Source organism: Corynebacterium ulcerans (genome assembly GCF_900187135.1).
In the GTDB taxonomy this organism is placed as follows: domain Bacteria; phylum Actinomycetota; class Actinomycetes; order Mycobacteriales; family Mycobacteriaceae; genus Corynebacterium; species Corynebacterium ulcerans.
The window spans coordinates 980,413-1,211,098 of sequence record NZ_LT906443.1 but is presented as its reverse complement, the minus strand read 5'-3'; the positions used below and the strand labels follow the sequence as shown (position 1 = coordinate 1,211,098).

Genomic DNA, 230,686 nt, shown 5'->3' with positions numbered 1-230,686 from the left:
GGGAGAATCTATTGAGGTAGAAGTTCCTGTTAACGCCTCATGCGCCTTTACCGAGAACACGGTGGAAGTCGATGGGTTGGAAGGGCCTACGCTCAGCCTTGACGGCGACGGGCACATGGATGCCGAGAAGACCGATGCCTTTGTTGTGGATAACGTCGCAGGTGCGACCACTAGCACCGTGACCAATAACTACAAGGTCAAGACCGGTAGCTTCAACCTACGCAAAAAGGTAGGCGGAGACGGCATTAATGCGATTAGCAAAGACCGGAGATTCGATTTGTCCTACACCTGTACCTATAACGGACAGGTGATACGCGAAGGGACTATGAATATCGCCCGCTTTGAGTCAGGCAGCGAGCATAAGATAGACAACCTTCCTATCGGCACCGAGTGCAGCGTATCGGAGAACCTTGACACCGCGCAGTTGGCTAATCACAAGCTCGCGCTGACCTGGGCGGTGACCGCAGACCAAGAAGGCAACGGGACCGAGACCTCGTGCACCTTGGCGGAAAACTGCGAGAATGCTCAGGGGGAGAACTCCGCGGTGATAAAGATCCACGAATCTGAGGATGCTAACGCTGCAGAGCCTAACTTCCAGGGCACCCTTGTTCTGTGGAACTCCTATACCGCAGACAAGCTCAAAGTGCAGGTGACTAAACAACTCACGGGAGACGGGCCAAGCCTGGCCTCTGATGAGGACTTTGTGTTTAGCCTAGTGTGCAAAGATCCAGGCAGTGAGCGCACAATTACCGCACAGCGCACTATCCGGGGAGCCGGAAACGGGCTGTTTGCTACCGCAAATGCACCGGATCAAGAAGCCGTGGAGATCCCGGTGGGCTGGTCGTGCGTTATTAAAGAGGATCAGATCAACCGCTATGACGCAGATGTGAAGGTGTCCTTTGACGGCGCAACGCTAGAAACTCCTCTCACGGATACGGCGGGAGCCACTGCAGCTTTCAAGATCGCTGGTGTGCCTGATTCCACTCAGAACGTGACGGTGATAAATGACTATGCACGTAAGCGTGCACAGCTGCGCGTGGCCACGAAGTATGTGGGCAACCAGCAGGGAAATGTTAACGAGTACCTCACCAACAAAGAGACCTTTGGCGTGTCCTGGCGGTGCGAAGACCCACTGACGGGCCAAGTGCATGAAGGTTCTCTCAGGGTTCCCGCTGACGGAAAGCTGATAGAAATTCTGGGTAAAGACGGCAAGCAACTTCCGGTCTCCGTGGAGTGCGAGCTTACTGAGGATACCTCTGACAAGGTTCCTGCCGAGTTTGCAGACAAGGTGAAATCAACGCACCGTGTTTATGCGTCCCGTCAGGACCAGATCTTCCTGGATAAACCAGAGTCGATCACCATCAAGCCAGTGGACCTCCAAGTAGGCAATGTCACAGACGTGGTGTTTGAAAATAGTTATTGGATGGACACCATGGTCTTTACCGTCCAGAAGTACCTTGAGGGTCCTAAAGACGCCCTGGGAGAAGACCCCCAATTCCGGTTTAACTATCGCTGTGAGCTGCCATTGCTTCCCACGCAGCCTGTTCCGGAAGCTTTCCGGGCAGGGGCAACGTCACCTACTGGATCCCAGACAGTCAAGGGAACTTTTGATATTCGACATAACCAGAGCTGGGTTGCGCCAGGTGCTCCTACGGGAACGCGTTGTTGGATTTCGGAGCAGTTGACTGAGGAGCAACGAGCTTTGTTAGCTAGCAAGGGGCTGCGCCTGGAGCAAAGCACAACTCAGTTGTTTGAAGCTACCCCTACTGAGCAGGCCAATCAGTCCCTTGAGGAACAGATTGCCAAGGCAAAGCGCACGCCTATTCGTCCCGGTGGAGAGGTTGAGCTCAACGCCGAGCAGGGTGGAGACATCATTTATATCAACAGCCTGTATCGCACTGAAGGATCGATTTTGATTGAGAAAGTGGATGCCAAGGGCGCTCCACTGAAGGGATCGAAGTTCTCGATTTTCCGTGCGGAAGGTGATCGCCCCGCAGGTGAGCCTCTCTTCACGGATATTGTTCCTGAGGATCAGCGGCCTCTATCGCTTGCTCCTGGTAGCTATTACCTTGTAGAGACCACTCCTGGCGAAGGTGCCCAGTTGCTCCCTCAGGCCTGGCGATTCAATGTGGTGCCCACGGGAGATCAGGAAGGTGATCTGCGGTTTACTCTTGAACCGCAGGCCACCGATTCAGGGCTAATCAGCGTGAGCCGTAAGGACGAAAACGATCCAACGAGCGCGTGGGTTATTCAAGTAGCCAACGTGAAGACCGGAGAGCTGCCGCTGACTGGTCGTGGAGGACGTAAGCTCTTTACGATCATTCCGATTGTTCTTCTGCTTATCGCCGGCGGTATTTATGCTTGGCGACGTCGCAATGAATAGCATGAGCTAGCGCATTGAGCGCAGCCCGCGGTGAGTGCTTTGTAGGATAAGGCGCTCGCCGCGGGCTTTGTGCGTCTTGTGGGGTAGGGGTGAGCTGCGGGAACGAAGAATTTTTAAAAAAGTTGAGTCTTGTGGGAACAACTTTGTGGGTAGTGCCGTTATGTATAGTGTCAGGTTGAGTGACAGGCGCTCAAGGTATCTGGTAAGTTCATTACTTGTAGTTGGACGGTCCGGTAAAATTGAGTCAGGGTCAGTCAACTTTAAAAGTAAAAACGTTAAAGATAAAACCAAACACTCAGGAGGACATCACATGGGACGCGCAGTAGGAATTGACCTCGGTACCACCAACTCGGTGGTTTCCGTACTGGAAGGCGGCGAGGCTCAGGTTATTGCTAACTCTGAAGGCTCCCGCACCACCCCTTCGGTGGTTGCATTTGCTAAGAACGGTGAGGTGTTGGTCGGACAGTCCGCCAAGAACCAGGCTGTGACCAACGTTGATCGCACTATCCGTTCTGTTAAGCGCCACATCGGTACCGATTGGACCGTAGGTATCGACGACAAGCAGTACACCCCGCAGGAAATTTCTGCTCGTACGTTGATGAAGCTCAAGAGGGATGCAGAGGCCTACTTGGGTGATGATGTTACCGATGCCGTGATCACGGTTCCGGCATACTTCTCCGACGCTCAGCGTCAGGCCACCAAAGAGGCCGGCCAGATTGCAGGCCTGAACGTTCTGCGTATTGTCAACGAGCCTACTGCTGCCGCTTTGGCTTATGGCCTGGAAAAGGGCGAGAAAGAGCAGACCATTCTCGTCTTCGACCTCGGCGGCGGAACCTTCGACGTCTCCCTTCTGGAGATCGGCGATGGAGTTGTTGAAGTTCGCGCAACCGCTGGTGACAACGAGTTGGGCGGCGACGACTGGGACAACCGCGTGGTCGAATGGCTCGTAGACAAGTTCAAGAGCAGCAACGGCGTGGACCTGTCCAAGGACAAGATGGCTATGCAGCGTCTTCGCGAGGCCGCTGAGAAGGCAAAGATCGAACTGTCTTCCTCCCAGTCTGCGACCATCAACCTTCCGTACATCACCGTCGATGCAGATAAGAACCCACTGTTCCTGGATGAGACCCTTTCTCGCACTGAGTTCCAGCGCATCACCCAGGATCTGCTTGATCGCACCAAGGCACCGTTCAACCAGGTGATCAAGGACGCAGGTGTTTCTGTTTCCGAGATTGACCACGTTGTGCTGGTCGGTGGTTCCACGCGTATGCCTGCCGTTTCTGAGCTGGTGAAGGAACTTACCGGTGGCCGCGAGCCTAACAAGGGTGTTAACCCAGACGAGGTCGTAGCCGTAGGTGCTGCACTCCAGGCTGGCGTTTTGCGCGGCGAGGTCAAAGACGTTTTGCTTCTCGACGTCACCCCACTCTCCTTGGGCATTGAAACCAAGGGCGGCGTGATGACCAAGCTGATCGAGCGCAACACCACCATCCCAACCAAGCGTTCTGAGACCTTTACCACGGCTGAAGACAACCAGCCTTCCGTTCAGATTCAGGTGTTCCAGGGCGAGCGAGAGATCGCTGCTCATAACAAGCTGCTTGGCTCCTTCGAACTCGGTGGCATTGCTCCAGCACCGCGTGGCATCCCGCAGATCGAGGTCACCTTTGACATCGACGCCAACGGTATCGTCTCCGTGTCCGCTAAGGACAAGGGAACCGGCAAGGAAAACACCATCAAGATTCAGGATGGTTCCGGTCTGTCTCAGGAAGAGATCGACCGCATGGTCAAGGATGCAGAGCAGCACGCAGAAGAGGACAAGAAGCGTCGCGAGGAGCAAGAGACTCGCAACTCCGCTGAGACCATGGCATACCAGACCCGCAAGTTCTTGGAAGAGAACGGCGAGAAGGTCTCCGAGGAGCTGAAGACCAAGGTTATCGCAGCTGCTGATGCTGTCGATGAGGCACTTAAGGGTGACGACATCGAGGCCATCAAGACCGCCGTGGAGAAGCTGTCCACCGAGTCTCAGGAGATGGGCAAGGCAATCTACGAGGCAGAAGCTGCTAACGCAGGTGCTGCTGACGCTGCTTCCCAGGCTGATCCGAATGTCGTCGACGCTGAAGTTGTTGACGAGGAGGAAGAGAAGAAGTGACCCAATCCCACGGTATGCCTGATAACCCGGGCGATCCCGAGCACACCGATCCAGAGGCAACCTCTGCGGAGCGTGCAGAGGCTGCTGCAGAGGAAGCAGAGCGCGCAGATCAGGGGAGCCTTGAGTCAGACATCGACCCCACGTTGGAAGCTGACCTCGAAGATGCCCTTGCTGACATCGACGCTGAGGTAGCAGCGCAAGCTGCTGAGCCTACGCTGGAAGATCAGCTTGCTGAAAGGACTGAGGATCTACAGCGCGTGAGCGCAGAGTACGCGAACTATCGTCGCCGTACCGAGCGTGAGCGCCAGGTTGGGATAGAGGCTGCTAAAGCGCAGGTTATGACGCAGCTTCTTCCGATACTTGACGACCTTGACCTTGCTGAGAAGCACGGTGACCTTGCAGAGGGCCCACTGAAGGCTTTCCGCGACAAGTTCGTCGGTGTGGTTGAAGGCCTGAAGGTCACCCCGTTTGGTGAGGAAGGCGATGCCTTTGACGCTGAGCGCCACGAGGCTGTTCAGGACCTTTCATCTGGCGATGAGAAAGTCCTAGGGACGGTTCTGCGCCGGGGCTATCAGATGGGCGATCGGCTGCTCCGCACCGCGATGGTGATCATTGCTGATCCTGCGGAGTCTGCTGAGTAATCACACCCGCAGAATGATGAAAGTGCATACAAGGGCGCGGGGCTTTTCTACACGAGAATCTTGCCGCGCCCTTTGTGCACGAGATAAAGAAATCTGCTAAACCCACGGACTCGGAAGAGAGCATTCTCAGACGATGTTCCCGAAAGGAGGAGATGCCCAATGGCTGTGAAAAACGAATGGGCTGAAAAAGACTATTACGCTGACCTAGGGGTCTCTTCGAAGGCAACAGAGTCTGAGATTAAAAAGGCATATCGCAAGCTTGCGCGTGAGAACCACCCTGATTCTCACCCCGGTGACAAAGCCGCGGAAGAGCGCTTTAAACAGGTCGCAGAGGCCTATGACGTGGTGGGCGATGAGTCCAAACGCAAGGAATACGATGAGTTTAAAGCCATGATCGCCAGTGGCGGTATGCGTGGTTTTGGACAGAACGGAGGCGCCGGATTCCCCGGCGGGTTTCGGACGCAAGAAAACTTCGACTTCGGAGACATTTTCGGGAATCGATCTGGATCGGGTGGAGGCTTCTCTCAAGAAGGTGGTCTTGGGGATATCTTCGGTGGCCTTTTCAACCGCGGCGGTGGTGCTCGCAGCACAGTTAGGCCGACGCGGGGGGCGGACGTCGAAACGCAAATAACCCTGGATTTCCGTGAAGCCGCAAAGGGAACCACAATCCCGGTGCAGCTGACCGGTGATGCGCCATGCTCTACCTGCCATGGTTCAGGATCTAAGAGTGGTGCTCCCACCACGTGTAGCCACTGTAACGGCACAGGGTTTACCTCAGAGAATAGAGGAGCCTTTGGATTTTCCGCACCGTGCAAGCACTGCGGAGGCACGGGCAAGGAAATCACGGATCCATGTCCTGACTGCAACGGCACTGGTACGGTGCGTCGGACTCGGTCCATCACCGTGCGTATCCCTGTGGGCGTGATTGATGGACAGAAAGTCCGACTCGCTGGACAAGGCGAGGCGGGACCCAACGGAACGCCTGCCGGCGACCTTTTTGTGACCGTGCATGTGCGTGATGACAAAGTCTTTACGCGCTCCGGAGACGATCTGGAAGTGACTGTTCCGGTGTCCTTTGCAGAACTCGCACTGGGTGACACGGTTTCCGTGCCCACGTTAGGCATGCCAGTTCGGGTTCGTATCCCTTCAGGAACTCCTGATGGTCGCGTCCTGCGCGTTCGTGGCAAAGGTGTGCCTAAACGGGATGGAAGTGCCGGTGATTTGCTGGTCAAAGTTCAGGTCCAGGTTCCCAAAACCCTTGACGCTGCCCAAGCTAGTGCTCTAAGGGCTTATGCTCAGGCAGAGAAGGATTCCGGATTCGATCCCCGCGCGGATTGGGACGGAAAATAACACGGAGGAGGTGTAAAGGATGACAAGCAGGAATAATTCTGAATTTGGCGAGGTCTTTGTCATCTCCGTGGCCGCTGAACTATCTGGAATGCACGCTCAGACGCTGCGGACTTATGACCGGCTCGGCCTGGTCACCCCCCAGCGCACCCGTGGCGGTGGGCGCCGGTACTCCCGCTCTGATGTGGAACTACTGCGTACCGTTCAACGCCTGAGCCAAGAAGAAGGCGTGAACCTTGCAGGTATTAAAGCGATCATCGAGCTCAAAAAAGATAACAAGAGGCTTCGCGACGAACTCGCGGCCGCACGTGAAGAGCTGGAGCAATTAAAGCAAAACGGCATTCGCTCTCGGGGAGAGATCGTACACGTTCCTCGTTCTACAGCGGTCGTGATGTGGGAGCCGCGCCGGGGGAAGCGTTCCTAATTTTCTCAGCGCAGCATCGGTGCAGCAAAAGGCCCACGACTCACAGAATCCCCAATAACCGTGTGTGAGTCGTGGGCCTTAAGTTATGCGCCCGCGAGATTAGTTTGTGTTATCTGCTATACCGGCCTCCTTCATAAGCTTTTGGTAGTAAGGATCGTTGAAGAAACTACTGGTTTCCGTGCGGGAGCTGTTCGCTCCTGGAGTTCTGGAGCCATGAGTTCCTAAGTCTGTGAGCGATATACCTTTGGTGAGCTCAATCGCACGCTTGGTAAAGGCAAAATCGGTGGGCTTGAGAGTTGTGAGATCATCACCGTCGTAGGTGCGTCCGTCTCTATCGAGCGCGTAGGCAAAAGTTCCGCCCTTTTCGCCGCCCTCCGGCTTCCAAGCGGCAACGTTCATTGCGCCAGAAGTATTGACATCGCCGATTGCCGTGAGGAAACGATTGGTGTCATTTTCCTCAGGGTGGGCGTACCCTGCCAAGAATTGGCAGGAGTTAATCTTGTCCCGGAATCCGTTCCATACTCGAGTGATGCTTTCCGCTGTGCCTTTGTCGTAGGTCTGGGCGAGAACATAATCCACCACGTCTGCGACGAGGGCGACTTGCGCTAGTTGAGCATTATCAAATGTGTCGTAGATGAGATATTTATATCCGTCATCGCCAGGTTTCTTTCCAGCGTTTCCAGGTGCTTTTGGGCCCATGATCTCCGAGAATGCGCCCATAATCTTGCGGAGCTGCCATCTGAGGTTTGTATACTTTTCTACCTCGCGGAGTTCCATATCTACGTCTAATCCGTCGAGATTATGCTTTGCGACGTACTCCTCATATACCTCATGAGCTATCTCTCGGTACTTGGAATCGTCTTCCCTGGACTGCCCGTAGAGACCTTTTTCTTTAATCTTATTGAGGAGCAACTTTGCGCCGATTGTCCGAACAACCTTGGTGCCACGTTCTTTGAGCGTGGGATGGTACTCCTTATCAAAGGTCTCCCAGAACCTCTGGTCACTCTTGTGATTGTCTGGCACATGGAACAAGGAGACCATATCTACCTGTTCCGGGATATCGGTGAGCTTGGTGTGAAGGTTGTCCTTCCACTTGTCTCCGTCGTTAAGCTCAATAGCCTTATCGCGCCACGTCCGGTAGTACCCGAAGAAGATGGGTTTGGCGGCACACGTTGCTTGTGCCCCGACTTTATCCGCTTGTCCGGGGCTTGCAGCCAGTGGAGCATTGGACAAAGCGGCAGGAGCTGCCGAGGCTACAGTGCTCAAACTTGCAGCAAAAATAGCAGAAGTGATGCCTACCGTGGCAAAGCGTGAGACTGATTGAGGAACGTTTCGCATAGTAACCCTTCAATAAGAGATCGCTAAGAAGCGAGCTTCATATTAAGGGAAATATTAGCTTCAGGCAAGTTAAATATTAAAAAAATATAAGTGCCCGTAGTGGGAGGGGTTGTGGAGATGGTGGAAGCGGGCGGGAAACTGCCACCCACTTCCATTCATCGTTGGTATGTGTTGAAACTTATTCCTCGGGGAGCATGACCTCGCTGTTGGTGGCGGCCTTTCCTGGAGTTACAGTCGCCGAGGCTAGCTGTATGTCGGGTGTGGTGGTGCAGCTGGAGTGGGCTGTTGCACTGATGATGAAAACGCGCGCCCGAACTGTGCCGGTGGTGACCTCTTTGGCGGTTTTAAAAACAACAGAGTTGCCGCCCGTGGCTCGGAGTTTGATATTTAGTTCCGGTGCTGAGGTTGTAAGAGTGTCGTGGTGGAGGGAGGCTGTCAACTTATCGGAAATTGTGAGGGTTCCGTTGGATATTGTGAGTCCGTCCTGGGGTTCTGCAAGTTGGACGTTGTCTCCAACGTGTATATTGACTGCGCTTTTCTCCATTCTGATGCTGCCGATTTTCTTTAATGCATCGTTGCGGATTTGAACGTCGGAAAGCTTAAATTTTGCTACAAAGGTTTCTCCCACGGCGACTTTTTCCGGGATGGAAACGTCAAATGTCGTTTGAGTATCTTGAACGGTCTTTCCGTATCTTCCCGCGTCTATCGTGCAGTGCAGTGGCGCCGCCACGGGTGTGGCGTAGGCGGCGTGGGGAAGCGCTCCGACAAGTAGAGACGTGGCGATGATTCCGGAGTAGATGCTAATTTTTCGAAGATGTCGCATGAGAAACTCCTCGTTACCTTGTTTTTGGATAGTGAAAAGTAGTAGATCCTTGTGGTGATGAGAGTGGAATTCTTTTAGGGTCTTACTTCAATTTTAACTGAGATTTATATTTACTTACCCCTGAAAAAGGTTGCGATTTTATTAAGTTTTCAATGGGGGTAAAAATTGCAAAATTTGCAAAACCTACCTTCTGTGAGCGTCTATGGGAATTGGCTAAGGTTGGCAACTTTTAATCGCCAAAATAGGGGGTGTCAAACGTCCTAAAAGGCTATAGGTTGACTGTTAGAGGTTTCCAAAGTGATGTGGGACGCACATTGCTATTTCTTGTTGGCCACCTCACTGTCGGCTAGGCTTATGAAGGAGTGATTGATCATGACGATTTATGCTAATCCGGGTACTGAAGGCGCAGTCGCTAACTATAAGAAGCGCTACGACAACTACATTGGCGGTCAATGGGTACCGCCTGTAGACGGCGAATATCTAGACAATGTCACTCCGGTTACTGGCGAGGTATTCTGCCAGGTTGCCCGTGGTAAAGCGGCAGATGTTGAGAAGGCTCTCGACGCTGCGCATGCTGCGGCGGAGGCGTGGGGTAAGACCTCGCCGGCGGAGCGTGCCCTGGTATTGCACCGGATTGCGGACCGTATGGAAGAACATCTGGAAGAAATTGCCGTTGCGGAGACCTGGGAGAATGGCAAGGCTGTACGTGAGACGCTAGCGGCTGATATTCCCCTGGCTATTGACCACTTCCGCTATTTTGCGGGTGCTATTCGGGCCCAGGAGTCGCGAACGTCGCAGATTGATCACAATACGGTTGCTTATCACTTCCATGAGCCCATTGGAGTGGTGGGGCAAATCATTCCATGGAACTTCCCATTGTTGATGGCCGCCTGGAAGATTGCTCCTGCTTTAGCTGCTGGCAATGCGATCGTTCTTAAGCCTGCCGAGCAGACCCCAGCCTCGATTCTGTATTGGATCGATATTGTGGGAGATCTGATTCCAGATGGCGTTCTTAACATTGTGAACGGTTTGGGGGAGGAAGCTGGCGTTGCGCTTTCTAGCTCTACTCGCATCGGCAAGATTGCCTTCACTGGCTCGACGCAGGTGGGCAAGTTAATCAACAAGGCTGCCGCGGACAAGATCATTCCAGTCACTCTGGAACTGGGCGGAAAGTCGCCATCGATTTTCTTTGGTGACGTTATGGATTACGAAGACCCCTTCCGGGACAAGTGTATCGAGGGACTTGCAATGTTTGCCCTGAATCAGGGGGAGGTATGTACCTGTCCTTCGCGTGCGCTTGTTCACGAGTCCATTGCAGAAGAATTCCTGGCGTTAGGTGTGGAGCGAGTGCGCAAGATCAAGCTCGGTAATCCTTTGGATACTGAGACCATGATGGGTGCCCAGGCCTCCATGGAGCAGATGGATAAGATTTCTGGGTACTTGGACATTGGCCCGAAGGAAGGTGCCGAGGTACTTACTGGTGGTCATGTCAACCGTATTGATGGTTTGGAGAATGGCTATTACATTGAGCCGACCATCTTCAAAGGGACTAATGATATGCGTATCTTCCAGGAAGAAATCTTTGGTCCAGTGCTCTCGGTTGCTACCTTTAGTGACTTTGATGAGGCTATTCGGATTGCAAATGACACCAATTATGGCCTTGGTGCCGGTGTATGGACTCGTCATCAAAACACCGCATATCGCGCTGGACGTGCTATCCAGGCGGGTCGTGTGTGGGTGAATCAGTATCACAATTACCCAGCTCATGCGGCCTTTGGCGGGTATAAAGAATCGGGAATTGGGCGCGAAAACCACCTGATGATGCTGGATCACTATCAGCAGACCAAGAACCTGCTCGTTTCTTATGACGAAAACCCTACGGGCTTATTTTAGTTGCTTTTAATTGAATATGGTTTTGTCCCCAGCCGGCGTTATGCCGGTTGGGGTTCAGTCATTTAGGGGACTTAATGAATATAGTTCCCAACAAGGTGTGGGTATTGAAAATGCCTACGAGAAAGGAAAAATCGACGTGAAAAACGATTTCCCTGAGGCCTTCACCGCTGCTGTAGTTGACGACTTTGGCCCTGAACTCACTATTCATGATGTAGATTTGCCTGAGCCGGGACCCAACCAGGCGCTGGTGAAACTAGTAGCTTCCGGCATTTGCCATACAGACCTTCACGCAGCGGAAGGCGACTGGCCAGTGAAACCGGAACCACCGTTTGTCCCTGGGCATGAAGGCGTGGGCGAAGTCGTTAAATTAGGGCCTGGCCATCACGGAGTGCAGCTCGGAGATATGGTGGGCAACGTATGGCTATGGTCTGCGTGTGGGGAGTGCGAGTATTGCCGCACCGGCCGCGAAACTCTTTGCAATGACGCGGAATATGGTGGCTACACGGTTGATGGCTCCTTCGGTGAATACATGCTGGTAGATACCCGTTACTGTGCTCGTATTCCAGAGGGATCTGACCCCATCGAGGTTGCACCGATCTTGTGTGCTGGTGTGACTGTATATAAGGGCCTCAAAGAAACTGAGTGCAAGCCGGGCCAGTACATGGTCATTTCTGGTATCGGCGGTCTGGGCCATATCGCTGTGCAATATGCGGTAGCTATGGGTATGCGCGTAATTGCAGTGGATATCGCGGACGAAAAATTAGAGCTTGCGCGGAAACATGGTGCTGAATTTGCAGTAAATGCGTTGAAGGAAGACCCGGTTGAAGCGATCAATGCTTTTACTAAGGGTGGTGCGCATGGCGTTCTGGTCACCGCCGTTCACCCGCAAGCGTTCGGTCAAGCCATTGGTATGACTCGAAAAGGTGGAACGATCGTATTCAATGGTCTTCCTCCAGGAGAGTTCCCTGCACCTATCTTTGAGATTGTGTTCAAGGGGCTAACCATTCGCGGATCGCTGGTGGGAACACGCCAGGATCTGGAAGAAGCTCTCGATTTCTATGCGCGCGGCATGATTAAGCCTACTGTTACGGAATGCAAGCTTGACGACGTCAACAGTGTCTTTGCCGATATGCATCAGGGCAAAGTCGATGGGCGCATGGCGATTAGGTACTAACGCTGTGCTTCTTCCGTGAGGCGCTTAAGGAAAAGCGGACTGGTTATATAGCTCGAGTGTCCTCCGGGGATTCCCCACTGTTCGGCTGGAAAGCCAAGGGCAGTGGGGTCTTTGCCATGTACGGCTGTGTACTTTGTTCCCGTTAATCCGATGGGGTCTAAAGACCCTAAGGCTGAGATGACGCGAGGGGAGTCGGTGTTGAGCTTGATCACAGGAGGCACCCCTGGGCTGCCGGCGAAAATAAGGGTGTCTGCCTCTAATCCGGTTTCCGCTGCTTTGCCAGCAACCACGGATCCGTAGCTGTGTCCTAGCACTAGCAGCTTGGCCTGAGGGTTCCTGCTGCGTAGCGAGGCTTGAAAATCTTTTAAAGCCTGTGCCCCGCGAGACGCAGGGGCTGTGGCGACTGCAGCGGGAATATGTGCAGGTGCGGAGTATCCCAGCCAGGCGATGGCTGCGCCGCCTGTTGCTTGGGATACGCGTTGGGCATGCCGGAAATTGTCTGGCCACGTGTTGGGATCAGAGGAGGAAACGCCGGCTACTAGGGTGGTGATTGAACTGGCGGTGGATATGTTGCCAAAAGCGACCACTGCATGATGGGCGTCTGCATGAAGTATCTCGGCATCAGGGAAATCGGTATGTATGTGGGTAGCAGTGAGCGTGCTTGGGGGATAGTCAGTGTCATCGGTGCACAAAGCCGCAAGGTGCGTGATGGACTGGGCGCAGGTGGCGTCGAGAAGCTTTCCTAGTTCTTGTAAATGCGTGATGCCTTTGGTGATAAGGAAAGACTCATCGATGGTGCGTTGTGGAAGTAAACGTAAATACTCATGATGGTGTTCCAACTCTTCCTGGAGCCTGGCGGTTATGGAGAGAATATGAGCGAGGTAGTTGGCTGCCCTATGTGGGTCGAGCCAACAGCTTAAACGACGGGTGAGAGTAGCGGCTGCAATCTCAAAGGCCCTGCCATAAAGCTGTTCTAATCCTTGGTTCCACGTGGAACGAAGACCTTGGGCGATAGAGCTGCCAGAGCGGGAAAACGCTGAAAGTGCATGGGCGGAAGCTAGAAGTTGCCCTGATTGCAATGTGAACATCATGTCGCCTGGAGTGATTGTGAGGTATCGGAGTCTATCTCCATGGAGAGGGTAATGGCATCACGCAACTGAGAGAGTAGATCAGTGATGCAATCCTCGTACCTATTTGTAGTGAGTGCTGCGGAACTCAGAAAGCTGTCTAACGCTGAGGCGGTTGCGCTTGGATTTAAGTGTGAGACAGGGATGTGGGTGCTAGGGCCCGGAAAGAAATGGGGTAGGGCTGTCGGTTGGATCATGAAGGTCATACTGGGTAGCGTGCGCGTGTGTGAAGAAACGGGCAAGCGGGCGGGCTGAGGCGGAGAAAAATTGTGAGTTAAGTGAAAACTATCCACAAGAGGCCTAGGCTATAAAGGTATGCGAATTGCGTTGGCACAGATTTCTGCTACGGGCGATAAACAAGAAAACCTACGCCGAATTGAAGATCAGGTGCGGCATGCGGCAGGGCAGGGTGCAAGGATGGCAGTCTTCCCAGAAGCTTCGATGCAAGCATTTGATACCGGACGTCTGGACATAAACGCTGAAGATATATCAGGGGCTTTTGTTGGGAAGCTCAAAGAATTGTCCGATGAGCTCGATATAGGCATCGTCGTAGGGATGTTTACTCCGGCAGACGCGGTGGAGGTCGAGGGGAAGGAGATCAGCAGGGTTTATAACACGTTGGTTGTTGTCCTCCCTAGCATGGGCAGCCCTGTTTTTTATAACAAAATCCATACCTACGATGCCTTTGGGTATCGAGAATCTCATACGGTTAAACCTGGGGAAAAGCTCATTACTTTTCTCTATGACGGAATCACTTTTGGTCTTGCTACCTGTTATGACGTTAGATTTCCTGGCCAATTCCGGGCCCTTGCTCACAAGGGGGCGCAGGTCATCCTTGTGCCAGCTAGCTGGGCTAGTGGTGATGGGAAAAAAGAGCAGTGGCAGCTGCTTACCTCTGCTCGGGCACTGGACTCAACATGTTTTGTGGTGGCAGTGGATCAGGCGGACTCAGGGGTACAAGGCCCGACGGGTATTGGATTTTCTAGGGTTATTGGTCCGGATGGGGTGTGCGTAGCGGAAGCAGGGGGTGGGCGCGAGCTGTTAATTGCGGATATATCTACGGAGAACCTTTCTGAACTTCGACGCTCTGTTCCTGTTTTATCTGGCATAGATGAGTACGGAAAGGAATGTTCCTTTTTCTAACAAAAATTAAGTTTATTATTTGGTTTTATTTGATTTTATGCGCAGGAAAATCTAACACTGTATGGTTAAAGGCGTTCTGTGTTGAGAAGAATGTCAGATTGCCAAGATAAGACATTTTCCTGTTTGTCTATCTTTCAATCCTTGCTTTTACTGCGGTTTTGCTGCCACATGTTCGTCCTGTGACCGGTATTGCATTGACTACTAACCGGTTGGGGAAGAAAGATGTGAAAGTTATAGTCTGAGCTTCACTTTAAGCAAGTCTTCTACTAATATTCTCAACCGTTGCTTGTAATTGAAATTGAAAACAACTCGCGCTTGAGTTGGCCGAAAGGACAGGTATGCCACCCGCAGTCGCGTCTCGAGCTTTAACGACGTTAAAGAAGAAAAAAGTTTTTATACCGCTTCTGTCGGTGTTGGCATTGGTCGGAGTAGGCGCGTATTTCATTGCTCCCGAGGAACAAGGGCAAGTTGTTCCCGTATCTGAATACACACAGTTGGAGTCTGCGGAGGTAGCTAACCGCGTTTTGGTGGAAGGCACTGTTGAGCCAATTCGTACCGCAACTTTGTATACGCACCTCACTGGCCCGGTTGCAACCATATCGACCAAGGTGGGAGACAAGGTATCGGCTGACCAGTTATTGGCAAAAATTGATACCTCTTCCACGAAAACCGAGTTGGATAATCAACGAGCCACGGCAGCCCAGAACTTGAATCAGGCAATGGCACAGGCGGAAACTGCGCAACAGCAGTATGACCACTTGAAGAGCCGCCTTGATCAGGGACTGAACACTGAGATCAATAGTGCCAATGCTCAGCGTCGTCAGGCTAATGAAGAATACATCAAAGCTCAGCAGGCCTTTGAGCGTAAAGCTCAAGACCGGCAGCATGTGAATACTCCAGAGTTGCGCACCCAAGATGCTGCGGTGAAGCAGGCGCGTGACCAGCTGTTCTCTGCTGCACTTGACGCTGCAAGAAGCGGTGCCGCTACAGTCTTTGGCATCACTCGTAGTTCTCAGGAGAACGAGGGACTTTCTCAGGATAGGACCCGCTTGACGGAGCTGAAAACAGAGCGCGATCAGGCTCAAGACGATAAGAAGGCCGAGCTAGACTCCCAGATTGCGGCACTTGAGTCTCAGATGCGCAACCGCAATCAGTCTCCTGATGGCACGGGGCAGTCTGTTGTCGAGTCGGTTATCGGTAGTGCCGACTCGCTGGTTAAGCTCAACGGCGCACAGCGCCAGCTTGCGGAAGCAGAACGTAACTATATCGCTACCCTTGCCACGGTAGACCGGGAACTAAGCGATGCCCAGCGTGGAGTCGCAAATGCTTTTGAAGCACACAAAGAGGCTTCCACTAATGCGGCAGCAGCTGAATTTGCTGCGCAACAACAGCTTGATCAGCAGGAATTGGCTATTAATCAAGCATGGCGCAGTGCGAACACGGCTCAAGACTCCTCGGCTCTGACACTGAACAAACTGCAGCTCGATATCAATTCCTCGGACGTGCGTGCGCCTTTCTCTGGCGTTGTTATGGCAGTTCCTGCACAGCAGGGTAAGCCAGCAGCAGGAGAAGGCATCGTCACTATCGGTGATGATTCTTCCTTGATCGTGAATGCAAACGTGAAAGAGGCGGACGTCGCTAAGCTTCGCGTTAACGACAAAGTGACCCTGACGTCTACGTCTAGCGGAACTAAGACTTTTGAAGGACGTATCAAGAAGATCGTCAATGTGGCTAAGCTGCCAGCAGCGGGTGCAGAGAATGCAACCAAAGCAAAGCCTTTGTATCCTGTCGAGATTGAGTTGACCGGAAATCGCGATGGTCTGTTGATCGGCGGTAGCGTCAAGGCGCGGGTAAACATCGATAAGAATCGTGAGACCATCAAACTTCCTGCTGAGGCTGTTTACCAAGAAGGCAACACCAAGAAGGTGCTCGTCCTTGCAGAGAAAGATGGTTCTTCTGTCATCGAGGCTCGTACCGTGACCGTTGGCAATACCACTGACATCATTGCAGAGATCACAGGTGGAGAACTCAAACCAGGCGACAAGGTTCTTAACCAAGCCTCCAAGTACAAGGACATGATCGGTACTTCTGTCAGCATGCAGCAAGATGCAATTGTTGAAGGCAAATAGGTGATGAGCATTACCGCTTCAGAAACTTCGCATGATCAAGATTCGCTTATCTCGATGCGGAATATCGTCAAAACTTTCAATATTGGACATGAAAGTGAATTGACGATCCTGCCTGGCGTTAATTTTGATGTCTTTCGCAATGAGTTCGTCTCCGTCGTCGGTGCTTCTGGCTCTGGTAAATCGACCCTGATGAACATCATTGGGTTGCTGGACCAACCAACCTCGGGTGAGTACCTTTTCGACGGCGCGGATGTCCTAACACTCGACGAGGATGAGCTTGCGCATCACCGTAGCCGGAACATTGGCTTTGTGTTCCAAAGCTTCAACCTTATTGGACGTATTTCGGCGTTAAAGAACGTCGAGATGCCCATGATGTACGCCGGGGTTCCTAAGAAAGAGCGGCTCGAAAGGGCTGAAGAACTTCTAGCCATGGTTGGCATGGAAGAGCGTATGCAGCATAATCCTGCCGAGCTTTCCGGCGGTCAGAAACAGCGTGTAGCAATTGCCCGCGCGCTGGCGAATGAGCCTCCGCTTTTGCTTGCCGACGAGCCAACGGGTGCCCTTGACTCCCATACCGGGCGCCTGGTCATGGACCTTTTCCATAGCCTTAATCAAGACTTTGGCAAAACAATCGTCTTTATTACCCACAACCCAGAGCTGGCTGCTGAGACCACTCGCGTTGTTACTATGACCGACGGTGTGATTGTTGACGGTAACACCTTAGGGGAGGGACACTAATGACCTTTAGTGAGTCAATTTCCCTAGCTTTGAGTAGTCTCCGCGTAAACAAACTGCGTTCGCTGCTTACCCTGCTAGGCATTATCGTCGGTATCGCTTCTGTGATTGCGATTTTGACGTTGGGTAAATCATTACAAGCCCAGACGTCTAAATCCTTGGCTGAATCTGGAATTAACGATCTCACCATTCAGGTGTCGGAGCGCAGCAAATCGGCTGGTCCCGCGGAACCTGGTTTCCAGGGCGGCGGACTCATTGATGAGTCTGCAAAATTGACGCCGGATCTGATTAACCAGCTAAAAAACGCTGCAGGAACAGGTATTGATGGTATTAGTGTGGGTGAGACTAGCCATCAGGCTGTGACCCTGGAATACGCTACACGGGAAGAACAGTCAACTGTTCTATCGGTGAATAACGATTACCTCAAGATAAAAAAGATAACTGCAGAGTACGGGCGCGTTTTTACTGAAGAAGACACTAACGGCGAGCGTGCAGTCGCTGTTATCGCGCCTTCTACTTTGGAGAAATTGTTTGGTAATGACCCGCAGAAGGCCCTTGGCGCAGAAATTGAAGTAAGCCTTCCTAATGGAACCATTACTTCTTTGGTTGTTGTCGGTGTGTTCCACGAAGAAAAATCGGGTGGACTATTTAGTACTGGTACTCAGTCTAAGCTGTACGTTCCGTACACCATCCAGTCGAATTTTAATGATAAACCTATTGCGTGGGACTCAGTATCCGTCCGTATTGCGCAAGGCGCTGATGAAACACAAGTACGCCAGGTGCTCCAACGCGTTTTGGATGCGTATTATGCGGATAACAGCGAGTATCATGCGATTTTTCAAGATAATAAATCCACAGTTCAATCCTTCAACTCTACGCTGAAGAATATCAGTGCAGTGATTTCCGCTATTGCAGGTATTTCCCTGGTGGTGGGCGGTATTGGCGTGATGAATATTATGTTGGTGACCGTTACTGAGCGAACGAGGGAGATTGGTGTCCGGAAAGCTCTAGGAGCTAGGCGCCGCGATATCAGGCTGCAGTTCATCGTTGAATCGATGATCATCTGTACTATCGGCGGAGCTATTGGTGTACTCTTGGGCGGTTCCATCGGCGTGGTTGGTTCTCATCTCTTGAAAGAACTTGTGTTCCCGCCCATCGGAGGAATTCTCCTTTCCTTAGGTTTCTCCTTGGCTATTGGTTTGTTCTTCGGTTATTACCCTGCCAATAAAGCAGCTAAGTTGAATCCGATTGAGGCGTTACGCTACGAGTAACATTTCAAAAACGGAACTTTACGTAAAAACCGTGCCACAAGTATTGTGTGGCACGGTTTTTGCTATTTACTGCACAACAGAATAATCGCTATAGGGAGCTGTGCTCTTCGCATTATGTTTCATGGGTGAATTTTCTTCAGGTATCTGAAACTTTCTACGATGGTATTGCCACCTAATGTTCACAGATTTCACATAATTCGATTTTAGGATGAAAAACCGGTGGTTTGGTCGAAGAGTGAACAGCCGACCTAGCTTAAAAATCAGATCTCGGAAAAGGATAAATACCTTTGGAAACGAAGAATAGAATAATAGGTCTAGATTTAGCCCGCGCAGTGGCTATCATCGGAATGATAATTACACATGTAGCGGAATTAACCTGGGTCGGCAAAACCCTAAGCGTGGGAATCGCTTCTTCTTTGTTCGCCGTGGTCGCAGGCATGACGATGGTGGTTATCTCGGATAAACCAGGAAAAACGACCTATTTGCGTTTAATCACTAGAGGTTTGCTCGTCCTTTTAATTGGCGTAGCTTTAGTCTCTTTTGCCCATAAGATCCAAATTATCTTGATAATCATGGGAGCCTCGATAGCGCTGTTATTTTGGGTGCCCAAGATTCGTCTCCAGTATCAAGTAATGCTGTTTATTGCATTAATGCTGGCAGCTGCTACAGAGCATAGCTTGGTGGACATTTATTCGCCCTATTCAATGCTAGGCTGGCTTACTTACATGGTCGCTGGCATGATTCTGTTCCAAGTTTTGCACAACAATAAAAACAGGCTCATTTGGGGGATCGGTGGCGCGATTGTCGCTGCTATCGGTTTGTATGTGAGGCTTAACGTGGAAACGCCCCTGTTCTTCTCCGCCGTAGGCCATACCGGTGGCCTAGGAAATATCTTGTTGTGCGTAGGGTCAAGCACTGCATTTGTAGCGTTGTGCCTTTTCCTGGGTGAAAACGTTAACGCGAAAATACTGAAGCCTCTCACAACCTTTGGCGCAATGTCTCTCACCATGTACGTTGCTCATGTTGCGAGCGCTGAATACGTGATTAAGCACATCGTTGAAACCTCAAACGTGTTTGTTCTTATCTCTATCATCGTTGGAATAGTTTTTGCGGTTGTGTGGGCGAAACTCTTCAAACGAGGACCGATCGAAAGCATAGTCAGGTACTTGATTCAGCTTATTGTTCCATCACCTTCGAAATTTCCGGCAGATAGTGCTTCCGCTTCCAGTACTACCGATGAAGTAAAACAGGCAGCTGCCAAATAAAGGGATTTAGGAAGGACTATCAAAGATGAAAAGACTCAACCGTTTTACAGCTTTTTTCGCAGCAAGCGTAAGCATTGCTCTAGCGACTGCACCGGCCGGTTATGCGCTAGAAAATGCTCAAGCAGCGCCTGATAACGCGGAGAGCCGATCAGTAGCGGCTTTAAGGGTAGGAAAGGCATCTGCCTATGGTAACTGCACAGGTACGGTGCTTAATGAGCATTGGATTCTTTCCGCAAGACACTGTTTTGAGCTAGAGGATCCTAGCGGCTCAAAAGTGCGCGTCGGACAAGGATCGAATACCTCAGAATATGATATTTCCGGTTGGCTTTTCGCGCCTGTGGGGGACATCGCCCTAGCGTATGTAGCGGAACCTATGAAAGGGGTTTCCACCGCGAAAATATCGGACAAAACGGTAAAGGTAAATGACCAAGGCCGAATTTACGGCTGGAGCCATGCTTCTAAACTTGCTACGTCTGGAAAGCTTCCTTTCGCAGATGTGACTGTTACTGATATTTTTGCGGACGGGGAGAACGCCCAAAGTGCATTCTTGAATATCACTACTCGCAATGGAGAGGGCGTCCAAGGCGGAGATTCCGGTGGTCCATTATTTATTGACGGTGCTGTAGCTGGTGTCACAACTGCAGGAGGCGCAAGCGAAGACGTCAATAAACCTGCACCACAAGCTTTCTATACTACGGTCGGCCCTCAGAAGTCCTGGATTGAAAACGTCATTCAAGGAAACGGTGAGGGATTGCTCCAAACTGAATACGTTGAGCCCGCTGAAGGAATCACTCCCAAGCAGCACGGTGGACGTGCCAACTGGTATGGAGCTGTGGCAGTAGTCCTTCTGCTGCTTATCGCTGGATATTCTCGAATCTCTAAGCCGCTATCGAAAAAGAGTTAGTTTATAAAACCGTACGATCTAACGCCTGCTTTACCTGGTTAAAGCAGGCGTTAGCCTCGTTTTGTCGCCTATGAAATAGTTCCGAAGGCGTAAAAATAGTACAGTAAAGGGCGCGACGGAGGCTCCGCTAGCCTGCGCTAGGAGTCTTCATGCTCAAGAAACTGGTATGCACCGACTGACAATAATATTTTTTGGTTCCGGGTAGTGTTCCTGGCGCATAAGAAAAGTTGGGCCGAAAACCGAATTTAAATAATAATTGAGATTGAGAAAATTTTGTTAAATAGCAGAAATAAAACAGTGGGTTTTCGGCGGAGATATTACATTATCTATTTATCCCTTATCGTCGCTATGGTCTTTTTTCTTTGGGATATTAGTGCTGCTTTGGAAGAGAATGACAACGTTCATGCAGCAGGCAGCGTAGTTATAGAGATAATTCTATTATTAAATCTTTCGATTTTTGTGTCTCGTGGCCAATGGGTCAGGGATATGGATCGAGGGGGTTATCCAATAGTTCCTGTTAGTGAGGCATTTGCCCCTGAACGGTTATTTCTGCTTGGCCTGATCATACTTCTATCGGTTTTGTTTGTGTCGACTGGCTTTTCTGTGTACGGAAAAGACGGTTTTGACGAGTTATTTGATGAAGCTTTTTCCATTGCTCCAGTTAAATGGGCTGTCACTTTGACAGTGACGGTGCCTTTGTATGAAGTCTTCAGCCGTGGGTGGGGGGAACTGAAGGCGGAGCAAGGCGACAAGATGGTATCTTGCAAACCATTTATTAACTCAAAGACAAGATTGCGCAATCTTCTTTATAAGAAGTAATCGCACTAGTGGAGGGGGCGTAGATTCTCGTATTGAGGGGGCTTTCTTGATAAGGACGTTGCTTGGAGAAGCGGCGTTCGATAGAAAGATGAGATTTCTACTAGCTGTACCATAAATTTTTCTCAGCGAATCTACTGCTATAAACTTCTTTTCACCGCAAAGCTTAATGCTGAGAACTTCAAGGAGCGTGCTTCCGAGTGCAGACAAAAATAAAAGAGTTCCTCGTGGGAGGAGACCGGATAGATCATTTAAAGTGGTGGGATCTTGTGATCCTGGCAGTGATCTTTTTTGGTTATTCCACCTACATCTCTACGGTGGGATTCCTTGCGCTTGAAGATCCTATTCTAGGTGACCTAACTCCTGCAGAATTCAGCACGAACGATAACTATGAGGCGTTTTTTGACCAGCTGTTTTTCTTTGTTATAGCAGCGGTCTATCTGATTCTGCGTAGGTTCAATTTTAAGCAATGGACTATTCGTATAACGCTGAAATCTACCTTTGCTGCGATTGTTATTTTTGTTGGGGTAGCGCTGCTTTTCGACGCTTATCATTCGATAGTCGCGCTATTTATTCAGCCGCTTGAGTCTGCTATCGAAGCCGCAGAAGCATCTGAGGTGATTGGGCAGAGCAATCTAGAAGCTTTGATCGCAAAACTTGATCTGTCTCTAGTGCTTTTCTCTCTCCAGAATGGCTTTTATGAAGAGATCTTTTTCTTGGGAATTTGCCTTAGCGTTGCGCCTAAGTACAGGGTGGCAGCGTTTATCTTCTCGCTCGTAGTACGAACAGTTTTCCATACGTATCAGGGCCTTAGCTCGGCATTGGCCATCGGCTTGATCCTAGGAATTGCCTTCTACTTCTTGTACACCAGAAGCAAGGACAAAAACCTGTACCCCTTCTTCTTGGCTCACGCGATTTGCGATGTTGTAGGCCTGGCCATACTTTATCTCTTTGGCATCTAAGAGCTGCTCAAAGGGTGTGCACATTGCTTACTAGGCTATGCACACACCCTTTATCCCTGCTTTAGGGGAGATACCAAGGCTTGGGGGAAAAACTCAGCGTCTGAATATTGTAAGACGGGGTTCCCGCTAGGATGAGCGCCGTGCGGCTGGTCTGTACATCCTCCTCGGGGCCGGAAATGATGATTGATCTATCGCGCCAGTTTCCGTAGCTAGCTGCAACCTCGCCTGCTTGGCCGGTACGGAATATGTGGAGCCCGCGTGGTGCTGTGCAGTATTTGCTGGGCTGGACCCACCATGCGTCAGCGTTGTTTTTGACAATAGGAGACACTGAGAGCCAAGGAGCTGTGGCAGCTAGCTGCCACAGGCCGGCAAGCTCGTAGAGCTCTCCAGGATAATCTGCCCCGAAGAAGAGATGGACTCGTGGAGGATCGGACTGCGCCATGAGATCCAAGATGATGGGGCGCAAACTGGCTAGGCCAGTGCTGTGTGCGATGAGAAGCAGGTCAGTGTCTTGTGGAATATACAGATGGCCTTCTCCCAACCCAAGGAGCCATTCGTCGCCTTCTCGCGCCGTGGTAAGTGCTCCGGTGGGGGTGGTTAGCTCATCGCGCAGTATATGAAACTCGATGTGACCAGATTTGTTAGCGGGAATGGCTGGGTACAGATAACGCCAATGTCCATTGAGCAGCTCTGTAGTGACTTGAAGAAAATCACCGTGGCGATAGTCGATGTTCTCTTCCGTGATAAGCCGTACCACGGAGATCCTGCGACTACGACGTTCCACTTCTACCACTGAGGCCCTGATTGGCTCGCGGGGATTGCTCGCCTTATTTAAGTCGGCTGCGAGTGAAGTGATCGCTTGTTCTGCTGCAAGGACCTTATCTAAAGGAAGGTCGGCGCACATGGTTTGCAATGCACTCCGAACCGCGCTGGCCAGTGCAGTGTAGTGATGGAAGCCTCGGGCGTCGAGTAGCTTCGTGTGCTCGAGGAACTTCTCTTTTACCGCGTCGGATATTTTTCCGTCGCTTTCTAGCCCACCTATAAGCGAGATTACCGTAGGGGTAAGTTGCTCACTAGGGGCAATTGTGGCGCGCGCGTAGGGGTTGCTGTGATAGAAGTTGGCAAATACCTGCGTGTGAAACGCGTCTTTGTTGTCAAGGAGAAGCTCCGTGATAGATCTGTGATCTAGCATGGACCCAGCTTAAACTAAGCGAACGCTATTTGGTATGTATCAACTAAAAAGTTGTTGGGATACACGCATGTATTTATCTGTCGTTCCACGCTTTTTGTCTCAAGAGAAGACACTAAAAAGACGTGGTAAGTGACCAGAATGCGATCGCGCACAGGATGGCTATGAGGGGAACAACGGCGAAAAACAGCCAGAGCAAGTTGCTGTTGTCATAATAGGTGGGAGCTTCTGCTCTGTTGGAGACTGAGCTTGCTTTGTTGTGTGCAAGGTCGGCTGTATCTTGATCGAAATCGGCGACTGTAATCTCAAAAGTGAAAGCGTTATCTGGGGTTTCTGTGTCGCATTTATAAACGAGGACGAGATGTGTATCGCCCAGATGAGCGGTGGTGGGAACGTGGACCCGGAATATTTCAGAAAATCTTGTGGTGCTGGGCTCGTGGGTAACCCACACTGGTTCGATGTCGTCTGAATCTCTGATTATGGTGCAGATCGGGGAGTCAAAGAAGACTTCCTTAATCGGGATGGTTTTGGATTTTCCTGGAGCTACCAGGATTTTTGTCCAGGTAGCTGCTTGAAGGTCTTTCTTGTGAAGCTGTTGCTCTGCTGCAACTGGCGGGCGTGTTAACTTTGGCAAGTGGTAGGAGTCTTTAAGTCTGCTAATGCTATCGCTTTGCGACGGGTGCTCTATGGTTGGTTGGGCTGTTGCTTCTTCCGGGATGATCAGTCCGCTTAGGACCCCGATGATGGCTGAGATGACAAGACGATGGATTCTTGGGGCAGCTATCCTGCGGGAAATATTCGAATATATTGAATCGATATTCAACTTAGAGATTCTCCTTAGCACTGCGCTCTATTGAGTGCAGTCGAAAATATAAAAGCTGAGTCGCTTACTAATGTTGACTAAATAACATCAAAGAAAAATATACATAAGAGTTCCCCAGGTCAAGAACTTTTTGAGATTTTTTACCTGTCAAAATATTGAAAATTTGCTGCATTTAGAGAAATTGCAGTTCCTGAGGTGTTTTTAACCCCTGCAATTTTCCTGTATGCGTTGTTTTTTAACAATGAAAGTCGTGTGATCTGGCCAAAAGCGTGCCAAGACTGTGCCGGAAGTCTGTCATGTTAGGTGCCTTTTATGGCAGTGGTGATGGCTTGTTTTGAGCATCTTTGCAATCAAAGGGAATCGGCGTGACATTTTGTTTTATGTGGGATTCGCGGCGTGTGAGCGAGGGGAGGGGGTGCCCCTGCTATTGGTAGGGCTCTAGATATTTCTTAGAGTTTTCACGGTAAGAGATATGGGGAAATATGCCTTGTGTACATGCTTTTAGTGTCGGCCGGAGAAGGAGTGAAGGAGGCTTAGTGCGATATCTGGCTTCCCTGGTGTGAAAGAAAACATAGTGTTCAAGTCCACGTTTTTCTTCTTGTGACCCTTCTTACTAGAGTGTGGAAAGTAAAATTATCGCCACACCCTTTGCATGGAGCATGGTCGAGTAGCGGCCCCATGGTTAAGCCTGCCAAGTTTGCAGGTTCTGTGTGCCCTCTTGTGGGGCTTCGTGCCAAAGGACTGGAGAACTCAATACGTATATGACCTGCGCCGAAGAGAGGCTCCCTCTAAAAGCCTGCATCACAAGCGGAAAAACAGAAAAGGACAACAATGGATTACACGCCATATAGTTTGCTTATAGACGTCGGGTTTATCTCGATCTTGATGATCGTTGGCACGTTTATGCGAAGGCACTTTGCGTGGTTCCGTCACCTTCTTATTCCGGCTCCCATCACCGCTGGTCTGCTTGGTTTGCTCCTTGGCCCAGAGGTTCTGGGCATACTTAAGTTTTCGGATCGCTTGGGCGATTACTCCACCTTGCTGATCGCCATCGTTTTTGCGGCAATGCCATATTCGATGACTTTCCATGCCCGCGACGCTTCCAAAGCTCGCAACATGTGGTCGTATTCCACCGGTATGTTCTTGGGGCAGTGGGGTCTGTTCATTCTTCTTGGTCTATTCGTATTCAAACCATTCTTTGGCACTGAGGACTGGTTTGGCATGATGCTTCCGGTCGGCTTCGTCGGTGGCTTTGGTACCGCTGCTGCCGTGGGTGGCTCTCTGGATAGCATCGGGGCGGAGGCTGCGGCGTCGTTAGGCTTCACCTCTGCAACGGTGGGTACTCTTGCCGCGATTATCGGCGGAATTATCTTTGCAAACTGGGGCATTCGTACTGGCCGTACCAACACGCTGCCTAAAGAGCTGCCGTGGGAGTTGCGCAGCGGGCACATTGAGGATGTGGAAAAGCAGCCCTCCATCGGACGTGCAACAACCAACCCTTCCTCTATTGAGCCGCTTACCCTGCACATCGGTTTTATCTCGGTGACGGTGCTCTTTGCTTACCTTGCTCAGCAGGGTGTTAAGAGCTTCTTCCCCAACATTTCTATCCCGCTGTTTGCCCTATCTTTTGTTGCCGGTATCTGTGGCGTGATCTTCCTTAAGGTCATTCGTCGTCCGCGATACCTGGATCAGCAGACGGTCAAGACGGTCTCCGGTGGCGCAACTGACTTCCTGATCGCTTTCGGTATTGCGTCCATCGTGCCATCAGCTGTGGCAAGCTATATCGTTCCGCTGATTATCCTCTTTATTGCTGGCATTATTTACTGCGTTTTCTTCTTCTTTGTCATGTCTCCGGTCTTCTTCGGAGATTCCTGGCTTGAACGCGGTATTTTCAGCTGGGGTTGGGCGACGGCGGCTGTGGCTACCGGCATTGCGCTGCTCAAGATCGTGGACCCCGACCTGAAGTCGGGAACGCTTAATGAATACGGCGTGGCTTATGTAGGATTTGCCCCATTTGAGATCGGAATGACCATCCTTGCGCCGATTGCGATCCTCTCGGGATTTGCGTTTGGCTTGGGCGGATTCGCCTTGGTGCTTGCCGTAGCGATCCTTGCTATTCCGATATTTTCCGGCTGGTTGCCTAAGCGCACAAAGGAATCTAGCCCCGCGCCTGCGAACTAGGTGTTCTTAGCTTTTCGACGCCACCCTTCACCGTAGTATCACCCCGTTCAGTGGCTCTGACCGGGGTTTCTCTATGCCTTGGAATGAACTGCGCGTCAAGGCGATGTAGGGGCTGCTGTTTGCTTAGTCAATGACAACAAACAGACCACGATGCCCTGGTTGTGCAGGGCCGTATGACGAAACCGGGCGTCCAGTCCTCTACGACACGCCGAGAGACACACTTTTTGCTGCTTAACCCTCTTTTTTCTTTTATGCGGAGAAAGCTAAAGGGTGGTCCTCACGTTAATCACGTGAGGACCACCCTTTAAATGTGCGAATCGTGGAGAATCTAGCGGCGGTGGAAGAACTTCTCAAAAACTGGCTTGAGGAAGTGGCCAATGCCGATGATTGCAGCGATGGCGGAAATAACGCCGAAGAAGATGTTCAATCCGAGGGAAGTGTTGAGACCGTTGTTTAGGGAATCGTTCTCGTCGTTGAGAGAATCGATCTCAGCGGTAAGGTCATCGTTCTTCTTCTGAAGCTCGGCATTGCGGGCTTTGAGGTCCTTTACCTCTGCCTCAAGCTCGGTGACCCTAGTAGACAGGGCCTTTACCTTAGCTTCTGCCTCGGCTAGCTTTGCTTTTGTTTTCTCGAGCTCAGCTTTGAGCTTATTGAGATCGGCTTCGGTGAGCGCGTTCTTTGCTTCGAGCTCGTCGATTTCTTTTTGGGCTTTTTCGATTTCTGCGTTGAGCTCGCGGTTTTTCTGCTTGGTCGCATCCAACTCATCTCGGGAGTTCTTCAGGTTCTTGTGGAGATGGTCGACCTCCTGCTCGCTGGCCTCAAGCGCGTTTGATAGCTTGCGGTTTTCTCGCTTTGTGGCGTCAAGCTCGTTGCGGGAGTTTGTTAGGTTCTTGTGGAGGTGGCCGACCTCGTATTCGCTGGCTTGAAGCTTTCCTTCGAGAGTATTGACTTCGTCCGTAAGATCGCCGACCTGATCTATTGTTTCATTCAGATGATCGAGGACGGTTTCAAGGAGTGTCTCGTATTCAGAGCGGGTGCATGGGCCGGATGCGGTAAGCGTAACTCGAGAACCGGTTCCGGTGAGCGGGACGTAGTCTCCTGTAGTTATGCAGGACCACTTGTTTGTTTTGGGATCGAAATTGCCTTTGGTGGACTCGGAAATTCGAAGGAGTACTTCGGAATCGTCAGTCTGGTCCTCCGCATGTGCGGCAGGAGCGACGAGCAGGGAGCCTGCAATAGCGCAGGTGAGGGCAGAAGACAGCAGCTTCTTCATAATGAGGGCATAGCCTTTCAGTGGGGATTTTTTCGCCAGGACCTTACGGGCGCATGTGAAAATGCTGTGCCTGGCGGATACTTGGTAAACATTAAATTAACGTTTCTAAAGTGTCAAAAGTGCTGTGTGGTGCGCTTATATTCAAAAGTTTGAGGACTTTGTTAAGTTTTACCTGTGATAAGCGAGGGCTAGCACCTTAGATAAGGTAGATAGGAATTAAGTATTTCTTTGATACGTATCCTTTAAAAATTTTCCTTATAAAAACAACCGAAGCCCGCTAGCTCTTGGCTAGCGGGCTTCAACGAAATCTTTTATCGAATAAAACGCTCGATGAATGGCTTAAGGAATGCTCCTAGGCCGATAACTGCTGCGATGGCGGAAAGTGCGCCGAAAAGTCCTGTGAGTGCTTTGAAGATTCCCAAGTTGTCACGGAGGGAAGCGTTCTCGGAAGTGAGGGTGCTGGTGCGCTCTTGGAGTCGCTTGACATCTTTGGCTAGACGTTCTTTTTCCTCTGTGAGTTTCTCTAGTTTGTTGGCAAAGCCTTCCTGGAGGTGGTTAGTCTCTTGGAACTTGGCTTTGATCTCAGCTAGGACGTCCTGGGGTAGGGTGCCTAGGTTCTGGGCTTTGTCGATGAGGTCGGCAATTTCTTGACGCTGAGTCTGTAGAGCTTGGTTTTTAACCTGTGCTTCCTCGAGTTTTTCTTCTGCCTCTAGTAGGCCGGTCGCGAGCTCGTCGGCGGATTTCTGGGCTAGGTCGCGCTCGTCGGAAAGCTCTTTATAGTCAGCTTCGTAGCTGGGGATGACCCGGTGGTATTCGCTGAGCTGGCTGTCTTTTGCCTCTACCTCGGTGCGGAATTCATCAATTTCTTTTGTTAGCCCCTCGGAATATGTCTCATAAGCGTCGCCGAATTTTTTGTACTTATCAAGAAGTGCGGAAAGCTTAGTGAGGAGCTCCTTGGAAGCGTTGCCGTCCTCAGGAAGGTCGGTAATTTCCTTCTGGAGGGCTTCTTTCTCGTCCTTGAGATCTTCTCCGGAGATGAGTATCTCATCCAGACTTTCCTCCTGTGCTTGCGCGACGGGGGTGACAAAGACGGAGCTGATGATTGCACAGGTCAGCATGGGTGCGATGAGTTTTTTCACGAGGGACCTTTCGGGAAATCTTGGGATGTGAATAAAAATCATGCGAGCGCTATGGAGTATTCATAGGGAATAGTTAACTTAGCGTTCGCTGTGAACGGAGTAAATATATAGCTTTGTGGAACAAAGGACAATTTCATGTTTGTGCGAGCATGAAGAAAGGCTGCTACTCGCAATGAGTAACAGCCTTGGGATGTTGGGGTGTCTAGCTCACCCAGTGTCCGACTTTGTTAAACAGCTCTGGAACGCTTTTCTCTATGCGCCTAATACACATCACCTGAACCGCATAGTAGGCGGCTGCAGGGACGGCAATGACAAGAATTGCTCCGATAATTAAGAACATCTGGGAGGAATTGAAGTATCCGATAGCTAGCAGGATCGCGCCAGGTGCTAGGGGGAACCACACTCCTATTAGGGAGCCGAAGCTACTAAGCATGGCGGCACCGGAATAACCGGATTTGTCGGTCCATGGGTTGGTGCCAGGAGGGGCTGTGGGGAATGCGTTGAAAGAGGTGAAAAGCAGTCCGATTGCTGCGGAGCTCAGGAATGCGCCCAGGCTGGCGATGAAAATAAATAGTGCGAGTGTTGTATTCGGGGAGAGAATAAAAGTCAAAACCGCAGTGAAGACATAGAAAACTATTGGTGGGGTAATGGCCGCGAGGTGACGCGCGCGTAGCCATGTTTTGACAGGAGTCCCGGAAACGATGATCGACCAAATACCGGGACCGTCGTAACCGAAATCATTGGCTGCGGAGATGCCGCACAGCCAAGCGAGGATAAATATAGATATATACAGCATTTCCGGCTGTCCGGTCAGGGCTTTGAAGATAAAGAAAGCGATCATGACTGGAAGCATGATGAGCGAGCCTAAGAGTCGGCTGTCGCGTCGGTAGTACTGGATCGCTCGGGAATAGATATATCCTCCGGCGGTGTGGGGCGCGCCGGGTACGAGGAGAGTCTGCCGCCCCTTATCTTTTTTGGTCTTGGCGGGTTGTGCCGACGCCTGTGAGGTGCCATTGGGGTTCTTGAGATGTCCGGAGACCAGTGCCTTCCAACTCAGTATTCCTACCGCAAACGTTGCCACAGTGATCAGGATTTTTGCTGCGATGACCCACCATGCGGCTCCTGCAATGAGTGAGGCAACAACGCCTCCGGCAGATGCGATGGGAAGCCAGCCAAGTACTTCTCCGGCAGGGGCTAGCGCTTCAGGCGAGACATTGTCCCAGCGTATTTGGTTGAACCCCAGGATAATGAGGAATACCAAAACCACGCCTATTATGTTTTTCTTGTCGTTATTGGCGCGACTGGATCCGCTAATTGCTGCCTTGAGCAGTTCCGCTAGGAGGATGGCTGTGGCGGTATTGATGAGCGTCGCGACGCTCCATAGCAGGCCCCACGCTCCCGGAAGCATAAGCGTGCCGACGACCGCCGTCACCACGGCACAGATTAGTGCGAGGACACCTCGGGAGGTGAGCAGGGGGATGATGGCGAGCGCTGGCAGGATCTGCTTTGCCTCGATGGGGAGAGGTGCTAGCGTGCGCACATCGATCTGGTTTTCACCGCTCGGGATGACCGATTCGACCACGAGATAGCCGAGGCACCCTACTCCGAGGATGAGCGGTAGAACGCTCCAGCTTTGGGTCTCGGCTGCGGCGGCCAGGAGGAGGGACGTGCCTGCCAATCCGCCGAGGGCGTAGAAGCCGACCAGGATGAGCATCATGACGGCCGTGGGGTTTTTCTTAAAAAGGCGTGAGCGTAGTGTGCGGTGTAGTCGCACTAATGTTGATGTCATGGGGGTTACTCCTCGCCCTTGAGCCAGTCGAGTGAGTCGGACGATACGGCATCCCCGCCCACAAAATCGATGAACGCATCCACTAGGCTGGTGCCTTGGCGCACCTCGTCGACGCTGCCCATGGTGAGGACGCGGCCGTGGTCGATGATTGCTAGGTGGTCGCAGAGGCCTTCTACAAGCTCCATCACGTGTGAGGACAAGATGACGGTTCCGCCGTTGGCGGCAAAGTTTCGTAGGATTCGCTGGATTGTGCGTCCAGAAGCAGGGTCTACAGCTTCTAACGGCTCGTCCAAAATAAGTAATTTTGGCGCGTGGAGTAGTGCACCTGCCAGCAGGATTTTCTTGGTCATGCCGGCGGAATAATCCATGATGGGGGTATTTCCGGCGTCTTTCAGGCCTAGGGTGTGGAGCAATTCCGTGGATCGAGTTTTGATGACGTCAGGGGCCATGTTGCGCAGGCCGCCAAGGAACTCGAGGTACTCCGGGCCACTGAGTCGATCGAAGACGGGGATGCCGTCGGCAAGCAATCCCATCTTTTGCTTAGCTGCGACGTCATCGGTCCACATATCGCTACCGGCTATCCACGCTTGGCCGGCGTCGGGGCGCAGGAGACCTGTAGCGAGGGAGATTAGTGTTGTTTTGCCGGCGCCGTTGGGGCCGACCAGGCCAAAGATGCTGCCGTAGGGAACGTCCAGGCTGAGGTTATCGACTGCGACTTTGGGGCCGAATTGCTTAAACATTCCGCGCACGGCAAAGGCTTGGCTCGTGGGGTTGTCGTTGAGTGGAGGGAGATGAGGCGTGTGAGAGGTCATGAAGACAAAGATAGTTGAGGTTTTGTGGGGAAGGAGTGGGGGTGGGGGGATGCTTCTCCCCGTGTGTAAACGCGATAATTCGGCTCAATCCCGCTTTTCCAACAACAACGTCAATGGGGTAGTGGGGTGACCAGCGAAAAGTCAGGATCAACACGGCTCGAAGATGCGCTTTCCTTCATTCGTAGAAAGTTGAGTCGCCTCGACTCAAAAAATTTTGACTTGAGTGGAACAAACTCAACTTTGTGTGCGTTGGAGTAAATGACTAGAGATTCACAACCCACCGACAGAGCTCTGATACAGGCAAGAGGCGGTGGTTACAGAACAGAAGGTCCATGAAAGGAAAAATATGAATTCATTCAATCCAACAACTAAAACGCAAGAGGCTTTGCAGGTTGCGCTGCAGCAGGCCTCGTCGCTGGGCAATCCGGATATTCGCCCAGCTCATTTACTTGCAGCGATCTTAGGTCAGGAAGATGGCATTGCGGTGCCGGTCTTGCGTGCTACGGGCGTGGACCCGCAGGTGGTGGCGCAGGAGGCCAACGCGCTTGTGGCAGGGTATCCCAAGGCTGAGGGTTCTGGGATGGCAAATCCCAACTTTAACCGCGAGGCTTTGAACGCGCTGACCGCTGCGCAGGAGCTGGCTGGCGAATTAGGCGATGAGTATGTGTCCACCGAGGTGCTGCTCGCTGCGATTGCTCGGGGAAAGTCCGATGCTGCGGAATTACTGACTAAGCGAGGCGCTACCTATGACGTTATTAAAGGTGTGTTCCCCTCTGTGAGAGGAAGCAAGAAGGTGACTAGCCAAGACCCCGAGGGGCAGTTCCAGGCTTTGGAGAAATACTCCACTGACCTTACGGCTCGTGCACGCGAGGGGAAGATCGACCCTGTTATTGGGCGTGACTCGGAGATCCGCCGTGTGGTTCAGGTGTTGAGTCGCCGCACCAAGAATAATCCGGTTCTTATTGGTGAGCCGGGTGTGGGTAAGACCGCGATTGTAGAAGGTTTGGCTCGCCGGATCGTCGCCGGCGACGTGCCGGAATCTCTGAAGGGGAAGACCCTGATTAGCCTTGACCTTGGCTCGATGGTCGCTGGTGCTAAGTACCGTGGCGAGTTTGAGGAGCGCCTCAAGGCTGTGCTTGATGAGATCAAGGCAGCAGAAGGTGAGGTCATTACCTTTATTGATGAGCTGCACACCATCGTTGGTGCGGGCGCTACCGGGGATTCCGCTATGGATGCCGGCAACATGATTAAGCCGCTGCTGGCTCGTGGCGAGCTGCGCTTGGTGGGTGCCACCACCCTGGATGAGTATCGCAAGTACATCGAGAAGGATGCTGCTTTGGAGCGCCGTTTCCAGCAGGTCTTTGTCGGCGAGCCATCTGTGGAGGACGCCATCGGTATCCTGCGCGGACTCAAAGAGCGCTATGAGGTGCATCATGGCGTGCGTATTCAGGATTCTGCATTGGTAGCTGCGGCTACTCTCTCGGATCGTTATATCACGTCGCGTTTCTTACCAGATAAGGCGATTGACCTGGTCGATGAGGCCGCTAGCCGGCTGCGCATGGAGATCGATTCTTCCCCGCAGGAGATCGACGAGCTGGAGCGCATCGTGCGGCGTTTGGAGATTGAAGAGGTCGCGCTGGGCAAAGAGACGGATGCGGCGTCTCAGCAGCGCTTGGAGAAGTTGCGCCAGGAGCTTGCCGACGAACGCGAGAAGCTCGGTGAGCTCAAAGCCCGCTGGAACAATGAGAAATCTGCAATAGATAAGGTGCGCGAGGCCAAGGAGGAATTGGAACACCTGCGTTCTGAGTCCGAGATCGCTGAGCGCGAAGGCGATTACGGCAAGGTAGCTGAGCTGCGCTATGGCCGAATCCCGGAGCTGGAAAAGCAGGTGGCTGAGGCTGAGTCTCATACCACTGACACCACGATGCTTTCGGAGGAAGTCACCCCGGATACCATCGCGGACGTCGTCTCTGCATGGACTGGTATTCCCGCAGGCAAGATGCTTCAGGGCGAGACTGAGAAGCTTCTACACATGGAATCCGAGCTGGGTAACCGAGTAGTGGGCCAGCTAGAAGCCGTGGAGGCGGTATCTGACGCGGTGCGTCGTGCGCGCGCTGGTGTGGCTGATCCGAATCGTCCGACTGGTTCGTTCCTCTTCCTCGGTCCTACAGGTGTGGGTAAGACTGAGCTGGCCAAAGCCTTGGCTGAGTTCATGTTTGATGATGAACGTGCGATGGTACGCATTGATATGTCTGAGTACGGGGAGAAGCACTCCGTGGCTCGGCTGGTTGGTGCCCCTCCCGGATATGTTGGTTACGATCAGGGCGGCCAGCTCACCGAGGCCGTGCGTCGGCGTCCTTACACAGTAGTGCTTTTCGACGAAGTGGAGAAAGCTCACTCCGACGTCTTTGACATCCTGCTGCAGGTGCTCGACGAGGGCCGGCTTACCGACGGCCAAGGCCGTACCGTCGACTTCCGAAACACCGTCCTCATCCTCACCTCTAACCTGGGAGCCGGTGGCACCCGCGAGCAGATGATGGATGCCGTCAAGCGGGCCTTTAAACCAGAATTTGTTAACCGCTTGGATGACGTAGTGATTTTTGATCCACTCTCAGAAGAGCAACTGACCCACATCGTGGACATCCAGATCGCTCAGCTGGCAGACCGTCTTTCGGCGCGCCGCCTGACTCTGAATGTCTCGGATGCTGCCAAGCTATGGCTGGCTGAACGCGGTTACGAGCCGGCTTATGGTGCACGACCATTACGCCGCCTGATCCAGCAGGCGATTGGCGACCAGCTAGCTAAGAAGCTGCTGGCGGGTGAGATCCGCGACGGCGATACCGTGCACGTGGATGTGGCCGATGGTGGCGGGGCCTTGGAACTGGCGAAGGGCTAAAATCTAGCCTGAGGCCTAAGGTGTGCCTCAGATCTATTGCAGGCGCCTAGTTTAAGCATCGCCGAGGATAAGTCATTTCTTGTTGTTCCAGGACAAGGAAGACTTCCTCGGCGATGCTTTCTCTTTACTTACTAAAGTTTTTGCGCCACCAAACGATGAGCAAAACAATAGTGAGAACGGCAGCCGCAAGAATTGCCCACATCCACCACTGCATGTTCATTCCCGAGCCTTCTTCAAACACTTTTTCTTCCTGCGGATCCATGGGGACTTGATGGCCTTGCACGAGAAGACGATGTGTGTTGATTCCGTATGGTGTACACGTGACCAAAGTGATGAGGTCTTGCCCTTCAACCCTTTGGAGCGCATCTGTCTCCTCAGGCAGGACCACACTTATGCGATCAACTTGATACTTAAGTTTGTGTCCGGCCGCGGCAATATAGAAGGCATCGCCTTCTTTGACCTTGTTCAGGTTGTCCCACAACGTAGCGTTCTGTAGTCCGGTATGCGCAGAAAGCACAGAGTGCCGATCGACGCCTCCCACTGGTAAGTCGGTTCCGTACAGATGGCCGACGCCACGCTGCAAAGAGTCCTCTGAAGTTCCGTGGTAAATAGGTAAATCCGACTTAATGGAAGGGATGATAATGCGTCCCATAGCATCGGTTTCAGCGAGTTGGGAGAGATAACTGCGATAGCGTTGATAGGCAGGGGAATTTTCATCAGTAGTGTCGTTCCATGCATCAAGAACGCGGTCGCTCACCAGCCGTTCTGCATTATAAGCCTGTGCCTCATTCCATGCAGTGTCTAGTACTTCTGGAGGCGTTGATTTTTCCAATTTGGAGTACTCATCGGCAGCTTTCAATTGGGCATAGTTATTCCACTGCGTGGATATGACGGGATAAAGCAAAACGCACAGACCAAGAAGGATGATCAAAAGTGCGACGAAAGCGTTGCCTTTGCTCTGCTTTTTCTTTTTGTGGGCCAGTTCTTCTTTAGCATCTGCGTGCTTGACCATACATTTACCTCAAGTTCGCCATGTGCTGGCTAAGGCTCAGCATCTAGGCAACAAATCTAGGCACTGTGAGCAAAATCTAAAAATTAGCAACATATAATTAAAGGCCGTATGCGAAAGAAATATCTAAAAACTTGAATTTTCTTATTTTTTATTTAAATTGTGTGCAATCTACTTGAGGTATTTTTTAGAATTGGGGGATTTTTTGCAATATGGTCAAGGTTTGCAGTTTTTCATACCGAGGAAGTCTGATTGTAAAGATTCAAGACTCCCCCGAAAAAGGTAGTTGTTATATCAACAAAAGCTTAGAGTAGGGACAATTTATTAATGTAAATTTCTTGTCCTACCTGCATTCTTTTTATAATTTAGTACTTATTTTTTCTATTTATGGCGAGTTGATATTAGAGACCTATTTTCTATGAAATTTCGCGATAGGGCTTTCATTGTTGACTGGGTTAAAGTCAAGCCCAGCGATTTGATTCGTGGGTATCAAATCCTCTGTCTTGTGGACAATACAGAGGTAATGATCGCATTCCCCTTTTAACATTTATCTGTTTAACGCATGTGGATTTCATGTCCCATAATGCGTTTTTTTGTAATGCGCTGACGGATATGACGGTAGGCCTTGCACGAACGTAATCGCAGTTCGGCGCGAGTAAAAAACTCGCAATCGTATTTTGAAAAGGAAAAATTCGTGAATAAGTTCTCGCGTACGACGCGCTCTGTGACCTTCGCTGCAATGTGCGGTCTAGCTTTGACGACTGGTGCTGTTGGCATTCAATCAGCCCCGATTGCGGTGGCTGAGGAGCAGCTTGCATCTCTTCCGGCATCCCTTATTGATAAAGAAGCAACCGGAAAGTTGATCCTGCATAAAAAGGCTGATCCATCTTCTTCAAATGTGCCGACGGGGGAAATTGATCCACAAGTCACTGGTACAGATCTCCCAGGTGTTGGTTTTACCCTTTACAAGATTCGCGATATAGACCTTTACAGCAATGCAGGCGTTAAGAACGCTGCTGAAAAAATGAATCAGCCAAAACCTGCAAATCAGTACTTGACAGCGGGCGGGCAAGCAGACCTTACAAAGGTTACCGAGGTTAAACAAGGCGTCACGGATGAACACGGGATGATTGAGTTTTCCTTTGCAAAAGGTGAATTAGGTGCGTACCTAGTCGTAGAGACAGGACCCAAGCCAGGTTATACACCTGCTTCTCCGTTTATTGCGTTTATTCCAATGACAAAAAATAACGGTCAAGATGGTGAAAAGGGCGGCGTGGAGTGGAACTACAATGTTCATGCGTACCCCAAGAACTTTAAAAAAGGTGTTACCGATAAAATTGTCGAAGACAGTGGTAAGAATGGCGGTGATACGGTCACGTATACTGTCAGTGCTGTCCCACAAGGAATTGGTGTAGATCAAAAACGCACCGTTTTTAAGATACAAGATACGTTGGATGAAAAATTAGCTGCTCCTGAAAAGGATTCCGTCAAGGTTTCGATTGAGGATGCTGGAGACAAAGTCTTTACTGAAGATGTTGACTATGAAGTAACTGTGGCAGGCCAGACTGTTACAGTTACCTTTAAAGATGAGGGACTCGCTAAGCTTACGAGTGCTATGAAAGTTAGCGTGGAGATTCCTGCCACCGTCAAAGACTCGTCTACGGGTATCTTGCCAAACCAAGCACAAGTGTTTGAGAACAATCCCAATGATGATCAAGATAAGACGGGCACGCCTAGCGAAACTCCTCGAGTCAAAACTTATTTCGGTGATGTCACTTTCGACAAAATCGACGGTGCTACCAACGAAAAACTTGCTGGAGCAAAGTTTGCGCTTTACGGTGCAATAGGCGACCAAGAATGCGTGGATGCTGTCAAAGCTCCCGCACAGAAACTTCGTTCCGGAGGGAAAGAAGAATGGATATCTGCTGGTGGTAGTGGTCAGGTAACGATTACGGGTCTTCACGTCAATGATATTGCTAATGAGAAATACTCAGCAGGACCGGATGGAAAATACGGGACCGATGACGATGCTGTTGAGTCTTTTGTCACTAACAAATACTCCAGTTATTGCCTAGTCGAGACAGAAGCTCCTAAAGGTTATGAGCTTTTGCCTGAGCCGATTAAATTTGACCTTAAAAAGCAAGAAGTCGTTGACGCACAAGGATCTTTAATAAAAAAAGATCGGCACAAATGGAAAGATTGAAAACCTTAAAGACACAACTCCGAATCTTCCGATGACGGGTGGCGCAGGTATCGGCATTCTCGCAGCACTTGGTGCCTTAATCATCGGTGCTGGCGCATGGTTGGCACGTCGTAACTCCGCTAAAAACTAGTACGACATTTTCAGGTGTGACTAGTTCCCAGCGTTGAATTTGGACTCAAACCAACAATATCTGCTGGTCACTAATGATTATGAGGTGGGAAGAAGCGGAAAACCGCATCTTCCCACCCTTGGCTTAGTCCTAAAGCGAACTGAGCTAATCCATCGTTTGATTATTTATTTCCTCTTGGCACATTGTGGTCTGTCATAAAAGGTGTGCTTCTGAGGATTCTTCGGGAGCAATGAATGCCAGACTCTGTAGCAAAGACTGAACGGCGTGGACCCGTTCATCGTTTGAAGCTAAAACATGTAAAGAAGAAAAATAACCATGTGCTAGCTGCATTAGTAGTGATTATTGGGCTAATTGTCATGGTTTATCCAGTGGTAGCTACGCAATGGAACAACTGGAAACAACAACGTGCAGCGGTGGAGTACGCAAAAATCGATAACTCAACACCACAGATAGTGCATGAAGAAGCGTGGGACGCGGCCCACAAATATAACGAGGAACGCGCGCAAGGTCCGATCTTCGATCCGTGGGTTAATCACTTTGTCCCGGATAACTATGCGTATCAAGAGTACCTAAGCATCTTGAATGGACAGGATGCGATGGGGCGGATCATTGTTCCGTCCATAAAAGCGGATTTACCTATCTATCACGGTTCGAGTGAGGACGTACTACAAAAGGGAATTGGTCATCTTTTTGGATCTGATTTTCCAGTGGGTGGACCTAGTAGCCACTCGGTTTTGACAGGGCACACGGGAATACCGACAGCGACACTTTTTGACAATTTAAATCGCGTTAAAGAGGGCGATGCGTTCTTTATACATATCGCTGGACACAAAATTAAATATGAGGTCGATCAGATCAAGGTAGTTCTTCCCAATGAGACTGAAGATCTAAAAGTTGAGGCTGGCAAAGACTTAATCACATTAGTTACCTGTACTCCCTACGGGATTAACACACATCGTTTATTAGTTCGTGGACATCAAGTTCCGATAGCCGAAGAAGAGAAAAACATGCTCGACGAGGCACAAGGTATCTCTTGGCAATGGTGGATGTATGTACTCACCGCAATATTTATTGCAGGGCTTGTCTGCCTTATTGCGTGGTTAATACAGCAATCACGTAGGGCCGCTAAACGGCATGAGAACTCCCTGATCGTCCCTGACTCCGAATCTACCGAGAATAAAACTGAACTGTGATGCAGAAGCAAAGAATCGTATATAACGGGGTTCGACGTAACCTAATACTCGCCATCTCCATCGCTTTGACAGCTGGACTGATAATCGGAGGCGGACTGCTAGGGTCGTCTACGAGCAACATAGCGTTTCCATCTGCGTTGGCTGCTGTCACTGGTTTTCCTAAGCCAGCGCCTCCATTCGAGACTATCGATCTAGATCGCAAAGCTAATATCACTATCAAAATTCCAGATAGCTCAAGTGGTACAGATGCTGGTCTACCTGGATATGAAGTGACAGTTACCTTGCTTGAAACTGATCCGATCAATACTTCAGAGGGATACACTAAAGCTGCGAAGCTTACTGTCAATCAAGCAAAAACCCTTAATGTCCTCGAGCGATATGCTGCGGTGACTAATGCTAAAGGTGAAGCAAATTTTCCGGAGCTTATACCGGGTGCATACCTTATTACTGCGAAATCATCTAAACCGGGAGATCGGGAGCCTCAAGAAGAAGTTCTTATTGTTCCGATCGTAGGCGAAAACGGCGAATGGGATTACAGCTTTACAGTCGTAATGAAGTTCAAAAATGATCCTAAGCCTGAACCAACACCGCCACCTTGGGTCCCTCCTTCAACGCAGATACCGTCACCGCCGAAACCTAACGTCACCCCCAGTACGACGGTTCCGGTACCGCCATCCTCAACACCTGAACGTCGTGTAGAGCGGCTTCCTTTGACAGGAGCAGCTGTTATTTGGCTGGTTGTCAGCGCAGCCTTCCTCATCAGTCTAGGTTTTGTGTTCCTAGCTGTTAACCGCCGCAGAGAACAAAGCAAAAAGTGAGCATGAATATGATCAACGAATCTCAGCCAGGAAATATCTCGGCGCGCTCTTCTGTGCGCGTAGCATTTCGGGCGCAGGCATTTATCAACTTTTTTGTTGCCTTTAGCGGAATTCTCGCACTTGCAATAAGTATTGCAACGGTTGGCTCAGCGCCACGCGCAAACGCGCAAACTCAAGAAATTGCTGTGGAACAAGTCACTGCTGTAGCAGGAATACAAAAGCAAACGTTCAGTGTTCCACTTGATACAGCTGCTACCGTTGACCGCATTAGTCTGGAAAATGATGCACTGCAGGGTTTGAATACACCTATATTTGACGACACGTGGGGTGTCACAATTGGTCACACCGAAGTTCCTTTTAACAGCATCACGTGGGATCTAGCAAGTGGCGTGTGGGTTGCTTCTTTTCCTCCAGTTGTAGCTTCTCCTGGTGACGAAGTATCACTAAACACACCTGTTAGTGCTCAGTGGTCTGAGGGGAAAATGAGGGTTTTCGGCACAATAACTGGCGCCTCAACCGAAACCTCAGCAACTTCTGCTGCGCCGCAGCCACTAGATCCTCGTTCCGCTGTGGAATCAGTGTCTCCATCTACAGTTGATTCCTCACCAAACGCGAAAACTGGTAGTGGGGCTACTGCCGAATTTTCCTCGGTAGTTAAACAAAACTCTTCTATTGCAGGCGTTGGCCTGTCTTTTGGTGAAGCTCTTAAAGAAGCAGCCAATAAAATTGAAGTTTTTGCAGAAGACGCTGATGGAACGCGTAAATTGATAGAACAATTCGAAGGCCTTCAAGCGGGCGCCGAGAACGCGAAGCTTACTTTTGGGCAACCGTATAAAATCAGCGCTGGGCAAAAGATCGTGATGACCATAAGCGGTGGTTCTAACTTTAACGATGTCGTCCCCACTGGTGAAAAAGGAAATCCAGTTGGTTTGCAGGTGTATGGAACTCCTAGCCCACAAGCATTAAGAGCTGCAGTTCCCACGGTTGCTGGCACTCCGGATTTAGAACGACTCGGATCCGGTAATTCAGCTGCGAATCTGCAGAATGGGATCCTTACTATCAGTACCCAGAAACAAGGTCCAGGAAAGGTAAAAGAGCTAAATATCCATACTGAGGTAGCTGGTTTTATAAGTTCTGCAGGATGGTCGCTTAAGGTCGGGAATACAGTTGTCGATCCTGGTAAATATGAACTTCGTGTGGATGGCGATGACGTGTATTTCACGTTTAAGGAGCCTCAAGATTACCCTGAGGAAACCACATTTGAGGCAACTGGTCCGTGGACTGGTACGACCTGGACAACCGGGACAATGACGCTGTGGGGAGAACTTCCTGCACCGCCGTCAAACAATTACGTCAATTTGAAGACGTCACCCATTAAAAACTGTCGTGCGGATGGAAGTAAATTCTTATTTTCTACAACTGTGACGGAAGTCGCTAGCGTATATGTGATGTCCGTGTATCTCCCGAGTGGTCTCGAAATACCAGCTGATTTAGCAGATTCCAAAATTTATGCGGTGGCTGGTGGGAAAAAGTACGCCAACGTTACAGATTTTACAATAACGATTAATGGCAGATATTTGAGTGCTACGTTTAATCCAGGGATACCTGTAGGTAGAAGTAAGCCTTTTGCTCTGTATATTCCATCTAAGCTTAGGTCCGGCGCTTACACCCCTTGTAATATTCAATTGTTGGGAGAAGGAACCGCGTCTCCAATGCCCACTGTCTGTAGCCCTACGGACCGTCCTGTGGATGACACCGGCATGCCCATGCCGTGGAGCGGAGACGAACGGAGAGTTTCATCCCGCCAACCAGCTCGTACCTTGACCGCAGCAGAAAAAGCTCGTGGTACTTCCGTGTATGTCACTGCAAGTACGCCCAATAGCCAGGCTAGAAATATGTCTCAGCTTTATCTGCAGACACAGGCAGGCACCCAATTCCAGAAAATAGGTGATCAAACGGGGTGGGTCGTCAATGCCCTTGCCTATAACCCCGCAGACAATTGGCTGTATGCGGTATCTCAAGGACGAGTTGGCAGACATACTGTTAAAAGTAGTGATGGTAGAAGCTATCAGTATGTGCCTTTAGAAGACCCCTGTTTCCCCGCTGGGCACTTACTGCAAATCGATCCGGTTACCGGAAAAGTGTATAACTTGGGACGAATTACTGATGCTGCTACACAGAAAAACTATGGTATCGGCGGTTCGTACAATCAGCCGTGGCCGAACGACCTGTGGGGTGGAGTCAACTCGGGCTTTGTTGACCTAAACGGAAACTATTGGGTGACCAACTCTTCTTTGTCTGGAAGTGGACACTTCTACAAAATCGATCTGAGCAACCGTACTGCAACTCCTACTGGTTCAGCTTCTGCTAGGTGCGGCAATGATGAAGCAAACTACTGCTCCCGAGCCGAAGACTGGACTGCTCTTCCTGGGACTAAAGGTAACTATGCGTGGGGCATTAAAAACGGTTGGGCTGCGAACAATCGCATCGTGCTTGAGCGTATGAACATGAACGATGGTTCCCTTACCACTTGGGATATAACGGATCTGCGTACTCTTGCCGGTCAGGCAATCCCAACGGGACACCAATGGGGTAAAGCGTGGAGCTACGGTAATGGAAATCTAGGATTTGGTACGGCCAGTGCTGGTGCAACCAGTGACGTTGTGCAATTGAAAGTGACCAACCCAGACTCCGCAAACCCTACTTTTGAGTTGGTATCCATAGATGACACCGCACCACGCTCTTATAACTCAGACGGTACAAGTAACGGTCTTGTCCCCGCTGAGGTGGATCTGGAAGCTACTAAGACCTTTATAAAAGAGGAGAACGGTCGGATTTATTGGAGGATTGAAGTCGCCAACAAGAGCCTGCTTAACGGAAGCTCTGGCTTTGTTCTTAACGATACGTTTGAGCAGGGATATTCAGACATTAAGATGGAGAGCACCACTGCTACCCAGACGAGTGTTCATACTAGTGGTAATTCAATCCAAATTATTTTTGGCCCTGTTCCTCCCAGCTCTTCCGTGAGCGTAGAAATATCTGCTAAGCAGCCAGAGACGATGGTTGATGGTTGTGCTCGGAATACTGCGATCATCATCGGTAATGAGACGGATCCAATGTCCGGGAACAATACGACGACCGCTGAGGAATGTACGGATACTCCTTTGAAGATTCAGATTCAAAAAGTCGATGCGGATAATCACACCAAGACGCTCGACGCTAAATTTGAACTTCGAGATCCGGTCGGTGACAGCGTAGACAATTACGTGCCTGCACAAACCGGAACAGAGATTGTGGTCAATGCTGATGGCACCTCAGGTACTGCCGACGTGAAGACCGATAAGTACTATTTCTTGGTTGAGACTAGGTCTCCGTCGGGGTATAGCCTTCTACCGGAACCCATGCTTATGAGGATTGAAAAGGATACAGCTGGTAATCCTGTGGTTAAGTTCCCCAGGCAGGTAAATGCTTTCCCTGTACTAACGAGCAACATCAAAGTTGATAAAGGACTTATCACTATCCCAATCGCTGATGTAAAAGAAAGTGGTACTTTGCCTAAGACCGGTGGCATAGGAGTTGGCATGGTCGCTCTTCTGGGTGTGGCAATAGTCGGTGTTGGCCTAGGAATCGGAAGAATAAGACGATACTAGTCCGAAAATTGTTAGTTGCTGCTGCTTAGCAGTGCTTGGCTCGGCGTGATGAATTCTTGTCCCGCCGAGCCATATGCTTTTCATCTGAAATGCGATTGACCTGGTGTCGAGGGGAAATTTACGCTGCTGGGGTGTGAGGAAAATATGGAAAACTTGTTATAAGTATTTTTGAATTAGCGTAAGTATTACCCTATTTGTGTGGAGCTGGTTTGATCCGGGTAGCGTCCCGTCGGATTGTGAGTTATGCTTCAGGGGTATCGCATCCAAATGATACGAAGCTAGCATCCCCCTCAATATGCTAGCTGGGAGAGTGCTGGTCAGTTTTTAAACTGACCAGCACTTTTCTTTTGTGCTAGTAGGAAACTCTGGGAACAGCTATGTAAAAGTGGCAAAATCCTGTTGTTTTTGCTGCACGGGTTTGAGATGGCGTCGAGAAGCTTTGCGGAAAGGCATCATGGTTTTAGATATCGCGTACCTTGTCGTGGGGGCATTGCTACTTGGGTGGGCGATATATCGGTTGGTGGAGGATCGGAGACGACAGCACACTGGACTGATCCTTTTGGTCAGTATCTTTTTGTCGTGGATCGCTGTGGCCAACTTTATTTTTGAGCTGGATCCGGGCTGGGGGATCGTAGCGGGCTTTGGTGTGCTTGTGGTGATCATCGGATTTGTGTTCGGCATAGCACTTGCACTGTTGGTAAATAGCTACTTTTTGATGAAGCGTGAGGGGATTTCATTAGCGCATTCCCTGCCGCTGATCGCGGGATTGGGAACTTTACTTGCGTATTTCTTTGTTTTTGCTGGTAATCCAGTGTTTGGCAGTGGATCTGCGCTGTCGATGTTCTTCTGGTTGGCGGCGTGGTACATCGGTGTTGTGGGGTATGTGGGCTTTAATCTCACGGCGTATACGCTTCAGGCACTGATCTACGGGAGATGGCCTCGTGCTCCTCACTATGACGCAGTGGTTGTGTTGGGAAGTGGGATTAGGGGTGAGGAGGTCACGCCGCTGTTGGCATCGCGGCTGGACCGGGGGATCCGTTTGGCGCGTGATGTAGGGGCGAAAGCTTTTGTGTGTTCTGGCGGGCAGGGGGAGGATGAACCAATTCCAGAGGCTGAAGCCATGCGTCGTTATGTCGAAGAACGGACCTCTGGAGAATTTGTGGTTTATGTAGAAGATCGCTCTACGACGACAGAAGAAAATATTCGTTTTAGTAAAGCGGTTGTGGACAGTGAGCTTGGCGCGGCGGCAGAGGTGGCGATAGTGACGAGTAATTATCACGCTATGCGGGCAGGTGCTCTTGCTCAACGTTTGGGTGTGGCATGGAGCTCTTATGGTGCGCCTACGGCCCTGTACTATGTTCCTACGGCCTTTTTGCGTGAATTTGTGGCCTTTATGGTGTTTAACTGGAAAATCCACGCGGCACTGCTCGGATTATTCTCTGTGGGGATGTTACTGCTCGGCGCATTGGCTCTGTCTTGACCGCTGGGGGTGGGTGATAAGGCCATGTGGGGGTGAGTGGTCTGAGTGGGTGTAGTGCAAAAATGGCTGCTCAGGGGGATAATTTCACCAATGGGTGAAAAGTTTTAATAAAACTTTGGGAAGAACCTTGTGTATGGCCCGCCCTGTAGCTATAGTTCTTTTTGGGCAGAATATATAGTGCTAGCCTAACGGCCTATGTGACCTGCCTGACCTATGGTTTGGCTTGCTCTTACTTTATGAGTGTTTCCTATGTGCACTCGTAAGGGTAAGTCAGACCTAGTAGAGGGGTCGGCGCGAGGGGCGCCTTGGCGGTCACATAAGTAGTAGGAACAACTGGTACATATCTGCTCTGCAGGGGATAGAAGGTAGTCAATTTGACTACCTTCTATTTTTTTATTTTCGGCCTTCTGTGGGTGAAATCGGGCATGCTTTTCCCTATTGGGCGTGATGTGAAACAAAAAACCTACGCTAGCGTATATTTTATTTTCCGCATAAATGCTGGTAGGGGCGTTATGAAAAAAATTGGTGGCCGCAATCACGTTATTTTCAGAACCATGAGGAAAAGACAGACCTAGTATGGGGACCATAAGGCATTAACTACAAGCACCAGCGGGGGAACGCGGCGTGTGTTAAGGGCTACTTTCCATCGTGGTGCGTTAGTGGTTTGTTCTCAAAGCAAGCCAGAGAAGGAGCATTGATCGGTATGAGTATGTCATTTAATCCTCAGGGTTTTGAGCAGGCCTGGGATCGTTTCGGATCAGAAGACTTCGACGTTGTCATTATCGGCGGCGGCTCTGTGGGTGCTGGCGCGGCGCTCGATGCGGCCACGCGAGGACTCCGTACCGCCGTGGTAGAGACTCGTGACTTTGCTGCTGGAACCTCCTCGCGATCGTCGAAAATGTTCCACGGCGGTTTGCGCTACCTTGCAATGTTGGATTTCAAACTTGTCGCAGAGTCTCTCCATGAGCGTGAACTCAATATGTCGGTCTTGGCGCCGCACTTGGTCAAACCCTTAAAATTCATTTTCCCGCTGACTCATCGTCTCTGGGAACGCGTGATGATGTTCGGCGGATTCACGCTTTATGACCTCATGGGTGGGGCGAAAAGCGTGCCCATGCAAAAGCACCTCACTCGTGGGGGTGTGTTAAAAGTTGCTCCGGGCTTGCGCAACGACGCCATTGTGGGCGGTGTTCGTTACTACGACACCCTTGTTGATGATGCTCGCCATACCATGATGGTGCTGCGTACTGCAGCTCATTACGGTGCGGTAGTACGTCCATCAACTCAGGTAGTGGGCTTTGATAAGGATGCTTCCGGTCGGATAGTGGCGGCGCAGGTGCGCGATACTGATACCGGCGCTGTGACAACGATCCGCGGCAAGGTGTTTATCAACGCCACGGGTGTGTGGAACGACGAGGTAGAAAAACTTGCCGGCGCTCAAGGCAAGTTCTCTGTGCATGCCTCCAAGGGCATTCACATCGTGGTGGAGAAGGATAAGCTCGACGCTGACGCAGCACTGTGCTTTGTCACGGAGAAGTCGGTGTTGTTTGTGATTCCGTGGGGTAATTATTGGATTATTGGCACCACGGACACCGATTGGGACAAGCATTTATCCAAGCCTGATCCTGCTCCCACACGTGCCGATATCGATTATGTGTTATCGCAGGTTAATCAGCGTGTGAGCAGGCAATTGGGGTATGAAGACATCGTAGGGGTCTTCTCTGGGTTGCGTCCATTGCTCAGCGGTAAGTCTGATGCTACGACGAATTTGTCGCGTAACCATGCTGTAGCTGTGGTGACTCCAGGGCTGGTTTCCGTGGCTGGCGGAAAGTACACCACGTATCGAGTAATCGGCAAAGACGCAGTTGATGTGGCTCTCAAGGAATCTAAGATTACTGCTCCAGAATCGGTGACTGAGCGTACGCCTATTGTGGGCGCTGATGGATACCATGCGTTAGTTAACCAGGTGTCGATGTTGGCCACTAAGTACGGGGTAGATGAGCAGTTAATAACCCATCTGCTGGGGCGGTATGGCTCGCTATGTGAGCAGGTATTGGCTCCGGGCCTGGAAGATCGGCAGCTGCTGACTCCTGTGGAGGGCGCTGAAGGCTATTGCTGGGCAGAGGTTCTGTATGCAGTCACCCATGAAGGGGCCTTGCATGTGGAGGACGTATTGTTGCGTCGTTTGCGTGTGGGAATGGAATACGCAGACCGAGGTGTGGGTGCTGTGGATGGTGTAGCGCGACGTATTGCCCCATATTTAGGGTGGGATGATGCACGCGTGGAAGAAGAGATTTCGGGATTTGTTAATCGTGTAAACGCAGAACTAGCTGCAGAAAAAGCATTAACGGATGTTGAAGCGAACACAATTATGACCACTGCGACGCAAACTCGACCCAACGTAAATCTGGATATTGAGGGCTAAATTGCGGAAGTAGGGTATAGTAGTCCTTGCTGTGGGCTACTATCCCAGTACCTGGCACTATGGAACTTGTTTCATAGTGCCAGGTCTTTTTCTTTTTCTGGGTACTTGGGGCAGGGGGGTCCTGGTGAAAGTATGACGGTTTGTAAGTGTCGGAGGTCACTTACAAACCCTAAGTAAATACTAAGCTAAAGATACTAAAAGTGTAAATAGGTATAAGGAAAGTATTTTTGAGCGAGTTATAGGTGATTGCAGAAACGCTTTTGGGGTATCCAACAAGCGAAAAACTGCGATGGACCTTAGACTTTTGGTATGGGTATCACAATTAGCGTTGAGGAGCTTGCGCAGCGAATCAACACCGGCAGTAACAACATCATTCTCGCCAGCCTATGGTCGCCGCATGAAGGTGGAGGCTATGCGCACTTCAATTCGGAGCACATTTCCACCGCGCGTTACTGCGACACGGCTTTTGCGTTGGCTTCTGCCCCAAGTTCCAAGCTGGGGCGTAATCCGCTTCCCACCAAGGACACTCTAGCCCGTTGGTTTATCCGCTGGGGCCTGACGGATGATCGTCAAGTTGTGGTGTATGACGATTACCGTGGTCTTTTTGCTGCTCGCGCCTGGTGGGTGCTCAAGTGGGCGGGAGTCCCAGATGTTGTCATCTTGGATGGCGGACAGAAGGCTTGGGAAGCCGCAGGCTATGAGACTCTAGGCGGTCCAGGTAATCCACGGACCTATTCCACCATTGAGCCGGAACTGGGCAGCATGCCTACTGCAACGATTGAAGATGTGAAAAACCACACGGGGATCCTACTGGATGCTCGTGAGGCTAATCGCTTTGCTGGGCGCAAGGAGCGGCTAGATCTTAAAGCCGGACACATCCCCGGAGCAGTTAACGTTCCTTCTCGAGACTTGCTTACCCAGGAGGGTCTGTTTAAAACACCCGAGGAAATCCGCGCGGCATTTGCTGCAGTAGGAATCACTAGTGCAGATGATGTGATTGCATACTCGGGTTCGGGTAACCACTCGGCGCAAGCAATCATTGCTATGAATATTGCTGGTCTAGGAACGCCTCGGCATTACGTGGGCGGATGGTCGCAATGGGCGGCAGATCCTAAGAACCCTGTTGAACATGGAGATGCGCGCTAGGCTTTAAGCCATGCTATTTCTTTTCGCCGGAATTGTGGGGCTCCTTGGGGCTGGGCTGTGGTTGTTTGACCTTTCACGTAATCGAGCAACCACAGCGAAGCAGAACACAGACGTGGAGGAGAAGGGCGGTCCATCAAAGAAACTCGCGGCCATACCGCGGGGGAGCCGGAAGGAAAAGAAGGCGTGGGCTGAATCTAAAGGATTTGATTACACCAAAGAAGACGCTTTTCTTGCCGACGAATGGAGCAGGGGAGTAGCCGCAGAAGGAGCAGTCGCCCGCGACGTCGTAAGTGGCATCGCTGGTGGATATGAAATGCACCTTGTGGAACTAGGCGGGGTGAGCGTGATGGCGTTGCGTCGTGCTGCTACCTCGGACGTGGTTGTAGTGGCGCGTCGAGAAGCGCAAGAAGATGCAGAAGACTTAATGCAGGTCAGCCGCATCGAGGGATTCATTCTGTATGGGAACGACCAAGGCGCGATCGAAAGAATGCTGGACGAGCGGGTGGATAAAGCATTTGCCAGTATGCCCAGCGCAGTGTCGGTGGTGTGGGAAGAATCCGATTGGGTGCTCGCCCAGCTTGAACGCGGCTCCACGCACGAAGACTGGGATGCCCTTATCCAGCCACTCGCGCTCTTTGCTGATGCAGCGCGGGTATTGCCACCACGAAGCGGCGCCACCCAGCCCGTGGACTTTACAGACTGCGATCCCACCAGGCCCATGCCGGACGCCCCGGAGATAGAGGAGGACGACTCCGAAGATCCGGTTCCGGTTTTACCAGTGGTGGCACGCAAAGAAGACCCCGTCCAACTACCAACTCGCGCCACAGCGCAGGCACGCGGAGTCGTTGAGCCTCGGCCTGTTGGCGGCGACGAGGTCGCTGCCATAGCTAAGGGCGATAAGCCAAAGACGCAACGCTATAACGGAACTCGTGTTCTGCGTGACTTGAGCCAAGGCTCCACGATTTTTGAGGACCTCACAGAAGAACTCGGAACAGACCCTCTAAACTAAGTAGCTAAAGCCTGACGGCAGTGAAAAATAAGGAGAGCTCCCGCACCTATGACTATCAATGCAGTAAAGAAAAAAGAACTAGCGGAACTGATCAAAGAACTTGCCGTTGTTCATGGGAAAGTCACGCTATCTTCGGGCAAAGAGGCTGACTATTACGTTGATCTGCGTCGGGCCACGTTGCACCACCGCGCCTCACGCCTGATCGGAGAACTGCTGCGTGAGCTTACTGCCGATTGGGATTATGTGTCCGTTGGTGGGCTTACCCTGGGCGCTGATCCTGTGGCAACCTCCGTTATGCATGCTGAGGGGCGCGCAATCGATGCCTTTGTTGTGCGCAAGGAAGCTAAGAAGCACGGTATGCAGCGTCGTGTTGAAGGACCCGATGTTGTGGGTAAGAAAGTTCTGGTGGTGGAAGACACAACAACCACCGGAAACTCGCCGCTTACTGCGGTCGCCGCCCTGAGGGAAATGGGGGCCGAGGTCGTGGGCGTGGCTACGGTCGTCGATCGCGCCACTGGTGCAGCTGACGTTATTGCTGCCGAGGGCCTGGAATACCGCTACCTCATCGGGCTTGAGGATCTAGGTCTTGTCTAACATCACCTCCGCGCCGGGCCCTACCGAGTGGGGAGAGGGCCTCCACGGGGTTGGGCCGTGGGCAGAAGAACACCCCGGCGTACCCCTGCCCGCCGAGCCCCACTACGATCCTGAGCTGCTGGAGTCGGGGGATCGCCGCAACGTTGTCGACGCCTACCGCTATTGGTCAAGACCTGCCATTATCAAGGACATTGACACCCGGCGCCACGCCCTGCACATCGCGATTGAGAACTTTGAAAACGACGCGAACATTGGCACCGTCGTACGCACCGCTAATGCGTTTGCCGTAGACACGGTGCACATTGTGGGGCGGCGTAGATGGAACCGTCGTGGCGCAATGGTTACTGATCGCTACCAGCACCTTATGCATCACCCAGACACCCAGACCCTGGTTGACTGGGCGCTGGCGGAAGGCCTCACAATCGTGGCCATAGACAACACGCCGGGGTGCGTTCCGTTAGAGACCGCCGAGCTGCCAGAAAAGTGTCTCCTGCTCTTTGGACAGGAAGGGCCGGGGGTGACCCAAGCGGCGCAAGAAGGGGCATTGATGACGTGTTCTATTGCGCAGTTTGGCTCAACACGTTCGATCAACGCCGGCGTTGCTGCTGGTATAGCCATGCATGCTTGGATAAGGCAACACGCCGATCTGGGGAAAGCGTGGTAGCTGGCTAAAACTTTTGTCTAGTATTGGGGAAATGTTCCGTTCGGCCGCACCAGCTGGTGGCGGGCTTTTCTACGAGAAGAGTAGGTATCACGTTGAACGAAATATGGCTGCATCGTGCCGATCTCGCTGAGTCTGCGATTAACGAGAGGCATGCGTCTTCGTTGTGGGGCTTACCTCGTACAAATTTAGCCGTCGTAGCGTGGCCACCGAATATTAAAGAAAAGCTTTTTTATCGGTGGCATTACTGGTGGCAGGCACACTACTTGGACTGCCTTGTCGACGCCGCCATTCGCCGCCCAAGTAAGGCTCGCAAGCAGCGGATCCGGGAAACCATCGCTGGTATCCAGATCCGCAACCTGGGCAAGCTAACTCGAAATAACTATTACGACGATAAGTCTTGGCTGGCGCTTGCCTTGGACCGGGAACGTCGTATGCGGGGTCGAGGTAAACGAAAACATTTGCGGGCTTTGGAGGTCAATATTGTTGGTGGTGCGGATTCCGTAGTTGGCGTTTTGCCGTGGCGTGTAGGCGAGCACTTTTTTAACGTTCCTACCAACGGACCCGCAGCTATTATGCTTGCGCGCAATGGCGACATTGCCAAAGCGCGCGAGATTATCGACTGGATTTTTGACAATCTTATTGATGAAAAAGGCCTGGTGATGGATGGCCTGCGCATGAGTATGCGGGGCCCCGAGCTGGTTAAATACACGCATCCTTATTGCCAAGGCGTGGTCATCGGAGCGTGCGTGGAGATTGCCGAGGCGTTGCGCGCCGACGAAGCGACCTATGAAGACTCTATTACTTATCTGGCTCACGCGCGTGCTGTGATTCATGCGGTGGCTAAGGAAATGTCAACGTCATCGGGCGTGATCGACTGGGTAACAGGCGACGGCGACGGAGGTCTCTTCAAAGGAATTTTGGCGCGTTACCTTGCTGATGCCGCGGTGCGACTTCCGGGAGACGGCGAGGCTAATCGCTCTGCGCGCAATATTGCTAAGCGCCTGGTTATGGCCTCTGCGGAAAGCGTGTGGAATCATCGCCTAGAGGTCGATGGCCTTCCGGTATTTGCCACTGACTGGACAGATGATGCGAAGCTTCCTCACAACTTTGGCGTGGGAGGTTCGGCGTTGAGTGACATCGTGAATGTAGTGCGTATCGACGAACGCGATTTGTCCGTGCAGCTTTCGGGATGGATGCTGCTGGAGGCCGCTGCACATATAGTCGAGTCTGAATAGTTTCGGTTATGTCCGAATCTGTGTGATTTCTCTCCTAATTTTTCGGATTGAAGGGGAGCATTCTGCTGGGGTTGCTGGCATACTGGGATACAGGCTACGAGCAATCGTGCTCACAGATGAAACGAATAAGCTAATCCAACTGGAGGATTTTTCATGCCTATCGCAACTCCCGAGGTCTATAACGAGATGCTGGATCGGGCTAAGGCAGGCGGATTCGCCTTCCCAGCCATCAACTGCACCTCTTCTGAAACCATCAACGCAGCTCTGAAGGGTTTCGCTGAAGCTGAGTCCGACGGCATTATTCAGTTCTCTACCGGTGGTGCGGAGTTCGGTTCCGGCCTTGCGGTAAAGAACAAGGTCAAGGGTGCTGTGGCTCTCGCTGCATTCGCTCATGAGGCAGCAAAGAGCTACGGTATCAACGTTGCTCTGCATACCGATCACTGCCAGAAGGAAGTTTTGGATGAGTATGTTCGTCCCCTCATCGCTATTTCCCAGGAGCGAGTAGACCGCGGCGAGCTTCCGCTATTCCAGTCGCACATGTGGGATGGGTCTGCGGTTCCGATTGATGAGAACCTTGCGATTGCTCAAGAGCTCCTGCAGAAGGCGCGAAACGCCCACATTATCCTTGAGGCTGAGATTGGCGTTGTTGGTGGCGAAGAAGACGGCGTAGAAGCTAAGGCCGGCGCTAACCTCTACACCACTCCAGAGGATTTTGAAAAGACCATCAACGCCCTCGGTACCGGCGAGAATGGCCGCTACCTGCTGGCCGCAACCTTCGGAAACGTCCACGGCGTGTACAAGCCAGGCAATGTTAAGCTGCGCCCCGAGGTTCTTCTTGAAGGCCAGAAGGTTGCTCGTAAGCTGCTCGGTCTAGACGACTCCGCTTTGCCGTTCGACTTCGTCTTCCATGGCGGCTCCGGCTCCGAGAAGGAGAAGATCGAGGAGGCACTGACCTACGGCGTAATCAAGATGAATGTGGACACTGACACCCAGTACGCATTCTCTCGCCCGATTGCTGCTCACATGTTCTCTAACTACGACGGCGTACTCAAGGTTGACGGCGAAGTTGGAAACAAGAAGGTCTACGATCCACGTTCTTACATGAAGAAGGCTGAGCAGAGCATGTCCGAGCGCATCATCGAGGCTTGCCATGATCTGCATTCGGTGGGAACCTCGGTAACCAAGTAAACTTAAAGCAGTATATATTTCAACACCTAGTCAATTAGCGTTGGCTGGGTGTTTTTTATGAAAAACTTCGGGTTCACTTTTAATCAAAATATATTACCGTTTAGTTCTTTGACCTGCTGTAAATGTGCTGCTTAGCTTGAATGGTTAACTTAATCATTCCTTCTCTAGGAGACCCAGTGGGTAATAGACCTGGTCCTCGGATTGTGGCAATCACTACAGCTGCAACCCTTGCCATCTCAGGCTTAACCGTAGCGGCACCCTCAGCCTTTGCGGCCGTCGATGACGGAACAACGAATGCATTCACCAGCAATCCGGATGCGAAATTTGCTAATGAGATTTTCTTCTTTGATTTCTCCAAAGTAGCCAGCGGTGAGCAGCTTGAAAATAAGTGGGATTCGAAGAATCCTGAAAATAATGAAGGCGGCTTTGGTGGCAAGCGCATCAAAGAAGGTGACAGCTATACCTATAAAGACACTGATGGTCTGCCTAAGGGGATGGAAGTCACAGTAACCATCAAGAGCATCAAGGCTATGTATTCCGATGCTACGAGTACTGATGGAACTCCTCTTACTGTGGACAACGGTGGTATCTGGGCGCGTAACGTGACGTGGAATGACTTCTTCCGTCCAATCAACTTTGATGCGCTTGCAGACCGTAACTCGGACCGTGATAAGTGGTTTGATAGGGATGTTCTATATCCTAGCGATCCCGGCGCAAAGTGGCAGATCAGCCAGTACTTGGATCCAACCCTCTTTGGTAATAATGCAGATAACGTAGGTAACCAGGGCTACACTTTTGACCTTGATATTAAAGGCACCCTGAACGGCAAGCCGATCTCTCTCGATGTGATCGCATCTGATGGTGAGTCCACCGGTATTAAAGTGGAGGACCACAACAACCCCTATGGCAGCAATCTGGCCAAGGGTGGAGTTCCGGAAAACCTTGGTTTAGCAACTAACGCTGATGGTGGCTGGGAGGTTATCCAGGACCTCGTTAGCAAAGAGGGGCGCTACTACTACGTAGACAACACTCCTAAAGTGCCCACGCAAGTGCCGGAAGGTAAGGCCCCTTACCCTCAAATTGATGTAAAGCCTGGCGATGAGTGGTCGTTAAAGAATGGCGACAAGACCTATGGCTGGGTGGACACAGAGCTGAATGAAGCAGGCGGTCCATGGGCAAATATCCCGCAGTCCCAGCCCCTACTCGTCAGCCGTGGAGCTGAGAAAGTTTCCGTCACTCTAGACAACAACCCACGCGGCAAGACTGGTTCCCGCCAGGGTGTTGTCGCAGGTATCTTTATTCCTACGGATCAGGGCGACGCACCGGAGTCTTATGGGGAAGCCAGCCACATCCTGGATAACTGGAATGTGACGGGGCAGCCGAAGCAGAACCCGGACGTTGCATTTGAAGCCAAGAACCGGGTCGGCAATGAGATGCCGACCCGTGATGGCGGTCAGAACTGGAGCGATGACGCTAAGAAGGACTCCGAAGAAGACGTCCAGCCCAGCGTATTCAAAGATGGCTTTGAACAGAACAACGGCAAGGTCACTTTCCCCGTAACCGCTACAAACAGCGACGTTGTGGCATGGGTGGACCTGGACAACAACGGTAAATTCGACGAGTCTGAGCGTCGTGTTGGCGTAGTTGAGGGCGGCAACGTTACCTTCGACTGGAGCAATGCTGACAAGAAACCTGAGCCCGGTAAGGACTACTACGCACGCATCCGCGTAGGCGGCGAGGGTGTCAAGGCCGATGATATGAAGCAGCCCACCGGCGTTGTGCAGGGCGGTGAGGTGGAAGACCTCAAGTTCACGGTTGAAAAGAAGCCTGAACCTCTGGTCTCCTTGGGAGACAAGGTCTGGTTTGACAAGGACTCCGATGGCCTACAAACAGATGGCGAGCCAGGCGTTAAAGACGTCAAGGTCTCGTTACTGGATGAGCAGGGTAATCCTGTTAAACAACCCGGTACAGAGAATCCTTATGTAGTAACCACCGGCGATAACGGTGAGTACCTCTTTGAAAACCTGCCCAAGGGCAAGTACAAGGTGCAGTTCGACTACTCTGCTGCTCGTACTCCAGAGGGCAAAATGTTCACGGCGTTTACAGTTCCTGGCGCCACTCCAAACGGTAATACTGAAAAAGATTCTGACGTCCTAGATTCCAAGATCAACAGCGTTGGTCTCACTGACGTCATTGATCTGCAGTCGGATCGTCGCGATGTAGACGCAGGTCTAGTTGTTGTTCCCTTTGAACTGGGCGTTTCCGTTGGTGATTTTGTTTGGCATGACAAGAACAACGACGGCATCCAGAACGATGGCGATGACAGTGGCATCAAGGGTGTTGAGCTAAGGATTCTTGATCCGGAAGGCAAGCCGGCTAAGGATATTAAAGGCCAGGAAGTCCCTAATACCTTCACGGATGAGAAGGGCAACTACCTCTTTGATCACCTTCCAGCGTTGGAAGACGGTCAGAGCTACACGGTTGAGGTTGTCAAGAACCCAGAGGGCTTTGTTCCTGCTAAGTCCGGTGCTACCGATGACTCGGAGAAGGATTCCTCCACTAACAGTGCGAAAACCAAACCAGGCGCTTTGAAGGAAGACAAGGCCAAGGACCTGAGCTTGGACTTTGGCTTTGTCAAGCTGGGTTCGCTGTCGGGTATGACCTGGTTCGATTCCAACAAGGATGGCATCCGCGACGATAACGAGAAGCCTCGTTCTGGCGTGACCGTTACGTTGCTTAAGGACGGCAAGCCTGTTGACGGTGTTGACCCAGTGAAAACCGGAGAAGACGGTACATACAAGTTTGAGAATCTTGTTCCTGGCGCTGGTTATTCTGTTCGCTTCGGTGATACAGAGAACCTGACCAAGAAGACGGAAGGCGATGTCACTAAAGACAAGGACTCCAACGCTGACCTGACCACCGGTGAGACTGCCGCCGCCGAGGTTAAGGCCGGGGAGAATACCCCGAACCTTGATGCTGGCTACATCACTCCTGCAGTTTCCGTTGGCGATCTTGTTTGGCATGACAAGAACAATGACGGCATCCAAAACGATGGAGATGACAGCGGCATCCCCGGTGTTGAGCTGAAGATTCTCGATCCGGAAGGCAACCCGGCTAAGGACATTGACGGCAAGCTGGTCGCCAATGTTGTCACCGATAACAACGGCAAGTATCTCTTTGAGAACCTTCCGGTTCTGAAAGACGGCCAAACCTACACCGTTGAGGTTGTCAAGAACCCAGAGGGCTTTGTTCCTGCTAAGTCCGGCGCAACCGATGAGGACAAAGATTCTTCTACCAAGAGCGCCCAGACTGCCCCGGGTGTGTTGGCCAAGGACGGCGCTCAGGATCTGACTTTGGACTTTGGCTTTATCAAGCTGGGTTCTCTGTCCGGTATGACCTGGTTTGATGCTGATAGGGATGGTATCCGCGACGAGAATGAGAAGCCTCGCGCTGGTGTGACCGTTACCTTGCTTAAGGATGGCAAGCCTGTCGAGGGCGTTGACCCCGTGGAAACCGGTGAAGATGGCACGTACAAGTTTGAGAATCTTGTTCCTGGTACCGGTTATTCCGTGCGCTTTGGTGACACAGAGAACCTGACCAAGAAGTCGTCGGATACAGACGTTACCAAGGAAAAAGATTCCAACGCTGACCTGACCACGGGTGAGACTGCTACCGCTGAGGTCAAGGCAGGGGAGAACACCCCGAACTTGGACGCTGGCTACATCTCTGAGCCAGAGACCCGGAGCTCGGTGACCGTGGCCCGCCAAGGCGAGCCCCAGAAGTCAACCGACAATGACTCGGAAAAGATTGGAAACATCACGGACGCGGGCATCACTCCTGCAGAAATGTTCCCAGGGATCGATCCGACCCTTCCGGTTGAATACAAGCTTGTCGACGCCTCCGGCAACCCCACCGACAAGGTAGAGGTGCCAGGTCGGGGTACATACACCATTGATAGCGATGGTGTGGTTACCTTTGAGCCTCACCCTGATTTTGTTGGTGTAGCAAATACCGTGATGGTTACGGCTACCCAGGGTGAAGTGACTCATGTTTCTCAATACACGCCGATTGTTATTCCAAAAGATGGCGATGGCGAGTTCCCGTTGCCGCACTTTGTGGATAAGGGAGAGACCGGCGAGCCGGTTACCGTTACCCCAGGTAAGGGCAACCACCCTGATTATCCTGCAGATCTGTTGCCAGAAACCGTGAAGTTTGTTGAAGAGGGGCAGCCTAAGGGGGCTGAGATCTCGGAAGACGGTAAGAAGATGACTGTTCCTGGCCAGGGTGTCTGGACTATCGACGAGAACGGCAACTTCACATTCACGCCTGAGGCAGACTTTGGTGGAAGCCCGGATACGGTGAAGTACAACGGCGAAGATGAGTACGGAAACTCCGGAACAAATGATGGAACTGTCACCATCGTGTATCCGGTTCCTGAAGGTAACAGCGATTTGATTCGTAACCTGATCATCGCAGGTAGCATCATCGGCGGTATTGGTTTGATAGCTGCTTTGATAGGCGGAAGCAGCGAAGGTAGTAGTAATGGCAGCAGCAACTCTCCTGCGCCTGCTCCTACCCCCGCGCCTAAACCAGCTGAGCCGAAGACGGAGCCGAAGGTCGAACCGACAAAGGTGACGCCAAAGGCAGAAGCCAAGAAGTCTCCGATGCTGGCTACCACCGGTGCAAGTGTTGTGGGGCTGCTCGTAGCGGCACTAGTGCTTGTCCTTGCAGGCGTTGCGCTCGTTGCACGTCGTAAGAATAAGTAATAATCCATAAGGCTAAGGGCGGTACATCTCATTGCGAGGTGTGCCGCCCTTGTGCATGTCTACACAATCTGCCTACTATGTAATGCATAGTAGTTGGCTACACATAGAAGGTGAGATGGCGGAATCACAATTAAGAAAAGGCGTACTAGAACTGATCGTTTTGGCGGCTTTGGAAAAGGAGCCCACCTACGGTGGTGCGCTCATTGAGCGTCTGGGGATGGAGGTTTCTCCGGGAACTCTTTATCCACTCCTGACCCGAATGAAAAAGCACGCGTGGATCGGTAGCCATTGGGAGGAGTCGCCTTCGGGACCTCCTCGCAAGATCTACTCGGTCACAGAAAAGGGGAGCGAACGCATAGCGGAGCTGGTGCAGGAATGGCGCGCACTGTCTGTAGTTGTCAACGAACATGTGGAAGGGATTGGAAAATGACCAGCTTTTATGAACGAGAACAAGACGGAACCATAAAGATTTTTGGCGTCGCAGTGCATTCTCCGCAGACGCAATTTAAAATCTTCGAGCCTGAGAACCCTGCTCTTTTTGTTCCGCGATCGTTGGGTATCGGATGGGATCTTAATGTGGGAGCGCTTGCCGTAAAGCTAGGGTTGGTGCGCCCCGATGACTCGCTACCGGATTTGCAGGAGTACGTGCCGTCGCAAACGCTTAAAGCCCTGAAGTACATGCCCTTTATTGGCACCGGTGTGGTAGCGCTGGCTGCTTGCATCGCCAGTAAACAGAAACTTGTGCCTTATACCGCGCTTAGTGGGGCAATGGCTTTGTGGAGCGCCGATAAAGACGTGACTGTAAAAGCGCAAACTCTTGGGGTGCAAACGATGGCGTTCCTGGACATATGCGCGGTCAAGGCTGATTCTCGTCCGCTGTCCACGATCGCGGTTCTGAGTTTTCCGGTGGTCACCACCGCCGTGGTAGTGGGTACCGTCAAATCTGCGCTGCTCAACTTGGATGCAACGTTGAAGGCAAAGGGCAATGAGTGAGCTTGCACCTTTGTGGTGGTTAATCACACTGCAAGGAGTATTGACAGTCACAGCGCTCTTTTATGCTGCACAGCTCGGGGATCGTCGATTAGCTGAACAGTCCCGATGGGTATGGATCGTAGCGATCTTGGTGGGACAAACGGTGGGCAGCATTGTGTTTTTGGTCGTGTATTTCCGGGATCGGAAACATCGCGATCAACCGGAACGAACCCAGCCCACCAAAGGGGCAAAAACGATTGAACAGCTTTATGGGGATGCTTTATGACTGTACTTGCTGTGCAAACGCAGGACCTAAGCAAGTGTTATGGCGACGTCGTTGTTGTGGATAATCTTTCCATGAGCGTTCCTGAAGGCTCTATATACGGGTTCATTGGCTCGAATGGTGCGGGAAAGACCACAACTATCAGGATTCTGCTGGGTTTTGCTGCGGCTACGTCAGGGAGTGCAACGGTGCTCGGGCTGCCTCGGGGGACGTTGCCGCCAGAGCCTAGTAACCAAATAGCCTACTTGCCAGATGTTCCCCGTTTTGCTGCATGGATGAAACCCATAGATGCGCTCATATATTTAGGCAGAGTATCCGGAGTGGACTCAGACCAGGTGGTTGATCGAGCACACGACCTGTTAGACCTCGTTGGTCTGGCGGGGGCCAGAAGCACCGTGGGAGGCTTTTCACGAGGAATGGTGCAACGTCTGGGCATCGCAGCCAGCCTGATAGGTGCACCGCGATTGCTCGTGTTGGATGAGCCTACGAGCGCTCTCGACCCGTTAGGGCGCGCTGATGTTTTAGCGATCATCAAGCAACTGCGCGGGCAGACCACAGTCCTTTTTACCTCGCACTTGCTTGCCGACGTCCAAAGCGTATGCGACCACGTAGGCCTACTGCATAAAGGAAAACTTGTGCTTGAGGGAGAGATACAGGATGTGTTGGCAACACACCGATCTGCCAACACATACCTCCGCCTACCCGGAGACGAGGCCCTGCGTGCTGCCTTGCAATCTCAATTGGGAGTGCCCGTGACAATCGAAACATCTACTTTGCAAGATGTCTATGAGTCGGTGTGCCATGAACAGCAATAAAGTCCTGTGGTTCTACGAACTCCGAAGAATAGCGTCAACTCCTAGCAGCCACATTGTGCTGGGACTAGGACTCTTCCTTGCCGTAGCCTCCCCACTCACCGCATGGTTTATGCCCGATATAATTCAGAATTTGCCAATGCCTGAACCCACGTGGCGAGACTCATATGGGCAATGGGAGAAGAACTTACACCAAGTTATAAGCATCGCTATTATCATCGTGTCTGCTCACGGAATAAGCGGAGGCCTTAGCGGTGGGGAAGCCGTCCTAGTGCTGAGCAGAAATGTGTCGCGTCGTGCATACATCAGCTCCAAAGTATTCAGCTATTATGCGCTGTCGGTGGGCGTCGTAACGCTAGGAACGCTGATAGTGTGGGGCGCAACCAACGTGGTTTTTGGAGAAGCTGCATTGCTAGTACGGAGAAGCTGCGAATGGTTTATGCAGATGACGTTTGTGCTTGCAGTGATTACCGGCGCCGCTGTGATCTGGCAGCGGATGGTTGCTGCGGCAGGCGTGGGATGTGCAGTTTTTCTCTTGATGCAGCTTGGTGCAATCTGGGAGTCTGCACCGCCAGCATGGGCCAGCGTCCCCCTTGCATGTGTGGTTCTTTATGCAGCGATGCGGCTGTACGACCGCAGAGAAATCCGAGGCGACTAAGATTTACTCAGGTAACAGAGTAGATTGAGGAGCTTATGGCACCTACGTGGTCAGAGACACAACGGATGAACAGATTCCAACAGGGGTGGATGCGTCTGCGCTCTAATTGGATTTATGTGATCCAAGCGGGGCTTGCGGCGGGGCTATCCTACTGGGTAGGTTTGCATCTTTTTGGCCATGAGCAGCCCTTTTTTGCCCCTATGTCCACGGTGATTGTGCTGAGCACAACAGGCGGCGAGCGATTCCGCCGTTCCTTTGAGCTCGTCCTGGGTGTGAGCATCGGTGTAGGGCTTGGCGACGTCCTCATCGCCCTTGTGGGGTCCGGGGTCTGGCAGATCTCAGTCGTCGTGGCCCTGTCCATTGTGCTGGGCACTGTGGCGGATAAAGGCGTCCTTGTGGCTAATCAGGCGTCGTTTGCGGCAGTCCTGATTGCAACGATTCTTCCGCCGGGTACCTCGGGAGGCACTGACCGCATGCTGGATGCTCTGGTTGGCGGCCTCGTGGGAATCGCGGTCATAGCGCTCATTCCTGACTCGCCTTTACGCTCGGGAAGGCGGGAAATCGCAAATATTCTGGGCGTGATGGTTGTTGTCCAACGCAAGGTTGCCAACGCGCTGCGCACGGGCGACGCTGACGCCATTGCAGATGCCCTTGTCCTGGCGCGAGGTACCCAAGGGCACATCAATCAGATGATTGCTGCTGCCAATATGGGTAAGGAGACGATTCAGGCGTCGCCACTGCTCTGGGCACAACGCCGACGGATTCGTTCGATGATGCGGATTCTTAACCCCGTGGACAACGCAATGCGTAATACACGTGTGCTCGCGCGCCGGGCATTGGTGATTTGTGAGGACCAAGACGAGGTGTCCGCGCAGCAGATTGAGCTGATAGAGACCTTGGCCTGTGTGTCTGAGCGGCTTTCAAACCTGTACTTTGGCAACACGGAAGTCTCTGAAAACGCAGAAGTGCCCAAGCTGGTCGGCATCCTCAGGGATGCCGGCGCACGCTCGGGCTTAGATGTGGCCGAGGGGAGAGTACTCTCCGCTCAGGCCGTGTTGGCGCAGACCCGATCATTGATCGTGGACCTACTCCAAATATGTGGTCAGTCTAGGCGCTCCGCGGTAGAGGTTCTCGCCCCTACCTCGGAACATCCAGCGACTGTAAGAAAAATTTGGAACGACGGTGAATGATTATTCAGTACTTCTAGCGACGGAAGAGGAACTTGAGGAATCCACCGGAAGAGCCCTGAGAAGTGGTGGTGCGGTGCTGCTCGGCACGCTCTAGCGTCTCCTTCTGCTCCTTCACCACGTCACGAGTAGCCTTAGCGTTCTCCAGATCGCGCTCCAGATCCTCGCGGCGCTCACGGTCAGACTCGCCGTTTACTTCGTTCTCTAGCTCGTTAGCGCGGCGCTCAAGGGCACGCTCGTCTTCACGAGCACGGCCTAGCTGAGCATCCAGATCGCCTTCCATTGCACGTGTGACGCGTTCACGCTCGGCACGGTCACGCTCTGCCTTCTCGCGGAGGATCTGCTCACCATTGCTGGTGGTGGTCACCTCTGGGTGGCGCAGGCGATCAAAGTCGAGATCGTGGTAAGGCAGCGGCTCGCGCAGATTGAGGGGATTGCGCAAGTCATCGGTGCCAATTTTGCGGAAAACGGTGGTGGATACTTCACCCTTATCCGAGCGCCAGACGCGATCTGCTCCGAGAAGCTGACCAATGTACCCCTTGCCTTCAACCCAGGCAGGTCCGCCGGAATCGCCGTGGTCGGATCCAATGTCACCAGTGAGTACCACCGGGCCACTGACATTGGTGATGGGGGAGCACGCAATGCGCTGAGTACGGCTGCCGTATGCACAGAGGACATCGCCGACCTCTGGCTCAGCTACGGAATCCTGAGAGAAGTAGTTCTGTCCGAGGAGATTAGAGTCAGAAATCTCCACGTAAGCCAGGTCGGATGCTCGGCTGTTGACACTCCACTGCATCTCTGTCGTGTCGCTGAGTGATGCCCACTCCTGAGGGTAGACGTGGCGTAGGGTGCCGATGCTCTGGTGGTATTCGTCGTAGACCTCAGCACCATTGTCACCGCAGTGAGCGTCAGTCCACACACGATTATTTTCGGTGTCTACATAGCCCACGGTGCACACGCCAAGTGTGTTGGCGGTCCTTTGAATCAGTAGCCGGTCTCCTTGATCAACAGCTGCGGGAACTGAGGGAGCGTCTTGGGCGCTTGCCAGCGGCAATGGCAAGAGGGCTGCGACTGCAAGCACCGCCGCTAATTTGCGTTTGAGGTGCATTGTTTTCCTTCCGGTTGATTGCAAATGCATTATGAATTTATTTCGGGGTGGAAGGTAGCTGTGTTTTTTCCCTCAGGTGGGGGCGAAAAATAATAAATACTTATGCAAGGGAAATCAACTAGGCTGGCAAACATGCTGGATATCAAGGAACGAGGGTTAAGGCTAAGGCGAAGCTTCCTATCTATTGTTCAGATGTCACTTGCAGCCGGCATCGCTTTTTGGATTGCTCGTAATCTGATTGGGCATGACAAGCCCTTCTTTGCGCCAATGGCCGCTATCATTATCCTTGGCTTGACCAGCGGAAATCGCATCAAAAAGGCGATAGAATTATCCATAGGTTGCTCTATCGGGGTGGGGCTTGGGGATCTCCTGATTATGGGAATAGGCGTGGGACATTGGCAGATGCCGCTTGCCATCTTTATCTCACTGCTTGTTGCAACCTTCCTTTCCAAGAGCCAGCTCCTTATTAATCAGGTGGCTATTGGCTCAATTTTGATCGCTACGATCATGCCCCCAGGCACCTCCGCGGGTCCGGATCGCATGATTGATGCTTTCCTCGGCTGCATCACGGGCATCGTTGTTATGGCGTTGCTGCCGCACTCTCCGCTCGCGGAGGGGCGTCGTGAAGTCTCTGCGGTGCTCCGCTTGGCCAGTACGGTCCTCAAACATGTATCGGTAGGACTTAAGACAGCTGACCCTGACATCATCCAGGAAGAGCTGGAACGTGCTAGAGGTTCACAAGCCTCCATCAACGCCATGCTCGAAGCGGCCAAGTCAGGTCAAGAAGAGAGCACAGTGTCTCCGCTGCTGTGGGCCTCGCGCCATCGGGTCAGGTCTTTTGTCCGCATCCTTGCACCTGTGGATAATGCCGTCCGTAATACGCGTGTGCTCGCGCGCCGTGCTCAGGTCCTGGTAGAAGACCACGACACCGTAACCGCAGAACAGCTTGCGATTATCGAAGAACTGGCGGACATTGTGGAGGGCATTGCTAGCTCCAACGACAACCCGGCTGAGATTCCCGAACTCGTCCGACGTTTACGCTACCTCGGCGGCCGTTGTACTCCCGACATAGCCGACTCCGGGGTGCTTTCCGCCCAGGTGATTCTTGCCCAATCGCGCTCTATCATTGTGGATTTGCTGCAGGTGTGTGGGTTGTCTCGCGAATCTGCGGTTGCCATCCTCGCCCCAACGTCAACCACGCCGGCGTATCCGCCCGAGCTGTGGGAAGAATGATCAGGGGCGCACCGACTGCAGGTCTCGCAGATGCCGATAAAACGTCACCCGATCTACCGGGCGCTTCCGCGAAACCCCATCGACTTCAACCCGGAAATCAATGCCGCCTCCCTGCAATGCTCGTCCCAGCCATGCATCCTGGTTGATAAGCCCAAACTCGCGCTTTCCTAGCTTTGCGACGAAACCACTAACCTCCGGCTCGCGTAGCGGAGTCACAATCACATTTCCTTGCACGCCAGGGGCATCCAGCGTGGAAGTGAGCTGTGCGCCAAAGACGCCACGACGGGGTGCTCTTCTCTTGCCTTGATGGTGAATCAACACGTGATCATCCACGATCACCTCGCCTGTGATTTCTCCCGCGTCCCAGGCGGTGACCGTGGCGATACCGGCGACGGCGATACCGGCGTCGTCACGCAAGAGCGGTTTGGGGCGAACCGAGCCCGAGAGCGCGAAGGCTAGGGAATCGGAGGGGAGCTGCCAGAGATGCGCGACGCGCGAGTTGTGTTCGATGGGTACAAAGGCGACCTCTACCCACAGGATGTCGGCGCGCATCAGGCGGGTGATGACTGCGGAGAGGGCTGCATCGGAACCGATCACCACCACGCGTAGCGGTCGGTCTACCTGCTGCGGTGCATACTGTGGGGACCCCAAATGCGGGACATCGGGCATAGCTGCGATCTCGGCGAGGGAGGGCGTGGGGTCTTCAGGCAGGATCGCGGCGGCTTCTTGATCAAGAAAGCGCAGATCTTTGCGGGTAGGAATAGCAGAAAGCTGTTCTATGCGGTCGGCAGAAACAAGCGGGGGCGGAGCACCGCAGCAGGCGATAATAATTCTGGGAAGTGTGTGATCTGTCATGGTGAGGAGGGAAGAAAACGAGCTTGTATGTACAATGATGAAACGTCTGTGAGCATTCTAAAGTCAAGGACGTGTAAATCATGGCAGCAATCGTGATCGTCGGTGCCCAATGGGGCGACGAAGGCAAAGGCAAAGCAACCGACATCCTGGGCGGCCAGGTTGACTACGTGGTCAAGCCCAACGGCGGCAACAACGCAGGTCACACAGTGGTAGTCGGTGGAGAAAAGTACGAGCTTAAGCTCCTGCCCGCTGGTGTTCTCTCGGAAAACGCCACCCCCATTTTGGGAAACGGCGTAGTGATCAATCTTGAAGCGCTTTTCGACGAAATCGACGGGCTTGAGGCTCGTGGTGCCAACGCATCGCGACTCAAAGTGTCCGCCAATGCTCACCTTGTGGCCCCTTACCACCAGATTCTTGACCGGGTTCAGGAGCGATTCCTGGGTAAGCGTGCCATTGGCACAACTGGTCGCGGTATCGGGCCAGCCTATGCAGATAAAGTCTCGCGCATAGGCATCCGCGTGCAAGATGTCTTTGATGAGTCCATCCTGCGCCAGAAGATCGAGTCTGCGCTCGATGTAAAGAACCAGACCTTGGTCAAGATGTACAACCGCAAGGCCATCGTCGCAGAAGAAATAGTCCAGTACTTCCTGGGTTACGCGGAAAGACTGCGCCCCATGGTCATTGAGTCTGAGCTCGTGCTCAACGAGGCTCTCGATGCCGGCAAGAACGTCCTCATGGAGGGCGGCCAGGCCACCATGCTCGACGTGGACCACGGCACGTATCCGTTTGTTACTTCCTCCAACCCCACCGCCGGTGGCGCATGCGTAGGCGCAGGCATCGGTCCGACCAAGATCACCAGCTCCCTGGGCATCATCAAGGCGTACACCACGCGTGTGGGCGCCGGACCATTCCCTACAGAGCTGTTTGATAAGTGGGGCGAGTTCCTGCAGACCACAGGTGGCGAAGTTGGAGTGAACACCGGTCGGAAGCGTCGTTGTGGCTGGTACGACTCCGTGATTGCTCGTTATGCGTCTCGTGTAAATGGCTTCACCGATCTCTTCTTGACCAAGCTGGATGTGCTGACCGGCATTGGAGAGATTCCCATCTGCGTTGCTTATGACGTGGACGGGGAGCGTCATGATGAAATGCCGATGACTCAATCCAAGTTCCACCACGCAGTGCCCATCTATGAGACCATGCCAGCGTGGGATGAAGACATTACCGGCTGCACCACGTTCGAGGAGCTACCGGAAAAGGCACAGGCCTATGTGCGCCGACTAGAAGAGCTATCTGGCTGCCGTATCTCTTACATCGGAGTCGGGCCAGGGCGCGATCAGACGATTATTTGCCACGACGTAATGGCATAAAAATATGGGATGGGTTTCCGGTGGAAGCCCATCCCATTTTTAAGGCTTTGGCTTGGATTCTGGGGCAGAAGAACCAGTGGTGGCCAGGTGTGGGAAGCTCGGAAAAGCCCTTAGAATTCTTTTCATTTGCACTGGAAGACTCCAAACCATGAGCAATGAATTCATTAACCACCGCGAGGTTTTTTAAAAAAGACAATCTCAAAGAACTTATAAAACCCCTGTTGTGCTTCTGTTGCCGTGCTGCTTATAAAAAGAATCCCTTTATTGTTTCGTATCTGTTTGCTTGGTGGAAAGGCTGTGGAGCCCTGAACCGAGCCTCTCTGTAGACGCGGAATCTAAGCTGAATAAGGCTTGGAAGAATGCTCTGGTACAGGTGACTCCTTTGCCGAAAAACTTGCTATCAGATTGATCGCGCGGCTGCGCAATCCAGTACCTTTGCCCTGGAAGAAATCGATGAGATCTCGGTCTGCTCCAACATTGAGCAAGAAAGTTTCAAAGGGACCCCACAGCTATTCCTTTACCGTTAGGGCCGACGAGTTGCTTGATTCCCAATCAGGGGATAGCTATTGATTTTTTACAGTGGGGTGGCGTGGGTGTGGAAAGTTCTTTAAATATAGTTACCTATATCTCTTATCACATTTTTTTCTAACTGTGTCCGTATTATCTTTCATGAGCGCCATGTGACATTTATTCGCGGTGATCTGGAATGTGAAGGGGTAGCTATGGGTTCAGGTATGCGGAAGCATCGTGTTCTCACTTCGGCACTTGTCGTGCAGATTCTTGCGATTTTTGTGATTGGTTCATTTGTGGGGGTGGGCTTGTACACATTCATTTATGCCAAGGGCTATTCCTATTTAGGAAACGACCCAAAAGCGTGCGTGAACTGTCACGTTATGGAACCGCAATACAACGCGTGGCTAGCGGGATCCCACTCGGCAGTAGCGACATGTAATGACTGCCACGTCCCTCACGACAATATTGTGCACAAGTATTTAGTCAAAGCTGAGCACGGAGTAAACCATGGTTTTAAATTCACCACAGGATGGTTTCCAGACAACATCCAAATCCGTGATGCGAGCCGAAAAGTAACCAACGATGCTTGTTTGACCTGCCACGGCGACTTCACTTCAGATATTCACGGCACCTATGGCGAAACCCAAATCCAATGCACACATTGCCATGCAACTGTTGGACACAAGACTAGATGAGGTCACTTATTATGAGCACGCACGCGTCTAAAACTAGACGGCGATATCTCATCCTCACCGGTGCGATTATTGTTACCGCACTGATAACGATGAGCATTACGGCGCTCCTCATCAATATTATGGAGCGTAAATCAGAGGTCACAGATCACTTTGCCAACGTGGTCAGCATAGATGAGAACGTTGTGGACCCTGCGGAATGGGGAAAGAACTTTCCCCTTCAGTACGAGTCTTATCTGAAGACTTCAGAGATGGGCGCAACTACTCATGGCGGATCGGTGAAGGAGAGCCGCCAGCCGGATGGCAAAGACCCGCGAACCGAAGTCGCCAAGAGTCGGATTGAAGAAGACCCACGGCTGAAAGAAATGTGGTCAGGGTACGCGTTTGCTGTGGACTATCGGGAAGCCCGTGGACATCAATACATGCTGGATGATCAGCGTAAGACCAAGCGAGTCACTGAGTTTAAACAGCCAGGTACTTGTTTAAATTGTCATGCTTCTACAGTGAAGCTGATGAATGATCTGGGCGATGGGGACGCGAACGAAGGCTTTAAAAAGATGAACAAGATGAGTTATAAGGAAGTCACTCAACTTGTTGAACATCCGGTAGCGTGCATTGATTGCCACGACCCTAAGACTATGCAGTTACGAATCACTCGACCAGCTTTTGCTAACGGAATTAGGGACCTGAAGGCGTCGCAAGGCGTGAAAGATTTTGACGTAAACCGAGACGCAACACACGAGGAAATGCGTTCTTATGTCTGTGGACAATGCCACGTGGAGTACTACTTCAAAGGTGAAGATAAGACCCTTACTTTCCCATGGGCTAAAGGCATTGAGATCGACCAGATCTGGGATTACTACAAGGAAGACGGGCACGTCGACTTTGTAAACACAAAAACTGGCGCGGATATTGTGAAAGCACAGCATCCGGAGTTTGACGTATGGAGTAACTCGATCCATGCCCAAAATGGCGTCTCTTGTTCTGATTGTCATATGCCTTATGAACGGCATGGGGCTAAGAAAGTTTCCTCTCACCATCTCCAAAGCCCGCTGCTTAACATAAATAATTCCTGTATGACCTGCCATAATTCTTCGGATAAAGAGATGGAACAGCGGGTAGTCCAAATCCAAGACCGCTTTATTCATTCGCGTGATCAGGCATTTGATTCGCTTACAGCGCTGATTAAGGATTTGGAAAAAGCAAAGGATGATCCTGCGACTCCCGAAGATCGGCTTAAACTGGCGCGCGAATATCAGAATAAAGCTAGCTTCTATCTGGATTATGTGTATTCCGAGAACTCCAATGGTTTCCATGCGCCTGACTACATCCAGCGGATTATTAGCGACTCCTTGGATGCCTCCAGGAAAGGTCAGCTAGTTCTCCAAGGTGTTGATCTGAAAACGCTAGAGCCTTCGAGCGTAACCCAGAAGAACAAGGAAGCTGCACAATCTCGTGGACACTGATGTAAAACGCGAGGAGCTGATCCTTGATTTCTTGGAGACTGCTCCTGCGGAGGTATCTGCATGGGCTGAGGCCCGTGCAGAGGCTATCCGTGATGGAAGAGACCGTTATGTGGGTTTGGTGGAAATAAAAAGTGATCAACCAGATCCCGAGTTAGCTACCGCAGAGTTGGGTGAAAATTCTGATCTTTTCATCTCAACTCCGCTAAACCGCGTACAACGGCAAGAATCGAAAACGAAACATGTTTCTAAAACATTGTTACTGGTTTTAGTTACCGTTCTCATAGCCGCGGCAGGAGTGGGTATCTATACCTGGGGTAAGCCTGAACCCGCTAGCGATCCGCATGGTGGCATGTCCATGGGAGGGGAAGATCCTGTTGCGATCCAAGCTCGTATGCGCGAGCTTCAGGAAGTAACGGAGAAAGAGCCTAAGAACATTGATGCGCATCTTGAATATGGATTGTTGCTCTTTAACTTTGGTGACTTTGAGGCCGCAGAAACCCAGTGGAACAAGGTCATTGAGCTAGACCCGAATAATGTGCAGGCTTGGTACAACATTGGTTTCTGCGCGGTGGCTAAAGAGCCGATTGATGAGGCTAAGGCACACCGAGCCTGGAGCAAAGTAATAGAGATCGACCCTGGTTCACCGTTAGCTAAGACAGCTCAAAATCACATGGGAGCTGTGAAGCCTACGACTGAAGCTCCGCCGAAGCAGAAATAAGGAGCTTCCATGACTGAAAAGAATCAATATGGCCAGGTTACGGTAGGCGCAATTTTGAGAAGAGTCTACCGAATCCTGCACTCCAAGCTGGTGGGTGTTCTTATCATTCTGGCGATGGCAGTGCTATCTCTCATTGGCACACTGGTGATGCAGGCACCTGTGTCTCACCGAACCGACCCTGAAGGTTATGCTCGTTGGCTCCCCAACGCACAGGAAAAACTGGGTGGTTGGGCGACCATTTTTGACTACTTGGGATTTTTTAATATGTGGTCGTCCCCGCTATTCCTAGGGGTAACGGTACTGCTCGCGCTTTCTATCATTGCGTGCACGACGCACCGGCTTCCGGAGCTGATCAAAAAGACACTACATCCTCGTATTCACGTTTCCGATAGGTTTTTTAGCAATGCTCAGTACCGTGCTGCTATTCCTACTGAGCGTGCAACGGAAGAATCCTTGAAATTAGTTCGGGATGCACTATGCTCTCGACGTTTCCGCCTGGTTGTGGACGACCAAGATCCTTCGCGACTTTATGCCGATAGGTTCCGTTATGGCCCGTTTGGCACGGTTATTGCGCATGCAGCATTTGTGGTTATCCTTGCGGCCTTTGGGGTTTCAGCTTTTACCGGATTTGAAACGAATCTTGATATTGCTATAGGTGAGAAAGCCGAAGTGGGCAATGGGACAGAGCTTTCAGTAGAAGCAGTTTCTTTTGATGACGTATATGACCCTCAAGGACGCCCCACCGATTATGTTTCGCACCTGATTGTACGAAAAGGTTCAGAAAAAGTCGCTGAACAGGATGTACGAGTCAACACTCCGATTGTTGTGGATGGGGTTAGATTTCATCAAGCCTCTTTTGGTGTTGCAGCAGCGATCACAGTAACCGATGACAAAGGTGCTGAAATCGTAAAGAAAGCTGTGCCGTTAAAGTGGACGTCTGGTGATGGAATGAACGTCGTGGGCAGGTTAGATCTGCCGGATCGCGGGTTAGAGATTATCGTCGCAACGCCTGCATCCGGACAACGAACCGCCAACGTGGGTACTGCGACCATTGAGGTTTATCAGGTGAGCAGTGACAAGAAAATAGGCGCTGCAACCGTTGACCAGGGCACTCAAGCACAGGTGGGGCCCGTAAAAGTCACCTTTGAAAGGGAACAACGTTTCACTGCTATCACGGTGCGCAATGATCCTGGAACTTTATGGATGTGGGTTGGCTCAGTGCTGCTCATCATTGGAATGGTGATGACCTTTGGTTTTAGACATCGCCGCATATGGGTGCGGGTCACCAATGACACTATTTATGTTGCGTCCGTAGAACAACAAGACACACTGTTAGACCGAGAATTTCGCCAGCTCGTCCAGGACATTAGCCAGAGCTCCAGCGTAAATAAGGAAGGCACTCATGCTTGAGATATCCCAATACGCTCTTAATGGAGCTATAGCATTTGCAATTCTGGGCTTGCTCGCAGAAATCCTATTTATTACAGGAAGACGGAACAAGCAGAGCGAAAATTCGTGGTACACGACGGCCTTTACCCTCGTGACTTTAGTGTTGACACTGTTCTACCTGGTAGTCCGCATGATTCACACCGGGCACGGGCCTTTTGCCAACCAGCATGAGTTTTCTGTGGCCTTTAGTGCGGGCATTCTTACGGCCTTAGTCTTCTTTGCCTGGCGCTATAAATTCCACATTTTATCTGTGGTCGTTCTCCCCGTGGTCACAGTCATGTTAATTTACGCGACCCAATTGGATACCGAACTCAAGCCATTGGTTCCTGCACTGCAGAACAGCGTATTGCTGACGTTCCACGTGGGATTTGCTGTGGTCGCTTATGGTGCAGCGTGCGTGTCTTTTGGCGCTGCCGTGCTGTATTTACTATCCCCGTACATTCGGAGCAAATATTTCCCCAGCGCAGAGCTATGCGACGAAGTGGGCTACCGTGCTGCAGCTCTTACCTTTCCGCTGCTCACCATCATGATTATTCTAGGATCGGTGTGGGCAAATGTTGCATGGGGACGCTATTGGGGTTGGGATCCTAAAGAAACAGCCGCATTTGTTACGTGGCTCTTCTACGGAGCTTTCCTGCATGCTCGAGTAGTGCGTAATTGGCGAGGAACTAAGTCTGCCTGGCTACTCATAATCGGCTTCATTGCTGTACTGTTCGCATACTTTGGCAATCACTTTTTTGGCGGCCTCCACTCATACGCTTAGGAGACATACACGGTGATTAACAAACGCGTGATTATTCTGCTTGCAGTCATTGTCGTAGTTTTAGGGGCTGTCTATGTGGTGCAGAAGCCGCAAGAAGATACGGTAACAGTAGACAAAACCGATGGAAAAACAATCCGGTTGGGAGAAGAAGCCCCTAATTTTAAAGCACTAGATATTAAGGGGCATCCATTTGAACTTTCCTCACTTAAAGGAAAACCCGTATGGCTAGTTTTTAACGCCACATGGTGCTCAAACTGTCGTGCAGAGATTCCGGAAATTCAAGAACTGGCAAAAGAAGACACCATTGCGGTGGTTTCTATTTACCTCAACGAGGATTCCGCGCATGTGCGCCAGTATGCAGAAAAACTTGGTCTTACGTACAGCCAAATACCGGACGCACGTGGGACAATTTCTGCATCATATGGGGTTTCCGCAGTTCCCTCACATGTTGTAATTGATGATCAATTCAAAGTTAAGTGGATCAAGGCGGGGACGATTAGTCGTCAAGACATAAAGAAAGCGTTGGAGAACTAAAAAAGCACCCTGACAAGGTGCTTTTTTAGTGGACGCTTAAAGATTAAGCAGCCTTGGGGTCTGCAGGAGCAGCAGGAGCGGAAGAGCCTGTGGTTAGCCACTCATGGAAAAGGTGGAAGATGGACTTGAAGCCCTTGCCCTCTTCTACACCTTTGTCGCCGGGCATGGAGGAGCCCATGCCGCGGGCAATGAAGTCGTTGATGGTTGCGACGTTCTTGAAAATGATCTCGAAGAACTTGTAGAAGCCCTTGTCCTGGGTGGCAGCGTCTGCGGCGGCGAGAAGGGTCTCGTGCATGATTAATTACTTCCTTATTGAGAGACTAGTTTTTTGCTGGAGGGGTTTGGCTTTTATCGGAGGAGAGGTTAATTCCGCTAGATCCCAAGCCCTCGGTGGAGGCGGAGTCGAGGTTGAGAATTGCCCCGAAGAACTTCTTAACAGACTCAAAACCCTCACCGAAGGAAGGCGTGATGAGTTTCAAGAAGCCACCCATGAGACCACCTTCACGGCCATGGAAGTAATCAACAACAGCCTGGCTGACCCCAACGTTGGTCAAAAAGCTTTCAACAGAACCCATTAGTTTGCCTCCTTGGCTGGGGTGCTGGCAGATGATCCGGATGAGGACCAATCAGGGGTAGAAGATCCGAGTCCCTCAGCGGAAGCTCCATCGAGGTTGAGTAGCGCTTGGAAGAACTTCGGGATATGGGTACCGATAGCGAGGTCGCGACCTGTGCCAATGACTCCGCCGGTCTTGCCGGTGAAGATATCAACCAAGGAGTTTTTCCCAAAAAGGTTAAACCAATCAAGAGGTTGCTTAATGTTTTGCTCAAACCAGCCAGCTTGCTGCAATAAATATTCGATAGAACCCAAGAGGGGGACCTTCCTGCTCTTTCTGTGCAAATTCCTACAGATGTTCCAGAGATGCGTGAACACCCTATCTCACTAATATGATTTTGGGTCGAAAATGATACATATTTGGTCATTTTTATTCTCAAAAACCCATTTTCTTAGCATTAAGGGCGTTTTTCTGAAGTTGAGCCAGGCATAACACGGGAAAAATTTATTCTCAGTCTAGAATTTTTAAAGAAATTACTATTCGGAGGAATGGCTGAAATGTTGTGTGATTTAGGGGTGGGTTTCGGTGAAAATTAGAGACCTGCGTCAGTCTGTTGCGATCATCGTGTTGCTTGCTGTGGCGTGGACAGTGCCTGTTGCTGTGGGGAAAATTGCATCGCAGCAAACGACGAGGCAAGTTCAGGGAGGGAAAATTACGTTAGAGGCGGGGGAATCCCAGGTGGAGGTTGCAGCCCCGGCTGGTTTTAGTGAGGTTATTTCTCCACAAAAAGCTAGAGCGTCCTTGGTTAAAGGGGATGCGCGTATTTCTTTTCACCTGGCTACTGGTGCGGAGAATCAGGAAAAATCGCTTGAACGCGCCTTGTTGGTTTTGAACAGGAAGCAAGGACCTGCAAAGTGGCGGGGTGATGAAGTTCGAGTTCCGCAAGCAATTGAAGAGTCTGGAAGCAAGCACGACTTGGTGGGGCGAAGTTGTGAGATTGAGCAAGCTATTCCGAAGAAATGCGTCATTGTCGGCGCGGGAAAGCTTGTTCTTACGGTTGTTTCCTCGGGTAATGAAATTGATCCTGCCGATGTAGTGCAGTCCGTACGTGGAGGCATGGCTAAGGACGGAGCATTTGATGTAGATAATGGGGCGCAGCAGAAGTGAATGACCGTGAAGTGTTAGAGATGAAGAGCCGTAGGCGAACGTCTGCTTTGTGGTGGCTTTTGGTCGTCGCGAGCCCCCTGTCCTTGGCGTATCTTTTGAAAACATTAGGACGGGAACTAAGGGCTATGCCGCTGCCCTCCTTATATATCTTTCTTATCTGCATAGCCGGGGGAATCCTTGTTGTTGGCGTCCTTGTTCTTGTTGACAGGTCGCGCCTGCGAAAAGAGAAGTACAACAGGATTATGTGGGGCAGTGCCTTTGTCTTCGGCGGGTTGATAGGGCCTGTGGTCGCGGTGAAGACAAATGGTGAGATCGATAGATTTTTCCCGCTGATTTTTGGCCGGGAGTTTTATAGAGAATGGGGCGTGGCGGTGTTTGGTCCACTATCGGAGGAGTGGATCAAGCTGGTTATTGTTCTGGCGATCATTCTGCTTTATCGAAAGTGGATTGTGCGGCCGACGCATGGCTTTTTTGTTGGTGCTTTTGTTGGCCTAGGGTTCCAATTGACTGAAGATTTTTGGTTTGCCGTAGGCGCTGCTTTTGAGGATATAAACAGTGATCTATCGGGAGGGGTTACGTTAGCCACCTTCCGTGTATTGCTTGGCGTGGTATCGCATTGGACGTACACCGGGGTGGCGGCCATTGGGCTTTGTTATTTACTGGGGATTGGCTTTTCTCAAGGGGAAACCGGGAGGGGTCGATTTTTTCGCGCGGCAGGTTTCCTTGTGTTGTCGTTAGGCCTGCATGGCTTATGGAATTCCCCTCTTACCTTTGGCCTGGATGCGACCGTCGCTGTGCTGGTGAAACTGGTGATTTCCATAATTATCTTCATTGTGGTGGCTAGATGGCTCTGCCGGAATGAGAAGGCTGCGGTATCTACGGCCTGAGGAAGTGATGTAAAAATGTGGTGTTTATAACAAACTATTGCCTGAATTCGGTACACCACACATTTAGTTTTATCATTTGTACGTCATAGTTTTCCCTCAACTAGGAAAGGCTCTCTCGTGGAGTTTGTTTTCTACAGCTTGTGTGCAGCAGCACTCATTCTGGTCTTCCTCAAACCAGAAAAAGAAAAGCTGGCGTTTGGATTGTTGGTCGGATCATTCGCATTCTCTGTGCTGATGTTCTTCATGGCTTCCGCCACTTCGATTGTTCCGGCGGTGAACCTCTAAATGTTTAACGCAAAAGTTTTCCGTTTCATCCTGGCCGCAGCGGTTTTTGTCATCATGGCGTTCCCCGTGGGCGTGGCCAACATCTACCTCGGTTTTATCAACGGTGAATCTCCGTGCATTCTCTGTGGTAACGAGCGTTTTGGCATGGTTTTGATCGGCGCTTTGGGTGTCTTTATCCTGCGCTATGGCGCTCGCATGCGCTATATAGTTATGCTCCTTTTGGTCGCTTTTTACTACCTGTACACAACGGTGCGCCACTGGGGTGGACGCGCGAATGCTGACCTAGGACAGGGCTTTGGCGACGCCGTGCTCGGCGTACACACATACACCTGGGGCATCCTGGTGTACTGGGTTGTTATTGGCGTCCTCGCTGTTGGTTTGATCTTCATCGGCAAGGACAAAATGCTCCAGCAGGAGTTCATTTCTTCCGAGCTAGAAGTGAAGAAATTCTCACCTGCTACCAAGTTTGTTGCGATCGTTGCCATCGTTATCACCTGCGCTAACTGCGTCCAGTTCCTTATCGGTAACGGCATCCCTCCTTACGCAGGTGCCGGCGACCCAGCTCGCTTCACCTTCAACATCGCCCAGACTGCAAAGTACTGGGACAAAGAGCACCAGTACGAGTCCCTCAGCGACATTCGTCTGCACAAGTTCAACGCTCCCGACCCTTACAAGGGTGTGGAGTTTGACACCACTCCGGTAGCTGGCAAGAAGACTCTTGAGCTTGCTGGTACCCATGAGATCGGTTTTGACGTCACGGGCTTCCGCGGAAAAGGCCGCGCTGCAGGCATCGCCTACGATTCTGAGAACCAGAAGTTCGGTCTGGTTTCTACTAAGGGCGGTTTCTACTACACCGACAAGAACTTCAAGGAGCACTCCTCCTTCGCGCGTGTCGACGTCCCCAACGGCTCCGATATCCACAACACCGTGGATGCGGCCTTCTTCAAGCCTGGCGGCCTGGTAGCTATTGCTCAGAACAAGACCGTCTATGGTGCTGTGATCCAGGACGAGGTCGATGAGAAGATTGCGTGGAAGGATTTCACCGAAACCTCCGGCAACATCATGCCGATCTTTGATTCCAAGGGACGCCCTGAGCTGCGTACTATTCGCGCTCGCATGGCTTACACGTTGACCGTGGCGTCGGAAAGCAAGTCCGATACCTTTGTTACCCTCAGCGTTCCTCACAAGCGCTCCAAGCAGGTTGTCATTTCCGAGTTCTCCAAGGAAGACAACAAGCTGGTTCGCGAGGGCGTGCTCGACGCTGAGGGCGTTTACCCAGTCGGCGCAGACCTGCACGATGGCACCCTGTATGTCCTTTCCAAGGAACACAACAGCTTGCTGACCATCGACATGAAAGACTTCAGCGTCAAGGAGACTCGCAACCTCCCAGAGCTTAACGACGTCCGCGACGTCGCCGTTGCAGGAAAGAGCGCCTTTGTGCTCGCCCACGACGGTGACCGTGACGTAGTGCACGAGCTCAAGCTTTCCTAAAGACCCATGAAAAAAGCGCCCCTCGGGGCGCTTTTTCTTATGCCTGCTTGGTTACCGGTGGCTCAGCTGACCAAGGGAAGACGATCCACTCGTCGGTGTGCTTCCATACATATGTGGGGGAGACGACCGAGCGGCTCTTAGCGTAGATCACTGCGGAGCGAACTTCTGCGCCGTGCGACTCAAGGAGCTTGAGTACGAGCTGGAGAGTGCGTCCAGAATCGGCGACATCATCCACCACGAGGACCCTACGGCCTTTGATCGAGTTGGTGTCCAGGAGAGGCTCAAGCAACACGGGATCCGGCAGGGTCTCGTTGACGTCGGTGTAAAACTCGACGTTGATGGCGTCGGAAAGCTTTACTCCCATGGAGTAAGACAGTGCACCGGCGGGGACGAGCCCACCGCGAGCGACGGCCACAATGATTTCTGGGTCGTAGCCGTCATCGACGATCTGCTGGGCGAGTTCGCGATTCGCGTTGCCGAACCCATCCCAAGTCAGGACTTCTTTATTCTCAAGATCTGCTGAGTCTGCGTGGTATGCCATAAGCGAACTTTAGCGCGTTAGGCGCTCTTCGTGGTAGCCGCCTTGTAGCATAAATGACATGTTTATCCCCGAGTACATTGTTTCACCTGACCCAACCCGAGTTCTGGTTCTTGGCGACACCGACCTGGGGAAGAGACTCGCCTTGGCTTTTGCAGACCTTGGAGCCGAGGTCACGGTGCTAGCCGATGCGACACTCGAGGATATCGAACAACATCAGCCGGACTATGTGGTCCCTGTGACCAAAAACATTCCTGCCGGTATCGGAGACCGCCTCGTGCCTTCGCCATGCGCTTATGACCGCGAGGGAATCCGCCGGATCGCCACCGAACAGCTTGGTTTGCCCATGAGTAAATTTCGGTTTGCTTCGTCTGCACATGAGCTTCTCGACGCCGCCAATGAACTCGGATACCCCTGTGTAGCTAAATCGGCTAACTCGATTCACCTTCTGGCCTCCGCTGAGGATTGCGCGGCAGCGTGGGACGGTAGCCGCATGGTGGTGGAGCGGTACATCGAATTCGACTATGAAATCACCCTGCTGGCTGTGCGCTCAGTCGATCCGGAGACGGAGAAACTAGCCACGTGGTTCTGCGAGCCAATCGTTCACATACGCCAAGACGGGATTCTTATCGGCGCAGCGCAGCCAGTCGAGTTGAACTCTATCGCCTTGGATAACGCTCGCAGCGTGGCAGCGCGCATCACTAATGCCGTAGGAGGTCGCGGGATTTTCGGAGTGAAGCTCTTTGTGATCGGCGAGGACGTCTATTTCTCCGAGCTGTCGCCCTATCCCTTCCGAAGCGGTGCCGTCACGTGCGCAACACAACGTTTTGACCAATTCACACTCCATGCGCGCGCCGTGCTGGGTCTGCCCATCGACGCAACCCTGGTCACCCCAGGAGCAATCGCCTTTTCTAATGACATCCGGCCGATTACGCGAGCATCCGTTGTCCAAGCTCTGAACATGCCGGAAATCCATGTGGCAGTTACGCAGCGGGGGGCCGTGGCACTATCTACGGCAGATACCACGGTCGAAGCAGTTGACCGAGCAATGCTGGCCATCTCTAGAATGGCGGGGCATCAACCACATACTCCCGAGTCTTTTGACGACGCTTCTTAATCCGCTTGGCCGCCCGCTGGATAAAAGACTGCCCAAACATGCGCTGCCCGCTGATAATTCCTTCGGGCACTGTGGTGACGCGGAGATCATTATCTAGCAGCCAGGTCACCTCGCCGCCTTCTCCGGCAATGCAATCCACGGCTTTAGCAGTTTTGAGATTGTGGTGCTTGCGGCATAGACATTGGGCATTGTCTGCCTTGGTTGCACCGTTGAGGTCATACTCCTGAATATGGTCAATATCGCAGTGCCAGGCGGCAACATTGCAGCCAGGGAACCGGCAGGTTCCATCGCGAGCTTGGATCCAGCGGCGTAGGTCACCAGTAAATTTGTATTGGGCGAGTGTGGTGTCTTTATAGGGGTCAATGTCTCGCCATGTTGCAACAGCCGCGATTGCCTCGCTGGTGGATGCGTCGAAAGACGAGCCGTCGATGGTCTCGATTACGTCGCTTCCTTTTACTGAATAAAGATGCACTGTCGGCGCTTGTCCTGCGGCTAGGAAGAAAAGAGCCTCCACATCGGTGCACTCATGTTCCCGCGCAAGCTGAGCTAGGCGTTCTTTCAATACATGCGCTGTGCCATTGTCCACCACAGCCTCGATCACCGTTTTTCCTCGGGAGGTTTCAAAGAAGCTAACGCAGGGTTCGAGTTTCTGCTCGGGCTCTTCGATGACCTCATGAAGAGACTCCAAGAGTTTGTGTAGGAAACGCCGGATAGCCTGGGCTCCTGGCACCTTCTGATTCGGGCGTTTGGGATGTAGGTGACGGGCTAGGGCCTGATCGATAACGTCAAAGAGGTCGGGCTCGACTCCATATAAAGATTGGGCAATAGCGATGAGCCGCGAGAAATCTAGATGCCACAGGCTGAGCTCGAGCTGGTGCAATAGTGGTAAGGCCTTGAGGGTCTGTATGGCATCAATGCGGAGTTCCACATAGCGTGCTCCCTTGTTGATTCTTTCCCCGATGGAAACGCAGTATTCCTCTATATCGGTGTCTTTACTCGGGATGAGCTGTGCCCACCTGTGGTATTCAAATTGCAGCGCAAGCCTCTCGCTTACGCAGAGAGGGTCTCCCATGTCGCATCCGCGATACGTTCCCCAAGCTTTCATGATTCCCCCTATAAGGTCCCCGCAGTCCTGATAGTAAAACCAATCCTAGCACAAACGTTCTAATCCGTAAAGAGTGCAAAAAGAAACCCGCAGCTTATGGGCTACGGGTTTCTGTTTTATCTAGAATAAGCGGGCGAGTTTTTCTGCGCTGAGGGTCATGGGAAGGTGAGGTATTCCGTCTTCCTCAAACGGCGAGCCTGAACGGACGAACCCGTAGGCTGCGTAGTAGCCCTCCAAGGCTGATTGTGCGTGGATGAAGGTATCTCGTCCGGGGTACTGCTCATGGATGAGTCGTAGCGTTTGGAACAGTAGTTCGCGTCCTAGTCCGGTCCCACGCTGTTCTTTTGCCACCACAAACCTGCCCAAGCGAACGACGGGGTCCTCGGGGAAAATTCGAGCTACGCCCAGGATCTCTCGCTGCGGCGACCAGGCTTGGACGTGCAACGTGGTGTCTTGGGCGTCGATCTCGTCGATCTCTTTGTAGGGTGCCCGCTGCTCATGGACAAAGACGTCCACTCGGAGCTTGTAGATCTTGTGAACCTCAAGCGGTGAAAGATCTTTCAGAGCGGACACCGCAAAGATCGTGTTCATCTCATTCGGGCGCTGCATGAGAGACCATCTCATCCCATTCCACGATCTTCTTGCGTTCACGGCCCTCGGCCTCGCCGAGTGCGCGCTCTGCTGCGTCGAGAATATGCCAGCCGTCCCACGTGGTTACGGCGATTCCTCGGGTCTTGAGGAAGTCAACGATGGCGGCGTCGTCACGCTCTACGGCTGCGGTGAGTTTTCCGTCCTGCCAGTCTGCGACCAGCATTTCTGTGGTCTCTTTGGCGTCGGACTTGGTGTTGCCGATGAGTCCCACGGGGCCGCGCTTGATCCAGCCGGTGGTGTAGAGGCCTGGGACGATGGCGCCCTCGTGGAGGACGTGTCCGCCGTCATTGGGGATGACGTGGTTGGTGGGGTCGAAAGGAACATCATTGATGGCTTCTGAACGGTAGCCCACGGCGCGGTAGACGGCCTGAATCGGCCAATCGGTGAACTTGCCGGTGTTGCGAACCCCGCCCTGGCCGTCATATTCGGTGCGCTCGGTGCGCAATCCCACTACTTGTCCGTCCTCGCCGAGGATCTCGACGGGGGACTCAAAGAGGTGGATGAAGAGCTTGTGAGGTGCTCCCTTGGGGTCGCGCATCGCGTAGTTTTCCAGGGTCTGGCAGACCAGGTCTTGGGACTTGGAAGCGTGGCGAGCCTCGATGGAAGTCTCGTCGTAGTCGATGTCCTCGGGATTGACCACAACCTCGATGGTTGGGGAGTGGTCGAGCTCTTTCAGTTCCATCGGGGAGAACTTGACCTGTGCAGGGCCCCGGCGGCCAAAGACGTGGACTTCCTCGGCCTGGTTATTCTTTAGGGCTTCGTAGACATTGTCGGGGATCTCAGTGACCAGGAGCTCGTCGCCGGTCTTGGCTAGGATGCGTGAGACGTCGAGGCCCACGTTGCCCACGCCGATAACTGCGACCTGCTTGGCGGAGAGATCCCAGCTGCGCTCAAAGTCGGGGTTGCCGTCGTAGAAACCAACGAACTCACCTGCGCCATAGGAACCTTTGAGGTCAGAGCCGGGGATCTCGAGGTAGCGGTCGGCTACGGCGCCAGTGGAGAAAATGATGGCGTCGTAATACTGGCGTAGCTCATCGATGGTGATGTCTTTGCCTACGTCAATGTTGCCCAGTAGACGAATCTCAGGTTTATCTAGGACATTGTGAAGGGATTTGATGATGCCCTTGATGCGCGGATGGTCCGGTGCTACTCCGTAACGGATCAATCCGAAAGGTGCGGGCATACGCTCAAAGAGATCGATCTTTACGTCTACCTCTGATTTTACTAGTAGGTCTGAAGCGTAAATCCCAGCTGGGCCCGCGCCTATGATGGCTACACGCATTGGTTCAGTCATTAATGTCACAATTCCTATACTGAGCGAGAGTTTTGAATGTTAAAAATTTTAAAACAAGCCGGTTAGGGGGCCTATTTAGGGGTGATTGTTCTAGTTTACGCTGCGGGCTGGCAGTGTAAGCAACCTTCAGGTTTGTATAAAACGAGAGCAGTTTCACGGTAAACTCGCTTGCGAATCATACCGAGTATGCGTTGAGCCCTTCAATCATGGTGTCAACGCATTACTTTTGGCCATGAAAGGATCGCGTAAGTGACTGAAATTCAGCACGCATCAGTCCTGCTCACCCGCGCAGGACGAAACTTTGACGGGTTTGCCGTCGACGCTTTTGCAGATCGCCTCGGACTTCCGGTTCAGCAGCTCGTCGAACAGCACGCTGACCTTGCGGCAATTCTGGCGTCTAAACCGCTAGAAAACCGCCCCGGATTGTTCGTCGGCTCTGGAAACGTCAACTTTGATGCCCGAGCAGCCTCCGCTTTGGGCATTCCCCTCCTTCTGCTTATCGACGCCCCCGGCGTGCACATCGACCTCGCTACAGAGGAATGCGGCGAGCTGGGTGCCGTTGTGGCTGCTACATTCACCGCTGAGGAAGCGGAGACGGAAGCTGGCATAGAGAAGATTCGCGCGGGCCTGAATGTTGAGGCGCCCGTTGTTATGAGCGCTCCTGTCTTTGAATCATGGCTGCTCGATCAGGCTAAAGCACAGCAATCCCACATCGTTCTGCCTGAAGGCGACGATGACCGTATTCTAGAGGCAGCACACCAGCTGCTCGCTCAAGACATCTGTGAGCTGACCATTCTGGGTAACCCGGAGACCATCACCGCTCGTGCGGCGGAGCTGGGTTTTGATCTCTCCAAGGCTCACCTCCAGGATCCGGCCACCGACCCTAACGCGGAGAAGTTCGCTGCTGACTTTGCTGAGTTGCGCAAAAAGAAGGGCGTGACCATCGAAGAGGCACGGGAGACCATGAAGGATATCTCCTACTACGCCACCATGATGATTCATGAGGGGCTTGCCGACGGCATGGTATCCGGTGCTGCACACACCACCGCGCACACCATCAAGCCAAGCTTCCAGATCATCAAGACCGCGCCGGGCACCTCGGTTGTCTCGTCGATCTTCCTGATGGTGATGCGAGGCCGCCTCTGGGCATTCGGCGACTGCGCCGTGAACCCCAACCCCACCGCTGAGCAGCTGGCAGAAATCGCAGTGGTTTCTGCTCGTACCGCAGCTCAGTTTGGTATTGATCCACGCGTCGCCCTGTTGTCTTACTCCACCGGTAGCTCCGGAGCGGGCCCCGATGTGGACCGTTCTGTTGCAGCAGTAGCCAAGGCTCATGAGCTCGACCCCGAGCTCAAGCTCGACGGCCCATTGCAGTTCGACGCTGCTTGTGACCCAGGCGTTGCGGCTAAGAAGATGCCCAACTCCGAGGTCGCAGGCCACGCAAATGTCTTTATCTTCCCGGACCTTGAGGCCGGAAACATCGGATACAAGACTGCACAGCGCACCGGCCACGCGCTGGCCGTGGGCCCGATCCTACAGGGCCTGAATAAGCCGGTTAATGATTTGTCTCGCGGTGCGACGGTTGCCGATATTGTGAACACCGTTGCCATCACCGCTATCCAAGCAGGAGGAAAATAGCACATGGCGCTGGTCCTAGTTCTCAATTCGGGCTCTTCATCGATCAAGTTCCAACTTGTCGATCCCACTCAGCACGCAACTGACGCACCCTTTGCCTCTGGTCTCGTCGAGCAAATCGGTGAGCCAAGCGGCAAAATCACGCTGAAGCACGGCGGCGAGAAGTACGTCGTGGAGGCCCCAATTGCCGACCACACCGCAGGCCTCGACCTGGCCTTCAAACTCATGGGCGAGCACGGCTGCGGCCCTAAGGACGTTGAACTCGAAGCTGTTGGCCACCGCGTCGTACACGGCGGCCAGGTCTTCTCCCAGCCTGAGCTGATCACCGATGAGGTCGTGGAGTGGATCCGCGGACTCATTCCGCTGGCGCCTCTGCACAACCCAGCGAATATCTCCGGCATTGAGGTCGCTCGCGAGCTGCTGCCTGAGATCCCACACGTTGCTGTGTTTGACACCGGCTTCTTCCATGCAATGCCCCCGGCTGCGGCGCTGTACGCAATCGAAAGCGAGACCGCTGCGAAACACGGTGTGCGTCGGTACGGCTTCCACGGCACCAGCCACGAGTACATCTCACAGCAGGTTCCTGCTCTCCTGGGCAAGGATCCTGAGAGCGTTAACCAGATCACGCTGCACCTGGGCAACGGAGCTTCTGCCGCAGCAATCCGCCACGGTAAGCCGATTGACACCTCTATGGGCATGACTCCGCTGGCTGGTTTGGCAATGGGTACCCGCTCTGGCGATATCGACCCAGGTATCATCTTCCACCTGCATCGCACCGCAGGCATGAGCATCGACGAGATCGATGATCTGCTCAATAAGCGTTCCGGTGTGAAGGGCATCTCGGGTGTTAATGACTTCCGCGAGCTGCACCAGCTGATCGCCGAGGGCAATGAAGACGCTCGTCTTGCCTACAACGTCTACATCCACCAGCTGCGCCGCTTCATCGGCTCCTACATGGTGGCTCTGGGACACATCGACGCCATCACCTTCACTGCAGGCGTAGGCGAAAACGATGACGCCGTGCGTGCCGACGCTCTCGCAGACCTTGAGAACTTTGGCATCAAGATTGATCGGGAGATCAACGCCGTGCGTGCCGACGGCGCTCGCGAAATCTCCACCCCTGATTCCACAGTGAAGGTCTTCGTGGTTCCTACCAACGAGGAGCTAGCTATCGCTCGCTACGCAAAGACCATTGCGGAATCCATCTAGAACCAGGTCATAGGTCGGACCTGATTGGCCATGTCCACCAGCGTATATCGGTGGTGGGCGTTGGGGGCGCTGCGCGCTAAGAGCCGGAGAGAATCATAAAGGCCGGTGCGCAGCCCCTCTTGCGTGAAGTGATAGTCAAAGAGATCGTTGTCCGCTGCGGCCGCCTCTAGATTAGCTTGACGTAGCCACGTTAAAGCAGCGTTCATGATTGCGATCTTGATCTGCAAGAAGCGCGGCTCATTAGTAGGTATGCCTTCGAGCCTGCGAGCGGCACGTCTGATGCGCGACTCGCTAAGGTCGCCATTGATCAGATGCAAAATGGCGGTAAGTTCAGCCATACGCCTGTGCGTAGAATTCTGCGGGACCTGATCCAACGTGGAGACCGCTAGATCGACCTGATTCTCGGCCACCAATTGCCGAGCTAACCCAAACGCTGAGGACACTGTGGTGGGATTTGTCTGCCATACCAAAGCGTAGAGATACAGGGCCTTGAAGCGTAGAGTTTCAGGGTCCTTAGTCAATTCACTCCACATACCAATGGTGTTGCCCTTGAGTTCCGCAGCAGAGACAGCGGTATCAGGAGTCAAGAGCTGCACCGAATCCATTCCCATGTCCTGGAGCAACATTTCACAGACGGCAGCACGCGCCAGTTTTGGCGCAGCTTCACCGGGAAGAATGCTGTAGACCTCGTTGAAGTGGCGCTGAGCAGTCACGTAATCGTCCAGGAACAGTGAAGTCACTCCGGAATACCACTGGTGGCGCCAATCGTCGCCTAGCTTGGTATCCAACGTATCCAGCCATGAGCGAGCCTCATCGGTAAAGCCTAGATCAAGGAGCGTACGCACTACTCCGAGGGGAATCTCCTTGGAATCGGCGAATTCCTTCTGAGCCATTGCGTCGCGTAGCGTCTGCAGCGTTTGTGAAGGCTCGGCGTAGGAGGCCCCAGAAATCAGAATAGATCCGGGATCGGTGCGGTCTAAAAGAGGGACAGGCAGCGCAGCGTTGACTTCCTCGGACGTGATGCGCACGTTGCGCTCGATGCCGTCGATAAGCTGATCCGTGCGAAACACCATGTGCTTAGTGCCAAAAGTGGAACGCTGAGGCGAGTAGAGCGAATGCTGAGCTGGAAACTGGCGCCCTTCAGTGAGCGCAAGGTACTCGCGCAGAATTCCAAACAGCTGGGTCTCTAGCTCGCGTATAGAGGCAAAGCGCTTAGCCGGATCGCTACTGATACAACGGCGCAGCAGGCGATAAAAGGAAAGATTCTGGGCAAAGAGATTTTCCTCGTCAGGGGAGGGGATGCCGGGCAGATAGACTCCATCAGCGGAGGGAAGATTCACCGTCAATGCGGCAAGGGTCCGGCCAATTGTGTAAATGTCGCTTGCTATCGAGGGGCCATCGGTGGCTACCTCAGGTGCCTGGAAGCCCTTTGTGCCGTAGATATATCCAAAGGCCCCGATGCCGGACACCGCGCCCAGATCGATCAACTTGACCTGGTCTTCGGCGACAATGATGTTATCGGGTTTGAGGTCGTTGTAGACCACACCGCGTGAGTGCAGATAATCGAGCGCAGGAAGAATCTCCAGAATGTAGGCGATGGCTATATCTATGGAGAACAACCCTCCGGGCTGCTCTTTACGTCGATCAGCTAACGACGGCCCTGGGACGTATTCCATGACAATGAAACCGCCCTCAACGCGGGGGTCGTCAATGAAGTTATACGACTTCACGATCCCCGGATGCGTAATGTCAGCGAGGAACTCGCGTTCCGCCACTGCGGCGCCGTAGTCATGCGGATTAGCCTTGTCCCGCATGCCCTTGAGTACGACGACGCGCCCAGAAACGTTCCGGTCACTAGCCAAGTAGATCCAGCCCATACCACCATGAGCGATTACGCCCTGGACCTCGTATTGATTAGCCAGGATATCGCCGCGCTGGAGAAGCGGCTTTTCCAGCCCTTTCTTTTCAATGTACGCATCATCTTTGAGCACTTCTTCCACAGTGGAGACCCGGATGAAAGGCAATGCGACCATGCCATTGGCTACGGTGCGGTCATCGCGGTTAGTGCCACGCCGGGAGCGAAACGTGGAAATTGCTTTCTCCCGGGAACGCGTACCAGCATCTGTGTCTTGCTGGATAGTGTTCAGGTCGTTAAGAAGTCCCGTGAGATCCTCATCGTCGTCATCGTCCGCGAAGGGATCAAAGGGGACAGCCTCGGTGCCACGACTCAGCGGGTCATTCATGGTTTCTCCTCACGATAATTCAGCGCAGGGGGATTCTGAGGCGGAAGATACGCACCGAACCACTTGGCATAGGACCTTTGCCAGGTTCCGTCTCTAAAAATACGCTCGATAGTAGCGTTAACCTGCCGGATGATCCCTTCAGAGTCGTGTCGAGGGCCGGGTTTGGCAAAAGCGATGCCATAGTCTTCTTCAGCCAGCGCATTACCCACGATTTCCGTGAAAGGATCCTGCGCGAGCATGCCAGAGAGAATCGTATCGTCCGAGATCACGGCGTCGGTATCCCCCTGCTGCAGAGCAAGCAGACAGTCGGCAGAGCTACTCACTACAAGCAGTTCGGCGCGAGGTGCGACATACCTAGTTCTCTGAGCACCGGTAGATTCCGCGGTGGCGCACACAGTCTTTCCGGGGAGATCATCCACGGAGTTAATGCCGGAGTTTTTTTGAGTGAGAAGCTTTGTCTTGCCAGAGAAATAGGGAGTGGAAAAGAAGACCTGATCTTGACGACCTCGGGTAATCGAGATTGACCGGATAGCTAGGTCAACATCGTTGTTTTCTAACGCCTTGATCCATGTGCCGGCATCGACGTAACGGAAGTCGATCTTGGTAGGGTCACCGAAAATGTCGCGAGATATTTCCTTAGCCAGGTCAACCTCAAAGCCCTGCAACTCGCCGGTAGCGGTGTTGCGGAAACTAAGGAGGTTTTGCGATTGATCGATGCCCACGACCAGGCGACCACGCTCGCGAATTCTTCGGACGCCCTCGGGATTGTTGTTGGGGCGGAGCGAACCCAACAGATTGCTGGTGTCTACATCGGGTAACGCGGAATCAACGAGGGGCTTTGGCGTCGAGGACGGGGTGCGGCTGGGAGGCGCAATGACTGGAGCCTCGGGTTTTGCACATGCTGCGGTGAAGAACAAAAGAGTAGTGAGTAAAGCAAGAAAGCGGCGCGACATCAGAGGTACTCCTGGAGTCGAGGGCGGATGCCTAGCCACAGGGAGAGCACGGATACAAGAGTGAGAGCGAGAATCACGGTGCTCACCAGGTCCGATGCGTTAGCCCCGCGAGCGATATAGCCGCGTGCGGTTTGGCGGGCGTCGTCGATAAGCTTGGCTAAGGAAGAATCCAAACCGTTAAAAGCGGAAGGCGTTGCGGCGGACGCGTCATTGTAGAGCGTTAGCGCTAGGGCTTCTTCATAGTCGCCAGAGTTGAGCGCTTTTGCGAGTTTTTCGTGGGAACTTCTCCACGCTTTTGCTGCTTTGACGGCCTGGTCAAGGTGGTCTCGGTTGTTGGAATTATCCACCAGCCGAGAGTTTTCATAGTTCTCTAGTGCCTTGTCCACGGTACTCATGGTGGCGCTGAAGTTGGTGTTGGAATTTTCCAGGGATTGACGCCACACTAGGGCGAGCGTCTCGCTGGTTCGGGCTTGTTGAGCACGGATGCGAGCGTCTGTGAGCGACTGTAGCGGAGCTGAGGCTGTTTGATACGCAGTAGAGCTGGCACTCCACGTGAGGAAATTGGCGGTAGACACCCAGGACGTGGCGATGACCATTAAGAACGTGGCCAGCACAAACCACCCATTGAGCCGGCGGCGAGTAACGTGCGCGAGCCAGATCTGCCCGAGCACCAACATAATAAGGGCGACGAAGAGGCCTCCGAGGGGAACCCAGAGCGGGCGGGCGAGCTGTTGTTGCTCGCTGCTCACGTTATTACTGGTGAGCGTATAAAGCTCTGCGGCGGCGGGCAGAATCTCTTCGCGCATGAGGGTAGAGGCTTGAGACATATAAGCCACGCCCACGGGATTGCCTTGTCTATTGTTAGCCCACGCGGTTTCTACGAGGCCGGTGTAGACGGGAATCTGCTGAGAAATATGCGTGAGCAGTTCTAGATGGCGCCCAGAATTATCGCCGAGTCCTCCGGCTGTCTGCGCAGCGGCCCGCGATGCATCCTGGATCGCTTGCTCATATCGCTGCCGGTTTTCGCTGGTATCCACCCCGGCACGCACAAAGCTTACCGACGCCGTGGTGTTGGCCAGTGACAGCGAAGAATAAAGATTCTGTGCGAGGTAGGAGACAGGTTCGGTATTGTCTATCAACGTTTTGAGATCGGCGCGTCTGTCAGCAGCTGTCTGGGACATGGAGACGCCTGCGGATAAGAGGGTAACGCTGAGGACGATCACGAGCGTGGTCATGCGTCCCGGTGTAGTGGAGAGAAATTGCAGTAGTTTCTTGGTCCACAGGACGGGGTATGTAACTGACTCGTGCCAGAAGGCGTGGAAACGGGAGCGCTGTCGTTCGCGACGTTCGCTGATCCGGTCGAGCCAGGAATCTTCCACGTCGGGTGACAGTGAGGTATGCGCGATGTCCTCCACGGTAAACCTCATCTCCGTTACAGACGATACAGATGTTGCAGAAGTTGTAATCTACCCTAGAAGTATACCGACAGCTAGAGTAGAGCACATGCCTACAACATCCGGAGATGGTTGGGTCGAGGGACCCAATGGTACGCAGCTGTGGGGAAAATACGGCGCCGCAGGACTTCTTCTTACTGCTGCACGCACTGAATCAGTATTGATGCAGCACAGAGCGCCTTGGACTAATCATGGTGGCACGTGGGCTTTACCAGGCGGGGCGCGTGATCTCATCGAAACAGCGGAAGAAGCCGCTGCACGCGAGGCATATGAGGAAACTGGAATCGCTTTTGACCACTATGTTTTTGTTCAATCGATGGTGACTGCCGGCCCGTATCACTCGGGATGGACCTACACGACGGTGCTGGCTTTGGTGCAAGAAGAACTGGAGACGGTGGCTAATGCAGAATCGGAAGAGCTGCGATGGGTTCCCATATCTGAGGTAGATGAGCTTGATTTATTACCTGCTTTTGCCGCTGCGTGGGTGACTCTCAAACCTCGTGTTGAGAAGATGCTAAGAGAAATGTGACAGACTAGAGCGCATGATTGAAGTGCGTGGCTTAACTAAGCAATACGGGCAGGTGCGGGCGGTCGATGACCTGACCTTCACCGTCAAGCCCGGCATCATTACTGGATTCCTTGGCCCCAATGGTGCCGGTAAATCCACGACGATGCGTATGATTCTCGGCCTTGATTCTCCTACCTCGGGGACCGCGACCATCGATGGTATGGCCTATACCAAGCTAAAAAAACCTCTGACTAAAGTAGGCGCGCTCCTTGACGCTAAAGCCATACACCCCAACAGGTCTGCCGCAAATCACCTCAAGTGGGTAGCTCAATCCAATGGCATCTCTACTAAGCGTGTCGACGAAGTCCTGGGGCTCGTTGGGCTCAGCAACGTGGCATCGAAAAAAGCCGGAGGTTTCTCCCTAGGTATGAGCCAGCGTCTGGGCCTTGCCGGTGCTTTGCTGGGCGACCCCGAGATTCTTATCCTCGATGAGCCAGTCAACGGCCTCGATCCTGAGGGCATCCGATGGGTTCGTGAGTTTTTGCGCTCGTTGGCTAGCCAAGGCCGCACTGTCTTGGTGAGCTCGCATCTGCTGTCCGAGATGTCTCAGACCGCTGATCACCTTGTTGTTATTGGCAAGGGAAAGCTCGTGGCTGATACGTCCACCTACGAATTTATTCGTGATAACTCCGCGTCCAGCGTCATAGTGCGGTCGCCGTATCTCAAAGAGCTAGCCGAGCTGCTTGGGGAATACGAGATTGTCCCTGAGTGGGGCACTGATGAAGAAGACCGTGAATACCTCAGCATCGCTGGGCGCAGCACCGATGAGATCGGAGCAATGGCCCACTCTGGTGGCGTTCCGTTGTCGCAGCTTTCCCTCAAACGCGCATCGCTGGAAGATGCCTTTATGGAAATGACTAACGATGCCGTTCAGTACCACGCGCAGATAAAGGAGAATCACTAAATGTTCCTCAACTCAATCCGCGCTGAGTGGACCAAACTGCGCACGACTAAGGCATTCTGGTGGACCACAGCCCTGTTTGTTTTCTTTGGCGTTGGCTTTGCGGCGCTTAACTCCCGTGAGATAGCACCGGGCCCTCTGGGGATTCCTATTATTAGCCCTGCTAGCACTGTGCTTGCGGTCCAAGCTCTAGGTTTCCTTATCGTGACAATTCAGGCGATCATGGTGGTCACCGCAGAATACCGCCACAATTATCAGTCTGTTACGTTCCTTGCTACCCCGAACCGCACGCTAGTCGCGATGAGCAAGTGGTTGCTCTATGCCGTGGTTGCCGCTGCTCTTACCTTTGCAGTGGTCATATTGTGCTTCTACACGTCTAAATTGGTCGCGGGCTCTGAGGCCAGCAAGACGTTCAACGTGTGGGAGAACGAGAACGCTCTGCGTATCATGTGGGTTTTCCCCCTCGTTTCTGCGCTATTGGTAACGTTCTCCCATGGTGTGGCTTATCTGCTTAGGCAGACTGCTGGTGCTACCACGTTGATGCTGATCTGGGTGCTCGCGCTTGAGACGCTCCTTGGTTTTCTTCCCAAGATTGGAACCTGGATTGTTAAGTATGGCCCGATGAACAACATGAACGCTTTCCTAGGGAAAACAGCGATCAAAGATGTTCCATGGGGCTATGAGGGAAGCGGCGCATACTTTGCCGCGTGGGCCTTTGTGATCCTGGCATTGGGCATTATCGTGCTGAACAAGCGTGACGCCTAATACGTAATTACTGCAGCGCTGAGGTTAAACGCATGATGTTATCTATGTATCTGCGGATTAACCCGCGCTTGTTCCATTCCTCAAGTGTGAGCTCTACGGAATTTTTCTTATAGTCATTCGCCAGCTGATCTAGCTGGCGAATCATGTTTCCACGAGCCATCATCAGAGAGACTTCGTAATTTAAACCAAAGCTGCGCATATCCATGTTGGAGGAGCCAATAACGCCCACAGAGAGGGTGTCATCGAGCTGGGGGTCCGCAATCAAAAACTTGGAATGCAGTACTGCCGGCTTGCGGTAACGATAGATATGCACTCCGGCTTCCAAGAGCGCTTGATAGTAACTGGATTGCGCATGGTCGACCATAAACTGGTCAGCTTGCTCGCTAACGAGCAGTTCGACTCTGACTCCGCGATAGCATGCCGACGTCACCGCCTCAAGCATGGACTCATCGGGAATGAAGTAGGGGCTGCACATGACCAGGCGATGCTTGGAATGATGAATGATCTGGTTGAACAGGCGCAGATTGGGCTCAGTACTGTATCCGGGGCCAGAGGGTACTAACTGCAGAAGGTTAACGTCGGTTTCATCTTGGTCAGGGATTTCTGGGTTCACCATGTGGTCGTCGATGGGAGGGAGATCGTCGGCTTCTTGGAACCAGTCCACAGCAAAAACCATGTTCATAGACGCGACGACGGGGCCCGAAAGCTCGACCATAACGTCCACCCAGCGCCGCCCGCTGGAGAGGTTTTTCTTGTTAAGATAACCCGCTTCGATCATGTTTTGTGAGCCGATAAAGCCATGTTCGCCGTCGATAATAAGCATCTTGCGGTGATTGCGCAGGTCCGGTCGGCGGAAGCGCCAGCGGAAAGGCTGTAGCGGCAGCATGATTCGCCATTGCACGCCTATCTCTGAGAGACGCTTTCCTAGCTTCAAATACCCTGGGTACTTCCAGCTTCCTACCTGGTCAAAGAGGAGACGCACTTTCACCCCGCGTTGTACAGCACGCGCAAGCGACTGGAAGAAAACATCGGTGGTGTCGTCCCACGCCATGATATAGATCTGCACGTGAACGTATTTTTGTGCTTGGTCTACAGCATCAGACATGGCCTGAATAGATGCCTCATAATCGGAATGCACGCCGAGGTTATACCCCGTGGTGGCGGGCAGCGATGTAAGCCGTCTGTTCATCTTAATCATGGAGACGAGCTCGTCACCGATTACTGAACCTTCTGGATAATCGGGGACTTTTGCCTGAACATTTTCAATGTCCTTGTTGGCCTTGCGTTGCAGATCGTGCCGCCTTTTGTTGATGTAGGGGCTGCCCATGGTCAGGAACAGAGGAAGACCTAGGAAAGGAATCAACAAAATGGCGAGGAGCCATGCGGTAGAGGAGCTCGGGCGGCGACCTTCTGGCACAAAACCAATGGCAATGAGCTTGATGGAGTAATCAATAATCAGACCTACTGTCTGCCATGTGCTCAGGTCGATTTGCCAGCTCATACTACATAATCCACGATAACCGGAGCGTGATCGGAGGCCCCTTTCCCCGAACGCTCGTCGACGTCGATAAAGCTTTTCTCTACTTTCAGATCCGTCGTAGCGAGCTGGAAGTCGATAAGCATTCCCTGGTTCTTGAGGAATCTTCCCGCCTGATAATCCCAATAGCTAAAGCCTTCGAGGGGGGAAGCGATCTGCAGGCCAGAAGCGGTTAAAGCCTCAAAGGCTTGGCGCTCAGGTTCAGTGACATGGGTTTTTCCCTCAAAGAAGGACATGTCCCAGACATCTTGGTCGCGAGGTGCAATATTGAAGTCGCCTAGAAATACCGTGGGTTCTGCGACATCCTGCGCATGCAGCTGTAACGCAAAAAGCCACCGTAATTTGTAGTCATAATGCGGGTCTGCAATCTCGCGGCCGTTAGGAACGTAGAGGCTCCACACGCGGACACCCCCGCAGAGGGCGCCGATCGCGCGGGCCTCCAGCGCCTGGTCTTTCTGTGGGTCTTTATGAAAGCCCGGCTGACCCGGGAAGTGGGTCTGAACATCCTCAAGACCCACTCGGGAAATAATGGCAACACCATTCCACTGGTTGAGCCCAAAGTGAGCTACTTGGTAGCCAATGTCATGGAAGCGCTCGTAGGGGAATTGTGCATCCTTGCACTTGGTCTCCTGAACCGCGAGGACATCCACGTTATGGCGCTGCAAAAAATCGACCATCCGGTCTACACGGGTGCGAGCGGAATTCACGTTCCAGTTGACAATGCGCATGGATTAAAGATTAGCCGCTTCCGCGTATCGATGCCGGTGATGCTCAACAAAACCAAGTTTTTCGTAGAGCCCAATGCCAGCAGCGTTGGCGGCGATCACTTGAAGATAGGCCCGTGTAGCGCCTTCCCGTGCGCCCCAGTGCAGCATATGCTTGCCCAGCTCGGTGCCTAGGCCGCGACGTCGATAAGCTTGTGCCACCTCAACGGCTGAATATCCGAGATAATCATCGGTGATGGTGCCACGGGTGATAGCGACGGTTTCTCCTTCGGGGGTAAGAAGCCGGCCAAAACCCATTGTCCCGTCGATTTCCCCGCGGAGCAGATCGAGCGCATGCTCGGGGAGCGGCTCGCCACGGAAGTTATAGAGCGACAACCAATCGTGGTCCGGTTGATCGTCGATGCGAAACTCCCAGTCGGATGTGGTAGCCGGAAGATCATCCAGATCGCGCGTCATCACGATGATCTCGGGGCCTAAAGTCCACCCAGGCTGCGCCACAAGTTTTTCCGCCATTGCGCCGATACGCTCAGGGATAAGAACGCGCGTGGGCAGATTATGCCGCCTATAAAACGCATGGATTTCTTCCAGCGGGATGGGAGTGAACATAGCTGTGTGCCCCAGTGGCGCAGCGCTGTTAGAGCGCTCGGTGATGCCGTCGCCAGAGCGCATGAGCCATTGACCGCACCAGGTGTGCTCGATACCGGGGAAGGCTTTGGCCGTGGCGGTTTCGATTGCACGAATATCCGAGTTGCGGACGGTGCGCGGGCTCAGTTTTTTCATGATGATGATGTCCACGCGAGGGATGGACAACGCCGGAACCTCAGACGGAAAACCGCCTACTTTTTGTGGCCGCACCACGAGGGTTTCCTCGTCGATGCTGAGCACGTGACCAATAATGTCGTTAGCTTTACGACGCACCACGATGCGATCACCTGGGGCCACTGCGTCAGAACGGAAAATCCGTGACATTCCGGCTTATTCCTCGGTGTCCCAGCCGAAGGGATCTTCATCTTCACCCGGCATCCACGTAAGACCGGCTTCGGTCCAACCATTGCGTTTAATGGCCTTTTTTGCCTGGCGCTTATAGCGTCCGACCAGGGTATCCGTATAAAGGAAACCATCTAGGTGGCCTACCTCGTGCTGGAAGCATCGAGCAAGGAAGCCTGTTCCCTCATAGGACACAGGGTTGCCGTGCTCGTCCAGCCCCGTGACTTTGGCCCAGGTGGCGCGACCTGTCGGGAATCCCTCGCCAGGGACAGAGAGACAACCTTCATCATCAGAGCCATCGTCGGAAGGCATCGTCTGAGGGATCTCCGTGGTTTCCAGAACCGGATTGATTACGCACCCACGATGCATATGCCCCTCATCGTCGGGGCAATCGAAGACAAAAAGACGCTTGCCTACACCGATTTGGTTTGCGGCTAAGCCGACGCCATGGGCGACAGCCATGGTCTCGTACATGTCTGCGATGAGCTCTTGTAGCTCGGGAGAATCAATCGGCTCGGTGACCTCGGCCGTGGGATTATGGAGAACGGGATCGCCGTGGATCACGATGGGTCGAACTGTCATGTCCTACAGTGTAGGCATGTCTGATGCCAATAACCTTACTCGACTGGAAAAACAGTTGGCATTGCTCGCTTTTGAAGATCGCGCACCCCGCAGTCTGGGTGCAAAAGAAGAAGCAATTCGGGAGGAACTGGGAATGTCTCCCGTGAGATACTTTCAATCCCTCAACCGGGCCATTGACGTTCCTGAAGTGATGTCTGAGTATCCGGTGCTCACAGCGCGTCTGCGTAGGATCAGGGATCAAAGAGCCAATCGCCGGGCGCAAGCACAAAAACGATAGAATAGCTCAGGTGACTACAGAACCTTCCCCAAACAATGAACAACGCCTTCCGCTGCGCGGCATGGCCATGATCCTGATCGCCGTAGCTTTGCTCCTCGCGGCGTGGGGCGTGTACTCGATGACTCGTGAAAAAGCATCAGACACCACCGTCACCGCTGAGAGCACCACGACTCAGATGTCTCGGCCACAACAGCCAACCACTGTGGCAAAGCCACCCCAGACAACGGCAGCCCCAGTGCCGCCTCCTCCTACGCATGCTGAAGTGAAGAAGGTTCACGTTCTTAACAACTCCACGATTCAAGGTCTTGCCGCTGGGGTAGCGGATAAGCTGAAACATGAAGGATGGGAATTAGGAGAAGTAGGTAATTTCCCAGATGGTGCGGTGCCTCAAAATACTGTCTACTTCACCCCAGAAAACGCCGCCGCAGAGAAGGCCGCGCGTACACTAGCAGAACGCGTCGGCGGAGTAGCGGTGCCGCGGGCAGATAATCTTCCTGGCGGGACTGAGGACCCTAATACCGTGGTCCTCGTGCTGGCCGAGGAAGTCAACTAGCTTTGAAAGGTGGCCTGCCATGGCCGAAAACTTCAATGCCTCACCTCGTCCGACTCTGGGAGTGGAATGGGAAGTAGCTCTCGCCGACCCAGAGACGCGAGATCTGGTTCCTCGTGCTGCCGAAGTGATTGATCTTGTGGTTTCCAGATACCCTGAGGTGCATTTGGAAAAGGAGTTCTTGGCCAACACGATTGAACTGGTCACCTCTGTATGTGAGACCACCCCGCAGGCGGTGGAAGAATTGAGCACGGCACTTTCGGCCGTACGTGAGGTCACCGAGGAATTGGGCCTTAAGATATGGGGTTCTGGCTCACATCCTTTTTCTGACTTCCGCCAACAGCCGGTGAGCGAAAAAGGCCACTACAACGAGATCATTGCGCGTACCCAATACTGGGGAAACCAGATGCTGATCTGGGGCATCCATGTTCACGTGGGAATATCGAGCAAAGATCGTGTGTGGCCGATCATCAATGCAATGCTCACCATGTATCCGCATTTGCTGGCGTTAACGGCTTCTTCGCCAGGGTGGGACGGATTGGATACCGGCTATGCCTCTAATAGAACGATGCTGTACCAGCAGCTTCCCACCGCTGGGCTTCCTTATCAGTTCCGTGACTGGGCAGAGTGGGAATCCTATATGGAGGACCAAGGCAAGTCCGGAGTAATCAACCACACTGGTTCGATGCACTTTGATATCCGGCCGGCAGGCAAGTGGGGCACGATCGAAGTGCGCATTTGCGACGCCACCAGTAACCTCACCGAGCTTTCCGCTGCCGTAGCGCTTACCCATTGCTTGGTGGTCTATTTTGATCGGATGTTGGATCGGGGAGAAGAGCTGCCGACTTTGCAGGATTGGCATATTGCAGAGAATAAGTGGCGCGCTGCCCGCTATGGCATGGATGCAATCATTATTACGTCGCGGGACACTGAAGAGCGGCTTGTGACCGATGAACTGCGCCGATGGGTGGAAGTTCTTACACCCCTAGCTCAAGAGCTAGGGTGCGAGAAAGAGTTGCACCGTGTTGTAAGCGTTTGCCATCGCGGTGCAGGTTATCAGCGTCAACGTGCGGTTTATGAGGCCACTGGTTCCTGGGAATCGGTTGTAGATTCCACCATTGCAGAGTTGGATTCTTTCTGAGTTACTCGCTGCAGGATGGAGGCTATGATCCCATAGCCCACGATGACGAGGATTCCAGCTCCACAGAAAAGCAAGTTGCCTAGGTCTTGAGGATGTTCGTTGCGCTTGAAAAAGGCCATATCGCTCCAGATGATCGAGCTGACCTGCGGAGCCGTGACCGCCACGATGATGCCGGTGGCCACGATCGCGCCGACTTGGTTGAGTAACCACCCGGCCCACCCTAGGGAATGTTTGGCGTTGAACTCATTGATTGCATCATCAACAGCAAGGTAGATGCAGACTACGACCGGAACCATCCAGACCCAGTGGTGGTACCAGCTAAAGGGGGACACCAGACATGCGGTGATGCCGCCCATAGCCATCGCCATGGGCATATTATTGCGCTTAATCGCCAGTCTGATCGAGTACGCAGCTAGTGCAATCACCACGATAACGGCCAGTATCCATAGTGTCCCTCCCTGAATGCCAAGGACACGATCCATGATGGAGCGCAACGATTGAGCACCAGCATTGGTATGGACACCAACGCGGGAAGAATCAGAGATGGCAGACGTCCAGAATTTAGTGGCATCCGGGACTACGATCTGGCCTACGAGTACGGTGGCTCCAAAAGTCGCTGCGGAGAGAAACGCAGCACCCCAGCGGCGCTCCAGAAGAAACACAAAGCCGAAAAACGCGGGAGTAAGCTTTAAACCTGCTGCTAGTCCTACCCCAATGCCGGCAAAGCGGCGGTTATTGGGGAGGAAGTCCAAAGCAACCAGGAGCATCAGGATCAGGTTGATCTGTCCGTAAAAGAAGCCTCCGCGGATGGCCTCTAACCCCAGCGACGCGACGGCCAATCCCACAGCCACGAATGCGGTGGTCACGGTAACGCGGCGCTCGCCGCGAGCCAAGATAAGCAGAATCACCCCGATGAGCGCCAGGAAATTTGCGCCTTGCCAGATTACGGTGAGCCAGTCGTCGCTCAAGAGCGCGAGGTATTTAAAAAGGGCACCAGAAAAGGGCGGATAAGTAAATGGAAGATCCCAGATAAAAGAGTCGCTGTAGAGCTTTCCGCCAGACTGCAAGTGCCTCCCCGCAAGTGTGTAAACGTGCAGATCAACGGGCATCCATTGGGTGAGCTTGTGTTTGCTGAGGATTGAATCCTCTTGCAGCAGATCCCAGGGGATGAAGAAGGCCAAAATCACAAGGATTGTGGGGGCTCCTCTGAGGTTGTGTGCCTTCATGCTGTCCTCCTGCTCAGCGGCTACTTTCCATCGCGAACTTTATCACGGTGTACGGTGCAGGTGTCGTCGTAAAGACCTTCTCTGCGTGCGATGCGGCCAACTCGTTGCCCGGTGACCGGGGAAGTAATGAGGGCAAAGAGAACCAGAAGCACCAGAACGCCGAGGTCACCGGTGGGAGAATCCGTTCCCAGCACCCGGATAATCGCACCAATAATGGTTAGAATGAGCCCAACAGTCTGTGGCTTAGTAATCGCATGTACCCGCGCCAGGGGGGATCGGAACCTGATAAGCCCAATGGACGCGGAAAGGACAAAGAAAGCGCCTGTGAGAAGGAAAACTAAAGAGGCGACATCTGCGATGATGTTGGAGTTCATTAGTCATCCTTCTTTCTAAAACGGGTGATAGCGACCGTGGAGATGAATCCCAACAGTGCGATCACGAGCATCGCATTAGACACGGTGGTGTCTAAGCTCCAGCAAATATAGGCCGCTAATGCGCACTGCATCATGGCGACCACTCCGTCGAGACCCAACAGGCGGTCAATGGAGTTGGGGCCGGTAATGATCCTGTAGGACGTAAGAATGAACGATAAGGCGAAAACACACGCTACGAAGAACAACACGAGGTTGTAGACATCTGGGTTCATGCGTTGTTCCTTTCAAATGCCCGCTTGAGTCGCTGCTCATATTGTTCGATGGCTGCAATTTCCGCATCGACCTTATCCGTAGAACTCGCATCCAAGATGTGAACAGTCCACAGGCGGTTTGCCACATCAATATCCGTGACTGTTCCTCCCGGCTGAAGGTTATACAAGGTGGTAGCAAGGCTGAGCACGAGCTCACTATCCACGCGCATCGGAACCGTCACAATCGCAGAACGCGGCGGCTCGGCCTTTCTGATGGAAAGCCACGCCACGCGAATAGAACCGCTAAACAGGTACAACGTCCAGCGCGAAATCAGCCCGAGAAAGGGAAGAATGTTGATGGTGAGGCCCTCCGCGGGAAGTGAAGGAAGCGGCAACGCGATGCTCACTATAAGACCTACGAGGAGACCCGCGACGAGATTTCCCACGGAGAGCTCTCCCATGAGCATCACCCACATCACTGTGGCTACCACGACAAAGAGGGGCCGGAATCGACGGCGGACGCCTGCGATCATTGCTGTACTCCTCTCGTGTCCTTGCCTTCGTCGAGACGCTCTTGTTCCAGGGTCCTGCCTGGTTCTTTCCGTGCGGTACCAAGCACAGCTGTGCGATAGATACTGGTATCTTGCGCAGACTCAGCAGCACGGGACGTCACATTGCTCACCGGGCCTGCGACGAGGCTAAGGCCAAGCGACACAGACACCAACGTGGCAGTGGACATGAGCATTCCTGCCGGAATCCGGCCGACGTCGTTTCGCTCAGAAAAATCGATCTTGTCCGTGACATCAGAGAGCAAAGCCGGTCGAGCGTAGGCAGTTCCCCCGTCAGGTGCGTCTTTGCGGTCGCGCCAGAATGCCTTAGACCACACCAAAACCATGGTGTAGAGGGTAAGCAGACTGGTGACAATCGCGCCGCCGATGAGCAGCCAGGGGAGCGGGCCGCCCTCGTTAGCACCTGCCTCCACAAGGATGACCTTGCCCAAGAAACCAGAAAATGGTGGTATCCCGCCCAGGTTGAGGGCCGGGATAATGTAGAGCACGGCAAGGGCCGGCGTGGCTTTGGCTAGGGAGCCCAACTGGCGCAACGAGGAGGAACCGGCTTGGCGCTCGATGAGTCCAACCACCAAGAAAAGCGCGGTCTGAACCAAAATATGGTGCACAGCATAAAAGATCGCCCCAGAAAGCCCCTGCGCTGTGCCTAACCCTACGCCCATGATCATGTAACCGATATGGCTGACTAGGGTGAAACTGAGGAGTCGTTTGATGTCATTCTGTGCCATCGCGCCCAAGATCCCCACCAACATGGTGGCCAGCCCTACCCACATCAATAACGTGTCCAAAGATCCTGACGTGAACACCGCAGAACGCATTCGGATGATCGAGTACACACCGACCTTGGTAAGTAGACCTGCGAAGACGGCTGTGACCAAAGACGGCGCGGTGGGGTAGGAATCCGGCAACCAAGAATCAAGTGGGAACACTGCGGCCTTAATGCCAAAGGCGATGAGGAGCACCGCAAAGATCGCTGTTTGGGTGCCGCCAGGCACGGACTCCATGCGCTCCGAAATATGCGCCATATTAAGCGTGCCGACGGACGCATACACCAAAGCGAGTCCGATAAGGAACACAATCGAACTCAGCATAGAGACCATGACATAACCCACTCCTGCGCGCACGCGTGCAGGAGAAGCTCCCAGAGTCAGAAGCACATAAGACGCGACAAGGAAGACCTCAAAGCCGACGTAGAGGTTAAAGAGGTCGCCGGCGAGGAACGACATGTTCACGCCCATGCTGAGCAAAAGATACGTGGGCAAGAAGACCGCCACCGGCTCGTCTTCCTCCCCGTCGCGAACTCCCTGACCAATCGCGTACCACATCACGCAGAACAAAACGATGGAAGAAACCATCAGCATCAGAGTAGAAAGGCGATCCGCCACGAGGGTAATACCCACGGGACCATCCCAACCACCGATCTGAATGGTCTGAATCCCTTCCTGATACACCACAAACAGCATGGTGACGGCCAAGGAAATGAGGGCAAAGAGTGTGAGGGCTGCGACTATGCGTTGAACACGCAGATGCTTCGCAGCGGCTAATGCTATTCCTGCGCCCACGGCAGGAACCACGATGGGAAGCGGGATAAGAACTGGCATCGCGTCAAGGAGGCTTTGAAAAGGAATCACTGGTCCTCCTGCGAATCTGTCAATGGGGCTTCGAAACAACGGGGGCCGAACTCGTCGCCAAGCTTGGTGATGCGCCCGGTGGTGGGGTCGTCGGAAAGATCATGATCGGGTGCCGCTGAAGGTAGCGGCGGACGGGCTGCAACTGCAGCATCCTCCACATCGTCTTCCACCACATCCTGGGTACGGTAACGGTACTGCCGATATGCAAGCGTAAGGATAAAAGCAGTAAGCGCCATGGAGATCACGATTGCCGTAAGAATCATGGCCTGAGCCAGCGGGTCCGCAACTGTATCGCCATAAAGCGCAGAATCGCGCCCCTTGATCGGCGGCGACCCCGGCGCGCCGCCAGCCATGAGCACGAGGATGTTAACGCCATTGCCCATAAGCAACAGCCCCATCATCATCTTGGTCATAGCCCTGTCCAGCACCAGATAAGCACCGGCTGACACAAGCACGCCTGCGGCAAGGAGTAATGAGAGGTTGACCAGCATTTATTTCTCCTTTCCTACGCGAGCCTTGAGTTTTTTCACTCGTTCCCGTGCACGCTGTTTACGCAATTCCTCATCCAGATCGAGTTGGCTGCCCAAAGACGTGAGGATGTGCAACACCAATCCGATGACTATTAGGTAGACGCCGGCGTCGAAAAGCAAAGCGCTGACCACATGGATGTCCCCGATAATCGGAATATGCAGATCCCATGCATAGGACGTCAGTGGCGGGGCGCCGATAAAAACCGGCCAGATAACGGCAGCAGCGGTAAGCAGCACGCCGACTCCCAGGACGCGGGAGGGGTCGATGGGGAAGGTCTGCTCCAGCTCTTCGCGGCCGCCCGCAAGATAACGCAACGCAAGGGCGAGAGCTGCGACAAGCCCGCCCGCGAATCCGCCGCCAGGAGCATTATGACCCGCGAAGAAGAAATAAGCGGAGAGCACCATCATGATGGGGAACAGCAGTCGAGTGGACACGTCCACCATCAAAGAGCGGTTACGCGCTGCTTCTGAGGAAAGCCAGCCGCCAGAATCATGCAACGTGGGACGGCGTGAATCTCGTTGGAAGCTTTTGGTGCGATAGATCAGGGAGGAAACACCAATCGCTGCGATGATAAGGACAGTACTTTCGCCGAAGGTATCCCAGGCGCGAATGTCCACCAGCAACACGTTGACGGCATTCGCCCCGTGGCCTATGTCCTTGGCCAGGTCCGGGATAACAGCGCTCACCGGGGCTTCGGTCCGAGCGTTGATGGCAAACACAGTGAGAATGACGGCGGTGAAACCCACAGCTGCGGCAAGCCACGCGCGCAGTCTGTTAGCGCGATGGGAAGGCTGCCACTGGGTGCGCGCCGGGAAACGGCGAAGAACCAGCATGAATACCACCACCGTGATGGTTTCCACCAGTATTTGAGTGAGCGCAAGATCGGGGGCGCCGTGCAGCGCAAAGATCATGGCTGCACCATAGCCAGTCATTCCCACCATGATCAGAGCAGAGAGTCGGTTGGATTGGACGGCTGCGCCAATAGCCATCACGATTATGATGCCGGCGATGATTGCTTGCAGCGGCGTATCCCAGAGGACCATGTGGACGTCGCTACGCTCTCCGCTCAGTAGCGCGATGAGCGGGACAAAGACAAAGACCGCAAAGATAGAGCCCGAGTTAATAACCAGCGAACCTCGCTGGGTGGAGGCGGTTAAACGCAGCGAGGATGTCCGAAGAAGATCCACGACGCGGTCATACGCAGCGCTAGCGTTGCCCAGAGCCGGCTCGGTGAAATGCAACTTGGCGATTGTTGCACGCTGCCAGTGCATAATCGCTCCGATTCCCACGATTGCAGCGCTCAACGCGAGCGGAATAGTAAACCCATGCCACAGGGCCAGGTGCGTTTTTTCGTCGAAAATCGAGGTCGTGTGGGCGCTCAGAAGAATACCTAACAGCTGTGGGATCGCCCCAGTGAGCACGGTCAACACCATTAATAGTGCTGGAGGAATCCATAACAGTGGGCCGATAGGATGCATCGTGAGCACCGGCTCGGAGACGTGTCCGCCCTTGGTGGCAAACGCCCCGAAGAGGAACCGCAGACTGTACGCCATAGTGAGAATCGAACCTGCCACTATCCCCACGAGCGTTACCTGCCCTGGCAATCCCACGAGCGCATGCTCATGCAGCACCGCCTCAAGAGCCGCCTCTTTTGCTACAAAACCGAACAACGGGGGAATGCCTGCCATCGACGCGGCAGCAAGCGTGGCGACGCCCATCAAGATCGGTTGCTTGCGCCCCAACCCGGAGAGCTTGCGTATGTCGCGGGTTCCCGTCGTGTGGTCAACCGCCCCTACGACCATAAAAAGCGTCGCTTTAAACATGGAATGCGCAAACGTTAACGCAAGACCCGCCACCATGGCCGCATGCGAGCCAATTCCTACGAGCACAGTGATAAAGCCCAGCTGGCTGACAGTGCCATAGGCCAAAATCAGCTTGAGATCTGTTTGGCGTAAGGACATCCAGCCGCCCAAAAGCATGGTGAAAATCCCTAGAGGGATCACCACCAAATACCAGACATGCGAGAAAGAAAGATCAGGAGCTAGCCGAGCAACAAGGTAAATCCCTGCTTTGACCATCGCCGCAGAATGCAAATAAGCAGACACCGGAGTCGGTGCAGCCATCGCGCCGGGCAACCAAAAGTGCGTTGGGGCGATGGCTGACTTGGATAACGCGCCCGCCAGTATGAGAATCACGGCATAAGAAATGTGATGGGTCCCCTCCAAACTTGCGTTGGCAAGGCCGGACAACTCCCAAATGCCCGTCTGACGACCCAACAAGATAATGCCTACGAGCATAGATAATCCGCCCAAAGTGGTGATCATCAGCGCCTGCATCGCGGCATGGCGTGACGACGCTCGCTCGCCGTAGTAGCCCACCAACAAGAAGCTGAGCACCGAGGTAATCTCCCAGAAAACATAGAGCAGCAGCATGTTATCGGAGATCACGAGTCCGTACATGGCCATCGCAAAGCCGGATAGTTGTCCCGCAAAAGGTCGCAATCGGCGAGGCACAGAATCAAAGTAATTCCAGCAATACAATAAGACCAGTCCGCCGATGCCCAAGATGATCAGGCTAAACAGCGCGGAAAGCGAATCGAGCCGGAAAGTCAGATCTAAATGTGCGCTGCTCATCCACCCGTAATGAGCGGTGAGGGCTTTGCCTGAAGAAAAGTCACCGTTGATTAACTTGCCAAGGATCCACGCAAACCCGGCGAAGGGCGTAATGGAAAGAAGGCCGAAAGCTGGCCTTCCACAAGTTTTCACTGCAATTGGGGCGACCGTGGCGGTCGCCGCGAGAGCTAACAGCAATACGAGCACAGGGCGAAATAATCCTTTGGCTGTCGTGGACGTACAAGGCGAAGTGAAAGTGCGTGCAATGTAGTAACGCAGCGGGATTGAAAATCGCGTCGGAGTGTAGGAAGTGTAGTTTTGCGTCATGCATCGGCGCAGCTCACTCTTGTTATCTTAGCGCAGGTGTGGGGAGTGTGAGATTGAAGGCAAGTGTTAGCAGGGCTTTTGATAAAAAGTAGTGTTTTTGAGGGAAAAATAAACGGCGAATCTGAGAATTTAATTGCATTAACTTTAGTTATTTCTGGTTTTGTGAAATAACTATATGTAGAAGATCTGCTGTGTCTTTTTAGGTAAAATAAATTTAGTTAAGGCAAAACTGAAAATGAAAAGTCCCTCACAAGCGCAGGTGAATAGCCTGCCTCGGAGCATCTTTGGGCTATTGCTAGCTGCTCTGCTCGTAATGTCGGTATCGGTATATGCCGGTAAAGTTCCTCAATCCTCTGCCCAGTCAACATGTGTTGGCAGCTGGGATAACCTTCACTGGGTTGAAGGGGGTGGAGTTCAAGGAGGAAGCTATACCAATGTCGGGGAGTCTGCTGTTGCTGAATTTGACTGGAAAGTGCCAAATACCGCTAAAGCTGGCGATAAAATAACTTTTACGTTGCCGCCTCAGCTGCAGGTGGCGACGGGAGCTGACCGGAGTTTCACACTGCGCGATGCTTCTAATCGTGAAGTGGGAACTGCTGAATGGTCGAGTAAGGATCTGATAGTTACGCTCTCTGATTTTGCCGGCACGCATTTCGACGTTCAGGGAAAAGTGAAAGTATCACTTCAATGGGACAGATCTCAGATTAATACCGAGACCGGGTACGACTCTTCGGTTGATGGATTGCTTCAATTCTCTGGGTGCGGTCAAGGTGCTCTGGCGGGTGTCTATCCGAAAGATGGTCCAGGGGGAAATACCCATGAAACAGCAAAAGCTGGTCAGTACCGAGGAAAGCAAACTGTAGCTGGAACGGATATCTATCTGACTGACTGGACTGTTTGGATTAACGGCAATACTAAAGGGACTGAAACTGCAGAAGGTGGCTTCCGTGTAACAGATAGAGCGCCTGATGGGCATAAGTTTGCGTGTGATTCCACAATGACTTCCCCTAGCGAGGCTGTGAACGTCGGGACATGGTCAAATGGCTTTTTCTACTTGGGCAATATCATTAATGCCAATAATTATGCTGATGGCGGGCGTTATGTCGGTTTTACAGGAATTCAAAACACTTTTACTGGACATAACTTTACTGTTACTTGCTCAGAACAGGAGATAGTATTTGAGTTTCCCTATGGTTTGTCCCCACAGACTGGCCCAATAGTTCGGTTTACTACTTATACAGAAACTAAGCCAGAAGCTTTTAGTACGCAGACTAATACTGCAAATGTAAATGGCAAAGACTACACCGGATATGCTGCTATTCCCGGTTCCGGCGGATTTGGCACTGGTAAATTAGGCGGATTTACAGTACGGAAAGCAGTTATCGGAACTGGGCCGAATATCCCGAGTGAGTTTACTTTTGAATATAAGTGTGAACAAGCAGATGGTTCTAAAACCGTAGCTGAAGAATTCAAGGTTAGCGGCAACGGAACAGATTACCGACACTTTACTTCTTTAGAAAAGGGTATGAGTTGTGAAGTTAAAGAAAAAAATGATCAGCTAGGCTCACCAAAACCGCAATTGTCGTGGATTATCGATGGTCAACCGGCGTCATCAGCTACTTTTACAATTCGTGATCCTAAGGAAAACTCGGTAGACCTCATTGCCACAAACACCTATCCAGAAGATCCGAAAGTAGAGACTGGATCTTTCATTATCGAAAAGCAATTGGTAGGCGAACAGACCATTGTCGATGGATTGAAAGACAAAGAATTTAATTTCACTTATTCCTGTAATGATGAAGATCTTCAGAAGGTAAAGGCTTCTGCAAATAAGCCATTCATTTCCGGAAAAGAGTATCCAGTGGGTACTACGTGCACGATTAAAGAGCTCGAAGAGGGAACAGATGTAGAGCAACAAATTTGGTCTCACACATTGACTCCTGGTGATGGCGTCATAACCATCGGGAAAGGACAAACCGCTAAAGTTGTCGCAACTAATATCTATACTCCTGTGCCAAAGGGAACCTTCACTGTTAAGAAGGTTTTGGAAGGCGACGCCAAGGTAGCAGCTGATCCTCAGTACCAGAGCAAAGAATTTTCAGGGGAATACAAGTGCGGAAGCTCTGAATGGACACCGTTTAAAGTGTCTGCGGAGAAGCCTTTTGTCTCACCGGAATTCCTGGAAAACACTGAGTGCGAAGTTAAAGAGCTGGATACAAATGCTGCTATTTCCGGATATGAGTGGACGTCGTCTGTAGAAAACGGCAAGTTTATAATCGGCAAAGATAAAAAGCAGAGTATTGATGTGAAGTTCACCAATACTTATAAGCCAAAGCTTGGTGGATTTACGTTAACTAAGGCTGTTGAAGGTCCCGCAGCAGCGTTAGCTAAAGATCTTGAGTACACCTTCGATTACGTATGTGGAGAAAAAACGGGAGAGCTTTCTACCAAAGCAGGTGCTTTGGTAGAAAGCCCTAAAGACATTCCTGTAGGAACGCACTGCAAGATCACAGAGGCCTCTTTCGATGTACCACGTGGAACTACGTGGACTGGCAGTATTACCAAGAATGGTGAGTTCACCATTGAAGAAGGCAAGCTCGTCGCAGTAACTGCAACAAATACTTTCGATTACGCTGATGGTGGTTTTGCGATTAGCAAGACTGTTGGCGGGGATGCTAAGGATCTTGCAAAGCTCACGGAGCTTCCTTTTGAATTTAAGTATTCCTGCAAGGCGCCTACCGGTGAAACTGCAATTGATGGCTCCGTTTCAGTTATGAACGGACAAACGAAGCATATCGAAAAAATACCAGTGGGTTCTGAGTGTGAAGTTACTGAATCGGAGATTCACCATGATGGGGCTGATTGGTCGGTTGATTTTTCCGGCGAGGGTATTTCTGTGAACGGTGGAACTGCAAAGTTCACAGTTCCATCGGAAGACGATCCTGTACTTCTAGTTAAAGCGCACAATACGTTTACCCAGCAAAAGGGTAGTTTTAAGATCGACAAAATCGTTAATGCCGAAGACGGGTTAACGGTCCCCAAAGAATTTGGTTTTGATTGGACCTGCGGCAACCTTAGCGGTGAGGCCACCGTTCCTGTTGCGAATGGACGCGGTTCTGTTGCCGTATCTGAAGAAATAGCTATAGGTACAGAATGCGTTGTCTCTGAAAAGGATGCGTCTATACCTGGAGCTTCTCTTGCGACTACATGGGAGAACCAGCGGTTTGTTATCGGTGAGAAAAACCAGGTAGTAAGCGTCACTGCTACTAATACGTATAAAGCACATACGGGTGGCTTTGTTATTCGTAAACAGTTGGTGGGCGCCGCATCGGATAAGGCGAAAGAAAAAGTTTTCACCTTCGATTACGTCTGCACAAAGAGGGATAAAGAAACTGCTCGGGGGATGCTCAACATCAAGGGCGAGGGTTCTTCCGATCCGGTTTCTGGTATCGCTGATGGATCAGAATGCATGATAACGGAGCGCGATGGGCACATTGATGGAGCAAATTGGAACCATACTAATTCCAACGACGGAAAAATTAGCATTATTGGAGGAAACCCCACGGTTACCGTCTCTGCAGTGAATGGTTATGAGAAGCCACCGTTCTCTCCGCTTGTTCCACTCATTCCTTTGTTACCGCTAATCCCACTTCTGCCATTTGTGATCACGCCGATAATTCCGCCAACCTCGTCTGTTCCACCTCAGGTTGCTCCGCAGGCTCCTGCACCACAACAGCCGAATAAGGCGCAAGTGAATAAACAGCGGACTCCTTTGGCCAAGACCGGTGCGAGTGTGATTGGTCTGGCGTTTGCAAGCACTCTACTCATTGCTGCTGGAGTGTTTGTTATCCGCAGAGGAAAGAAGAAAAACTGACCTATTATTGCTAGCTAGCTAAAACAAAAACCCTGATCGTAGTTATATCGCGATCAGGGTTTTGTTGTGTGACTACCCAAACAGCAGCTCAGATGCAGAGCTCATTGCAGTTGCAGCAGAGTGCTCACGACTGCCGCCGAAACCCATTGCCCAGTGTTGGCGATGATTGTGGGAAGCAAGCACAAACGTCACGGTGGATTCGAATATCTCGAATTGGTGGAAAGAAAGAATTTCTACTCGACGCCCTGCATTAGCCAAGATGTGGGTGCATGCAGCGATGGGGCCTGATGCCACGATTGAGTGGGTTTCAGTGATTCTTCCGTCAGTTGTGTTCCGATGAAGCTCAATGTCATAGGAGTTATGGTTGCCGCGTAGCTTGCGTATCCCTGTGATGTGGACGCGAATTGTGGAAGCTGGCGCATAGATAGCGGTGAACGTTCGCCATTGCATGCCATGTGCTTCTTCTCTTAAACCTTTGGGCAACTTATGGCCGAAGCGTGCTCGGAAAGGATCGTCGGCAAACACTCGCGTCGTGCTGGGAATGGGGGAGTGTTGGGTATAGGTTTTTGTCAGCAACGAACGGCGAGAACGGAAAGTAAGCGATGAGGTGAAAGAAGACATTGATTTCGGTCCTTGTGTGAAAACGGATAAAGGATATGGACCGACGTTGGATGTTGTGGGTTTAACGGCTGCTTCCCGAATGTGGGAGTCAGTCCTCCTATCCCACAGACGGGCACATGGCTGTAGCAGCCTTGAGCACTCGGGCCGCTACTGGGGCCACGAGCACTTGCTGTGCACGCTGAGAGAAACCAATGATGTGGATCACACCTGCGATGCTAACGGGGATGTGGTTGAGCCGCAAGGGTTTTTGAGTTCGGGGGTGGTGTCGTTTTTGAGAACGCTAAAAAACACAACCTGGGGTTTTGTGCGTCACGTGTCCGCTAGCGTTCTCAAAAACAACAAAAGAGTCGGAAGGCGTAGCTCCTCACACAGAAACCCCGCAGGCAACGACCAATATCGCCTGCGGGGTTTCCTGGTTGAGGCTATTTTCCGTATGTCAGTAGGAAAGAGGCTTCTGCGACTGCAATATCGCGGATTTCATTGGGATCTACGGACTCGTTGGGGGAGTGAATCGTGGATTGTGGCTCTTCTACGCCAAAAAGTGCCAGTTCTGCATGCGGCATGATTCCTAGGAGCTCAGAGCATAGTGGGATGGAACCACCCGAGCCGATATGTACGGTATCTTCTTTGCCATAGGCGTTGGCTAGGCAAGCGTTGAAGTGAGACATTGCCGGGCCGTCGATTTTGGCTTCAAATGGTTCATTTGCATCGTCGTAGCTGGCTTCAATATGTGCTCCCCACGGAACATGGGCTTTGAGGTGTGCAATAAGAGCTTCTGCAACGTCGGTGGCTTTGAGTCCTGGTGGTACGCGGAGGTTGAGTCGTGCGCTGGCCACGGGTGGGACTGCGTTGACTGCTTTGTCTACCGGGGTGGAGGTAAAACCTGTGATGGAAATAGCTGGACGTGCCCAGACCATGTCTGCAGGGTTATCTTCGTCGGCTCCCATGATCTGCGTGCCGTCAAGCATGGTGGAATCGGCGCGGAAGCTTTCGCGATCATAAGTTCCTCCTGGCCATCGCGCGGAGCAATCTACGCCGTCTATGACGGTGCGGCCGTGCTCGTCTTTGAGTGAGTCCAACAGTCGGATAAGCGCTGCAGCGGCGTCGGGGGCGGCCCCGCCAAAACTACCGGAATGGACTGCGGCATTCAGAGTTTTGAGCGTAACCGTGATTTGTGCGCCGCCACGAAGGGTGGTGGTGAGCGTCGGAACGCCTACTTCCTGGTTGCCGGAATCTGCGATGAGGATGACATCTGATTGGAAGAGCTCGGGCTGGGTGTGGATAAGCGAGCTAAGTTCTGCGCCGCCTTGTTCCTCGGATCCTTCGACGAGGAAAGTGATGCCTAGATCCGTGCCGCCGAGTTCCTGTATCGCGCGCAGCACGGCGAGGTGCATCACGAGGTTGCCTTTGCAATCGGCGGCGCCGCGGGCGTACCAGCGTCCGTTGCGTTCGGTAAGCGTAAAGGCGTCGCTGATCCAGTCGGCGGGATCACCGGCGGGTACGACGTCATAGTGCGAGTACAGCAGTACGGTAGGTGCGTCCCCGACGGCCTTCTTTGTGCCCAGTACAGTGGTGGCTCCGCCGTCGTAGGGGTATTCGGTTACCTCTAGTCCTGCTTTGGTCAGCGCATCCACGACCCATGCGCATGCGGCGGCATGGTCGTCGGTGCATTCTGGAGTGGAGTGCACAGAGTTGTAGGACGTGATCTCGCTGAGATCCTTGAATATGGCGTCCCTTTGCTTCTCGACGAGCGGACGTACCTTATTAACGATGTCTGCAATCATGGTGCCCAGTGTAGAACGATCTTGCACTCGCATGGGGAGACTGCTAAAACGGTGGTTAGCACTTTGATCGTTAGAGTGCTAGATAAAACGAAACTTTCGAGACATATCAGCGGGTGAGGTTGGTTTACACTCGGCCCACCGTGCCGTCGCGGGCGCCTGCTGGAACGTCGAGACGTGAGTGTCGTCCTATATATAAGGAGCACAAACTTTCATGGCAAAGATCATTGCCTTTGATGAGGAAGCACGCCGGGGCCTTGAAAAGGGCCTGAATACCTTGGCTGATGCGGTTAAGGTCACGCTCGGACCTAAGGGTCGTAACGTTGTTCTAGAAAAGAGCTGGGGCGCCCCGACCATCACCAACGACGGTGTCTCTATCGCTCGCGAAATTGAGCTCGAGGACCCGTACGAGAAGATCGGCGCTGAGCTGGTTAAGGAAGTCGCTAAGAAGACTGACGACGTTGCCGGCGACGGCACCACCACCGCTACTGTTCTGGCTCAGGCACTTGTCCGCGAGGGTCTGCGCAACGTCGCTGCGGGCTCTAACCCAATGGGGATCAAGCGCGGCATTGAGCAGGCTGTGGCTAAGGTGACCGAAAACCTTCTGCAGAACGCTAAAGAAGTAGAGACCGAGGAGCAGATCGCTGCGACCGCTGGTATTTCTGCTGCTGATCCAGCAATTGGCGCTCAGATCGCCAAGGCTATGTATGCAGTAGGCAACGGAACCCTGAACAAGGAATCCGTCATCACCGTTGAGGAATCCAACACCTTTGGCGTTGACCTTGAGGTGACCGAGGGTATGCGCTTTGATAAGGGCTACATCTCCGGCTACTTTGCTACTGACATGGAGCGCCTTGAGGCTGTTCTAGAAGACCCATACATCCTTCTAGTTTCCGGCAAGATCTCCAACATCAAGGAGCTTTTGCCGCTGCTGGAAAAGGTCATGCAGGCTGGCAAGCCACTGCTGATTATTGCTGAAGACGTTGAGGGTGAAGCACTCTCCACTCTTGTTGTGAACAAGATCCGCGGCACCTTCAAATCTGTTGCTGTGAAGGCACCGGGCTTTGGTGATCGTCGTAAAGCGCAGCTGCAGGATATGGCGATCCTCACCGGTGGACAGGTTATCTCTGAAGAGGTCGGCCTCTCCCTGGAGACCGCTGACATCCCGCTGCTGGGCCGTGCACGCAAGGTTGTAGTGACCAAGGACGAGACCACCATCGTCGAGGGTGCAGGATCGCCTGAGCAGATCGAGGGTCGCGTAAACCAGATCCGCGCTGAGATCGAAAACTCGGATTCTGAGTACGACCGTGAGAAGCTGCAGGAGCGCCTGGCAAAGCTTGCCGGTGGCGTTGCTGTGATCAAGGTTGGTGCGGCTACCGAAGTTGAGCTCACCGAGCGTAAGCACCGCATTGAAGACGCAGTGCGCAACGCTAAGGCAGCTGTCGAGGAAGGCATCGTTGCCGGCGGTGGCGTTGCTTTGCTGCAAGCTGCACACGTTCTCGACGGCGACCTGGACCTCACCGGTGACGAGGCTACCGGTGTGAAGATCGTCCGCGAGGCACTGTCTGCACCGCTGAAGCAGATCGCTCTCAACGCTGGCCTAGAGCCCGGCGTTGTGGCTAACAACGTTTCTAACCTCCCTGCAGGCGAAGGCCTCAACGCAGCTACCGGAGAGTACGTTGATCTGATGGCTGCTGGCATCAATGACCCAGTGAAGGTCACTCGCTCTGCTCTGCAGAACGCTGCGTCCATCGCAGCTCTGTTCTTGACCACCGAGGCTGTTGTTGCCGACAAGCCGGAGCCAGCTGCTCCTGCAATGCCTGGCGCTGACGAGATGGGTGGAATGGGCTTCTAATGTAAGCCTGGATGTCTTCAACCCGGCCCCTGAATAAGGGGCCGGGTTCCCCCATTTTTGGGGTAAAAAAAGGCGTAATTCCTAATTTTCACAATGTTGCGTAGGTCAAGTTTTTGTGTTGAAGGCGAAAGTTAATTTGTCACATAGCGCACATGAGTGGGTGGATATTGGCCGGAAACCTTTTTTAATAATGAAATTAACGAACCTACGGGCCATTTTTTCTAACTTTTTGCACAGTTCTATCGACTGTTTGGTTGACTCGCTATTGTGTGGTTTGGGAGGTGTGAGTGGCCCGGCTTGAATGTGGGCAACTTTGTGACACAATTGCTATCCGAGACGTCTGATGACGTTACTTACTAATTCCTGTCGGTACGCGTACCGACCTCTCTCTCAGAGGAGATACTTCATGGATATGACAGTTATGGCAGATCACCTGGGCAAGTTCAAGGATGGCATGGAAGCAATTTCCGGCCTTTTCCAGGGTGTTCCAAAGCTTCTGATGCAGGTTGCTAAATGGATCGAAGGTGGAATGTCCAGCGCGATGACAGAGACTAAGGAGATCTTCACCAAGACTCCTGAGGCTCCTGCGGCCTAAGGGTATCTTCCCTAACGCTTGAAACACGTACACAAATCTGAAAGAGGAAAAATATGGAGCACATGGAAAACTGGGTTCAGCTTTCAACCACCGGCGTTGTTAAGGAGATCTTTGATTTCATGGTGTCGCTTGCCAAGCTTGGTGGCAACGTTGCATCGATGATCAAGATTTTCAAATAATACTTGATATCTGAATGATTTAATCCCCGTTTGTTGGGCCGCTGGGTGCCGACGAACGGGGATTAATCTATGTAAATATAGTTGCGGGTTTCCTGGGGATTGTGAGGGGAAAAGATTTAGCTTTGGGGCAAAGCACTTTTCTGTATCCGTAAAGTATGAGCTGATTAAAAGTCAATACTTGTCGGGTAAAGGCGAAAAACGCACGCAAAAATTAGAGGGGGAATAGGCTTTTTGTGCATGAAAGTGCTTAACTTTTAATTCTGTATCTAGGCATTTTGCCAAATTTCACCCCGTATAGGGGTAAAATTTGAAAAATTTTACTTTGGTTCAATCTGCCCCTATTTGTGGGGTGGTTGACTCTGTCTAGGTTGGGTTGTTATAGGGATTCGCATACTTCCACCTAGGGAAACGCTATATTTGTACGTCCGGCGGAAGCGTTACATAAGCAGATTTGATGCTTGAGCTGCTGTTAAAAACGCTCTACGTGGGTTTTGTTTTGGCTAGCGCCGGTCATGCTTCGGTGTTATCGTTCGTAACTAGCCATCGGAGGCTAGTGTTGCAGCCAAGTCTCGGTGGGAAAGTTTTCCACCCCGGACCCCTCCGGGATTACTTCTAGGAGTACATATGTCTTCTGAACTGATTTCTCTCTCTTCAAACATTCTTGACACTTTCAAGGGTTTTGAGTTCGATAAGATCGCTAAAGCTGTACACGCTGTCGTAGAGACCGCTCTTGAGTGGGCTCGTCTGATCCCGGTCGACAAAGTTTTCTAAGCAATAATCGATCCTTAAAACACCAAATTCGTCTCATCCTATTAGGAGCTAAATAATGAATATTGTTCAGATGGCTAACGATCTTGTTCTCGGCCTGGAGCGCCTCGGTGACTTCTTCAAGGGCTACGATGCGCTTGTGAAGTTCGGTAAGTTCATCTTCGACGGTACTTTCGCAGACAAGCTCGATGTCTGGGGTGGCAATCTGTCGAGCGCTTTCCTCTCCTCCGGTTCTAGCAAGTAACGCTTAAGTACAAATCCCGCTGTTTGGTTTTATCTAAACAGTGGGATTTTTGCATGCGATAGAAGCATGAATGTTTCAGAATCTGAATGATTATTTATCCCTATAGTCGGGTTTCTGAAGGGGAGGAGCGCTATCATTATGAGTATGAGTGCATCGGAGAAAGAGCTACCAACCATAGACCTTGCAGCAATCGAGGGCTATATAGTTGATGACTCTGATGAGGATGATCCCATTCTCTTGGCCCCGGACGGGACTCCGGTGGACACATGGAAAGAGTCTTATCCTTATCCCGAGCGTATGTCGCGGGAAGAGTATGAGCACACGAAGCGTGCTTTGCAGATTGAACTGCTGAAATGGCAGAACTGGACAAAGGATACAGGTCAGCGTCATATCATTCTGTTTGAGGGGCGCGATGCTGCCGGTAAAGGTGGCACTATTAAGCGTTTTAATGAGCATCTGAATCCTCGTGGTGCTCGGACAGTTGCGCTGGAGAAACCTTCGCCGAGAGAATCCACTTCATGGTATTTCCAACGCTATATTGAGCATTTCCCGTGTGCTGGTGAGATCGTCTTTTTTGACCGCTCATGGTACAACCGTTCGGGTGTGGAGCGTGTGATGGGATTCTGCACGGAATCGCAGCATGCAGAGTTTCTTAGAGAAGTGCCAATGCTGGAAAATATGATCTTGGGTTCCGGTATATCGCTTACCAAATTTTGGTTCTCGGTGACTCAGAAAGAGCAGAGGACACGGTTCGCAATTAGGCAGGTTGATCCTGTGCGGCAGTGGAAGCTTTCTCCGATGGACCTCGCGTCTTTGGATAAATGGGATGACTATACGCGGGCGAAGGAAGAGCAATTCCGTTATACGGACACGGATGAATCTCCTTGGATCACGATCCGATCTAACGATAAGAAGCGAGCTCGTATCAATGCGATGAGGTACATCCTGAGCAAGTTTGAATATACAAACAAAGACCATGACGTTGTAGGAATACCGGACTCGAATATCGTGATGCGCGGGCGAGATCGAATTGGGGATTAGTGCAGTTTAGTTCTATATCAATATTTAATGGTGAAAGCGCGTTCCGGTAGTTAAAACTACCGGAACGCGCTTTCACCATATTTTCTTCCTTGCAGATTAAGAAGAAAGGCTGTCCTTGATGTCAAGGAAGAGGTGCTTTACGTGAAGAAAGATATTTTCAAAAGATGCCCAAGCATCTGAGTAGTATCCTTCTGGGTTCGAGGAGAGGAAATCAAAAGTGAAAAGATCGTCGAAGGAATGGTAAATAGCGCTAGACATGAATATTCCTTTCGACTGAGTGAGTCATTGACTAATAAGTGTGACTTTTAGAGAGGGCCTTATGCGCTGCAAGATCCGGTCTTGGATTTGGAGTTCTATCGCGAAGAGAAAAAAGCGTTGAAGAGCTGCTTGATCGCGTTCCATCCGTTATTAAAGTATGCGCTTGGAGCAGAAGAAAGCGCCTCGTGGTCGAGTAGGTTGAAGAAGAAATTATAAATGGCGTTGGCCATGGGTGTTCCTCACTTGAAGCGTTAAGAAAAGCCTTAGGCTTTTTATGACTATTCTTAATGTATTTTTCGTGGTGTAGATGCTGTGGATGAAATGGAAATGCTTACCAAAAGAGACCGGCTTGAATTAATGGGTTCGACTTTTGGCGAGCGCCTTATAGGTTCAAGATCTGTTTTTGGATTGCGGTCTTATCTGGAAGATGAAAAAACGGTGAAAATGTCCTTGATTCCTATCCATATATTATGGAAGTAGGCTCCAGGGGCGGAGGAGAGAGCTTCAAAGTTTAGTAGGTCGGAAAAAAATTCATAGAAGACATGTGGCATGGGTATCCCTTTCGGACTGGAGGGAACTTTCAGTTCCCTTATTTTTAACCAATATACCAAGCCTTAACGCTTATAAAAAATTCAGTCTTTTATAATTTTCCCATACTCTTTTGTGGTTTGGGTGCTGTGGGTGGGGTGTGTGCTGATATAAATAACAGCGCCTTCCAAAAAGGAGAATGTGGCCCGCAGGTTAACCTGCGGGCCACATTCTCTTAGCGTTTAATTCTTACTAGGAGGAGAGGGCGTCCTTGATGGCGTCGAAGATGTCAAGGAAAGAGTCCCAGGCGCCGAGGAAGTAATCCTTTGGCTGGGAGGAGAGGAAGTCGAGGTCGAGGAGATCGAGGACAAAGTTGTGGATTGCGGTGAACATGGGACATTCCTTTCGATTGAGGGTATTAAGGGAAAGTGATGAGCTTTCCCTGTTTAATGCACTTTACCTGCCCTTTTGGTGTTGGTCGCTACTCTTGGAATTTTTCGGAAAAAGTTTAGGAAAAACTTTAATCATAAGTCGAAAATTCCGCAGGTAGCAACCATAAAGGGAGTAAAGTGACTCGAATAACAGGGGTGCAATTTCCACCTAAAAGGGGGTGGGTTCTGCACCCTTTTTAAGGTAATTGTAATGAGGGTTATTACATTTACCCTGCTGGGTGAAGGCATGACTGAAGGGCGGGTGCCCCTGAGTCGTTCAGAACGTCACTGGATATGGCGTCTTAGGCCTTACATTTTGAGTATCGGAGGATTTACTGGTGATGTTACGCAAAATTGCAAAAAATTTGGTGACGTGTGAACAAAACAGGGATTAGCTGGGGATCCACGGTTCAATCGGATTTCCTTGCCAGCGGGTGTGCGCTGGAACTTGGTCACCGCGCATGACGAGTGAGCCGGGGCCGATAGTGGTGGCGTCGGCAAGCTTGGAAGCGGGAAGCGCGACGGAATGCGCCGCCAGGGTCGCTCCCGGTGCGATGGTGACGGTGCCTAGGCTCATCACGCGATCTTGGAAGAGGTGGGTCTGCACCACCACGCCGGGGCCGATCGTTGCCCCAGCACCGATCTGGCAGAGATCGGTCTCGGGCAACCAGTACGTCTCAATCCACGCGCCTTTGCCTATCTGCGCGCCGAGGAGGCGTAACCCGATATTGAGGGACCCTGTGCCGAGTGCGTGGTTAAAGAACCAGGGGGCTGCGACCACTTCCACAAAGGTGTCTTGAAGTTCGTTGAGCCATACAAACCAACTCCACAAGGGATGGTCGCCTGTGCGGTGGCGGCCAACGCATAGCCACTTCATGGCGACCGTGATCAGTAACGCAAGGGCTCCGGCAGCTACAAGAACCACGCCACCGAGCAGGATTGTCATTCCAATGCCTAGGTTAATCAGTAACAACTGCAGGCTAGCTAGCACCGCTGTGGCAAGAACACCACTGGTGATGGGGGCGAGCAGCCGGAGGGTTTCTATAGCGCCTCGGAGAATCCTCATCTGGAGACGTGGCTTATATGTGCTGCTTTCCGACGCATCGGTGGTCACGGTGACGCGGCGCATGCGTTCTGGCGGCGAGCCCCACCAATTAGATCCAGCCTTGGACTTCTTTGGAGTGGAGGAAAGTACCGCTACGAGGGAGTTTTTGGCCAGTTTGCGCTGTGGGCCAGCGATACCGGAGTTTCCCACAAAAGAGCGCTTGCCAATCTTGGTTGCCCCGGCGAGCATCCAGCCGCCGCCGAGCTCGTAGCCGCCGACAAGGGTGTCGTCGGCGAGGAAAGAGCCGTCGCGGATATCAACAAATGTAGGCACCATCACGGCGGTGGAGATTTCTACGTCTTTGCCCACCGTTGCGCCAAGGCTACGGAACCACAAAGGCGTGAGCTGCGCGGCGTAGAGCGGGAAAAGATATGTGCGGGCATCGTCCATGAGGCGTTGGATAAACCACACCCGCCAACCCGTGGCCGAGCGTACTGGAGCAACACCAGGGGTAAGGCGCAGACTCAGCAGCCGGATGAGTCCCCAGACGTAGAAAGAATAAGAGACAAAGGCTATGAGAGCCCCTGCGGGGGCGGCGCCTATCATGCCCAGAAAAGGGTGAACGCCGGTGGTGTGCACAAAAGCGATCATGGTGGCACCACCGATAGCCACTGCGCACAAAGGAAGAAGCGCGAGGAACAAAGAAGATAGGCCATAGGCGAGGACCCATTGGGGGCGGCGTGGCGGGGGTGTATCCGGGAAGCGGTGCTTGGAGCGCCCCACCTTTTGCGCCGGCGACCCAGACCACCGGGCGTTGGCTTTTACAGGTGTGCTTCCCGTGACCGTAGAACCGGCTTCCACGTGTGCGTTATCGCCTATGATTGTCCCCGGCATGAGCACTGAACGGGCGCCGATGCGGGCATTTTTTCCCACATGGATTGCGCCGATATGAATATGCCGGGCGTCTACCCAATAACCTGATAAATCTACTTCCGGTTCCACTGAACAGTGGTCTTCCAGGGTGAGAAGCCCTGTGACCGGTGGAATCGTGTGCAGATTCACGCCGTCGCCTACTCGCGCGCCGAGCGCACGCGCATAGTAATTCACCCAGGTGGCACCTGCGATAGACCGGGACCCGGAGGCGTTGGCAATGCGCTCTGCTGCCCAGACTCGTAGGTGCGTTCGCCCGGCGCGTGGATAAGAACCTGGTGTGATTCCCTTAGTGAGAACTCGCGCGGCATAACCGCCGATCGCCAGTTTGCCAAGAGGAGTAACAAAGATGAGGAGGGCAATGACTATTAACCACGGGATATGTTGTGCCCAGCTGACGCCTGCGCTGGCTGCGATGTTGTTGATGAAGGCTAAGCCAGCCACCCATTGCAGGGAACTTAGCGTCATTGCCACTAATTGAACTAACCCTTGGATAGCGCGGGCTTGAGCGGAGACCGGCTGCGCAGGGGCTTCCTGAGTAGAGGGAGCGACGTGGATGCTCTCTACATACTCAGCAAGCGCGCCGAGGCGCGGGTGGTCATAAAGGTCGCGCACGGCGATGGTGGGAACCCGTTCGCGGATGCGTCCTATCAGCGTGGCCGCGGCTAGGGAGGTTCCACCTAAGGAGAAAAAGTCTGCGTTTGCGTCGGCAATGTCCATCCCCAACACATCCACCCAGAGCTCGGCCAACCACTGTTCGGTGTCGCTGAGGTCTGCTGCTGTGACATCCGAGTGGATTGGCCAGGGCAGCGCGCGTTTATCTACTTTTCCAGAGGTCGTGGTGGGGAGCTCTGGGAGCACGCAGAGCCGTGGAACAAGGGCTGCCGGCATTGAGTTGCTGAGGATGGTGCGGGCCTGGGCGTGATCGAATTCTAGGGACTCATCGGTGAGCGAGAGATATCCGACCAAAACGCTGTCTCCTGCGCCGGTCTTGTGCACAACCACCGTGGATTGGCGCACGTTGGGGAGGGCGGCTAGATGTGCATCGACTTCGCCGAGCTCAATGCGACGTCCTCCGATCTTCACCTGGTCGTCGACACGCCCAACAAAAAGCAGGCCGTCTTCCGTGAGCTTGACGTGGTCGCCGGAATGATAAGCGCGCGACCACCCTAACTCCGGGGAGTATTTTTCTGCGTCTTTCTGTGGATCCAGATACCGCGCTAACCCCACCCCGCCGATAACCAGCTCGCCGACCCCGCCGATTCCTACCGGCTTTCCCTGCGCATCCACCACGGCTAAGTCCCAGCCGGCTAGTGGAAATCCGATAGATACCGGATGGTTCGGCCGCAACAGCGCTGCACAAGCGACCACGGTGGTCTCGGTGGGGCCGTAAGTATTCCAGACTTCTCGTTCCGGAGCGGATAGCTTCTCGACGAGCTCCGCCGAACACGCCTCGCCTCCCAAGATGAGAAGCCTGATGTTGTCGAGTGCTTCTGTGGGCCAGAGTCCCGCTAGCGTGGGCACGGTAGAGACTATGGTGATGTCTCGGCGAATAAGCCATGGGCCAAGATCCATTCCGGAACGCACTAAGGAACGTGGAGCCGGGACCAAGCAAGCGCCGTGTGCCCAGGCCAACCACATCTCTTCGCAGGAGGCGTCGAAGGCAACAGAAAGTCCCGCCAGCACTCGGTCGTCGGGGCCGATAGGTGCATCGTGTAAGAAGAGCTGAGATTCTGCGTCAACGAAGGCGGCGGCACTGCGGTGCGAGACTGCCACACCCTTTGGCTTTCCGGTAGAGCCAGACGTGAAGATGATCCATGCCGTGTCCTCTAGCGCAGGGACAGTTGGCGTAATCGGGGTGCTGTCTTGGTAGGAGTGAAAGCCGTCGTCGTTGTAACAGCCTTGGATGGTGGCTTCGCTAAAAACGAGTTCTGCGCGTTCATCGGGGTCGTCGGCATCCACTGGCACATAGGCTGCACCGGCTGCGAGGATGGACAAGATAGCGATGTAGAGGTCGCTGTGTCCTGATGTCATTCGGACACCAATGCGGCTACCGGGTCCCACCCCCGCAGCGTGGAGTTGTTGGGCACCTGTTTGAACGCGTTCTAGGAGTTCGCGATATGTGATGATGCTGCCGTCGTCGATAGCTGCAGCCTCGGGGAATGTGGTCGCCGTGTGAGTGAAGACGTCGTAAAGCGTTCGGGGAGAAGGCGCCTCGCTAGAGCGGAGGTAGTCAGAAGAGATCAACTAATCCTCGTTTGCAGTGATGATTGCTGCCGCTAGTTTGCGCAGGTGCTTGAGCTGTTTTGCCGTCGAGTCGTCGAGCGCGGCATCCTCTGCTTTGGTCACCACTTCTGCGAGATGCGGATGTGCTGACTTGCCAGCCTTGGTAGCTTTGACGATCTGACGGCGACGATCCTGAGGGTCGCGCTCTCTCGTGGTCCAGGATTTGGCCTCTAGGGAATCGATAAGTCGAACCATGTCGGAGGCGTCTATCCCAAGGGCATCACACAGAGTGGCTTGAGTGGGGACATCACTAGAAACAAGACATGTGAGTACCCAATATTCCCGCAGGGTTATTCCTTCATGCGACAGTGCTTCCTCCACACAATCGCGTGTGCGGCGGCGCAGATGCTCTAGTTGGAAGGACGGTGATTGAAGAAGTGCAGCGGGAATATCGGCGACCATATAGTTAGGTCTATCACATTCTTAGGGAGTTGGTGGCGATAACATGGCCAAACGTTGCTCAGCCCACTCGACTGCGGGGAGGAAGGATGACCCCAGTACATGTATGTGTCCTAAGAGTTTATCCAGTGCGGGCGCTGGATCCTCCCAATATGTAACGTCAGCGCCGCGGTCACTCCAGCCATTAACCATGTCGCGGGCTTGGCCTGCGGGAATAATGCCATCATGCAGCCCCTGCGCCACGAACACGGGAACGTCGGGAGCGATAAGCCCGATTTCTTGTTCAGAAATGGCGCGTTGAAAGACCTCGGCGGAGATGAGACTGGTCAAGCGCTGCCCAGATACGGTGAGGATGCTGGTGTCTGGAAGCGGGATGGTAAGAAGGCTCTCGGGGAGGCAATCGCGGCTTGATTGGTCGAGCCACTGTTGGCCGCGTGTGTTGAGCAAGGTGTTTATTGGCTCGCGGACCTCTGGGTAGATCTCATACATCCCGGTGATCACATATCCCAGTGCACCGGTAAGAGCAGTACCTTCCAAAGAACTGGAGACGGAAAGCAGATTAGCGGGAACTCCGCCAGCATAGGCTAGGGCGATGTTCACATCAGGGGCGTACGAGCGATGCATTTCTGCTGCGGCTGCAGATGCCCCGCCGCCTTGGGAATACCCCCACGGAATAAGGGGCGTGTGGTTGTTAACCTCCGGTAACCCCAGCGTGGTGACGGCTCGTCCCAAATCCAACAGTGCAGCACCTTGGGCTTTCCTATTCATATAGGAGTGGTTACCTGGAGTGCCCAATCCTTGATAATCGGTTAGTGCTACGGTCCAGCCACGGCTTAATAATGCGGTGGCAGAAAACATCTCATATTCTCCGCCTAGTGTGAGTAGCTTTGAAGGTGCACAGGAATCACCTGCTCCTTGGGTTCCTGGTGCGAGGAGTGCTACGGGGCGTGGGCCGGGGCCGTGCCATGGGGCGGTGGGTGTGAGCACGGCTCCGGTTACGGGGGTGGAAAAGCCGTTGGGGTGCGTAGACGTGTAGGCGATGCGTTTCATCTTTACTAACACGTCTAAGACAGGTGGTGAGACGTCTCGTTGGCTTAGGACAGTGCCCGGTGCGGTGTTTGTCGCAGAGGGGATAGATGAATAAAACCCGTCTGGGTCGGTATATGGGATGACCTGAGCTGTGGCCGGAGTGAACCCTGCATACAAAGCGGCAATAACGATTGTTGCTAGAGCTTTGAGGAACGAGCTTTTAAAGTGAGGGGGAAAGAGCATATACACGACCACTTCTAGATAGTTTTGCTAAGAAAAGTAATGGATCTTTGAATCCTAGGGACTCTCAAGGGCTTTGTTTGGAGAGACACGCGCTAAATTTTGGTGCGCGTGAGGGTGTGGTCTTACCGGAGAGAATGACCTGCACAGTGTTGGGATAGGTCGATCATTCGGGGGTATTAGGTTAATTGAATGGAAAGGCAATGTTCTTTTATCTCGGTTGTCGGGCGTATGTTCTAGCCCATAGGGATACGTGAGACGGATCGCACCGATAGGCAACGTTGCTTAATTCGTAGAACTGCGTATTTCCGTTACTACCGCAAACATTCGAATCGAGGACACCGTGGCTGAACCACATTTAGGGGAAAACAGCCCCCTCCTACCAGCGAGGGAGCCACAAATTGCTGAGTCGAAGACACCCAAAGACAGGACGCACTGGCTTTATATCGCAGTGATTATTGCGGTTGCCGCAGGTATTGCTTTCGGCCTTATAGCTCCAGACCTTGCCAAAAACTTCAAAGTTATTGGCACGATGTTCGTGTCCTTAATCAAGATGATGATCTCCCCGGTGATCTTCTGCACGATCGTGTTGGGCATTGGCTCCGTTCGTGCTGCCGCATCGGTGGGTAAAGCAGGCGGATTGGCTTTAACGTACTTCATCATCATGTCCACTTTTGCTCTTGCCGTGGGTCTCTTGGTGGGCAACCTCATTGAGCCGGGCAGCGGTTTAGACATCGAGGCTACCGCGGGCGAAGGTGCCGCCTTTGCTGATAAAGCCGAGCATGGAACGGGGCTGGTCGGTTTTATCCAGTCGATCATCCCGGAGACAGCTTTTTCTTCTTTGACCTCAGGTTCTGTGTTACAAACGCTCTTTGTGGCCTTGCTTGCAGGCTTCGCTGTCCAGGGAATGGGCAAAGCTGGCGAGCCCATCTTGCGCGGTATTGCTCATCTGCAGAAGCTCGTGTTCAAGATGCTCACCATGATTCTGTGGGTAGCGCCAATCGGCGCGTTTGGTGCTATCGCAGGCGTGGTGGGCGCAACGGGATTTGAGGCCGTTAAACAGCTTGCGATTTTGATGCTGGCTTTCTACATCACGTGTGTGTTGTTCATTTTTGTGGTGCTGGGAATCATTCTGCGCATCGGGGCAGGCTTTAATATCTGGAAACTCTTGAAGTACTTGGGTCGCGAACTATTGCTTATCGTTGCCACCTCCTCTTCCGAGTCCGCGCTGCCAAACTTGATGCGCAAGATGGAACACGTGGGTGTGGATAAATCGACTGTGGGAATCGTGGTTCCCACTGGCTATTCCTTTAACCTCGACGGCACGGCTATTTATCTCACCATGTCTGCCATCTTTATCTCGGATGCAATGAACAAGCCGCTCACTCTGGGGGAGCAGATTGGCCTCTTGGTCTTTATGATTATCGCGTCTAAAGGCGCAGCAGGAGTCTCCGGAGCGGGCATTGCCACGCTCGCCGCAGGACTACATTCGCATCGCCCAGAGCTTCTCGACGGCGTCGGCGTCATCGTGGGCATCGATCGCTTCATGTCTGAGGCCCGCGCTTTGACTAATTTCAGCGGCAACGCCGTGGCCACGATTTTGGTGGGACGCTGGACCAACACGCTTGACGTACAACGGGCACATGACGTACTCGATGGGAAGATTCCTTATGTGGAATCTGCCGACGATAGCGACGTGCACTTTAGTAACCCCACGGTGACTAACCCGGCGCATGCGACGCTGCAGCCCACCCCGCAGGTGGACCTCACGCGTTACCAGAAATAAACAAAAGGCTAGGCCCTAGGGCCTAGCCTTTAGCTTTTATTCGGTGGGAAGTCCGGCTTCCACCCAACCATCGGTGCCTCCGGCAACGTTGATGGCTTTGATATCACGAGCCACGAGGTATTCCACCACGCGGGCGCTGCGTCCACCAGATTTACAAATCACATAGACGTCTTGCTCTGTGTCTACTTCGTTGAGGCGCACAGTGAATTCGCTCATCGGAATGTTGATAGCGCCTAGAGCATGAACCTCAGCGTATTCGTCGGCCTCGCGGACGTCGATAAGCTGAGCACCTTGTGGGATATCGCGTACCGATATTTCCATGTTAAGCCTTGAATCGCTCGATAGCCTCGGCGTGGATCTTTTCTGCTTCAGCCTTATCGCCCCAGCCGGAGCCGGTGACTTCCTTGTTTGGCTCAAGATCCTTGTAGTGCACAAAGAAGTGCTCGATCTCGTTGCGCAGGAACTCAGAGACATCGGTGATATCCTGAATGTGATCCCAGCGAACGTCGTCGATGACGCAGAGCAACTTGTCGTCGCCGCCTGCTTCATCGGTCATCTTGAACACACCAACGGGGCGTGCCTTAACGATCACGCCGGGGAATACTGGCTCAGGAAGGATGACTAGAGCATCCAAGGGATCGCCGTCCTCGCCAAGAGTGTGATCGATGAAGCCGTAATCCAGCGGATACGCCATGGGGGTGAACAGGTAGCGGTCGAGGTAAACCTTGCCGGTTTCATGATCGACCTCGTACTTGTTACGGGAACCCTTGGGGATCTCGATGGTGACTTCCATGGTCATGCGATGCTCCTTAATAGAATCGGAATACTACCGTACTAGGATAGCGGCAATGAAGAAGTGGTGGATGTCAACAGTGGTAGTAACGGCTGCGGTCATAGCGACGGTGGTGTTCGCTGTTGCTAATGTGCTGGTACATGATCCGGTGCAGGTAGATAAGCCGGAACGCGGTATTACGGCCCTTGAAGCGAAAGATGTGGATAATACTGGGCTGAAGGCCACCTTGAGCGCAATGGCTCAAGATAGGCGGCTGGGTAACTTTGGAGCAATGATCACTGATATCACCACAGGTGAAGTGGTCCTTTCTCACAATGCTGAGACTGCATTGACCCCAGCCTCAGCAACAAAATTACTCACAGCCGCAGCCGCATTGTATGAGCTCGGCCCGCAGGACCGCATAGTCACAGAGGTGCGGAAGAAAGACCGGACGGCAATAATCAAAGGCTCCGGAGACGTGTGGCTGACTCACGAGCAAATTGACTCCTTAGCTGCGCAGATCGGCACAGGGGTAGACACTGTGCTTGTCGACGCCACCGCATGGAAAGACAAACTCCTCCCCGGATGGGACCCCGCTGATGTGGACGCCGGATTCGTAGCTCCCTTGGAGCCTGTGATGCTCTATGGGGGACGGCTGGGGGCAACCTCAGGCGATGTTCCTAGGAGCCATCGTCCGGCCTTTGATGTAGCAGAAGCCCTGGCCAAGCGATTGGGCGCGGGGACCGTTGGATACACGGATTCCTCGGAGGGGGACGTGGTTGCTCGTACCGAGTCGCCAACGTTGCAAAAGCGCATCTCCATGATGATGGAAGACTCAGATAACGTTATGGCGGAAGCCATTGGCCGGGAACTCTCCGCGGAGCGTCCCGTGGAGGCAACCCTCGACGTGCTGAGAAAAAATGGCGTAGACGTCAATGGTTCAACGGTCGTGGATAACTCTGGACTGAGCTTGGATAACCGGATCACTCCGAAACTACTCAGCCAGGTGGCTGCCGCTTCCGTGTTGGCGCTACCGGTAGCTGGTGGCACGGGAACGCTGGAGAACCGCTTTAACAACACACCTGGAGCTGGTTGGGTCCGCGCAAAAACTGGCACGCTGACCGGGGTCTCTGCGTTGGCGGGAGCTGTGCCGTCGAAAAGCGGGCACGTGTATAGCTTTGCCATGATCTCTAATGGCTCCGAGATTAGACAGGCTCGCGAGGCCCTCGACGCCATTGCGAATGCGGTGCGTGAGGCTTAGATGTTCTGGCCACGAAAAAGCCCACGCTTTATGGCCTGCCGGGTCGCAGTTCGGGCGGTAACCGACCGTGACGTGGTGGTGGGACTTTCGGGTGGGCCGGATTCCCTGGCACTCGTCGCCGCCCTGGTCGCCGAGAAATATCGGGTGCTAGCTGTGTGCGTGGATCATGGCCTGCAGCAGGGATCGGAGCGTGTGGCGGAACGTGCGGCGGAGACCGTGCGGGGGCTAGGCGCGGAAGCCACTGTGGTCCAGGTGGACGTGGAGAAAAGTGGAAGCCTCGAAGCGAACGCGCGCCGGGCTCGCTACGAGGCTCTGCGAGGGTTTGGAAAACCGGTAGTGGTGGGCCATACCGCGGACGATCAGGCCGAGACATTGTTGTTGGGCGCGCTGCGAGGGAAGGCCGCCGGCATGCTGGTTCAGGGAACCGTGTGGCGGCCTTTCTTGTCGGTGCGCCGTGCAGATACCGTGGGTGCATGTGCGGAATTGGGGTTAGAGCCGTGGCACGATCCGCATAATGACCAAAGAGAATTTCGGCGCGTTGCTATCCGCCAACAGGTGCTTCCGCTGCTCTCTGACATCATCGGCGGCGACCCTGTCCCCGCGTTGGCGCGAGCTGCTATGAATATTGCGCACGACGATGAAGCCTTGCAGGTCAGCGATGTAACTTTGGATGAGTTGCGGGCAGCGCATCCAGCTTTTCGACGTCGCTATCTCGCTGCTTTCCTCCGGGAAAACAAAGCACCTGTCACAGGCGCTAACATCGACGCAGTAGAACGCCTGGTCACCGATTGGCATGGCCAAGGCGGCGTAGCGGTTGGCAACAGGTTGGAAGTAATCCGCAAAGATGGCAAACTTTTGTCGAAAGAAAGGTGACAGATGCACGACAAGAAGGATTATCAAGTGCCCGTCAACTCCTACGGAGCTGACGTTGAGGCCGTCCTCGTGAGCGAAGAAGAACTCCAGACCCGCATCAAGGAGATGGCGGCGCTGGTGTCAGAGAAGTACCGCGACGAAGAGGACGATCTCGTCTTGATCTGTGTGCTCAAGGGTGCGGTATTCTTCCTCACCGACTTTGCCCGGGCTCTCGACATCCCCTGCCAGATGGAATTCATGGCGGTGAGTTCCTACGGTAACTCCGCCACGTCTTCTGGCATGGTGCGGATTCTGAAGGATTTGGACCGCAACATCCAGGGCTGCAACGTAGTGATTATCGAGGACATCATTGATTCCGGCCTCACACTTAAATGGCTGATTCGTAACCTCAATGGGCGTAAGCCAAAGTCCTTGGAGATCGTCGCGTTGCTGCGTAAACCTGAGGCAGTGAAGACGGATATAGACTGCCTTGACATCGGTTTTGATATTCCCAATGAATTTGTGATCGGTTACGGTCTAGACTTCGCAGAGAAGTACCGCGACTTGCCGTTTGTCGCTTCGCTGCATCCTAAGGTTTACAAGTGAACAAAAAAATCCTGCAGTATTCGGTGATTGCCGCCATCGTCTTGATGGCCATCTATGTCTTTACTTTGCTGGGCAATGACGCCCGTGGCTATAAGCAAGTAGATACATCTGTTGCTATCGCTCAGTTGGACAAGAAAAACGTCAAAGAAGTCCAAATCGACGATCGCGAACAGCGCATCCGCATCAAGCTCAAGAACGCCATCGACCACGAGGGTCGCGAGGTTTCTGAGATCCTGGCTCGGTATCCCGCGCGTACGTCCCCGGAGATCTTTAGCAAGGTAGAGAAGTCCGAGGCAGAGAAGTACTCCACCAACGTGAATAAGGAGAACTTCCTCGTTTCCATGCTCGGATACATCCTGCCGATGCTGATCGTTTTTGGTCTCATTATGTGGATGTTCTCCCGTATGCAGGGAAACAGCATGTTCGGCTTTGGTGGTTCCCGCGCTAAGGAACTGAACAAAGACATGCCCACCAACACGTTTGCAGACGTGGCTGGTGCAGAAGAGGCCGTGGATGAGTTGCATGAGATCAAGGACTTCCTTGAAGACCCATCCAGGTATGAGCAGCTGGGCGCAAAGATCCCACGTGGTGTTTTGCTGTACGGTCCTCCCGGTACGGGTAAGACCCTCTTGGCTAGGGCCGTTGCCGGAGAAGCCGGTGTGCCGTTCTACTCAATCTCTGGTTCTGACTTCGTAGAGATGTTCGTTGGCGTGGGTGCTTCCCGCGTGCGTGACCTTTTCAAACAAGCCCGCGAGAACAGTCCCTGCATCATCTTTATCGACGAGATCGACGCCGTGGGCCGGCAGCGTGGCTCCGGTATGGGCGGCGGACACGACGAGCGCGAGCAGACGCTTAACCAGATGCTGGTGGAAATGGACGGCTTTGGTGACCGCGAAGGCGTGATCATCATGGCTGCTACTAACCGACCAGACATTCTGGATCCGGCTTTGCTGCGTCCTGGCCGTTTTGACCGCCAGATCCCCGTGAGCAACCCCGACCTCAAGGGGCGCGAACAAATCCTCCGCGTCCATGCCAAGGGCAAGCCCTTTGCTCCAGACGCAGACATAGAGTCACTGGCTCGTCGTACTGCCGGCATGTCCGGTGCAGACCTCGCCAACGTACTCAACGAGGCCGCGTTGCTCACGGCGCGTATTGGCAAGACCGTGATTACCGCTGATGCTTTGGAAGAGGCCACAGATCGAGTAGTCGGCGGTCCGCGCCGCTCCAAGGTGATTTCCGAGAAGGAAAAGAAGGTCACCGCATACCACGAGGGTGGACACACGTTGGCCGCCTGGGCGCTGAAAAACATTGAGCGGGTGTACAAGGTCACCATCTTGGCGCGTGGACGTACCGGTGGACATGCCATGACTGCGCAAGAAGATGACAAAGGCATGTACAACCGCGATGAGCTGTACGCACGCCTCGTCTTTGCCATGGGTGGACGCGCGGCTGAGGAGCTGGTGTTTGGTGAGCCCACCACCGGCGCCTCCGCAGATATTGAGCAGGCAACCAAGATAGCCAAGGCCATGATTACGGAGTACGGCATGTCGCCGACCCTAGGCATGGTCAAATACGGCGAAGAACAAGGCGATCCTTTTGCCCGTGGTGGCAGCGGCGGAGTACTGGAGTACTCGCCAGAGGTCGCGGCACAGATTGACCGCGAGATGCAGTATTTGCTCGATCGTGCGCACACCGAGGCGTACATGATCCTTGCCGAGTACCGCGATTATTTGGATCGCTTGGCAGAGAAGCTCTTGGAGAAGGAGACTCTGCGTCGCCCCGATCTGGAGGAGCTCTTCCACGGCATCGTTCCGCGTGAGGTGGGGGATGTCTTCCCGGATGAAGACGCCCGTTTCCCACGCCAAGCCGGACGCGAGCCAGTGAAGACCCCCACAGAGTTGGCTATCGAGCGCGGCGAAGAACCCCCGAAGCCGTTCACGCTTCTCGACGCTTCCAAGGCGGAGCGTGCGCGTCGTCAAAGTGAAAGGGCAGATCGTGTTTGATCGCGATCGCGCGGAAGCAGCAGTCCGGGAACTCCTTATTGCGGTGGGCGAGGACCCGGAGCGTGAAGGACTCCAAGAAACACCGGCGCGTGTGGCAAAGGCATATGCAGAGGTCTTTGCCGGCCTGCACACGGACCCTACGGAGGTCTTGAACAAGACTTTTAGCGAGGACCACCGTGAGCTAGTACTGGTTCGAGACATCCCGATCTACTCAACGTGCGAGCATCACCTGGTGCCTTTCTTTGGCACGGCGCACATCGGATACATTCCGGGACAGTCCGGGAAAGTGACGGGCCTGTCTAAGTTGGCGCGTTTGGTGGATCTGTATGCCAAGCGTCCCCAGGTGCAGGAGCGATTAACCTCTCAGGTAGCCGATGCTCTGGTAGAAAAACTGGAAGCTCAGGCCGTGATCGTGGTGATCGAATGTGAGCACCTGTGCATGGCGATGCGTGGCATCCGTAAGCCAGGAGCCACCACCACCACATCTGCGGTTCGAGGCGGTTTCCAAACCAACGCGGCCTCCCGTGCGGAGGTTTTGAGCCTTATTCGGAGCTGACATGACGCACGTAATGGGAATCGTCAACGTGACTACTGATTCCTTTTCTGATGGCGGAAAGTATCTCGATCTCGACTCCGCGGTGGCGCATGCCAAGCAACTCGTGGCAGAGGGCGCGGACATCATCGACGTAGGCGGTGAGTCCACCCGCCCAGGTGCCACTCGCGTGAGCGAGCAGGTTGAGCTTGCCCGCGTCGTTCCTGTGATTAAAGCCCTGCATGCTGAAGGAATCAGGACGTCAGTAGATACCATGCGTGCCTCGGTCGCTGCCGCAGCAGCCGAGGCCGGGGTTAGCATGCTTAACGACGTCTCCGGCGGCCTCGCAGATAAGAACATGTACTCGGTTATGGCTGATACACAGCTTCCCGTGTGCTTGATGCACTGGAAAACGGGGACCTTTGGCGATGCCGCAGGCGCGCATCATACCGACGTGGTGCGTGAAGTTCATGAGGGCCTGGACATACTCGTTGATAACGCCCTTGCCGCTGGCATTGACGCGAAAGCCATTGTCATCGACCCAGGCCTCGGGTTTGCTAAAACCGCAGAGGACAACTGGGCTTTATTGAACGCTCTTCCAGAATTTATGAGAGAGTATCCGGTACTCGTGGGGGCGTCGAGAAAGCGCTTTTTAGCTAGCCTAGGCTCAGACGTGGACGCGGCGACTGCCGCAGTCACAGCAATCGCAGCGCATCAAGGCGTGTGGTGCGTCCGGGTGCACAACGTGGCGCTATCCCGTGCCGCTGTGGATGTTGCGGCGAAATGGAGGAAGCATGGATCGCATTGAACTGAAAGGCCTTAAAGGCTACGCCTATCACGGTGTCTTTGAGCACGAGAAGCGCGAGGGCCAGGAGTTTCTTGTGGATATCACCTGTTGGCTCACCTTTCCCGCTCAGGATGACCTGACCCAGACGGTGCATTATGGCGAGCTGGCTCAGCTGGCATATGGAATCCTTACTGGAGAGCCGCGCGATCTGATTGAGACTGTCGCATCGGAAATCGCCGATACGGCCATGAGCACTTTCCCGCTTTCGGGCATTGAAGTGACGGTGCATAAACCGCATGCGCCCATCCCGCTCGAATTTGCCGACGTAGCTGTGGTGGCAAGGCGATAACATGAGAGCAGTCTTATCCATCGGTTCTAACATGGACGATCGCTATGCCCTCTTAAGGTCGGCGTACGAGGAGTTCTTACCTGACCTCGTTGCTGCATCGAGTATTTATGCCACTCCGCCGTGGGGCGTGGAAGATCAGGATGAGTTCCTTAACGCGGTGCTCATCGTGGATGTGGATGAGACACCGATGGAACTGCTCAAACGCGGTCAGGCTTTAGAACAAGCTGCGGAGCGCAAGTGGATTCAGCATTGGGGCCCTCGTACCCTCGACGTAGATATTGTGTGTATTGAGGGCGTGACATCAGATGATCCCGAACTGACACTGCCGCATCCCTATGCACACGAGCGCAATTTCGTACTGGTTCCGTGGCTTGAGGCGGACCCTCACGCAACCCTAAACGGGCGTCCATTATCGGAGCTGATCACCGGAACCTTCCCGATTGTGGGGGCCTTATGAAACAAACCTCCGTCCTCGGGCTGTTAGGGGTTTTCCTCTTCTGCGCTCTTGCGTCCTTTATTTTGGTGATGCGATTTTATGGCGTGCTGCCCTCGGTTCCTTTGGGGGTGGCGATATGCCTGTGGGGGATGACGGTGTTGTGCGTGCTCTTAGCTGTGCGGGTGCGGACACGTATTAAAGATGACCAGATCGGACAAGATCGCTCACAACTAAATCCGGTGACAGCCGCGCAGTTCCTTGTGATAGGCAAAGCCTCTGCATGGACAGGAGCTATTTTCGGCGGGGGCTATGTGAGCCTGGGAATCTTTGTGCTCACATCGCATATTTCTGCGCAAGATCTACTTATCGTGATTGCCTCTGCGCTCGGTGGGGTGGCGATGTCTGCGGCAGGATATTGGTTAGAAAAATCGTGTACGGTGCCGCCTGTGGATGCAGTGCGGTAGTTTGGATGGCATGAAGGACAACGGGCAGAAGTTACTCATTGCGCTTGTCGTGCTGTCTTTGGTGGCAAGCATAATCATGCTGTTCACTGGTAACCAGGGAGTACTCAAGCTTGCATTGCTTGCGGCGCTCTGGGCAGCCGTGCTCGGATTCTTTCTGGTGGGCCGTTACCGTGCGCAGGCAGAAGCTCTAGAGCAACGCGTCGAGGAACAAGAGACCTTGGCGCAGATTAGAGAGCAAGTGGCGCAAGTGCGGACTCAACTGGAAACCCTCACGGGGCAGGTTTTTGTTGAGCCGACGATGATCCAAGCACAGGCCACTCGGATCCCAGAAATCGAGCAGGCTAGCGATCAAGAAAAAGCAGAAGAGCTGCGTGCTGCTGCCTTTAGAAATGCCGTTGCTGCGGAGACCAATAGCTTTGCCAAGGTGGATTGGGTCCCCACCGAACCTGAACCGCATGGCCGGCGCCGACGAGAAGAGCGCTCAGACGCGGTTTCCGTCGCTGATTTGCTAAAGCGCAATCGGTGAGGCCGGTTCTTTCGATCAGCGGGAACAATGAGCTTGTTACTCGGCTGATTGCTGTGGGGCACCGCCGTGCTGTGGAACACGCGGAATTAGCATTTGATGAGCCCGCTTGGGACGGTCTCGTGGGGCGATTATCCGGTATGTCCTTTGTCCTTAAAGAATTAAAGCCGGATATTTACGCTGTTACCGCCACAAACGACGTCGCTGCGACCGTGGCTGAGCTCTTGCTCGCAGAGATCGGAGCGCATGCTATTCATGTATCGCAAGATAAATGGCCAGAGCTGCTCGCTGGACTAGTACAGGTCCAACAGCTAGAACAGATGCGTGATTCAGCGCGGGTACTGCTTCAACCCATGCTGGGCGATATTACTGAGGAATTGTTGTAAGGGAATTATGTTTCAATTTGGCCAGGCGCAGGTTTTTGACGATATTGCGATGGTAAGTCGTGCTTTTAGGAAACAAGGCAAGCCCGTTGTGTTGGTCTCTATTGGCACGCAAGTGCACGCGGGACACGTAGCGTTGCTCCGGACGGCGAAGCGAATCCCGGGGGCCGTGGTTGTCGTGGTAGCTCGTGAGAACCAGCCGGCATTCGCCGAAGAACGAGTCGATGCCGTCTACATTGATCACAGCGAGCCAGAGCGCACGCTTATCGACGCCTCCCCTCGGCTGACACGTCGGATAGCACTGCTGAACCTGGTCGGCCCTACAGACGTCATCTACGGCGAGGACGATTATGCATTCTTGCTGCAGACGCAGCGTGCGATTACTGACCTACATATACCGGTCAAGGTGCATTCGGTGCCTACGGTGCGGATGCCAGACGGAATAGCCATTTCCTCCCATAACGCCCTGATCCCCGCGGAGGATCGAGAGAAAGCATTGGCTCTTTCTGCTGCGGTTACCGCGGGGGCGCTGAGAGGCGTTGACGCTGCGAAACAGGTGCTTGTTGCAGCTGGGGTAGAACCGGACTATGTTCGCTGTGAAGATAACCGCGTGTATGTGGCGGCTACCTTCGGCGGAGTCCAGTTGATCGATAGTGCTAGTGATCTGAACCAGGAATAACAGTCGTGTGGTCGCGGGGTTCCTCGACGTAGAGCGGCATGTCCTTCTTTGCCTGGTAGAACGGCTCGTGAATGGGGGCTAGAGGTTCCACGCCCTTGATCAGGTCGGCAGCTTTTTCTGCCATCATGACCACGGGGGCGTAGATGTTTCCGTTAGTGATAATCGGCATGACGGAAGCGTCGCAGACGTAGAGCCCTTCAACGCCATGAACCTGCATCGTGTCGGGGTCTACCACCGCGTATTCGTCGTCAGCAGAACCCATTTTTGCGGTACATGATGGGTGCAGAGCCGTTTCTGCGTCGTTACGCACCCATTCCAGAATCTCCTCATCAGTCTGCACTTGCGGGCCGGGGGAGATTTCTCCGTCTGTGAACTCCTTCATCGCAGGGGTGTCTAGCAGCTTGCGGGAGGTCCGGACGGCTTCTACCCACTCGCGTCGATCTTGGTCGGTAGCCAGGTAGTTGAAGATAATTTCTGGCTTTTCCTTGGGATCTGGCGAGGTGATATGAACGTGGCCGAGGGTATCGGAATACATCGGGCCGACGTGGAATTGGAAGCCGTGTTCGCCTTCTGGCTGGGAGCCGTCGTAGCGGATCGCCATTGGAAGGAAGTGGAACATGAGGTTGGGGTAGTCCTCGTCGTCGTTGGAACGAGCAAATCCGCCTGCCTCAAAGTGGGAGGACGCCACGGGGCCCTTCTTGGTGAGCAGCCATTGCAGACCAATCTTGGGGCGATTGATCATCTTGTAGTAGGGCTGCGAGCTCACCGGTTGGGTGCAGTTGTACTGCACATAGACCTCGAGGTGGTCCTGAAGATTGGCGCCGACACCGGGGAGGTGCTTACGAACTTCCACGCCGGCCTTTTCCAAGACCTCGCGGTCGCCGATTCCGCTCACCTGTAGCAGCTGTGGGGTATTGAACGCACCGCCGCAGAGAATCACCTTGTCTGCGTGGACTCGACGAGTCTTCCCCTTCCATTCGTATTCCACGCCGGTGGCTTTGTCACCGGTGAAAAGGATACGAGTGGTGAATGCGCGGGTGCGCACGTCAAGGTTCTTACGGGATTTCACTGGGTGGAGATACGCGCGGGCTGCGGAGAGTCGCTTGCCCTTGAAGATGTTGCGGTCGAAGGGGGCGAACCCCTCCTGGCGGTATCCATTGACGTCGTTAGTCAGCTTGTAGCCGGCTTCCTGCACGGAGCGGAAAAATGCTTGGAAGAGCGGGTTTGTGGCAGGACCGCGGGTGAGCTTGAGAGGACCATCATGGCCGCGACGTGGGTCGTCGGGGTCGGCTGCTAGCGCAGTTTCCATCTTGTTGAAGTAGGGCAGCACATGGGCATAGTCCCAGTTCTGCATGCCCGGCAGCTTTCCCCATTTCTCATAATCCATGGGGTTTCCGCGTTGGAAGATCATGCCGTTGACGGAGCTGGAACCGCCAAGCACTTTGCCGCGTGCGTGGTAGATGCGGCGCCCATTCATTTCCGGCTCTGGCTCGGACTCGTAGGCCCAGTCGTAGTACTTGTTGCCAATCGGGAACGAGAATGCCGCGGGCATGTGAATGAAAAGATCCCAGAGTGAATCGGAGCGCCCGGCTTCTAGCACCATGACCGAGGAGCCATCTTCGCTGAGGCGGTTAGCCAAGACAGAACCTGCGGAGCCGCCACCCACGATCACCACATCGCGGTGTCGATCCTCAACCGTTTCTCCAGCCGTGTCGTGCGAAAACAAATGGATGTCCTTTCTGAATCGTTTCCGTCCAGTCTGCCAGCGTCCCGGTGTCCCGGCCACGGCTCTGTGTATTCTCGGGTCAGGTTCCCTCTTCGGAGAATATGCAGTTCACCGCAATATTTCGGGTGGGGAAACTATCGAATATCGGCAGGTCATGCGGTGTAGTTCCTGTCGATCGGAAGAAATTATTGAGGAGTTATCCAGTAATGCCGAACACAGCATTAGGGGATGAGAGTGGACATGACTCTCCACCCGTAAATGGGGGTAAAGTCCTTGTTGGTTCCTACAACGTAGGAACGAGCGGGGTTCCTCCTGCCCGGACTAATTGGCCCGTCTTTCTCGCCTCGGCGGCGGGGATCCTCGCCGTGACGCTGTGGGCTTTTATTGGACGAGAATCCGCAGAAAAGGCACTTGGAAGCGTTACCACGTGGATCGCCACCAATTTTGGATGGTTTTATATCCTGACTGCCACAGTGGTGATCGTGTTTATTTTGGGGGTGGCTTTCTCGGGTGCCGGGAAGATCCGACTAGGCCCGGATCACTCTCGCCCTCAGTTCAAATTGTTCTCCTGGTCGGCGATGCTCTTTGCTGCTGGTATCGGCGTGGACCTCATGTTCTTCTCTGTGGCAGAACCGGTGGCTCAGTATTACGGGCCACCCGTGGGAAGCGGGGAAACCCGTGAAGCTGCAGAAGAGGCAGTCGTGTGGGCGCTCTTCCACTATGGTTTTACCGGATGGGCCATGTATTCGCTTATGGGAATGGCATTTGGCTATTACGCATATCGGTTGAATATGCCGCTTGCTATTCGCTCGGCGCTGTATCCGCTCGTCGGCAAGCGTATCCATGGTCCGATCGGAGACTCTGTTGACGTGGCAGCCATGCTGGGAACTGTGTTCGGTATTGCGGCATCGCTGGGTATTGGCGTGGTGCAGCTGAATTACGGCATCAAGGTGCTCTTTGGCGTGGAAGAGGGTGCGACATGGCAGATCATCCTGGTGGTTGTCTCAGTGGCTATCGCGACGCTGTCTGCGGTATCCGGTGTGGATAAAGGCATCAAAATGCTCAGTGAGATCAATGTGGTCCTGGCCATTGCACTGATGGTGTACGTTGTGGTGGCAGGAAAGACGGCCTTCCTTCTCGACGGACTCGTGATGAACATCGGTGATTACGTAGCATCACTGCCCGGAATGACGATGGACACCTACGCCTTCGCGGACGATCCCGAGCATACAAAAGCCTGGCTCGGGGCCTGGACGCTGTTCTTCTGGGCATGGTGGGTAGCCTGGGCGCCTTTTGTTGGTCTGTTCCTTGCCCGCATCTCTCGAGGACGCACCTTGCGCCAGTTTGTCTTTGGGACGTTGAGCGTGCCTTTCCTTTTCATCCTTCTGTGGATGAGCTTCTTTGGTAATTCCGCGCTGGACATCGTCCGAGGCGGCAATGACGAGTTTGGGCATGCCGCAGCTGAGGAACCACAGCGAGGATTCTATGATCTGCTGGCCACCTATCCTGGGGCGACTGCGATTATCGCCCTGGCCACCTTGATTGGTCTGCTGCTGTACATCACCTCCGCGGACTCGGGTGCATTGGTGATGAGCAACTTCACCTCTACCACAACGCATTCAAGCCAGGACGGCCCAGTGTGGTCGCGCATCTTCTGGGCGGTGCTGGTGGGCGCGCTTACCGTGGTGTTGCTGCAGATCGACGGCGTGACCACTGTGCAGTCCGCGACAGTGGTGATGGGGCTTCCATTCACGGTGGTGATGTATCTGATCATGCTGGGATTGGTCAGGTCCTTCAGGCTGGAACGTGCCCAAGTGGATGCCCGGACAATCTCCATGCACGGGGCGATGTCTGGGCGTAGCTCGGATGGCAGTACGTGGCGTCGTAGGTTGAGCCGCGCTAACACCTGGCCTAGCGCTGCAAAGACGCAACGGTTCCTGGAAGAAGTAGCTACCCCGGCGCTCAAGCAGGTGGCTCAGGAGCTGTGCGATCGTGGCCTTGATGCCTCACTTGTTGCTACCGACGTGCCGGAATCCCCGGTGGGAAGCCTCGACCTCACGGTTGATCTGGGAGACGAGCAAAACTTCCGCTACCAGCTGTTTGCGGTATCTAATCCCGTGCCATCCTTTACCAAGAACCCAGGAAAAGAGCACTACTACCGCATTGAGGTTTTCGACCTCACAGGTTCTCTTGGATATGACGTTTTTGGGTACACAGGTGAACAACTCATTGATAATGTGCTCGATCTCTATGAGCGTCATCTGGAGTTCCTCCACATGCAAAAAGACTTGCCAGGCAGTTCTGATCTCAGTGACGGCGCTCAGCCGGTACGCTTCTGGCGCGAAGACCACTAAGGAGAATTTATGCTTTTTGATCCAACCACGTCCCCCTTGCTCACAGACGCATGCGCTCATGGTCCCGCGACGCTGTTTATCGACGGACAGTGGGTCCCTGCGCTCGATGGCGAGACCCGTGTGATTACCAATCCAGCCGACCGCAGCGTTGTGGGCACTGTCTCTGAGGCCTCCGAGGCAGATACAGAAAAGGCTATTAAAGCCGCGCGACGGGCCTTTGACGCTGGGGAGTGGGCGCCGGCAGTAGAGCGCGGAAAAATTCTGCTGAAAGTGGCAGACGCTATCCGGGAGAACAAGGACCAGCTTGCGCGCGCGGAGTCCGCGGACACCGGTAAGCGGCTTGTTGAGTCCGAGCTAGACATGGACGATATTGCAAACGCCTTTGAGTACTTTGGCACCCTGGCGCAGCATTCGGCGGGGCGAGTGGTTGATCCAGGAGACCCCAACGTGCGCTCACGTATCGACGCCGAGCCTATAGGGGTATGCGGTCTTATTACCCCGTGGAACTATCCACTGCTTCAAGTGGCGTGGAAGGTTGCTCCTGCTCTGGCAGCCGGTAACACTTTCGTGTTAAAACAGGCCGAGCTCACCCCACATACCGCCATGATGCTCATGACTATTTTGAGCCAGGCGGGTGTTCCTGCGGGCGTGGCCAACCTGATTACTGGCGCTGGTGCGCGCTGCGGAAATCCCTTATCCGTGAGCCCAGACGTGGATATGGTTTCTTTTACCGGCGGGCTTGAGACCGGAAAAATTATCGCGCGTAATGCCGCTGAGACGGTCAAACGAGTGGCGTTGGAGCTTGGCGGTAAGAATCCCAATGTGATCTTTGCTGACGCCGATTTTGATGCCGCAGTGGATAACGCTCTCAACGCGGCCTTCGTCCACTCAGGGCAAGTGTGCTCCGCAGGCTCCCGGCTTGTTGTGGAAGAGTCGATTCACGACGCATTTGTTGCCGAGCTGGTCAAGCGCGCAGAAAAGATTCGTCTGGGTGGGCCGCTGGATGAGAATGCAGAGACTGGCCCGCTTATCTCTGCAGAACACCGTGACAAGGTGCACGCGTACGTCGAACGTGCCAAGGAACAGGGTGCGCAGGTGCTTACCGGTGGGCTTCCGGAAGAAATGGGAGGGGAGTTTTATCTGCCTACCGTTATCGACGGCTGCACTCGCCAGATGGACTGCGTGCACGATGAGGCATTCGGCCCCACTGTGACCGTGGAGACCTTCCAGACGGAAGAGGAAGCCGTAGAAATAGCCAACGACACAACGTATGGCTTGGCCGGTGCCGTGTGGACCCGCGACGCTGGTAAGGCGGAGCGCATGGCTCGTGCGATGCGTCACGGGACTATCTGGATAAACGATTTCCACCCCTACCTGCCGCAAGCGGAGTGGGGTGGAATGAAACAATCAGGAAATGGTCGGGAGCTTGGTCCTACGGGCTTGGCCGAGTACCAAGAGCTCAAGCATGTGTATCAGAACATCGCGCCGGGTGTCACCGGCTGGTTTGCCGGTTAGACGGAGACTTTTTCCTCAGCGATGGTGCGCTTTGCGTTGAACTGGACGGCGTCGAGAAGCTTTTCTTGCTTTGCGACGATAGCCGGGACAACTACCTGGCCCGTCACGTTCACTGCGGTACGGCCCATATCGATGATTGGCTCGATGGCGAGTAGCAGGCCAACGCCTTCCAAGGGGAGTCCCAAGGTGGACAACGTGAGCGTGAGCATCACGGTAGCCCCTGTGGTTCCGGCAGTGGCTGCAGATCCGAGGACGGAAACGATAACGATCAAAACGTAATCGGTGAAGTTGAGCGGTACGCCGTAGAACTGAGACACAAATATCGCAGCTACTGCCGGGTAGACCGCAGCGCAGCCGTCCATCTTGGTGGTTGCGCCCAGCGGTACGGCGAAGGAAGCGTAGTGCTTGGGAACGCCGATTGCCTCAGCTGTCTGCTCGGTGACGGGCATAACGCCCATGGAGGAACGGGTGACAAAGCCCAGGGACGTTACAGGCCAGACGCGGCGGTAGAACTGGGTGACATTAAGGCCATGCAGCTTCAAAGTCACGGGGTAGATTACGAGCAAGACGATAGCTAGACCGACATAGACGGTAAGAACAAACTTGCCCAGGGCACCCATGGCGTCAAAGCCGTAGGTAGCCACAGCCTTGCCGATAAGAGCGGCGGTGCCGATGGGGGCAAGTCTAATAATCCACCACAGCACCTTCTGAATGATCTCCAGTAGTGAGCGGTTGAAGTTGATAAAAGGTTCGGCTTTCTCGCCGACTTTCACCGCCGCGATTCCTAGGGCGATGGCCACTACCAGCAGCTGAAGCACGTTGAAGCTGAGTCCGGTGGAGGCTACGCCATCGACGACCTTGGTATGCGCTTCTAGACCCACGAGATTGGTGGGGACGATTCCTTCAAGGAACGCCCACCACGAGCCAACAGACGACGGCGCTGCCGAGGTGTCCTGCAGCCCCGAGGTCTCGCCGGGCTTAAAGAGCAGGCCAACACCTATGCCCGCAAGTACTGAGAAGAATGCGGTAATGGCAAACCAGATAAGGGTTTTTACAGCCAGTCGTGCAGCATTAGTAACCTGGCGCAGGTTGGCAATGGAGGTAATAACGGCTGTCATAACCAGAGGCGGGATTAAGACCTTGAGGAGCGTGACATAATCGCTGCCCACGGTGGTAAGCGCGGTGGTAAGCCAGTTTCCGTCTGGCATTGAGTTGGCGATAAGGCCGAGGATAACTCCGGCGATAAGGCCGTAAATCACCTGAGCTCCAAAGCTATTCCACTTCATGATTCCCCTTTGGGTTGTGTTTGTTTCGTCTGGCACAACGCTAGTACAGGAATGTCTATTCCCAAAAGACAGATTGGTCTATAAAACTAAAGGGAAAACCCCAGGAATTGACCTCTACGCTGCTGTGACGCGATTCTGTACAGATCAGTCTGGGGTTAGATCGGGGTTAATTTTTTGCGGCCTGCCAGGCCGGGGGATTTCTCCGACGTTTTTAGGCAATCGCCCTGCTTTGCGGAGCTGGTCACGCAGCATCACCTCGATCTGAGCGTTGACGCTGCGCGCCTCGTCGTGAGCCCAGCGGGCGATAGCCTCGGCCACCGCCGGGTCAATGCGAAGGGGGATGCTTTTTCTGGGCATTTAGGTGTACAAGCTGCCTGTATTGATCATGGGTTGTGCGTTGTTGTCAGAACAGAGGACTACGAGCAGGTTGGAAACCATGGCTGCGCGACGCTCCGGGTCGAGTTCTACAATATCGCGTGATTCTAGCTGAGCGAGCGCGCTTTCGACCATGGAGACGGCGCCTTCGACGATGGTCTCGCGGGCGTCGACAATTGCGTTTGCCTGCTGGCGTTGCAACATGGCTTGGGCGATCTCCGGCGCATAGGACAGGTTGGAAATCCGTGCTTCGACGATCTCTAATCCGGCGACGGCGACCCGTGCGGCGACTTCGTCGGCAAGCTCTTTGGAAACGAGCTCGGTGGAGCCGGACAGCGACGGGAGATTTGCAGTTCCGCCATCGTAGGGGTGGGTGGTGGCTACGTGGCGCAACGCGGACTCGGCCTGGGAGTGAATGAACTCGTCCATGTCTTCCACGGCAAAAGTTGCTTTGGCGGTATCGGCTACCTGCCACACGATGATTGCGCCAATATTTACTGGATTGCCGTTGAGGTCGTTGACCTTGATCTCGTTGGTCTCAAAGTTGCGCACACGGACCGAAACTTTGACGGAGTTGCTCAGTGGTGGGTTAAGGGAGAGGCCGGTTGTTCGGTTTGTGCCAAGGTAGCGGCCAAAGAATTGCACCACCAGGGTGTGGCCGGGGGAGATGACCTTGATCATTCCAGCGAGGATGGAGAAGAGGATGAAGAGCACGATGCCGCATATAAGCGGCAGTACGCCGGTGCCGCTGTTTTTATCCAATAGGTAGACACCAAAGGCGGCGAGCGCGGCCGCGCCAGGAAGCCCAATGATCACCGCAAGGGCGGCGATGCCTGCAAGACCGCTACCTCCAATCCATGGGGTTTTTTCTGTGACGTCAACTTGGGCGCCTTCATGACCCACGGGGCGATCGGTGACTGTTGTCATGCCACTTCCTTTCAGTGAGGGAAAAGTGATATCAGATTAAATAATGTGATATCACTTTGTCAAAGGGGAGGAAGGGTTGGTCAGGTTACTGCACGTGGACTACCCTTATACCCCGTGAGCGAGCAGAAAAATTCCCCAGACGTGCCAGAACAGCTACGTATTCGTCGCGATAAGCGCCAGAAGCTTATCGACGCCGGCGTGGACGCCTACCCGGTGATTGTTGATAGGACCACCTCAATCACCGATCTGCGCAAGAAATACCAGGTCCTTGGGGAAGGCGAGACTGGCGAGGACGAGGGCGTCACCTACCTCACCGCCGGCGATGAAACCCACGATGAGGTTGCTATTGCGGGTCGTGTCCTTTTTGTTCGTAATACCGGCAAGTTGTGCTTTGCGGCTTTGCAAGAGGGCAATGGCGAGCACATTCAGGCAATGCTCTCTCTGGCTGAAGTCGGTGCCGAGGCGCTGGCTGCGTGGAAGAGCGACGTAGACCTAGGCGACATCGTCTCCATCCGCGGACGCGTTATCGCTTCTAAGCGCGGCGAGCTGTCAGTGATGGCCAAGAGCTGGCAGATGGCGTCCAAATCGCTGAGGCCACTGCCCGTCGCTTTTGCTGATATGAGCGAAGACACTCGTATCCGTCACCGCTACACCGATCTGATCATGCGAGAGCAGGCCCGTACCAACGCGCTGACTCGTATTAAGGTGATGCGTTCCCTGCGCAACTTCCTGGAATCGCGCGACTTCCTGGAGGTGGAGACCCCGATGCTCCAGACCCTGCACGGCGGTGCTGCAGCGCGTCCATTTGAGACTCACTCCAATGCCCTGGACATTGACCTTTACCTGCGCATTGCTCCTGAGCTTTACCTCAAGCGCTGCGTGGTAGGCGGAATTGAGCGGGTCTTTGAAGTGAACCGCAATTTCCGTAACGAGGGTGTGGACTCCTCCCACAGCCCGGAGTTCTCCATGCTGGAGACCTACCAGGCGTATGGAACGTACGACGATGGCGCAAAGCTGCACCAAGACATGATCCAGTACATCGCTAAAGATGTATTCGGTTCCACCACCGTCACACTTGCAGACGGCACGGAGTATGACCTTGGTGGGGAGTGGCCCTCCATCGAGATGTATCCATCCCTTAACGAGGCGCTTGCGCGCAAGTTCCCAGGGCAGCCAGAAGTTACCATCCACTCCACCGTGGATGAGCTAAAGGCGATTGCCAAAGCCATTGGGGTAGAACCTGGTAAGGGCTGGGGTCACGGAAAGTTTGTGGAAGAGATCTGGGAGTTCCTGTGCGAGGACCAGCTAACCGGTCCGATCTTTGTGCGTGACTTCCCCGTGGAAACCTCCCCGCTTACCCGTGATCACCGCTCCAAAGAGGGAGTGACCGAAAAGTGGGACCTCTACGTTCGCGGCTTCGAGTTGGCTACCGGCTACTCCGAGCTTGTTGATCCGGTTATTCAGCGTGAGCGTTTTGAAGATCAGGCACGCCTGGCTGCTGGTGGCGACGACGAGGCCATGGTTTTGGATGAAGACTTCCTCGCTGCAATGGAGCAGGGGATGCCTCCGACGTCCGGCACCGGAATGGGTATCGACCGACTCCTGATGGCGCTCACTGGTTTGGGTATCCGCGAGACCGTTCTCTTCCCGATGGTGAAGCCAGAACGCTAAACACACTTCATTTTGTCAAAGGCGCATCCGGTCTGGGTGCGCCTTTTGTGTGAAAAGCTTCATAACTGTGAAAATTGTAATAATTACATAACTTTAAATACAGTTGAATGTGTGAATAAAAAAGTTATAGCGGCCATTGTGGGCGCATGTCTTTCTACTGCGTTTGTGCAGGCCCCTGCTATGGCGATGGTTAATGGAACAGAAGTGAGTGTTCCGGATGATCAAGCGCGGGCAGTAGTACAAATTGATGCATGTACAGGAACAATAATTGATCCGCACTGGGTGCTTACGGCAAAACATTGTGTCGAAGCGAAAGACATTGAGCGAACCGCTTACCACGGGCTCAACCGTCCTTTTGATAAAGACCCTCAGGCGAAGAAGTACAAGGTAACAGCTGCTTATTGGGCGCCGTACGGGGATGTAGCCCTCGCTTATGTTCCGGAGCGTATGCATCTTGATAAATATCCTGAAATCGGCGAAACCGATGTGGATTTTGGCACACGTGGACGCGTTTTTGGTTGGGGATTCGGAACGGGAGATCGTCTTAAGAAAGCAGACGTTGCCGTAGCTAAGTACGTTCAGGATCCGTACTACGATTTGTCAATGTCTGTTCAGTATCTCGGTGAGGCCTACCCAGCTCGAGGAGATTCTGGTGGACCGTTGTTTGTGGATAATACTGTGGTGGGAGTGCTGTCGCGCAATGGGGCGCATGGACCGCTGAGGTATTTCGGCTCGGTTACACGTGTCTCTGACTGGATTAAGCAAAAGATTGCCACTACCTCAAACGAAAAGCTTCATCCGAACCTGGGGAATGACAGCGAGGGAGGCTTAGATGAGCAGCCCTCTCCTCAGATAGGAAATGAGAGCAACTTCTTGGGATCGGCTTTTCCCCGTAGATCATTTTAATTAATGCTTAGCCGATGTTGGCCCGTAGAGGAATCGTCGGTTTTTAACTAAGCGTGACTTTATTTCCGAACGGAAGGCTTCATTGCTTCCGTTCGGTTTTATTTATGTTTGAAGGGGGTGGGCGGAATAGAAGTAACTTTTCAATCGTTCAGCTCGCCGGGTTTGGCATCTGTGAGACTGTTTCTTACCTGATGCTGGAGCCCTAGCCACCTAGAATTACAGTAGTCCAACTTTCGGAGGCCAGGTCAACTTATGAACCTTTCAAAAGTGATGTCACGTCGAGAAAAGTATTCATCAGAGTTGGTCGTAATGTCGCAGAAAACGTATGTGATTAGGGTGATTGGCGGCAGCGCCATTTTCTTCATCGTCTCGACAGTAATTATGACTTTTTTCTTTTCTCTTGGTCGTGGACACATCGTGAATTTTCAAGATCTCCCGCCTTGGATCGCAGCAGCGTTAGTTTCGTGTATTAGTACCTTTTTCTGGCTTAAGAGAAATATGCGGGAGTTACGGGTACGGAGAAATCTTTGGGGGCCAGATCATCCTGCTTCTTAAGCCTAATTTTCTGAAGGTGACTCTTGATTAAGCCTATGCGTTTGCTCCCTACTGGTTGGACTAGAAAATCAGACACCAGCCATTGGGGAGTGAAGGAGCGCATCGTCGATGATTTCGACTCTAGGGGAATTCACGATGGAGTTGGTCAGCGATTCGGTTTGTTCCGAGTCTTGGCTGTCTCGTGCTAAAGCTGTCTAACTGTTCAGAGAACAGCCCATATAAATACACCTTTTATTATTTTCTTAAAGAAGCTACAGTTGCCCCTTCTCGTAGGTTGATGGCACTTTCCGTTCTGTTGTTTTATTTCTCGGAATGTAATGACCGAATTGTTCTGTCTGGTTTTGCTTGTGTGAATTTGGTGAAAACTATGCCAAATTTTGAATATAAGTATTAGTGTATGCGGGCTGTAAAGTGTGCCTGTACTGCGGTTATGTGTTTTTAGTCTCCCGTTGTTTAAGTTGGATTGAATATTAATAAACTATAAAATTAAATACGTTCACGTAAATGTTGTTGATTTATATTCTATGTATAGAGTGTCTATTTTGCTAAAAGTACCGTTTATCTATTTTTGTTTATTTGCTAAAAGTTTATGATTTAAGGGGGTGTGAATAAAATTGGAAATACGATGGATTATTCTGCGGGGGGGGGTAATTTCTTCTGTATAAAAATATTGACGTTCATATTTGCATAACGGTTTTGCTAGCGTCTGGGAAAGATATTTTGTCCCTCATTTTTTAGGTTTGGAGAACTGCGACTATGAATCGTCGTTTCATTTCCGCAATTGCGGGTCTTTCTATTGCTGCTAGCGTTGTTGCCGTCCCTCAGGCAATTGCGGTTGATGCAGTTGCTCCGGTAGTTCAGGCAACTAGCAACGATGTCAAGGTTAAAGAACTAGAAGCTGAAATTGCCAAGTTGAAAGAGCAAGCTAAGAAAGATGCTGAAGATACTCTCAAGCTCTTGAAGGATATTAACGATCAGTACTCTGATGATGAGACTGAATCCAAGCAGAAGATTGCTGAATTGCAGAAGCAGATTGCTGATCTGAATGACAAAGCAGTTAAAAATGCTGAAGAGAACCGTCTTCTCTTGAAGGCTATTAATGATCAGTTTGGCGAGGAAGAGGCAAAGTTTCAAGCTGTAAAGGAAAAGGCAGCTAGGCTTCAGGCGGAACTTGATGCAGCACGAAAGTCGGACGTTGTTGAGGCTGAGAAAACACAACAGCTTGAAAAGGAGCTAGCTGAGGCAAAGGCTGAGGCTGCAGATGAAGCTGCTCGTGTTGACCGTATGCAAGAGCGCATTGTTGAGTATATGGGTTATGAAAAAGACGCAGCTGATGCTCTTAAGAATGTAAAAGCAGAACTGTCTGCGTTGCAGGCTAACCATGCGAAGGACTCTGAAGTTGCTAAGCAGCAGCTTGACGCAGCCAAGCAAGAAACTGAAGCTGCTAAGCAAGAAGCTGAAGCTGCAAAAGCTGAGTTGGAAGAAGTGAAGAAAGAGCTAGAAAAGGCTAAGCAGCAGGAAGAAGCTCCAAAGGAAGAAGCAGTAGAAAGCCAAGAAGTTACTACTGACGTCACCGATGAGGAAAACGTTGCTGCTGAAGGTAAGGGCGACGATAGTAAAAACGACGACGCGGATGATGATGCGGAAACAGATACCAAGGAGTCTTCCTGGGGTAAGTGGGTTGGTGTCGCCGCTGCCGTGGGTGCTGCACTTCTAGCATTGGGTGGCCTGGTTGCACACTTCCTGCCTAACATCAAGGATTTCCTGTCCAAGCTGAAGCTCGGTTAATTCTGGAATTCTAAAAGAATAATTCCCTCTCGAGAAACTGTTTAATGAACAGAATTTCTCGGGAGGGAGTTTTTGTATTGTTGTTCTTTTATTTTGATAAAATCTGCAGCATGCAAACCTGAAGCTATGCCGCTTTAGTTTCCTGCTGGTCCAGCCAATTAATCATTGTTGTTCTAAGCTCTGGTGCCTCGGGTTCGTTGAATATTTCATGGAAAGCGCCGTCAACTGTGATGAGCCGTGTGCGGGCTAAGGCTGCTAAAGCTTCTGATCCGCGAATGTCTGCGAGCTTGTCTGCGGTTCCATGCGCGATAAAAAGTGGCACGTGTGCGGGCCAGGGGGAGTGAAGTACGTGTGCTCCTGCAAGTGTCATCGAGACGGCGGTCAGTAGCGGGACTGCCCCGCGATAATTAAGAGGGTCGGAATCATAGTCAGAGATAACGGCGGGATCGTGGGAGATATCCTCGCTAGAAAGCTTGACCGTGGGCAGGTTAGGAATAGCTGTGGCGAGTACACGCAATGCTTTTGCCAAGGGTAAGGGAATGGCGGGGAATTGGCGCAGTGCCGGGGCGGAAAGCATGACCGCAGAAACCTCAGAGGGATTCTTCTGCAGGGAGCCTGCTGTGATTACCCCACCCATGGAGTGGCCGAAAAGCGCGAGGCTACGAGTGCGCATGTTCTGAGTGACGGTTGTGCGGACGGTGAGGTGGTCGTCGATAAGCTGTGCAACGTCGACGCATGCTTGGGGGTGCGTCGGGTCGTAGGCTGTGCCGTGCTGCGGTAGGTCGTAGGAAGCGACGTCGTATCCTGCGTCGAGAAAAGCCTGTATGAGCGGTTGATATCTGCCGGAATGCTCCGCGTATCCGTGGGTGAGCAGGACAGTCATCCGGGGTGGGAGAGGTGTGTGCTGATAGTGGATGTTCATAGGTAAAAGTATGGCAGTTTGGTGCGCGGGGTGACGCATTCCATTCGCTTATGCAATCAAAATGCAAACGATTTTCTCCACGTTAAAGGGGGTAGTGGAGTGGCAACTTTCACAGGTGTTCTCTTATGGATATAACCAGTGACACGCTAGTGTGTGGTGCAGCGAACATTGCTAGATCACGTACTAGGGAGTCACCTTGAAAAAGATCATCCTCGACTGCGATCCAGGGCATGATGATGCCATTGCGATCCTGCTTGCTTGGGGAAGTCCCGATATTGACCTACTTGCGGTTACTACCGTGGCTGGAAATCAAACGCTCGAAAAGGTAACCACAAACGCTCGTGCGATGGCGCGAGTTGCGGGGATCACGGGGGTTCCTTTTGCTGCTGGTGCAGCTAGGCCATTGTTGGGCCCGCAGCTCATTCCTGAAGAAATCCACGGTGATTCAGGACTCGACGGGCCTCAGCTCCCAGCTCCCGGCGTGGAACTCGACCCGCGCCACGCTGTGAACCTGATCGCGGACGTTGTCAAAGAACACGAGCCAGGCAGTATCACTCTGGTTCCCACTGGAGCACTCACCAACATCGCCTTGTTTGCTCGCATGTATCCGGAGCTGGTTGAGCGGGTAGCTGGCGTAACCCTCATGGGTGGTGGACACCACACCGGAAACATGACTCCGGCAGCTGAATTCAACATTCTTGCGGATCCAGAAGCAGCACGGATTGTTTTTGAAGCCGGCTGGAAAGTAACCATGGTGGGCCTGGACGTTACGCACAAAGTGCTGGCAGTGCCCGAGCGGTTGCAGCAGCTTGTCGACGTCAATACCGACGTCTCTGCCTTTGTCGCGGAACTGATCGACTTCTTTGGTGCCTCCTACAAACGTGAGCGTCGCTACCCTGGCCCACCGATGCACGACCCTCTTGCCGTTGCCGTGGTGGCCAATCCCTCAGTTATCCGTACTGTGGCAGCCCCAATCTATGTGGAAACCCAAGGCGACTACGCCCGCGGACAAACCATTGTGGACCTGCGTAGAACATGGACAAACTCAGACCCATCCACGCTGGCCCAGCGTGATGATTTTGAGGAAAACCCACAGCATCACGTTGCAGTCGACGCTGACTGTGATCTGTTCTGGACAATGCTGACGCAGGCACTTGCCAATATCGGAAACACGAATTTTGCGGATTAAGCGGACTAATCCGTTCCTTATTACACAGGTAACTTTATGACTCTTCATGACCCAGTAGACACCCGCAAGGGCGGCATCGCCCTTCTTATGACGGTTCTGCTTACCGCAGCAATCGCTTTCCAACTCAACGCCTCAATGCTTTCCCCAGTGCTTGCCACCATGGCAAGGGAATTGGGGACTGACGAGGCAACTGTTGGCCTCACTCAAACGGCCTTCTTTACCGGCGGGGCTATGTGCGGTCTCTTCCTCCCTAGGCTGTCGGATATCGTTGGACGCCGCAAAATTCTTGTGATCATGCTTGCCGTTATGTCTCTCGGTGGCTTCATGGCGGCATTCGCCCCCAATATCACGGTGCTGGCTATTGCTCGTGCGTTGCAAGGTATTTCCGGCCCCACCATCCCGATGACCTTGATCATCTTGCGCAGTCAAGTACGCGACCAGGTGCGGCTAGGAACGCTCATGGGCATCATTGCGGCAGTCAACGGCGGTATTGCAGGTATCGACGTTATCGCCTCGGGCTGGATGGCAGAGCACCTCGGCTTCCGTTCGGTCTTCTGGCTTATTGCCATTGTCGGCGCTATTGCTACCTTTGTTGTTGCGCTTTGGGCACCAGAATCTAAGCCATCTGACAACGTGAAGATGGACTGGGTGGGGGCAGCAATCCTGGTGATTTCTGTCTTCAGCATCACTATGGCGGCCAATGAAGCAGGTAAAGCTGCGGCCGCGAACTGGGCACTTGTTGCCGGTCTTATCGTTTTCGGACTTGCTGTGTTTGCAGGGTTCTGGAAATGGGAAAACAAGCACGACCAACCCATGGTTGCTCCCAAATATCTGGCGCGTCGGCAAACCTGGGGCTTGCTGCTAACCACCGTGCTCACCATGACGGGTGTGTTTGCTGCAGTGAACGGCGTAGCTATTTCACTCGCACAGAACCCTGATGCCGGTTTCGGCCTTCCGGCTGACCTCGCCAGCTTGATGCTGCTTACCCCTTACGCTCTCATCGGCTGGCTTGTTGGGCCGTTCGCTGGGCGTTGGGCGCCGCGCATCGGCTACAGCCGGTTGCTTCGGATCGGTAATGCGTCTTCTGCAGTGCTTCTTCTCGTCCTGGCTCTGGCTGGAAGCACATCCAAGGTGGTGCTTATTGCCTCGGTAGTCTTACTCGGCATTACGTATGCCGGAATTGGCAATATCGTGCTGAACAACTTAGGCGTGGTGAACTCACCTGCAGACAACGAGGGATTCCTCCCAGGCATGAACTCTGCTGCCTTTAACCTCGGTGCCGGAATTTCCTTCGCAGTACTCCCGGTCTTCATGGTTGCTGGTTCGCCTGCAGGATCGGATTCGACAGCCGGATACACCACGGCGTTTATTGTCGGAGCCATAATTCTTGGCTTGTCCGTGGCCACGAGCTTCTTTATCCCGAAGCACGTCGAGGCCTAAAAAACTCGAGGTCTAACAACATTATGTGCCCCAGCATCATGCGATGCTGGGGCACACTTTTATGCAGCAATAGAGGGCGTAAAACGCACTAGAGTGAGGACGCTGCGATTGTGGCAGCAGTTTTAGAGTTGCGCTTTAACCACAGAATCAAACGCTCAATGAGGCCCAGGACTATGGCGAGAATAAAGAATCCGAGATAAACGCCGGCCATGTTGCGCAGCGCGATGGGAAGCCCCAGATCTGTGGCATTGATAAAGAAATATGGGTACCAGCCGGTGGTTGCGCCGCGATAGAAGGTCAGTACTGACCAAACCACCGGAATTCCCAGTGCGCCGATGATGGAGCTGAGCCGGAATGTGGGGCGGCCACGGATAGTCAATAGCCAATAGAGGGGAACTGCTATAGGCATAAAGGTGTGTTGGATAGGACTGCTAATTGTCCAGAGCCCGTGGAGCTCGCCACCAAGAAGCGTGTTGTACACGACTCCGGTGACCACCAGCATGGCTACTGCGTCGACAGTGAACCAGCGGGGAGTACGACCTGCACGCAAGAGATAGATGGTGCCCACGATGTTGGACCACATTGTGAAGAAGGAGAACTCAGCGAGCAGGGTTTTGGCTGGAGTATCAAAAGCAGGCCAGCTGGTAAAAGGCTCTGTTGCGGTCTGATAAGCCGCAAGAACGATACCGATAAGGCCAACAAGACCGAGAAGACGTCCAAGTGTATTCACTGGCGAAACTATACGCGTTGTGAGAGCCAATTCAAGTGAACACGTTGGGCAAGGCGTTAAATGACGTTGCGGTGTTTGTTCGCTACCGGCGTACACCTATAAAAGGCCAGCTTATGTAGGTTATTGCGGAGAAATGAGGAGCTGTTTTGCCGGATAGTGCAAGGAAATGTCAAAGCGCAGCGTTACAGTGGGTGACATTAGCGGGGCAAACTAGTGAAAAAGAGGTGCAACCATGTTCGAGCGGTTTACCGATCGTGCACGTCGCGTGATCGTCCTGGCACAGGAAGAAGCGCGCGGCCTTAACCACAATTACATCGGCACCGAGCATATTCTGCTCGGACTTATCCATGAGGGTGAGGGTGTTGCTGCAAAGGCCCTCGAATCTATGGGCATCTCCCTGGAAGCGGTTCGCCAAGAAGTAGAAGAAATCATCGGACATGGCTCCGAGCCGCCAGTTGGGCATATTCCTTTTACCCCACGCGCCAAGAAAGTGCTTGAGCTTTCTCTCCGCGAGGGACTACAGATGGGACACAAGTACATCGGTACTGAGTTCCTGCTTTTGGGCTTGATCCGTGAAGGTGAAGGCGTTGCTGCTCAGGTGCTGGTCAAACTCGGGGCAGACCTTCCTCGTGTGCGTCAGCAGGTTATCCAGCTGCTTTCGGGCTACGAAGGCGGAGAGAGCCCAGAGAATAATGAATCAGGCGGCGAAGCCGTGGGTGCGGGCACAGGTGCAGCACGCGCAGGTCGCGGCAGCGGCGCTGGCGATCGCTCCAACTCCTTGGTGCTGGATCAATTCGGTCGAAACCTGACCCAGGCTGCTAAGGACGGCAAGCTGGATCCCGTTGTGGGGCGTGAGAAAGAAATCGAGCGCATCATGCAGGTTCTTTCCCGTCGCACCAAGAACAATCCTGTCTTGATCGGTGAGCCCGGCGTGGGTAAGACCGCCGTAGTTGAAGGCTTGGCGCTAGACATCGTCAACGGCAAGGTGCCCGAGACTCTTAAAGATAAGCAGCTGTACTCCCTAGATCTGGGTTCCTTGGTTGCAGGATCGCGTTATCGCGGCGACTTTGAGGAACGCCTAAAGAAGGTCCTCAAGGAGATTAACCAGCGCGGCGACATCATCTTGTTCATCGACGAGATCCATACCCTGGTAGGCGCCGGCGCAGCTGAAGGCGCTATCGATGCTGCCAGCCTGCTGAAGCCAAAGCTTGCCCGCGGTGAGCTGCAGACCATCGGCGCAACGACTCTCGACGAGTACCGTAAGCACATTGAAAAGGACGCCGCTCTTGAGCGCCGCTTCCAGCCAGTCAACGTGCCGGAACCAAGCGTGGAGATGACCATTGAGATTCTCAAGGGCCTGCGTGACCGCTACGAGGCCCACCACCGCGTTTCCATCACGGACGGCGCGCTAGCAGCCGCAGCACAGCTGTCGGATCGCTATATCAACGACCGCTTCTTACCAGATAAGGCAGTCGACCTTATCGATGAAGCCGGAGCTCGCATGCGTATTCAGCGCATGACCGCCCCCGAGTCGATCCGTAAGGTTGATGACCGCATCGCAGAGGTGCGCCGGGAAAAGGAAGCCGCGATTGATGCGCAGGACTTTGAAAAAGCCGCTGGCTTGCGCGATACCGAGCGGAAGCTGAACGAGGAACGCGCAGAGAAAGAAAAGCAATGGCGTTCTGGCGATCTGGAAGAGATCGCTGAGGTCGGCGAGGAACAGATCGCGGAAGTTCTGGGCAACTGGACGGGCATCCCAGTATTCAAGCTGACAGAAGAGGAGTCCTCTCGTCTGCTGCGCATGGAAGATGAGCTGCACAAGCGCATCATCGGCCAAGAGGATGCAGTCAAGGCTGTATCCCGTGCAATTCGCCGTACCCGCGCCGGTCTAAAGGACCCGCGCCGTCCTTCCGGTTCCTTCATCTTCGCTGGACCATCCGGTGTGGGTAAGACCGAGCTTTCTAAGGCATTGGCTAACTTCCTGTTCGGTGATGATGACGCGCTGATCCAGATCGATATGGGCGAGTTCCATGATCGTTTCACCGCTTCACGCCTGTTCGGTGCTCCTCCCGGATACGTTGGTTATGAGGAAGGCGGCCAGCTCACGGAGAAGGTACGTCGCAAGCCTTTCAGTGTTGTGCTTTTCGACGAAATCGAGAAAGCACACAAAGAGATCTACAACACGCTGCTGCAGGTGTTGGAAGACGGACGGCTTACCGACGGCCAAGGCCGCGTAGTGGACTTCAAGAACACCGTTCTGATCTTCACGTCAAACCTCGGCACGCAGGACATCTCCAAGGCCGTGGGCATGGGCTTTAGCTCTGTCGGCGAGCATGACGCGGATGGCCAGTACACCCGGATGAAGCAGAAGGTTAACGACGAGCTGAAGAAGCACTTCCGCCCTGAATTCCTTAACCGCATCGACGAGGTCGTGGTCTTCCACCAGCTCACACAGGACCAGATCGTTCAGATGGTGGACCTGCTGGTTGGTCGTGTGTCAAAGGCCCTGGCTCAGAAAGACATGGGTATCGAGCTTACCGAGAAGGCAAAGAGTCTTTTGGCACGCAGGGGATTCGATCCAGTGTTGGGTGCACGCCCATTGCGTCGTACGATTCAGCGTGAGATCGAGGACGCACTCTCCGAGAAGATTCTCTTTGGTGAGGTCGGCGCTGGCGAGATCGTCACGGTAGACGTTGAGGGATGGGATGGCGAGTCCAAGGAGACGGACAAGGCCACATTCACCTTCGCGCCACGTCCAAAGCCACTGCCAGATTTTGCCACGGAATCTCCCGAGGTTGTTGAGGCACAGCAGGCCGTGGTCGATGCAGCGGATAATCCTGAGACGGTTCCCGAAGCTGATTTTGACGTAGAAGAAGCTAAGGAACAGTAATCATGGGTATCACTTACCGCAAGCGCAAAAAGATCGGTAAAAATAGCTGGCTGAATCTCTCAGGCTCGGGAACATCAGCGAGCACCAAGATCGGTCCAGTAACGCTGAATAGTCGTGGTGGCGTGTACGTGAAGCTGCCAGGCGGGCTTAGCTTCAGAGGTCGCTGGAAATAGAAAATGTAGCGTCAGCCTTGTCAGGCTGGCGCTACTATCGTTATGTGGATAATCACGATCAGTACCGGATGGGAGTGGAGGCAGATGCTGTCATCCGCTTAGGCATGCTACTGATGGGAGCGGGGACGAGTGGCTATCGGGTAATCCGAGCGATGAAGCGGGCTGCGCGTGCCTTGGGATTTGATCGAATGGATGCGGTGGTGGGGGTCACGCAGATTACGTCGACGTTTCATCGGGGCGATAGCTTCCGAACGATCGTGGCGCGTTCGCAGAGTCCGGCTGTGGATGCCTCGCGGATTGAGGCATTAGAGTCCTTATCTCATAGCTTGCACCATGAGATTACTGCGGAAGACCTCAATGCAGCGCTGGACAAAATTGTTGATAACGTGCGTAAGCGCTGGAGTTTGTTGGTGGTCTCTCTTGCCGCTGCACTGGCGTGTGCCAGTTTCGCGGTCTTGAATCACTTTGCCATCGTGGAGATCGCTCTCGTGGCGGTGTCTGCGGGTCTAGGACAGGCGGTTCGGACACATCTTCATCACAAGCACATGCATCAGCTTGGGTGCGTCGTCGCGGCGGGGACAGTCGCGTGCCTGACATTTTTTGCTCTTGCCCACATCCTCATCCGCATAGATGCGGGGGAAACCCAGAACTTTACCGCCGGCTATGTGGCCGCGGTGCTCTTTTTAGTCCCGGGATTCCCCCTGTTCTCTGCGATGATTGATCTTGGTCGCTTTGATTTTGATGCGGGTGTTTCCCGTCTGGTTTACGCAGTGACAGTCATTTTAACGGCAACTTTTTCAGTGGCCATGATCAGCTGGGCCACTGGCCTTAACCCGGAACCAGTGATCGTTGAACCAGGCAGCAGTTGGTATGCGGTGGCAGCTCTGGCCAGCTTCGTGGGCATTGGTGGCTTTGCTTTTCTCTTTAATAGTTCACGGCGCATGGCCTTGGTGGCTGCTACGGTAGGGACCACAGCAAACGTGATAAGGCTGCTCTTGGAGGCGAACGGCGCCACTGGGTATTTTGCAGTGTTCATTGGGGGACTGATTATCGGGCTGTTCGGTGCGGTGGCGTCGAAAAGCGTGAACTTGCCCCGCATCACAACTACCGTGCCTGCGGCTGTGATCTTGATGCCCGGTACCGCGATGTTTCGGGCTGTGTATTACCTCAATAGGGGAGATATGGATCAGGCTCTGGTGAACGCGGCCACCGCGATGATGGTGGTGTTCTCGATTTCGGCGGGGCTGGTGCTGGCGCGGCTTCTCACAGATAAATCATGGACGTACGGCAAGCTCATCGAGTTCGATAAGCTGGGGCACGACTAGCGCCTACCTGGGGAGGTGGAAGAGCCCGTCTGCGTTCTGCTCAGCGAGGCCGTCATCAAGCAAAGAAAAAAGTGCGCGGGAGCGTTGCGACGCGTCCGGCCACAAGACGTCGATACTGCTGAGGGGGACCGGGGCGTCAGCCGAGCGCAAGAGCGCCATGATAAGGCCACGAACCTGCCGATCCGTCCCCACAAACTTTTGTACGCGCTTCTTTTTAGCCTCTAGTTCTTCCTCGCTGGGGCGGGGCGCGCCGGCCGCGATCCAGGTACAGTGGCGGCGCACCGGGCATGCCTCGCAGGATGGTGTGGTGGTGCACACAAGCGCACCGAGTTCCATAAGAGCCACAGAAAACTCAGGTGCATCGTGTTCTGGCAACAGAGCTTGCACCTCCGCGATCTCCTTTTTAGAGGGGTTTCCCGCGAGGTAACGGCCGAGATAAAGCCGGTGGTACACGCGTCTGACGTTGGTGTCTACCACCGCTACTCGCTGGCCAAAGGAAAATGCTGCTACCGCACGGGCGGTGTAATCGCCGATACCCGGCAAAGCTAGGAGTTTTTCCACGTCTGCTGGGACTTCTCCATCATGGAGTGCGACTATCTGCTGGGCGCATTGGTGCAGTCGCAGTGCACGACGCGGATACCCGAGGCTTCCCCAGGCCCGAAGAACCTCGTCTTTGGGTGCTTGTGCAAAGTCGCGAGGAGTAGGCCATCTTTCCATCCACTGTGTCCATATCGGTTCAACGCGTGCTACAGGAGTCTGCTGGCTCATGACTTCACTGAGAAGGATTCCCCACGGGGAGGTTTCGGGGGTACGCCAAATGATTGCACGGGCGTTAGCGCGATACCAGCGTAAAAGGGCCGTGATGATGTTGTTTTTCTCTGATGCATTCATATTTGTGGGTACCCAGTGTAACCCCCTGCCTGAGTGCAATGTCACATTTATGAGGCGAGGGGTGCAAGAATATATGTCATGTCGTACGGATATAACCCTCATTCCCCTCGTGATCCTGAACAAGCGTGGGCACTGCTTCTTGAGGGCAATGCGCGGTTTGCGTCGGGGAACCCCCAGCGTCCCAACCAGGACGTGGCGCGTCGCGATGAATTAAAAAAGGGCCAGGCCCCGCGGACGTGCGTTTTTACGTGCTGTGACTCGCGTGTCCCCGCGGAAATGCTTTTCGACGCCGGCTTTGGCGACATCTTCGTTATCCGCACAGCAGGCGAAGTGATAGATACCGGCGTATTAGCCTCGCTCGAATTTGCCGTTGCCGGCCTGGGGGTCGAAGTGGTCGTGGTCTTGGGCCATGAATCATGCGGTGCTGTGGCTGCTACCGCAAAAGTTATTGAGGGCGATGGCGCGCCTGCTGGCTTCCAACGCACGCTGGTTGAACAGATTGCCCCCAGCATTTTAGAGTCTAAAACAGCAGGTAGTAGTGATCATGCAGACTTTGAACGCCATCATGCTACAGCTACGGTCACGCGGATTCTGCAGACTTCTCCGGCCATCTGCAAAGCGGTGGAAGAACACCGCACGGCCTTGGTTTCCGCTCGGTATCGCTTATCCGATGGAAAGGTAGAAACCCTTCACACGATCGGGTTTTAAGAAAGACTCGTGAAGACACGCCACGATGTTCCCCCAGACGACCACGGAAAACACTTAGTCTGAGTACGTGGATCGACGAAGCGAACAACATGAGAACCGGCGGTTGCCTGAGGTCTACTATCAGCGGCGCCGAGCAGCTGCTGTGGTGGCGCTCGTGGTTGTGGTTCTCCTCATCGTGTGGGTTCTTTCAACCATCGGCGGGGGAGATGCCGAGAACACTAACGTAGCCGACTCCGGGGCACCGGCCACAGAAACGATGACAAGCATTGCACGGGCTTCTGAAACTTCTGGAAGTAGTTCACAAAAGAGCACTGAGTCTGAAAAGACATCTGAGGCACAAAAGTCATCTGCCGAGCCGACTTCCAGTGCTGCCGCCGATGCGAAGACGACATGTGCTGTGGAAGACCTCGTGGTTTCTGCAGCCAGCGACCAGGCGAATTATGGCGCTAAAGCACAGCCAAAGTTCTTTATGACGGTGAAGAACCCCACCAAGGCGGACTGCGAGATTAACGCAGACGAAAATCCGCTGCGATTTGAGGTCTATAACCTTGCTACAAATCAACGAATCTGGTCAGACATAGACTGTAATCAAGCAGTAGCCAAAGGAAAGACCGTCTTCAAAGCTGGCGAAGAACGCTACTTTGAGGCCATCTGGTCTAGGACTGGTAGTGCACCAAAGCAATGTTCGGGTCGCCAGCCAGTACCTGCCGGAAGCTACTATCTCCACACTGTTATTGGTGGCAACCCCTCGCCGGCCTACACCTTTAACCTTCAGTAGCGTCGATCTTTAAAACGCGGCATCCAGGGCTTCTTGGATGTCGCGTACTTTTTTAACGGTAATCCCCTTTGTCTTAGTGATGCCATCCGGGATGATGGCGGCGGTGTATCCGAGTCGTTGTGCCTCTGCAAGGCGACGATCAATATTGGGCACCCGCCTAATTTCCCCAGCAAGTCCTACTTCCCCTAAGACAATTGTTTTAGAGGGCAGGGGGGTGCGCATCAGCGCGCTAGCGGTGGCAAGGGCAATAGCAAGATCTGTAGCAGGTTCTCCTACTTTCATGCCACCCACGGTGGCCACATAGACCTCACTACTATGCGTTCTTTTGCCAGCTCTGGCTGCGAGAACTGCAAGAACCATGGGGACTCTCGTGGGATCAAGTCCGGTGACCGCGCGGCGCGGGTTTTTAGCTTCAGTGGGCACCACGAGTGACTGCACCTCAGCAACGATGGGGCGTACTCCATCCATAGCCACAGTGACAGCTGTGCCATCGGGAGTGGAGCCGTGGTGGGAAAGGAAAAGCCCGGAGGGGTCGGGGACCTCGTGGATGCCATCAGACTGTTGTTCAAAGCAACCGACCTCATCGGTAGCTCCGAAACGGTTTTTGATGCCACGCAGCATTCGGAGGCTGGAATGTCTATCGCCCTCAAAGTTAAGGACTACGTCCACAAGATGCTCCAAGACGCGGGGGCCCGCCACATTTCCGTCTTTGGTCACGTGTCCCACCAAGAGGATGGGAATTCCGGTGGTCTTTGCAAGGCTCGTTAACGCGGCAGTCACCGCGCGTGATTGTGCTACACCGCCTGCGACACCTTCCACGCCTGCGGCTTGCATGGTTTGTACGGAATCCACGATAAGCAGACTTGGCTTCAACTGCTCTACATGGCCAAAGACGATATCAAGGTGTGATTCCGCGGCGAGATAGAGGGTTTCTTGTAACGCACCAGTGCGTTCTGCACGCATTCGCACTTGCCCGGCAGACTCCTCTGCAGTGACATAGAGAGCGATTCGAGTGGAATCGCCTTCAGGTTGTTGCGCCCACTTACTCGCGACTTCTAGCAAGAGCGTGGATTTACCTACGCCTGGCTCACCGGCTAACAAGACCACTGAACCTGGAACAATACCCGTGCCCAGCACTCGATCAAGTTCACTGATACCGGTTGAGCGCGTCACTGATGTATTCGCGTTAATGCTAGTGATCGATACAGCAGGTGATGTTGGGGTGAGGCCCATGGGTCTGGATGAGACGCTTGGAGTGCTTGATGGAGCGCTCACACGCTGTTCCTCCATGGTTCCCCAAGATCCGCACTCGGGGCAGCGTCCCAACCATTTGGGGGAGGAGTATCCGCATTCTTTGCATGTGTGAATGCTGCGCGCTTTCTTTGCCATGAGAACACCATAGGACACAGTCATGACATTGGGATCTTCGGATGTTCGAATACTGCATGCTACATAAAAATGACTTGAAATAATCGGTAAAAATGCATAATTACTGGTAGTTGCACTAGTGCAGATATTAAAAAAATAAAGGTATGAATTTTCCTGAAGCGATTATTATAATTAGCTAAAGTATTGATTGGTTAAAGGTTGTATCGCTGGCAGGCTTTTCGGGTTTTATGCATCCTGAGCGGGGGTTGTGTGTTTGCGGAAAAATGTGGGAAGAGTTGTTGATGTTTGGGAAATTCAACTACTATGACAGGAGTAAATTAAAAATAGGCTTAGGGAAAAGCTTAGATTCCATTCGGCTTGGTATGGGTGTTCCGCGAAGCTGAATTTAGGTAGGTATACATGGGTGCGAGAAGAGTGCGAGATGCGGCGAAGGTAGGTTTTGTTGGCTCGCTTGCTTGCATTGCTGTCGCATTTTCCGCCCCGGCTATGGCACATAACGCTCCAGAGATTGTGAGCGTTTCCTCGGCGACGCCGGGTCCTCTTCGTGCATTAGAGCCTGGACGGGCCAGTGATAGAAGCGCATCAATTACAGATGTGAAGGTTTTCCCAAAGGGGGAGCAGGGGAGCCGGGAATTTCATGTCGAGGAAGGTCATCTCGTCGGCATAGCTATCGCGTGGAAAGACGTGGTGGGGATTCGTGAGGGGGACACGATTCAATATCAATTGCCTAAGCAACTAGATATTGGTGGTCCCCTTACTTTTGAGATTCCTGATCGCGCGTTAAACAGGGTGATTGCGCAAGGTGTTATTGATGCGAACAACTATTTACGGATTACCTTTAACAAAGAAATAGCTGGTCAAACTTCTTCTGGTCACCTTACTGTGAATGCTCCCGTGCTCCAGTCGGGCTCGGTCGGTCCTAGTATTCTCGATTTGGGGCGCTTTGGTCAGGCACTAGTGCATGTGGATCCTAAGTCCCCGGAGATGAATGATTTAGCTACCAAAAAGTCATACTCTTCAGATATGGAGGGCGACTGGTTCCCTAGCGCTGAGGAATCTGATCGTATGCCCGCCGCGGACACTTTTTCAGAAGACCCATTTAAAGATGTGACTGAACCTGATGAGGAATATCCAGAAGATGAACCGGAAGGCGAAGAAGAGCCGGGAGATTTTGTGGATGCTCCGCTGGATGTTCTAGATCCAGACGCTCCTCCCATGGCGGTTATTGAACCCGGACTTCCTTTGCCTCTCATCTCTGATGGCGGAAGACCTCTCCCTACGGCTCCACAAAAAAAGGAGCCTCGAGTATCTGTTGAAGCTAGCGGGGAGGAAAAATTTACAAACTCTGATGCGGATGTATCTGGGCTAGCGTCTTTGCTTGATCTTCTGGGGGAAGAAGACGCAAAGGAAACACGTGCCGAGCGTCCTCACCGTATCTTTGAACCGATTCTGCCTGGAGGACGGAAGCTAGAAGGTGACCGTGCGCAGCATCCAGAGTTGCGAGGGCGCCAAGAGGCCCCAGGCCGAGAGCCTCATATGATTCCTGCTCCGCAAGAGGGTGCGTCATCAGAAGCACATCCACGTCATAGCGACGTTAGCGTACAAGTGGATGCTGGTAGGGATAAGAGCGGCAAGCCTACTAAAGAGGTCAAAGTTGTAGATAAAGAACCGCAGCATACCGCCATGGCCGAGCCTCGACCCATGGCTGGTGGTCCGTGGGTTTTCCCTGGTGAGATGCACATCATGCGTGAAGCGCAGGGGGAATTTATGGGAGGAATGCTTCCCACGGCGTTAGCTTTTAACGCGATTGGGTTCATAGCTATTGCTGGCGGCATCGCAGTGTTGCGCAAAGTTAAGTAGATAAAGCTTAAAGGCTTCTCCATCAACATTGATGGAGAAGCCTTTTGGTTTTGCCTTAAGTGATTAGTGGGCGTTGTGGGCACCAACCTCGCGGTCCTGTGTACCGGATTCAACGACCGGGGTGGAGATCGTTGCAGTGGTGGTGATGGTGCCGGAGTCGAATGTGAACACAACGTCCTTGTTTCCGCCAACGGCTAGGCCGGTGTTGGCAATCGTGGTGGAAACGTGCTCGATGCAGATATTTTTTGGCTTAGTGAGCTTGGTCAGCTCGGAAGGGACATCGCCAACGAGTGAACAATCTGAGTTGATTGTGGTCTCCCCGGTGATCACTGCTTTCTCTCCGCCAACGGTGATGGACTTGAGCGTGTGCCGTGCATTGCTGTTGTCCTGGTTGACGGCAGTGAACTTTACGCCTGCTTCACCCTTGTCCGTAAGGTGAACAGTTACGTCGCGGAGTGCGATGGTGCCGTTTTCGGTGTCAGCCTGGGTTCCGTCCACAGCTGCGACCTGTGAAGAGGTCTGAGTGATCTGTCCTGCGCTGCAGGCTGCCAGGGTAATTGTGGAAACTGCAGCGGCGGAGATCAAAGCGCCACGGCGGGCGACAGACTTCATGGACTTCACTTGTTCGTCCTCCATAGGGGTGAGACTGTAGGGGCGTGACGACTGTGAGCAGAGTTTCGTCACATTTTTCGTTCTTCACTCTAGTATCTAGTGCTGCTGTTCACACACTTATTTGTACGTCCTCGAAGCCAAACGGGGGGAAACTTTAGAACCATGGGAACTTTTTGTCTTGTGGTGGGGATCAGTCGAGTATTTTGCATATCTTGCCGCCTATTTTTCTGAAGCGAAAATTATTTATTGTCCGGTTCGGATGTGAATAGTGCGCTCAGCTAAAAGTGCTGGTTGGAGTCGTGGTAGAATACGGCGGTTAAACGCGAACGCTCAAGGAGTTTAGATGGAATTCAAGGTCGGCGATACCGTCGTCTATCCGCATCATGGTGCCGCAGTCATCGAGGCGATCGAACAGCGTGAAATGAACGGTGAGACCTTGGAATTCTTGGTCCTCCAAATCAACCAATCAGATCTCGTGGTTCGTGTTCCCTCTAAGAACGCTGAGCTGGTGGGCGTACGTGACGTTGTGGATGATGAAGGTCTGCAAAAGGTCTTTGGATTCTTGCGGGAGATCGACGTAGAGGAAGCCGGAAACTGGTCACGTCGTTTTAAAGCAAATCAAGAACGTCTTGCTTCCGGTGACGTGAACAAGGTCGCTGAGGTGGTTCGTGACCTGTGGCGTCGTGACCAGGGACGAGGCTTGTCTGCTGGTGAAAAGCGAATGCTTGCCAAGGCTCGCCAGATACTTGTTGGAGAACTAGCCCTGGCAGAAAATATCGATGAAAAAAAGGCAGATGAATTGCTTTCAGAGGTCGATGCGACCATAGAGCGTCATCGCGCTGCTGGGATTGACCTCCCTGAGGTCAACAAAGTTGAGGAGTCAGATATCGATCTGGATGACCTCAGCTTTGACGACGAGGACTAGAACCGCCATGCCTAGGCGCGTCGTAGCTATCGTTGCGGCAGCGGGAAAAGGTAAACGCCTGGGGGCTGAGTTACCTAAAGCCTATGTGCCGCTTCGAGGTAAAGCGCTCTTGGTTAGATCTGTCCAAGCGATGCTCACCTCCGGCATTGTTGATGAAGTGATCGTGATTATTAGCCCAGAGATGCAAGATTATGCTGAGCGCATTTTGGGCCAGGCGGGGCTGCTTCCATCCCCAGAAATTCCCGTTCGGCTCGTGCACGGTGGAGAGGAAAGAGCTGATTCAGTCTGGTGCGGATTGCAATCTCTACCTGATAAAGACGCGGTAGTGTTGATCCATGATTCTGCTCGTGCACTGACTCCGCCGGGGATGATTGCACGAGTCGCCCGTGCGGTTTTGGAGGGGGCAGAGGCCGTCATTCCGGTCCTGCCCGTGGCAGACACGATCAAAGAGGTCGACGGCACAACAGTGCTGCGTACCCCCGTACGCTCGTCGTTACGCGCGGTGCAAACTCCGCAGGGTTTCGACCTGGCCCAATTGCGTGCCGCGAACCTTGCTTATTTTGAGCAACAACCTGAATTTATCGCTACGGATGATGCCAGCCTTATGGAATGGTTCGGTGTGAACGTTCAGTGTGTGCAGGGCGACCCCATGGCCTTCAAAGTAACCACACCATTGGATTACGCGCTGGCCAAGGCAGTGACCGATGAAGCCGAACCTACGATCTTTGAGGTACCCAGTGACTAACCCGATCATCCCGCGCGTGGGGATTGCCACCGACGCCCACCAAATCGAAGCTGGCAAACCCTGCTGGATAGCCTGCCTACTTTTTCCTGGCCAAGACGGCTGTGAGGGACACTCCGATGGAGATGTGGTCGCGCATTCGCTTGTCGACGCTCTCCTGTCCGCAGCAAACCTTGGCGACCTAGGTTCCTTTGTGGGAGTAGGAAGAAAAGAATACGACGGGGTTTCCGGTGCCCGTTTGCTACAGGAATGTCGAGCTTTGCTGGAAGAACATGGTTTTACCATTGGAAACGGCGCCGTGCAGCTGGTAGGACAAAGTCCCAAAATGGGGCCGCGCCGGGAAGAAGCCGAACGTGTGATGAGCGAGATCCTTGGCGCTCCCGTTTCGGTATCAGCTACCACGACCGACCATCTTGGTTTTACAGGGCGCAGTGAAGGGCGGGCCGCCGTGGCTACGGCGGTGGTCTGGAAGTAACCATTGGGCGTGGGTTAAGCAAATGAAGCAAAAGCTCCCACGTCCGATAGACTAGTTTTTGTGACTCTACGCATCTTTGACACAGGAACACGTTCGCTTCGAGATTTCACGCCCTTGCGTGAAGGACACGCATCGATCTACCTGTGTGGAGCAACTCCTCAAGCACAGCCACATATTGGGCATGTTCGCTCGGGAGTCGCTTTTGATATCCTGCGCCGATGGCTGCTCGCCAAAGGCCTCGATGTTGCGTTTGTTCGTAACGTCACGGATATTGATGACAAGATTCTCCGCAAAGCGGAAGAACATGGTCGCCCCTGGTGGGAATGGGTATCCACGTATGAACGAGAGTTCACGTGGGCATACGATCAGCTTGGGGTTCTCCCGCCCTCCGTTGAGCCTCGTGCCACCGGTCACGTCACTCAAATGATCGACTACATGCAGCGCCTCATAGATAACGGTTATGCCTATGAAGCTGAGGGCTCCGTCTATTTTGATGTTTCTGCCTGGACTGCGGCGCAGGGATCAGACTACGGAAGTCTCTCCGGCAACAAAGTCGAAGAGATGGAGCAAGGCGAAACAGAAAACCACGGCAAGCGTGGCGTGCACGATTTTGCGCTGTGGAAGGCTGCCAAACCGGGTGAACCATCGTGGCCTACACCGTGGGGAGACGGGCGCCCCGGCTGGCATCTTGAGTGCTCCGCGATGGCCACGTGGTACCTCGGCGGTGAATTCGACATTCACTGCGGCGGCCTTGACCTACAATTCCCACATCATGAGAACGAAATCGCGCAATCGCATGCCGCAGGTGATGGATTCGCTCAGTATTGGATGCACAATCACTGGGTGACCATGAGCGGGGAGAAGATGTCAAAATCGCTGGGCAATGTTCTTTCCGTTCCCAATATTTTGGAGAAAGTACGTCCAGTGGAGCTTCGTTACTACCTTGGCTCAGCTCATTACCGCTCTATGCTCGAGTATTCCGATAACGCTCTCTTAGAAGCCGCTGCTGGTTATCGTCGTATTGAGGCATTCCTCGCAAAAGTCGGACCGGTGGATATAGGCGCCTGGACACCGGAATTTGCGGCAGCTTTGGACGATGACCTCGCGGTCCCCAAAGCTCTCGCGGAGATTCATGGTCTAGTTCGCGCTGGTAATACCGCTTTATCCTCGGGCGATATCGCAGAGGTTCAGCGCATTGCGTCGTCGATACGCGCTATGACTTCAGTTCTTGGAATCGATCCGCAGTCAGAGCAGTGGAACACTGAGTCCGATACCTCTGAAGAGGCGATGGCCGCTCTCGACGTCCTCGTACGCGCAGAGCTGGAACGACGCACCGCAGCACGAGAAGCCAAAGACTGGGCAACAGCAGATCAGGTCCGCGACCGGCTTGCTGCTGCCGGCATCACAGTCACAGACACCGCCGATGGGCCCACCTGGGCGCTCAACGACAATCAATAAATAGACCAAGAAAGACAGTCAATGTCAGGAAAAGAGACCAATCGCCCCGGCGTTCGCAAGACCAACAAAAAGGGCGCTACCAAAGGATCCGGTGCTGTTCGACGGCGCGGATTAAAAGGCAAAGGCCCTACACCAAAGGCCGAAGATCGCGTGTACCATGCGGCGCACAAGCGCAAGCTGGAAAAGCAGCGTCGTGATCAGGGCCGCCATAAGAAAGAGGAAACGGCTGAGCTGGTTGTGGGACGTAACCCAGTAGTGGAGTGCCTGCATGCCAAGGTTCCTGCCACGAGCCTCTACATCGCGGAAGGCACAAAGAATGATGCCCGGCTCAGCGAAGCCGTCCAGATGGCTCATAGCCGGGGCATCCCACTGATTGAGGTCGCGCGACACGAACTTGACCGTATGACGGGCAACGGTATGCACCAAGGCATCGGCCTACAGATCCCGCCATACAAGTACGTTGAGGTCTATGACCTGATTACTCAGGCCAAGGACTCCGGTGAACCCGGCATGATCGTGGTGCTGGACAACATCACCGATCCACGGAACTTGGGCGCTGTTATTCGCTCGGTGGCTGCCTTTGGCGGACACGGCGTGGTGATCCCGGAGCGCCGTTCTGCTTCAGTGACCGCTGTGGCTTGGCGTACCTCGGCTGGTACTGCGGCGCGACTCCCGGTGGCCAAGGCAACAAATATCACGCGTGCGCTCAAAGAGTTCCAGCAAAACGGTTACCAGGTCGTTGGCCTCGATGCCGGAGGTGACGCAACGTTAGACACATATGACGGCAAGGGACCTGTCGTTATCGTTGTTGGTTCTGAAGGCAAGGGCATCTCTCGCCTGGTGCGAGAGACATGCGACTCCATCATGTCTATTCCGATGGCGCGATGGGTGGAATCGCTCAACGCCTCGGTGGCTGCGGGCGTGGTGCTGAGCGAGTTTGCTCGCCAGCGCAGGACTCAGTAGCTTCTGGGTACGGCAAGTCAAAGAACCTAGCGATTGCCGTAGCCGCCACAAAATTGGTCGACGTGGGACCCAGGAATGCGGATGTCACGGGATGCCGCGTGGGAACCACGTGGCCGATGCCTGTGAGCGACCATGCCTCGACGGGGTGCTCACCAGGCCACGATGTGACCCTAAACCCCTGGGTCGTGCGCTCCGTTGAGCGGTCTAGGCCGTTGAGCCGGGCGTAATAGGCGGCGGTGTCGGGGAAAGGGAGGACCTCCCCACGGGCGGCGTCGATAAGCCCCCCGTGATAGGGGAAATGGGGTCCTCCGTGCCATGCATGGTGAGAACCTTGGTCGGGCACCAGTGCTCTGGGGTGCTGAGGAAGTGAGAAGGGGTGGGCTGGTTTGCCGCGATGAGGGCTGCGCCGGTGAGAGTGCCGGGTGAATCGTGAAGCAACCGGATCAGCATATGAGCGCCGTTGGAGAATCCCACGCCAAAAACCTGGGAATACGGGGCTGCGAGGTCCGTAAGAAAGGCGACGTCATCGGTACCTAGCAGTCGGGTCTGTTCTGCGAAATCACGGCGTGCGTCGTTCCAATGATGTGAGATGCCCTCCGGGTAGATGACCGTGGTGCCGTGTTCTGCGAAGTGGTCGAAAGTCCTATCGGTGAAGTTTCGGGCCACACTTGCCGATTGCCTGGATCCATGCAGGTACATCAGAAGCGAGCCGTTGGGAACAGCCGGATCGATCCGAATATAAGTTCTTTCACCGAGTTTGTGCTTCATAATGGCCCAGTATATTTACCTCATGCGGTAGGTTGGTGCCTATGGTTTCCCGTCAGAAGCAGCGAACGAGTTTGGCGTCCTTGGCGCAGGAGTTAGGTGTTTCCCGGACCACGGTGTCCAACGCCTACAATCACCCGGAGCAGCTATCCACGCAATTGCGTGAACAAATTCTGGCTACTGCAGAGCGCCTGGGCTATCCGGGGCCAGACCCAACGGCGAGGTCGTTGCGTACTCGCCGCGTGGGTTCTGTGGGGGTACTGTTCACTGATCACTTGAGCTATGCCTTTGAAGACTTAGCTTCCGTAGATTTTTTGGCGGGAATGGCCGAGGCTTCGGCTGGTTCGCAGACCTCGATGACGTTGGTGCCGGTGGGGCCGCACTCTTTGGACCCGGTTGCTGCGCGGCAGTTGGTGAACTCCGCTGTAGTGGACGGATTTGTGGTGTACTCGGTGGCACAAGGTGACCCGTTCTTGGAAGCCGTGCACACCCGCGGTCTGCCTACGGTGGTGTGCGACCAGCCAGCCGATGACACTCGCATGTCCTTTGTCGGGATAGACGACCATGCTGCGATTGCCCCGGCCGCGCAAGCCCTTATCGACGCTGGACATCGCCGCATTGGAATACTGTGTATTCGCCTGGATTCGGTTCCTAACAACGGGCCGGTGACGGCGGAAAGACTTAGCTCGGCGCGGCATCATGTGCAAAGAGCACGGGTCCAGGGGGCCTTAGAAGTCTTCGACGCTGCAGGGATTCCACAAGGTGCAGTCCCGATTGTGGAACGGCATATCAACGATCCCGCCAACAATATCGACGCAGCGCGCGAGCTACTTACGGAGCACCCAGACCTCACCGCGGTGCTGTGCACCACGGATACGATGGCTTTTGGCGTTATCGAATATGCCAAGCGCGTAGGGTTGGTTGTTCCCGAGGACATGTCTGTGACCGGTTTTGATGGCATCGCACCGGCACTGAATAGCGAGCTAACAACGGTCCTGCAGCCTAACAAGCTCAAAGGCGAGTGCGCTGGACGGATGCTGTACCGCCTCATTGAACAAGACACGACAGGGACAGAGCGCGAGATTCTCACGACCAGCCTGCACCCAGGAAAGACTGTGGTGGCTCCTAGAGATTAGGCGCGGAGATCCGCAAGCTGCGTGAGCAAGTCTGCGACACCTTTGAGGTCTTCCACACGATGCGTAGCTGCGGTTTCTCCGGGGCCGACTTTCACCCCGAGGTCTGCAGGGCCTAGGACTCGGAAGGCGTCTTCATCTGTGGTGTCGTCGCCGAGGAAGATGGTGGCGTCGGCACGCGTGCGCTGGTGAGCGAGCCACGTCCCCTTATTGGTATCGATCACGCTGGCTTCAGCGATCCACTTGCCCTCTTTGAGCGTTACCCCAGGTATATCCAGGGAGAGGGCCTCATCAAGAAGACGGCGAGCGAGATCGTGATCGGCTACTCGGATAACGTGCAGCACGCGATGGAACGGCTTGTGTTCTACAAAGGCCCCCTCAACGCGCTGCGCGATGGCCTCGTAGGCGGCCGTGACGGATAGCAGGGCAGTGCGTTGTTCCTCCGTGAGCTGTGGGGCACCGATGGAGGACTCAGCTCCATGAGAACCGACGAGCGCGATGGGGTCTGTGAGCCCGCTGACCTGACGGAGCTCCTCAAGGCCGCGGCCAGAGAGAACAGCTACGTCCGTGTGGGGGAGTGCAGCTAGACGACGCAGTGCGTCCAACGATCGGTGCTCGATGGGGACAGCTTGAGCATCAGTGCTAAAACCGGCGAGAGTGCCGTCAAAATCAGAGACGATAAGCAGACGCGGTACACAAGCGAGACGAGATAACTCGGGGGTCATTTTTCCACCTTATTGCTTTACTACAAGCCGTATTGCTGGCGAATCGATTGCGTCTCCGTTGCGCAGAAGCGTTATCACACCGGCGCCGTCGTGCCGCACGGTAAAGGAAGCATCAACAATGATGTCGACGAGAGAATCATGAATATACCGCGTGCGCCCTTCGCAGGTTGCGTCGTCGATAGGCTGGAATTTTACGGCCTTTACAGTAAGCCGATCAGCATCCTGAGGGGCAACGTTTTGCTTTTCCTGTGCGCTAAAGGAAATCTTGCCCTGGAATGGGGCGCAACCGGTGAAGCCGGTCATGGAAGAACCGCCGAAGCTCATCACCGCAGCCCCTGCTATGGCATCGGGAACCTCATGAGGAAACTCCGGTGTGGTGTAGACGTCGGTCACTTGCCATTGTGAGCCTGCGACCTGCTGTTTCTTCTCCCCACACCCGGCCAATCCGAGAGCGAACAGGCATAATACTGCGGTGACCTTGGCTTTCACTCTTCCACTCCGTTTTCATGAAGTCGGTGGAGATCCTCAAGGAACGACGCGGCCCAGAGGTTCACGTCATGCTCCACAACCTGGCGGTGCAGAGCCATCATCCGCTCCTTGGCAGCATCTGGCGTGAACTTTAATGAGGTAACCGCCGCAACGACCTGCTTCTTAATGGATTCCATATCAAAGGGGTTGCACAGGAAGGCCTGCTCAAGCTCGTAGGCTGCACCCGCGAACTCGCTGAGTACTAAGGCTCCTGTCCCATCGCCGTGGCACGCCACATACTCCTTGGCCACCAGGTTCATCCCATCTTTAAAGGGGGTGACCAGCATGATATCGGCCGCAGCATAGAGTGAGGCAAGTTCAGTCTTGGTCAAAGAGCGATGATGATAATGGACTACTGAATGTCCGATAGAACCAAAGCGGCCATTGATACGGCCCACGGCTTCCTCGACCTCGGAGCGAGTCTGCTTATAGTGCTCGATGCGTTCGCGAGAAGGGGTAGCTACCTGCACCAGGACTGTGTCATCAGCATCTAAAGCGCCGCTTTCCAGTAGCTCTTCAAAGGCCAGCAGCCGCTGGAGGATTCCCTTGGTGTAATCAAGCCTATCGACGCCCAAGATAATGGTTTTGGGGTCTCCAAACTCGGCGCGGGTGGCCTCGGCGTCTGTTTCCATATCCGTCAGCTGAGTGACATCGATAGAAATGGGATAGGCTGCCACGCCCACGTCTCTGCCATCGCTTGCCCTCAGTGAGGCTTCCACCGAGCGCACAGCAGCGGTTCCCTGAACCACTAAAGTGTCTGGCTGGCCAGTATGAGAGCCCGTAGTTCCGGTTACTTGCCGTGCTAACTCCAGGAAGTTGTTTGCGCTAGCTGGCAAGTGGAAGCCGATGAGGTCTGCTCCCAGAAGCCCGCGTACCACTTCCTCCCGCCACGGGAGTTGCCGGAAGAGATCCGGGCTGGGGAACGGGATGTGAAGGAAGAATCCAATAGTTAAATCTGGGCGTGTTTGCCGCAAAATACCAGGCACCAGCTGTAACTGATAATCCTGTACCCACACTATGGCGTCTTTTGCGGCCACCTCTGCCACCGCGTTAGCAAACTTGAGGTTTACTTCCCGGTAAGCCGACCACCAGTCTCGGTTATAGATGGGGTGGACAATGAGGTCGTGATAAAGCGGCCACAAGGTGGCATTAGAAAAGCCCTCGTAGAAGCCCTCAAAGTCATAATCGGTGAGGGCTACAGGGTGAAGAAGAATGCCGTCGTCAGTCTTAAAAGGCTCGGGCGCATGCCCGTCCGTGGTGCCAGGCCACCCCACCCAGCAACCGCTGTGCTGGGACAGAATAGGGCTGAGTGCTGTGACAAGTCCGCCGGGGCTAGCTACCCATTGGGAGGTACCATCAGGATTAACGGTTAAATCAACAGGCAGGCGATTAGCTACTACGACAAAGTCGTTGTCGCCGAACTCATCACTCACAGTTAGCCTCAGGCTTTCTTAGTGGTTTTCTTTGTCGTCTTCTTGGTGGCTTTCTTAGTAGCCTTTTTAGTTGTCTTTTTCGCGGCCTTCTTGGTGGTTTTCTTGGCAGCTTTTTTGGTGGTCTTCTTAGCGCGAGTCTTCTTTGGAGCGTTAGCTTCCTCGTGCTCGGCGGCAACCTTGCGATAAGACAAGCCCTCCGGCTCTACACCCAGCATGCACATCAAGGTCACGCCATCAAAGAAATCTTTGGCGTAACCAGCTACGATGCGGCGCGCGGCAGCGGCTGTCTCTGCTTCGACAGCGTGGAGAGACTCGGCCGAATTAGTACGGGTGTCAGTGACCTTGGGTGGCAAGGATCCTCCTCAGAATAGTGAAGATGACGGAAGCGCGGCTCATGAAAAGCAGTGCAAAACCAACATTCTACTCTATAAACCGCGGCGTCGCTTGGTCGCCGTGTACTTAGGCGTGTGGCCTTTCGACATGCGCCTACGCAGCGCCAGTTTTTCCTGCTCTTCCTGCTCTGCGCGCTTCTCCGCAGCGGCCTGAGCTTGGCGGAAGGAATAACGGCGCGTGCGTCGAAAAGCTTTATAGGGATTGAAGCGCTGCGGCCGGCGTACTCGGCGTGCAACCCATTCACCCAACACCACTCCGGCTGCCAAACCGCAACAAATCGAAAGCGCCAGAGCTACGTTGGTAAATCCCAACAAAACCTGCTCATTGAGGGCTGCGTACATGCCTCGATAGATGGAAAGGCCTGGGAGCATGGGCGTGATGCCCGCAATAGCAGTGATAAGCGGCGGGATCAAAAACCTGCGGGCAAGCAAACCGCCGGCGAGACCAATGAAAGTTGCGGCAATAGCAATAGACACTACGGGGCCGATTCCCAACGGGATAAGCACGTAATAGAAGACAAAGGAACCTGCTGCCGCAGTAAGCCCAGAAACTGTAACAGCAGAGAGCTCAGCAAAACATCCCACAGCAAAGGCTGCTGAAGCGATAGCACCGGCAATTACCTTAGAAACGGAAGGTTTAGCAGCCAACGAGACTGCAGCCTCTAGCGGTGGAAGCGTAATGCCCATTAACTGCGCAACCTGAATCCCCGCGCCTACGCCTGCCACAATCGCGCCAGTGAGCAGCAGGGTCTCAAAGAATCGGGCACTGGCGGTGACCGGAGCACCTGTAATGCCATCCTGCAACGACTGGACCATTGCAAGATTGGACATCATGACAACAATTCCCGCTGCGACAATATGGCTTGGCGATACGTGCATCCCATAATGGCTGGCCACCGAATAAGCGACAGCCGCGGGAACCGTAGCCATAAAACCGCCAAAGATATATTGGAAGAATAACGGCAAGGAATTGCGATCAAGCCACACGCTTCCGCCCATGATGACTAGCGACACGACGAAAGAGATCGCCGCGACCAAAAAAGTGCCACCAAGCAGCATCGACACGGCAGCGCCCAGGAAACCCCAGCCGAAAACCGCGGTACGGAAACGGTACTTAGCACGCGTCTGCGATAACTCGTTGAGGATTTTCTCCGCTACGTCCGGTGGAGTAGCGCCTGCCTGAATCGAACGAATCAAGCGGTCCACCTCAGTTAACTTGGAAAAATCCGTAGTGAGAGAGCGGACGACGCGAAACACGCTGACTGGAGTCTTTTTTGTAGTGCCGATCGTGGTGAACACCGTGATCGTGTTGAGCGTGATGTCAACGTGACAGAAGAGCAAACCATAAGCTGCGGTTACCGCGTGAACCTGCGCACGTGTATCGCGATTGGATGTGCCAGCAGAAAGCAGAATGTCTCCGATTCGAGCAGCAAGATCCATGACCGCGGCAACCTGGGCGGGGTCAGTGAGGTCAATTGGAGCAAGGGGTGAAGGCGGTGGTGCAGCTTTGACCGTATCGATCGTGGCCAGACGGCCGGAACTGCTATTCCAGCTCCGAAGCTTATCCAGCAAACTCACCGCGAGCCCCCTGATCCTTGGGTTGTCTTTGCATCCTACAGTTTAGGAGGTTACTCAAACATTAGCTTTCGCGTGGGGGAGGGGATAGCTCATGCTCACAGCCCTGCTTGGCTGAAAGCCCACTCGTGTTGTACGATTCATCATCGTGCGAAAGGGTGCTCACTAATCTCTGTGAGTCAGCCTTAAGCGTGTGCTGGAGTGGCGCAATTGGTAGCGCAACGGTCTTGTAAACCGTAGGTTGTGGGTTCAAGTCCCATCTCCAGCTCAAAATAAAAATTCCCCCTTAGTTGGACTGAGAAGGCAGATGCCAACTAAGGGGGAATTTTGGCATGTGGGTGGGGTGCAGGTTCAGGCCGCAGGGCTGTCTATATTCGTCGAAATATCCGATGTACATTTTTCCTCTTGAATGCACGAAGGCTCGTGTTTTCACACGAGCCTCGGAAGTGGAGCACCGCAGTGCGTCCGGCCCCGAGCATACAATGGGGGTGGAAATAGGTGGGTTTACTTGGGGGTAGGGTATGCAAAACCTGGGAAAATTATGTCCATTTCTTAAAAATTGGTATTTTTGTTGATATAGCCATCATGTTCGTATGCGGGGTCAAAGTATGCATTTTTAAACTACCGATACCGTGGATGAACTTGTAATTTCCGGGATAGACTGACGTTCTTTCTTTTCTATATTTAGTGCAGCTGGTCTGAACTCGGATGCGGGCTAAATCGAAGAATTTTTAATTAGATTGGAAAAGAATGAACTTAGAGGTTCCTTTATCCGCTTCCTTGCCTCTGTTTAAAACCTTGAGTCGCATTAATACCTTTAAAACTTTGTGCGTGGCTGCAGTGTTCGTTTTGGTGACATCGCTGTGCGTGGTGGTGACTCCAAAAGCTATTGCCCAGGAACAATGCAGTGGAAGCTATACAGATCTTAAATGGAAAGACGGAAGTCGAGGTGTCAATGGAGATGTTTATAACGGAAAATCAGATCAAGCACAGGTTGAATTTAAATGGTCTGTTGGCTCATCTGTAAAACCTGGAGAACAGTTTAAAATTACGCTACCGCCGCAACTGACTACTGTTTTTACTGGAACTCTGGATTTACAGGATTCTAACGGTGCTGTCGTTGCGACTACGAATATTCTCTCTGGGCAAAAAGAAGTAGTTTTCACGCTAACTGAGTTCGTGACAACCCATTTCAATGTTAATGGCAGTGCTTTTTTTACTGTGGAGTGGGATCGCAACCAGTCCGGATTGACTACAAATGGATTTGGCAGTGAAGGAGCTCCTGCCGATTTGATTTTTGAGGGCTGTGGAAACGGGAAATTACAGGGAATTTATACTCCGGATGGTACCTCTGGAGTCACCCAGAGAAACGGAAAAAGCGGTGTTCAGGATAACCCTAGGGAGGTTAATGGCAAGACCATCTATCCCTTTGGCTGGGCAATTTTTGTTGGTAGCAACACTAGTCGAAGTGATTTCACTGTAACGGACACTCCACCGGCTGGACATAAATTTGCATGTTCTGGAGATTACGATTTTGGTCGATCACCTATTTATTTAGACGCCGTGCGTAGTTTAGGAGAAGATCCTGTTCGACATTATATTGTCGACGGCAGCGGTAATTTAGTAGGTGGACGTAGTGACGTAACAGGGATTACAGAGGACGTTCCTTTCGGATACGGGTATGAGATTACTTGTACACCTGAGAGAGTTACTGTTCGGTTCCCCTACGGTGTGGATCCTACAACAGGACCTCGGATCAACCTGCTTACTTATTCTGAACAGAAACCTTCACCGGGAAGTGCGGTGACAAATAATGCAACGATAAATGGAAATAGCGTTACCGGTACGGTTTTTATCCCTTCTGCTGGGGGTTGGGCTGAAGGTAAAAAAGGTGGTTTTGCAGTTCAAAAGACAGCTAATGGTCTTGATGAACCAAAAGAATTCACTTTTGAATGGTCATGTTCTCCTGTAAGCAATCCTAGCGTGGTGGAAAAACAAGGTACAGCGACTCTTAAGGCTTCTGAGAACTTCCATGTTGGGAACCTTGACAAAGGATTGATTTGTAAGGTTTCTGAAAAAGACGCTGACATTGAAGGGTTCGAGAGGGAAACCACTTGGACTGTCAGTGGAAATAAAGTCGAAGATGGAAAAGTCGAGTTCCCGGTTCGTGAGAAAAATGAAGACGCTGTTGTCGTCGAGGCAGTAAATACGTACACCAAGAAAACCGAGCCTAAGAACGGCAGCTTTAAGATCGTAAAAACTGTCAAGGGGCTGCCTGAGACGGAGAATCTTCCTACCTATTTATTTGATTACAGTTGTAAGAAAGATGATGCTGAAGTAAAAGCGGGCGTAGCTTCTATTAAGGGAGCTGGAGAAACACAGGTTGATGGTGTTCCCGTGGGGGCATCTTGTCTTGTAACTGAACAAGAAAATTCTGCCAAAGTTCCTGGCTATTCTGTTGAAATTCCGGAGAAACAAGAAGTACTTATCGTTGAGAGGAAGACAGGGGTAGTAGAAGTAACTAACAGCTACAAGAAGGACTTTGGCAAATTCTCGGTTCTCAAGAAGGTCGTAGCAAACGGAGTTAACGTACCTGAGGACAAAGCCTTTGCGGTGGATTACACCTGTACCAAGAACGGTTCAGAAGAAATCAAGGGTGCACTATCAATCAAGAATGGTGTTTCTACAGAGTCTCCAGAAATCCCGGTTGGTTATTCCTGCAAAGTTGCTGAACGTGAGTACTCCGCCCAAATCGATGATGCAACTGTTGACATTGATAATGGGCAGCCAGTAGGCGTTATCGCAGATAAGACCGCACAGATTACTGTGACCAATACGTACCGCACTGCGGTCGGTGGATTCAAAATTGTGAAGACGGTTGATGGACTTCCTGCCGCGCAGGAAAAGAAGAACTATAAGTTCAACTACACCTGTACCAAGGACGGTAAAGAAATCGCTTCAGGTGTGAAAGAGATTTCTGGTGCTGGCGAAGCCACGGTGGAGAAGCTGGCGGAAGGCGCATCTTGTGCTGTCACCGAGGATCAGGAAAGCGCTCAGGTTAAGGGCTACTCGTTGGTAGTTGAAACTGGTGCTCCAGTTCTTATTACTGCAGGTACTACCGGGACCGTGACTGTGAACAACACGTACTCTAAGAAAGTTGGATCTTTCAGTATCACTAAGAAATTGGTAGATCCTGATGGTGTTGCTACCGGTAAGAAATTCACTTTTGATTACAAGTGCGTGAACGAAGAACTCGGTGAAGTCAAAGAAGGTGTTCTTGGCCCAATCGGTGCGGGTGAAGAAGCCAAGGCTGAAAATATTCCGGCTGGTTCTATCTGTACAGTCACAGAGAAAAATGCTGAGGTTGGCAAGGCAGATCTAAAGGTTTCTGGGCTTGACTCCATCACAATTGTTGATAACAAAGAAGAAAAAGTTGTTGCAACCAACGAGTACTCCGCGTGGCGTGCTTCTTTGAAACTGAACAAGAAAATTCTGGGGCCACAGGTAGATGCTCTGCTGAATAAGAATTTCGATGTGGATTATGTATGCACCTTGGGCACATATTCCAAGAATGGTACGGTGACGATTTCTGCTAAGAAGCCTGCAGAAATCACGGATGTGCGTTCTGGCGCTACATGTAAGTTCACAGAGAAGACTGATACTGCCAAAGTTGAAGGATTTGAGTTTGCTCTTTCAGCTTCTACCACTGCTACTGAAGTAGTTGTTGGAGATAAGGGAAGCACCAGCGAATCTACACTCGTCAATGCTTATGACGGTCTTGGTCGTATCTCCTTGACTAAGAAAGTGAGTGGTTTGGGATCAGTGCTTTCCGGTTCGTCTCAGAATCCTCGTGAGTTTGATGTTGAGGTTTCTTGGACAGATGAAAAGGGAGTGAAGCAGACCCGTGAGGTAAAAATCAGCGAAGGAAAGATCACTAATCTAGATCCGCTTCCGGTTGGAACTGAACTCCTACTGAAGGAGATCATGCCCAAAAATACTGCGTTTACTACCTGGTCTACTCCAGGCTTTAGCACCACTAATCCAGGCGTTGAGCTAAAAGATCATGGTGATGGGACGGCAACGTTGCTGGTTTCTGTCCAGACGGTCAAAGAAGCCGCATTGATTGAAGTTCACAACACTGCAAATATTCCGTGGTGGTGGATCTTGGTGCCTACTTTGCCGCTCTTTATCCCGCCGTTGCTACCATCGGGTTCCTCGTCTAGCTCTATGCCAGTCACGCCGGCTACATCGGCTCCGCAGCCGGCGCCCAAGAATGTGCCTGCTCCAAAGGATGCTGACAAGAAACCGAAGAAGCTGCTGGCTAAGACGGGCGCTGAGATTGGTGTCGTTGCCATACTAGGTATGCTTGCCATATTTGCTGGGCTGATATTAGTGATCCGTCGTCGCAATAGCTAAGCGTAGAGTACGGATCTAAAGATTAAAGAAAAGGCGTGGACCTGCTGAAGGATTCACGCCTTTTTCATGCCCTAATTGCCTGCCGCGATTTGCTTGTAGATCTTTTTGCGGCGGTTGCGTACGAGCTTGCGAGTGAAGCGTCGATAGTGATCAAGGCTCGGGGGCCTGCGGAAACGACGCGCAATCCACTCGCCAAAGACCACCCCAGAAGAAAGTGCTGTGGCGATGGCTATGGCATAAGAGAGATTGGAAAAGCCGACCAAGATTTGATCATGGAGTAGTCCGTAGAGGCCTCGATAAATTGCAGATCCCGGGAGTAGCGGAGTAATGCCGGCAATAGAGATGATGAGGGGCGGGATCAAGTAGCGACGTCCCAAGAAGCCGCCTATGAGCCCGATGAGGACGGACGTGAGTGCAGAGCCGGTAATGTCTCCAACCCCCTGGGGGATGAGGACAAAGTAAAACAAGCTTGAACCGCAGGCCGCGGTGAGTGCGGAGATAAAGACAGAGGGCCAATCTGCGTAGCAAGCGCGAGCGAAGCCGGACGTAGCAAAAATACTGCCCAAGACGCGGACCGTATTGGAGGCGAAGTTGGGGACGGGGACGGTTTCTACCGGGGGCAGTGAGAATCCTAACGATCCCGCAAGGGATACGCCTATGGCGATGCCGGCGACGATGCCGGCGGTGATGATGAGGGCGTCGAAAAGCCGTGCCGTGCCCGTGATTGGTGCGGAGGTGACTCCATTTTGAATCGCTTGCACCAGCGTCAGCCCCGCGACCATCACAATGATCGACGTGGCGATCACCATGCTGGGGCGTATGGAGAGGCCTAAGTACTGTCCCCAGTCGTAGGTGATGGCGGCCAGGAAGGCGACAAAAATCCCGCCCGCGGTGTTCTGGAAGAAGATGGGTAAGCCGTGCTTGCCTAGCCAGGCGCTCATCCAGATGATGACGGCCCCGGCGATGGTGGAAATGAGCGCGACGGGAATATTTCCTCCCAGGAGGAATGCCACGGCACCACTCATTACTGCAAAAGATGCCACGACTCCGGGCAGTCCGATGGGGTCGGGCGCGCGGTGTATGGCGTCGAGGCGGGTTTCGGCATCCAAGGGCGAGGCGTGGCCTGAATGGATGTCGCGGATCAAGCGATCCACTTGCATGAGTTTTCGAAAGTTCTGCGGGGCGGGCGCCACCACGCGAACAACCGTTACCGGGTTGCGTCGGTCTTCAGAAACATTGGCAAAGAGTCGGATGCGATTGGACGTGAGATCAACGTGAACAAACCATAGTCCGAATGACTCTGTGACGGCTTTGACCTGGTCGCTGGCGTCGGAATTGGTTGATCCTGCGGAGATGAGGATTTCTCCGATACGCGCGGCGATTTCCAGTACACCGGTGACTTGCCCGCGGTCGCTGAGGTCGACAGGTGCGAGGGGTGCGAGTGGGGGTGCGGCTGCGACGTCGATGGTAGCGGTGCCCGTTGATGCTGCTTGCCTACGTCGCAAGATGCGGAAGATGGGGGCGTCGAAAAGCTTCAGCATGATGAGACACAGAATACCGCAGCGAACAGAACTACAGCGTTTAGTTATTTGTGTCACAATTAGGGGGTGGGTGTGTGATTTCAGTCGAACTATGGCGGCGATGAATAACAGAGAAGCACAATCGGAACCATCATCAACTTTATGGAGGGCGATCATGGCGCAGTCTTTTGCAGAACAAATTGTGGAGACCCTGGAAGCCCAAGGCGTAAAACGCATCTTTGGATTGGTCGGCGATAGCCTCAACCCCATTGTCAACGCCGTGCGAAAATCCAGTATCGAATGGGTACACGTCCGTAATGAAGAAGCTGCGGCGTTTGCCGCCGGCGCGGAATCGCTGATCACCGGCGAACTTGCCGTGTGCGCAGCCTCCTGCGGCCCCGGAAACACCCACCTTGTGCAGGGGCTTTACGACTCCCACCGCAACGGTGCAAAAGTCCTAGCCATTGCCTCTCACATTCCCTCCACACACATCGGCTCTCACTTTTTCCAAGAAACCCACCCTGAAGCCCTGTTCGCGGAGTGTTCTGGCTACTGCGAGATGGCCAACTCCGCGACCCAAGGGCAAGCGATTGTGCACCATGCAATTCAGTCCACCATGGCGGGAAAGGGCGTATCGGTCCTGGTGATCCCGGGTGACGTCACCATGCAGCGCGCGGAGGATGATACTTTTGTCAGCTCGGTTATCGCGAGGGGAAAGCCAATTCTCTATCCAGATCCTGCGGAGGCAGCCGACCTAGTCCACGCAATCAACGAGGCCTCCACAGTTACGCTTTTCTGCGGATCAGGTGCTCGTTATGCCCGCGAACAAGTGCTTGCGCTAGCTCAAAAAATCAAAGCCCCCGTCGGGCATGCGCTCGGTGGAAAAATGTATATCCAACACGACAATCCCTATGACGTGGGAATGTCGGGGTTGCTTGGATACGGCGCCTGCCACGACGCCTCCCATGAAGCCGACCTCCTCATTCTGCTCGGCACTGATTTCCCCTACACCGAGTTCCTCCCCAAAAAGAATGTGGCGCAAGTGGACATTGATGCCTCCCACATTGGTAAGCGCACCCGAATTACCTATCCCGTCGTGGGCGATGTAGCTGCAACAATCGAGAACATTTTGCCGCACATAGAGGAAAAGACTGATCGCAGTTTCCTTGATCGGATGCTGGACCTGCATCACCGAAAGCTCACCGATGTTATTGAGGCATATACCTCCAACGTGGAAAAGCACACGCCTATTCACCCCGAGTACATTGCCAACATTATCGATGAGATAGCCGATGATGATGCTATTTTCGCCATTGACACCGGCATGTGCAACGTGTGGGCTGCCCGCTACGTAACCCCCAATGGCAAGCGCGAGATGCTGGGTTCCTTCCGCCACGGGACCATGGCCAATGCTTTACCCCACGCAATTGGCGCGCAATCCAGTGATAGAGACCGGCAGGTCGTGTGCTTCTCCGGCGACGGCGGTCTCAGCATGCTCATGGGGGAGCTGCTCACGGTGAAACTTCATCAATTACCCATCAAGATCGTTGTTTTTAACAACTCGTCCTTGGGAATGGTCAAGCTTGAGATGCTCGTGGAGGGGATACCTGAGTATGAAACTGACCATGAACACGTTGATTTTGCGGCGATCGCGGCTGCCGTAGGGTTGCGCCACATCGCGATCACAGACCCGAAGACTGCAAGAGAACAGCTAGAGGCGGCTTTTTCTTACCCTGGGCCTGTGCTTATCGACGTCACCACCGACCCCAACGCCCTCTCCATCCCACCTAATATCACCATGGAGATGCTCATGGGCTTCTCTAAGGCGGCAACGCGCACGGTCTTCGGCGGAGGGGTGGGCCACATGGTGGACATGGCGCGGTCTAACCTGCGGAATATCCCGCGCCCCTAAACACACGGGGCAGAGAACCTGCATTTCCATAGACGTTAGGCTGTAAAAACACATTTTTAGACGTCTTTGTCTATGGAAATGCAGGTTTTTCCGTATCTTTCTCCTACCGGGAACCGATCGCGAAGCCCCCGACGTCTAAGGACACATGGGCAAGCACATCTTTACCACCCAAGAACTCCATCAATTGGGCCTCTCCCGCAGCGCGATCGCAACGAAAATAAAACACGGCGATCTTTACCGTGTGGAGCGCGGAATCTACACCGAAGAAAGACCAGAGGGAATTCTGCTGCTCAAAGCATTGCAAAAGTCTCGGCCTGGGATTGTCTTTAGCGGGCGCACAGCGATGCAGGTGCATATGTCTGCAGAGATTGAGACTCCGGTGGAGGCCGTAATTATCAAGAACAGATCTGCCTGTTCTAATGATGTGATCCGCGTCAAGCAGGTGCGATCTGCAGCCTCAGAACTCAGACAGGGGATTCGCGTAGCTCCTCCGCTTGATGTTCTCAATAATGCCGAGGCCATGACTCTTGCTGAGCTCGTTGATTTTATTGAGAACATCTATTGGGGAAAGACCGGGTCGGTTCGATTAATCCGTGATATGTCCAAAACTCGGCTGACTAAGCAAGCTCATCGAGTAATTGAGCTTGCGGCTGTAGGTGCAGAAAGTCCTGCAGAGATCCTCTTGTTCCGAAAGCTACGCTCTATGGGATATCCGTTTGAACAAAACCTGAAAATCGGCGCTTATCGGTGGGATGGGGTACATACAAAGAGCAAAGTTATCGTTGAAGTGGACGGGTACACCTACCACGGAAATCGTCATGCTTTTGTCTATGACCGGTGGAAAGGCAATGACGCCGTGCGTCGAGGCTATGCCTTGGTACGTTATTCCGCGTGGTGTGTTTTTGAATGTCTTGACCAGACAGCAGGGCAAATAGTTGCCTTGGTGAGTGCCCGGTTGTCTGGTCGGCACGCTCCTTTATTGGTGTTTGAGAAGACACCAGTGTGGGATTGGCATCCTATGCTGTAGCGCTTATTCCACTTCGGTGAACTTCCGATCCCACGCGGAGCGGACGGGGTTGGCATCGGCGAGGAGGATATCAAAGCGGTCATTGGCAATCTCGATGATTTCAGAGAGAGCTACGCGATGTTCCTGCTCATCGGAATTAGCTAGGCGTCGTATAGCTGTGTCCACGATGCTTCGGATGCTGTCGTTGGTGCCTAGGCAGTAGACAAATGGCATATTGAAACGCTCGCGGTAGGCGGCGCTGACCTCGAGGAGTTGCGCGGTTTCTACGTCGTCGAGGTCGTCGAAGCCGAGGGAGCCGCGCTCGGCGCTGATGCTGGGAGCCTCGGCGTCGGTGGCTAATAATATGGCAGAGGTATCTGGGTAGTCGTGGATCAAAGCTTCTCGACGCTCCCCGGAAGCCGTGAGAACCCCAACCTGGATGGCTGCTCGTAGCTCGCTGACGTCCGCAAACGGGCGCGATTCCCAGGCTTCCTCCAACGGCCAGGTTTCCTGGTTAAACAGTGGGCGCAATGCTGCGACAAAATCCTCACGATTCATGGCGTTGATTTCATCCAAAGACACGCCTTCACCGCTGGCTCCGCGGGCCACGTCAGATCCGGTTTGCTTGCCCACATGGAAGAACAGGATGTTGAGGAGGATCGCTGCGATAGCCCCGATGGACATGCCGGAAGAGACGAAGATGCGGGCCCATTCGGGGAAGGCCTCAGCAACGGAAGGTTTGAACGTGACCAGCATGGCGAGGCCCAGCGCAGTGGTGACGATAGCTGCATTGCGATTATCCGTGAGATCGGTTTTAGCGATAGTCTGCAGGCCGACCCATGCCACGTTGGCAAAGAGAGCTAGAGATGCTGCGCCCAATACTGGTGAGGGGATGGAGGCCACGATTGCTCCGGCCTTAGGCAGCAACCCCAGAATGATCATAAAACCGGCAGCGGAAGCTGCGACCCAGCGCGACTTCACTCCCGTGATGCGGACGAGCCCCACGTTTTGGGCAAAGCAGGTGTACGGGAAAGAGTTCATGACACCGCCGAGGAAAGTGGAAAGGCCGTCTGCGCGGAGGGCCCGCTGGATGTCGTCGCGTCGGATACGCTTTTTCACGATCTCGCCGGTGGCAAAGACATCGCCGGTGGTCTCGACCATAGTGATGATCATGACGATGATCATGGAGAAACATGCGCTAGCGTTAAAAACGGGGGTTCCAAAGTAGAACGGCGTTGTGATCCCCACAGCCGCAGCGTTGGAGACCTCCGAGAGATCCGCGTGGCCTAAGAAGAGTGCCACGAGAGTGCCGCTGACCAGGCCTATAAGAACTGCGAGGGTGCCTAGAAAACCACGGAAGAACCGTTGGGCCAAGATGATGACCACGAGAGTGCCAAAGGCGTACCACAGGTCACGGCTCAACGGAGTGGCCTCGGCGTAGTTGATGAAGTCATTTGCGGAGACTGCGAGGAGGGATGTGCCCATCACCAACAAAACCGAGCCTGTGACTACCGGCGGAAAGAACTTGAGAAAACGTGCGAAGATTGGCGTGGCAAAAAACGTGAAAAGTCCGGCTACGATGACTGCGCCGTATACGGTGGGAAGCGATTCCACGCCGCCTTGTCCGTCAGAAACGCTAAGGCCAATCGCGATAATGGGAGCCACCGCAGTTGTGGTGACTCCCTGAATGATCGGTAGGCGTACGCCTATGTATTTTCCTACGCCGACTGATTGGATCAGTGTGGCTAAACCACAGGTAAGGAGGTCGGCGTTGATGAGATGGATGGTGGTTGCTGCGTCGAGGTTGAGAGAACCTGCGATGAGCAGCGGCACAATCACCGCGCCAGCATAAAACGCTAAAACATGCTGGATGCCTAGCGCGACGAGTTTAGGAGACGAGGGAAGTGCGTCCACGGGGTGGGTCGCTGAGGTCACGAGCAGAGCTCCTTGAGATAGGTCGGTTCTAGACCCGTTTACCTTAGCAACTCACAGTAACCCCACGGTTTATTAGTAAAGGACACCCTTGATGGCATCCCAGGCAGGACGCAACTGACGGTTGAAGAGCGGCCAGTCGTGGACACCACCCTGGAGCAGATCGACTACTTGGTGGTTCATTCCTCGGGCGCGCATTGCAGAGTCGAGAAGCTTGGTGCAGTGCAAGGTTCCCTGTTCCAAAGCTACAGCTACGGGTAGTTCATAGAAAGGACGGGAGGCTGCATGCTCTAGATCAGAGGGGAGGACTCCGCCGTCAGCACTCGCTAGATAAACTGCCATGTTGCGGAGACCCTCGGGATTCGAGGGGACGTCGTGACGCTTCCATAGCTCAGAACCGTCTGGGCCCCACATGTTGTTGACATTGCCGCCGCGGGATTCCACCACAAGCTTTGTGGTGAGTCGTCCCACTGGTTCCTGCGTGGAGTAGCATCCGGAGATTCCGAATACTCCTTTGAATAGGTCAGGGTTCTGGTTAGCAATGTGGACAGCGCCGATAGCGCCCATGGAAAGGCCTCCGATGGCGCGCTTGCCGTTGAAGTTGAGCTTTTGGGCTGGGTCTTCAACAAGCTTTGTGAGTTCCTTTGTGATGAAGGTTTCCCACTTTAAATGCCCAAGCGCTGGGTCATCTGTGAGCCAGTCGGAATAGAGGGAGGCTAGCGCCTGGGTAGGCATAACCACAGACACATTCTGGTCGCCGAGTGCGGGGTGCAGGCCGCCTTCACGAACCCAGCCGGGATTACGCATTGCGCCAATGCCGTCGAGAAGATAGAGGACTGGGGAAGGAACAGAAGTGTCCTTAGCCACGCGAACAACAACCTCGACGTTGCGCTGCATCGCTGGGGAAGCCACAACCCAGCGCTCTAGGTTTGGAATCGTCGGTTCGACGGTGCGACTAAGTACCTCTGCCTTGGTGATATTTGGGTTTGTAGGCAGTGGGTATTCAGAATCTGAGCTGCCGAACGCCGACGGAATGCGTACCGATGGAAGTCCAAGCGATTGTGCCAGTCGAGCGGCGTTGCTGATAGTGGTGTCGCTGGAGCTCGGTGAGTTCGCGATTGCCGCAGTGAGTGATGCAACGATGGAGTTCGCTGAACTAGAAACCGGCGCGGACGAAGTAGAAGAAGCGTGCGCAGGGCTTTGCGTGACGACGAGCGCCGTGCACAGTACAGCAACGCCGAGGGAACGGGACAATTTCATGTTGGTTGAGGCTTTCTAAAGTGGTTTTCTACGGAGTCCACGGCGGGGGAACCGCCAAACATGAGATTTATCTTAGATTATTTTATGTTATTCGTGAAGTCGGAGGTGGGGGAGGGTTTTTCAGGGGTAGTGGATAGTTTATTGAGAAAAATGTGTGCCGTCTTTACCGCTGCTTGCCGCTGTTGTTGTGTGAGCGGGCGGGCATTAATGTGGTCGTACACCCAAAGCCCATCTGCGATAAGTTGTACGACAACGGCATGAGGATTGTGGGGGTCTGTCCATGGGGCTAAAGCTTGATCCCATATAGCGCGAAGCTCCTCATTCAAATTGGCATCGATGCTTAATAGGAGATCTGCGCGGGTAGCGCTGTGTGATTCCACCTCCAGTAGCGCATGCATTCTCTGCCTGAGGGAAACCTCGGATGCGGGCCCCCCTGCGGCGGCTTCTAGCTCACGAGTCCATGTCCGGGCTGCGGACGCATTGAGTTCTATAAGGAGCTGGTGGCGAGTGGGGAAATGGTAGATCAGTCCGGATTTGGATATGCCGCTGGCTGCAGAGAGGGAATCGTAGGTGAGCGCCGCAAGGCCATCTGACTCCACGATGCTGAGCGCGGTGGCCAGTAGTGAGTCTTTTTTATTCGTGCGCAAACTGAGTCTCCTTGGGATTGTTCCACAATAGATATGCGGTGATGGCGCATGCGATGCACGCAGTTATAGCGATGATGACGAGCACGGATATATATGAGGTGTCTATGGCGGCGCGGGCGGCGTCGGCAAGCGTGGGGTGCGAGAGGCCCTGCTCAAAGTTTTGAGCGATCACTTCTGGTGCGGAACGTGCATAAAAGAACGAGAACAAAGACCCCACCATCGCCACCGAGAGAAGAGTGCCAAACTCATAAGAGACTTCCTCCATGGCAGAAGCCATGCCGGAGCGTCGCGCCGGGGCTGAGCCGATGATCGCCGTTGAAGATACGGACATGGTCAACCCCGCGCCGAAACCTACGAGAAGTAACCCGACAACAAAGAGGGGAAAGGTGTCGGCACGTGTGGCCCCGATGGCAATGGCCGTCCCAATTGCCATGGAAAGGAAGCCGCCAGAAATGAGTGGGAGAAAGCCGATGCGGTGCAGCAACGCTCCGCCTAGGATTGAGCTAGGAAAAGCTGCTAGAGCTACGGCTCCGGTGAGTAAGCCTGCCTGTAAGGGGGTAAAACCCTCCGCTAGCTGAAATCGTTGTGTGGTCATGAGCTCTGCGCCGGAGAGGATGAACATTGCTAGCGCTGCGGCCAGGGTTCCTGCTGTAAAAACTCGATTTTTGAATACATCGAAGGTGAGAAGCGGCTCAGAGAGTTTGTTCTGGCGTTGGCTAAAGAACAGGGACCCGATAGCGATGGCGGCCAGTGCTCCGATGAGTACCGCCACCTCTATGTGGGCGTGCGTAAGCTCCTTGATTACTAGAACTAAGCCCACCATGGTCACCATCGCCCAGAAGGAAGAGAGAAAGTCCCAATGACGGGAAGGATTGGACTTGTTTGGTGGTGCGATTAATAACGTTCCTGCGAAAGCAATGAGGGTTACTGGAATGTTGATCAGGAATACAGAACCCCAGTAATAGTGTTCGATCAGGAATCCCCCGATGACCGGTCCGAGTGCTGCCCCTAGCGTGGCGACTGAACCCCAGATTCCGATGGCGATGTTGCGTTCACGGACATTGGGGAAAGTGATGCGGAGTAGGGCGAGAGTGGCGGGCATCATGGTGGCGGAACCCACACCCAGGGCGGCGCGCGCAGCGATGAGAGCTAGCGGATTGTGGGCGAAAGATGCTGCTAAGGATGCTAATCCAAAGATCGTAATGCCAATTTCAAACATTCGTCGGTGCCCGATTTTGTCTCCGAGCGTGCCCGTTCCCAGGAGAAGTCCTGCAAGAACCAACGAGTAGGCGTTGATGATCCAGAGACCTTCAAGCTCAGTGGTGTGTAATTCGCTTCTTAGTACAGGTAAAGCGGTGTAAAGGATGGAATTGTCTGCACCGATCATGAAGAGTCCCAACGAGATAACACCTAAAAAGATCCAGCGTTGTCGAGATTCCATAATCCAGAACTGTACCGAACGGTCATTACAGTTTCAATTCTTGGTATAGGACGCTAACTCATTCACAGGTAGTTACCAGCTACGCTTCAGAAGAAAAGCAGAGCCATATTGTTGACTTAAGGGAACTAATCGTGAGGTTGTGTCCTCACCAGGAGACCAGGGCAGGTAAAAATGGAAGGCGTGAACGAAAAAACTAAGCGAATACTGGTCGTCGACGACGAGCCAAACATCGTTGAGCTTTTGAACGTCAGCTTAAAATTTCAAGGGTTTGACGTTGCCACAGCTAATTCCGGCGTAGAAGCGTTGGAAGTGGCAAAGGATTTTAAGCCTGATGCATTCATTCTCGACGTCATGATGCCGGGCATGGACGGCTACGAGCTCCTGCCCAAGCTCCGAGCGGAGGGCCTCGACGGTCCCGTTTTGTATTTGACAGCAAAAGACGCTGTGGAACACCGAATCCATGGTTTGACCATCGGGGCTGATGACTACGTGACCAAGCCTTTCTCTCTGGAAGAAGTGATTACTCGTTTGCGGGTGATTTTACGTCGAGGTAGCACGGTAGAGATGGTCGAAGACGACTCCACCTTGGTGTATGCCGACCTTACGCTTAACGACGACACCCATGAGGTGACAAAGGCCGGAAAGGTCGTGGATCTCTCACCCACCGAGTTCAACTTGCTGCGCTGCCTGATGCTGAACGCTGAGGTTGTGATGTCTAAGGCAAAGATTTTGGATCACGTGTGGCACTACGATTTCGGCGGCGATGGAAACGTTGTCGAGTCTTATATTTCTTATTTGCGTCGCAAAGTGGACACCCATGATCCGCAACTGATTCAAACGGTGCGAGGCGTGGGATACGTACTGCGTAAGCCACGAAATGCGTAATAGCCGTAGTGAGCGCGGCGAAACCCAAAGTAGAAAGTAGTAGATGAGCACCCAGAACCCATATTCCACCGCGGTGGTTCGCGGGACCCCTGCCCACAGCGAGAAACAACGCTGGGGGTATCGAGGTGCCAAAAAAACGGGTAAAAACTTGATCGCTCGAATTCGAGACAAACATGTTTTATCTGGGATGCCATTACGCTTTGGGCTATTAGTAATCGTGGTTGCGGTTTCTGCAGTGGGGTTGCTTGGCAGCGCTGTCGCCGTGAACCGGACGATGCGAGAACTCACCTACTCACGCATTGACAAGGAACTAGAACTAGGGCTCAACGGGTGGGCTAAACAAGATTCGCTCTTTAAAACCAACCCTGGTGCTACGAGCGCACGGCCGCCGACAGAATTTTATGTGGTCAAGATCTATCAAGATGGAACCACAAACGTCTATAACGAGGATGTTTCTGAACCAGATCTGAGTCAGGTTTACGCTGGCCAAGGTCCTCATACAGTGGAATCAAGTCCGAAGAGTCGCAAAGAAGCCATGTGGCGAGTCACCGCCGAGACACGAAACGGCGTAACTATGGTGGTGGCCAAGGACATCACCCAAGAAGCCAATATGTTGCGCAGGCTCGCTGTGGGGCAAGTCATCATTGAAATTGCGGTACTGATTCTCATGGCGCTCATCGCGTTTTTCTTGATCCGCAGAGCATTGCGCCCTTTGCACGAAGTTGAATGTACTGCCAAAGCGATTGCGCAAGGTGATCTGGATAGGCGCGTACCGGAAGCGCCGGAAAATACAGAGGTCGGTGCGTTGTCGCATTCACTGAACTCGATGATCTCCAGGCTGCAGTCACTTATCGTGGAATTGCAAGATAAAGAAGCCCAGATGCGTAGATTCGTCGGGGACGCTTCTCACGAACTGCGGACACCGTTGACGTCGGTTCGTGGTTATTCAGAGCTGTACCGTTCTGGTGCCACAAAAGACGCGGATTTGGTGATTGACAAGATCGAGGGGGAGGCCTCTCGTATGAGCCTCTTGGTGGAAGACCTGCTGGCGCTTACCCGTGCTGAGGGAGCCCGCCACGAGACGGCACCGGTTGATCTTTTGGAGGTTTCTCTGTCGGTGGCGTCCTCGCTGCAGGCCGCCTACCCTAATCGCAGCATTGACGTGCGTTCTGAGTGCGCCGGTGTGCCTATCACCTTGGGAGACGCTGCCCGGCTCCACCAAGTATTGACCAACCTCACCACCAACGCTTTGAAACATGGCGGCGAAGACGCAAAGGTGCAGATTAAGCTTTACGACGACCCCGCCAGTAGCAACATCGCCATTGACATCATCGACGATGGCATAGGTATGTCGGAAAAAGACGCCGAGCATATTTTCGAGCGTTTTTATCGAGCTGATACTTCGCGTGCGCGCTCCACCGGCGGCAGCGGTCTTGGTTTGGCCATCGTCAAGTCGTTGGTGGCAGCTCACAGCGGAACTATCAGCGTGAACAGCACCCTTGGTCAAGGAACGACCTTCCACCTGGTGCTTCCCCGGTTAGAAGATCGCTAAGCCCCCAAGGCATCTATGATGATGTCGGCTTGTCGCGGCAAATCTTCATGGCGAACTCCGTGAATCTCTACGAGTTCGCCTACCTTGCTCGACTGTGCTGGTACGACACGATCTGCGGTAGAAAACACAGAAATCAATTCCACGTTCTCTGGGAGCTCAGCTGGGATTTTTTGCGTAAGTTGCAAAAGAGCTTGTCCGCCAATCCATTTGACCACAGGCTTAAAACGTAAATTCTTGGGAACTCCATGGAAAGCTGCACCTAGCCCCACTAGTTTCCTCACAAAACCAGGGCGAGCATGAGCGATTCGCAGTGCAAGAAGTCCTCCAGCGGAGTGCCCTACAACATCGACGCGATGTACACCTTGGCTATTGAGCTCGTCTATATATTTCAGTAGCTCTTGTAGAGAAGAATCAAGATCGGCTGTCCCATGGTTGCCGTAAGCTGGCGCGAAAAATGGGCGCCCCTGCTGTACAAGCCGCTGGGCAGGCCTCTCAAAGTTACCCGGCGACCCTAACGTTCCATGCAAGAAGAGCACAGGGATAGGGGAGTCTCCGGTGACACATGGAGAAACTGGTAGTCGACCGCGCGTGGGCACCCACCTCAACAACGCCATGGAGTTACTTCACTAGCCCTTTCTCATCAGTTCCCAGGGCCTGCCGTAGCTTCTCTGCAGCAGCGTCCATCTGAGCTGGATCGGTTGCGTCCATGGACATTGCTTGAGAGAAATCGTAATCGGACATTTTTGCGGCTGGGAAAACATGAATATGAGTATGGGGGACGTCGAAACCAGCGATCACATACCCTGCGCGCGGTATAGCAAACACCTCTGTGATTGCCTTGCCCACTCGCTGCGCTAGCTCATTAAGTTTTGCCCACGTGGTGGGATCCACGTCGGTCCACTTATCTACTTCTGCCACTGGAACCACCAGCACATGGCCGTACGCTAGAGGTTCGATGGTCAGGAAAGCCACCACGTCTTCATCGCGATAGACAAAACGACCGGGCAAATCACCTGCAATTATTTTTGTAAATACGCTGCTCATGTTTTCGAGGATAGTCGGCTTATATGCAGTCCCGCCGGTATGATTCGGATCATGCACATTCTTGTTATCGGTTCGGGCGCCCGTGAACACGCCCTTGCGCTCGGCTTGTCCAAGGACCCCGCGGTTACAGAACTCCATGTGGCACCAGGAAACGTGGGTATGGAGTCGATTGCTACGGTTCACTCGGAAGCAACGCAGGTAGACAATCCAGATGAGATGCTCAAGGTTGCACAGGAAGTACGCGCGGACCTCGTGGTCATAGGACCTGAAATTCCTCTGGTTGCAGGAGTGGCCGATACTTTGCGTGCACACGGTTTTGCAGTCTTTGGCCCCAATAAGGATGCTGCACGGATTGAAGGCTCAAAGGCCTTTGCCAAGGATGTTATGGCTAAAGCCGGCGTGAAGACAGCCCGCGCGGAGCAGATCGCACCGGGTGCCTCGGATGCCCAGAGGGAAGCAGCTCTGGACAATTTTGGCCCGCATTATGTGGTAAAAGATGATGGCCTCGCTGGTGGCAAAGGCGTTGTGGTGACTAAGGATCGTGCGCAGGCGCGTGCTCACGTTGATGCTGTTTTGGCTGCGGGAAATCCTGTGCTCTTGGAGAGCTTCCTCGATGGTCCTGAGGTCTCACTCTTTTGCCTAGTCGATGGGGAAACAGTTGTGCCGTTGCTTCCGGCGCAGGATCATAAGCGTGCGTTCGATAATGATGAGGGCCCGAATACCGGAGGCATGGGGGCCTACACCCCGTTGCCATGGCTACCAGAAGATGGTGTTCAGCGGATTGTGGATGAGGTCTGCATACCCGTGGCACGCGAGATGGTCGCTCGCGGTTGTGCATATTCCGGGTTGCTGTACGCCGGCATAGCGTGGGGTGAAGAAGGACCGGCAGTGGTGGAATTCAATTGCCGTTTTGGCGACCCAGAAACACAGGCGGTAGTGGCGCTGCTGCAGTCGCCGTTGGCGGAGGTTCTGAACGCTGTGGCTACTGGAAAATTGGCTGAATTGCCTCCGCTGGAGTGGGAAGACGGCTTTGCTTTGACAGTGGTTTTGGCTGCTGAGGGATACCCAGAGTCGCCCCGAAAGGGTGGGGAGATCAACGGCGCAGACGATGCTGCAGTACTACATGCAGGTACAGCGTACGATGCGGACGGAAAACTCGTCGCAGCTGGAGGCCGCGTTTTGAACGTGATCGGCACCGGGGCTTCGCTTAGCGACGCCCGTCGTAACGCTTACAACGTTTTAGACAAGATCACGCTGCCCGGTTCGCATTACCGCTCTGACATTGCCCTGCCCGCAGTGGAAGAGAACATCATGATTTAACTGAGCGGGCGCTGAGTTCTTGATCTTCACGCCGTGGCAGGAGTAACGTTTCGCCTCATGCGTAAAACCCCTGCTCGGCTTGTTGCCGGTAGTTTTGCGACGCTCGTTATCATCGGAACGCTTGTCCTTCTCCTCCCCATATCACGAGAAGGACATGCACAAGCGGACGTCGTCACGGCTTTGTTTACCGCAACCTCAGCTGTATGTTTGACCGGCCTGACCGTTGTGGATACCGCCACGTATTGGTCGCATTTCGGTCAACTGGTGATTCTCCTTCTGATTCAGCTTGGTGGTTTGGGAATCATGACCCTGACGTCTTTTGCGGCATGGGTGTTGGTTGGCCGTATCGGCGTGCGGGACCGTCTCAACGCAGCTGCGGAGGGACGAGGTAGAGAATTAGGCGAGGTTAAAGGCCTACTCGTAGCCACCCTAGCGTTTACTGTTGTGGTGGAGACGGCGGTAGCGCTGGTGTTGACCTTGCGTTTTAAAGGGTTGGGGTTCTCTTGGGGGGCGAGTGTATGGGAAGGGGTCTTCCATTCAGTATCAGCCTTTAACAACGCCGGCTTTGGGTTGCGATCGGATAACCTCGTAGCTTACGTGGGAGATTTTGGGATTATTCTCCCGATCTCCGGCGCGATTATCCTCGGCGGACTGGGGTTCCCCCTTCTTTTGGAGCTGCATCGCCGACATGAGCATAGGGCGGCAGGTATTGCTGAGCGGCGATTTTCTTTGACTGCGGTGTTTACGATCGCCGGAACGTTCGCACTGCTCGTCATAGGAACCGTGGGTATCGCTGCATTTGAGTGGCGAGGGGCCCTCTCTGGATTTAGTGTGCCGACGAAACTTCTCGCCTCGTTTTTCCAATCAGTAACCAGTAGAACTGCGGGATTTAATTCGATCAACATAGGTGAGCTGCACCCCTCCAGCCTGGTGCTCACTGATTTCCTCATGTTTATTGGAGGCGGTTCTGGCGGCACTGCCGGTGGCATCAAGATCACGACAGCGGCGGTTCTCCTCACCGTCATGGTGGCGGAGATTCGAGGAGATGACAACGTTTTGATCCGAGGTCGCAGGATCCCCACCCGCACGGTACGCCAGGCATTGGCAGTCACCATGCTGGCTGTGCTGTTGGTGTCTGTCTCCCTGATGACCATGCTGTTGGTGGCCCCAGAATTTGAATTTTTGGATATTTCCTTCGAGGTAGTCAGTGCTTTTGCCACGGTAGGCTTGAGTACGGGTATTACGGCGGATCTGCCTGGCGTCGGCAAGCTGCTCCTGGTTCTTTTGATGTATGCAGGCCGCGTTGGGCCGGTGTCCCTTGTGGCTGCTCTTGCAGCTCGTAGCAATAAGCGTTTGTACTCCTATCCAGTAGAAAGGCCGATCATTGGCTAAGTTCCGTTCCCGTTCCAAAGCACCCGTGGTGATTCTTGGTTTAGGCCGATTCGGCATGGCCTTGGGAGAAGAGCTGGTGCACTCTGGCATTGAGGTTTTAGGAGTCGACTCTTCTGAATCCGTAGTCAATGCAGCAGCTAAAATTCTTACGTATGCCGCCATGGCGGATACCACCAACGAGGAAGCTCTACGCCAGCTTTCTGTGGATGAGGCTTCTCGTGTTGTAATCGGAATCGGCTCGGACATGGGGGCGTCGCTGCTTACTGCCTCTACCGTGATCGATCTGAACGTGCCAAGTATTTGGGCGAAGGCGTTGAACAATTCCCACGCTAAGATTCTGAGCCAAATCGGAGTGCACCACATTATCCGCCCGGAACAAGATACTGGCCGCCGGGTAGCGCATTTAATGAATGGCCGGGTGCAGGAATACGCGGAATTCGACCGAGATTACGCCATTGTGAAGGTCGCGCCGCCCGTCTCAATTCTGGGTAAGCGGGTACACGAGGTTGATCGGATACAGATCATCGCCGTTCGTCCGAGTAACGGCATGTTCAGACCTGCGAAACCCGAGATGATTCTGCAAGCAGGGGATTTGGTTTTGGCGGCTGGTCACCCAGATGAGTTAGAGCAGTTTGGGATGACTGACTAGGGGGACAAGTGGTGGTTCGCGTGCGATAATGAGCGACGTGGCAGAAAAGAAGAAGATCACCAACGTCCTTTCCAACCGATACGCTTCCGCCGAGCTCACTGAGCTGTGGAGCCCTGAGGCCAAAATCCTGCTAGAGCGTCAGCTCTGGATCGCTGTGATGAAGGCTCAAAAAGCATTAGGAGTTGAGATCCCTTCGGAGGCTATTACTGCCTACGAGCGGGTCATCGACCAGATTGACCTTGCAAGTATTGCTGATCGCGAGAAGATCACTCGCCATGATGTTAAAGCCCGGATTGAGGAGTTCAACGCCCTCGCGGGTTTTGAGCATATTCACAAGGGCATGACCTCGCGTGACCTCACCGAAAACGTAGAACAGCTGCAGATCTACCGTTCTTTGGAACTGATCCGCAACAAGTCTGTCGCAGTGGTGGCGCGGGTGGCACACCATGCTGCTCAATACCAATCACTGGTTATGGCTGGGCGTTCTCATAACGTGGCTGCCCAGGCCACTACCTTGGGTAAGCGTTTCGCTTCTGCTGCCGAGGAAATCCTGGTGGCCATCGACCGCGTTGAGGAGCTCCTTGATCGCTATCCCCTCAGAGGAATCAAGGGGCCGATGGGCACGGCGCAGGACATGCTTGACCTGATGGGTGGGGACCAGAAGAAGCTGGCGTCCTTGGAAACACAGGTGGCTGATCACCTTGGCATTTCGCGGGTCTTTGATTCTGTGGGACAGGTGTACCCGCGCTCCCTCGACTTTGACGCGGTATCTGCCCTCGTCCAACTCGGAGCGGGCCCATCCAGTTTGGCAACCACTATTCGTCTCATGGCCGGTAATGAGACGGTGACTGAGGGCTTCAAAGAAGGACAAGTTGGATCTTCCGCGATGCCGCACAAGATGAATGCTCGCTCGTGTGAGCGGGTCGGTGGACTCCAGGTCATCCTGCGCGGATATCTTACGATGGTTGCCGATCTCGCGGGGCAGCAGTGGAATGAAGGCGACGTATTCTGCTCTGTGATCCGCCGCGTGGCTCTACCAGACGCGTTTTTTGCTCTCGACGGAATGTACGAGACCTTCCTGACCGTCCTCGACGAGTTCGGGGCATTCCCTGCAATGATTGATCGGGAACTAGAGCGTTATCTCCCATTCCTCGCTACCACCCGTATTTTGATGGCGGCGGTTCGTGCAGGCGTGGGTCGTGAGACTGCTCATGAGGTGATCAAGGAAAACGCTGTTGCAGTGGCACTGAACATGCGAGAAAACGGTGGTGAACAAGACCTGATTCAGCGCCTAGCAGCAGACGAGAGACTACCGATGACGCAGGAGCAGCTGGACGAGGCCCTTGCAGACCGCCACGTCTTTATCGGCGCTGCAGAATCGCAGGTTTCCCGGGTTCTTAACCGGGTGGAGGACCTTACCAACCGCTATCCGAACGCCGCGGCCTACACTCCTGGCGAGATTCTTTAGCGTTGAAAGGTGCCACTCTACTGAAGAAGCCAGTTGTAGCTTTGGTCACTGTAGCGTGGGATCGCCACGACCCTGCTCGCGCGAGCAGGGTCGTGAACAGTGCAAATGAGTGGACTTAGGATTTCTTTGTCTCCTTGCACGTAACGTTAACTCTGCAAAAGTAGATAAGATATGACTTGCATGAGACGTGAGGGCTAGACTGCTACTTTATGCGTCCTGAACTCTCCCAGTACACCCATGTGTCCGCGGGCAAAGTGCGTGAGATCTACGAGATCGACGACGAACGCCTGCTCATGGTGGTCTCTGACCGCATCTCCGCATACGATCACATCCTGGATCCGGAGATCCCCGACAAAGGCCGAGTGCTCACTGCGATGAGCATGTACTTCTTTGATCACATCGATTTTCCTAACCACCTTGCCGGACCCATCGATGATCCTGCGATTCCAGAAGAAGTTTTGGGGCGTGCGCTGGTATGTAAGAAGCTGAAAATGCTTCCTTTCGAATGCGTGGCACGCGGCTACCTCACCGGTTCTGGTCTCAAGGAATACCAACAGACCGGCAAGGTATGTGGCATTGAACTGCCGGAAGGCCTGGTAGAGGCATCGAAATTGCCCGAGCCGATTTTTACGCCTGCGACCAAAGCAGACTTTGGCGAGCATGATGAGAACGTGTCTTTTGAGGCGGTCGTCGACAAGCTAGGCGAGGCGCGCGCTAACGAGCTACGCGCAGTGACCTTGAAGATCTACTCCGAGGCAGCAGCCATCGCGGAGTCCCGGGGCATTATTCTCGCAGATACAAAGTTTGAGTTCGGACTCGACGAAGACGGCACTTTAGTGCTTGCCGACGAAGCCCTCACCCCAGATTCCTCCCGCTATTGGCCTGCCGACGGCTACGAGGAAGGCAAGGCGCAGCCGAGCTTTGATAAGCAGTACGTGCGCAACTGGCTCACCGGTCCCAAGTCGGGGTGGTCCACGGACTCACTTACCCCGCCGCCGTCTCTTCCTGGGTCCGTCGTGGAAGCGACGCGGGAACGCTACGTAGAGGCATTCGAACGTATCACTGGAAAAAAGTTCAGTGATTGGATCGGGACCTGTGTGTAAAAAAAAATAAAAGAAGCGCTGTGCCTGATACGGTACAGCGCTTTTTGTTTTCCTTATTAGGTGAGCTTGTTGATCTTCTCTACAACGCTGACGATTTTGCTGGTAAAGCTGACCATCTCTGAAAGCAAGTTCAGACCTTTGACTGAAGAGAGCTGGCTAAATACGTCTGCAAAGTTGCTCATTAGGCTACCTTTCATTTTTTCAATAAGACCGGATTTACACTAGCCGAACTCTGTAAAAAATCAAGAGAAGAGAGCAATACGTGGCGGGGTTCACTGCAATGGAAATGTGCAGTACCGTAGAGATAAATTCACGTTTTTTGCATATGTCTTGGTGGTGGGGCGGAAACATCTGGTAGAAAGCTAAAAACTTAAAAAATGGGCTTGTTAGTGGTTTCCGCTACGATTTAGGCCATGTCTGAAACAACGCGAATTCAAGCGCCGATAGCCCCGATTCATCAGCACATGAGAACGGTGCATGGCACCACGTTTATCGATGAATACGAATGGCTACGGGACAAAGAGTCTCAGGAAACCATTGCGTACTTGGAGGCGGAAAATGCCTTTACGGAGCAAGAGACCGCTGGGTTGTCGCGGCTACGAGACAATATTTATCAAGAGATAAAGTCGCGAGTAAAAGAGACCGATATGTCGGTGCCACAGCGCTCCGGTGATTTTTGGTATTACGGGCGCTCGGAGGAGGGGAAAAGCTACGGGTACTCCTGTCGTATCCCCGTAGTCGAGGGGCAGGATGCATGGGTGCCACCCGTGATCCCAGAAGGGGAGCCGGTTGCTCAGGAGCAAGTCATTCTCGATTTGAATGAACTGGCGGAGGGACACGAGTTTTTCTCCCTTGGGGCATCGGCTATCACGACGTCGGGTCGCTATTTGGCATACTCCGTGGATACGGCCGGCGATGAGCGCTTTACCCTGCGGATTAAAGACCTGGAGACAGGGGAGCTGCTGGATGACGTCCTGGAAGACCTTTTCTACGGCGCGACATGGGCTGGGGAAGACTACCTGTTCTATCAGCGAGTCGACGACGCATGGCGTCCGGACTCCGTGTGGCGGCACAAGATCGGCACTGATCCGAGCGAAGATGTTCGCGTGTTCCATGAGGCGGACGAGCATTTTAACACCGGCATTGGTGCGACGCGTTCAGAAAAATACCTGATAATCGCATCTGCATCAAAGATAACCTCTGAGGTATGGGTCCTCGAGATGGATAACCCAGAGGGAGAATTCCGTTGCATTATCCCTCGGAAATCAGGGGTGGAATACGACGTGGATCACGGCGTTGTTGCCGGCGAAGACGTGTGGATCGTTACCCATAACGCTACGGGGCCAAATTTTGAAATAGGGTGGGCACCTGCGACGGAGCCCCTCGCTCTGTCCGATCTGACAACGCTGATGCCGCACCGCGATGACGTTCGAATTGAAGGCGTAGATACCTACCGCGATCAGATCGTGGTGGGGTACCGTGCCGGTGCTATCGGTCGTGCGGCAATAATGCAGCTCACTGACCAAGGCTTCGGGACTTTTGAAGAGCTTCAGTTTGATGAGGACCTTTACACCGTGGGCGTTGCGGGAAATCCCGAGTGGGATGCACCTGTACTGCGCGTGGGGTATACCTCGTTTACCACCCCAAGTCAGGTGTTCGACTACACAGTTGCAGATGGCTCTAAACGCCTGCTCAAGCAGCAAGAAGTTGTTGGCGGCTATAACCGTGATGACTACGTGGCAACCAGGCTATGGGTTACGGCAGAAGATGGGGCACAGATCCCGGTATCGCTCGTACACCGTGCGGATCTCGATGTGACCACACCCAATCCGACGCTGCTCTACGGCTACGGTTCCTACGAGGTATCTATGGATCCCGAATTCTCCATCGCGCGGCTATCCCTTATGGATCGCGGGATGATCTTTGCCATTGCACACATCCGCGGCGGCGGCGAGATGGGCCGGGGTTGGTACGACAACGGCAAGATGCTGTGCAAAAAGAATACGTTCACGGACTTCATCGCAGTAGCGGATTTCCTTATTGCTCGGGGAGTGACCACGCCAGAGCAGATGGTGGCCGAGGGTGGCTCCGCCGGGGGCATGCTGATGGGCGCAGTTGCCAACCTCGCAGGCGACCGGTTTAAGGCAATTGAGGCTGTGGTTCCATTCGTGGATCCGCTGACCTCTATGCTGATGCCGGAGCTACCGCTGACTGTCACGGAGTGGGATGAGTGGGGCGATCCGCTGCACGATAAAGAGGTATATGACTATATGGCGTCGTATGCCCCTTATGAGAACGTGGAGGCTAAAGCGTATCCCAATATCTTGGCCTTGACCTCGATTAATGACACCCGGGTGCTGTACGTAGAGCCTGCCAAGTGGATCGCTAGGCTGCGCGCTACTGCCAAGAGCGGCGACTTTTTGCTCAAGACCGAGATGGCAGCGGGGCACGGTGGAGTGTCCGGGCGGTATGAAAAGTGGAAGCAGACGGCGTTTGAATACGCATGGCTCATTAACCAGGCGACGGGAGTGCTTCAATGACGCAGTTCTTTGATATTCCGGTGACGCTTAACGACGCCACCGAGACAACCATGAATGACTGGGCGGGGCACTGCCTGCTTATTGTGAATACCGCGTCCAAGTGTGGCCTGACCCCGCAGTACGAGGCTCTGGAAGAGCTGTATCGCGACTACTCTCAGCGTGGCTTCTTTGTGATTGCAATGCCGTGCAACCAGTTTGCTGAGGAAGAACCCGGATCCAATAAACAAATCGCGGAGTTCTGCAAGCGGGAATATGACGTGACCTTCCCGATTCTTGAAAAGGCAGACGTTAACGGTGAGAATGCTCATCCGCTGTACCGATTCTTAAAGGGAGACGGTCCAGATATTGAGTGGAACTTTGAAAAGTTCGTGGTTTCTCCGGAAGGAAAAGTTGTGGGCCGGTTCGCGCCGAATATGGAACCCGATGATCTAGAGATCATCGAATGTTTAGAGGAACACGTGGTGCTTTAACGCCCAACAGCCTGCATTTCCATAGACAAAGCATCCCTTGGGCGCCGTTTTGCGGCTTAATGTCTATGGAAATGCAGGCTGTGATGAAAAAAGAACCGGCCACCGTGTGCGCGGTGGCCGGTATCCCTCAATCTCAAAAGGAAAGATGCCTCAGAAAGTTAAACCGAAAATGGATTCGGCTGTAGGACCAGTTGGTGTGCCTCTGCATAATGCCTGCTCTGAGTCGCGCCCCTCAACGCTTCCCAGGAGGTGGGAAAATCCCTATGCATCGAGCTACCAGTGACTCTTAGAATGCGGTGCGTTAGCTAGTCCCTCAACAAGTAACGCTCTTCCTTGAATCTTCTGGTCCTCGGGTTCGCCGCTCGTCCTGCTACATGTTCGCTACCATGCGTCGCTGTGCTGAGCTGCTACCCGAGAGTTAGCTGCCATGCTCTCTCCTTTCGCCGGTGACTGTTTGGGTCTCCCAACAGCTTGTGTGCTGTTGATGTAATGAAGTTTCGCATGGATTAAGCAGGGGCGCAATAGTGTAAAACTATCCATAATCACGCCTCTGACCTGCATAAACTGCTTTAGCTGAAAAAATTCTGTGAGCGCTGGGAAATTTCTGTAAAAAACCCTTGACCTGCGTTTTTTCGCTTTGTGCGCTACTGTGTGGTTGCTGCGGGGGTGGAGTGTTGGAGTTTGCTGGCAAACTGTTCCATGTTTCCTATTGCTGCTATGACCTGCACTTTTGTGGGGTGCTTGGATTATGGAGTGGGGATGGACATGGTGGGGGTGGTTGACAGGTCATAAGCATGTGTTCTCTTTGGGAGGCGGGGAGGTTTCTTGGAAGCTGTCGGACAATACCAGTTCTCTTCCTAAAGCGGTGTTGAGGCTCGAAATTTTGCCTTAACCTGCGGAGATAACCGGGCCTTTTCTGGATATAACCAGTGGTTTTTGACGGGTTTGCAGCTAGTTTTTTGTGACTATGTCTAGGTAAGCTGGGGCCATTGGTTCCCTTCTCTTGGGAATCGGTTTGCATACCAACCTCTGAATAAGGGAGCTGAAGTCAACGTGGCCCGTGTAGTTGTAAACGTGATGCCAAAGGCAGAGATTCTGGACCCGCAAGGCCAGGCCGTCGTTCGTGCGCTGGGGCGTATCGGGGTTACGGGTGTTGCTGACGTCCGACAGGGTAAGCGCTTTGAAATCGAGGTCGATGATTCGGTGTCCCGCGAAGACCTGGAAAAAGTGGCGGAGACCTTGTTGGCTAACACGGTCATCGAAGACTTTGATGTGATCTTTGAGGGCGCCTAAATGACTGCGAAAATTGGCGTAATTACGTTCCCTGGAACTCTCGACGACGTCGACGCTGCGCGTGCTGCTCGCATCGCAGGTGCAGAGGTTGTGAGCTTGTGGCATGCCGACGCAGATCTACGCGGAGTGGACGCTGTGGTTGTTCCCGGCGGTTTCTCTTATGGTGATTACCTGCGCACTGGCGCGATCTCGGCATTGGCGCCGGTAATGCGTTCTGTCGTAGAAGCGGCTGGCAAAGGCATGCCTGTATTGGGAATTTGCAATGGATTCCAGATTCTCACCGAGGCCAAGCTTCTCCCTGGTGCGTTGACGCGTAATCAGGGCCTGCATTTCCACTGCGTGGACACCCATTTGGTGGTGGAAAATAACCACACCGCGTGGACCACTACCCTAGAGGCGGGGCAGAAGATCCTGGTCCCTGCCAAGCATGGTGAGGGGCGTTTCCAGGCTTCTCAAGAAACCGTGGACATGCTTGAGGGGGAAGGACGCGTGGTGTTCCGCTACACGGATAACTTCAACGGCTCGGTTAACGAGATCGCTGGTATTACCAATGAGACAGGGCGCGTGGTGGGGCTGATGCCGCACCCAGAGCATGCCGTCGAAAAGCTAACGGGCCCGTCCGTGGACGGCTTGCAGCTGTTCCTTTCCGCAATTGGCACGATCGCAGCGTAGAAGAGGCAACTTTCATGACTGAACGCACAACTTTTAATGACACAGTCGAGGCTGCAACTGCTGAGCCGCACCTCGACCAACCGTATGCGAGCCTGGGACTTAAGGACGACGAATACGCTCGGATCAAGGAGATTCTGGGTCGCCGCCCCACCGACGCTGAGCTAGCCATGTACTCCGTCATGTGGTCGGAGCACTGTTCCTATAAGTCCTCTAAAGTGCACTTGCGTTATTTCGGGGAGACCACCACACCTGAGATGGGGGAGAAGATCCTCGCGGGTATCGGTGAGAACGCGGGTGTTGTGGATATCGGAGACGGCAATGCTGTTACCTTCCGGGTAGAGTCACACAACCACCCGTCCTATGTTGAGCCGCATCAGGGCGCTGCAACCGGCGTCGGCGGCATCGTCCGCGACATTATGGCGATGGGTGCTAGGCCTATCGCGGTGATGGATCAGCTGCGCTTTGGCCCTGCTGATGCCCCGGATACCGCCCGGGTGCTGCCTGGCGTGGTTGACGGAATTTCCCACTACGGAAACTGCCTGGGACTTCCCAATATCGGCGGCGAGACGGTCTTTGATGAGTCTTATTCCGGAAACCCTTTGGTTAATGCGCTGTGTGTGGGCACGTTGAAGGTAGAGGACCTCAAACTGGCATTCGCGTCGGGCTTGGGCAACAAGGTGATGCTGTTTGGTTCTCGTACCGGCCTTGACGGTATCGGTGGGGTATCGGTGCTGGCGTCCGACACCTTTGTGGAAGGTGCAGAGCGCAAGCTTCCAGCCGTGCAGGTCGGGGATCCCTTTGCGGAGAAAGTGCTCATTGAGTGCTGTCTTGACCTGTATAAAGCAGGCGTGGTTGTAGGAATCCAGGATCTCGGCGGGGCTGGCCTGGCCTGTGCGACCTCGGAACTTGCTGCGTCTGGAGACGGCGGCATGGAGGTCAACCTGGATGCCGTCCCATTGCGGGCGGAGAATATGACTGCGGCGGAGATTCTGTCCTCGGAGTCCCAGGAGCGTATGTGCGCGGTGGTGCGTCCTGAGGACGTCGAGCGTTTCCAGGAGATCTGTGCGCATTGGGATGTGACCTGCGCTGAGATCGGTGAGGTGACGGACGGCAAGCACCTGATTATTCGGCACCGTGGGGAACTCGTGGTGGATGCTCCGGCGCACACCATTGCTAACGAGGGGCCGGTATACAATCGCCCACTGGCGCGCCCGGAGTGGCAGGACATCCTGCAAGAATTCGCTGGTGTGGATAAGCCCACGGATGCTGCGGAGATTAAGCAGGCACTCTTTGACATGGTCGCTTCCCCCGCTCTGTGCTCCCGCGCGTTTATTACGGAACAATACGACCGCTATGTGCGTGGGAATACCGTTCAGGCCAAGAATGCGGATGCGGGAGTTTTGCGTATCGACGAAACCACAAACCGTGGAGTTGCTGTTTCCGCGGATGCTTCGGGCCGCTACACCAAGCTGGATCCCAACACCGGTGCACGCCTTGCTTTGGCCGAGGCGTATCGCAACGTTGCAGTTACGGGTGCTCGTCCGGTTGCTGTGACCAATTGCCTGAACTTCGGTTCCCCCGAGGATCCAGGGGTGATGTGGCAGTTCAAGGAGGCCGTGCATGGCCTGGCGGATGGTTCCAAGGAGCTGGGTATCCCGGTTTCTGGCGGAAACGTCTCTTTCTACAACCAAACCGGCGATGAGGCTATTTTGCCTACTCCTGTAGTCGGCGTGTTGGGAGTGATTGATGATGTGCACCAGGCCATCGGTGCGAAACTAGGAACTGTTGAGGGTGCGGAGGAGCTTTATCTCCTGGGGGAGACCTGTGATGAGTTCGGTGGTTCCATCTGGCAGCAGGTCTCCGGTGCAGGACTCTCCGGTATGCCGCCGCGCGTGGACTTGGCTAATGAAGAAAAGCTTGTGCGATTCTTCGCGGAGCCCGGTATCGTGACTGCGGCTCATGACATTTCAGAGGGTGGGCTCGCACAGACTCTGGTGGAGCTGGCAGTGCAGGCGGACAAGGGTATGGATATTGACGTCACCGAGGTGGCTGCGGATATGTTTACGGCTTTGTTCTCCGAGTCTGCATCCCGTGTGGTCGTGGCTACGCAGGCGGGAGAGGCTGTGGAGGCGCGTGCTCGAGAACTGGGAATCCCGGTTCTCAAGGTAGGTGTCACTCGCGATGACCTCATGCTGAGTATGAAGGGTGCTAACGCTGAGTTTGCTGCGGGGGTAGAAGAACTCCGTGCGGCGTGGGAGGGTACTCTTCCGGAGTTGTTCGGACACGCTGTGGGCGCGAATTCCGTAGTGGAATAAAACACAGATAACAAGTGGGTTCTTCCGGTGTAGCGTGCCGGGGAGCCCACTTTTGTTGTATCTAAAGTCTTGGCAACGTAGCCGTGGGAAGGTAGGCTTCGAGAAACCTACGCAGTAGTAACTTAAGGCGGGAAGCTAATGACAGTGACAACCCAAAAGGCCATGGTGGTAGACCGCGGTCAGCGGCCGCAGACTAGGGGATGGTTCCATGCTGTGGCTTCTTTGTGTGCTCTGGTATCGGGCGCTATTCTTGCTACTTTTGCGTGGCTCATGCTCCCATGGTGGCAAGCGTTGGGGGTGACGATCTATGTCCTAGGGACAGTGGCTCTCTTTGGCGTATCTGCTTCCTATCACCTAGGGCGTTGGCGCAGCGTGAGTACGATTAATCGCTGGCGTCGAGCCGATCACGCCACTATCGCGGTCTTTATTGCAGCCACGTACACCCCACTTTGTCTTGTGGCCTTGCCGCCGGCCACCGCCGCATGGGTTTTGACGGTGGCCTGGGTAGGCGCCATCCTTGGTGTGGTGCTCGCGCTCGTGTGGGTAGACCACCCTAGGTGGCTTGCGGTATCCGTCTACCTTGCCCTCGGGTGGCTAGTGCTACCGGTCATCCCTAACCTCTGGGTCAACGCTGGTCCGGTTATCGTGTGGCTCCTAGCGGCGGGTGGGGTGGTCTACTCATTGGGGGCTGTTGTGTATGCTCTGCGCTGGCCCGGACGCAGCGCACGCATCTATGGCTACCACGAACATTTCCATACAGCCACGATCGTTGCGGCTATTGCCCACCACGTGGCTATCTGGTTCTTGGTGGCATAAGGCCCCAGCAGGGGACGTCGAAAAGCTAGAAATCCCAGTCGGACTCGGTGGTGTTTTCGGCGCGGCCGATAATGTAGCTGGATCCTGAGCCGGAGAAAAAGTCGTGAGTCTCATTGGACTCGGGGGTGAGTGCGGCGATGATTTCAGGGCTTACATGGGCGGCTTGGAGCTCGTATGCGGGGGCATAGCCAAGATTCATGAGAGCCTTGTCGGCGTTGTAATAAACAAAGGCCATCACACCGTCAATGGTGGGTCGGGGTTCTTCGAGGGTGTCTACGCTGGCATAAAGGTCGGCGGAATAGTCTTTTTCCAGAGCAAGGAGCTCGTCGCAAAAGCTATACGTGAAGTCTTCCATCTCATCTTTGCGTTGTGGCTTTGCGTCCAGACCTCGCTGGTACTTATAGCCGGAATAGTATCCATGCACCGCCTTGTCGCGCAGAATGAGCCGGATCATATCGGCTGTGTTCATTAACTGTCCGCGCGTGGAAAGCCATAGCGGGAGGTAGAAGCCGGCGTAGAGAAGAAGCGAGGAGAGTAGCGTTGAGGCAACTTTTCGCTTGAGTGGATCATCCCCGTAGTAATGGCTCATGACAGAGGATGCTCGTTGTTGAAGCAGGGGGTTAGACACTGCCCATGAGTAGGCCTCATCAATCTCTGTGGAAGAGCACAAGGTGCTAAAGACGGAGCTGTAGCTGCGTGCGTGGACAGCCTGCATGAAGGCGATGTTGGTGTACACGGCCTGCTCGTGTTCAGTGCGGGCGTCAGGGATCTGGCTGATCTCGCCGACTGTGGCCTGGACGGTGTCAAGGAGTGTAAGTCCCGTAAAGGTTCGGGTGACCAGGGTGCGGTAGTTTTCTCCCATGCCGCGCCATGTGGGGATGTCGTTGGAAAGTGGGACCTTTTCTGGAAGCCAGAAGTTGGAAGTAAGTCGCTGCCAGACTTCCATATCCTTGGGATCTTCTGTGTGATTCCAGTTCACGGGACGCATCGGAGTTTCCGGGGTAGTGCGCCATTGCGGTGGGGTAATGGACTGATCGATATAACTCATGGGTGAAGAGATCTCCTTATAAAACGTTTGGGGGATGATTTATACGTGTGCGGGAGTTTTATCCAAGGCGTTGAGCACTGCAGTGCGCACGTATTCGGCGTCGACCGCTGTTCCTAGCAACTCAAATCGATAGAGCTCGGGCACGCCGCACTTATGGGCAATGGTGGTTCCTGCAAAGCAGAAAGCCGGGCCGAAATTACGATTTCCAGAGGTGATCACGCCTCTTAAGAGCTCCCGATTTTCCGGGATATTCAGGAATTTGATCACCTGCTTGGGTACGGCCTTGGCCAAGTCGCCGCCACCATAGGTGGGGGTAATAAGGACAAAGGGGGAGGAGGCATGGATGGGGTCGTCTTTGACCCGCAAGCCGATGCGCTGCGCAGGTAGCCTTGTTTTTTCAACGAACCGCTTTGTGTTTTCCGAGACTGAGGAAAAATAGATCACGGCGGGTCCCTCAGGGGACATGATTAACCCTCCAAATCTATAAATGAACATAAAAGTTCAACGGATTGAACTTTAGGGGATATGGAGAATGTACGCCGCCCGTTGTGAAATGCAAAAGCTTCGAGGTTAACCCCGCTTAGCTTCTCGACTCCACCAGATATGCTTAAAGTCATGGCACCACGCAGCATTGATCCCGCAGAAACCCGCGCAGCTATCTTGGAGATCTCACAATGGATCACTGACCCCCAGCGTGCCCCTCAGCCCTCGCGGGAGTCTCTAGCCAAGGCGGTGCGTCTGAGTGTTCGTACTCTCGGGCAGATCGCGCCGGGTAACTCGGTGGAGGTGCGGGTACCGCCATTTGTTGCCGTGCAATGCATCGAAGGACCTCGGCATACGCGGGGCACGCCTCCTAACGTTCTGGAGATGCCTCCGCACACATGGCTTAGGGTTGCGGTCGGCCTGGAAGCGCTTGTAGGGAACCCTTCCATTGATGCATCGGGGACTCGTGTGTACGAGGTAGAAAAGTGGCTTCCTCTTGTGACCTTGCCAACACCACCCACATAAGGCGCGGGATTTTAGCCCCATTAGTGCCTCTATGGATCAGGAGCTAGAATGACGTGAGTGGCACAATTTGACCGTCATTGTAACGATTACTTTCCACACTCAACTACTAACCCGACGCAACCTGATCAAGGGCGTCGAATTTTAGACCTCAACGATCACGGCGAACAGTCTCCTCGTGAAGAATGCGGCGTTTTTGGCGTCTGGGCGCCCGGCGAGGAAGTTTCTAAACTCACTTATTTTGGCCTTTTCGCTCTTCAACACCGTGGTCAAGAAGCTGCTGGTATCGCCGTAGGTAATGGCGACCAGGTGGTGGTGTTCAAAGATTTAGGCCTTGTGTCGCAAGTTTTTGATGAGCAAACACTGGAATCCCTCAGTGGTGACATCGCTATCGGGCACACGCGTTATTCCACTGCTGGTGGAGTGATGTGGGAGAACTCTCAGCCTATGTTCCGCGTCGCCCCTGATGGGACAGACGTGGCTCTGTGCCATAACGGCAACTTAGTGAACTATCTTGAGCTCATGGCAGAAGCTGGAGAGCTCGGGCTGGTAAAGCCGGAAGATGCTCCTTCAGATTCTGACGTCATGACGGCTCTTTTGGCGCATGGCATCGCTAAGGATCACGGGCTGCTGGATTCAGCGCGTGAGCTCTTGCCTAGAATGCGAGGAGCGTTTTGCTTGACGTTCACCGATGGGAAAACCATGTATGCCGCCCGAGACCCGTGGGGAGTTCGCCCCTTGGCTCTCGGGCGGTTAAATAATGGATGGGTTGTTGCTTCCGAGACGTGTGCCCTGGACATCGTTGGAGCCTCCTTTGTTCGGGAAATAGAACCGGGTGAGCTGGTTGCTATCGACGGCTCCGGGGTACACAGTGAACGCTTTGCTCAGCCGCAACGCAAGACGTGTGTGTTTGAGTACGTTTACTTGGCTCGTCCGGATTCCACGATCCATGCGCGCAACGTCAACGCCACCCGCTTGGAAATCGGGCGCAGGCTTGCTCGTGAGGCCCCCATCGAAGGCGACTTGGTTATTCCTGTGCCAGAGTCGGGCAACCCTGCCGCAGTGGGGTACGCCCAAGAATCCGGGATACCTTTTGGTCAGGGTCTGGTGAAAAACGCCTATGTGGGCCGAACCTTCATCCAGCCTTCGCAAACCTTGCGGCAACTGGGTATCCGCTTGAAGCTCAATCCGCTGCGTGAGGTCATCCAGGGTAAGCGATTGATCGTTGTCGACGATTCGATCGTGCGTGGTAACACACAGCGTGCTCTCATCCGGATGCTACGCGAGGCGGGCGCAGCCGAGGTGCATGTTCGTATCGCTTCTCCACCAGTGAAGTGGCCGTGCTTCTATGGCATCGACTTTGCTAGTCCCGGTGAACTCATTGCCAATGCAGTAACTGGTGATAACGAGTCAGAGATTGTTCACTCTGTGTGTTCCGCGCTTGGTGCGGATTCGCTGGGCTATGTCTCTGCAGAACAAATGGTGGATGCGACTCAGCAGCCGCGTCATGAGCTGTGCTGTGCATGCTTTGATGGCGAGTATCCCATCGGTATGCCTGAAGGAAACAAGAACGCGGAATTGGTCTCTGCCATGAAGCGAAGCTCCTGCGCTAGCATCGATTAGCAATTATTATCGGCGGCGCATGCGTAGTAGTGCGCCAAATACACAATAAAACTCCCAAGAACAAGGACAATAAGGACCATGACGGATCCCAAAGAAAGTGTCTCTTACGCTGCCGCTGGCGTGGATATTGAAGCTGGCGATAAAGCCGTTGAGCTCTTTGCACCCCTGGCAAAGAAAGCAACCCGCCCGGAGGTGCGAGGCGGGCTTGGTGGATTTGCCGGACTCTTTGCCCTTGGCAAATACCGCGAACCACTGCTTGCCGCTGGTTCTGATGGCGTAGGCACTAAGCTTGCGATCGCTCAGGCGATGGATAAACACGACACTATCGGCATTGACTTGGTGGCAATGTGCGTTGATGACCTTGTGGTCTGCGGTGCAGAGCCCCTGTTCCTGCAAGACTACATCGCTATCGGGAAAGTGGTTCCTGAGCATGTCGCGCAGATAGTTTCCGGCATCGCCGAAGGCTGTATCCAGGCAGGATGCGCCTTGCTCGGTGGCGAGACCGCTGAGCATCCTGGTGTCATGGAGCCGGGGCATTACGACGTGTCCGCGACTGCCGTGGGGGTCGTGGAAGCAGATGAATTGTTAGGCCCTGATCGGGTGCGCAACGGGGACATCGTTATCGCGATGGCATCTTCCGGCCTTCACTCCAACGGGTACTCGTTGGCACGCCACGTGCTGCTCGAAAAAGCCGGTTTGCCTCTCGACGGACATCTGGAAGAGCTCGATCGCACATTAGGCGAGGAGCTGCTTGAGCCCACCCGGATTTACACAAAGGACTGTTTAGCGCTTGCCGACGAGTGCGAGGTGCACACCTTCTGTCACGTCACCGGTGGCGGCTTAGCAGGAAATCTTGCTCGTGTTATCCCTGAGGGACTTACAGCAGAGCTTAGCCGTGCCACTTGGACACCGGCGTCGATCTTCCGACTTATAGAGACGGTAGGACAGGTACCGCAGGAGGAAATGGAGAAGACCTTCAACATGGGTGTGGGCATGGTTGCTGTTGTTGCGCCACGTGATCGCGACCGTGCGCTTGCCATGTTGACCGCTCGGCATATCGATGCGTGGGAGCTAGGCACCGTACGCGTAAGCACCGAGGGGGAGGAGTCGGTGGTCCTCAATGGGAACCATCCGAGCTACTAAGACCTAAAAGGTATGCGAAGAGGCCCGGGGAGTAATTCCCTGAGCCTCTTCGCATTTTATAAGCTGCGGAGTTAGTAAGCAGGAGGCAGAGCCTTGCTACTTTTTCTCCCAGTCGGAGTAATCCCCGTACTGATCGTCCTCTGCATACTCATCCGAATAATCGTTCTCATAGTTATCGCTAGAATTAGGGGACTTCCCAGCTAACTCTCGTTGAAGCGAATCCAGATCCATATTCGGAGTGTTGTACTTCAGCTGGCGTGCAACCTTGGTCTGTTTTGCCTTCGCGCGACCGCGACCCATGGCAGGACCCCCTTGGAGTGAGCAGGAGAAGACTTGGGAATTTGGGCTTCTCCGGAAGCTGTAATATTCGACGTATATATTCCTGTTAGACACAATAGCCCGAAACAGTCCGATTTGTCGCACCGCCGCCGTAACCACGGAAAATTTTCCCCTCAGTCGTGGGTTCGCGGTGCTGAATTTTTTCTTGGTTACCCCGTGGGGGTAACCAAGCCGAACCCTTAATCGGTGGAAAGCCCTTTTAATCTATTGATAGCTTTTCTCCCAGCTTTTTCGTCGTCTTCTTTGGGCAGGGAGTCAGGATCTATGGCAAGGGCTACGTCCTCTGCGACCACGAGGTTGGAGGCACTCAGTGCACTTCGCTTGATTGTCGCTAACGCTACTGGGCCTAGCTCATAGTCCTGGACTACAGTGCCAAGCTTACCGACGGTCCTGCCACCAGAGACGATCGGATCTCCTGGTTTTGGAATTGTGGGGGCGGAGCCGTCGAGAAGCACGATCACCAACGAGCGGGGCGGACGGCCGAGATTCTCCACGCGAGCCACCGTTTCTTGCCCGCGGTAGCAGCCTTTGTTGAGGTGCACGGCGTTTGAGATGAGCCGCGCGGCTTCGTGGGGAATCGACTTATCGTCTAGATCGAGAGATAAAACGGGTTGTTGGCTTCGCACTCGTTCCGCCGTAAAAGCCATAAGCCCAGTAGGGACAGCGCCGGCGTCGCTAAGCAGTGTCGCGATGTTCATGAGTTCTGGGCTGTGCACAAGAATATCCAGACGGTGAGTAGTAAAACCTGGGACCTGTGCAGTAGCCACAATCGCGTCTGAGCTTGGCAAGGGAAAATCAGGGACTCCAGCACCCATCAGCGTTATGACTGCAAGGTCGGCGGGTTCTACTTCAACCTTGGACCAAAAGATCATGCGGGTGAGGAAAGCGAAAAAAGTCTCGTATTGGGCTTGCGGAAGATGTAGGTAGAGCGCATCCTCCGAATCCAGCCCCGCGAGGATGTCCACTTGGTGGAGGATGTGACCTTGAATATCCAGGTCTAGTGCTGAGGTGGCAGTCTTTTTTTCTGCTAGGCACTGGGGGGCATCGGAAAGCTTTTGGGAAAGGAGATTGTTCAGGAATGCACCGGCCTCCGGACCATGGACTTTGATAACGCGGCGGTGAGAGAGATCAATAAGCCCCACCCCGGTGTCAAAGACTCGTTGTTCATTAAGTGGCGCACCATAATGCCAGGCGACACCTGCATATTCGGGGAGATCGTCGTCGCCTTGGGGCAGCGCGGCACCCGGCCAGGCGGCAAGCGGAGACACATATGCGGAATCGTGGGGGTTAGAGTTCTCAAAATTTGTCACATTTTGATGGTACCGCGACCGAGCACGCAGTTGTCAGGGCATAATGAGTAATCATGGCGCCCAGCTCATCAGATCAAGATCATCGGGATGATCGACACGAAGCGAAGAATCCTGAACCCATAATCCTTGCGGTGGAACCCTACGGTGGATCAGTGCGAACTCATAGCCCACTGCTGCCTTTGGTCTACTGGGATGATGCTGTGGTCACTCGCGGAGACGGGGTCTTTGAGACGCTTCTCCTACGGAAGGGGAGAGCCTGCAACGTCGAAAGGCATGCGCAGCGCTTTATCGCTTCTGCAAAGCTGCTGGATTTGCCCGCACCTAACATTGATGATTGGCTGCATGCCACCACCATGGCGATCGAACAGTGGTTTGCACAAAACTCGTGTGACGCTAAATGCGTATGGACGTACACCCGCGGTCGCGCTTCCACAGGGCATCCCTCTGCCTGGTTGACGATTACCAAGGTAGACGCGGGAGTGATAGGACAACGTGCTGAGGGCGTGCGCGTTATGACGAGCCCACGGGGATATCAGGTGGACTCCACATCGGTTCCTTGGCTGATTTTGGGGGCAAAGACCCTCAACTACGCATCTACCATGGCAGCCTTGCGGTGGGCACGCAAGCACGATTTTGATGACGTCATCTTCACCGAGGGAGATCGCATTTTGGAAGGTGCGACATCGACCGTGATTACGGTTCGAGATAAGAAGATACGCACGCCTCATCCCGGTGGGGATATCCTGCCTGGGACAACGCAAGCAGCGCTTTTTGAGCACGCTCGCGCAGCCGGGTGGAACTGTAAAACAAAGGATCTGGACCTGGAATATCTCACTGAGAAAGCCGACAGCGTCTGGCTTGTGAGTTCAGTGCGCGTTGCCACTCGGGTGCGGCGCATTAACGACGTCAAACTGCCGCGCCCGGACAACGAGGAGGAGATCCGCGAGCTTATCTATTCAGCTCTGGGCTAGCCGATAACGCGGGAAAGCTCGGCAGACATACGGGGACGAAGTTCGCCGTCAACCATGCGCTCATCTACCCAACCTAGGTTGTTGTTAGGCATGAGGCCATACAAGCGCTTGCCCGGTCCCAAGGAAGCTGGGCCGGTAGAAGTGACCATCGTGGAGGCAGATTCGACCTGCCAGGCGCGCTCGTTCATAGGCTCGCCGTAGAGAACCTCGACAACTCCGGTGGAGTGCGTAAGCACAACCTCGATCTCATCTTTGAGGCTGATGCGCCAGAAGCCAGACTCTCGTTGATCGAGACCGATGTGGTTGCCGTCCTCGTCTAGCTTCCAGATGCGGGACTCATAAGTGAGATAGTTTTCTCCATCGTGGGCAAAAGTAATTTGCTGGCCAAAGGAATACTGACCATCTTCTGCGGTATCTGCTCGGCCTGTGCCGCGCCACACTCCTACTAGAGGGAGCAACGCGAGAAGCCCATCGTGTAGGTTGGGACCTTCACGCAGGTTTGCGGTGTCATCGGGGATAGGGAGGTCACCGAACGCTGGAATATTGCGTAGGGCGGAGTCTTTCCATTGTTCTGCGGCGCGGTTGACGGCGTCGTTACCGCTGAGCGCAGGAGTATCTACGTGGTTTGTATCGTCGCTCATAGCCACCCAGCCTAGTGGTAATTATGCACAGAACCCCAACTGTTCGCCAAAGGCGATAAGGTGGGGGCGTGCGAGCCCTTCTCATAGCTAACCCGAATTCCACCACTCAAGATTCGGACTTGTTTGGAGTGGTGATTCCTGTGCTGCGCTCTGTGGCGGGCTTAGCATTGCGCACAAAGTTTACCCACTACCAAGGACACGCCACAGACATGTGCGCAGGGCTCAGCCGAGACGATGTTGATGTAGTTATCGCGGTTGGTGGTGACGGCACCGTGAACGAGATCATTAACGGGCTGCTAGGCCCGGTGGGACTCAAACCCAGAGAGAACCTTCCCGTGCTCGCGGTGATTCCCACGGGTTCTGCCAACGTCTTTGCCCGTGCGCTGGGTTTTCCACCAGATCCTATTCAGGCGACTGAAGTGCTGGTCGATGCCTTGAAGCACCACAAGATCCGCACCATTGATGTAGGAACATGGGGAACATCGTGGTTTGCAGTCAACGCAGGTTTTGGGATTGATGCCGATGTCATTGTGGGTGTTGAGCGCGTACGCAGACGTGGTGCTGCTGCGACACCACTGCGTTATCTCCACGCGGCGTTGGTAGCGTGGCGACGCATACATCGGCATCCTCCCCGGATGCGAGTCCGGGCGAAAAATCGTGAGGGGGAGCTTTTTGAGCATTCCGATCTGCCGTTGCTCATCGCTTCCAACACCAACCCCTGGACCTTTTTAGGCCCCGTCCCTGTGGTGACTAACCCCAGAAACTCCTTTGACCTAGGGTTGGGGTTATTCGGGTTGACCGACTTATCTGGCCCGGGCGGCGTGGCAGCCATGGCGCACCTCGTGGGCTTTGGACACAGTCGGGCGATGAAGCGTTGGTTTAATCGTCGCATTGTGCGTTTCGACGATGCCATGGACGTGGAAATCACATGCGCAGAAAACCAGAGCTTCCAGGTAGATGGGGAATTTGTAGGAAAGTTCGATGGGATGAGACTAGGCGCTGTGGCTGATGCCTTAAGGGTTTATGCACCGACGCATCCGGTGAAAGCGAACTCTATGTCTAAACTCCGGCTAGCTTTCAGTTTTTTCGACCCTCGCATGTAGCTCTTTTAATCCACGACCACTTTGTTGGAAGCAGAACGGACAGGAGCAAGATCTTCCAGTCTCAAGGTGACGTTGCGCTCTTGTGCTTCAAAGCGAATGCTTCCGCCCGCAAGGTAAACGTAACTGGCCTGGGCGTTGATGGGGAGCGTCTTTGTGTTGAGCGTCCATGTGAAGGCACGGAAAAGAGCAGAGTCATCTAGATTGGACTCGCCGCGATCCACCACAGTGGTAGGTGTGAGCTTAAAAGTCGGTCCTTCGAGTCGCATGGTCGCGATCACTGTGACGGGTTTACTAAAACCGTCTGGGGTCCCGCGCAGCTGCACTTCGCTGGAATTGGTGCCGGCAGGGGATACATCATAGGGGTTGGAAAGGTCTAAATCTAAGATATTGAGTTGTTTTCCCACGGCTACTGCGTCGAACCCGACGGTGCGGGTGAGCAATTGGGCGTGGGTTCCTTCTACGTCGCCGCTGAATAGCTGAGAACGATTGAGTTCCATATCGGTGACTTGGGAGCTAGTGGTAAGAAGCCCAAAGTCGTTGACTTCCACGTCAGAAACACTTACGCCCAGTCCCGGTACTTTTCCTGAAAATAGAGCGCCGACATAAGGAAAACCACCAAGGTAGACGCTGGGGTTTTGATCGAGATGCGCGTTGTTACGAACATCGTGAGAAATTCGGTGCTCTGCGCGTGCGGCGATTGCTGCATCGACACCCCACAGCGCAGCAATGAGGGAGATAAGGGCAATGCCTGCCCAAACAGCGATGGAAAGCCGAGACCGGGTTGTAATTCTCACCTCATTATTATTACCAGCTAGACCTGGCAGCGCTGACTAGTGTGGTGGCTATGATTTTCACATCCACCCAGATCCCCACGGACAAACAGCTTTCCCAAGCCGCCGTAGCCCTTGTGAAGTCCGCGCAAGAAGCTGATGGCGTAGCCCCGCTGGCCGAACACCTTGTAGCCGGCCTTGAAAAACCTGAGCTAGGGCACCGTCACATCGTTGTGCATGACCACACCGGGCAACTTAGTGGTGTAGGTGCTTATCACGGAGGTACCGCAGAGTTTGTTGTTGCACCGGAACAGCGTAATAAAGGGATTGGACGTGCGCTGGCACGCAAGCTTCTCGACGCCGGCCTTACCGACTTTTGGTCTCATGGATACCTCCCCGCAGCGCAACGACTAGCGGCAACGCTCGATCTGACTGTCTCACGTGAACTGCTGGTCATGGCGGCGCGTAGTAAAAATCTTTCCCTAGGCGCCGGTGTTGTTCCCGAGGGATACAGAGTAATTAACCTTGTAGAAGCACGAGAACTATGTCCTGATATAGACGCTCAATGGCTCCGCATTAACAATGAGGCCTTTTGGTGGCATCCAGAACAAGGCGGATGGGACGCTGAGCGCTTAGCCCGTGCGCAGCAGACCTCGTGGTTTGACCCCGAGGGGGTTCTCTTCCTTATCACCGCCGACCCTGAAAACCCGGAGGTTGCGGGATTCCATTGGACGAAAAAACACGGCGACCTGGCAAAAGGGGAAGATGGGGAAGTCTATGTGGTGGGGCTTGCAGACTCCTTCCGAGGCAAAAAACTTGGTGGCCCTTTGGTCGCTGCAGGATTACAACATCTGGTGCATGAGGGTGCCCAGCGGATCATCTTGTACGTAGAAGCGGATAATAAGCCAGCGCTTGAGGCCTATAACCGGCTTGGATTTAGCACTTTTGAACGGCATGTGGTGTTTTCTGCAGCTGGAAAAGTGTGAACACGAGGTTAATATCAGCCGGTGAATACGTAACCTAAGTGTCCAAAGTGGGAGGTTTTTACCCCCTAATCGGGATAAAACCGGGCGGCAGGAGGCGTCGAAAAGCGTGAAAATGTGCCCCCTTGAACTGCGGAAAGTTAAAAGGCCACCGGTCGTTTTGCGGGATTTAACCTAAAGAGGTGTTGTACGTCACCTTGGTTCTTTAGATTCTTCCACGTGAGCGAGAGGCGTTCCTTGTGCATAAGGGACAGTCGCTTACATGATCCTCACTCAACATCATTTGGAAGGTCGATCGTGAACCTGAATCTCAAGCGCTCAGCTACCGCCCTCAGTATCGTATGTATGGGCGCTGTCGTACTCTCCGCATGCTCCGAGACGGGTAGTTCCTCCGGAGCTGGGGCCTCTACCAGTGAGGTCTCTGGTCTGAACAAAGTAGGCGGAGAACTCGTTGGAGAGGGAGCCTCCTCACAACAAAACGCGATGGACTACTTCAACATCAAGTACCAAGAGGCCGTATCGGGAGCTTCGCTAGCGTACACAGCCTCGGGCTCTGGTTCTGGACGGAAAAACTTCATCGCTGGTCAAGTGGCATTTGGCGGCTCGGATTCTCCGCTGAGTGCAGAGCAAGTGGACAAAGCAAAGGGTCGTTGCAACGGCAACGACGCATGGCACCTTCCTTTTGTTATCGGACCAGTAGCGGTGGCCTATCACCTCAATGGCGTAGACCACCTCAACCTTTCCGCTGCAACCGTGGCCAAGATCTTCAAAGGCGAGATCAAGAAATGGAATGATGAGGCAATCGCTCAGGAGAACATGGGCGTGAATCTCCCAGATTCGGACATCAAAGTGGTCTATCGTTCCGACGAGTCTGGCACCTCCGATAATTTCCAAAAGTTCCTCAAGGCAGCCAGCCCTGACCATTGGTCTACAGAGGGACAAGCATTCCCCACGGCCGTCGGCTCAGGCGCAAACGGCTCCAATGGCGTGGCCACCGAAGTATCCAACATTGACGGCGCCATTACGTATGTTGAGGCCGGCTTTGCCCAGCAGCAAAAGCTGGGAATCGCTGCAATCGACTTTGGTCAAGGACCAGTCCAGCTCAATCCCGACTCAGTGGGAGTCGCTCTGGACCATCTGACCTTTAAAACCCAGGGCAATGACATGGTTGTCGATTCCTCAGCGTTGTTTGCGATGAAAGAAAAAGACGCCTACCCGTTGGTTCTGACAACCTACGAGATCGTGTGCTCCGCAGGCTATGACCAGACCACCCGCGACCAAGTCAAAGACTTCCTGAGCGTGGCGCTGAATTCCCAAGACCAAGAGCTTGCTGACCTGGGGTATATCCCAGTGAAAGGCACTCACCGCGATCGTCTAGAAAAAGCAGTCAAAGCTATCTCTTAATCGGGAATATAGCGGCAACTGGCGATAACTATGTAAGGACGCAATCTCAGTGGAACGCATCGCGGAACGCATAACAATTGAGGATTTGACTCTCCCCACATCCTCGCCACCGGCACCACAGAACAGCCCGAAGCAGAAACCGGTTCGGGTTCGCCGGCTAGGAGACAAGATATTTAGTCTTCTTACCACCTCATCTACGGTGATCATAAGCGTGATTATCGCAGCTATCGGGCTGTTTTTGGTGTGGCGTGCCATTCCGGCACTCCGTAATAACACAGAGGGAATCGTTGGGTTCTTTACCTATGCAGGGGCATGGAACCTGCAGAACACAGCACAGATGCTCTTTGGTATTCCCAACCTCTTGGCAGCGACTGTCCTTGTTTCTGTGATAGCACTTGTGATTGCTATGCCCATTGCGTTGGGGATCGGCATCTTTCTTTCCCACTATGCGCGCCCGCGTGCGGTAAAACCACTGGGATTTTTGGTGGACATGCTGGCTGCGGTTCCGTCAATTGTGTATGGCCTATGGGGCTGGCAGGTTTTGGGACCGGCGTTGTCAGGATTTTATGAGTGGGTGAATAGCTGGGGCGGAGGCTTCTTCCTCTTTGCCACCTATAGCAACTCACCGGCTTTTGCCACCGGTCGCAATATCTTTACCGGTGGTGTGGTTTTGGCGGTGATGATTCTCCCGATCATCGCCGCGACCACTCGTGAAGTCTTCGTGCAAACACCGCGCGGGCACATTGAGGCTGCGCTGGCGCTGGGGGCTACCAAATGGGAGGTCGTGCGCATGACGGTGCTTCCTTTTGGTAAATCGGGTTTTATCTCAGGTTCAATGCTGGGACTGGGGCGCGCTTTGGGAGAAACAATGGCGCTCTACCTCGTCATTTCGCCTTCTTCCGAGTTCCGTTTTTCGCTTTTCGACGGCGGCACGACCTTTGCCACCGCCATCGCCAATGCCGCGCCGGAATTCAACGATGACCTACGCGCCGGGGCGTATATCGCTGCCGGACTGGTCTTATTCCTGCTGACTTTTGCAGTTAACTCTCTTGCCAGGTCCATAGTGAACGCTAAGGCTAAGGCTTGATATGAATGATTTTGATCTGAGGACATCATGATCCACATGCAGACTGCCACTAGGCGTCGAAAGCGTACAGATAAAACGGCTACGCTTATTGTCTATGCGTGCATGGCCCTTGCGCTCATCCCATTGTTGTGGGTCCTTGCCACCCTGATCACAAAAGGCTTGGGAACGGTGATTGACCCTTCGTGGTGGACTGCCTCCCAGCGGGGTGTTTTATATTCTCGTCCAGGTGGCGGTGCACTGCATGCGATGGTCGGAACGCTGGTTCAGACTGCAATCTGTTCCCTCATCTCTATTCCGATTGGGGTGCTTACGGCGGTCTACCTCGTGGAATACGCACATGGTAATCGTTTGGGCCGCATCACGACCTTCATGGTGGACATCCTGACCGGCGTTCCGTCTATCGTGGCCGCACTTTTTGTTTACTCCATGTGGATCGTCATGTTTGGCTTTGGCCGTTCCGGATTCGCGGTTTCGTTAGCACTGGTCATCCTTATGATTCCCGTGATTATCCGGAACACGGAGGAGATGCTGCGGGTAGTCCCCATGGATCTGAGAGAAGCTTCCTACGCTCTAGGGATTCCACGATGGAAGACGATCACCAGGATAGTTCTGCCTACCGCCTTATCCGGAATAGTCACCGGTGTGATGCTGGCTATCGCTCGTGTGATGGGGGAGTCCGCGCCCGTACTTATCTTGGTGGGCTCGACTCAGGTGATCAACTGGAACCTGGCAGCCGGGCCGCAATCTTCGCTACCACTGATGATGCTGGATATGTATAAAGCTGGCACAGCGGATGCCGTATTGGACAAGCTCTGGGGTGCTGCTCTCACTCTTGTTCTCATTATTACCGTGCTCAATATTCTTGCGCGGGTTATTTCATCAAAGTTCTCCGTCCGCTCCGCGTAGCCGGTTCTCTTTTAACAGAAAGTTAATGTGCGAGTATGTCTAAGCTAAAAATTGATGGTCTGAACATTTTTTACGGCGATTTTCACGCTGTACAGGACATCAACATTGAGGTCCCGGAACGCTCTGTGACTGCTTTTATCGGCCCGTCAGGCTGCGGAAAATCCACGGTGCTGCGCTCTCTTAACCGTATGCATGAGGTGACACCGGGTGCCCGAGTATCGGGCACTGTGCTTCTCGACGGCCAGGATATCTACGCACCGCATGTCGATCCCGTTACGGTCCGCACGACCATCGGAATGGTCTTCCAAAAAGCCAATCCGTTTCCCACTATGTCTATCGAGGATAACGTCGTGGCGGGTTTGAAACTTGCCGGTGTCAAGGATAAAAAGAAGCTCAAAGAGGTAGCAGAGAAATCGCTGCGTGGGGCGAATTTATGGGAAGAGGTCAAAGACCGTCTCAATAAACCCGGTGGTGGCTTGTCTGGTGGGCAGCAACAACGTTTGTGCATTGCCAGGGCCATCGCGGTAGAACCTGAGGTGTTACTGATGGATGAGCCGTGTTCCGCGCTCGATCCTATTTCCACGCTGGCGGTGGAAGAACTGATACACGAGCTCAAACAGGACTACACCATCGTTATTGTTACTCATAACATGCAGCAGGCATCCAGGGTGTCTGATCAGACAGCGTTTTTCTCTTTGGAAGCCACGGGGAAGCCCGGCCGACTGGTGGAAGTAGGAAAGACCAAGAAAATCTTCTCCAATCCCATAAATAAAGAGACGGAAGATTATATTTCAGGCCGATTTGGCTAGGTTCTGAGGTGAACCTTTGTGCTGGTCATCACCTTTTCTGTGGTTATTTACCTGAGATGACGGGGAAGTTCACCAACTGTTTACCTGCGCGGTGCTTTCCTTTTAACTTTGGGCGTTAGATTGGTTTCTCGTGAGGCTGAGTCAGCGTCACAAGAAACATCATCAATGTGATTTCAGAACTTCTAAGAAGGAACATTTATGGCCGGCACCATCACCGCACTTAAGCTCGATCTCCCTACTGCAGATCAGTTGATAAACGCGGCAGATGTAGCTTTTAGCAACATGTACGCAGCGCAAGAGCGAGACAACTCCAGTGTCGCTGACTTCCTCGTTGGATCTTTCCGCCGTATCCAAGAAAACCTCAGTGAGTCTTTCCGCTCTGCCGGTCCTCTCCGCGCGTAGTCGCACGGAGAGACGCAGATAAAAAGCTTCCCAACCCCTTTGGTCGCGAGTTGGGAAGCTTTTTCATGCGGTATAACCGCTATTCCTTGGGCTTAGGCCAATCGAAGTTGCTGAATTGCTTTTCCAGTTCGGAGAATCGTCGCTCCAGCTCGTCCTGCGCGTAGCCGTCGTTACGCTTTTTCTGATATTCCTCTGGCATGAGGCCTGAGGTGAGATAGACGATTTGAGCTGCAACGTTGACTGTGTGGTCTGCAAAGCGTTCAAAGTAGCGTGCGAGCAGAGTAACGTCCACTGCCTCCCGAGTGCTGTGCGGCCAGTCACGTTTAGTGAGCACACCCATGAGATGGTCGTGCAGATCGTCCACGGCATCGTCATCCGCGGAGAGTACGAGCGCCACGTCTGCATCGGGGTCAATGAGGACGCTGCGGATTTTTTCCGACATTTCTAGGCTAAGCCGGCACATCTCTTGGAAGTAACCCGTAATGGGTTCAGGTATAGCTGACTCGGGGTAACGCCGCCGCGCGATGCTTGCGATGTGCATCGCGAGCTTGGCCATGCGATCCAGGTCTTCCACAATGTAGATGGAGGAGACGATTTGCCTGAGATCGCGGGCAACGGGAGCCTCAAGGGCCAAGAGCTGAACAGCGCGCTTGCTTGAACGAGTTTTGATTTCCTCCATCTCGTCGGAAAGCGATAGCGCGGCTTGAGTTGCTTGCAGTGACTGTTCCATCAGCCCTTTGGAGGCATTACGAAGGATCTTTGTCACCGTGTCACACATGACGATGAGGTCATGAGAAAAGGCATCAAGATGTTCTCTGTAGGCTGTCCGCATGGGGAAACTATAACCCTAAAACGCTAGCGCGGCTGGGTATGAAGCGCCTATCCCCCCGAGTGCATGATTTCAGCGCCTTCGGGCACGGTCGCGTCCTGCGGATCGTCAAGCCAGCCGTCGGGAAGCGATACCTTAGCCGGTGACCCCTGTCTACCGCGTGCACTATCTGAGTCTTCCGCCAGAGCTTCAGAATCTGCCCACGGTGCCAGGGCCTCTTTGAGCTCGGCGAGTGTGCTGATGCGGGACAACGCTCCTCGGAATTCCCCTCCCACAGGGAATCCTCGTAGGTACCATCCCATGTGCTTACGCATATCACGACAGCCCTTGGTTTCGCCTTCATGCTCGACGAGGAGCTCTGCGTGGCGATAGATGATGCGAGTGACTTCTCCCAGGGTGGGCTCAGGGGGGATTTCCTCGCCACGCATGACAGCAGATAACCCCGCAAAGAGCCACGGTCTGCCCAGGCAGCCCCTGCCCACTACCACGCCGTCACAGCCGGAGGCTTCGATCATATCGACGGCATCTGTGGGCTTGAAGATGTCGCCATTGCCCAGGACCGGGACATTGGTATGGGCGAGATGTTCTTTGAGCTTTCCTATTTCATCCCAGTGGGCGTCCCCGGAATATCTCTCGGCGGCGGTGCGGGCGTGGAGGGTGACAGCTGCTGCGCCCTCTTCTGCGGCGATCCTTCCAGCGTCGAGGTGAGTGAGGTGATCCTGGTCGATGCCCATGCGGAACTTGACCGTTACCGGGATATTGGTGCCTTCAACGCCTTTGACTGCAGCTGCGACGATATTGCCAAAAAGACGGCGTTTATATGGCAGAGCGGAGCCGCCACCGCGTTTAGTCACCTTGGGAACCGGGCAGCCAAAATTCATGTCTATATGATCTGCGATGCCTTCGTCGGCGATCATTTTTGCTGCTTTGAAGGTGTACTCAGGATCAACTGTATAGAGCTGAAGCGATCGGACATCTTCGTGAGGCCCAAAAGTGGTCATGTGAAGAGTCTTCTCGTTGCGGTGTACCAGCGCGCGGGCGGTAATCATCTCGCAGATATAGAGCCCAGAGACTGTTCCGGTTCTTTCGAGTTCTTGCTCTCTGCAAAGGGTGCGGAAAGCTATGTTTGTTACACCTGCCATCGGAGCAAGGGCTACGGCGGAATCTAGGCTGAGCGCACCAATCTTCAAAGTCACCCGTGTCATTGTTCCTTAATAGGAGCCTTGCTCTCAAATATTCGCTAGAAGAAGTCCGTTATCCTGTGTTTCGAAGCCATACTTGTTCGCTTCGGGGGTATGTGTATGGGGTATTATGTGCAATCTATTCACAGTATGGGGGAGGGGGCTTGTTGAAGGTTATTCCTGTGGTGCCGTTAGTGTTTGTGATCGATATGTGTGGCAGTTGTCTGTGATGGGTTTGGGTGGGAGGTATGGGACGGGCAGTGGTCTCGATAAAAGAGGATTGAAAAGTGATTCACGCCCCTGACCTGTGTAATCAATCGCACAATCGATTTTATGAATTGCGCTTCTTGTGCAAGTAGTCTGAGGGGAAGGTACCTCTGATTGTCTTTCTTTATGTCAGTCATGATGGGCTTCCCGGAAGCTCGTTCATCGGTGGATGGTGGTAGGGAAAAGCGTTTATCGACGCTTTGCTTTACCTAAATTCTTGCTGAGGTTCGGCTCTGTGGGGGCAATTATGGGTGAAATAGTGAACTAAGCAACAGTGCTCGCATTATTGGACTATTGTGGTGCCCATAACTGAATGGCTGTGATGCCGGTCGCTATTACTCGACGGGTGGAAAGCACGTAATGTCCGAGCCTTCTGCGGATGGGGCGAGAACCCCACCAGCAGGTTTCTTTGAGGAGGAATAAATGTCTGATCGCATTGCTAACGCACAGTTGCGGGGCAAAATTATGTCGGCACAAGAGGCCGCTCAGTTCGTAGACAACGGCGATAAAGTCGGTGTTTCGGGCTTTACCGGTGCTGGCTACCCAAAGGTTATGCCTGCTGCAATCGCTGAACGGGCAAAGGAAGCGCGGGCTAAAGGGGAAAGTTACACTATTGATCTCTTTACCGGAGCTTCTACCGCACCAGACTGCGATGGCGTACTAGCAGAAGCCGGAGCTTTGCGTTTCCGAATGCCATATCAGTCCGACCCCAGCATGCGTAAAGCTATTAACTCAGGCGACATGCTGTACTCCGATATTCACCTGTCGCATTCAGGCGCAATGGTCGCGGAGGGCTTCTTTGGCCAGCTGAACGTGGCCATCGTTGAGGCTGTCCGCATTAAGGAAGATGGATCGATCGTGCCTTCTTCCTCCGTAGGAAACTCTGTGGAATACCTTGATGCTGCAGAAAAAATCATCATCGAGGTTAACTCCTGGCAGTCCGAGCACCTTGAGGGAATGCACGACATTTGGAGAATGCCGCGTACCCCGAACCGCATTCCTATCCCGATCAAGAACACCGGTGACCGTATCGGCGATACCTCGATTTCTATCGACCCCAATAAGGTAGTCGCGGTTATTGAGACCGATGCTCCTGACCGCAACGCTCCTTTCAAGCCTCTCGACGACGTCTCTCGCGAGATCGCCTCGAACTTCTTGGGCTTCCTCGAAGGCGAAGTGAAAGCTGGCCGCCTCGATTATGACCGCTACATCATGCAGTCCGGTGTGGGTAACGTTCCCAATGCCGTGATGGCAGGCCTGTTGGACTCTAAGTTTGAAAACATTCAGGCTTACACCGAGGTTATCCAAGATGGCATGGTCGACCTGATCGACGCCGGCAAGATGACCGTTGCCTCTGCGACCTCATTCTCGCTGTCGCCGGAGTACGCAGACAAGATGAACGAGAATGCAGAGTTCTACCGCAAGCACATCATTCTTCGCCCACAGCAGATCTCTAACCACCCTGAGGTGATCCGCCGCACCGGACTGATCGCATCCAACGGCATGATCGAAGCTGACATTTACGGCAACGTGAATTCAACGCACGTCAATGGTGTGCGCATGATGAACGGTATTGGTGGCTCCGGTGACTTCACTCGTAACGCTTTGATCTCCACGTTCATCTCTCCATCGGTGGCTAAGGACGGTGCTATCTCCGCTATCGTTCCTTTCGCATCTCACACCGACCACACGGAGCACGACGTCATGGTGATTATCACCGAGTATGGTGTCGCAGACTTGCGTGGACTTGCGCCACGCGAGAGAGTCCAAAAGACCATTTCCGTTGCGCATCCGGATTATCGCCCCTTGCTGGAGGAGTACTTCGAAGGAGCAAAGAAGGCAACGCCTTTCATGCAGACCCCTCATGACCTTACCCAGGCATTCTCGTTCCACCAGCGCATGAACGAGACCGGAACCATGGCTAAGTAAACACACATATTCGTCATCAGCACAGGACGCGTCCAACACACTGGGCGCGTCTTTTGCTATCCGAGGACGGGTTTTCTCTGGTCGTGGCTGACGATTATGAGGCTGCGATGGGGGAGCGCGCCGGGCAGCGGCTGATGGAGCAAGATATCGAGGATGCGGGAGGCATCGGTATGGGAGATGTGGGCGGTGGGTTCGTCGAGAAGCACAATTGGCGCAGTAGAACACAAAGCCCGGGCTAGCAATAAGCGTCGGCGCTGACCACTAGAGAGCGATCCGGCGCCGTCGAGAAGCACCGTATCGAGTCCCTGGTTTGCATCCAACCACTGTCCCAAGTCCAAAGCTCTAAGCGTGGTATCGATGAGATCATCGGAGGCATCAGGGTTGGCAACGCGGATGTTTTCTCGAATGGTGGTGGAAAAGAGCCACTCGTTTTCGGGGTGCATGCGGATAAGCGCTCGCTTAGCTTCAGCAGTAGCATCGTCGCCTATCGACGCACTCCCGCCACACGGTTCCAACAAGCCCGCCAAGGTATAGAGCAGCGTAGTTTTTCCGAGTCCACTAGGCCCAGTAATAAGGAGCCGCTCGTTGGGTTCGAGCGTGAAGTTCCACGTTTTGTCAGTATGCAGGCACTGCAGCTGGGAAACGGTGAGCGTTGTATCGTGGGGAAGTTGGGTGGCGGGGTGACGCGGTAACGCCTCGCCGGTTACCTCGGCTAGTGCTCGCGACGCAGTGGATACGACGTCCGCATAGACAGATGCTTTTGCTAGCTCGGCATGAGATTCAAAGGCTGCTAAAGACAAGATAACCAGCATCCCTAACCACATCGGTGAGCCGCCATACTGCTGGACTCCCAGCCAGGCTATACCCAGAACTGTGAGGTCGCAGGATAGCGATAGCAAGAATGCCTGAACAGAATCGTTTCGGGTTGCCCGGATCTGGTCGTGGGAGGCGCGTCGAGAAGCAGCGACCGCTGACTCTGCGCGTTGCTGTGCGATGCCTGCGGCGTGGAACTCTACGCGATGCGAGAGTACTCCTTGCAACTGCTGCTCCCACGTGTCCTCCGACTCAACGGCAGCACGTTGCAACCGCTTGTTGGATGAGCGCCGGGAAAGCCACGGAATGAGCACACCTGTGACACAAAAACCAGCGAGCAGCACCAGACCCGCCGTGGGCAGCAAAAGGGCCGCAAAGGCTACCGCAATAATGGACACCACCAGCGCTGTACCAGCCGGAACGAGCGAGCGGACGATGAGGTCAGTCACGCGTTCGGTGTCCTTGGAAAGGCGGGTGAGCTGGTCGCCTTGTGTAAGGAGCTCATCGGAGTGGGGCGTTGTTGTCTCAGCAATACTCTGGAAGACAGTGCTGCGGAGGTTTCTCAGTGCACGTAGCGCCAGCCGGTGGGAGATCAGGCGATCAATATATCTGAACACAGCCCGGGAAATACCCAGGGCCCTGACCGCAGTGATGGCGATGGCTAAGTCCAAGATCGGAGGCATCTGCCACGCCCGCGTGATAAGCCAACCAGACAAAACAGACAACCCAAGCGCGCTTATAAGAGTGACGCTTGCAGCGGCGATAGCGCCGGCCAGGTCACGGTTTCGCACCCCGCTTTGGCGCAGAAACTTTCTCGTATCACTCATAGTTCCACCACCTGGTGGGCAGCTGCGAGAAGCCGATCATCGTGCGTTGCGATTACAACAGCTGCGCCAGCTGCTGCGCGTTGTTGAATGGAGTGGATCAACGGTTCAATGAGCTCTGGGCTGAGATGAGCGCTGGGTTCGTCGAGAAGGTAGAGGCTAGCTGGCTGGGAAAGCGAGCGGGTGAGAGCCAGCCGCTGTGCCTGTCCCGTGGACACACCCGAGCCAGGGGTCATCTGGCGTTCAGGAGGCAGGTGTACATCAAGTTGTGCCATAACTGCTTCTACAGCGGCGGGTTCACGCTGGCCAAAAACATGGAGGTTCTCATTTACTGTTCCCTCCAGAAAATAGGGCTGAGCGGCGAGATACGAAATGGATTCTAATGGTGGGGCCTTGATGGTTCCGGTGTAAGGAAGAACGCCGAGAATGGCAAGAAACGTTGTGGACTTGCCGGAACCGTTGCCACCCAATAAGACAGTGATGCGTCCACGAGGCGCGCTAAAGCTGAGGTTGTGCGGCAAGACGCCGTCGCGCCCTGTCACGCTGAGTCCTTGGACACACAATTCCTCAGCGGGTTCATGGGCCGGCGATACATGCGACGGGGGAGCATCTTTGATCAGCTGAAACACCTGGTTTGCTGCCGTGAGTCCGTCCGCAGAAGCATGGAAAGCAGCACCTACTCTGCGCAAGGGCGCATAGACCTCCGGTACCACAATAAGGATGATCAGCCCCGCTTCCAAGGATATTTCTCCGTGCACCAAGCGAAGCCCGATGCCCACCGCTACCAGCGCGACAGAGAGCGTGGCAATAAATTCCAGAGCAAAGGAAGACAAGAAAGCTAGCCGGAGAACGGACATCGTTGTACGTGCATGGCGGGTGCCGCTGCGCCGTATTTCTTCCGACGGACCTGCAGTGTTTCCCAGCGCTTTGAGAGTAAGTGCCCCGGATAATAAGTCCACGAGCTGACCGTTGAGAACCCCGGTCTCCTGCAGACGACGCTGGGTGGCGGTGCGAGTCAGCGTGCCGATGAGCACCATAAAAAGGGGGATGAGCGGAATGGTGACTGCGGCGAGAATCCCTGAAGGAAGGTCGAGCAGGCTAATGACGAGGATCGCGGAAGGGGTAGCGATGCACATTGCGAGCAGTGCCGGAAGATAATCGCTGAAGTATCCGCGCAAGCCGCCAAGCCCCTCGCCCAAGAGAGCGCGCCAGAGCCCAGACTCTTCTTGCACTTCACGGGGGTCTTTGCGTTGCAAAGCGTCAAGTGCTTGAGACCTTAATTGGTCTATGGCATTGCCGCAGCTGACGTGCGCCCAGTGGCGCGCGGCCCCTGTTACTAGCGCAAGTGCGACCATGACTATCAGTGTGCTTAGCCAATACCACGAAGAAATATTCGGGGTGGAGTGGCTACTAAAAGTAGTAATAACGCCTGCGACGAGGGTTCCGATAAGAAAACCTCGCGCAAGCACCAGGCAACTACGCGCCCCTTCTGCCACGCCAGCACCGATGAGGAACTTTTGCGTGGCAGGAGTGCTACGTACGAGGTCGATATTGATCGGCCCATTCATAGAGCGCACCTAATTGCGATGGACGATGACTCTAGCGCGGAACACCCAGTAGGTCCATCCTTGGTAGAGCAAAACCAACGGAGTAATAAGAACCGCAGCCCAGGTCATGACCTTGAGCGTGTAGGCAGAGCTTGCGGCGTTATAAATGTCGAGCCCTACACCATCGGTGAGCGTAGTCGGAAGCAAGGATGGGAACAGTGAGCCAAAAAGCAACACTGAGACTGCACAAATGAGAACAGCCGTTGCGCTAAAGGCCCAGCCGTCGCGTCGGAAGCTTAACGACGCCACCGTAGCCGCGCACGCAGCAACAATGACCGCTACTACTGCCCACGTCCAGGCTTTACCAAAGGAAAGTTGCGTCCATAAGGCAAAGGCGGCACCAACGGCAATAGTTGGCCCAATCATCATGCGTGCAACGCGGTGAACCGGCTGGATGTCTGTTTTTAGTGCCAAGAACGTTGCTCCATGGAGGAGGAATACCGCGACAAAGGCAACTCCACCTAGCAGTGCAAAGGGATTCAAAAGCGCCAATAAACCGTGTAATCCGGAATCTATCTGTCGGTTGGCATCTACTGCGACACCACGCACGATGTTGGCAAAAGCAACGCCCCACAACAACGCTGGGACCCAGCTTCCGATGCCGATGCCACGGTCACACCAGCGGCGCCAGGCCGCAGTATCAACTTTAGAGCGCCATTCCAATGCGACTCCGCGCAAGATCAAACTGATCAGGATGAGGAATAACGGCAGATAAAAGCCTGAAAACATAGTGGCATACCATTCGGGGAACGCCGCAAAGAGCGCGCCTCCAGCGGTGATCAGCCAGACCTCGTTACCGTCCCACACGGGGCCAATGGCTTTGACAGCAGCATCGCGTTCGCGGTGTTTGAGGAAGGGCAACAGCATGCCTACGCCGAAGTCGAACCCCTCAAGGATGAAGTATCCGGTAAACAGGAATCCCACGAGGATAAACCAAATGATGTGCAGGTCCATCTGCTAGCTCCTAATTTCACGGTCGGTTGAAGGCTTATCCTTGCCAAACTGCAGAACGCGTACGGGCGATTCTTCATCGTGTGGAGTGACAAGAGGTGCGGAGTCCACATTGGTGGGCATTCCCTCCACAACTTTCTTCTTCATTAACCAGAACCAGACACACGCCAGGGCACCATAAACGAGGGTGAAACCGATGAGAGACGTAAAGACTACCCACACTGGGTTGTTAGACACACCAAAGTCAACGATGAGGTGAATACGATCTGCGTTGCCGGGGGATCCAGGTGCCACATCTGGGTTGGGGGCGACCACCCACGGCTGCCGGCCCATCTCGGTGAAGACCCATCCCGCTGAGTTAGCGAGGAAGGGGAAAGGTACAGCGATTAATGCGCCAATGCCCATCCAGCGGGCACGCGGGACTGCACCTCGTCGGGTGTACCAGAGGCCCACGACGGCAAGCACTATCGACGCCAGCATCAACCCAATCATCGCGCGGAATGACCAGTACGTGACAAATAGATTAGGCGTGTAATTGCCAGGGCCGTAGAGCTGTTCGTACTGCTTCTGCAGCTGCTCTACACCTTGCAATGTCACACCGCTGAACTTATTGGTGGCAAGGAAACTCAAGATACCGGGCAACTCAATGAGATGCTTTACTGCTCCACAATCGTTATGGGTTCCTACGGATAGGACTGAAAAATAGGGGTCTGTGGCGGTTTGACACAGGGACTCTGCGGCAGCCATCTTCATTGGCTGTTGGACAAACATGAGCTTTCCCTGGATGTCTCCAGTAAGCCCCAATCCTGCTGCGCTTAAGAGTGTGATCCATGACCCGATGCGGAAGAGCGGACGCCATACAGAGGCTGCTTCCTCGCGCTTTTCTGCAGACTTATTGCGGGCTTCCTTAATCATCCACCAGCCAGCAATTCCTGCGACAAAGGTACCTGCGGTAAGCAACGATCCGGTTACCGCGTGAGGCCACGCAGCAAGAGCGGTGGGGTTGGTCAATAACTCGGTAAGAGAAACGAGCTCGGCTCGCCCAGTATCGGGATTAAAGATGGCTCCCACCGGGTGCTGCATAAAGGAGTTGGCGACGATGATGAAGTAAGCGGAAACATTGACGGCTAGGGCAACAAGCCAGATGGACGCTAGGTGAGCCCATCGGGGCAAGCGCCCCCAGCCAAAGATCCACAGTCCAAGGAATGTGGACTCCACGAAGAATGCGATGAGGCCTTCTAGCGCGAGTGGCGCGCCAAAGACGTCACCGACAAACCTGGAGTATTCACTCCATGCCATTCCGAATTGGAACTCTTGCACAATGCCGGTGACCACACCCATGGCAAAGTTCACCAGGAAGAGAGTGCCAAAAAATTTTGTGGCTCGCAGCCACTTGTCTTTGTTAGTCAGTACCCAAGCTGTTTGAAAGCCTGCGACTATCGGAGCTAGCCCGATTGTGAGCGGTACAAAAATAAAGTGGTAAACAGTTGTGATTCCAAACTGCCACCGTGAAATGTCAACCAGATCCATGGGAACTGCTTTCAGGGAAA

200 protein-coding genes, 1 tRNA gene and 2 pseudogenes (1 of these 203 cut by a window edge) are annotated in these 230,686 nt (G+C 53.5%); 125 read left to right on the top strand and 78 right to left on the bottom strand.

What is annotated here, in order from left to right; translation table 11 throughout:
- The 5 genes from CKV68_RS05465 to CKV68_RS05445 form a co-directional block, all read left to right on the top strand.
- A protein-coding gene (locus CKV68_RS05465) for a DUF5979 domain-containing protein (protein WP_095075755.1) crosses the window boundary here: on the top strand, positions 1-2,383 show its 3' portion. Its footprint begins 3,176 nt before the window's first position; the window shows 2,383 of its 5,559 coding nt (coding positions 3,177-5,559); the start codon falls outside the window, past its left edge; the stop codon is at positions 2,381-2,383.
- 310 nt (positions 2,384-2,693) lie between these two features.
- Positions 2,694-4,526, top strand: a complete 1,833-nt coding sequence (dnaK, locus tag CKV68_RS05460) for a molecular chaperone DnaK (RefSeq protein ID WP_013912470.1) — start codon at positions 2,694-2,696, stop codon at positions 4,524-4,526.
- Positions 4,523-5,167 (top strand): nucleotide exchange factor GrpE, encoded by a 645-nt coding sequence (gene grpE, locus CKV68_RS05455; RefSeq protein ID WP_014526331.1) that lies wholly within the window; start codon positions 4,523-4,525, stop codon positions 5,165-5,167. The genes dnaK and grpE overlap by 4 nt, the downstream gene beginning before the upstream one ends.
- Positions 5,168-5,326: 159 nt before the next feature.
- The gene (dnaJ, locus tag CKV68_RS05450) at positions 5,327-6,517 is read left to right on the top strand and encodes a molecular chaperone DnaJ (RefSeq protein WP_095075754.1); all 1,191 of its coding nucleotides are present in this window, start codon (positions 5,327-5,329) and stop codon (positions 6,515-6,517) included.
- A 19-nt stretch (positions 6,518-6,536) separates the two neighbouring features.
- The gene (locus CKV68_RS05445; protein WP_095075753.1) at positions 6,537-6,938 is read left to right on the top strand and encodes a heat shock protein transcriptional repressor HspR; all 402 of its coding nucleotides are present in this window, start codon (positions 6,537-6,539) and stop codon (positions 6,936-6,938) included.
- Positions 6,939-7,037: 99 nt separating this feature from the next.
- Here the strand turns inward: CKV68_RS05445 and CKV68_RS05440 are convergent, their stop codons facing one another.
- Complete coding sequence (locus tag CKV68_RS05440) at positions 7,038-8,276, bottom strand: EndoS/ChiA family endoglycosidase (protein WP_095075752.1); 1,239 nt, start codon at positions 8,274-8,276, stop codon at positions 7,038-7,040.
- Positions 8,277-8,454: 178 nt separating this feature from the next.
- On the bottom strand, positions 8,455-9,099 hold the full coding sequence (locus CKV68_RS05435) for a hypothetical protein (protein WP_095075751.1): 645 nt from the start codon (positions 9,097-9,099) through the stop codon (positions 8,455-8,457).
- Positions 9,100-9,471: 372 nt separating this feature from the next.
- On the opposite strand from CKV68_RS05435, the gene exaC reads away from it, so the two are divergent.
- Together exaC and adhP are read left to right on the top strand one after the other, a co-directional pair.
- Positions 9,472-10,992, top strand: coding sequence for an acetaldehyde dehydrogenase ExaC (gene exaC, locus CKV68_RS05430; protein ID WP_013912464.1), 1,521 nt, complete (start codon positions 9,472-9,474; stop codon positions 10,990-10,992).
- A 136-nt stretch (positions 10,993-11,128) separates the two neighbouring features.
- Positions 11,129-12,166 (top strand): alcohol dehydrogenase AdhP, encoded by a 1,038-nt coding sequence (gene adhP / locus CKV68_RS05425; RefSeq protein WP_013912463.1) that lies wholly within the window; start codon positions 11,129-11,131, stop codon positions 12,164-12,166.
- Here adhP and CKV68_RS05420 read toward each other — a convergent pair.
- Positions 12,163-13,257 (bottom strand): alpha/beta hydrolase, encoded by a 1,095-nt coding sequence (locus CKV68_RS05420; protein ID WP_052096428.1) that lies wholly within the window; start codon positions 13,255-13,257, stop codon positions 12,163-12,165. The two genes, adhP and CKV68_RS05420, sit on opposite strands and share 4 nt — an antisense overlap.
- 351 nt (positions 13,258-13,608) lie before the next feature.
- On the opposite strand from CKV68_RS05420, the gene CKV68_RS05410 reads away from it, so the two are divergent.
- From CKV68_RS05410 to CKV68_RS05375, 8 genes are all read left to right on the top strand, one after another.
- Positions 13,609-14,436, top strand: coding sequence for a carbon-nitrogen hydrolase family protein (locus tag CKV68_RS05410; RefSeq protein WP_038622499.1), 828 nt, complete (start codon positions 13,609-13,611; stop codon positions 14,434-14,436).
- A gap of 338 nt (positions 14,437-14,774) precedes the next feature.
- Positions 14,775-16,565 carry an HlyD family efflux transporter periplasmic adaptor subunit gene (locus tag CKV68_RS05405; protein WP_095075750.1) on the top strand — a complete coding sequence of 597 codons (1,791 nt, stop codon included), beginning with the start codon at positions 14,775-14,777 and terminating at the stop codon, positions 16,563-16,565.
- A 3-nt stretch (positions 16,566-16,568) separates the two neighbouring features.
- A complete protein-coding gene (locus CKV68_RS05400; protein WP_095076245.1) occupies positions 16,569-17,303 on the top strand; it encodes an ABC transporter ATP-binding protein in 735 nt (244 codons plus the stop codon).
- Entirely contained in the window at positions 17,303-18,571 is a 1,269-nt protein-coding gene (locus CKV68_RS05395; RefSeq protein ID WP_095075749.1) for an ABC transporter permease, read from the top strand. The genes CKV68_RS05400 and CKV68_RS05395 overlap by 1 nt, the downstream gene beginning before the upstream one ends.
- Before the next feature lie 287 nt (positions 18,572-18,858).
- The gene (locus tag CKV68_RS05390) at positions 18,859-19,836 is read left to right on the top strand and encodes a DUF418 domain-containing protein (protein WP_145955124.1); all 978 of its coding nucleotides are present in this window, start codon (positions 18,859-18,861) and stop codon (positions 19,834-19,836) included.
- A 25-nt stretch (positions 19,837-19,861) separates the two neighbouring features.
- Positions 19,862-20,740: a S1 family peptidase gene (locus CKV68_RS05385; RefSeq protein WP_029974223.1), complete on the top strand. Its 879-nt coding sequence runs from the start codon at positions 19,862-19,864 to the stop codon at positions 20,738-20,740.
- A gap of 297 nt (positions 20,741-21,037) precedes the next feature.
- Complete coding sequence (locus tag CKV68_RS05380) at positions 21,038-21,559, top strand: hypothetical protein (RefSeq protein ID WP_014526321.1); 522 nt, start codon at positions 21,038-21,040, stop codon at positions 21,557-21,559.
- A 197-nt stretch (positions 21,560-21,756) separates the two neighbouring features.
- Positions 21,757-22,518 carry a CPBP family intramembrane glutamic endopeptidase gene (locus tag CKV68_RS05375; RefSeq protein ID WP_095075747.1) on the top strand — a complete coding sequence of 254 codons (762 nt, stop codon included), beginning with the start codon at positions 21,757-21,759 and terminating at the stop codon, positions 22,516-22,518.
- 61 nt (positions 22,519-22,579) lie between these two features.
- Here CKV68_RS05375 and CKV68_RS05370 read toward each other — a convergent pair whose 3' ends face one another.
- Both CKV68_RS05370 and CKV68_RS05365 read right to left on the bottom strand, forming a co-directional pair.
- On the bottom strand, positions 22,580-23,710 hold the full coding sequence (locus CKV68_RS05370; RefSeq protein WP_014526319.1) for a ferredoxin reductase domain-containing protein: 1,131 nt from the start codon (positions 23,708-23,710) through the stop codon (positions 22,580-22,582).
- Between the two features lie 112 nt (positions 23,711-23,822).
- Positions 23,823-24,530 (bottom strand): hypothetical protein, encoded by a 708-nt coding sequence (locus CKV68_RS05365; RefSeq protein ID WP_095075746.1) that lies wholly within the window; start codon positions 24,528-24,530, stop codon positions 23,823-23,825.
- An 831-nt stretch (positions 24,531-25,361) separates the two neighbouring features.
- On the opposite strand from CKV68_RS05365, the gene CKV68_RS05360 reads away from it, so the two are divergent.
- Positions 25,362-26,711 (top strand): sodium/glutamate symporter, encoded by a 1,350-nt coding sequence (locus CKV68_RS05360; protein WP_013912455.1) that lies wholly within the window; start codon positions 25,362-25,364, stop codon positions 26,709-26,711.
- 328 nt (positions 26,712-27,039) lie between these two features.
- Here the strand turns inward: CKV68_RS05360 and CKV68_RS05355 are convergent, their stop codons facing one another.
- The 4 genes from CKV68_RS05355 to CKV68_RS05340 all read right to left on the bottom strand — a co-directional run bounded on the left by CKV68_RS05355 (position 27,040) and on the right by CKV68_RS05340 (position 31,724).
- On the bottom strand, positions 27,040-27,984 hold the full coding sequence (locus CKV68_RS05355; protein WP_095075745.1) for a hypothetical protein: 945 nt from the start codon (positions 27,982-27,984) through the stop codon (positions 27,040-27,042).
- Positions 27,985-28,295: 311 nt separating this feature from the next.
- Positions 28,296-29,123: a hypothetical protein gene (locus tag CKV68_RS05350; RefSeq protein ID WP_167376970.1), complete on the bottom strand. Its 828-nt coding sequence runs from the start codon at positions 29,121-29,123 to the stop codon at positions 28,296-28,298.
- A 202-nt stretch (positions 29,124-29,325) separates the two neighbouring features.
- Complete coding sequence (locus CKV68_RS05345) at positions 29,326-30,912, bottom strand: transporter (RefSeq protein ID WP_095075742.1); 1,587 nt, start codon at positions 30,910-30,912, stop codon at positions 29,326-29,328.
- 5 nt (positions 30,913-30,917) lie between these two features.
- Positions 30,918-31,724 (bottom strand): ABC transporter ATP-binding protein, encoded by an 807-nt coding sequence (locus tag CKV68_RS05340; protein ID WP_013912450.1) that lies wholly within the window; start codon positions 31,722-31,724, stop codon positions 30,918-30,920.
- A 346-nt stretch (positions 31,725-32,070) separates the two neighbouring features.
- Here CKV68_RS05340 and clpB point away from each other — a divergent pair, with 346 nt between their 5' ends.
- A complete protein-coding gene (gene clpB / locus CKV68_RS05335; RefSeq protein WP_038622487.1) occupies positions 32,071-34,620 on the top strand; it encodes an ATP-dependent chaperone ClpB in 2,550 nt (849 codons plus the stop codon).
- Positions 34,621-34,744: 124 nt separating this feature from the next.
- Here the strand turns inward: clpB and CKV68_RS05330 are convergent, their stop codons facing one another.
- Positions 34,745-35,632: a class C sortase gene (locus CKV68_RS05330; RefSeq protein ID WP_095075740.1), complete on the bottom strand. Its 888-nt coding sequence runs from the start codon at positions 35,630-35,632 to the stop codon at positions 34,745-34,747.
- A gap of 691 nt (positions 35,633-36,323) precedes the next feature.
- Between CKV68_RS05330 and CKV68_RS05325 the strand changes: the two are divergent.
- The 19 genes and pseudogenes from CKV68_RS05325 (at position 36,324) to CKV68_RS05230 (ending at position 62,045) form a co-directional block, all read left to right on the top strand.
- A pseudogene (locus tag CKV68_RS05325) lies at positions 36,324-37,962 on the top strand (SpaH/EbpB family LPXTG-anchored major pilin).
- 233 nt (positions 37,963-38,195) lie between these two features.
- The gene (locus CKV68_RS05320) at positions 38,196-39,155 is read left to right on the top strand and encodes a class C sortase (protein WP_095075738.1); all 960 of its coding nucleotides are present in this window, start codon (positions 38,196-38,198) and stop codon (positions 39,153-39,155) included.
- Entirely contained in the window at positions 39,155-39,973 is an 819-nt protein-coding gene (locus CKV68_RS05315) for an LPXTG cell wall anchor domain-containing protein (RefSeq protein ID WP_095075737.1), read from the top strand. Before CKV68_RS05320 ends, CKV68_RS05315 begins: the two co-directional genes overlap by 1 nt.
- 2 nt (positions 39,974-39,975) lie before the next feature.
- Positions 39,976-43,623 (top strand): DUF6923 family protein, encoded by a 3,648-nt coding sequence (locus CKV68_RS05310; protein WP_231910467.1) that lies wholly within the window; start codon positions 39,976-39,978, stop codon positions 43,621-43,623.
- Between the two features lie 454 nt (positions 43,624-44,077).
- Complete coding sequence (locus CKV68_RS05305) at positions 44,078-45,103, top strand: YdcF family protein (protein ID WP_014836839.1); 1,026 nt, start codon at positions 44,078-44,080, stop codon at positions 45,101-45,103.
- A 703-nt stretch (positions 45,104-45,806) separates the two neighbouring features.
- Complete coding sequence (locus CKV68_RS05295; RefSeq protein ID WP_038619397.1) at positions 45,807-47,528, top strand: glycerol-3-phosphate dehydrogenase/oxidase; 1,722 nt, start codon at positions 45,807-45,809, stop codon at positions 47,526-47,528.
- Between the two features lie 309 nt (positions 47,529-47,837).
- On the top strand, positions 47,838-48,674 hold the full coding sequence (locus tag CKV68_RS05290) for a sulfurtransferase (protein ID WP_013912441.1): 837 nt from the start codon (positions 47,838-47,840) through the stop codon (positions 48,672-48,674).
- Between the two features lie 10 nt (positions 48,675-48,684).
- Positions 48,685-49,683, top strand: coding sequence for a type III secretion system chaperone family protein (locus tag CKV68_RS05285; RefSeq protein ID WP_013912440.1), 999 nt, complete (start codon positions 48,685-48,687; stop codon positions 49,681-49,683).
- 48 nt (positions 49,684-49,731) lie between these two features.
- Positions 49,732-50,277, top strand: a complete 546-nt coding sequence (gene pyrE, locus CKV68_RS05280) for an orotate phosphoribosyltransferase (RefSeq protein WP_014526304.1) — start codon at positions 49,732-49,734, stop codon at positions 50,275-50,277.
- Positions 50,270-50,941 carry a TrmH family RNA methyltransferase gene (locus CKV68_RS05275; protein ID WP_014526303.1) on the top strand — a complete coding sequence of 224 codons (672 nt, stop codon included), beginning with the start codon at positions 50,270-50,272 and terminating at the stop codon, positions 50,939-50,941. The genes pyrE and CKV68_RS05275 overlap by 8 nt, the downstream gene beginning before the upstream one ends.
- Before the next feature lie 92 nt (positions 50,942-51,033).
- On the top strand, positions 51,034-52,176 hold the full coding sequence (locus tag CKV68_RS05270; protein WP_095075734.1) for a glycoside hydrolase family 76 protein: 1,143 nt from the start codon (positions 51,034-51,036) through the stop codon (positions 52,174-52,176).
- Between the two features lie 153 nt (positions 52,177-52,329).
- Positions 52,330-53,364: a class II fructose-bisphosphate aldolase gene (fbaA, locus tag CKV68_RS05265; protein WP_013912436.1), complete on the top strand. Its 1,035-nt coding sequence runs from the start codon at positions 52,330-52,332 to the stop codon at positions 53,362-53,364.
- A gap of 176 nt (positions 53,365-53,540) precedes the next feature.
- The gene (locus CKV68_RS05260; RefSeq protein WP_095075733.1) at positions 53,541-58,130 is read left to right on the top strand and encodes an SdrD B-like domain-containing protein; all 4,590 of its coding nucleotides are present in this window, start codon (positions 53,541-53,543) and stop codon (positions 58,128-58,130) included.
- A gap of 115 nt (positions 58,131-58,245) precedes the next feature.
- Complete coding sequence (locus tag CKV68_RS05255) at positions 58,246-58,560, top strand: PadR family transcriptional regulator (protein WP_029974199.1); 315 nt, start codon at positions 58,246-58,248, stop codon at positions 58,558-58,560.
- Positions 58,557-59,123 carry a DUF5808 domain-containing protein gene (locus tag CKV68_RS05250; protein WP_029974197.1) on the top strand — a complete coding sequence of 189 codons (567 nt, stop codon included), beginning with the start codon at positions 58,557-58,559 and terminating at the stop codon, positions 59,121-59,123. Before CKV68_RS05255 ends, CKV68_RS05250 begins: the two co-directional genes overlap by 4 nt.
- A complete protein-coding gene (locus tag CKV68_RS05245; protein ID WP_095075731.1) occupies positions 59,116-59,388 on the top strand; it encodes a hypothetical protein in 273 nt (90 codons plus the stop codon). Before CKV68_RS05250 ends, CKV68_RS05245 begins: the two co-directional genes overlap by 8 nt.
- Positions 59,385-60,200 (top strand): ABC transporter ATP-binding protein, encoded by an 816-nt coding sequence (locus CKV68_RS05240; protein WP_023636378.1) that lies wholly within the window; start codon positions 59,385-59,387, stop codon positions 60,198-60,200. Before CKV68_RS05245 ends, CKV68_RS05240 begins: the two co-directional genes overlap by 4 nt.
- Positions 60,201-60,255: 55 nt before the next feature.
- The gene (locus CKV68_RS05235) at positions 60,256-60,855 is read left to right on the top strand and encodes a hypothetical protein (protein ID WP_029974192.1); all 600 of its coding nucleotides are present in this window, start codon (positions 60,256-60,258) and stop codon (positions 60,853-60,855) included.
- 35 nt (positions 60,856-60,890) lie between these two features.
- The gene (locus CKV68_RS05230) at positions 60,891-62,045 is read left to right on the top strand and encodes an FUSC family protein (protein WP_013912431.1); all 1,155 of its coding nucleotides are present in this window, start codon (positions 60,891-60,893) and stop codon (positions 62,043-62,045) included.
- Positions 62,046-62,058: 13 nt separating this feature from the next.
- Here CKV68_RS05230 and CKV68_RS05225 read toward each other — a convergent pair whose 3' ends face one another.
- A complete protein-coding gene (locus CKV68_RS05225) occupies positions 62,059-63,150 on the bottom strand; it encodes a chymotrypsin family serine protease (protein WP_029974190.1) in 1,092 nt (363 codons plus the stop codon).
- Positions 63,151-63,282: 132 nt separating this feature from the next.
- Here CKV68_RS05225 and CKV68_RS05220 point away from each other — a divergent pair, with 132 nt between their 5' ends.
- On the top strand, positions 63,283-64,383 hold the full coding sequence (locus tag CKV68_RS05220; protein WP_029974188.1) for an FUSC family protein: 1,101 nt from the start codon (positions 63,283-63,285) through the stop codon (positions 64,381-64,383).
- Here CKV68_RS05220 and CKV68_RS05215 read toward each other — a convergent pair whose 3' ends face one another.
- Positions 64,384-65,238, bottom strand: coding sequence for a hypothetical protein (locus CKV68_RS05215; RefSeq protein ID WP_095075729.1), 855 nt, complete (start codon positions 65,236-65,238; stop codon positions 64,384-64,386).
- A gap of 80 nt (positions 65,239-65,318) precedes the next feature.
- Between CKV68_RS05215 and CKV68_RS05210 the strand changes: the two genes are divergently transcribed.
- The 7 genes from CKV68_RS05210 (at position 65,319) to CKV68_RS05180 (ending at position 72,740) form a co-directional block, all read left to right on the top strand.
- A complete protein-coding gene (locus tag CKV68_RS05210; protein WP_013912427.1) occupies positions 65,319-66,605 on the top strand; it encodes an adenylosuccinate synthase in 1,287 nt (428 codons plus the stop codon).
- Between the two features lie 722 nt (positions 66,606-67,327).
- Entirely contained in the window at positions 67,328-67,813 is a 486-nt protein-coding gene (gene nrfH / locus CKV68_RS05205) for a cytochrome c nitrite reductase small subunit (RefSeq protein ID WP_014836829.1), read from the top strand.
- Between the two features lie 11 nt (positions 67,814-67,824).
- Positions 67,825-69,276, top strand: a complete 1,452-nt coding sequence (locus CKV68_RS05200) for an ammonia-forming cytochrome c nitrite reductase subunit c552 (protein ID WP_095075728.1) — start codon at positions 67,825-67,827, stop codon at positions 69,274-69,276.
- Positions 69,266-69,994, top strand: a complete 729-nt coding sequence (locus CKV68_RS05195; protein WP_013912423.1) for a tetratricopeptide repeat protein — start codon at positions 69,266-69,268, stop codon at positions 69,992-69,994. The genes CKV68_RS05200 and CKV68_RS05195 overlap by 11 nt, the downstream gene beginning before the upstream one ends.
- 9 nt (positions 69,995-70,003) lie before the next feature.
- On the top strand, positions 70,004-71,404 hold the full coding sequence (locus tag CKV68_RS05190; RefSeq protein WP_029974181.1) for a cytochrome c biogenesis ResB family protein: 1,401 nt from the start codon (positions 70,004-70,006) through the stop codon (positions 71,402-71,404).
- Complete coding sequence (ccsB, locus tag CKV68_RS05185) at positions 71,397-72,206, top strand: c-type cytochrome biogenesis protein CcsB (protein ID WP_013912421.1); 810 nt, start codon at positions 71,397-71,399, stop codon at positions 72,204-72,206. Before CKV68_RS05190 ends, ccsB begins: the two co-directional genes overlap by 8 nt.
- 12 nt (positions 72,207-72,218) lie before the next feature.
- On the top strand, positions 72,219-72,740 hold the full coding sequence (locus CKV68_RS05180; protein WP_014526287.1) for a TlpA family protein disulfide reductase: 522 nt from the start codon (positions 72,219-72,221) through the stop codon (positions 72,738-72,740).
- A 43-nt stretch (positions 72,741-72,783) separates the two neighbouring features.
- Here CKV68_RS05180 and CKV68_RS05175 read toward each other — a convergent pair whose 3' ends face one another.
- Genes CKV68_RS05175 through CKV68_RS05165 form a run of 3 tightly spaced genes read right to left on the bottom strand, consistent with a single transcriptional unit; the run spans position 72,784 to position 73,608 of the window.
- The gene (locus CKV68_RS05175) at positions 72,784-73,035 is read right to left on the bottom strand and encodes a hypothetical protein (RefSeq protein WP_095075726.1); all 252 of its coding nucleotides are present in this window, start codon (positions 73,033-73,035) and stop codon (positions 72,784-72,786) included.
- A gap of 25 nt (positions 73,036-73,060) precedes the next feature.
- Positions 73,061-73,315 carry a hypothetical protein gene (locus tag CKV68_RS05170; RefSeq protein WP_095075723.1) on the bottom strand — a complete coding sequence of 85 codons (255 nt, stop codon included), beginning with the start codon at positions 73,313-73,315 and terminating at the stop codon, positions 73,061-73,063.
- The gene (locus CKV68_RS05165) at positions 73,315-73,608 is read right to left on the bottom strand and encodes a hypothetical protein (RefSeq protein ID WP_095075722.1); all 294 of its coding nucleotides are present in this window, start codon (positions 73,606-73,608) and stop codon (positions 73,315-73,317) included. The genes CKV68_RS05170 and CKV68_RS05165 overlap by 1 nt, the downstream gene beginning before the upstream one ends.
- Before the next feature lie 271 nt (positions 73,609-73,879).
- Between CKV68_RS05165 and CKV68_RS05160 the strand changes: the two genes are divergently transcribed.
- The 4 genes from CKV68_RS05160 (at position 73,880) to CKV68_RS05150 (ending at position 77,124) form a co-directional block, all read left to right on the top strand.
- A complete protein-coding gene (locus tag CKV68_RS05160) occupies positions 73,880-74,461 on the top strand; it encodes a hypothetical protein (RefSeq protein WP_095075721.1) in 582 nt (193 codons plus the stop codon).
- Positions 74,458-75,348, top strand: a complete 891-nt coding sequence (locus CKV68_RS05155) for a PrsW family intramembrane metalloprotease (protein WP_231910466.1) — start codon at positions 74,458-74,460, stop codon at positions 75,346-75,348. Before CKV68_RS05160 ends, CKV68_RS05155 begins: the two co-directional genes overlap by 4 nt.
- Positions 75,349-75,465: 117 nt before the next feature.
- Complete coding sequence (locus CKV68_RS11270) at positions 75,466-75,633, top strand: hypothetical protein (protein WP_013912414.1); 168 nt, start codon at positions 75,466-75,468, stop codon at positions 75,631-75,633.
- Positions 75,634-77,124, top strand: a complete 1,491-nt coding sequence (locus tag CKV68_RS05150) for a disulfide bond formation protein B (protein ID WP_013912413.1) — start codon at positions 75,634-75,636, stop codon at positions 77,122-77,124. It abuts the gene before it with no gap.
- Positions 77,125-77,161: 37 nt separating this feature from the next.
- Here the strand turns inward: CKV68_RS05150 and CKV68_RS05145 are convergent, their stop codons facing one another.
- Complete coding sequence (locus CKV68_RS05145; RefSeq protein WP_013912412.1) at positions 77,162-77,665, bottom strand: phosphoribosyltransferase; 504 nt, start codon at positions 77,663-77,665, stop codon at positions 77,162-77,164.
- Between the two features lie 58 nt (positions 77,666-77,723).
- On the opposite strand from CKV68_RS05145, the gene CKV68_RS05140 reads away from it, so the two are divergent.
- On the top strand, positions 77,724-78,779 hold the full coding sequence (locus CKV68_RS05140; protein WP_014526281.1) for an ATP-grasp domain-containing protein: 1,056 nt from the start codon (positions 77,724-77,726) through the stop codon (positions 78,777-78,779).
- Here the strand turns inward: CKV68_RS05140 and CKV68_RS05135 are convergent.
- From CKV68_RS05135 to CKV68_RS05125, 3 genes are all read right to left on the bottom strand, one after another.
- Positions 78,724-79,884, bottom strand: coding sequence for an HNH endonuclease signature motif containing protein (locus CKV68_RS05135; protein ID WP_095075720.1), 1,161 nt, complete (start codon positions 79,882-79,884; stop codon positions 78,724-78,726). The genes CKV68_RS05140 and CKV68_RS05135 overlap by 56 nt on opposite strands.
- A gap of 120 nt (positions 79,885-80,004) precedes the next feature.
- Positions 80,005-80,475 carry a GNAT family N-acetyltransferase gene (locus tag CKV68_RS05130; protein WP_038620071.1) on the bottom strand — a complete coding sequence of 157 codons (471 nt, stop codon included), beginning with the start codon at positions 80,473-80,475 and terminating at the stop codon, positions 80,005-80,007.
- Between the two features lies 1 nt (position 80,476).
- Positions 80,477-81,829 carry an FAD-dependent oxidoreductase gene (locus tag CKV68_RS05125; protein WP_095075719.1) on the bottom strand — a complete coding sequence of 451 codons (1,353 nt, stop codon included), beginning with the start codon at positions 81,827-81,829 and terminating at the stop codon, positions 80,477-80,479.
- 249 nt (positions 81,830-82,078) lie between these two features.
- Here CKV68_RS05125 and pta point away from each other — a divergent pair, with 249 nt between their 5' ends.
- Together pta and CKV68_RS05115 are read left to right on the top strand one after the other, a co-directional pair.
- The gene (gene pta / locus CKV68_RS05120) at positions 82,079-83,467 is read left to right on the top strand and encodes a phosphate acetyltransferase (RefSeq protein WP_013912407.1); all 1,389 of its coding nucleotides are present in this window, start codon (positions 82,079-82,081) and stop codon (positions 83,465-83,467) included.
- A 3-nt stretch (positions 83,468-83,470) separates the two neighbouring features.
- Positions 83,471-84,673, top strand: a complete 1,203-nt coding sequence (locus CKV68_RS05115; protein WP_013912406.1) for an acetate kinase — start codon at positions 83,471-83,473, stop codon at positions 84,671-84,673.
- On the opposite strand, the gene CKV68_RS05110 is transcribed toward CKV68_RS05115, so the two are convergent.
- From CKV68_RS05110 to CKV68_RS05100, 3 genes are read right to left on the bottom strand one after another with little or no spacing between them, the layout of a single operon-like run.
- Positions 84,670-86,916 carry a serine/threonine protein kinase gene (locus CKV68_RS05110; protein ID WP_095075718.1) on the bottom strand — a complete coding sequence of 749 codons (2,247 nt, stop codon included), beginning with the start codon at positions 86,914-86,916 and terminating at the stop codon, positions 84,670-84,672. The two genes, CKV68_RS05115 and CKV68_RS05110, sit on opposite strands and share 4 nt — an antisense overlap.
- On the bottom strand, positions 86,913-87,869 hold the full coding sequence (locus CKV68_RS05105) for a glutamate ABC transporter substrate-binding protein (protein ID WP_095075717.1): 957 nt from the start codon (positions 87,867-87,869) through the stop codon (positions 86,913-86,915). The genes CKV68_RS05110 and CKV68_RS05105 overlap by 4 nt, the downstream gene beginning before the upstream one ends.
- Entirely contained in the window at positions 87,869-89,296 is a 1,428-nt protein-coding gene (locus tag CKV68_RS05100; protein ID WP_048517468.1) for an MCP four helix bundle domain-containing protein, read from the bottom strand. The genes CKV68_RS05105 and CKV68_RS05100 overlap by 1 nt, the downstream gene beginning before the upstream one ends.
- A 76-nt stretch (positions 89,297-89,372) precedes the next feature.
- On the opposite strand from CKV68_RS05100, the gene CKV68_RS05095 reads away from it, so the two are divergent.
- The 3 genes from CKV68_RS05095 to CKV68_RS05085 are packed head-to-tail and all read left to right on the top strand — an operon-like array spanning position 89,373 to position 91,557.
- Positions 89,373-89,852, top strand: coding sequence for an NUDIX domain-containing protein (locus tag CKV68_RS05095; protein WP_167376969.1), 480 nt, complete (start codon positions 89,373-89,375; stop codon positions 89,850-89,852).
- Positions 89,853-89,865: 13 nt separating this feature from the next.
- On the top strand, positions 89,866-90,795 hold the full coding sequence (locus CKV68_RS05090; protein ID WP_014526273.1) for an ABC transporter ATP-binding protein: 930 nt from the start codon (positions 89,866-89,868) through the stop codon (positions 90,793-90,795).
- Positions 90,796-91,557, top strand: coding sequence for a multidrug ABC transporter permease (locus tag CKV68_RS05085; protein ID WP_014526272.1), 762 nt, complete (start codon positions 90,796-90,798; stop codon positions 91,555-91,557).
- Positions 91,558-91,564: 7 nt separating this feature from the next.
- Here the strand turns inward: CKV68_RS05085 and cls are convergent, their stop codons facing one another.
- Genes cls through CKV68_RS05065 form a run of 4 tightly spaced genes read right to left on the bottom strand, consistent with a single transcriptional unit; the run spans position 91,565 to position 95,388 of the window.
- Positions 91,565-93,058: a cardiolipin synthase gene (gene cls, locus CKV68_RS05080; protein WP_023636353.1), complete on the bottom strand. Its 1,494-nt coding sequence runs from the start codon at positions 93,056-93,058 to the stop codon at positions 91,565-91,567.
- Positions 93,055-93,822 carry an exodeoxyribonuclease III gene (locus tag CKV68_RS05075; RefSeq protein WP_014836814.1) on the bottom strand — a complete coding sequence of 256 codons (768 nt, stop codon included), beginning with the start codon at positions 93,820-93,822 and terminating at the stop codon, positions 93,055-93,057. The genes cls and CKV68_RS05075 overlap by 4 nt, the downstream gene beginning before the upstream one ends.
- A 3-nt stretch (positions 93,823-93,825) precedes the next feature.
- Complete coding sequence (locus CKV68_RS05070) at positions 93,826-94,788, bottom strand: N-acetylglutamate synthase, CG3035 family (protein WP_038619340.1); 963 nt, start codon at positions 94,786-94,788, stop codon at positions 93,826-93,828.
- Positions 94,789-94,794: 6 nt separating this feature from the next.
- Entirely contained in the window at positions 94,795-95,388 is a 594-nt protein-coding gene (locus CKV68_RS05065) for a peptide deformylase (protein ID WP_014526268.1), read from the bottom strand.
- Between CKV68_RS05065 and CKV68_RS05060 the strand changes: the two genes are divergently transcribed.
- The 3 genes from CKV68_RS05060 to CKV68_RS05050 are packed head-to-tail and all read left to right on the top strand — an operon-like array spanning position 95,387 to position 97,356.
- Entirely contained in the window at positions 95,387-95,665 is a 279-nt protein-coding gene (locus CKV68_RS05060; protein WP_014526267.1) for a DUF3263 domain-containing protein, read from the top strand. The genes CKV68_RS05065 and CKV68_RS05060 overlap by 2 nt on opposite strands.
- 10 nt (positions 95,666-95,675) lie before the next feature.
- Positions 95,676-96,218, top strand: coding sequence for a LytR C-terminal domain-containing protein (locus tag CKV68_RS05055; protein ID WP_013912394.1), 543 nt, complete (start codon positions 95,676-95,678; stop codon positions 96,216-96,218).
- 19 nt (positions 96,219-96,237) lie between these two features.
- Complete coding sequence (locus CKV68_RS05050; RefSeq protein ID WP_014836811.1) at positions 96,238-97,356, top strand: glutamate--cysteine ligase; 1,119 nt, start codon at positions 96,238-96,240, stop codon at positions 97,354-97,356.
- Here CKV68_RS05050 and CKV68_RS05045 read toward each other — a convergent pair.
- From CKV68_RS05045 to CKV68_RS05015, 7 genes are read right to left on the bottom strand one after another with little or no spacing between them, the layout of a single operon-like run.
- Positions 97,290-98,582: a glycosyltransferase 87 family protein gene (locus tag CKV68_RS05045; protein ID WP_014836810.1), complete on the bottom strand. Its 1,293-nt coding sequence runs from the start codon at positions 98,580-98,582 to the stop codon at positions 97,290-97,292. The two genes, CKV68_RS05050 and CKV68_RS05045, sit on opposite strands and share 67 nt — an antisense overlap.
- Positions 98,583-98,602: 20 nt before the next feature.
- Positions 98,603-98,956, bottom strand: coding sequence for a monovalent cation/H(+) antiporter subunit G (locus CKV68_RS05040; RefSeq protein ID WP_013912391.1), 354 nt, complete (start codon positions 98,954-98,956; stop codon positions 98,603-98,605).
- Positions 98,956-99,228 (bottom strand): monovalent cation/H+ antiporter complex subunit F, encoded by a 273-nt coding sequence (locus CKV68_RS05035; RefSeq protein WP_013912390.1) that lies wholly within the window; start codon positions 99,226-99,228, stop codon positions 98,956-98,958. The genes CKV68_RS05040 and CKV68_RS05035 overlap by 1 nt, the downstream gene beginning before the upstream one ends.
- A complete protein-coding gene (locus tag CKV68_RS05030; RefSeq protein WP_013912389.1) occupies positions 99,225-99,740 on the bottom strand; it encodes a Na+/H+ antiporter subunit E in 516 nt (171 codons plus the stop codon). The genes CKV68_RS05035 and CKV68_RS05030 overlap by 4 nt, the downstream gene beginning before the upstream one ends.
- Positions 99,737-101,407, bottom strand: a complete 1,671-nt coding sequence (locus CKV68_RS05025; protein ID WP_167376968.1) for a Na+/H+ antiporter subunit D — start codon at positions 101,405-101,407, stop codon at positions 99,737-99,739. The genes CKV68_RS05030 and CKV68_RS05025 overlap by 4 nt, the downstream gene beginning before the upstream one ends.
- Positions 101,404-101,898: a Na(+)/H(+) antiporter subunit C gene (locus CKV68_RS05020; protein WP_013912387.1), complete on the bottom strand. Its 495-nt coding sequence runs from the start codon at positions 101,896-101,898 to the stop codon at positions 101,404-101,406. The genes CKV68_RS05025 and CKV68_RS05020 overlap by 4 nt, the downstream gene beginning before the upstream one ends.
- On the bottom strand, positions 101,899-104,757 hold the full coding sequence (locus tag CKV68_RS05015) for a Na+/H+ antiporter subunit A (protein WP_095075715.1): 2,859 nt from the start codon (positions 104,755-104,757) through the stop codon (positions 101,899-101,901).
- A 355-nt stretch (positions 104,758-105,112) separates the two neighbouring features.
- Here CKV68_RS05015 and CKV68_RS11265 point away from each other — a divergent pair, with 355 nt between their 5' ends.
- Positions 105,113-108,751, top strand: coding sequence for a DUF5979 domain-containing protein (locus tag CKV68_RS11265; protein ID WP_167376967.1), 3,639 nt, complete (start codon positions 105,113-105,115; stop codon positions 108,749-108,751).
- Between the two features lie 72 nt (positions 108,752-108,823).
- Here the strand turns inward: CKV68_RS11265 and CKV68_RS05000 are convergent, their stop codons facing one another.
- Together CKV68_RS05000 and CKV68_RS04995 are read right to left on the bottom strand one after the other, a co-directional pair.
- Positions 108,824-109,372, bottom strand: a complete 549-nt coding sequence (locus CKV68_RS05000) for an acetyl-CoA acetyltransferase (RefSeq protein ID WP_095075714.1) — start codon at positions 109,370-109,372, stop codon at positions 108,824-108,826.
- A 422-nt stretch (positions 109,373-109,794) separates the two neighbouring features.
- On the bottom strand, positions 109,795-111,156 hold the full coding sequence (locus tag CKV68_RS04995) for a dipeptidase (RefSeq protein ID WP_095076240.1): 1,362 nt from the start codon (positions 111,154-111,156) through the stop codon (positions 109,795-109,797).
- 211 nt (positions 111,157-111,367) lie between these two features.
- Here CKV68_RS04995 and groL point away from each other — a divergent pair, with 211 nt between their 5' ends.
- The 5 genes from groL to ppk2 all read left to right on the top strand — a co-directional run bounded on the left by groL (position 111,368) and on the right by ppk2 (position 115,835).
- Positions 111,368-113,008 carry a chaperonin GroEL gene (groL, locus tag CKV68_RS04990; protein WP_013912381.1) on the top strand — a complete coding sequence of 547 codons (1,641 nt, stop codon included), beginning with the start codon at positions 111,368-111,370 and terminating at the stop codon, positions 113,006-113,008.
- 406 nt (positions 113,009-113,414) lie between these two features.
- Complete coding sequence (locus tag CKV68_RS04985) at positions 113,415-113,603, top strand: hypothetical protein (protein WP_041479250.1); 189 nt, start codon at positions 113,415-113,417, stop codon at positions 113,601-113,603.
- Between the two features lie 803 nt (positions 113,604-114,406).
- Positions 114,407-114,553 (top strand): hypothetical protein, encoded by a 147-nt coding sequence (locus CKV68_RS04980; protein ID WP_014526255.1) that lies wholly within the window; start codon positions 114,407-114,409, stop codon positions 114,551-114,553.
- Positions 114,554-114,608: 55 nt separating this feature from the next.
- Positions 114,609-114,794 (top strand): hypothetical protein, encoded by a 186-nt coding sequence (locus CKV68_RS04975; protein ID WP_046096321.1) that lies wholly within the window; start codon positions 114,609-114,611, stop codon positions 114,792-114,794.
- A 144-nt stretch (positions 114,795-114,938) separates the two neighbouring features.
- Positions 114,939-115,835 carry a polyphosphate kinase 2 gene (gene ppk2 / locus CKV68_RS04970; protein ID WP_014526253.1) on the top strand — a complete coding sequence of 299 codons (897 nt, stop codon included), beginning with the start codon at positions 114,939-114,941 and terminating at the stop codon, positions 115,833-115,835.
- Between the two features lie 96 nt (positions 115,836-115,931).
- Here ppk2 and CKV68_RS11260 read toward each other — a convergent pair whose 3' ends face one another.
- The 6 genes from CKV68_RS11260 to CKV68_RS04955 all read right to left on the bottom strand — a co-directional run bounded on the left by CKV68_RS11260 (position 115,932) and on the right by CKV68_RS04955 (position 122,984).
- Positions 115,932-116,093, bottom strand: coding sequence for a hypothetical protein (locus tag CKV68_RS11260; RefSeq protein WP_155467572.1), 162 nt, complete (start codon positions 116,091-116,093; stop codon positions 115,932-115,934).
- 95 nt (positions 116,094-116,188) lie between these two features.
- Positions 116,189-116,323 carry a hypothetical protein gene (locus tag CKV68_RS11430; RefSeq protein ID WP_014526251.1) on the bottom strand — a complete coding sequence of 45 codons (135 nt, stop codon included), beginning with the start codon at positions 116,321-116,323 and terminating at the stop codon, positions 116,189-116,191.
- Between the two features lie 550 nt (positions 116,324-116,873).
- Complete coding sequence (locus tag CKV68_RS11255; RefSeq protein ID WP_167376966.1) at positions 116,874-117,014, bottom strand: hypothetical protein; 141 nt, start codon at positions 117,012-117,014, stop codon at positions 116,874-116,876.
- Positions 117,015-117,443: 429 nt separating this feature from the next.
- Positions 117,444-121,274, bottom strand: coding sequence for a Pls/PosA family non-ribosomal peptide synthetase (locus CKV68_RS04965; RefSeq protein WP_095075713.1), 3,831 nt, complete (start codon positions 121,272-121,274; stop codon positions 117,444-117,446).
- A complete protein-coding gene (locus tag CKV68_RS04960; RefSeq protein WP_013912372.1) occupies positions 121,275-121,715 on the bottom strand; it encodes a MarR family winged helix-turn-helix transcriptional regulator in 441 nt (146 codons plus the stop codon).
- A 21-nt stretch (positions 121,716-121,736) separates the two neighbouring features.
- Positions 121,737-122,984: a lipase family protein gene (locus CKV68_RS04955; RefSeq protein WP_095075712.1), complete on the bottom strand. Its 1,248-nt coding sequence runs from the start codon at positions 122,982-122,984 to the stop codon at positions 121,737-121,739.
- A gap of 340 nt (positions 122,985-123,324) precedes the next feature.
- On the opposite strand from CKV68_RS04955, the gene CKV68_RS04945 reads away from it, so the two are divergent.
- On the top strand, positions 123,325-124,767 hold the full coding sequence (locus CKV68_RS04945) for a cation:dicarboxylate symporter family transporter (protein ID WP_095075710.1): 1,443 nt from the start codon (positions 123,325-123,327) through the stop codon (positions 124,765-124,767).
- Positions 124,768-124,803: 36 nt separating this feature from the next.
- Here CKV68_RS04945 and CKV68_RS04940 read toward each other — a convergent pair whose 3' ends face one another.
- Positions 124,804-125,088 (bottom strand): rhodanese-like domain-containing protein, encoded by a 285-nt coding sequence (locus CKV68_RS04940; RefSeq protein ID WP_014526246.1) that lies wholly within the window; start codon positions 125,086-125,088, stop codon positions 124,804-124,806.
- 1 nt (position 125,089) lies between these two features.
- On the bottom strand, positions 125,090-125,566 hold the full coding sequence (locus CKV68_RS04935; RefSeq protein ID WP_013242650.1) for an inorganic diphosphatase: 477 nt from the start codon (positions 125,564-125,566) through the stop codon (positions 125,090-125,092).
- A gap of 49 nt (positions 125,567-125,615) precedes the next feature.
- Between CKV68_RS04935 and dacB the strand changes: the two genes are divergently transcribed.
- From dacB to CKV68_RS04875, 12 genes are read left to right on the top strand one after another with little or no spacing between them, the layout of a single operon-like run.
- Positions 125,616-126,800, top strand: coding sequence for a D-alanyl-D-alanine carboxypeptidase/D-alanyl-D-alanine endopeptidase (dacB, locus tag CKV68_RS04930; protein ID WP_042891661.1), 1,185 nt, complete (start codon positions 125,616-125,618; stop codon positions 126,798-126,800).
- Between the two features lie 30 nt (positions 126,801-126,830).
- On the top strand, positions 126,831-127,673 hold the full coding sequence (gene tilS, locus CKV68_RS04925; protein WP_095076239.1) for a tRNA lysidine(34) synthetase TilS: 843 nt from the start codon (positions 126,831-126,833) through the stop codon (positions 127,671-127,673).
- A 3-nt stretch (positions 127,674-127,676) separates the two neighbouring features.
- Complete coding sequence (gene hpt, locus CKV68_RS04920; RefSeq protein ID WP_014836795.1) at positions 127,677-128,258, top strand: hypoxanthine phosphoribosyltransferase; 582 nt, start codon at positions 127,677-127,679, stop codon at positions 128,256-128,258.
- 44 nt (positions 128,259-128,302) lie between these two features.
- Positions 128,303-130,261 carry an ATP-dependent zinc metalloprotease FtsH gene (ftsH, locus tag CKV68_RS04915; RefSeq protein WP_095076238.1) on the top strand — a complete coding sequence of 653 codons (1,959 nt, stop codon included), beginning with the start codon at positions 128,303-128,305 and terminating at the stop codon, positions 130,259-130,261.
- Positions 130,254-130,817 (top strand): GTP cyclohydrolase I FolE, encoded by a 564-nt coding sequence (gene folE, locus CKV68_RS04910; protein WP_013912364.1) that lies wholly within the window; start codon positions 130,254-130,256, stop codon positions 130,815-130,817. Before ftsH ends, folE begins: the two co-directional genes overlap by 8 nt.
- A gap of 1 nt (position 130,818) precedes the next feature.
- The gene (gene folP, locus CKV68_RS04905) at positions 130,819-131,601 is read left to right on the top strand and encodes a dihydropteroate synthase (protein ID WP_095075709.1); all 783 of its coding nucleotides are present in this window, start codon (positions 130,819-130,821) and stop codon (positions 131,599-131,601) included.
- Entirely contained in the window at positions 131,588-131,929 is a 342-nt protein-coding gene (gene folB / locus CKV68_RS04900) for a dihydroneopterin aldolase (RefSeq protein WP_013912362.1), read from the top strand. The genes folP and folB overlap by 14 nt, the downstream gene beginning before the upstream one ends.
- 1 nt (position 131,930) lies before the next feature.
- Complete coding sequence (gene folK / locus CKV68_RS04895; RefSeq protein WP_095075708.1) at positions 131,931-132,386, top strand: 2-amino-4-hydroxy-6-hydroxymethyldihydropteridine diphosphokinase; 456 nt, start codon at positions 131,931-131,933, stop codon at positions 132,384-132,386.
- Positions 132,383-132,829 (top strand): DUF3180 domain-containing protein, encoded by a 447-nt coding sequence (locus CKV68_RS04890; RefSeq protein WP_095075707.1) that lies wholly within the window; start codon positions 132,383-132,385, stop codon positions 132,827-132,829. The genes folK and CKV68_RS04890 overlap by 4 nt, the downstream gene beginning before the upstream one ends.
- A 10-nt stretch (positions 132,830-132,839) precedes the next feature.
- Positions 132,840-133,355, top strand: coding sequence for a DUF6779 domain-containing protein (locus tag CKV68_RS04885; protein ID WP_029974149.1), 516 nt, complete (start codon positions 132,840-132,842; stop codon positions 133,353-133,355).
- Positions 133,352-133,738, top strand: a complete 387-nt coding sequence (locus tag CKV68_RS04880) for a hypothetical protein (RefSeq protein ID WP_014526241.1) — start codon at positions 133,352-133,354, stop codon at positions 133,736-133,738. The genes CKV68_RS04885 and CKV68_RS04880 overlap by 4 nt, the downstream gene beginning before the upstream one ends.
- Positions 133,739-133,745: 7 nt before the next feature.
- Positions 133,746-134,414, top strand: a complete 669-nt coding sequence (locus tag CKV68_RS04875; protein ID WP_023636321.1) for a pantoate--beta-alanine ligase — start codon at positions 133,746-133,748, stop codon at positions 134,412-134,414.
- On the opposite strand, the gene betA is transcribed toward CKV68_RS04875, so the two are convergent.
- On the bottom strand, positions 134,392-136,140 hold the full coding sequence (gene betA, locus CKV68_RS04870; protein ID WP_013912356.1) for a choline dehydrogenase: 1,749 nt from the start codon (positions 136,138-136,140) through the stop codon (positions 134,392-134,394). The genes CKV68_RS04875 and betA overlap by 23 nt on opposite strands.
- A 206-nt stretch (positions 136,141-136,346) precedes the next feature.
- Here betA and betT point away from each other — a divergent pair, with 206 nt between their 5' ends.
- Together betT and CKV68_RS04860 are read left to right on the top strand one after the other, a co-directional pair.
- Positions 136,347-138,494 (top strand): choline BCCT transporter BetT, encoded by a 2,148-nt coding sequence (betT, locus tag CKV68_RS04865; protein ID WP_013912355.1) that lies wholly within the window; start codon positions 136,347-136,349, stop codon positions 138,492-138,494.
- Positions 138,495-138,503: 9 nt separating this feature from the next.
- Positions 138,504-140,009 carry an aldehyde dehydrogenase family protein gene (locus CKV68_RS04860; RefSeq protein ID WP_095075706.1) on the top strand — a complete coding sequence of 502 codons (1,506 nt, stop codon included), beginning with the start codon at positions 138,504-138,506 and terminating at the stop codon, positions 140,007-140,009.
- On the opposite strand, the gene CKV68_RS04855 is transcribed toward CKV68_RS04860, so the two are convergent.
- From CKV68_RS04855 to CKV68_RS04845, 3 genes are all read right to left on the bottom strand, one after another.
- Positions 140,006-141,295 carry a dicarboxylate/amino acid:cation symporter gene (locus CKV68_RS04855; RefSeq protein ID WP_013912353.1) on the bottom strand — a complete coding sequence of 430 codons (1,290 nt, stop codon included), beginning with the start codon at positions 141,293-141,295 and terminating at the stop codon, positions 140,006-140,008. The genes CKV68_RS04860 and CKV68_RS04855 overlap by 4 nt on opposite strands.
- 144 nt (positions 141,296-141,439) lie before the next feature.
- On the bottom strand, positions 141,440-141,652 hold the full coding sequence (locus CKV68_RS04850) for a type II toxin-antitoxin system antitoxin (RefSeq protein ID WP_013912352.1): 213 nt from the start codon (positions 141,650-141,652) through the stop codon (positions 141,440-141,442).
- Positions 141,653-142,597, bottom strand: coding sequence for an SPFH domain-containing protein (locus CKV68_RS04845; RefSeq protein ID WP_095075705.1), 945 nt, complete (start codon positions 142,595-142,597; stop codon positions 141,653-141,655).
- 114 nt (positions 142,598-142,711) lie between these two features.
- Between CKV68_RS04845 and lysS the strand changes: the two genes are divergently transcribed.
- From lysS to CKV68_RS04825, 4 genes are all read left to right on the top strand, one after another.
- Entirely contained in the window at positions 142,712-144,268 is a 1,557-nt protein-coding gene (gene lysS / locus CKV68_RS04840) for a lysine--tRNA ligase (RefSeq protein ID WP_014526238.1), read from the top strand.
- 111 nt (positions 144,269-144,379) lie between these two features.
- Positions 144,380-145,174: a S1 family peptidase gene (locus CKV68_RS04835; protein ID WP_231910465.1), complete on the top strand. Its 795-nt coding sequence runs from the start codon at positions 144,380-144,382 to the stop codon at positions 145,172-145,174.
- A gap of 578 nt (positions 145,175-145,752) precedes the next feature.
- On the top strand, positions 145,753-145,917 hold the full coding sequence (locus CKV68_RS11250) for a hypothetical protein (protein ID WP_167376965.1): 165 nt from the start codon (positions 145,753-145,755) through the stop codon (positions 145,915-145,917).
- 568 nt (positions 145,918-146,485) lie between these two features.
- Complete coding sequence (locus tag CKV68_RS04825) at positions 146,486-147,517, top strand: coiled-coil domain-containing protein (protein ID WP_095075704.1); 1,032 nt, start codon at positions 146,486-146,488, stop codon at positions 147,515-147,517.
- Positions 147,518-147,641: 124 nt separating this feature from the next.
- On the opposite strand, the gene CKV68_RS04820 is transcribed toward CKV68_RS04825, so the two are convergent.
- Positions 147,642-148,439: an alpha/beta fold hydrolase gene (locus tag CKV68_RS04820; protein WP_095076236.1), complete on the bottom strand. Its 798-nt coding sequence runs from the start codon at positions 148,437-148,439 to the stop codon at positions 147,642-147,644.
- 196 nt (positions 148,440-148,635) lie between these two features.
- On the opposite strand from CKV68_RS04820, the gene CKV68_RS04815 reads away from it, so the two are divergent.
- Both CKV68_RS04815 and CKV68_RS04810 read left to right on the top strand, forming a co-directional pair.
- Positions 148,636-149,628 carry a nucleoside hydrolase gene (locus CKV68_RS04815; protein ID WP_095075703.1) on the top strand — a complete coding sequence of 331 codons (993 nt, stop codon included), beginning with the start codon at positions 148,636-148,638 and terminating at the stop codon, positions 149,626-149,628.
- 36 nt (positions 149,629-149,664) lie between these two features.
- The gene (locus CKV68_RS04810; RefSeq protein ID WP_014526233.1) at positions 149,665-151,068 is read left to right on the top strand and encodes an MFS transporter; all 1,404 of its coding nucleotides are present in this window, start codon (positions 149,665-149,667) and stop codon (positions 151,066-151,068) included.
- Between the two features lie 88 nt (positions 151,069-151,156).
- Here CKV68_RS04810 and CKV68_RS04805 read toward each other — a convergent pair whose 3' ends face one another.
- A complete protein-coding gene (locus CKV68_RS04805; RefSeq protein ID WP_095075702.1) occupies positions 151,157-151,798 on the bottom strand; it encodes a Pr6Pr family membrane protein in 642 nt (213 codons plus the stop codon).
- 232 nt (positions 151,799-152,030) lie between these two features.
- Between CKV68_RS04805 and CKV68_RS04800 the strand changes: the two genes are divergently transcribed.
- The 3 genes from CKV68_RS04800 to CKV68_RS04790 all read left to right on the top strand — a co-directional run bounded on the left by CKV68_RS04800 (position 152,031) and on the right by CKV68_RS04790 (position 156,186).
- Positions 152,031-154,688 carry an ATP-dependent Clp protease ATP-binding subunit gene (locus tag CKV68_RS04800; RefSeq protein ID WP_014526231.1) on the top strand — a complete coding sequence of 886 codons (2,658 nt, stop codon included), beginning with the start codon at positions 152,031-152,033 and terminating at the stop codon, positions 154,686-154,688.
- A 2-nt stretch (positions 154,689-154,690) separates the two neighbouring features.
- Positions 154,691-154,861 (top strand): DUF4236 domain-containing protein, encoded by a 171-nt coding sequence (locus CKV68_RS04795; RefSeq protein ID WP_095075701.1) that lies wholly within the window; start codon positions 154,691-154,693, stop codon positions 154,859-154,861.
- Positions 154,862-154,929: 68 nt separating this feature from the next.
- Positions 154,930-156,186, top strand: coding sequence for a threonine/serine exporter family protein (locus tag CKV68_RS04790; protein WP_095075700.1), 1,257 nt, complete (start codon positions 154,930-154,932; stop codon positions 156,184-156,186).
- Positions 156,187-156,189: 3 nt separating this feature from the next.
- On the opposite strand, the gene CKV68_RS04785 is transcribed toward CKV68_RS04790, so the two are convergent.
- Entirely contained in the window at positions 156,190-157,077 is an 888-nt protein-coding gene (locus tag CKV68_RS04785) for an HhH-GPD family protein (RefSeq protein ID WP_095075699.1), read from the bottom strand.
- 78 nt (positions 157,078-157,155) lie between these two features.
- Between CKV68_RS04785 and CKV68_RS04780 the strand changes: the two genes are divergently transcribed.
- Positions 157,156-157,785, top strand: a complete 630-nt coding sequence (locus CKV68_RS04780; protein WP_013912337.1) for a carbonic anhydrase — start codon at positions 157,156-157,158, stop codon at positions 157,783-157,785.
- 67 nt (positions 157,786-157,852) lie between these two features.
- Positions 157,853-158,563, top strand: coding sequence for a hypothetical protein (locus CKV68_RS04775; protein WP_095075698.1), 711 nt, complete (start codon positions 157,853-157,855; stop codon positions 158,561-158,563).
- Positions 158,564-158,572: 9 nt separating this feature from the next.
- On the opposite strand, the gene radA is transcribed toward CKV68_RS04775, so the two are convergent.
- Positions 158,573-159,952: a DNA repair protein RadA gene (radA, locus tag CKV68_RS04770; protein WP_095076235.1), complete on the bottom strand. Its 1,380-nt coding sequence runs from the start codon at positions 159,950-159,952 to the stop codon at positions 158,573-158,575.
- Positions 159,953-160,351: 399 nt separating this feature from the next.
- Between radA and CKV68_RS04765 the strand changes: the two genes are divergently transcribed.
- Positions 160,352-161,812, top strand: a complete 1,461-nt coding sequence (locus CKV68_RS04765; protein ID WP_095075697.1) for an Ig-like domain-containing protein — start codon at positions 160,352-160,354, stop codon at positions 161,810-161,812.
- 63 nt (positions 161,813-161,875) lie between these two features.
- On the opposite strand, the gene CKV68_RS04760 is transcribed toward CKV68_RS04765, so the two are convergent.
- The gene (locus CKV68_RS04760) at positions 161,876-162,448 is read right to left on the bottom strand and encodes a hypothetical protein (protein WP_038619284.1); all 573 of its coding nucleotides are present in this window, start codon (positions 162,446-162,448) and stop codon (positions 161,876-161,878) included.
- Positions 162,449-162,767: 319 nt separating this feature from the next.
- On the opposite strand from CKV68_RS04760, the gene CKV68_RS04755 reads away from it, so the two are divergent.
- From CKV68_RS04755 to rlmB, 5 genes are read left to right on the top strand one after another with little or no spacing between them, the layout of a single operon-like run.
- Positions 162,768-163,349: a CarD family transcriptional regulator gene (locus CKV68_RS04755; RefSeq protein WP_013912332.1), complete on the top strand. Its 582-nt coding sequence runs from the start codon at positions 162,768-162,770 to the stop codon at positions 163,347-163,349.
- Positions 163,350-163,356: 7 nt separating this feature from the next.
- Positions 163,357-164,094 (top strand): 2-C-methyl-D-erythritol 4-phosphate cytidylyltransferase, encoded by a 738-nt coding sequence (gene ispD, locus CKV68_RS04750; RefSeq protein WP_013912331.1) that lies wholly within the window; start codon positions 163,357-163,359, stop codon positions 164,092-164,094.
- Positions 164,087-164,566 (top strand): 2-C-methyl-D-erythritol 2,4-cyclodiphosphate synthase, encoded by a 480-nt coding sequence (gene ispF, locus CKV68_RS04745; protein ID WP_013912330.1) that lies wholly within the window; start codon positions 164,087-164,089, stop codon positions 164,564-164,566. The genes ispD and ispF overlap by 8 nt, the downstream gene beginning before the upstream one ends.
- Positions 164,567-164,626: 60 nt before the next feature.
- Positions 164,627-166,024 (top strand): cysteine--tRNA ligase, encoded by a 1,398-nt coding sequence (gene cysS / locus CKV68_RS04740; protein ID WP_013912329.1) that lies wholly within the window; start codon positions 164,627-164,629, stop codon positions 166,022-166,024.
- 21 nt (positions 166,025-166,045) lie between these two features.
- Complete coding sequence (gene rlmB, locus CKV68_RS04735; RefSeq protein ID WP_014836777.1) at positions 166,046-166,987, top strand: 23S rRNA (guanosine(2251)-2'-O)-methyltransferase RlmB; 942 nt, start codon at positions 166,046-166,048, stop codon at positions 166,985-166,987.
- Here the strand turns inward: rlmB and CKV68_RS04730 are convergent.
- Positions 166,923-167,755: pseudogene (locus CKV68_RS04730) on the bottom strand (CE1 family esterase). The gene rlmB and the pseudogene CKV68_RS04730 overlap by 65 nt on opposite strands.
- Positions 167,756-167,796: 41 nt before the next feature.
- Between CKV68_RS04730 and CKV68_RS04725 the strand changes: the two are divergent.
- The gene (locus CKV68_RS04725; RefSeq protein ID WP_095075696.1) at positions 167,797-168,888 is read left to right on the top strand and encodes a LacI family DNA-binding transcriptional regulator; all 1,092 of its coding nucleotides are present in this window, start codon (positions 167,797-167,799) and stop codon (positions 168,886-168,888) included.
- Here CKV68_RS04725 and otsB read toward each other — a convergent pair.
- From otsB to thrE (CKV68_RS04700), 5 genes are all read right to left on the bottom strand, one after another.
- The gene (gene otsB, locus CKV68_RS04720) at positions 168,885-169,610 is read right to left on the bottom strand and encodes a trehalose-phosphatase (RefSeq protein WP_013912325.1); all 726 of its coding nucleotides are present in this window, start codon (positions 169,608-169,610) and stop codon (positions 168,885-168,887) included. The two genes, CKV68_RS04725 and otsB, sit on opposite strands and share 4 nt — an antisense overlap.
- 9 nt (positions 169,611-169,619) lie before the next feature.
- Entirely contained in the window at positions 169,620-170,099 is a 480-nt protein-coding gene (locus CKV68_RS04715) for a hypothetical protein (RefSeq protein WP_038619274.1), read from the bottom strand.
- Entirely contained in the window at positions 170,096-171,571 is a 1,476-nt protein-coding gene (locus tag CKV68_RS04710) for an alpha,alpha-trehalose-phosphate synthase (UDP-forming) (protein WP_095075695.1), read from the bottom strand. The genes CKV68_RS04715 and CKV68_RS04710 overlap by 4 nt, the downstream gene beginning before the upstream one ends.
- An 8-nt stretch (positions 171,572-171,579) precedes the next feature.
- Positions 171,580-171,924 carry a hypothetical protein gene (locus tag CKV68_RS04705; RefSeq protein WP_014526220.1) on the bottom strand — a complete coding sequence of 115 codons (345 nt, stop codon included), beginning with the start codon at positions 171,922-171,924 and terminating at the stop codon, positions 171,580-171,582.
- 72 nt (positions 171,925-171,996) lie between these two features.
- Complete coding sequence (gene thrE / locus CKV68_RS04700; protein ID WP_014836773.1) at positions 171,997-173,541, bottom strand: threonine/serine exporter ThrE; 1,545 nt, start codon at positions 173,539-173,541, stop codon at positions 171,997-171,999.
- A gap of 192 nt (positions 173,542-173,733) precedes the next feature.
- Here thrE (CKV68_RS04700) and CKV68_RS04695 point away from each other — a divergent pair.
- A tRNA-Thr gene (locus CKV68_RS04695) sits at positions 173,734-173,806 on the top strand.
- A 482-nt stretch (positions 173,807-174,288) separates the two neighbouring features.
- Positions 174,289-177,954 carry a DUF5979 domain-containing protein gene (locus CKV68_RS04690; RefSeq protein ID WP_231910463.1) on the top strand — a complete coding sequence of 1,222 codons (3,666 nt, stop codon included), beginning with the start codon at positions 174,289-174,291 and terminating at the stop codon, positions 177,952-177,954.
- A gap of 71 nt (positions 177,955-178,025) precedes the next feature.
- On the opposite strand, the gene thrE (CKV68_RS04680) is transcribed toward CKV68_RS04690, so the two are convergent.
- Positions 178,026-179,495, bottom strand: coding sequence for a threonine/serine exporter ThrE (gene thrE, locus CKV68_RS04680; RefSeq protein WP_095076234.1), 1,470 nt, complete (start codon positions 179,493-179,495; stop codon positions 178,026-178,028).
- Between the two features lie 154 nt (positions 179,496-179,649).
- Between thrE (CKV68_RS04680) and CKV68_RS04675 the strand changes: the two genes are divergently transcribed.
- Entirely contained in the window at positions 179,650-181,386 is a 1,737-nt protein-coding gene (locus tag CKV68_RS04675) for a pyruvate dehydrogenase (protein ID WP_095075694.1), read from the top strand.
- Between the two features lie 145 nt (positions 181,387-181,531).
- A complete protein-coding gene (locus tag CKV68_RS04670; RefSeq protein WP_095075693.1) occupies positions 181,532-182,413 on the top strand; it encodes a type IV toxin-antitoxin system AbiEi family antitoxin domain-containing protein in 882 nt (293 codons plus the stop codon).
- Between the two features lie 3 nt (positions 182,414-182,416).
- On the opposite strand, the gene CKV68_RS04665 is transcribed toward CKV68_RS04670, so the two are convergent.
- From CKV68_RS04665 to CKV68_RS04650, 4 genes are all read right to left on the bottom strand, one after another.
- Positions 182,417-184,327 carry a solute carrier family 23 protein gene (locus CKV68_RS04665; protein WP_095075692.1) on the bottom strand — a complete coding sequence of 637 codons (1,911 nt, stop codon included), beginning with the start codon at positions 184,325-184,327 and terminating at the stop codon, positions 182,417-182,419.
- 72 nt (positions 184,328-184,399) lie between these two features.
- Positions 184,400-185,584, bottom strand: coding sequence for an alpha/beta hydrolase (locus tag CKV68_RS04660; RefSeq protein ID WP_014836766.1), 1,185 nt, complete (start codon positions 185,582-185,584; stop codon positions 184,400-184,402).
- Positions 185,585-185,661: 77 nt separating this feature from the next.
- The gene (locus tag CKV68_RS04655) at positions 185,662-186,231 is read right to left on the bottom strand and encodes a TetR/AcrR family transcriptional regulator (RefSeq protein ID WP_095075691.1); all 570 of its coding nucleotides are present in this window, start codon (positions 186,229-186,231) and stop codon (positions 185,662-185,664) included.
- Positions 186,218-187,672: an MFS transporter gene (locus CKV68_RS04650; protein ID WP_095075690.1), complete on the bottom strand. Its 1,455-nt coding sequence runs from the start codon at positions 187,670-187,672 to the stop codon at positions 186,218-186,220. The genes CKV68_RS04655 and CKV68_RS04650 overlap by 14 nt, the downstream gene beginning before the upstream one ends.
- 171 nt (positions 187,673-187,843) lie before the next feature.
- Here CKV68_RS04650 and CKV68_RS04645 point away from each other — a divergent pair, with 171 nt between their 5' ends.
- Positions 187,844-188,557, top strand: a complete 714-nt coding sequence (locus tag CKV68_RS04645) for a response regulator transcription factor (protein ID WP_013912260.1) — start codon at positions 187,844-187,846, stop codon at positions 188,555-188,557.
- Positions 188,558-188,600: 43 nt separating this feature from the next.
- The gene (locus tag CKV68_RS04640; RefSeq protein ID WP_013912259.1) at positions 188,601-190,109 is read left to right on the top strand and encodes a sensor histidine kinase; all 1,509 of its coding nucleotides are present in this window, start codon (positions 188,601-188,603) and stop codon (positions 190,107-190,109) included.
- On the opposite strand, the gene CKV68_RS04635 is transcribed toward CKV68_RS04640, so the two are convergent.
- Both CKV68_RS04635 and CKV68_RS04630 read right to left on the bottom strand, forming a co-directional pair.
- A complete protein-coding gene (locus CKV68_RS04635) occupies positions 190,106-190,723 on the bottom strand; it encodes an alpha/beta hydrolase (RefSeq protein ID WP_095075689.1) in 618 nt (205 codons plus the stop codon). The genes CKV68_RS04640 and CKV68_RS04635 overlap by 4 nt on opposite strands.
- Before the next feature lie 4 nt (positions 190,724-190,727).
- A complete protein-coding gene (locus tag CKV68_RS04630) occupies positions 190,728-191,153 on the bottom strand; it encodes an HIT family protein (RefSeq protein WP_095076233.1) in 426 nt (141 codons plus the stop codon).
- Between the two features lie 51 nt (positions 191,154-191,204).
- On the opposite strand from CKV68_RS04630, the gene purD reads away from it, so the two are divergent.
- From purD to CKV68_RS04605, 5 genes are all read left to right on the top strand, one after another.
- Positions 191,205-192,473: a phosphoribosylamine--glycine ligase gene (gene purD / locus CKV68_RS04625; protein ID WP_095075688.1), complete on the top strand. Its 1,269-nt coding sequence runs from the start codon at positions 191,205-191,207 to the stop codon at positions 192,471-192,473.
- A gap of 57 nt (positions 192,474-192,530) precedes the next feature.
- A complete protein-coding gene (locus CKV68_RS04620; protein WP_014526208.1) occupies positions 192,531-193,865 on the top strand; it encodes a TrkH family potassium uptake protein in 1,335 nt (444 codons plus the stop codon).
- Complete coding sequence (locus CKV68_RS04615) at positions 193,858-194,514, top strand: potassium channel family protein (RefSeq protein ID WP_013912254.1); 657 nt, start codon at positions 193,858-193,860, stop codon at positions 194,512-194,514. Before CKV68_RS04620 ends, CKV68_RS04615 begins: the two co-directional genes overlap by 8 nt.
- A gap of 28 nt (positions 194,515-194,542) precedes the next feature.
- Complete coding sequence (purB, locus tag CKV68_RS04610) at positions 194,543-195,982, top strand: adenylosuccinate lyase (protein ID WP_167376964.1); 1,440 nt, start codon at positions 194,543-194,545, stop codon at positions 195,980-195,982.
- Between the two features lie 209 nt (positions 195,983-196,191).
- Entirely contained in the window at positions 196,192-197,085 is an 894-nt protein-coding gene (locus CKV68_RS04605; protein WP_013912252.1) for a phosphoribosylaminoimidazolesuccinocarboxamide synthase, read from the top strand.
- A gap of 56 nt (positions 197,086-197,141) precedes the next feature.
- On the opposite strand, the gene CKV68_RS11425 is transcribed toward CKV68_RS04605, so the two are convergent.
- Positions 197,142-197,267 carry a hypothetical protein gene (locus CKV68_RS11425; RefSeq protein ID WP_014836758.1) on the bottom strand — a complete coding sequence of 42 codons (126 nt, stop codon included), beginning with the start codon at positions 197,265-197,267 and terminating at the stop codon, positions 197,142-197,144.
- A gap of 231 nt (positions 197,268-197,498) precedes the next feature.
- On the opposite strand from CKV68_RS11425, the gene CKV68_RS04600 reads away from it, so the two are divergent.
- The 6 genes from CKV68_RS04600 to trhA all read left to right on the top strand — a co-directional run bounded on the left by CKV68_RS04600 (position 197,499) and on the right by trhA (position 205,191).
- Positions 197,499-199,625 (top strand): S9 family peptidase, encoded by a 2,127-nt coding sequence (locus CKV68_RS04600; protein ID WP_095075687.1) that lies wholly within the window; start codon positions 197,499-197,501, stop codon positions 199,623-199,625.
- Positions 199,622-200,095 carry a glutathione peroxidase gene (locus CKV68_RS04595; RefSeq protein WP_013912250.1) on the top strand — a complete coding sequence of 158 codons (474 nt, stop codon included), beginning with the start codon at positions 199,622-199,624 and terminating at the stop codon, positions 200,093-200,095. Before CKV68_RS04600 ends, CKV68_RS04595 begins: the two co-directional genes overlap by 4 nt.
- A 1,053-nt stretch (positions 200,096-201,148) precedes the next feature.
- Positions 201,149-201,388, top strand: a complete 240-nt coding sequence (gene purS, locus CKV68_RS04590; protein ID WP_013912249.1) for a phosphoribosylformylglycinamidine synthase subunit PurS — start codon at positions 201,149-201,151, stop codon at positions 201,386-201,388.
- Positions 201,389-202,060: a phosphoribosylformylglycinamidine synthase subunit PurQ gene (gene purQ, locus CKV68_RS04585; RefSeq protein ID WP_095075686.1), complete on the top strand. Its 672-nt coding sequence runs from the start codon at positions 201,389-201,391 to the stop codon at positions 202,058-202,060.
- Positions 202,061-202,074: 14 nt separating this feature from the next.
- A complete protein-coding gene (gene purL, locus CKV68_RS04580; protein WP_095075685.1) occupies positions 202,075-204,375 on the top strand; it encodes a phosphoribosylformylglycinamidine synthase subunit PurL in 2,301 nt (766 codons plus the stop codon).
- A gap of 138 nt (positions 204,376-204,513) precedes the next feature.
- Positions 204,514-205,191 carry a PAQR family membrane homeostasis protein TrhA gene (gene trhA / locus CKV68_RS04575; RefSeq protein WP_095075684.1) on the top strand — a complete coding sequence of 226 codons (678 nt, stop codon included), beginning with the start codon at positions 204,514-204,516 and terminating at the stop codon, positions 205,189-205,191.
- Positions 205,192-205,216: 25 nt separating this feature from the next.
- On the opposite strand, the gene nrdF is transcribed toward trhA, so the two are convergent.
- Both nrdF and nrdI read right to left on the bottom strand, forming a co-directional pair.
- Positions 205,217-206,239 (bottom strand): class 1b ribonucleoside-diphosphate reductase subunit beta, encoded by a 1,023-nt coding sequence (gene nrdF / locus CKV68_RS04570; RefSeq protein ID WP_014526204.1) that lies wholly within the window; start codon positions 206,237-206,239, stop codon positions 205,217-205,219.
- Between the two features lie 39 nt (positions 206,240-206,278).
- Positions 206,279-206,704 carry a class Ib ribonucleoside-diphosphate reductase assembly flavoprotein NrdI gene (gene nrdI, locus CKV68_RS04565; protein ID WP_014526203.1) on the bottom strand — a complete coding sequence of 142 codons (426 nt, stop codon included), beginning with the start codon at positions 206,702-206,704 and terminating at the stop codon, positions 206,279-206,281.
- A 150-nt stretch (positions 206,705-206,854) separates the two neighbouring features.
- On the opposite strand from nrdI, the gene CKV68_RS04560 reads away from it, so the two are divergent.
- From CKV68_RS04560 to purM, 3 genes are all read left to right on the top strand, one after another.
- The gene (locus CKV68_RS04560; protein ID WP_038622776.1) at positions 206,855-207,247 is read left to right on the top strand and encodes a sterol carrier family protein; all 393 of its coding nucleotides are present in this window, start codon (positions 206,855-206,857) and stop codon (positions 207,245-207,247) included.
- Positions 207,248-207,304: 57 nt separating this feature from the next.
- Positions 207,305-208,867 carry an amidophosphoribosyltransferase gene (gene purF / locus CKV68_RS04555; RefSeq protein WP_013912242.1) on the top strand — a complete coding sequence of 521 codons (1,563 nt, stop codon included), beginning with the start codon at positions 207,305-207,307 and terminating at the stop codon, positions 208,865-208,867.
- A gap of 78 nt (positions 208,868-208,945) precedes the next feature.
- Positions 208,946-210,010: a phosphoribosylformylglycinamidine cyclo-ligase gene (gene purM, locus CKV68_RS04550; protein WP_013912241.1), complete on the top strand. Its 1,065-nt coding sequence runs from the start codon at positions 208,946-208,948 to the stop codon at positions 210,008-210,010.
- Positions 210,011-210,106: 96 nt separating this feature from the next.
- Here purM and CKV68_RS11245 read toward each other — a convergent pair whose 3' ends face one another.
- Together CKV68_RS11245 and ygfZ are read right to left on the bottom strand one after the other, a co-directional pair.
- On the bottom strand, positions 210,107-210,310 hold the full coding sequence (locus CKV68_RS11245; RefSeq protein WP_013912240.1) for a DUF3073 domain-containing protein: 204 nt from the start codon (positions 210,308-210,310) through the stop codon (positions 210,107-210,109).
- 218 nt (positions 210,311-210,528) lie between these two features.
- Positions 210,529-211,659, bottom strand: a complete 1,131-nt coding sequence (gene ygfZ, locus CKV68_RS04540; RefSeq protein ID WP_095075683.1) for a CAF17-like 4Fe-4S cluster assembly/insertion protein YgfZ — start codon at positions 211,657-211,659, stop codon at positions 210,529-210,531.
- 53 nt (positions 211,660-211,712) lie between these two features.
- Here ygfZ and CKV68_RS04535 point away from each other — a divergent pair, with 53 nt between their 5' ends.
- Positions 211,713-212,630 (top strand): aminodeoxychorismate lyase, encoded by a 918-nt coding sequence (locus CKV68_RS04535; RefSeq protein ID WP_095075682.1) that lies wholly within the window; start codon positions 211,713-211,715, stop codon positions 212,628-212,630.
- Here the strand turns inward: CKV68_RS04535 and CKV68_RS04530 are convergent.
- A complete protein-coding gene (locus CKV68_RS04530; protein WP_013912237.1) occupies positions 212,627-213,271 on the bottom strand; it encodes a heme-binding beta-barrel domain-containing protein in 645 nt (214 codons plus the stop codon). The two genes, CKV68_RS04535 and CKV68_RS04530, sit on opposite strands and share 4 nt — an antisense overlap.
- A 68-nt stretch (positions 213,272-213,339) precedes the next feature.
- Between CKV68_RS04530 and CKV68_RS04525 the strand changes: the two genes are divergently transcribed.
- Positions 213,340-214,374, top strand: coding sequence for a diacylglycerol/lipid kinase family protein (locus CKV68_RS04525; RefSeq protein ID WP_095075681.1), 1,035 nt, complete (start codon positions 213,340-213,342; stop codon positions 214,372-214,374).
- 5 nt (positions 214,375-214,379) lie between these two features.
- Here CKV68_RS04525 and CKV68_RS04520 read toward each other — a convergent pair whose 3' ends face one another.
- A complete protein-coding gene (locus CKV68_RS04520) occupies positions 214,380-215,168 on the bottom strand; it encodes an LmeA family phospholipid-binding protein (RefSeq protein WP_013912235.1) in 789 nt (262 codons plus the stop codon).
- A gap of 50 nt (positions 215,169-215,218) precedes the next feature.
- On the opposite strand from CKV68_RS04520, the gene mshD reads away from it, so the two are divergent.
- From mshD to CKV68_RS04490, 6 genes are all read left to right on the top strand, one after another.
- Positions 215,219-216,130, top strand: coding sequence for a mycothiol synthase (gene mshD / locus CKV68_RS04515; protein WP_095075680.1), 912 nt, complete (start codon positions 215,219-215,221; stop codon positions 216,128-216,130).
- A 294-nt stretch (positions 216,131-216,424) separates the two neighbouring features.
- Positions 216,425-217,531 (top strand): phosphate ABC transporter substrate-binding protein PstS, encoded by a 1,107-nt coding sequence (pstS, locus tag CKV68_RS04510; RefSeq protein WP_029975637.1) that lies wholly within the window; start codon positions 216,425-216,427, stop codon positions 217,529-217,531.
- 49 nt (positions 217,532-217,580) lie between these two features.
- Entirely contained in the window at positions 217,581-218,618 is a 1,038-nt protein-coding gene (gene pstC, locus CKV68_RS04505) for a phosphate ABC transporter permease subunit PstC (RefSeq protein WP_014836747.1), read from the top strand.
- Between the two features lie 27 nt (positions 218,619-218,645).
- Positions 218,646-219,524, top strand: coding sequence for a phosphate ABC transporter permease PstA (gene pstA, locus CKV68_RS04500; protein ID WP_095075679.1), 879 nt, complete (start codon positions 218,646-218,648; stop codon positions 219,522-219,524).
- 35 nt (positions 219,525-219,559) lie between these two features.
- On the top strand, positions 219,560-220,333 hold the full coding sequence (pstB, locus tag CKV68_RS04495; RefSeq protein WP_014526193.1) for a phosphate ABC transporter ATP-binding protein PstB: 774 nt from the start codon (positions 219,560-219,562) through the stop codon (positions 220,331-220,333).
- 198 nt (positions 220,334-220,531) lie between these two features.
- A complete protein-coding gene (locus CKV68_RS04490) occupies positions 220,532-220,735 on the top strand; it encodes a hypothetical protein (RefSeq protein ID WP_013912229.1) in 204 nt (67 codons plus the stop codon).
- A 79-nt stretch (positions 220,736-220,814) separates the two neighbouring features.
- On the opposite strand, the gene phoU is transcribed toward CKV68_RS04490, so the two are convergent.
- A complete protein-coding gene (phoU, locus tag CKV68_RS04485; RefSeq protein ID WP_013912228.1) occupies positions 220,815-221,567 on the bottom strand; it encodes a phosphate signaling complex protein PhoU in 753 nt (250 codons plus the stop codon).
- Between the two features lie 47 nt (positions 221,568-221,614).
- Entirely contained in the window at positions 221,615-222,760 is a 1,146-nt protein-coding gene (gene dusB, locus CKV68_RS04480) for a tRNA dihydrouridine synthase DusB (protein WP_013912227.1), read from the bottom strand.
- Between the two features lie 675 nt (positions 222,761-223,435).
- Here dusB and CKV68_RS04475 point away from each other — a divergent pair.
- Complete coding sequence (locus CKV68_RS04475) at positions 223,436-224,941, top strand: acetyl-CoA hydrolase/transferase family protein (RefSeq protein ID WP_095075678.1); 1,506 nt, start codon at positions 223,436-223,438, stop codon at positions 224,939-224,941.
- 56 nt (positions 224,942-224,997) lie between these two features.
- Here CKV68_RS04475 and cydC read toward each other — a convergent pair whose 3' ends face one another.
- Genes cydC through CKV68_RS04455 form a run of 4 tightly spaced genes read right to left on the bottom strand, consistent with a single transcriptional unit; the run spans position 224,998 to position 230,666 of the window.
- A complete protein-coding gene (gene cydC / locus CKV68_RS04470) occupies positions 224,998-226,581 on the bottom strand; it encodes a thiol reductant ABC exporter subunit CydC (protein WP_095075677.1) in 1,584 nt (527 codons plus the stop codon).
- Positions 226,578-228,146, bottom strand: a complete 1,569-nt coding sequence (locus CKV68_RS04465) for an ABC transporter ATP-binding protein/permease (RefSeq protein ID WP_095075676.1) — start codon at positions 228,144-228,146, stop codon at positions 226,578-226,580. Before CKV68_RS04465 ends, cydC begins: the two co-directional genes overlap by 4 nt.
- Positions 228,147-228,155: 9 nt before the next feature.
- The gene (cydB, locus tag CKV68_RS04460) at positions 228,156-229,139 is read right to left on the bottom strand and encodes a cytochrome d ubiquinol oxidase subunit II (RefSeq protein WP_013912223.1); all 984 of its coding nucleotides are present in this window, start codon (positions 229,137-229,139) and stop codon (positions 228,156-228,158) included.
- A 3-nt stretch (positions 229,140-229,142) separates the two neighbouring features.
- Complete coding sequence (locus CKV68_RS04455; protein WP_013912222.1) at positions 229,143-230,666, bottom strand: cytochrome ubiquinol oxidase subunit I; 1,524 nt, start codon at positions 230,664-230,666, stop codon at positions 229,143-229,145.
- Positions 230,667-230,686: the final 20 nt, after the last annotated feature.

Bases quoted from the DNA above. Each gene is read 5' to 3' on its own strand.
- dnaK (WP_013912470.1), top strand. From the start codon at position 2,694: ATGGGACGCGCAGTAGGAATTGACCTCGGTACCACCAACTCGGTGGTT.
- dnaJ (WP_095075754.1), top strand. From the start codon at position 5,327: ATGGCTGTGAAAAACGAATGGGCTGAAAAAGACTATTACGCTGACCTA.
- CKV68_RS05445 (WP_095075753.1), top strand. From the start codon at position 6,537: ATGACAAGCAGGAATAATTCTGAATTTGGCGAGGTCTTTGTCATCTCC.
- CKV68_RS05440 (WP_095075752.1), bottom strand. From the start codon at position 8,276: ATGCGAAACGTTCCTCAATCAGTCTCACGCTTTGCCACGGTAGGCATC.
- CKV68_RS05435 (WP_095075751.1), bottom strand. From the start codon at position 9,099: ATGCGACATCTTCGAAAAATTAGCATCTACTCCGGAATCATCGCCACG.
- exaC (WP_013912464.1), top strand. From the start codon at position 9,472: ATGACGATTTATGCTAATCCGGGTACTGAAGGCGCAGTCGCTAACTAT.
- CKV68_RS05420 (WP_052096428.1), bottom strand. From the start codon at position 13,257: ATGATGTTCACATTGCAATCAGGGCAACTTCTAGCTTCCGCCCATGCA.
- CKV68_RS05410 (WP_038622499.1), top strand. From the start codon at position 13,609: ATGCGAATTGCGTTGGCACAGATTTCTGCTACGGGCGATAAACAAGAA.
- CKV68_RS05405 (WP_095075750.1), top strand. From the start codon at position 14,775: ATGCCACCCGCAGTCGCGTCTCGAGCTTTAACGACGTTAAAGAAGAAA.
- CKV68_RS05400 (WP_095076245.1), top strand. From the start codon at position 16,569: ATGAGCATTACCGCTTCAGAAACTTCGCATGATCAAGATTCGCTTATC.
- CKV68_RS05395 (WP_095075749.1), top strand. From the start codon at position 17,303: ATGACCTTTAGTGAGTCAATTTCCCTAGCTTTGAGTAGTCTCCGCGTA.
- CKV68_RS05385 (WP_029974223.1), top strand. From the start codon at position 19,862: ATGAAAAGACTCAACCGTTTTACAGCTTTTTTCGCAGCAAGCGTAAGC.
- CKV68_RS05370 (WP_014526319.1), bottom strand. From the start codon at position 23,710: ATGCTAGATCACAGATCTATCACGGAGCTTCTCCTTGACAACAAAGAC.
- CKV68_RS05360 (WP_013912455.1), top strand. From the start codon at position 25,362: ATGGATTACACGCCATATAGTTTGCTTATAGACGTCGGGTTTATCTCG.
- CKV68_RS05355 (WP_095075745.1), bottom strand. From the start codon at position 27,984: ATGAAGAAGCTGCTGTCTTCTGCCCTCACCTGCGCTATTGCAGGCTCC.
- CKV68_RS05345 (WP_095075742.1), bottom strand. From the start codon at position 30,912: ATGACATCAACATTAGTGCGACTACACCGCACACTACGCTCACGCCTT.
- CKV68_RS05340 (WP_013912450.1), bottom strand. From the start codon at position 31,724: ATGACCTCTCACACGCCTCATCTCCCTCCACTCAACGACAACCCCACG.
- clpB (WP_038622487.1), top strand. From the start codon at position 32,071: ATGAATTCATTCAATCCAACAACTAAAACGCAAGAGGCTTTGCAGGTT.
- CKV68_RS05330 (WP_095075740.1), bottom strand. From the start codon at position 35,632: ATGGTCAAGCACGCAGATGCTAAAGAAGAACTGGCCCACAAAAAGAAA.
- CKV68_RS05320 (WP_095075738.1), top strand. From the start codon at position 38,196: ATGCCAGACTCTGTAGCAAAGACTGAACGGCGTGGACCCGTTCATCGT.
- CKV68_RS05315 (WP_095075737.1), top strand. From the start codon at position 39,155: ATGCAGAAGCAAAGAATCGTATATAACGGGGTTCGACGTAACCTAATA.
- CKV68_RS05310 (WP_231910467.1), top strand. From the start codon at position 39,976: ATGAATATGATCAACGAATCTCAGCCAGGAAATATCTCGGCGCGCTCT.
- CKV68_RS05305 (WP_014836839.1), top strand. From the start codon at position 44,078: ATGGTTTTAGATATCGCGTACCTTGTCGTGGGGGCATTGCTACTTGGG.
- CKV68_RS05295 (WP_038619397.1), top strand. From the start codon at position 45,807: ATGAGTATGTCATTTAATCCTCAGGGTTTTGAGCAGGCCTGGGATCGT.
- CKV68_RS05290 (WP_013912441.1), top strand. From the start codon at position 47,838: ATGGGTATCACAATTAGCGTTGAGGAGCTTGCGCAGCGAATCAACACC.
- CKV68_RS05285 (WP_013912440.1), top strand. From the start codon at position 48,685: ATGCTATTTCTTTTCGCCGGAATTGTGGGGCTCCTTGGGGCTGGGCTG.
- pyrE (WP_014526304.1), top strand. From the start codon at position 49,732: ATGACTATCAATGCAGTAAAGAAAAAAGAACTAGCGGAACTGATCAAA.
- fbaA (WP_013912436.1), top strand. From the start codon at position 52,330: ATGCCTATCGCAACTCCCGAGGTCTATAACGAGATGCTGGATCGGGCT.
- CKV68_RS05255 (WP_029974199.1), top strand. From the start codon at position 58,246: ATGGCGGAATCACAATTAAGAAAAGGCGTACTAGAACTGATCGTTTTG.
- CKV68_RS05250 (WP_029974197.1), top strand. From the start codon at position 58,557: ATGACCAGCTTTTATGAACGAGAACAAGACGGAACCATAAAGATTTTT.
- CKV68_RS05245 (WP_095075731.1), top strand. From the start codon at position 59,116: ATGAGTGAGCTTGCACCTTTGTGGTGGTTAATCACACTGCAAGGAGTA.
- CKV68_RS05240 (WP_023636378.1), top strand. From the start codon at position 59,385: ATGACTGTACTTGCTGTGCAAACGCAGGACCTAAGCAAGTGTTATGGC.
- CKV68_RS05230 (WP_013912431.1), top strand. From the start codon at position 60,891: ATGGCACCTACGTGGTCAGAGACACAACGGATGAACAGATTCCAACAG.
- CKV68_RS05225 (WP_029974190.1), bottom strand. From the start codon at position 63,150: ATGCACCTCAAACGCAAATTAGCGGCGGTGCTTGCAGTCGCAGCCCTC.
- CKV68_RS05220 (WP_029974188.1), top strand. From the start codon at position 63,283: ATGCTGGATATCAAGGAACGAGGGTTAAGGCTAAGGCGAAGCTTCCTA.
- CKV68_RS05215 (WP_095075729.1), bottom strand. From the start codon at position 65,238: ATGACAGATCACACACTTCCCAGAATTATTATCGCCTGCTGCGGTGCT.
- CKV68_RS05210 (WP_013912427.1), top strand. From the start codon at position 65,319: ATGGCAGCAATCGTGATCGTCGGTGCCCAATGGGGCGACGAAGGCAAA.
- nrfH (WP_014836829.1), top strand. From the start codon at position 67,328: ATGGGTTCAGGTATGCGGAAGCATCGTGTTCTCACTTCGGCACTTGTC.
- CKV68_RS05200 (WP_095075728.1), top strand. From the start codon at position 67,825: ATGAGCACGCACGCGTCTAAAACTAGACGGCGATATCTCATCCTCACC.
- CKV68_RS05190 (WP_029974181.1), top strand. From the start codon at position 70,004: ATGACTGAAAAGAATCAATATGGCCAGGTTACGGTAGGCGCAATTTTG.
- ccsB (WP_013912421.1), top strand. From the start codon at position 71,397: ATGCTTGAGATATCCCAATACGCTCTTAATGGAGCTATAGCATTTGCA.
- CKV68_RS05175 (WP_095075726.1), bottom strand. From the start codon at position 73,035: ATGCACGAGACCCTTCTCGCCGCCGCAGACGCTGCCACCCAGGACAAG.
- CKV68_RS05170 (WP_095075723.1), bottom strand. From the start codon at position 73,315: ATGGGTTCTGTTGAAAGCTTTTTGACCAACGTTGGGGTCAGCCAGGCT.
- CKV68_RS05150 (WP_013912413.1), top strand. From the start codon at position 75,634: ATGTTTAACGCAAAAGTTTTCCGTTTCATCCTGGCCGCAGCGGTTTTT.
- CKV68_RS05145 (WP_013912412.1), bottom strand. From the start codon at position 77,665: ATGGCATACCACGCAGACTCAGCAGATCTTGAGAATAAAGAAGTCCTG.
- CKV68_RS05140 (WP_014526281.1), top strand. From the start codon at position 77,724: ATGTTTATCCCCGAGTACATTGTTTCACCTGACCCAACCCGAGTTCTG.
- CKV68_RS05135 (WP_095075720.1), bottom strand. From the start codon at position 79,884: ATGAAAGCTTGGGGAACGTATCGCGGATGCGACATGGGAGACCCTCTC.
- CKV68_RS05130 (WP_038620071.1), bottom strand. From the start codon at position 80,475: ATGAACACGATCTTTGCGGTGTCCGCTCTGAAAGATCTTTCACCGCTT.
- CKV68_RS05125 (WP_095075719.1), bottom strand. From the start codon at position 81,829: ATGACTGAACCAATGCGTGTAGCCATCATAGGCGCGGGCCCAGCTGGG.
- CKV68_RS05115 (WP_013912406.1), top strand. From the start codon at position 83,471: ATGGCGCTGGTCCTAGTTCTCAATTCGGGCTCTTCATCGATCAAGTTC.
- CKV68_RS05110 (WP_095075718.1), bottom strand. From the start codon at position 86,916: ATGAATGACCCGCTGAGTCGTGGCACCGAGGCTGTCCCCTTTGATCCC.
- CKV68_RS05105 (WP_095075717.1), bottom strand. From the start codon at position 87,869: ATGTCGCGCCGCTTTCTTGCTTTACTCACTACTCTTTTGTTCTTCACC.
- CKV68_RS05100 (WP_048517468.1), bottom strand. From the start codon at position 89,296: ATGAGGTTTACCGTGGAGGACATCGCGCATACCTCACTGTCACCCGAC.
- CKV68_RS05095 (WP_167376969.1), top strand. From the start codon at position 89,373: ATGCCTACAACATCCGGAGATGGTTGGGTCGAGGGACCCAATGGTACG.
- CKV68_RS05090 (WP_014526273.1), top strand. From the start codon at position 89,866: ATGATTGAAGTGCGTGGCTTAACTAAGCAATACGGGCAGGTGCGGGCG.
- CKV68_RS05085 (WP_014526272.1), top strand. From the start codon at position 90,796: ATGTTCCTCAACTCAATCCGCGCTGAGTGGACCAAACTGCGCACGACT.
- cls (WP_023636353.1), bottom strand. From the start codon at position 93,058: ATGAGCTGGCAAATCGACCTGAGCACATGGCAGACAGTAGGTCTGATT.
- CKV68_RS05075 (WP_014836814.1), bottom strand. From the start codon at position 93,822: ATGCGCATTGTCAACTGGAACGTGAATTCCGCTCGCACCCGTGTAGAC.
- CKV68_RS05070 (WP_038619340.1), bottom strand. From the start codon at position 94,788: ATGTCACGGATTTTCCGTTCTGACGCAGTGGCCCCAGGTGATCGCATC.
- CKV68_RS05060 (WP_014526267.1), top strand. From the start codon at position 95,387: ATGTCCTACAGTGTAGGCATGTCTGATGCCAATAACCTTACTCGACTG.
- CKV68_RS05065 (WP_014526268.1), bottom strand. From the start codon at position 95,388: ATGACAGTTCGACCCATCGTGATCCACGGCGATCCCGTTCTCCATAAT.
- CKV68_RS05050 (WP_014836811.1), top strand. From the start codon at position 96,238: ATGGCCGAAAACTTCAATGCCTCACCTCGTCCGACTCTGGGAGTGGAA.
- CKV68_RS05045 (WP_014836810.1), bottom strand. From the start codon at position 98,582: ATGAAGGCACACAACCTCAGAGGAGCCCCCACAATCCTTGTGATTTTG.
- CKV68_RS05040 (WP_013912391.1), bottom strand. From the start codon at position 98,956: ATGAACTCCAACATCATCGCAGATGTCGCCTCTTTAGTTTTCCTTCTC.
- CKV68_RS05035 (WP_013912390.1), bottom strand. From the start codon at position 99,228: ATGAACCCAGATGTCTACAACCTCGTGTTGTTCTTCGTAGCGTGTGTT.
- CKV68_RS05030 (WP_013912389.1), bottom strand. From the start codon at position 99,740: ATGATCGCAGGCGTCCGCCGTCGATTCCGGCCCCTCTTTGTCGTGGTA.
- CKV68_RS05020 (WP_013912387.1), bottom strand. From the start codon at position 101,898: ATGCTGGTCAACCTCTCATTACTCCTTGCCGCAGGCGTGCTTGTGTCA.
- CKV68_RS11265 (WP_167376967.1), top strand. From the start codon at position 105,113: ATGAAAAGTCCCTCACAAGCGCAGGTGAATAGCCTGCCTCGGAGCATC.
- CKV68_RS05000 (WP_095075714.1), bottom strand. From the start codon at position 109,372: ATGTCTTCTTTCACCTCATCGCTTACTTTCCGTTCTCGCCGTTCGTTG.
- CKV68_RS04995 (WP_095076240.1), bottom strand. From the start codon at position 111,156: ATGATTGCAGACATCGTTAATAAGGTACGTCCGCTCGTCGAGAAGCAA.
- groL (WP_013912381.1), top strand. From the start codon at position 111,368: ATGGCAAAGATCATTGCCTTTGATGAGGAAGCACGCCGGGGCCTTGAA.
- CKV68_RS04985 (WP_041479250.1), top strand. From the start codon at position 113,415: ATGGATATGACAGTTATGGCAGATCACCTGGGCAAGTTCAAGGATGGC.
- CKV68_RS04980 (WP_014526255.1), top strand. From the start codon at position 114,407: ATGTCTTCTGAACTGATTTCTCTCTCTTCAAACATTCTTGACACTTTC.
- CKV68_RS04975 (WP_046096321.1), top strand. From the start codon at position 114,609: ATGAATATTGTTCAGATGGCTAACGATCTTGTTCTCGGCCTGGAGCGC.
- ppk2 (WP_014526253.1), top strand. From the start codon at position 114,939: ATGAGTGCATCGGAGAAAGAGCTACCAACCATAGACCTTGCAGCAATC.
- CKV68_RS11260 (WP_155467572.1), bottom strand. From the start codon at position 116,093: ATGTCTAGCGCTATTTACCATTCCTTCGACGATCTTTTCACTTTTGAT.
- CKV68_RS11430 (WP_014526251.1), bottom strand. From the start codon at position 116,323: ATGGCCAACGCCATTTATAATTTCTTCTTCAACCTACTCGACCACGAG.
- CKV68_RS11255 (WP_167376966.1), bottom strand. From the start codon at position 117,014: ATGTTCACCGCAATCCACAACTTTGTCCTCGATCTCCTCGACCTCGAC.
- CKV68_RS04960 (WP_013912372.1), bottom strand. From the start codon at position 121,715: ATGGTCGCCGATATTCCCGCTGCACTTCTTCAATCACCGTCCTTCCAA.
- CKV68_RS04955 (WP_095075712.1), bottom strand. From the start codon at position 122,984: ATGCTCTTTCCCCCTCACTTTAAAAGCTCGTTCCTCAAAGCTCTAGCA.
- CKV68_RS04940 (WP_014526246.1), bottom strand. From the start codon at position 125,088: ATGGAAATATCGGTACGCGATATCCCACAAGGTGCTCAGCTTATCGAC.
- CKV68_RS04935 (WP_013242650.1), bottom strand. From the start codon at position 125,566: ATGACCATGGAAGTCACCATCGAGATCCCCAAGGGTTCCCGTAACAAG.
- dacB (WP_042891661.1), top strand. From the start codon at position 125,616: ATGAAGAAGTGGTGGATGTCAACAGTGGTAGTAACGGCTGCGGTCATA.
- tilS (WP_095076239.1), top strand. From the start codon at position 126,831: ATGGCCTGCCGGGTCGCAGTTCGGGCGGTAACCGACCGTGACGTGGTG.
- hpt (WP_014836795.1), top strand. From the start codon at position 127,677: ATGCACGACAAGAAGGATTATCAAGTGCCCGTCAACTCCTACGGAGCT.
- ftsH (WP_095076238.1), top strand. From the start codon at position 128,303: ATGGCCATCTATGTCTTTACTTTGCTGGGCAATGACGCCCGTGGCTAT.
- folP (WP_095075709.1), top strand. From the start codon at position 130,819: ATGACGCACGTAATGGGAATCGTCAACGTGACTACTGATTCCTTTTCT.
- folB (WP_013912362.1), top strand. From the start codon at position 131,588: ATGGATCGCATTGAACTGAAAGGCCTTAAAGGCTACGCCTATCACGGT.
- folK (WP_095075708.1), top strand. From the start codon at position 131,931: ATGAGAGCAGTCTTATCCATCGGTTCTAACATGGACGATCGCTATGCC.
- CKV68_RS04890 (WP_095075707.1), top strand. From the start codon at position 132,383: ATGAAACAAACCTCCGTCCTCGGGCTGTTAGGGGTTTTCCTCTTCTGC.
- CKV68_RS04885 (WP_029974149.1), top strand. From the start codon at position 132,840: ATGAAGGACAACGGGCAGAAGTTACTCATTGCGCTTGTCGTGCTGTCT.
- CKV68_RS04875 (WP_023636321.1), top strand. From the start codon at position 133,746: ATGTTTCAATTTGGCCAGGCGCAGGTTTTTGACGATATTGCGATGGTA.
- betT (WP_013912355.1), top strand. From the start codon at position 136,347: ATGCCGAACACAGCATTAGGGGATGAGAGTGGACATGACTCTCCACCC.
- CKV68_RS04860 (WP_095075706.1), top strand. From the start codon at position 138,504: ATGCTTTTTGATCCAACCACGTCCCCCTTGCTCACAGACGCATGCGCT.
- CKV68_RS04855 (WP_013912353.1), bottom strand. From the start codon at position 141,295: ATGAAGTGGAATAGCTTTGGAGCTCAGGTGATTTACGGCCTTATCGCC.
- CKV68_RS04850 (WP_013912352.1), bottom strand. From the start codon at position 141,652: ATGCCCAGAAAAAGCATCCCCCTTCGCATTGACCCGGCGGTGGCCGAG.
- CKV68_RS04845 (WP_095075705.1), bottom strand. From the start codon at position 142,597: ATGACAACAGTCACCGATCGCCCCGTGGGTCATGAAGGCGCCCAAGTT.
- CKV68_RS04825 (WP_095075704.1), top strand. From the start codon at position 146,486: ATGAATCGTCGTTTCATTTCCGCAATTGCGGGTCTTTCTATTGCTGCT.
- CKV68_RS04820 (WP_095076236.1), bottom strand. From the start codon at position 148,439: ATGAACATCCACTATCAGCACACACCTCTCCCACCCCGGATGACTGTC.
- CKV68_RS04810 (WP_014526233.1), top strand. From the start codon at position 149,665: ATGACTCTTCATGACCCAGTAGACACCCGCAAGGGCGGCATCGCCCTT.
- CKV68_RS04800 (WP_014526231.1), top strand. From the start codon at position 152,031: ATGTTCGAGCGGTTTACCGATCGTGCACGTCGCGTGATCGTCCTGGCA.
- CKV68_RS04795 (WP_095075701.1), top strand. From the start codon at position 154,691: ATGGGTATCACTTACCGCAAGCGCAAAAAGATCGGTAAAAATAGCTGG.
- CKV68_RS04790 (WP_095075700.1), top strand. From the start codon at position 154,930: ATGGGAGTGGAGGCAGATGCTGTCATCCGCTTAGGCATGCTACTGATG.
- CKV68_RS04785 (WP_095075699.1), bottom strand. From the start codon at position 157,077: ATGAATGCATCAGAGAAAAACAACATCATCACGGCCCTTTTACGCTGG.
- CKV68_RS04780 (WP_013912337.1), top strand. From the start codon at position 157,156: ATGTCGTACGGATATAACCCTCATTCCCCTCGTGATCCTGAACAAGCG.
- radA (WP_095076235.1), bottom strand. From the start codon at position 159,952: ATGGCAAAGAAAGCGCGCAGCATTCACACATGCAAAGAATGCGGATAC.
- CKV68_RS04765 (WP_095075697.1), top strand. From the start codon at position 160,352: ATGGGTGCGAGAAGAGTGCGAGATGCGGCGAAGGTAGGTTTTGTTGGC.
- CKV68_RS04760 (WP_038619284.1), bottom strand. From the start codon at position 162,448: ATGGAGGACGAACAAGTGAAGTCCATGAAGTCTGTCGCCCGCCGTGGC.
- CKV68_RS04755 (WP_013912332.1), top strand. From the start codon at position 162,768: ATGGAATTCAAGGTCGGCGATACCGTCGTCTATCCGCATCATGGTGCC.
- ispD (WP_013912331.1), top strand. From the start codon at position 163,357: ATGCCTAGGCGCGTCGTAGCTATCGTTGCGGCAGCGGGAAAAGGTAAA.
- rlmB (WP_014836777.1), top strand. From the start codon at position 166,046: ATGTCAGGAAAAGAGACCAATCGCCCCGGCGTTCGCAAGACCAACAAA.
- CKV68_RS04725 (WP_095075696.1), top strand. From the start codon at position 167,797: ATGGTTTCCCGTCAGAAGCAGCGAACGAGTTTGGCGTCCTTGGCGCAG.
- otsB (WP_013912325.1), bottom strand. From the start codon at position 169,610: ATGACCCCCGAGTTATCTCGTCTCGCTTGTGTACCGCGTCTGCTTATC.
- CKV68_RS04690 (WP_231910463.1), top strand. From the start codon at position 174,289: ATGAACTTAGAGGTTCCTTTATCCGCTTCCTTGCCTCTGTTTAAAACC.
- thrE (WP_095076234.1), bottom strand. From the start codon at position 179,495: ATGCTGAAGCTTTTCGACGCCCCCATCTTCCGCATCTTGCGACGTAGG.
- CKV68_RS04675 (WP_095075694.1), top strand. From the start codon at position 179,650: ATGGCGCAGTCTTTTGCAGAACAAATTGTGGAGACCCTGGAAGCCCAA.
- CKV68_RS04670 (WP_095075693.1), top strand. From the start codon at position 181,532: ATGGGCAAGCACATCTTTACCACCCAAGAACTCCATCAATTGGGCCTC.
- CKV68_RS04660 (WP_014836766.1), bottom strand. From the start codon at position 185,584: ATGAAATTGTCCCGTTCCCTCGGCGTTGCTGTACTGTGCACGGCGCTC.
- CKV68_RS04650 (WP_095075690.1), bottom strand. From the start codon at position 187,672: ATGGAATCTCGACAACGCTGGATCTTTTTAGGTGTTATCTCGTTGGGA.
- CKV68_RS04645 (WP_013912260.1), top strand. From the start codon at position 187,844: ATGGAAGGCGTGAACGAAAAAACTAAGCGAATACTGGTCGTCGACGAC.
- CKV68_RS04640 (WP_013912259.1), top strand. From the start codon at position 188,601: ATGAGCACCCAGAACCCATATTCCACCGCGGTGGTTCGCGGGACCCCT.
- CKV68_RS04635 (WP_095075689.1), bottom strand. From the start codon at position 190,723: ATGGCGTTGTTGAGGTGGGTGCCCACGCGCGGTCGACTACCAGTTTCT.
- CKV68_RS04630 (WP_095076233.1), bottom strand. From the start codon at position 191,153: ATGAGCAGCGTATTTACAAAAATAATTGCAGGTGATTTGCCCGGTCGT.
- purD (WP_095075688.1), top strand. From the start codon at position 191,205: ATGCACATTCTTGTTATCGGTTCGGGCGCCCGTGAACACGCCCTTGCG.
- CKV68_RS04620 (WP_014526208.1), top strand. From the start codon at position 192,531: ATGCGTAAAACCCCTGCTCGGCTTGTTGCCGGTAGTTTTGCGACGCTC.
- purB (WP_167376964.1), top strand. From the start codon at position 194,543: ATGAGCGACGTGGCAGAAAAGAAGAAGATCACCAACGTCCTTTCCAAC.
- CKV68_RS04605 (WP_013912252.1), top strand. From the start codon at position 196,192: ATGCGTCCTGAACTCTCCCAGTACACCCATGTGTCCGCGGGCAAAGTG.
- CKV68_RS11425 (WP_014836758.1), bottom strand. From the start codon at position 197,267: ATGAGCAACTTTGCAGACGTATTTAGCCAGCTCTCTTCAGTCAAAGGT.
- CKV68_RS04600 (WP_095075687.1), top strand. From the start codon at position 197,499: ATGTCTGAAACAACGCGAATTCAAGCGCCGATAGCCCCGATTCATCAG.
- CKV68_RS04595 (WP_013912250.1), top strand. From the start codon at position 199,622: ATGACGCAGTTCTTTGATATTCCGGTGACGCTTAACGACGCCACCGAG.
- purQ (WP_095075686.1), top strand. From the start codon at position 201,389: ATGACTGCGAAAATTGGCGTAATTACGTTCCCTGGAACTCTCGACGAC.
- purL (WP_095075685.1), top strand. From the start codon at position 202,075: ATGACTGAACGCACAACTTTTAATGACACAGTCGAGGCTGCAACTGCT.
- trhA (WP_095075684.1), top strand. From the start codon at position 204,514: ATGACAGTGACAACCCAAAAGGCCATGGTGGTAGACCGCGGTCAGCGG.
- nrdF (WP_014526204.1), bottom strand. From the start codon at position 206,239: ATGAGTTATATCGATCAGTCCATTACCCCACCGCAATGGCGCACTACC.
- nrdI (WP_014526203.1), bottom strand. From the start codon at position 206,704: ATGTCCCCTGAGGGACCCGCCGTGATCTATTTTTCCTCAGTCTCGGAA.
- CKV68_RS04560 (WP_038622776.1), top strand. From the start codon at position 206,855: ATGGCACCACGCAGCATTGATCCCGCAGAAACCCGCGCAGCTATCTTG.
- purM (WP_013912241.1), top strand. From the start codon at position 208,946: ATGACGGATCCCAAAGAAAGTGTCTCTTACGCTGCCGCTGGCGTGGAT.
- CKV68_RS11245 (WP_013912240.1), bottom strand. From the start codon at position 210,310: ATGGGTCGCGGTCGCGCGAAGGCAAAACAGACCAAGGTTGCACGCCAG.
- CKV68_RS04535 (WP_095075682.1), top strand. From the start codon at position 211,713: ATGGCGCCCAGCTCATCAGATCAAGATCATCGGGATGATCGACACGAA.
- CKV68_RS04530 (WP_013912237.1), bottom strand. From the start codon at position 213,271: ATGAGCGACGATACAAACCACGTAGATACTCCTGCGCTCAGCGGTAAC.
- mshD (WP_095075680.1), top strand. From the start codon at position 215,219: ATGATTTTCACATCCACCCAGATCCCCACGGACAAACAGCTTTCCCAA.
- pstA (WP_095075679.1), top strand. From the start codon at position 218,646: ATGATCCACATGCAGACTGCCACTAGGCGTCGAAAGCGTACAGATAAA.
- pstB (WP_014526193.1), top strand. From the start codon at position 219,560: ATGTCTAAGCTAAAAATTGATGGTCTGAACATTTTTTACGGCGATTTT.
- CKV68_RS04490 (WP_013912229.1), top strand. From the start codon at position 220,532: ATGGCCGGCACCATCACCGCACTTAAGCTCGATCTCCCTACTGCAGAT.
- phoU (WP_013912228.1), bottom strand. From the start codon at position 221,567: ATGCGGACAGCCTACAGAGAACATCTTGATGCCTTTTCTCATGACCTC.
- CKV68_RS04475 (WP_095075678.1), top strand. From the start codon at position 223,436: ATGTCTGATCGCATTGCTAACGCACAGTTGCGGGGCAAAATTATGTCG.
- cydC (WP_095075677.1), bottom strand. From the start codon at position 226,581: ATGAGTGATACGAGAAAGTTTCTGCGCCAAAGCGGGGTGCGAAACCGT.
- CKV68_RS04465 (WP_095075676.1), bottom strand. From the start codon at position 228,146: ATGAATGGGCCGATCAATATCGACCTCGTACGTAGCACTCCTGCCACG.
- cydB (WP_013912223.1), bottom strand. From the start codon at position 229,139: ATGGACCTGCACATCATTTGGTTTATCCTCGTGGGATTCCTGTTTACC.
- CKV68_RS04455 (WP_013912222.1), bottom strand. From the start codon at position 230,666: ATGGATCTGGTTGACATTTCACGGTGGCAGTTTGGAATCACAACTGTT.